Here is a 199,468-nt window from a genome sequence, read left to right on the forward strand (position 1 = left end):
GCGATAGCGGGGATGTGTTGTCCTGGGATCTGGATGGACCGGTGTTGGATAAGCATTCTACGGGTGGTGTTGGGGATTGCGTGTCCTTGTTGCTGGCGCCGGCACTGGCCGAATGCGGTGCCTATGTGCCGATGATCTCAGGCCGAGGCTTAGGCCATACGGGCGGAACATTAGACAAAATGGAATCTATCCCCGGGGTGACAACTCAGGTACCGCAGGACCGTTTGGTTGAGATTATGCGAGAGGCAGGATGTGCCATCGTCAGCGCCACCGCGCAAATTGCGCCAGCAGACAAGCGGTTGTATGCGATCCGCGATGTGACCTCGACCGTTGAAAGCCTCGATCTGATCACGGCCTCGATCTTGTCCAAAAAACTGGCTGCCAGCCCGGACGGCTTGGTGCTGGATGTCAAACTCGGGTCCGGCGCGTTTATGAAAACGATGGATGAGGCGCGCGCCTTGGCCACATCGCTCAGTGAGACGGCCAATGCAGTCGGGTGCAAGACGTCCGCCGTCATCACCGATATGAACCAACCTCTGGTGCCCTCGCTGGGAAATGCGCTTGAAGTCGCGGAGGTGATGAAAATCCTGACCGGTGATCATCGTGGTCCTTTGGTAGATATCAGCGCGGCCTTGGGCGGTGTGTTGCTGGCCAATGCCGGTTTAGCTGCAGATGAGCAGGAGGGCGCTAAGCGCATTGTTGATGCCGTGACCAGCGGCAGAGCAGCAGAGCGATTTGGCCGAATGGTCGCTGCAGTGGGTGGGCCGCTGGGGTTTGTTCAGGATTGGCGACGCTTTCTACCGGAGGCAAATGTGATCAGTGAAGTTCGGGCAACCAAGTCCGGCTATGTCACTGCAATTGATGGTGAGCAGCTCGGATTAGCGGTGGTTCGGTTGGGCGGCGGCCGGATGGTCGAAAGCGATCAGGTGAACCCAGCTGTAGGCCTGTCCGAACTGGTTCGCCTGGGCCAGAAGGTCGAAGTGGGGACGCCATTGGCGGTCGTCCACGCCGCGCGTGAAGAGGCGGCTGATGCTGCCGAAGCAGCGTTGCGAGGGGTGATTAAAATTGCGCCGGATGCCACTGTAATACCGGAATTGATACACGAAAGGATCGCCTGATGGCTCGAGCGTTTTTGGTCGTGATGGATTCCGTGGGCATCGGTGGCGCCCCAGACGCCAGCAGTTTCTTTAACGGCGATTTGCCAGATCTGGGGGCAAATACACTTGCCCATATTGCGCAGGCCTGTGCCGCAGGGAAAGCGGAAGAGGGCCGCAGTGGGGTGTTGTCCTTGCCGAACCTGGAACGGTTGGGGCTGGGTGCCGCAATGCGGCTGGCGTCGCCCATTCCGTTTCCCGGGTTTGATACGCAGCCACAGGGCCGTTGGGGCTGTGCGGCTGAAGTCAGTCGTGGCAAGGATACGCCGTCCGGGCATTGGGAGCTGGCTGGCTTGCCCGTGCCGTGGGACTGGTGTTTCTTCCCAGATACCACACCGTCCTTTCCCGCAGACCTAAGCAGTTATGTGGCGCAAGCAGCAGGCGTGGATGGAATACTGGGCGATTGTCACGCACCGGGCACCGCAATTATTGAGCGTCTGGGTGCAGAGCACATGCAGACGGGCAAACCGATTGTCTATACGTCGGCCGACAGTGTGATGCAGATCGCCGCTCATGAAGAGAGTTTTGGACTGGAACGGCTGTTAGATCTTTGCCAAACAATTGCGCCACGCCTGCACCAGATGAAAGTTGGGCGGGTGATTGCGCGACCCTTTGTTGGCTCGGTCCAAGATGGTTTCACACGAACAACCAACCGGCGCGACTTTGCTATTCCCCTGCCATCCTCTGTTTTGACCAATTGGGTGCAGGACGCGGGTGGACCAGTGCATGCGATCGGTAAGATCGGCGATATATTCTCGATGCAGGGGATTGATACACTGCAAAAAGGTGATGATGCGACGTTGATGCGGCATCTGGCCGAGCGGGTGGCAAAAGCTACCGATGGGAGCCTGACCTTTGCCAACTTTGTCGAATTTGACAGTATCTATGGCCATCGTCGCGATATCTCGGGCTATGCGCGCGCATTGGAGTGGTTCGATGCCGAAATTGGCAAGATCATCACAGAGTTGCGCGAAGGAGACCTGCTGCTGCTGACTGCCGACCATGGCAACGATCCCAGTTGGCCAGGCACGGATCACACGCGTGAACAGGTGCCGGTTCTGATTGCCGGTCTGGGAGCTGGCGCGGTTGGCGAAGTGGCGTTTGCTGATGTGGCGGCGAGCATTGCGGATCATCTTGGAATTGTGCCAGAAGGGCCGGGAAGGAGCTTTTTATGACCGTTGCCGATCTGCCCAAAATTGAACTGCACCTGCACCATGAAGGGGCGGCGCCCCCTGCTTTCATCCGGCAGTTGGCGCATGAAAAGAAAATGGATCTGAGCGGAATTTTTCGTGAAGATGGCAGCTATGATTTCCGCGACTTCACCCATTTCCTGTCTGTATATGAGGCAGCAAGTGAAGTCCTGACTGGGCCCGAAGAGTTCAGGCGTCTCACGTTGGCAATCTTGGAGGAAAGCGCCGCTAATGGCGTGGTCTATACCGAAAGCTTTCTGAGTCCCGACTTTTGTGGGGGCGGTGATATGGCGGCTTGGAAAGATTACCTCGCAGCCATTCAGGAGGCCGCTGAAGAGGCTGAAACACGCTTTGGGATCACGCTGCGCGGCATTGTGACCTGTGTACGTCATTTCGGGGCCGAAACTGCTAAAAAGGCAGCCCGTTGTGCGGCTGATACAGCTGGGGACTGGATTGTCGGCTTTGGCATGGGTGGGAATGAAGGCATGTATGAGCAGGGCGATTTTGCCTGGAGCTTTGATTGTGCCCGCGAAGCTGGACTACGGCTGACCACTCACGCTGGTGAATTTGGTGGCCCGGAAAGCGTCCGTGATGCCGTTCGGACCCTGGGCGTGGAACGTATTGGCCACGGTGTGCGTGTCATTGAAGATGCTGATCTGATGCATGAGCTGGTTGATCGGGGCACAGTTCTGGAAGTTTGCCCCGGATCCAATGTTGTGTTGGGCGTTTACCCTGATTTTGCCTCGCATCCTATTGCTCGTTTGCGTGACGCCGGGGTGGCCGTTACCGTATCTACAGATGATCCGCCATTTTTTCATACGACGATGCGGCGTGAGTATGAGATGTTGAACCGGGCTTTTGGTTGGGACGCGAATGATTTTGCTGCATTAAACGCGACGGCCCTGGCTGCTGCCTTTTGTGATGATGTCACCCGTGAGCGGGTGCAGAAAAGACTGGAGAGCTAAATGAGTGAACATCTAACCGTCGTTGACCACCCACTGGTGCAACACAAGCTGACCTTGATGCGGGATAAGGGAACGTCGACCGCTGGGTTCCGTCAGTTGCTGCATGAAATAACTCAACTGTTGGCCTACGAAATCACCCGAGATATGCCGCTCACCACGACTTCTATCGAAACACCGATGGAGAGCATGGAGTCGCCGATCCTTGCGGGTAAAAAATTGGCACTGGTGTCAATCCTGCGGGCTGGCAACGGTATGTTGGATGGTGTGCTAGAGCTGATCCCCTCGGCGCGGGTTGGCTTTGTTGGGCTGTATCGGGACGAGGAAACACTGCAGCCCGTGCAGTATTACTTCAAGGTTCCAAAAGGCATCAATGATCGTCTGGTGATTGCTGTTGATCCTATGCTGGCCACTGGCAACAGTTCGGCGGCAGCTATTGATTTGTTGAAAGAGGCTGGTGCTACAGATATCCGGTTCTTGTGCCTGCTGGCCGCGCCGGAAGGGGTCGCACGGATGAAGGAAGCGCATCCGGATGTACCGATCGTCACAGCGTCGCTGGACCGCGAGCTGAATGAAAAGGGTTACATCATGCCTGGCCTGGGTGATGCGGGTGACCGAATGTTCGGCACCAAGTAAAAACGAAAGGTCCGAACGTAAATAATTGGGGCGATTGCGCAACTATTTGCCTGATTGCCCCCTTATTGTCCATTAACCCTGCTTTACTCCGAATCGCTTTTCGGGCATCTTTGCACCATATTTTGTGGGGCGCAGCTATGAAGATTACTAGAGTTATTGCACTGAGCATAGTGACGGGTGCGATTGGTGTACCAGCGGCGCAGGCCCAATCTGGGACTCCGTCCGAGTTCCCTCCCGCATCGTATAAGGGCAAGCAGTACGTCGACAGCAAAGGCTGTGTGTTCATCCGTGCCGGAATTGATGGCAATGTGACTTGGGTGCCCCGGGTTAATCGTTCACGCAAGCAACTCTGCGGTCAGCAGCCAACTGTGGTGGCCGGAACCACCAGCGCTCCTACACAGAGTGGTCCTGCGCCTGAGCAAATCACTATCCCTGCCAGCCAGCGACCAGCAACGCCGACCGCGACACCAACTCGGACCAATCCGCCCGCGGCTGTGGCCAGTACAACGGCGCCGACAGCGCCAGCACCAACGAAGCCCCAGCGGCCGACAACCACAACGACGCGTGTTCAATCCGCTCCGGTTCAAACAGCACCCGCGCCTGCGAAACCCGCACCACAGCCAGTTGCCGCCGCTCCCGTGGCCAGAACAACAGCGCCCGCAGCACAGACGCAGGGTGGTTGTTCAAATGCATCGGCGTTGAGCCAGCAATATACTAACAAAGGTGCGCGCTGTGGCCCTCAGGCAGAGTCGCCCATCACCTATGGCAATGGGTCGGGGATTAGCCCGCAGTCGTCGTTGCAGCTGACGCCGAATACACGCATTGTTCCCACACATGTTTATCAGGACCGGCGTCATAGTCAGAATCTGGATGCGCCAGAAGGATTCCGTACTGTTTGGACAGATGATCGCCTGAACCTACGACGCGCTGAGCGCGGTCTGAAACCTGCTGTTGTGAGTGGTACTGTTGAGGTACCTCAGGGCTATGTCTTAGCTGGTCGCGACGATGATCGGTTGAACACCCAGCGTGGCCTGCGCACTGCGGCTGGGGATGTGCAGACTGATATGATCTGGACCCGCACCGTACCGCGTACACTGGTGGCATTGCCGCTTGACCGTCCGGTGATCACTCTTCCTGCTAGCACCGCACGCAGCCGGGCTGAGGCTGAAGAAGATCTGGTCTTACGGCTATCTACCCGTTCAGCACCGGAAACAGAGGTTGCGACACCTTCAGAAATGCCAAAACGCTATGTGCGGGCTGCGACCTTTGCGGATCCTGCAGTGGCCCGTGAGACGGCGCAATCACTTGCAGCTGAAGGGCTCCCTGTACGATTGGGCAGTGTCACGCGCAGAGGGCAGGCATATAGAGTGGTTCTGGCCGGTCCGTTTCAAGGAGAGGCCGCGGCCAATCGGGCGCTAGTCCAAGTGCGCGCTTCCGGTTATTCCGGTGCCCGCATCAGTCGGTAAATTATCTGTCGAGCAGAGTGCTTCTGCATCATATTGCAGCAGATGAGGCCGTCTTGTCATGCAAGACAGTTGACGAAAACGATGAGCCTTCGATCAGTGGAGGCTTGATTGTTCGGTTTCAAGCGCCGCAGATGCTTTGCAACTGTACCCAATCGCGATCATTTAGAACGGGTTCCAAAATGCGACCCGCCATCGGGTCCGCCTCGATCAACCCCAAAACAGCTTCTCCCGTGATATCCTGCGCATAGGCATAGGGGGTTGAAGGAATAGCTGCCTGTGCAAAGGCTGCCAGAATTTTCTCTTCCGGAACCTCAGGACGGGGCGCACTGATCATGGCTTCGGCATAACGGTCCAAGCTGCTGCGATCCAACTTCCCTGTGGTCAGCAATCGGAACGAGGCCAATACTCCACCCGAATTCAACACTTCGGCCAGCGGATCCTTGGCCTGTGCGCGGGCGCGTTCGATCAGCACGGCACCCGCCGCTACCGCTGGGTCTTCGTGGTCTTCGATTAGCGACCGGTTGAGCAAAATAATATCACCGGGCAGGTGTAGGCTGGAAGTTACGCCTGCACGCAGGACTACAATTTGTCGCGCACCTGTGCGTTCAGCCAAACGAATTAGAATGGGGGCTGTTTCAGGGGTTGAACAGACTTGCCCCGAGACTCTCTCGATGCGGCCAAGCAAAGCCTGACCAATAGCTTTACGTTTAATCTCGGGAACTACGCTAACGGTATGGCGCATCATTGCGCCGGGTAGCCAAAACACCAGCAGAGCCGCAATCAGGCTAAGGCTCCCTAACACGCTGACAGTCCGCAAACGGCCCGGATGCGCGCGCGCGCCTTCAATGGCCAGTTGGAGTTTCTCGATAGCTTCGAGCATGGCGGTTTCGTCTTCTGCCAGCTCTAGTGTTTCGCCGGGATCGCCATCGGGGTGGAAAACGGCTGGATATTGGCCTGGGTTTTGCCGCTCCACCGCAGCCAGTGACCAATGCGCCAGCGGTTGGTCCTGCATGTTGGTAATTGTCAACGTGGCGTCGCCGATCGACACAATGACATTGCGGCGTTGATCTTCGCGGTTTGCCCGCCAAAGACCTGCGGCCTCAAGCCGTTGGTATTCCCTCAGTGCAGTCATTTGCCTGCTCGTGTCTTTGCCTCAGTAATAGTCAACGCTAGCACAGCGAGACTGGGGCGGCAAATGGCTTTGGCAGTGGTTGTGTACAACTGTGCGTCGGAGCTCTCTTTCGTGATCACTAGGCTGATTGGGACTGAGAGCTCCGATAAACGAGGTAGCAATTTGATTACAGATTGCGGGCGATCTTGCGAAGCTCGAACTTTTGGATCTTGCCAGTCGATGTTTTCGGAAGCTCCTGAAACACTACCTTTTTTGGTGCTTTGAACCCTGCAAGCGTTTGCCGACTAAATGCGATCAACGCGGCTTCATCCGCCATGGCGCCGGGTTTTAATTCGACAAATGCACAGGGAACCTCCCCCCATTTATCATCTTCCCTGGCCACAACAGCTGCCAAATTGACGTCGGGATGGGCCATCAGCACACCTTCGATTTCTACGGATGAGATGTTCTCGCCACCAGAAATGATGATATCTTTGGCCCTGTCAGCAATTTGTACATAGCTGTCAGGATGTTGCACTGCGATGTCGCCGGAGTTGAAGTAGCCGCCTGCAAAAGCTTCGGCGGTGGCATCTGGATTTTTCAGATAGCCTTTCATCACTGAGTTTCCACGAATGGCGATTTCACCCTGGGTGACACCGTCAAGTGGAACAGGCTTGTGATCGCTGTCCCTTACAACCACATCTTCCATCATTGGCATAGCGACGCCCTGACGCGCTTTGATTGCTGCCATTTCGGGTTTGTCCAACGCATCCCAATCACCACCTTTCCAGTAGCACTCGGTGATATGGCCGTATGTTTCGGTTAATCCGTAAACCTGAGTGACGTTGAAACCCAGGTCTTCAATCTTTGCCAGTGTTGCTGGTGCGGGGGGGGCACCAGCAGTGAACACCTCAACCTGATGGTCAAAGGTTCTGCGGTCCTCATCCAAGGCATTGACAATCATATTCAGCACAATTGGAGCACCGCCAAAATGCGTGACTCCATCGTAGTGAATGGCGTTGTACACTGCCTGCGCAGATACATCACGGCAGCAGACTGCTGTGCCCCCCAGAAGTGGCATCATCCAGGTGTGGTTCCAGCCATTGCAGTGGAACATGGGCACGATGGTCAGATAGACGGGGTGCAGCACCATGCGCCAAGAGACCAAGGTGCCCATTGTCATAAGATAGGCGCCACGGTGGTGGTACACGACACCCTTGGGGCGCCCTGTGGTGCCCGAGGTATAGTTCAGCGCCAAGCTTTCCCACTCGTCTTGCGGAAGGATCCAGTCAAAAGCAGGGTCACCGCTATTTAGTAGTTTGTCATAGGAGGTGTATTTGCCGCTGGCCGGCCACCCAGCCTGATCATCGCCGACTTCAATCAGAATTGGACTGGGGCCATCCATCGCTTCGCAGGCTGCCTCGGCCAATTCCAGAAACTGAGAATCCACCAAAACGACCTTGGCGCCACCATGATCAAAGATATAGGCAACTGTTGCGACATCCAGCCGAATGTTGATGGTGTTGAGCACGGCGCCACAGGCGGGCACACCAAAATGGGCCTCAGCCTGTGCGGGCAGATTGGGGATCAAGGTTGCAACTACATCACCGGGTTTGACCCCTAATTGGACCAGACCAGAGGCGAGCTGACTGCATCTTTGGTAGTACTCTCGATAGGTTTTGCGGTGGGTGCCGTAGCTGACGGCCAAATGATCCTTGAACACGGTCGCCGCCCTACGCAGGTGGGACAGGGGGGTCAGCGCCACATGGTTTGCAGCATTTTTCTCCAGCCCCGTCTCATCAGCCATCCACCCCATTGCAATCCTCCTTTTTGCCCTAATCGGGCGCATTTTTCAGGGTGATACTGCGCAATCTCGTTTCTCTTGAAAAGGGGAGATTCTGGAATTTCAGTCGTTTCGACGACCATCATAACGGTAGGGTGCATGTAATGGGCGCAGGCCACACATCCTGGGCAGTTGGAGGTTCCGTGTTTTTTTGTGAACGTAAATTGCATGTTTTTGAAAACAATGGGTGCAGAGCACTTGGCACAGGCGTTGTGAGCGTCATGTTATAGCTTGTCCGGAAATGAGGTACGCGGCTTTCACGTCGTTGGGATACAAAGCGCAGTTTAGTAAGTATCACGGGTGGACTAGGGAAACGGGGCAGAAGGCCTTGTACGTCCAACTTGCTTGCTGGGGCTCCTAAAAAGGCTTCTGGAGGAGTGAACTAGTTGAAGGTCTCCATTAAGTTTGCAGTTTTTTCAATTGTTGCCTTAGCGGGATTGGTCATGCTGTCGCTTATTGGCCTGTCCAGATACACTTTGCCGATTGGGAGTAAGGTCCAGGCCGAGATCTTTAAAATTAGTCATATGAATTTCGCTTTGGGGCGGTTTCAGATTGATTTTCTACGCGCGCGAAGAGCGGAAAAGGATTTTCTACTGCGCTTGGCCGACGTCTACGCGCTGCGTCATGCGAAATTTGTGGCTAAACTCCACATCACACTGGAAGAGATACAGGGATTGTCCGACGAAATTGGAGGAATGGGGGAAATCACCTTGGAAATTTCTACCCTTACGTCCGCAATTACTGCGTACCAAGAGAACTTTGCTGAACTAGTACATAGCAACCGGCGTCTGGGGTACGATGAAACATCTGGTTTGCAGGGACAACTCCGCCGGGCCGTTCATGGTGTCGAGGCGGCTCTGACACAATCTGACCGCCATGAACTGACGGCAAAAATGCTGATGATGCGGCGGCATGAGAAAGACTTTATCATGCGCGTAGATGTTGCGTATCTCAAACTATTGAACGCCCGGGTCGAAGAATTTCACAGTTTTCCTGTCGGCCTTTTCGAGTCTGCTGAACAGCAGGCTGAGATAAATGCACGGTTGGCCACATATCACGGCACTTTCGCGAAACTTGTGCAAGAAACGTTGAGAGAGCGCAATCTTCGCGAAGTGTTGTCACGCAATTTTGCTGAGGCAGAACCGGTTCTCAACAACATTCACGCCCGTGCCCTAAATAGGCTGCAGGAGGTTCTGGCCGAGGCTGAGACACAAAGTCAAACCTTGCGAGATCAGTCTTTAGCGGCCGGCCTAGGTGGATTGTTGTTATTTGTTGGCATTTCTTTTGTGGTTGCGCAGGCTATTTCACGTCCACTTAGTGGCGTACATGATGCTCTAATACAAATGTCGACAGGCGATTTTTCAAAAATGCTGCCAAAGTCACAGATCACCGAGATATCGGCAGTTGCTGCAGGGGTTGAAGACTTTCGTCAAGCTCGCGACGATGCTCTGTCCGGGGAGAAGGCAAAAGCAAAACTTTTCACTGTGATGAGCCATGAGATGCGTACTCCACTGACTGGCGTACTAGGTTCGATGGACCTACTTAGTACAACCGAAACAACATCAGAGCAGGACGGCTATTTAGATGCGATGCGTGTCTCTGGAGAGCTGCTTTTGCATCATGTCAATGAGGTGCTGGAACTGTCAGGTTTAGAATCCAGTGTAACACTCCGCAAACCTCGCAGTTTTGACCTGTACGAATTAGTACATGGGTTGATTGGTAGCCAGCAAGCCACTGCCAAATCTCAGGGTAACAAGCTTGAGTTGCAATGTGATCTGGGGCGAACCCCTTTTGTAATTGGCCGCCCGAACCAGATTCAAAAAGCGCTACTAAATCTTGTTGGGAATGCGCTCAAGTTTACCACAAACGGCGTTGTTTCGGTTCAGATCGAACGTCAGACCGATGGCAACCAAGTGGAATTTTTGGTCAGCGACACTGGGACTGGGATCGCTCCAGAGGATTTGGAAAGGATATTTGACGACTTTGTTACACTGGATACGAGTTATAGTCGTACAGAACAGGGAACAGGATTGGGGTTAGCAATTACACGAGGCATTGTTGAAGTTCTTGGAGGCCATATCGAAGCCAAGAGTGAACCTGGTAAGGGCAGTCAGTTTCGAATGTTGTTACCCTTACCTCAGTCGGAAACGAAACAGCAAGAAACGCCAGCTGATGAGTCGAAAATCCCGTCTTCCAGACACTTGCTGGTGGTCGAAGACAATGACATCAATCGAGTACTGTTAGCAAAAACGTTACAGCAGATGGGACATCAGGTTACGGTCGCGGCAGGAGGCGCTGAAGCAGTCGAGACTGCGCGTGAAGGAAGGTATGACATGGTCCTGATGGACATCAGTATGCCCGAAGTCGATGGAATAGAGGCCTACCGCCGAATTCGGGCTCAGAATCTGCTGGATGGGGTGGGCGTTGTTGCTCTTACGGCACATGTTTCGGAAAGTGATCAAAACCGTATTCTCAAAGCTGGATTTTCCGAAGTTGCGACCAAACCTATCAGCCGCAAAGAGTTAGAAAAATTGGTTTCGCGTCATACAAACGTTGAAATCGCCGGTCTTCGCTAAAAGTACATTTTAGAGATGCGGTCTTGCGGTATTCTCCTGTTCAATTCAGGGATCAACTGAGGTGCCGCCATTTGGGTATAGGTAACGTTCCAACGTTGGTGGCATAAACAAAGGTTGAAAAGCACCAGATTGAATTCACCGATGCCATTTCGTTTTTCGACCCAATAGCCTAGCTTGCGTTCATGATCTTGTCCGTTGGCCGCTCATATGTCTTTATTCATATCCCCAAGACCGGTGGCACCGCACTGGCTTTGGCGCTGGAGGCGCGCGCTAAAGCTGATGATATCATGTTGGGGGATACCCCCAAGGCGCGCAGACGTCGGCATCGTGTCAGAGAGGTGCCGACCCGCGGACGTAAATGGAAACATTCGACACTGGCAGATATCGAAGGTCTGGTGCCAGATCAGACATTGCGAGGATTGTTTGCTTTTACCCTGGTGCGTAATCCCTGGGACCGGGCGGTGAGCTACTATCACTGGCTTGGAGAGCAGAGTTTTGAGCACCCTGCAGTGGGTTTGTCACGAACTCTGAGTTTTTCAGAATTTATTTGCCATCCACAGATTAAGGCGACGTTTCGAGCAACACCAGCTTCAAGCTACATGCGGCATTTTGATGGGGTAGAACACTGTCAGCTGTTTATCCGGCTCGAGCGTTTTTCTTCTGATGCGCAGCCTCTGTTTGATCACCTGGGATTTGATCTGGACCTGCCTGTAGCAAACAGTTCGGCACGGCTGCGCGATTGGCGGGGATATTATGATGATCGGTCGCTTGAAGCAGTGGCACAAACTTGCGCCGAAGATATCAGACGATTTGAATACTCTTTTAACGATTAAGCTCTATCCCATGGATAAGAGACTGAACCGTTGCCGAACAACAGGCCTTTAATCCACTGCTTTTGCGTGTTTTAAATTCACTTTGGTGACAATGACCCGGAGATGCCTTGTTTCGGCCCACTTGCGGCCTGAAAATCCGGCTTTTTAGGGTTAACAAGACTACAGCGCGCTTTTGCCGAGGGGCAGGGCCGTCTTTTTAGAAGGAAAAGGCGATGTTTGACTGGATCACCAAACGCAAGGGTACGCCCATGGCATCGGTACAAAGCACAAAATATCCTATGGTTGCGACGGGACAAGGTGGCTTTTTTGCCGGTACACATCTGGCTTCTAACTTAGGTTGGCGGCAGGTAGAAGCCTTGGGCGTTGGTGACAGGGTCCTTACGTTTGACCACGGCATGCAAGTCATCGTCGAAATGCATCGGGAAACTCTGTTGGTTCCCGAAGGAGATATGGCAGATACACAATGTCCGCTGCTGGTGCCGCAGGACGCATTGAACAATCGTGTTTCGATGTGGGTGATGCCGGATCAGGGGATCTTGCTTGAAAGCGACCTGGCGGTGGATACGCAAGGAGATCCCTTTGTTGTTGTTCCTGCGTGTACCTTGGAAGGCTACCGAGGAATTCAACGGGCCCAGGCTGGGCAACGGTTGGAGTTGGTAATGCCGCGGTTTGCTCAGGATGAGGTGGTCTATTTGGAGGCTGGATTGCTGGCCTACAGCCCAACCCCCAATAGTATCCTCGAAACAGTAGGAACCGAGGCCAGCCTTTACCGTGTGCTAACACAGGACGCTGCGCGTGCGCTGGTTATTGATATGATGGCAGAGGAAGATTTCTGGACAGTTGATCAGCCTGTAGAAACTGGCGGATTCAATGATGTTCAGTTTGTTTCTGTTCGATGAGCTAGCTGCGAGAAATCGCTCAAGAGCTTCGTATCTCAGAAATAGCATGAATATGTAAAATCACCTGGAAAGCGGTAGCTGCTTTCCAGGTGATTTGTCGAGAAATGTAAAAGGTTATTTAGGTCTAAGTAGCCTGATTGTGTTGATCTGACGTGGTTCAGGCCGCTGTTTTTGCTGGATCAAATCGTTTGTAGAAGGTTTGCCCCTTAGCAGCCATTTCGCGCAAAAGCGGCGGGCAGGCGAAACGCTCGCCGAACTGCTCTTCTAGTTGGTCACATCGTTCGGCGGCGTAAGGTGTACCTAGAATGTCTAGCCAGCTGAGGGGACCACCAGACCAAGGGGCGAAACCCCAGGCCAAAATTGCCCCAACATCGCCTTCGCGGATATCTTCTAAGACGCCTTCTTCCAGTGCTCGTACGGCCTCCAATACTTGAACAAACATCAACCGTTCCTGTACTGCAATCAGATCAGGCTGTTCATCCGCCAATGGATATTTTTCCTGCATTCCCTTCCAGTACTCAACGCGCTTGCCTTTGTCGTCGTACTCAAAGAAACCCGCATTGGCCTTGCGGCCCATCCGTCCCAGATCTTCCATCCAGAAAATCAGATCGTCGCCCGGGCTGTCGGGATAGTCGTCTCCCATGGCAGCCTTGGTGGCGCGGGCAATCTTAGCGCCCAGATCAATAGAGGTTTCATCGTTCAGCTGCACAGGCCCCACAGGGAAACCCAGTTGACGAGCGGCGTTGTCGATCAACGTAGGTGAGACACCTTCGGTCAACATGCGCAGCCCCTCGTTGATATAAGGAATGATGCAGCGGTTGCAGTAGAAGAACCGTGCATCATTGACCACAATCGGCGTTTTGCGGATTTGGCGCACATAGTCCAAAGCCTTGGCAACGGCGCGATCCCCAGTCTCTTCACCCTTAATGATTTCCACCAGGAACATTTTCTCAACAGGTGAGAAGAAGTGGATGCCGATGAATTGTTCTGGGCGCACCGAGGCTTCGGCCAGATCGGTAATGGGCAGCGTCGAGGTGTTGGAGGCAAAGATGCAATCTTCGGGAATGATCGCCTCGACCTTTTTGGTCATCTCAGCCTTGACGCCGGGGTCTTCGAACACGGCTTCGATGATCAGGTCGCAACCTTTCAGTTGGTCCAGATCCGGTGTGGCAGTGATCCGCGCTAACAGGGCGTTTTTCTTCTCAGGGGTGGCTTTTCCGCGCTTGATCCCCTTGTCCATATAGGTCTCGGCGTAGGATTTACCTTTATCGGCAGCAGCTTGATCCCGGTCAATCAGAACTACCTCCATGCCAGCCTGGGCGGAGACAAGCGCAATACCAGCCCCCATCATGCCAGCACCAAGCACACCAATTTTTTGGACACTTTGGTCTGGGATGTCCTTAGGGCGAACCGCGCCTTTGTCCAAGGCTTCTTTGTTCAGGAACAGCGAGCGGATCATGGCGCCGGAAGACGGGTTCATCAGTACTGATGTAAACCAGCGGGCTTCGATTTTTAGCGCTGTGTCGAAATCTACCAGTGCGCCTTCATAGACAGCACTGAGCAGGGCCTTGGCGGCGGGGAAGGCCCCTTGAGTTTTACTGTGTACCATGGCGCTGGCACCAACAAAGGTCATGAACCCTGCTGGATGATAGGGCGCGCCACCGGGCATCTTATACCCTTTGGCATCCCAGGGTTTGACAATGTCGGCGGGTTTAGCATTCAACACCCAATCACGGGCTGCTGCTACCGGATCTGAGGTGACCTCATCCACCATGCCTGCACCTTTGGCCTTTTTGGCCTCTAGCATCTTACCTTCCAGTAGCAAGGGCGAGGCGGCCATAGCGCCAAGTTTGCGGACCAGGCGGGTGGTACCGCCAGCGCCGGGGAAAATGCCTACCATGATTTCAGGCAAGCCGTATTTTGCCTTTGGATTATCACTGACGAAAATCCGGTGGGTAGCGAGTGGCAGTTCCATGCCAATACCGGCAGCGGTGCCGGGCAGGGCACTGGCAATAGGTTTACCACCCTTTTTGGTTTTTGGGTCCATGCCTGCACGCTCAATTTTGCGCAGCAGAGCATGGATTTTCATGACGCCTTCAAACAAACCACGCGCAGGTTCGTCGCCTGCGTCATCCTTCATTTTGGCCAGCAGGTTGAGATCCATTCCACCAGCAAAAGATCCATTCTTGCCGGATGTGATGACCACACCTTTGATCTCATCGTCAGCCAACGCCTGATCAATACAGGTATCCAGCTGCGCCAGACCCTCAAATGACATCACATTCATTGATTTTCCGGGCACATCCCAGGTGATTGTTCCAACGCCGTCGACGTCCTTACTCAGAGTGAATTCGGTCACTGCTCGTCTCCGATCTGTTCAGCCGTCAGGGGGCTGCCGTCTTTGCGGGTAAAGGCGAAACCGTCAGGGTCGACGGTCACCATCATGTCCAAATCGCTATAGTAAGCGGTCTCGTTTTCCGTCCGCGTTCCAACAACCAGAAATGCGGCTGGTGCGTCTGTCTTGTTCACCAGATGGTGGCCATTGGCATCGCCAGCAGGAAAACTGGCGCAATCACCCGGCAGCATATCGTGTTCCCCGTCATCATCGATCAGGGTCAGGGCCCCGGTGGTGATCATCACAAACTCGTCCTGTTTCATGTGATAGTGGCGCAGCGAAGACAGACCGCCGGGTTCCAGCCGTACGATATTTACACCGTATTGAGTGAGGCCACTGGCATCACCCAACTTCTGGCTACTGCGCCCTTTGACCTCTGCGTCGAGCTTACCGGGATAGACCGAGCCAGTGCGAAATGGGATTTGGGATAGGTTTAATTTTGGCATCAACGATTCTCCTCGGTAGTGTTTGGTGCACAGGCTTGCGCTTCTTCCGGATAGGTTTCGACAAGCTCTTTACGCACCTGCGTCAGGATTTTTCCCAGAAGGTTTTGCCCAGGCCAGAGTTCAGGTGGTGTTTGATGTGCATCGGCGGCGTCCAATCCGATTCCCCAAATTGTATCAACAGGACTGGCCTCGACAAGTTGAAGTGGAATTGTGTGGAATAGTTTCCGGCGAAGTCCTTTGTTCTGGCCGAACTTGGATCTATTGATCTCGGTTACAATCCGAACTTTATTTTTGTCCCAGTGAGTTTCATCAAACCCACGCACCCGTCGACCTAGCGCTTTTTGGCGTCCAGGATCGCCTTCAGAAAGAATCTGCGCAGCAATATCATGATCACCAAATAGAACTGCTTTTTCATACATCATCGCTTGCTCGGCAGTTTGAAACTGCTGTTCTGAATGTACAAACTGGCTGTGGGACCACTGGCTAAATGGGCCGGACCAGTAGAAATGATACTTTTCTTCGTAGTGGCTCATACTGTATCACACGCGCTCGATTATTGTTGCGGCACCCATCCCGGATGCGATGCAGAGGGTGGCCAGGCCTGTTTCTTTATCCTGACGTTCCAGTTCGTCCAGCAAGGTGCCGATGATGATTGCACCAGTCGCGCCCAGAGGGTGCCCCATGGCGATTGAACCACCGTTGACGTTGACGACATTTGGATCGACATCAAATGCCTGCTGAAAGCGTAATACAACCGAGGCAAAGGCTTCGTTGACTTCGAACAGATCGATGTCACCAATTGCCATGCCATTATCAGACAGAATTTTTTGTGTCACCGGAACCGGACCCGTCAGCATAATGGTGGGGTCTGTGCCAATTTTGGCGGTGGCTTTGATGCGCGCACGCGGCGTCAGGCCATATTCTTCGCCAAATTCCTTGTTACCGATTAAAACCGCAGCGGCTCCATCGACGATTCCGGATGAGTTGCCAGCGTGGTGGATGTGATTGACCCGTTCCATATGCGGGTACTTCAGCATTGCGACTTTATCGAAACCGGGCATCACTTCACCCATCATCTGGAACGCGGGGTTCAGCGCGCCCAAACTTTGCATGTCTGTGCCGGGACGCATGTATTCATCGCGGTCCAGGATCAACAAGTCATTCTGATCTCGGACGGAGATGACGGATTTATCAAACCGCCCATCATCCCAGGCAGCTTTCGCGCGGCGTTGCGATTCAACAGCCAGCGCGTCAGCCTGATCACGAGAAAATCCGTACTCAGTAGCGATGATATCAGCTGAGATGCCCTGAGGCACAAAATAGCTGTCCATGGCAAGAGATGGATCCACCGCAATAGCAGCACCATCGCTGCCCATCCCCACGCGGCCCATCATTTCAACACCACCAGCGATGTAAGCGTTGCCAGCGCCGCCTTTAATTTGGTTTGCGGCCAGGTTCACGGCTTCCATACCTGAAGCACAAAAACGGTTGATAGACAGGCCGGGGATGGACTGGTCCAAATCGGATGCCAACACCGCCGAACGGGCCAGACAACCGCCTTGTTCCATCACCTGCGTGACATTGCCCCAGATCACGTCTTCGACAGCGTGGCCGTCCAGATTGTTCCTGTCTTTGACGGCGTTGAGCGTCAAAGCGGACAGGCGTAGCGAGGTCACCTCGTGCAGGCTGCCATCTTTGCGGCCCTTGCCACGCGGCGTGCGTAGCGCATCATAGATATAGGCATCGGTCATGTTGTTGCTCCGGCTTTGGATTTTTGTGCTATCCGGTTGAATAGGTTTGCCCGGTTAGAAGCATCAGGCATTCGAAACTACCTTAGGCTCTATCCGACGGATTGCCGGGCATTAAATCATATGGGTGTTTCCAGCCGGGCAGGGCGCTGATACGATTCAGCCAGGCGTCGATGTTGGGATAGTCCTTGCGATCAAAACCAAATGGCTCTTCGTAAAACAGGTAACCGCAACACGTCAGATCTGCATTGGTCAGCTCGTCGCCAACAATCCAGTCGCGACCTTCCAGATGGTGGTTCAATGTTTTAAACGCGGCCCTAAGTCGCCCAAGCATGAAAGCAATCACATCGGCTGGGCGCTTTTCTTCAGGTAGAAAGTTCATCAGAAAACGGGTCATACCCACTTGGCTGGACAGTTTGTGATTGTCCCACAGGACCCAACGCAGCACCTCATACTTGTCCTCAGGTTTGCCGCCGAATTTACCGGTTTTGTCTGTGATGTACTGTTGGATGACGCCGGACTGAGACAAGCGAACATCGCCATCTATCATCACCGGGGCCTCGGCCATGACGTTCAAATCCCGGTATTCACTCGTACGGTGAACGCCACTGAAGAAGTCAACAAAAACTGGCTCCCAGTCTTGTCCAGCCAGTTCAAGCGCAAGCGCGGCTTTGTAGGAGTGGCCGCTTTCGCCAAAGCAATGTAGTTTAATCGTCATAGTGTACTCCTGAATCCTTCCTGGTGCAGGTGCTTGACCTGCAAATATTTTCAAAGGCTACGAGAAATCAGTTCTTTCATGATTTCATTGGTGCCGCCGTAGATCCGCTGCACCCGAGCATCAGTCCACATCTCGCCAACGGCGTACTCTTGCATGAACCCATAGCCGCCGTGCTGTTGCAAGCATTCGTCCAGTACTTCGCCCTGAGTATCGGTGATCCAGTATTTGGCCATCGCGGCTTTCTCGACGGTCAATTCGCCACGTAGATGATCCGCCATGCATTCATCGAAAAAGGCACGGGCGACTTTGGTTTTGGTCAGGCATTCAACCAGTTTGAAGCGGGTGTTCTGGAACTGGGTTAGCGGCCCACCAAAAGCTTCACGTTCTTTGCAATAGGCGATGGTGCGTGCAACGGCACCTTCCATTGCGCCAATTGCACCGGCTGCGATGATCAGCCGTTCTTGTGGCAGCTGCTGCATCATCTGGTAGAACCCTTGACCCTCGGCATTGCCAAGGATGTTTTCGGGTGGAATTTCGACATTGTCGAAAAACAGTTCAGATGTGTCCGCCGCATGTTGACCGATTTTCTCAAGATTGCGGCCGCGCTGAAACCCCGTTGCACCATCGGTTTCGACAACGACCAGCGAGACGCCTTTGGATCCCAGAGATGGGTCCGTTTTGGCGGCGACGATGATCAGATTGGCATGTTGGCCATTGGTGATAAAGGTCTTTTGTCCGCTTAGGCGATAGGCATTTCCGTCGCGGATCGCCTTGGTTTTGATGCTTTGCACATCAGATCCGGTAGAAGGTTCGGTCATGGCCAAGGCGCCAACCATTTCACCTGACACCATTTTGGGCAGCCAGCGCTGTTTTTGCTCTTCACTGCCGTAGGCAAGGATATAGTGAGCAACGATGCCAGAGTGGATGCCGGCCCCCCAGCTTGCGAGATTGGCGCGGCTGCCTTCGATCAGGATCGCAGCTTCGTGGCCGAAATCTCCACCCGCGCCGCCATATTCTTCGGGGATGGAGGGACATAAGAGACCCAATTCACCGGCCTGATCCCAGGTGTTCCTGTCCATCATACCCTGTTTGCGCCAAGTGTCGTATTTGGGCATCCATTCGTTGGTGATAAACTGGGCGGTCATATCAGATAACATCTGATGTTCGTCGGTCATCCAGGTGGACTTTGTCGCGGTCATTGGTATCATGTCTCTCCCTTAGGCGTGCTTGTGTCAGCACTTGCCTATCTTTTTCTGTCGTCCAGATCGGCGTTGAACAAGCGCAGCCGGTGGGTCAGGTTTTCAGTATCGGTCACGCTGTCGAAGTTTTCGAACAAGAATGACAGCGCTTCACCTTCATCGAGCCCCGCATCTGAGGAAAATCGTTTGAGACGGCGATAGCCGTCTTCTGTCATGGCCACTGGAAAGCGGCGGGTCAGGCGGAACCGTTTAGGCATGTCTCATCCTTGGGTCGTGTGTAGAGCGGCGGGGATGTCCCCGCCATCTCGTTAAAAGTGAGTCGCATCCAGAGCCATAACTGTGTCTGCACCGCTGGTAATGCGGGTGAGATGCAGGGCCGTGGCAGGCAAGCGACGTGCCATGTAATAACGGCCAGTGATTAGTTTTGTCTCATAGAACGCCGCGTCAGAGGACCCGGCGTCAAGCGCGCTCTGTGCCGCTTTGGCCATCTGTGCCCACATCTGCCCCAAACACACATGACCAAACATATGCATGAAGTCATAGGACCCAGCCAAAGCATGGTTAGGGTTTTTCACCCCGTTTTGCATGAAATACATGCCAGCGGCCTGCAGGTCCTTGCTCGCCGATTTAAGCGGTTCGATAAAGTCGGCGGTAAAAGCTTCGGAAATGGTGCTGTTTTCCTTGCAGAAGGTTTTGACCATTTCGAAAAACGCCATGACGTGCTTGCCACCATCAACCGCTAGCTTGCGTCCGACTAGATCTAATGCCTGAACGCCATTAGCGCCTTCATAGATCTGGGCAATACGCGCATCACGCGTGAACTGGCTCATCCCATGTTCTTCGATGTAGCCGTGGCCGCCAAACACCTGCTGGGCGCGTACGGTCATGTCATAACCTTCGTCGGTTAGAAAGCCCTTGATTACCGGGGTCAACAGCGACACCAAACCGTCAGCGTCCTTGTCATTGTTTCGGTGGGCCGCATCGATCATGCTAGCACCCCAAAACAGGAACGCGCGACCACCTTCGGTAAAACTTTTCTGATCCATCAGAGAACGACGGATGTCGGGATGCACGATCAGCGGGTCGGCGGGCCCATCTGGGTTCTTGGTCCCAGTCACATCACGCCCCTGTAAACGATCCTTGGCGTAGTCTACCGCATTTTGATAAGCGGCTTCGGCCTGGGATACGCCTTGCATACCAACACCCAGCCGGGCCTCGTTCATCATTGTGAACATAGCGCGCATACCCTTATGCGCCTCGCCCAGCAGGTAGCCGGTGGCGTCGTCATAGTTCATCACACAGGTTGAGTTTCCGTGGATGCCCATTTTCTTTTCGATGTTGCCAACTGATACGCCGTTGCGCGCGCCCAATGTGCCATCATCATTGACCAGAAACTTGGGGACAATAAACAGGCTGACACCTTTGATACCATCTGGCCCACCGGGGATTTTGGCCAGTACCAAATGGATGATGTTGTCGGCCATGTCATGTTCGCCGGCAGAGATGAAAATCTTCTGGCCCGAGATTTTATAGCTACCGTTTTCTTGTGGCTCTGCCTTTGTACGCATCAGGCCCAAATCGGTACCACAATGTGGTTCGGTCAGGTTCATGGTGCCCGTCCAGTCACAGGAGACCATTTTAGGAAGATAGGTGTCCTTTTGGGCGTCTGTTCCATGTGCCAAGATGGCTGAGGCCGCACCATGGGTCAGGCCCTGGTACATTGTAAATGCCTGGTTGGAGCCGGAAAACATCTCGCTTATTGCGGTGCCAATAACATATGGCATGTTCTGGCCACCGTATTGCTCAGGCATGTCTATCCCGGTCCAGCCGCCTTCTTTCATCTGATCGAATGCGGCCTTAAACCCAGAGGGCGTCCGGACCATACCATTTTCCAAGACGCAGCCTTCGGTATCACCAATGACGTTGAGCGGTTGTAGCACTTCACTTGAAATCTTGCCGGCTTCTTCCAGAATGGCATTGGTGAAATCTGGGTCCAGATCGCTGTAGCCAGGCACGCTGGAGGTGGTGACTTTCAAAACGTCGTGCAGCAAAAACTGCATGTCTTTTGTAGGGGCGGTGTAGATAGGCATTTGGTGCTCCCTCGTAACAGGATACGGTGGTATGTTAGATGCCCCCAGCAGGGGGGCTATTTTTTGTGAGTGCAGCTGGCCTATTCGGCGGCTTTTTTGCTAATTTTTGCCGAGGCGATGACTTTTTCACCCCACTTCAATTGCTGCTTCAGGTCTTCGATGGCTTCATTCAGCTCATCCCGCTGGCGTTCCATATCTGCCAGGCGGTCGCAGGCTATGTCGTAGGTGCGTGACAGCTGAGTGTGTTGTTGATCCCCCATGTGGTAGAGATCGAGCAGCTGTCGGATCTCTTCCAGGCTAAAACCAAAGCGCTTGCCGCGAAGGATAAGTTTAAGACGGGCTCTGTCACGTTTGGTGAACAGTCGTTTCTGGCCCTCACGAATTGGAAACAAGAGTTCCTTGGCTTCGTAAAATCGCAGGGTTCGTGGCGTTACATCGTATGCATCGCACATCTCGCGAATGGTCATGGTGTCTTCGGTCATCTTGATCCCTCTCGCTGCAATGCAGTCTTCATGCTGTGCACTTCGAGTGTAATATACAGTACAATCTTGACGTTTACGTAAGCTGTACGCAACGTCAGTTTGATTTGTGACGTTGGGTTCAATGGCACCAGCCCTGCTTTTTAGGGCGACCGCACCGTTAAAAACACATAATTGTGCCGCCCGCAGAGGCGATTAAGACTGTGGGTGGGTTCAAGAACCGAAAGAGGCGTTACCGACCACTTGGGAGGCAATTGCATCTACAGTGTTACAAGACCAGATATCAGGTAATCTCGCGAGCTGCGGTCTCACGCAAGCTGGTCAGTTCACTCAAGGCTTCATCCAGCTGCTCGCGTTGCGCTTTGAGTTCGATCATCTGGCGGTCGGCCATTTCCAAAAAGGCTTGGGCTTGGGCTTGATCGCCCTCATTTTCGTAGATCAGCAGCCACTGGCGAATCTCTTCCAGCTGAAAACCAAACTTGCGGCCACGCATGATCAACTTCATCCGCGCGCGTTCTCGGGCGGTATAGAAGCGGGATCGGCCTTCGCGGTCGGGCTGGAGCAGTTCAATGTATTCATAATAGCGAAGGGTACGTGGCGTTACATCAAACGCCGCGCACATCTCTTTGAATGACAATCTGGCTTCGGTCATCCACGATCCTCCTTTTGAGGGCAACCTAGGCACTTGCTTTGTGTAGTGCAACAGGTGGGGTTGCTCATTCAGGCAGGTGCAGCGCATAAAGCTATGCGCAATTTGAAAGGGACAGCTACATGGGTGACAAAACGCAACTGGCCCGCCAGTTTATTCAGGCGATCCCTCATGCCCAAGAACTGGGCCTGGTGCTGACCGAAATTGGTGATGGCATTGCTAAAATTACAATGCCCTATGATACCAAGTTGATTGGTGATCCCGAAACTGGGGTTATTCATGGTGGTGCGGTGTCAGCTTTGATGGATACCTGTTGTGGCGCGGCAGTTATGAGCCACCCTTTGGCTCCTGGTGGCACTGCGACCATTGATTTGCGTATCGATTACATGCGCGCTGCAACGCCGGGACAGACCATTACCACCAAAGCCACCTGTCATCACATCAGTCGCAATGTTGCATTTGTGCGCGCAGTTGCTGTGGATGATGATGCTGAACGTCCGGTGGCTACCGCTTCGGGTGCGTTCTCGGTGGAGGCAGGGTTTTGAGTCGCCCCCGTCCCGAACCAATGCAGGTGGTCAAACAACGTCGTGACGCTGCGCTAACGGCATTGGTCGATTCGGTGCCCTATATTCGGTTTCTCGACATCAGTTTTGATCGTCGTGGCGACGAGTTGACCGGTCAGCTCAATTTTGACCAAAAACTGATCGGCAACCCCTATCTGCCAGCAATCCATGGAGGCGTAACTGCGGCTTTTTTGGAGGTCACAGCGGTGATGACACTAAACTGGCTGCATCTTTGGCCCAAGATTGAAGCCGGGGAATTAGATCCTGCAGAGATGGCGGCCGGTAAGCTGCCTCGACAACCTAAAACTATCGATTTTACCGTGGACTATCTTCGCTCAGGTCTACCCCGCGATGCTTATGCGCGGGCCACAGTTGCACGTTCTGGTCGTCGGTTTGCCAGTGTGAGAGTAGAGGCCTGGCAAGATCACAAAGACAAGCTGTTTGCGCAGGCAACGGGTCATTTTCTGATGCCTCAAGGGGGCGAGAAGAATGACGCAAACACGTCCTGAACCTGTGTTGGGGCATAGGCGGGTACTGAAGATTGCACTGCCGATTGTACTCTCCAACGCAACCGTCCCAATTTTGGGCGCGGTGGATACTGGCGTCGTAGGCCAGATGGGGGCAGCGGCGCCCATTGGGGCCGTCGGTTTAGGTGCGATTATTCTGGGTGCTCTCTACTGGATGTTCGGCTTTTTACGCATGGGCACCACCGGTCTGGCGGCTCAGGCGCTGGGCAAAGGCGTCCATGGTGAGGTCGCGGCGTTGTTGACCCGCGGATTGATGATTGCCGCCGCCGCTGGGCTGGCGCTGATTTTGTTGCAATTGCCATTGATCTGGATGGCGTTTCACTTTGCGCCAGCCTCGCCCGAGGTAGAGGGAATGGCGCGGGACTATTTGCAGATCCGGATCTGGTCAGCCCCTGCTGCGATTGGATTGTTTGCCATCAATGGGTGGCTCATTGCGCAGGAGCGCACGGGTGCGGTGTTGGTTTTGCAGCTCTGGATGAATGGCATCAATATCTTGCTGGATCTATGGTTTGTATTGGGGCTTGGCTGGGGTGTCAGTGGCGTCGCAGTCGCAACTTTACTTGCAGAAACTTCGGGATTGATGCTTGGGCTATGGTTGTGTCGGGGCATCTTTCGGCTGCCGGATTGGTGCAATTGGGCCCAGGTGTTCGACCGTGCGCGGCTGCGAACCATGGCTTTGGTCAACCGCGATATCCTGATCCGCTCACTGTTACTGGAGGCGATCGTTGTCTCATTCATGTTCTATGGGGCCGGTTTTGGCGACGAGGTGCTGGCCGCCAATCAGGTTCTGCTACAGTTTCTGATGATCACAGCCTATGGCATGGACGGGTTTGCCTTTGCGGCCGAAACGCTGGTCGGGCAAGCGATGGGCGCGCGCAAGCGAGCAGCCCTGCGGAGCAGCGCCCAATTGGCAGGTCTTTGGGGGGTGGGATTGGGCCTGCTGACGGCGTTGGGATTTGCGGTCTTTGGGGGTTGGATCATTGATCTGATGACCACGGCTGATCTGGTGCGCAGCGAGGCGCGGGCTTATCTCCCTTGGATGGTTGCTATGCCACTGCTGAGCGCAGCCGCATGGATATTTGATGGGATCTTCATAGGGGCCACTGCCACTCGCGACATGCGCAATATGATGCTGGTTAGTTTTGCAGTTTACGTTGTGGCAGTGGTCACGCTGGTTCCAATGCTGGGCAACCACGGGCTATGGCTGGCACTGATGATTTCGTTTGTGGCGCGTGGGATCAGCTTGGGTCTGCGTTATCCGGCGCTAGAGGCGCGTGCCGCCTGATTTTAAGTCGTGAAGTTCCACACCGCGAGCGTGAATAATGCGGTGTGGACAAGATTAAAGTAGGGCCTCGATTGCTTCAGTCGGGCGACCAATTGCGGCCCGGCTGCCAGATATGGCAATCGGTCGTTCGATTAGCGCTGGATGTGCTGCCATGGCTGTTTGCAGCTTGGCCTCGGGGCTGTCTTTACTCAGGCCTAGCTCTTTGAACCGCGCATCAGAGCTGCGCATCATTGCAACAGCAGAAACACCAAGTGCGGATTGAACCTGTTTGATCTCCTCCAGGCTTGGTGGGTCCTGCAGATAAAGACGAATTTGCACTTCGGCGCCCCGCTCTTGCAGCAGTGCCAACCCGGCGCGGGACTTTGAACAACGGGGGTTGTTCCAATAGGTAATCACAGCCAGTCCCCCTGTTTGCTGCCCACGGCCTGGGCGACATTGTCAAACCCATCGCGGGCCAGCAGATCGTCAAGCCCGCGGGCAATGTCTCCGGCTAACGACAAGCCCTGATAGATCATTGCGGTATACAGCTGCACGGCGGTAGCACCGGCGCAGATCTTGGCATAGGCCTGCTCTGGCGTGCTGATGCCACCAACCCCGACGAGCGGCACCTTGCCATCCAGCAACTGCGAGAGCTGCGCCAGAACCCGGGTTGAACTCTCAAACAGCGGTGCACCGGACAATCCGCCTGCTTCACCCTTATACGCGCTTTGTAATCCATCGCGCGACAGAGTGGTATTGGTGGCAATCACCGCATCGATACCCGTTTCCAGAGCAACTGCGGCGATATCTTGTATCTCATCAGCGTTCAGGTCAGGTGCAATTTTCAAAAACACCGGGATTTTGCGGTCAATCTCGTTGCGGGTCTTAATCACACCCGACAATAGCGCCGAAAGGGCGGCCTTACCCTGAAGGTCACGCAATTTTTCTGTGTTGGGAGAGGAAACATTGACAGTGGCAAAGTCCAAATGAGCTCCACAGTGTGCTAGTACCCTGGCAAAATCATTGGCCCGGTCTTCGCTGTCTTTGTTGGCACCAAGGTTCAGTCCAATCACCGCGCCCGTGGGACGCAAGGACAAGCGTCGCTCGATAAGGTCCATACCCTGGTTGTTAAACCCAAACCGGTTTATGGCGGCTTTGTCTTCGGTCAGTCGAAACAGTCTTGGTTGTGGGTTGCCAGGTTGTGGGCGAGGGGTGGCAGCTCCCACTTCGATGAAGCCAAAACCGGACTGGGACAACGGTGTCAGGACTTCAGCATTTTTGTCAAAGCCTGCGGCGAGGCCCACAGGATTGGGCAGATCAATTCCAGCCAACGTAGTTTTCAACCTTGCCGAGGTGACCGGGCCCGGTGCTGGAGATAGGCCCATCTTCAGGGCCTTGATGGCCAACCCATGTGCGGTCTCCGGATCGATGCGATGCAGGGCAGCTAACCCAATTTTCTCTACGAAGTTCATGCCATGTCTGCCGGAAACTGATGCACGCCATCCACTAGCGGCAGTGATTTCGCCCAAAGCGTTTCCGATAGTTTGAGGGGGCGGAACAAATGTGGGAACAGCGCATTGCCGCGGGAGACTTCCCATTTTAGGGCCTTACCTAGTGTATCGGCTTCATAGGCCAACAGCATCAGATCCGTTGCATCAGCAAAATGCTTGGCTGCGGTTTCAGCAGCTTGTTCAGCTGTTGAAAAATGAATGAACCCGTCGCTTAGGTCGATCGGTGCACCCAGAGTTTCCCCTTGGGATTCGAAGGCCGCCCATTCGTCGGCACGGAAAATTTTGTAAATCAGCATGTCAGCCTGATGCCCTGAGCGTGCAGCCGGGTCAAGAGATTGGCGTGCATGATCAGAAAAACAACGGCTAAAGTGTCATAACACCGTCGTGCTCATTGTCTAACTCGGGGTTACATTGGGCTTGCCGTGACAAGAGCCTTGCGATTCCGCAATCTGGGCGCGAATATGTCATATTCCCCAATGATGACGCCGATCGTCGCCATAGGGCGAGAAAAATAAGAACAGGGAGAACCTCAATTATGATGATGCGTATTCTAACTTCGGTCGCAGCCTTGGGGCTGACAGCTGGTATGGCTGCTGCGGACTATAGTCTGACCATTCTACATACCAATGATTTCCATTCCCGCTTTGAACCCGTCAGCAAATATGACAGTGGCTGCCGTGAAGGTGATAACGCCGAAGGCAAGTGCTTTGGTGGGTCTGCCCGTTTGGTGACAGCTATCGCTGACGCCCGCGCACGCAGCAACAACTCGATCCTGGTAGATGGTGGCGACCAATTCCAAGGTTCGCTGTTCTATACCTACTACAAGGGTAAAGTGGCGGCTGAGATGATGAACAAGCTGGAGTACGACGGTATGACCGTTGGTAACCACGAGTTCGACGATGGCCCCGAAGTCCTGCGTGGATTTATGGATTCGGTTGGCTTTCCGGTTCTGATGTCAAACGCTGACGTTAGTGCCGAGCCTGCTCTGGCTGATGTTCTGAAAAAATCCACTGTGATCGAACGTGGCGGTGAAAAGATCGGTCTGATTGGTCTGACGCCAGAAGACACCCACGATCTGGCTAGCCCCGGCAAAAACATCACCTTTGGTGACCCGGTTGCTGCAGTTCAGGCCGAAGTAGACCGCCTGACAGCTGAAGGTGTGAACAAGATTATCGTGCTCAGCCACTCTGGCTATGTTGTTGACCAAAAGGTTGCCGCTGAAACCACCGGTGTTGACGTGATTGTTGGCGGCCACTCGAACAGCTACCTGTCGAACGTGTCCGACCGTGCCGTTGGTCCTTACCCGACAATGGTCAACGATACAGCGATTGTTCAGGCCTATGCCTATGGCAAGTTCCTGGGCGAGCTGAACGTGACTTTTGATGATGCTGGTAACGTGGTTGAGGCCGCTGGTGAGCCGCTGAGCATGGACGCAACCGTGGCCGAAGACGAAGCCACCGTAGCCCGTATTGCCGAGCTAGGCACACCGCTGGAAGAGATCCGCACCAAGGTTGTGGCTGAATCAGCTGAATCCATCAACGGTGACCGTGCTACCTGCCGTATTCAAGAATGCCAGATGGGCAACCTTGTTGCAGACGCGATGTTGGCTCGGGTCAAGGATCAGGGCGTAACAATCGCGATCGCAAACTCGGGCGGCATTCGTGCCAGCATGGAGTCGGGTGAAGTCACCATGGGTGAAGTTCTGTCGGTTCTGCCGTTCCAGAACACCCTGTCGACCTTTGAACTGGATGGCGCAACCCTAGTTGCTGCCCTAGAAAATGGTGTAAGCCAGGTAGAAGAGGTCAAAGGTCGTTTCCCACAGGTTGCCGGTCTTAAGTTTAGCTGGGACGCAAGCGTTGCTGCCGGTGAAGGCCGTGTTCAGGACGTGATGGTTGCCGATGGTGACGGATACGTAGCTGTTGATCCGGCCAAGACCTACATGGTTGTAACCAACAACTATGTGCGTGGCGGCGGTGATGGCTACAAGATGTTCGCAGGTGACGACAAAAACGCCTACGACTTTGGCCCCGATCTGGCTGATGTTCTGGCTGAGTACATGGCAACACACTCGCCATATAAGCCTTACACAGACGGTCGTATCTCTCAGAAATAAGAGTTTCGAAGCTGAAATATTATGAGCAGAGATTAAGCCCCGCTGACCAATTCAGCGGGGCTTAATTGTACCAGGCGAATGCGTTTTGTTGAGTTTACCTGGCCATCACAGATCATACTCGGGCCACAGGTCGAAATTGAGTTCGTCCAGAAACGGTTTTAGCTCATCCGCGGCCTGTTGCCAGCTTCCTATCGATCTCGTTGAAATCTTGTTCCGAACTTGGTCGACGCTGGCTGTTTTAACTGTACCTGTGTTCCGTTCGGGAGAGATCATCGCTGGGTCCCAGTTAATTCCACAGTGTTGTGCAATGCGTTTACTCACGTTCTCTGGGTCGCGAGTAAGCTGTTCATATTGAACATTGAGAATTTTGGATGCAAAAGTCTTCCGCCACAACTCCATGTACCGACGATACAGATTTGCACTGTGAGCCATTGAAATGAGATCATTTGCGTAGCGAATTCCGCCGGCCGGGAAGCGCTGGATCCAGGTTGAAAGAGCTGTGTCTCGGGGATCCCGTAGAATATTGACAACCTTGGCATTTGGGATGGCGGACAAAATGTAACCCAGTATCTGATAGTTGTGGGGCATTTTGTCGACAGTTGCTAAGCTGCTTTCGGCTGGATTTGGCAGGTTATTATAATAGTGGTGAGCCAACTCAGCAGCATCTGAATCGGTGAACTGATGGTTGGACTCTTGAAAGGTTTTGCAAAACTGTCTGGCGGCGCCCAATTCACCGCAACCATGGACCTGTTCGCTAGATGAAAGCATCATTTCCAGCAAAGTGGTTCCTGACCTTGGTTGGCCAACGACGAAAATGGGTACGCGTGCCTCTACTTCAGACGCGTTCACTATTACGCTCTTCGTTGCGAACTGTTGCTCAGCGAGATCAAAGCCTTTGTTTTCCTTTTCAGACTCGTAAGGATTATGGGAAAAGCGGATTGCGTTGGCCGTCGCGTATATCGGTAAGGCGTCTGTCAGACTTTGGGAAATTTTGATAAGATTGGCACGCGCGTAGTGCAACAAGTCCACTTCCGGAACCTCGTCTTCAGAAATCTTGTCAGTTAGCGCTAAGAGTTTACTTGCCTCCTTAGCTGTTGTTAGCATGGAGAGGTCGTAAATTGCGTCTAGGTCTTTTGGGTCTCTGCCTACAATTCCGGTTAGTACTTTCTTCGCCTCAGCTTGGGCACTTTTTTGGTGAAGGGCCTGTGCAAACAGTCGGGCGGCCATTGGATGTGTTGGTGACAGTTCATAGGCTGAGAGCCGGTCATTGAAGCTTTCATCATAAAGATTCAAATGGCTGTAAGCTGTGCCACGTAAAGTCAAAAGTTCAATTTTGTCAGGAAATACACTTAGGCTGTTAGTGGCGAATTCTACCAGTTCATTCCATCGTTCTTGCCGCGCCAACAGGTTTCCGAGAAGGCTATAAGCGTGAAGTATGTCGGGATACCGACCAATCGTTTGGGTTAGGTATTTTTCGGCTGCCAGTATTTGGTTTGACATCTCAAGAGCGGAGGTCAAATTTTCAATATCTTTTTCACTACGAGGCCGAATCTTGGCTGCTCCCAAAAAGAAGGGGACAGACTTTTTATATTGCCCTTCTGATTGTAGCACAAAGCCTGCCAGTGAACGGAAATCGGGGTCCTTAGGAAACTTTTTAACGCCCAGTTTTGCCTTTTTTAGAGCTTGGGAATTCTTAGCGTTCTCTATGTCGAGGAGTATTTTGGATTTCAGAGAGGCTGCGGGCGACGAAGGCATGAAAGTGAAATATCCTTGAAATTGGTCTGGACATAGTTTCGTTGGTTGTGGATTTTTGAACCATGTGCGGACGACTTGCAAACACTCTTCCCAATGACGCGATGGCTCAGCTGTTTGCTGCACAGCCTTCAAACAGCCTGCCGCATGTGCCCAATTTCAACGTTTGTCCAACAAACCTAGTACATGTCATACGTAGCGGAGAAAATGGGCGCCACTTGATCCCGATGCGTTGGGGGTTTGTGCCACATTGGTATCAAAGTGTTTCTGCCGGTCCACTGTTAATCAATGCACGGGCAGAAACCATTGCTAAAAAACCTGCTTTTGCAGAGGCATGCCGGGGACGCCGTTGCCTGATTCCTGCGACTGGTTTTTTTGAATGGACCAGGGATATACAGGACCGCAAATTACCATGGTACATTCAGCGACGTGATCGTGCTCCTATCGCTTTTGCTGGAATTTGGCAGAGTTGGGGGCAAGAAGATCCAATCAACACCTGTGCCATTGTCACGACCCAAGCCAATAAGCACGTGTCCTTGATCCATCACCGGATGCCACTGGTTCTGGAACAGAAGGATTGGCCGTTGTGGTTGGGGGAGGCGGGGAAAGGTGCCGCGTCCTTGATGCAGCCCGGCGGTGAAGCCGTACTGGACTTTCACCGGGTTGATCCTAGGGTGAACTCAAACCGTGCGTCGGGGCCCGAACTGATCGAGCCTTTCGAACCCGGGGAAGTCCCGGCTGGCCCTCTTATTTAGGGTCTGTGCCGCTGTCGTCGGTCTTGCCCAGCCCACGGTGTGGTGCCCGGCTTAAATCATTACCAGCAAGTATTAGTTTTTGCAGCAATGCCACGAACTGCGCTTGTTCTTGCGCGTTTAGCCCTGACAGAATGTCAGGCTGGGCGGCTTTCACCAATGGATGCGCTTTGCTCAGCAATGTCTCACCATCTGACGACAGAAACAGTTCACGCGCCCGCCGATCTGATTTGGACACTTTGCGCAGCACAAGTCCTCTGGCATCAAGGCGGTCTATGACCTTGCCGAGTGTTGCCCTGTCGTAGGCAATCAGCCCTGCAACTGTTGCCTGATCAATACCGGGGTGGTCCCGGATAGCGCAGAGAGCTGCAAATTGTACCGGCGTCAGGGACAATCCTGCGGCGGCGACGTGTTCCATGAATTGGGCAACCGAAATCTGGTTCAGCCGCCGGATCAGATGGCCGGGCATGCTGTGAATGTCCAGAGGGGATAATTCCATTTTATACTCGCAGTAATAGCCTAGTTTTAGGGTGGAAGGGCACCCGTCGGAAGTATTGGTGAAAACACCTGCTTTAAGATTACTTTTCATTACTTCGTTTACGCAAGCTGCTTTTGTCATATCGACTGAAAACGACACTTTCCCTAGCACTCTCCTGCGGCTAGAGGTGGCGCATGGCTTTGACATTCCCCTCGCTGCTCGACCTTTTGGATCACTCCTATGATAGTGTGATTGATGTCCGTAGTCCCGGTGAATTTGCTGAGGATCATATCCCTGGCGCAATCAGTCTGCCGGTTCTGGATAATAGTGAACGTGCTGAAGTTGGTACGATGTATGTCCAGAAAAGCCGGTTCCTGGCCCGCAAACTTGGTGCGGCAATGGTGTTCAGAAACTCTGCCCATCACATAGAAACAGCACTGGCGGATAAGGATGGGGGGTGGCGACCCTTGGTCTATTGTTGGCGCGGTGGTCAGCGATCGGGTTCTTTCACCTGGCTTATGCAGCAGGTTGGCTGGCGCGCTGAACTGATTGAAGGGGGTTATCAAACCTACCGGAGATTGGTGAAATCTTATCTATATGACCAGCCGCTATCGCATTGCCTGGTGGCATTGGATGGATATACCGGCACCGCTAAAACAGATCTTTTGCAACTGGCAAAGGATCGAGGTGCGCAGGTGCTGGACTTGGAAGGCTTGGCGAACCACCGGGGGTCATTGTTGGGCGGTATGGCTGGACCTCAGCCAAGCCAAAAGGCGTTCGAGACCGGTATTGCGTCTTGCCTGGCACGGTTTGACACAACACGCCCAGTTCTGGTGGAGGCTGAATCCAGCAAGATTGGTGATCGAATCATTCCTCCGTCATTGTGGACCGCGATGAAAGCAGCCCCACGTATTCAGATCGAAGCCCCCGTTGCAGCACGTTGCCGTTATTTGGTGCAGGCCTATGATGATATCCTGTCTGACGCCGATATGTTACGCCGCAAGCTGGAACCATTGCGCGCACATCGGTCCAATGCGGTGGTGGATGCTTGGCTTGAGATGATCCGCGAGGGCAACAAGGTGGCATTGACTGAGTCGTTGATGGTTCACCACTATGATCCGGCCTATTCCAAATCGCGCCAGTTGTTGGATGCTGAGATATTAGCAGAGGTTCAAGTGTCAGACTTGGACGCCGTAGGGCTGGATGATGCAGCAGACAGGGTTACCGTTTTTTTGCAGCAGTTTGTGCCTGCCTAAACCAGCTCTATCCCGTCTGGCCCTGACGTCATTGTCCCGATCACGGCCGCTGATTCACCTGCTTGTTGCAGCTCGTTCAACAGCGTTTCAGCATTGTTGGCACAAACCGCTGCTAGTAACCCTCCAGCGGTTTGTGGATCAAACAACAGATCCTGTGCTGAAGAGGTTTGCTGATTAGGCGCCAACGCGCGGTTGTCGGCAAACAGGGACGAGCGAATGCCCAGGTCGGCCAGTTGCGCAGCGCCTTGCATCAGCGGCACCGCACCGGTGTTCAACCGGGCCCCAAGGCCTGAAGCTTCGCAGATGCCAGACAGGTGCCCATAAAGCCCAAACCCTGTCACGTCAGTCATGGCGTGTGCGCAGTTCAGGATCTCGGATGCCCGTTCTTGCGGGCGCGACATCTGCGTCAAGGCGGCAGCGACCCATTCCCCATTGGCCTGGCCTGCCATTTCCGCCGCCATGATCACACCCGATCCAATGGGTTTGGTCAGGATTAAAACATCCCCCGGCAGGGCTCCAGCCAATGTGACCGCAGGCTGATGACATAGTCCGGTAACGGTGAAGCCAATGGTTAGTTCGTCACCAAGTGAGGTATGGCCTCCGACAATTTCAGAACCGGCCTCTCTCATCAATTGGCTAGCCGTGGCCATAATCTCTCGCAATGTACGTTCCTGCAATTCGGGAGACATCCGGGGCAGGATTAAATTGGCGGTTGCTGCCTGAGGCTGCGCCCCCATCGCCCAAATGTCGCCCAGAGCATGTACCGCTGCGATGCGGGCCATCACCACAACATCGTTGGTTAATGCCCGCAGGTGATCTGAGCTGATAACTTGTTGCACACCGCCGGTCATCAGCAATGCAGCGTCGTCACCGGGCAGAGGCGTAATGTCGTTTCGTTCTGGGCTGGGCAGTGGGGCAAGGGCGGCGCGCAGAGCATTGCGCCCTACCTTGGCTCCGCAGCCGCCACACATTGGCTTGTCGCCGATGGCCTCCGCCATGCCCAAGGTGTGAAGTGGGGGCAGGGTGGGTTGTTCCATCACTGGATAGTCGCGGAACTTCGCCATGAATTTCTGATCGATCTGGTTCTTCCAACGCCACATCATTGGGCCGGACAGGGTGCGGCCCAGTCGTTCAGCCAAAGCCGATTTCTGCCCCAGTGAGATCAGTTTGAGATAGTCTTTTTGAGGTTGATAGGGGCGCAGCTTGCCGCCGCTCAATACCGCGCGCAGATTGTCGAACAGCACCGGGGCTTGACGTACGGCATAGACCCCGGCTTTGGGACGCGGCGCGTGAGTCAGATGGGCGCAATCACCGGTGGCGAAGAGTGCCGGATCTGAACTTTGCAGGTTGGCATCCACGCTGATGAACCCTTTGTTCAAGGTCAGCCCGGTTTCAGAAATCCAACCATAAGGGCGCGCTCCAGCGGCTCCAGTTGTGAAATCAGACAGAACCTCGCGGCCATCTTGCAATCGGATATGGTCGGGTTGGATGCTTTCAATACCAACGCCTTCCAGCAACGTCACCCCGTGCTCGGTCAGCGCGACACGTAGCTTGTTGCGGGCCGAGGCACCCAGTGCAGTTAAGGCTTTGGCGCTGTCGATCAGAGTGGCCTGGGCCAACCGTCCCTGTGATTTTAGCGCATATGCCATTGCCAGAACCAGTTCGACACCAGCGACACCGCCGCCGATGACTGCGAGATGAGCTGGGGCGAAACCTGCGCGAAAGGTATCCCACTTGGCGGCAAAAGCGCCCAGCGGTTTGGCTGGAATTGCATGGGCAGCAAAACCGGGCAGGTTCGGCATTTCTGAGGTAATACCGATATCAACGGAGGCAACGTCATAGGCAATCGGTGTACGCCCGGGCACCCGTATCATGCGGGCAGCAGTGTCAATTCCAGCGGCAGCGCCGAGCACCACCCGCGCCCCGGCAAAACGCGCCAGCTTTACCAGATCAATATCCAGATCCGAGCGTTGATAATGGCCTGCTACAAATCCTGGCAACATGCCGGAATAGGGCGCGGTAGGACCAGGGTTGATGACGGTCAGGCGGCCCCCAGGCAGGGGCGACATGCCCCATTTTCTCAGAACCAGCGCATGGGCATGGCCGCCTCCGATTAAAACCAGATCTTTGGTCAACGGCAGGTGAGAGTTTTTCATTGTCGGATCGACCTTATCGCGGGTCCCACATAGCTTATGCTTGGGGTCGTCTTGTAGAATTAGGCGGTGTGAACCGCTCAACCCTCGTCGTTGTCTGGCAGGTTTTTAGTTGCCCATGCCCCATCTTCACCTGCTGCTGGCAGGGTGTCGCGACTTTCCCTCTGGTGGATGTGCACCTTGGCAATGAAATTCGCCGTAATAGGGGCCGTCAGCAGTAGGAAGAGGGTGATCATCAGTTCATGCACTGACAAATACGGCCCGTTTGCATAGGCATTGGCCATTGATGCCAGCAGAACGCCGCCGACCCCCAAGGTGGTCGCCTTGGTGGGGGCGTGCAGCCGTGACATTGCGTCATTCAGCTTTAGCAGGCCAAACGAGCCAACCAGCCCAAACAGACCAGCCATGATCAGGAATGCGGTGATCAGGAGTTCGAAAAACTGTTCCATGTCGGTCTCACTCGATGATGTTGCCGCGCAGGATGAAACGCGCGTAGGCAACCGTTGAAACAAAGCCAAGCATGGCAACAATCATTGCCGCTTCAAAATAGATCCCGGTGCCCAGGGCGATACCATAGAGCACCATCAGGGCGATGGCGTTGATGAACATAGTGTCCAAGGCCAGAATACGATCGGCGATTGCATCAGCAAATAACACCTTCCAAAGGTTCATCAGAATGGCCAGTGCGAAACAGCCAAAGGCGAATATGGCGGCATAAAGGATCATTCGAAAATCTCCATCAGGCGGCGCTCGTAGCGCTGTTTGATCTCGTCACGCACAGCTTCGGGGTCTGGGGCGTCGAGGCAATGCACCAGCAGGGCATGACCCTCGGCTGAGACATCAGCGGTCAGGGTGCCGGGCGTCATGGTGATGGTCCCAGCCAGTGTTGTGATGGCTTCGGGGGTGCGCAAGTCCAGTGGGATTGTAACCCAGTTAGGCTGGCGGTTGGCGTTGGATTTAAACACCACAATCTTGGCCACCACCACATTGGCCACCACGATGTCGTAAAGCACCAGCAGAATATACTGGATGACCTTTAGCGGTTTGACCAAACGGGGGCGATCAGGCCAAAACGGTTGGGTGAAAAACGGGATCACCAATCCTAGGCCAAATCCAAACACCAGTGAGTTGAGTGAAAAACCGTTCACCAACAGCAACCACGTCAGGGTCAGCAGCAGCGTCAGAATTGGGTGAGGTAACAGTCTTTGCAGCAATTTCATTGCTCAGCCCTCCTCAGAACGGCGTCAATGTAGATGTTTGGGTCAAACAACTGCGCGGCAGTGGCAGTTGTATAGTCCATCATAGGGCCGGCGAATATAGTCAGGAGAGCCAAGCTTCCAACCAAGGCGAAGCACGCGACAAACGGCAGCGCTGGGGCATTGGACGCAGGTTCCTCAGTAGGGGCTTGTGTGTCGTCAACGGCTATTTCTGGTTCTGCTTCACGGATGTGGCTGTCATCGTGACTTTTCCAGAATATCTCGGACCCGGCACGGGCCAGGCCGATGATGGTGATCAACGATCCTGCCAGAATAACCGCCCAGATGTACCAGACCAACTCATGATCCCGCGCGGCATCCATTACCAGCAGCTTGCCGACAAAGCCGGATAGCGGGGGCATACCAGCCATAGCGATGGCGCCGACAAAGAACAGCGATGCAATCAACCCGGTCTGCGCCATTGGTCGTTGTGCGATGATGGCGCCGCCGCGGCGTTCAATTATAAGATCGGCAATAAGGAAGAGAAGCGCCGCGGCTAGAGTGGAGTGTACAGTATAGTACAAGGCTGCCGCGGTCGCCTGAGGTGTGAACAGGGCCACCGCAATCAAGAGTGTCCCCATCGACGTTATGGCTCCAAAAGCGACCAGTCGACCTATTTCGCGCGATCCCAGAACACCAAGAGCACCAATGGCCAATGTGAGCATCGCTGCAGGTAGCAACCAGTCACCAACCAGGCCAGCGGTGGCTGCTACATCGGGTCCAAACACCAGAGTGTACATGCGTAGGATGGCATAGGCCCCGACCTTGGTCATGATTGCAAAAAGGGCCGCCACTGGAAGTGGAGCGTAGGCATAAGAGGCAGGCAGCCAGAAGTGCAGCGGCAGAACTGCGGCTTTGATGGCAAACACCAGCAGCAACATCACCGCACCCACGCGCAGTAGTGCAGTGTCATCTGGTGATAACTCAGCTACGCGTACCGCCAGATCGGCCATGTTCAGGGTGCCAGTCACAGCATACAGGGTGCCAAGCGCCAGCAGAAAAAGACTGGAGCCAAGCAAGTTGTAGACCACATATTGCACCCCAGCCTGCAGCCGCTTGGCGCCGCCACCGTGGATCATCAATCCGTAAGACGCGATCAGCAGCACCTCAAAGAAGACAAACAGGTTAAACGCATCACCGGTCAAAAACGCGCCTAAAATGCCCATTAGCTGGAACTGTAACAACGCGTGGAAATGGCGGCCACGAGCGTCCCAACCAGACCCGATGGCGTAAAGAACAACGGCGAGCGCCAGCCCGGCAGTCAGCAGCAACATTAGGGCAGACAAACGATCCAGTACCAGAACGATACCAAATGGCGCCGGCCAATTGCCCAGTTCATAAACTTGAACTGTGCCATCGGCGGCTTGCACTGCGAGGCCCAGCGTGATGGCAAGGAGAGCCACGGTACAGGCAAGTGAGAATATCCGCTGCAGGCTAAGATGGTGGCGCAACACCATGATGATAAATGGCGCAACGATGGCGGGCAGCACAACGGGCGCAATCAGCAAGTGGTTCATGCGTCGTCTCCTGCACCATCGGCATCTTCAATCATGTCAATGTGGTCATCCTTGGCCGACAAATAAGCGCCAAGCGCAATCATCACCACAACAGCTGTCATACCAAAGGAAATCACGATAGCCGTCAGCACCAATGCCTGTGGCAGTGGATCAGTATAGGCAACTTCGGCATATTTGTTCAGAACCGGTGGGGCGTTGATCATCAACCGACCCGTGGCAAACAAAAACACGTTAACGGCGTAAGATAGTAGCGACAGCCCCAGAATAACCGGGAACGTACGCTTGCGAAGGATCAGATAAATCCCTGCAGCAGTCAGGACGCCAACAGCAGAAGCAAATAGGATCTCCATGCTCAGACCTCCTCTTTCAGTTTAGCCGCGTCATCGCGGGCCGGGTTGATATCCATGGCGTGTTCCGAGTTCATTCCCGGCTGCCAAGCCAAGCGGGCGAGGCTTTCCAGAGTCAGCATCACGGCTCCAACCACAGCAAGGAAAACGCCGAGATCGAACAGGGCAGCAGTGGCCCATTCGAATTCTTCCAGCGGCGCCCAGTGCAGGTACCCGAAGGCGCTGGTCAGGAAAGGCTGACCGGCCAACCAGGCGCCCATACCGGTGGCCGCAGCGATCAGAACGCCTGAACCAATAATACCGTGGTAGTACACCTTCTGCCGTTCAGCTGCCCAGCTAAAGCCAGAGGCCATGTACTGCATTAGCATCGCGATTGCGGCGATCAGACCGGCTATGAAACCACCGCCGGGCAGGTTGTGACCGCGGAAGAAGATATAGGCTGCAACCATCAGCGCTAATGGCATCATCACACGTGTAGCCACCACCATCATCAAGGGGTGAGGGTCGCCGTCCTGAGGTGAATCCGGTTTGCGGTTAAGCAAATAGGCTCGTACTTTGGAACCAAGGATAGCTTCGGTCAGGGCGTAGATCACCAGCGCGGCAATACCCAACACGATAATTTCGCCAAAAGTATCATACCCCCGGAAGTCAACAAGGATCACGTTGACCACATTGGTGCCACCACCGCCTTTGTATGAATTGGCGAGATGGAATTCCGAAATCGAAGGTGCACTGAAGTCGCGGGTCATCAGGGCGTAGATCAATCCACCAACGCCGGTACCGGCAACTATGGCAATTACGGCGTCCCGTGCTCGAATGGCAAGTGGGCTTTCGACCGGCGTTTCTTTGGGCAGGAAGTTCAAAGCGAGCAACATCAGAATGATTGTAACAACCTCAACCGAGATTTGGGTCAGGGCTAGATCGGGGGCCGAAAGATAGTTGAACGACAATGAAACGATCAGACCCACCACGCCAATGAGAACCAGTGCCAGCAACCGGTTGCGGTGGTTGAGCACGATGAACCCGGTTGCGGAGACCAGACAAATCCAGCCTATCACCGGTAATGCGCCAGCTTGTTGAACGGCACGTGTGGCCTCAGACGCAACACCACTCTGGTAGGCATACAGCGATATCGCGATTGTGAAGGCCACCATGATGGCAGAGTAGCGGGTGATTGACCCGTTGTGCAGCGCGTCTGTTACGCCACGGCTGGCTCGGGTCAGGGTGCCAAGCAAAGAGTCGAAAATCACCTTGGCTTCCGGTCGTGGGGCTGCGTTCCACATCTTTGACAGACGAGGATGCAGCCACAGCAACAACAGACCACCAGTGACCGCTGCCAATGACATCCACAGGGCTGGGGTAAACCCATGCCACAGTTTCAGTGAGAAGTAGGGCAACTCACCACCAATCACCGCACCTGCGGCAACTGAAACCAATGGTCCAACGATGTGGTTGGAGCCGATGCCAATTGCGATCACCAGGAACACCAAAAAGGCAGGGGCCAGCCAAAGTCCGGTGCCAGGATCGTGGGGATGGGCAGGATAGTCGTGGCGCTTGGGTCCTAGGAAGACATGGACGATGTAGCGGAATGAATAGGCCGCAGAAAACAGGGCTGCAAAAACAGCCAGACCGGGGATGAAATAAGGAGATCCCATCCAGCTGGTGTGAAAGGCCTCTTCCAGCATCATTTCCTTGGATAAGAAACCGTTGAAAGGCGGCAGACCTGCCATCGACAGACATGCAATTAAGGCGATGGTAAAGGTGATCGGCATCAGGAACCGCAATCCACCCAGACGTTTGATGTCGCGGGTATGGGTTTCGTGATCGATGATACCTGCGGACATGAACAGCGCTGCTTTGAAGGTGGCGTGGTTGATGATGTGGAACACCGCTGCCACCGCGGCGATCTTGGTACCAAAGCCCAGCAACATGGTGATCAGGCCTAGATGACTGACGGTAGAAAACGCAAGCAGTGCCTTAAGATCATCTTTGAACAGGGCAATCACTGCCCCCAGCACCATGGTGATCAAGCCCGTTGTGGCAACAATGTAGAACCATTCTGGTGTTCCGGCCAACACGGGCCACATTCGCGCCATCAAGAACAATCCAGCCTTCACCATGGTGGCTGAGTGTAGATAAGCGGAGACCGGAGTTGGTGCGGCCATCGCGTGTGGTAGCCAAAAGTGGAACGGAAACTGCGCCGATTTGGTAAAGGCGCCTATCAGGATCAAGATCAACGCGGGCAGGTACAGCGGGGAAGCTTGGATCAGCTCTTTGTGTTGCAAGATTACAGTAAGATCATAGGAACCGACGATATGGCCAAGAATTAGCATACCTGCGATCATTGCCAGACCACCTGATCCAGTTACCGCAAGCGCCATGCGGGCGCCTTGACGCCCTTCGGGTAAGTGCTTCCAGTAACCGATCAACAGGAAAGAACTGAGCGAGGTGAGTTCCCAGAACACCAGCAAGAGCAGGATGTTGTCGGAAAGGACGATGCCGACCATAGCGCCCTGAAACAGCAGAAGATATGTATAGAACTGCCCCATCGGATCCTCACGCGACAGGTAAAACCGTGCATAAAGGATGATAAGAAGGCCAATCCCCAATATCAGCCCGGCAAACAGTAAGCCCAACCCGTCGAGAAAGAAGTTGGTGTTCAACCCCAGGCCCGGCAACCAGTCCAGCCGTGCCTGTATCACTTCACCGCGAAGGACAGCAGGTGCGTTTAGCAGTAAGCCGACAAAGGCCAGAAACGTGGTGAAACCAGCGGAAGCCGCAGCGGCATTTCGCCCGGCGCGGATCAGTAACGCAGGAAACAGCGCGCCAAGAAAAGGCAGGGCCGCAATCAGAAACAGGGACACGTGATGTTCTCCGGGCTTGGGCAAGGCAAAGTTATAGTTGCCTAAGCAATTTTTGGCTTCTGTGCCAGCCCTTGCAGCCCTTGGAAGGGGCTGATTTTTTCTGACACGCCACGTTTTTATTGAATTCTGCTGCTTAAGTGGTGTCGGTTGGCGACGTTGACAAGAACTTGATGACCTTGTCAGAGGCTTTTTCTGACCGGTGCCGCAGAACATGTTAGGTCGAAGCAATTCAAAGTGTTGATCCGGAGAGCCCATGTCGCAGTTTCACCTTTCCAGACGCCGCCTATTGGTTGGTGGCAGTGCAATGGTTGCAGTTGTGGCATTTGGCACTTGGTGGAGCAGACGGGCGCCGGATCACGACCGCCCACGGCTGACGGTAGCTGAGGCCTATCAACGGGCGCAGTCGGGTGAAATCACTCTGGTTGATATTCGCACCCCCCTCGAATGGCAAACTGTTGGGGTTCCGGTTGGCGGGCATCAAATAGATATGCGGCGCCGAGATTTCATTGATGCCGTCGCCGCAGTAGCCAGCGAAGACCTGTCCGCTCCTATCGCGCTGATCTGCGCACGCGGCGTACGTTCAGCGCGGATGACGCTGGCGCTGAGTGAAGCTGGGTTCACCAATATCATTGACATACCGGAAGGCATGCTTGGCTCACGTGCAGGTCCGGGCTGGGTGGCCAGCAACCTGCCGGTTGCACGGTGGCAGCAATGAAGCGCACGGTATTGGCTCTGGCCTTGACGCTTTGGGCCGGCGCTGCGGCGGCCGACTGCGCTGGCCAGCCAGGGATTTGCGAAATTGGCGGCGGGGAATACCATATCGCCTTACCCGAAGGAGCGCAGCGACCTGTGCCGGTGGTGATGTTCCTGCACGGGTATGGCGGGTCAGGTGCTGGCACGATGAGCAATTCCAGAATGATTGATGCGCTAAAGGCGCGCGGCTACGCCGTCATCGCACCCAATGCCACGCGTCGGCGCAATGGTAACCGGTCCTGGGTGTTCTTTCCTGGGTGGGAGGGGCGCAACGAAGCCGCCTTTTTGCGCGATGTCATGGCGGACGCTGGCGATCGGTTTGGCGTGTCGAAAACGGACACCGTTCTGGCGGGGTTTTCGGCGGGTGGCTTTCTGGTCAACTATCTGGCCTGTTCCAACCCGGGCGACTTTGAAGGCTATGCGTCGATTTCAGGAGGGTTCTGGCGACCTCAGCCAGAAAGTTGTGCAGCGCCGGTACGGTTGTTTCATACCCATGGCTGGGCAGACAAAACCGTGCCGCTTGAGGGGCGTTATCTGGGTGAAAAGCAGTTCCAGCAGGGTGATATCTATGCTGGTTTAGAGCTCTGGCGCGACACCAACGGCTGTGAAACCCATGCGCCCGACAAGGCCTGGCAAGAGGGCACTGTCCTGCGTCGCCGTTGGGTGTGTGGAGAGGGTGCAGATATTGAATTTGCGCTATTTCCGGGAGGGCATACCGTGCCCAGAGGGTGGGCTGATTTGATGCTGGATTGGTTTGAAGCGAATTAAAGATCCAGTTTAGAACAGGCTTCACCCGGTCAACTTGGCGTTCGATCCACGGTTTGGTGAACCAAAAAAACCAATTGATCTACCCGTCCTGATATAAGGGTTCGCGCCGCTTCTTTGGTTGGGTCGACAGCATAGTAACCAACGGTTGCTATGCTGTCGGATCTATCATTGCCGTCGGGAACCTTTGAAACCTTAAGCCGTCAGTCTTTATTGATGAGCCGCTATTCTGCGGCGCTGGAACTTGGGCTGCCACCTTCAAGGATGTTTCTAAGGCTGGTTCTGTGCGTGCGGGCCGTGCGGGTAATCTGAGGTTCGGTGATCACCTCGCGGGTGCCCATCCAAAAATTGATCCGACGCAGAACCGGTAGTCCGGACAAAGCTGACAATGGCACCGCTAACACCAGAGATAGCGCAATCGGCAGCAGCCATAGTGAAACCATGCCAGTTAGAATTCCTGCCCATAACGCAATGCCGCTGATGGTTTCCAGAGCATGACAGATTATCAGAGTACGCCAACTATACTGCCCGCCATCCCGGGCTTGGGGTGCCCAGCCACGTTGCAACCCCAGGGTTGTTCGGATTACGGCAATCATCTGTTGCACCATCAGAATTGGCGCATAGAGAATGGCCAACAGTATTTCAGACACAAAGGACAAGGCAAAGGGGCCAGCCCCGCCATAGTCAGCAAAGCGACTACCCGTTAGTGGCAAGGCTGCAATTGCCAGCAGTTTGGGGGCGAGGAGCATGGCGTAGATGAGCAGGATCACCAGCACATGGCGTGGCTCGCTCATATCTGGCCAGGATGGCATCAGGGGATTGGCCTCGCTGAAATAGGTCAGCACCGAGGCCTCTTCGCCCCGGCCAATAAGGGCCCAGATCACCAAAAGGGCAAACCAAATAGGGGCCATAAGGTAACCAATCGCACCGTGCAGGAGGTGGAACCTGGAAATGGCTCGAAACCCGCGTGAGCCCAACAGGTTCAAGTGCTGCAAATTTCCCTGGCACCAGCGGCGATCACGTTGGATGTGATCAATCAGCGTTGGCGGAGTTTCCTCGTATGATCCGCGAATGCGGGGTAGAAAACGGACTGACCAGCCTGCGCGACGTAAGAGTCCAGCCTCAACAAAATCATGGCTCATTATTAGTTTGCTGCTACGACCTAACCGGCTGCGCAGATGAGGAAGACCAGCGCAGGCCGCAAATGCGCGGGTGCGGATGATGGCGTTGTGACCCCAGTAATTGCCTTCATGCCCGACCCAACGCGCCAAGCCCTCTGCCAGCGCCGCGCCATGCACGCCGTTTGCAAACTGTTGCATTCGACCAAACACTGATTGTGCTCCGATCAGCTGTGGAAAACTTTGGATCAACCCTGCACCGCGATCACGCGATAGTGCATTGGCCAATCGCGTGATTGCACGCCCGGTCATCAGACTGTCTGCATCCAGTATCAGCATGGCCTCATACCCAGAACCCCATCGACCAACCCAATCGGCAATATTGCCGACCTTACGGTCGATGTTTTGATCGCGACGGCGATAATACAGTTCGATCTCTGGTGGCAGCATTGCACGCAACGCATTCACTGAAATCAACTCTTGCGCTGCAATTGCATCGTCGCGGGTGTCAGACAGGATAAACATGGCGTAATCATGTACGCCGCTACGCCTTCGCAACTCTTCGAGCATGGTTTGGGCATTTCCCAGAACATACCATGGAACCTCGTTATAGACTGGCATTAACAATGCCACCTTCATCTTGTTGGCTGGGGCTAAGCGACGAGTCTTGGGGCGTTGAGACAGCGAGTACAGACCCAGCAACACCGTAGATACGGTGAAACATATCCAGAAAAAATTAAATGCGATCAGCACCAGAAGCACGATTTCTAACCCTGAAAATCCGCCATCTGCAAACCAATCCTGCATGACCCAGGTCAGTAGACCAGTGCCGACCATGGCCGGAGAAAATGCCAGCAGACGCCACAGCGCGACAGACTGCGGAGCGCTTTGACCTGGCGCCGCACTGTCGTGAAAATGCGTTGCAAAATCCTGAGCGGGCATTGCAAGCGGCTGCTCCGGTGGCATCAGGGCAGGGCGGCTCATGTGGTCCACCGGTATAACCAAACCTCAGAGGCCGCGGCTCCGTTTTTGCGGAGCTGTGCCCGCAACTCCACCAGGGTTTTCTCTTCGGGTTCAAATGAAAACGCCAGCCTCAAGCCGCCGGTTTCTGGGTTGCGTTGCAATACCCCTTTGCTGGTATCCACATGTGGAGAGGAGATAAGAAGGTCGAATTCGTCAGGGTTGCCATCAAGCAAAGAGTGATTGGCAAAATCCAGTGTCACGATACGACCAGGTGTGCCAAAAACTCGCGCGCCAGCCGCAGTGTTAATCACGCGTGGCAAATGCAGGTCTGGTTCATGCCCCCAGTGCAGCCGGTAAGACAGATCCACTTGCGCTCCTGCCGCATAGGCCTCTCGCGGGCGCCAGTAGGCGACGATGTTGTCATAAATCTCCTGGTCTGCTGGAATTTCGACCAGAGTTACAGCGCCTTGGCCCCAGTTGCCCTTGGGTTCGACCCAAAGGCAGGGTCGCTTGTGGTAATTGGCCTCAAGATCCGCGAAGTCGGAAAACTTACGGGACCGCTGCATCAGACCAAAGCCATGCGGGTTCTCATCAACGAAGGATGAGATTTGCAAGTGTTTGGGGTTGGCGAGCTGTCGCCATAAGACCTCGCCGTTGCCATTGTGGATCAACAAACCTTCGCTGTCGTGCACGGCAGGGCGAAAGTCGTCGAAATGGTTTCGGTTGGTCTGGTCAAACAGGAACATAGAAGTCAGAGGCCCCAATCCCACATGGGTCAGCTCATTGCGGGCAAACAGGGTTGCCTCAACATCCATTGTGCAGTTTTCGCCAGGCAGGATGTCAAACCGGTAGGCCCCGCTAACCGAGGGGCTGTCCATCAGCGCGTGGAGCACAATGTTGCGCTGGCCGGGGGCTGGGGTTTCCAGCCAGAATTCGATGAATTCCGGGAACTCCTCTCCCATTGGATCGCCAGTTTTAAGGGCCAATCCGCGGGCGGATAGTCCGTAGGTATTGGCGAGGCCAATAGCTCTAAAATAGCTGGCCCCCTGAAACACGCAAAACTCGTTTTTTAGCCCGGGCTGGTCAAGTTCTGTACGCAAACGAAGGCCTGAATAACCCAGATTCCCCTTCTCGCTTAAGTCCGGCGCCTTGTCGGTTTTGTCGAATAGCGACAGATCAAAAGGCACCAGTTCAGAGGTATTGTTGTCCACAGTATTGATCTGAACCGCGCGTGGAAAATACAGCCCCGGCAGGAAAAAATCGACATTATAGCTGCTTGGGGTACCCGCCCACAGGGCGTCACTGTTGCGGAACCATCTGGTCTGATAATCCTGATAAGAAATATCAAGCCAGTCCTGAGGAACTTTAGCCCGCGGCGCATAGCTGCGGGTAGCCAGTTCACGAGCCAACGCGGTCACAGTGTCGCGCGAAAATGCCGGAATTCCAGTGGCATGGGCGGGCATTGCCAGAACAGATGTGCTGGCTAGGGCAGCAGCTAGAAACGAGCGGCGTGACAAGGGGGTCATCGCTTTGCCCTCCAGGGTTGAGACTTGAACCAAGCAGCGGCAAAAGCGACTAGAATAATCAGACCATATCCAAGCAAGTTCGCAATGGCAGTGGTGGTGATTGCGCGATCTGTCTGATCCAGTGCGAACCCGATCAGACGGGCCAATGCCATCGAGAACACAAACACGGCCAGAGACTGTTGACCAACCTTGGTGATCAGTTTGAGCAACACCGCCCAGATTCGGGCCCCAAGGGAGTGACCAGACGCGATCAAGCGCTTGCCTCCGTCGCCAGCAATAACCCAGCCCAGATAGGCCAACGATAAAAAGTGGATAAACCGCAGCAGGCCAAAATCGCTTTTGTTGCGCCATTCGCTGGTCAGGGACCAGACCGGGTGGATTGTATCTGCCAGATCTGGGTTCCAGGCTTCAACCCAGCGGAATACTTTCCAGGCACCAAACGGGGCCGAGAACACCACAAAACAAATAGCCGCAGCAATGAGAAGCTTGGTCACTGGTGGTTTGGGTAGCCAACCTTTCATGAAGGCAAAGCCAGTGAAAAACAGCAATTGCCAACCAAATGGATTGAAAAACCACTTACGATCAGACCAGGGTTCAGCAGGCAGGGCCAGCCCATCTGGGCCCAATCCAATGACGTAGGGATTGGCCGCCAGCCAAATCGCGATTGAGGTTGCAGCCACTGCCCATAGGCTAATTTTCTCCATAGCCATCAACAGTGGCATCAACCCCAGGACCACCAGATACATCGGTAGAATGTCAAAATAGTTCGGCACGTAGGTCAGGGTGAACAGCCCCACGAGTTGGGGCATCGTGTCTTTGAAGAAATGCCCAAGGTTTAGTGAATTGACATAGTTTTTCTCAAACCCGCCATAGGTGTCCAGTGCAGCCATCATCATGGCAATAAAGAAAAATAACCCGATATGGGCCCAAAATACTTGCCAGACACGGAAACCAACACGGGCAGATCCCATCATCCAGCCACGCCGGGAATAGGACCCGCCGAAAGCAATTGCCGAGGCCATACCCGAGCAAAACACAAAAATCTCGGTGGCATCAGAGAAACCAAACCGGGCCGGAATCCAGCCGGTCCAGCGGTTGCCGGGGATATGGGCCGTCAGAATGATGAACATCGCGATGCCGCGATAAAAATCGAGTCTTGGATCGCGGCTTCGATTGGGGGCTTGTACCGGCGCCGCTGCCTGATTGGCGGCTGCATTGGGCAGAGAGGTAACCTGAATGTCTGGCTGAGGCAGTGAAGGGGCCATCTGAATTAAATGCCTTTCAAATTATTCTGCAGGCACGCTGTGCGCACTATCACTGCCACGACCTGCGGTAATCAAATTCCGTCGTGCCAATGCGTAATTGTCCTCAGCACCACCGCGTTTTGCACGGCGGTCATCCAAGAGTGTTTCAACTGCGTCCAGTCGTCCGGCGCGCAGGCCTGCATCAATTGTGATGCGTTCAAACACATCACGTTGGGCATGGCTACCCCCAGCCAGCTGTAGCGACCCGTGGGCATGAGATAGGTGGTTGAAAGCACCGATATAATCACCGTCCCCAAAGGCTTCGAGGCCGGATGCCATTGCGCACCCAGGGTCTGCCATGCGTTGTCCCATGTCGTCGGGACGGTTTTGCGCATCCGCATGGATACGCTTCACCAGTCGGTTGGTGGCGCTTTGCTGGTCATGACCGGCCAGCGCCAGCAGATAATGCAGATCAGCAAATATTAAGCAGCCGTCCTCGGTTCGGTTGGCAGAAAGTTCTGACAGTTCTTCCCAGCGGTTGCCGACGTTTATTCCGTCAAGTTGCAATCGCATCAGAAGGGACGTTGCATTGGAGATGTCGCGATAGTCGTCGGTTTTGTCTTTGCGGATTTCGTGATCATATAGGTCAAACACTTGATCAATCTGGCCCAAATCCAGATGCATCAGCGCCTTGTGCCACCAGACGTGGTAGCGAAAATTGTTGCAATGGGCCCAGGCCGCTTCTCGCCCTTGCAGCCATTCCAGCCCAGCTGAGGCATTGCCAGTCATGTCATGTACATGCGCAACCGCGTGTAGTCCCCAGGCGTCATCAGGTGCCAACCACAGAGCCTGTCGCCCAGCAATCCCAGCTTTTTCATACGATCCGGTTTCTTCAAGCGCAAAGGCGTGACATCCGAGCAAATACCCCCGACCGGCGTGTTCTGGGGCATATGACGGCATGACCCGTTCAATGGAACGCCGCATGCCCGCCGCATCGCCAAGTATAAACCGGATCGAATGGCTCAATTTCATGGCCAGCGCATCTTCGGAGTGGCTGCGAAGTATGTGTTCCATTTTGGCGATGGCGCCCGAAGGCCGCCCGGACAGCCAGGTTTCTAACGCTTCGATATACAGTCGTTCACGGGGGAGGGCGCTATCATAACCTGCTTTAGCTGCAGTAAGAGCCTCTTGTGCTATGCTGATTAACTCTGAGCGCCCTAACAGCAAATAGAACATACCCTTGCAGGCCTGACCCAAGGCAAACCCAGGCTCTGCGGACAATAAGGCCATTAGATGTGTCGGCGTTGCGGCCGCATGGGCAAGAACCCCCATCTGCACGGAATTCCAGTCGCGAAGTGCAGACTGTTCTGTCAGGCTGGTGTCTTGTCCAAAGATATCTTGCATCATAATGGGTCCCATCTTTGCGAATACAGGTTTTGCTATTGTTTGGGAGAACTTTAAATCATGGCTGTGCTGCCGGCGACGCCCGCTCTCGCATTGGTGAAGGGGCGTGTGTATCTGCACCGAAATTGTTGCGGTTTATGTCAATGAAAAGGGGTTTTACGCCAAAGCCGCGCCCCCTTACTGCATTTGCGTGCAGGCAGGGACGCGGCTTTGTTCATTTCTGTAACACTTGACCTGCTAAAATGTGGCAGGCTGTTTGGGCTCAGATGTTAAACGGGCTTTCAGAGGACAGAATCTCGTCGCTGTCAGCACCACAGCTCTTCGGGGCATGTCGGTAGGTCACCGGGGTCCGCGAGAGCTTCAGCGGATTACCGATTAAATGTACCGGTCCAGCATCCGATTGCATTTCAATTTTCATACCGCGTGCTGCCACTTGATCCGAATTAAAGAGTGTCTCCAAATCCTGTACCGGCCCGGCAGGAACTTTGCGGGCTTCCATCGCAGAGATCATGTCTTGAGTTGTGTGGCGTTGTACGGCTGGGATCAATACATCATCCAGCGCCAACCGATGTTCGAGCCGGGCCGGATTGGTTGCAAATCGAGGATCACTAGCCAATCCTTGCAGACCTAGAAATTCGAGGAACCGGCCAAACTGGCTGTCGTTTCCCACGGCCAGAATCACGTGACCATCAGCGGTCTGGTAAACGCCGTAGGGCACGATGTTTGGGTGACCATTGCCTCGCCGTTTAGGCAGGTCCCCTGAGGTCAAATAGTTGACGCCTTCGTTGATCAGCCAGGCAATCTGACTGTCCACCAACGCAATATCAACCTGTTGACCTTCGCCAGTTTGATCTTGGTGACGTAAGGCTGCAAGGATGCCAACGGTTGCATACATGCCGCACATCACATCCGCGATGCCTACACCGACCTTCATCGGTTCGCCCTTAGGCTCTCCGGTAAGTGACATGAGCCCGCCATACCCCTGGGCCATAAGATCGTAGCCAGGTTTATGGGAGTGCGGACCGGTCTGGCCGTATCCTGAAATCGAACAATAGATCAGCCGGGGAAATTCACCTTTGAGGCTGTCATAATCCAAGCCGTATTTCTTCAACCCGCCGGGTTTGAAGTTTTCGATCAGTATGTCCGCTTGTGCGGCCAGCTTTCGGATGAACTGCTGCCCATCCGCACTGGCAATATCAATGGCCACCGATTGTTTGTTGCGGTTGGCAGACATGAAATAGGCCGACATATCCGTGTCGTTGCCATCTTTATCCGTTACATAGGGCGGCCCCCACTGGCGGGTGTCGTCACCGCCGGATTTTGGGTTTTCCACTTTGATCACGGTTGCACCAAGATCACCCAGCAGCTGGGTGCAGGTTGGTCCAGCCAGAATACGCGACAGATCAAGGACTTTGATTCCGTGCAATGCGCCGTGAGGCAAAAGTTCAGATCCGGCCATCATAGCCTCCAGGTTCAATTTCTGCTGCAATTACAGTAAAGTGCTGCGCAGTCATGGCATCAGTCAAAGCTGCGCGCAACTCTTTGCGATTGCGTACCGTGACACCGTTACCCCCAAAGGCCCGTCCCATAGCTGCAAAGTCGTGACGACCAAAATCCACTGCTGCATTGGCCATTTGTCGTTGACGTTGTTTCAATTCGATCAACGCAAGGCTGGCGTCGACGAAAACCAGAAAAATGGGTGCGATCTGCATTTCTGCTGCAGTAGCCAGTTCACCCGCCACCATCAGGAAACCGGCATCACCGGAAAAACTGATAACGGGCCTATCAGGCTGCGCCAGTTTGCGGCCAATGGCCATCGGCACAGCACAGCCCATAGTGCAGAGCCCGGAAGACTGGATCAGCCCACGCGGTTCTTCACAGTCCCACATTTGCGACAGAAGGATACGGTGGGCGCCGCTGTCTGCTGTGGCCAGCGTCCCCTTTGGCAACACCGCACGGGATTCTGCGATGACAGCGGCTGGGCCCCAATTGTCATCCTGAGGAAAAGCCTTTTTCAACGCGGCCTTGGCGGCTTCGGGCTGACCATCATCCCGAATGGCACGTGTCGTCGTTCCCGCGCCTAGCGCCGTCAGTGTAGCGGAGATGGCCGTGATAAAACTCAGCTGCGCCTGATGCATGTAATGCAGGTTAGGCTCTGGGGTAATGTCGATGACGTTTTGCCGGGTTAAATCCCAGACATCGCGCCAGCCGGGGCGCATTTCTATTGGGTCATAGCCAATACAGACCACCAGATCAGCATCGCGCAGAAGGGGCAGAAGGTGAGTGTCGGCCAACGGCGACAAACCTGCTCCACCCAGACATAAGGCGTGGTCCTCGGGCAGGATACCCTTGGCCTTGTAGGTTGTTATAAAAGGGATTTGGAAGGTTTCCAGAAAGGCTTTGATTGCGTCGCCAGCATGTTCTTGCAGCGCATCCAAGCCGATAATAGCAATGGGCCGCTTGCTGCTGGACAGCCAATCACGCGCCTGCGCAAGGGCTGTGTCGTCTGGCACAGTTGCACTTGCAGGCGCGCGGCGGATGCCGCCGTCTGTGGCGGGTGCATCGGCCACAGATATTGGAACATCAATATGAACGGGTCCGTTACGCGGGGTTGTTGCAATAGCAACGGCCTTGTCGGCGATCAAATTTGCTGCTTCGGCGTTGAGACGAAACGTTGCTTTGGTGATCGGTGCAAAAACGGCTTGATGGTCAAGCACCTGGTGAGTGTAGTTGAGTTCTTCAGCGGCATCGACACAGCCGGTCAGCACCAGCATTGGCACCCGGTCCTGATGAGCATTGGCAACCACATTGACGCCGTTCAGCGCACCAGGGCCAAGGGTGGCAACCAAAATGGCTGGGGCACCGTCGCTGTGATGGACCGCTTCACCCATGAATCCGGCGCAGTTTTCGTGTTTGGCCAAGTGGAACGTGATGCCAGCCGCCTGCAATGCATCCACAAGCGTTAGTACCTCACCTCCTGGCATTCCAAAGGCATGACGGCAACCGGCCTGATACAGCCGCCGGGCCAATACATCCGCTGCGCGGGTGGGTGTGGTCATTATGTGCTCTCCGTTGCTCGCTAGATTGCGAGATTGCGGAGTAGCGACTTAGGTGCAAGCCCAATCACGTCAGTGTGACCAAATGTAAGCATAGCAACACGTTGAAGCTGGGTTTACGTTGCGCGTACCATCAGTCGCCGTTTTGGTTCGCTACTCGGCCGCCTGCTGCGCGATTGTGCGAAATTTATGATCCAGTTCATCCGCAAGAATTACTAGCTCTGTGCCACCCTCACTGAAGTAGGGTGAAAAGATATGGCTGGGCACTTTGTAAGATAAGGTTGCAAGGCCGTCGGTCTCTTCAGTGACATAGAGACGGATTGGGGCCTCAATCATGGCCGCAGTTGATGTGGCAAGGACCCTAACCGCAAAATCATTGTTGAAAATGCCAATGACCCGGTTACCCGGGATGGTAATGCCGCGATTTGCGGCGGCTTTGGTTGGACCTGCCTGAGTGACTATGCCCATGCCGTTTGACTTGGAGGCGGTTTTCACGTCGTCAATCAGCTCGCTATACGTTTTGGTGGTCTCCAGGACCACCCAACCCTCACGCGGTTGGAGGTTACCAGCCAAAGACCCGGTGGCAACAGCGCAAAAGAAGACGGTGGGTAAAAGGAATTTCAGGTTCATGGTGCAACTCCGAATAAGTCCTGTCCTTTTAAACAAAAAAGCAGGCCGCTTGGGTCACACATGCGTGTGGGGGCGTGAAGTCATAGATCGGGATTTTAACTGGTTAGCTTAAAGCCTTCAATGAGCTGACGCAGGCCAATTGCAGCGCCGGCAAAAATTGCCAGGAAGGTAACTGGAGCCGATATCGACAGTACCGAAAATGCAGATAACCCCTGTCCAATCGTACAGCCCATGGCGACCACCGCACCCACGCCCATGATAGCGGCGCCAATGATCTGGCGGCGTAACTCACGCGGGTCATCGCAGGCTTCCCAGCGAAAATGACCTTTGATCAATGATCCAACGAAGGCGCCGACCCAAACCCCTACGACCGATCCAACCGCAAAGGACAGCGGTCGCAGGCTGCCGGTCATGGTCCATAAGATGGTTTCGCCCAATGGGGCTGAAAAAGAATGTGAGACAACCGGCAGGGCATCAAACCCGTTCAGGTGTATGTAATAGCTGCCAGCCCAACCCGTAACGACGGCAACCCCAACCACGACCGACCAGAATATCGCGCTATAATCTTGGCGGAATTCAGCATTTGAGAGAGCGGCGATGACAATTGCAATACCGGCGCTGATACCAAGTCCGGCCAGAGGTAAACCGGTCAAGGCTGCCACATGGTGGATCAGGCCAGGTGGCAATTCGGATGTGACGGATTCTTGCAAGAATAGGTAATTGCGCAGAGGTGCCAAAGGGCCAGTTAAAGCAACATAGGTGGAAACACCCATCACCAATACAATGACAAAGCTGCGGAGATCTCCTCCGCCTAGGCGAGCAATTGCTCCATATCCACAGTTGCCGGACAGCGCCATGCCGTAGCCGAACATCAGACCACCTAAGATCGAGGCGGCAGGCATCCAGCGGATTGACAGGTAGAAGGTTTCAGTTTCGTCTAACAGTCCCTGACTGATCAAAGAAAAGCTGCCGATTACGGCCACACCAATTGCAAGGACCCACATTCGCATACGCAAGCTGGATCCGCCGTATAACAGATCTTCGATCGCACCCAGAGTGCAGAACCGACCCAGTCGTGCTGCAAGGCCCAGCAAAAGGCCACCAGTCAAACCAATAATGGCAACGGTTTGACTGTCAGTCAGGAAATCCAGCATGGACGGGTTCCCCCAGTAGGTGCCAAAGTCATATCTAAGCACATAGTGCATTTTTTGAATGTTTGTTTGCAAGGTAGAGTTTTGATGGATGACGGAATTGATGTCGAACACAGGCAAGTCAGGGCCCTTATCGATGATCAATTCCCCCAATTTAGCGGATTGTCTATTGAGGCAATCCAGCCCGGAGGCTGGAACAACCGCAGTTTTCGACTAGGTGAGGGCTATGTGGTGCGTATGCCGTCGGCGAAGCGATATGAACCGCAGATCAAACGTGAAAAACTGGGGCTATGTCGGCTGACTTCCCAACCGTCGGTTCGGTTGCCACGCTATTATGCTATGGGGCGGGCTGGGCATGGATATCCCTATTCGTGGTCCATTTTGCATTGGGTGGAAGGTACTCCAATTGACGCTACCGCGATGATTACAGATCCGGTTCTGGCGCGCGACCTTGGTCAATATCTCGGTAAGCTGCAGCAGAGCCCTACACCAAGTGGTCTGCTGCCGCCCGGCGTTGATAACTTTTACCGAGGCGGAGATCTGCGAGTTTACGAAACTGAGACCCTGTCGGCCTTGGACCAACTTAAGACAGAGTGTCAGAGCAGCTTTTTACGGATCTGGGAGCAGGCCCTGACCAGCTCTTGGCAAACCCCACCTGTTTGGGTGCATGGCGATGTTGCACCCGGGAATCTGCTGACTACTAAGGGGCGCCTGACTGGCGCTGTTGATTTCGGTTTGATGGCGGTAGGCGATCCAGCTTGTGATCTGGTGATTGCCTGGGCGCATCTGGACAAAACTTGCCGCAAAGAGTTTGCGTCGACTTTACCACTAGGGCTGGCCTGCTGGCAGCGCGCTATGGGGTGGGCATTGTGGAAAGCCGCGATTGTTCTGGCCGGAGAGGCCGCCCCTGCGGAGCAGACGGCTGTGGCCAAACGGGTTCTGGATCTGCTGTCCGAGGATCAGTCGTTTTTGCAGAACAATTCATAGACCACTTCAAGAATACGCCGAGGGCGTTCATCTGCCAGCCTATAGTAGATCACTTTGCCGTCGCGGCGGGGAATCACCAATCCCTCGAGTCGCAACCGCGACAGTTGTTGCGAGACGGCGGCCTGACGGGCCGACAGCAAATCTTCCAGCTCGGTGACTGATTTCTCGCCTGTTACCAGATGGCACAGGATCATCAAACGGCCTTCGTGGCTGATCGCCTTCAAAAAATTGGAGGCCAGAGTTGCATTATCGACCATGGCGTCCAATTCGTCCGAAGCCATATCAGAGGAAAACTGAGGTAGTGCCATATGTGTCTTCTCCTTACCTGGGCTCGCACTTACCGTCAGACGTGCGAAACGGGGCCATTAGCTGCCGGGATCCGTGGGCGTTGCATCCTCTGCAACGTACCCGGCATGTTTACTTAACAACTGAGCGATCACCGGCCAAAAGAAATCTTCGCCTGGATAGCCTTCCAGTCGGCCAATTTCACGTTGATCTTCGACAATCAAGAATGTTGGGGTGAAGTTAACCCGGCGAGCAACGTCCAGTTCACCGGGCAGATCGCGCAGATTTATCCGCCGCAGGGGCGCAAAGCGGCCTTCACTGGTTTTGGGATAGATTGGGCCGATCTCCTCGTCCCAGCGTGCGCACCACTCACAGTTAGGTTGTTCTACCATCACCAATTCCGCAGCTTGAACGGGCAGGGTAAACAGTATCCCTGCAGCCATTGCTGCGGTTAATGCTCGACGGGTGGTCGAGAGAACACTTGGAAAGACCATAGTCCACCTGTTGTCGTTTGTGGTTGCGCATTCCATGATGTAATTTGAATATGTGAATAATGCAAGCTGCCTCACGTCTCTATTGGGTGGTCATTCGAGGAAACCCGACATGCTGGAAATTACCCTGCTTGGCGCATTGTTCGCCGGTTTACTTAGCTTTTTTACGCCCTGCGTGCTGCCAATGGTCCCGTTTTACCTGTCTTACATGGGGGGGCTTACAGTGGGCGAGTTGCGTGATGATGGCGGGATCGCACCGGGGGCACAGCGGCGGTTATTGGTGTCGGCGATTAGCTTTGCGGCCGGGGTTACCAGTGTCTTTATGCTGCTGGGTATGGGGGCTTCTGCGCTGGGCCAGTTGTTTGGACAGTATTTAGATTCGCTGATTTATGTGGCTGCTGCAATTCTTTTGGTATTTGGTCTTCACTTTCTGGGCGTGATTAAGGTGCCGGTTCTGTACCGGGAGGCGCGCCTTGAGAGTCGCAGGCAGGCCACAACGGTTGTTGGGGCCTATATGATGGGATTGGCGTTTGGCTTTGGTTGGACGCCATGTGTGGGGCCCGCATTGGCGGCAATCTTGATGATTGCATCAGGGCTGGGTGATATCTGGCGTGGCGCTTTGCTGCTGATGGTCTATGGAATCGGAATGACCTCTCCCTTTGTTCTGGCTGCGTTGTTCGCGCGACCATTTTTAGCTTGGGCGTCCCGTCATCGCAGCTTGGTCGTCATGGTGGAAAAGGCGATGGGCGCGATGCTGATTCTCTTTGCGGTGCTTATTGTTACTGGTGGCGTTCAGTGGATTGCTTATGCCTTATTGGGCTGGTTGCCGGGTGCTTCCACGCTGGGGTGAGCACAGTTCCGTCGCGTTACTGTTACCAGCGTTGATGTTTTTGTGAACAGTTCGAACCAATTCGAATTTGTGAATTTGTTGTTGCCTTCTAGCCTATCGGTAGCCTACGGTATGCAAAGCTAAGCACGTCAGACAGCGTGGCAGCTAACGGGAGGAACTATGAAACTTACATCTCTGACTTTGGCTGCGGCCCTTATTGGCGGCGCAGCATTGGCCGGCGAAGTAGCGCCGAAAGACGTTCAGTACGACGAATCTGGTGCGGTTGCAGCGTCGCTGACCGGCGGAGCTGGCGATGCCATGAATGGCGCCATGCTTGCAGGCACCAAATCCAAGGGCAACTGCGTAGCATGCCATGCCATCACCGCATTGGCTGATGTGCCATTCCACGGTGAAGTAGGCCCCTCGCTTGACGGTGCTGGAGAGCGCTGGAGCGAAGCGGAACTGCGTGGTTTGCTAACCGATGCCAAAATGACATTCGACGGTACTGTAATGCCTGCCTTCTACAAGGTGGATGGCTTCACCCGTCCAGGCAACGCTTATACCGGCAAAGCTGCTGAAGAGGCGCTGACGCCGATCCTGTCGGCGCAAGAGATCGAAGATGTCATCGCCTTTTTGGCGACACTAAAAGAAGAGTGATACACTAGGGGTCCCCCTACAGCCTCTAATATTTCCAAAGGAGAGAGAATATGGAATTCTCACGTCGCGACACCCTGGCTCTGGGCCTGGGCGCAGCGGTAGTTACCGTGCTGCCATTCAGCGTTAATGCTGCAGCCGATGACGTCATCGCCACCTTCACTGGTGGCGCCGATATGGGTGATGCCGGTATCGATTTGACCGCACCTGAAATCGCAGAAAACGGCAACACTGTTCCCGTTGAAGTCAGCGCACCAGGCGCCAGCGCCATCTTGCTGGTCGCAACTGGTAACCCAACACCGGGCGTTGCTCAGTTCAACTTCGGTCCTATGGCCGGTTCGCAATCAGCCTCTACCCGGATCCGTCTGGCCGGTACTCAGGATGTTGTTGCAATCGCCAAATTGGCAGATGGCTCTTTTGCCAAAGCCAGCTCGACCGTGAAAGTGACCATCGGGGGCTGTGGCGGCTGATCGCCGTCCAGTCACAGATCCCGAATTAAGGAGAATTAGATATGGCATCCGGTGTAAAACCCCGCGTCAAGGTCCCCAAAAAGGCCGCAGCTGGTGATGTTATCACCATCAAGTCCCTGATCAGCCACAAAATGGAAAGTGGTCAGCGCAAGGACAAAGAGGGCAACCTCATCCCGCGTTCGATCATCAACCGTTTCACGGTTGAGTTTAACGGTCAGTCTGTTCTGGACATGACTATGGAACCGGCAATTTCGACCAACCCTTACGTTCAGTTCGAGGCAACAGTGCCCGAGGCCGGTGACTTTGTGTTCACTTGGTATGACGATGACGGATCGGTCTACGACACTACGAAATCTGTCGCAATCGGCTGATTTCGCGGCTCAGGGAGGACTACGTATATGACAAAGCCAATGGGGAAAACCCTCACAGCCATCGCTCTGGCAGCCGTTGCTTTCGGCTCAGTTGCCAGCGCAGACGAGACCGCCGAACTGGTTGTCAATGGTGACCTGAACATGGTCACCCGGACAGCTGCACCAGCGCACCTGTCCGATGTTCTGGACGAAATCAACTCGGGCTGGCTCTACCGTAAGGATGAGACCCAGTCGTTGCAGACTGACGATTTCGACAATCCGGGCATGATCTTTGTTGATCTGGCGCAGGACGAGTGGGACACTGTTGAAGGAACTGAAGACAAATCCTGTGCATCGTGCCACGACGATGTCGAAGACTCGATGAAAGGTGTCCGCGCTGTCTATCCCAAGTGGAACGAAACAGCCGGCGAAGTTCGTACACTGGCCATGCAGATCAACGACTGCCGTGTGAACCAGATGGGCGCTGACAAGTGGAAGTACACTGGTGGCGATATGGCAGGTATGGAGGCGCTGATCTCAGTTCAGTCACGCGGCATGCCGGTTGATGTTGCCATCGATGGCCCTGCTCAGTCGACTTGGGAAGAGGGTAAAGAGATGTACTATACCCGTACTGGTCAGCTGGACCTGTCCTGCGCCAACTGTCACGAGGAAAACTATGGCAACATGATCCGCGCCGACCACTTGTCGCAGGGGCAGATCAACGGTTTCCCAACCTACCGTTTGAAAAACGCCAAGCTGAACACCTCGCATGCTCGCTTTAAGGGCTGTGTCCGTGATACACGTGCAGAAACATACAAACCTGGTTCTTCAGAGTTTGTTGCGCTTGAGCTCTATGTTGCTTCACGCGGCAATGGTCTCTCGGTCGAAGCACCAGCGGTTCGTAACTAAAACACCTTACCCCGCGTTCCAATTTGGGATGCGGGGTATCCTCCTCTTATCAATATTCACACATGCGAATATGTAGCTTGTGTTAAAGTGAAGGCAGATCCCCATGATCTCACGTCGTGATTTTCTTCAGGTCTCAATGGCGGCTTCGGCCATGGTTGGTGCTTCGGGCTTTGGCAATTGGTCACGTCTTGCGGCGCAACAATCGCTGACACAGGATCAACTGCTTCAGTTTGACATCTACGGTAACGTTAGCCTGATCCATGTCACAGACATACACGGCCAGCTAAACCCGATTTATTTCCGCGAGCCTTCGGTCAACATGGGGATCGGGGCCGCCAATGGTCAGATGCCACATATTACCGGTGCAGATTTCCGCAAAGCCTATGGAATCGCTGATGGTTCGCCTTCGGCTTATGCGCTGACCTATGATGACTTTTCCGCATTGGCACAGTCCTATGGCCGCGTTGGAGGGCTGGATCGCGTCTCAACCGTTATCAACTCTATCCGGGCGGAACGGCCTGACGCATTGTTGTTAGACGGTGGTGACACATGGCACGGCTCGTACACCTGTTACAAAACCGAAGGCCAGGACATGGTCAACGTTATGAACGCGCTTAAGCCAGACGCAATGACCTTTCACTGGGAATTCACGTTGGGGTCCGAGCGGGTCAACCAAATCGTCGAAGAGCTGCCGTTTGTCGCATTGGGGCAAAATATCTTTGATGCCGAGTGGGATGAACCTGCCGAGCTGTTCAAGCCGTACAAATTCTATGAGACTGGCGGTGTGAAGGTGGCGGTGATTGGTCAGGCCTTCCCCTATATGCCAATTGCCAACCCGGGCTGGATGTTCCCGGAATATTCGTTCGGTATCCGTGACGAGAATATGCAAAAGATGGTCGATGAGGTCCGTGCCAAAGGGGCTGAATGTGTCGTGGTGCTGTCTCACAACGGTTTTGACGTCGATAAGAAAATGGCAGGCGTTGTCAACGGTATTGATGTGATCCTGTCAGGTCATACCCATGACGCGTTGCCCGAGCCAGTGCTCGTTGGTCAAACCGTGATTGTGGCCTCTGGCTCCAATGGCAAATTCGTATCCCGGGTTGATCTCGACATTCGCGATGGCAAGATGATGGGCTATAAACACAAGCTGATCCCTATTTTTGCAGATGTCATTGCGCCAGACGCCACTGTAACCAAATTGATCGAAGAGCAGCGGGCGCCTTACAAGGCGGACCTGGAAGAGGTGATTGGCCATACGGACGATGACTCGCTGCTGTATCGTCGCGGCAACTTCAATGGTACGTGGGACGACCTGATCTGTGACGCACTGATGTCCGAACGTGAGGCGGATATTGCCATGTCGCCGGGCGTACGCTGGGGGCCATCGATCCTGCCGGGACAGGCGATTACACGCGAGGACATCTTTAACGTTACGTCGATGTCTTATGGCGAGGCCTATCGTACCGAAATGACCGGTGAGTTTATTCATGTCATTCTGGAAGACGTGGCTGACAACCTGTTCAATCCGGATCCTTACTACCAGCAGGGTGGTGATATGGTCCGTGTAGGGGGGCTCGGTTATCGCATCGATGTGACCAAACCGCAGGGCGATCGCATCACCGAGATGACGCTGCTGAAAACCGGTGAAAAAATTGACCCATCCAAGACCTACACTGTAGCGGGCTGGGCCAGCGTTAACGAAGACACTGAAGGTCCCCAGATCTGGGATGTGGTTGAAAACCACATCAGGAAACTCGGCACCATTTCAACTGTTCCCAATACCTCGGTTCAAGTCGAAGGCATCTAACCTCACTTTGACCGGGGTGCTTTGCCGCGCCCCGGTTAATCAATGATTTTTTTTACCCTCACGAATTCACACATGTGAATTTGTCTCTAAACTAAGGAGGCCATCAAATGAGTGATAGCTCCAAACACAATTCTCCATCGCGCCGTCAGTTCCTAACTGGTGCGGCTGCTGCAGGGGCAGGGGCTGTGGCGGCGGGTGCTGCCAAGGCAGCTGGTCCTGACCCGCTGATCACAGAAGTTCAGGATTGGGCTTCGTCTTTTGGTGATGGCGTTGATGTAACGCCATATGGCCTGCCAATCCAGTTCGAGCAGGACGTGGTACGGCGCAACGTGGAGTGGCTGACCGCCGATACTATTTCGTCGATCAACTTTACACCAATCCACGCACTGGACGGCACCATTACGCCGCAAGGGTGTGCATTTGAGCGCCATCACTCGGGCGCAATCGAGATGCGTAAAGAAGACTACCGCCTGATGATCAATGGCTTGGTAGATCAGGAATTGGTGTTCACTTACGAGGATCTGGAACGGTTCCCACGGGAAAACCACGTTTACTTCTGTGAATGTGCTGCCAACACCGGCATGGAGTGGGCAGGGGCCCAGTTGAATGGGGCGCAGTTCACGCACGGTATGATCCACAACATGGAATATACCGGCGTATCGCTGCGGACCTTGTTGGAAGAGGCGGGCGTCAAACCAGAAGGTAAGTGGATCTATGTCGAAGGAGCGGATGCCTCGTCGAATGGCCGCTCAATCCCGTTGGAAAAGGCTCTGGATGATGTGCTTGTCGCGTTTAAGGCCAACGGCGAAGCTCTGCGCAAGGAACACGGATACCCCGTGCGCTTGGTTGTACCGGGCTGGGAAGGCAACATGTGGATCAAGTGGCTCCGCCGTATCGAGGTCAAGGATGCTCCGGTGGAAAGTCGCGAAGAAACCAGCAAATACACAGACAATCTCGCCAATGGCATCGCGCGCAAATGGACCTGGGTTATGGATGCCAAGTCCATCATCACCTCGCCCAGCCCACAAGCGCCGATCAAACACGGGACAGGTCCGCTGGTTATCACTGGCCTGGCCTGGTCTGGGAACGGGGCTATCACTGGCGTTGATGTTTCAGTTGACGGTGGCAAGAACTGGATCGAGGCTCGTCTGGCTGCCCCAGGACAGGACAAGGCGATGAGCCGGTTCTATCTGGATCACAATTGGGACGGTACGGAAATGTTCCTACAGGCCCGCGCCAAGGATGCTACCGGATATGTACAGCCAACCAAAACCCAGCTGCGCGACGTGCGCGGTCTGAACTCTATCTACCATAACAATTGCATCCAGACCTGGTGGGTCAAGGAAAGCGGAGAGGCCGAAAATGTCGAAGTATCATAAGCTTACCGTTGTCGCCTCACTGATGACATTACTTGCAGCACCAGCTTATTCCGAGGCCTATGGTTTGGGCCGCCCGGCGTTGCCAGAAGAAGTTGCTGCTTGGGATTTGGATGTTAGCCCTGATGGCACCGGCCTTCCCGCAGGGTCGGGATCTGTTCTGGATGGAGAAGAGATCTTTGCCGAACAATGTGCTGTTTGCCATGGTGACTTTGCCGAAGGTGTTGGGAACTGGCCAAAACTAGCTGGTGGGGCAGGGACGCTGGACCACGAGGATCCGCTGAAAACCGTTGGGTCTTACTGGCCCTATCTGTCGACCACATGGGACTACGTGAACCGGTCAATGCCGTTCGGCAATGCGCAGTCGCTTGAGCCGGACGAGGTCTATGCCATTGTTGCCTACATCCTGTATTCCAACGATCTGGTGGATGAGGATTTTGTATTGAACAAGGATAACTTCCTTGAGGTCGAAATGCCTAACGCTGGTGGCTTTATCTTGGATGACCGAGCTGAAGCGGAGTATGTAAATTTCAACGATGCTTGCATGACCAATTGTAAGGACAGCGTAGAAATCACCATGCGCGCACTGGTACTCGATGTAACGCCCGAAGAAACCGCTGCCAAATCCGGTACAGTAGCCGAAGCCGAAGTCCAAGTGACTGAAGCCGCTGCTCAACAGCCTGTGCAAGAGCCCGTGGTCGAAACGGTCGCTTTAGACCCAGAACTGGTGGCCAAGGGCGCCAAGACGTTCAAAAAATGCAAAGCCTGTCATCAGGTTGGCGAAGGGGCCAAAAATCGAACAGGTCCAATTTTGAACGGCATCGTTGGCGCAACTGCAGGACAGGTCGACGGCTTCAAGTATTCCAAACCAATGATGGCTGCAGCCGAAAGTGGGCTGGTCTGGAACCAACAAGAACTGGCCGCTTTTTTAGCCAAACCCAAGAAATATATGAAGGGCACCAAGATGTCGTTCTCGGGGCTGAAAAAGGAAAAAGATATCGCGGCAATTCTCGCGTATCTGCAATCCGTTTCTCAGTAAAGAGATCTAAGAGAGTAAATAAGAATACGAAAAGCCCCGAACCGCGTTCGGGGTTTTTCCGTTTAAAGTCGAAAATTCACAATTGAGACCTGAACCCAAGCGAAAGGCTGATTTCTTTACAGCCTACTGGTTGGTCGTTTCCCAGTTTTTAGACCGGCAGTTTGAACTCGTTTGCTTCGGCACGGCTCAGCTGTTCACCTTGTTTGCGCTTTCGTAGCACATCGCGGGCGACGGCGTATTCATCGCCTTGCCAGAATATCAAACAACCATTGCAACCCTTGCCACAACAGCCCTGCGTGCCTACTCGGTTGGTTTTGAAGCGCTTCTCGTTGGTGTCGGCCTCGATGGCCTCAACCAATGCATTGCGACGACGTTTATAGGCGGTCTCACCTGTGCTGTCGCGCACTTCCATGGCCTGCGCAGTCTTGTCCAGTTGCAGGCGTTTCCACTGTTCATCGCTTAGCGCGCGTTCCTTGCGGATTACCGTGAAGGCAGGAAAGTTGCTGCGCAGATCGCTCTGGTCTTCTTGCTCAAACAGTGAGAAAGGGAGGCGGATCACGGACTTGGTCGACCCATGCACCACGTCTTTGCGTTGGCCGCTGGCAGCGATTTCATAATCATAAGCCCGCAGCAGAATGGTGTTGCGGGCTATGGGCGAGACCATCTCCAGTACGTCACCGGGCTCCAACTTGTTCTTGACCTCAACCAGGAACGCCTCCTCGGTTACTTCGCTCACAACACCTGCATACTCCCAAGTTGCAATGGCTGCGGTGTGTTCATATCCGTGAGATAGATTGGTCAGTCGGCCCTTGTGGAAGGCCAGTGTGTAGCCTCGGTTGCCGACGGTTTCCAATTCACCCATGTAGTCGGACGCATCCCAGTTTTCTGGATCGGCATAATAGTCATCAATCGCCATACGATAGGCGCGGGCTACAACTGCTGCATAGTACTCCGACTTGCCGCGGCCTTCGACCTTTAGACTATCCACACCGATGCGCAGATAATCGTCGAGTTTTGGCATCAGGCACAGGTCCTTGGAGTTCAGGATATAGCTGCCACGTTCGTCTTCCTGAATGGGCAGAAACTCACCGGGTCGGACGCCTTCCTCCAACAGGAATTCGAACATGTCGTGATTGCTGTCATCCACGATCAGTTCCTGCACGGTGCCGTCTTTCAGACGCATGTGGAACTTGTAGTTCCAGCGACAGGAATTGGCGCAGTTACCCTGATTGGCACCGCGTTCGGCCATAAAATTCGACAGCAGACACCTGCCAGAATAAGTCATGCACATGGCGCCGTGAACAAAGGCCTCTAGTTTGATATCTGGGCATTTTTCGCGGATTTCTTCCAGTTCAGGGAAAGACACCTCGCGCGCCAGAACCGCCAAATCGGCGCCTTGGTTCTGCCAGAACTGTACGGACAACCAAGAACAGATATTAGCCTGGGTCGAGACATGCAGTGGGATTTCTGGCGCGCGTTCGCGGACATACTGAAAGACGCCTGGGTCCGCGATGATTAACCCGTCTGGCTTCACCTGTCGCACGGTATCAATGTACTCGTCCAGCTTGGGGATGTCTTTGTTGTGCGAATACAAGTTCAGTGTCAGATAGGCGCGGCGCCCATGCTGATGGCAGAATTTGACGCCTTCAATCACGTCTTCCAGAGAAAACTCGGATTTAGTACGTAAGGACATATCCGGAGTGCCCAAATAGACAGCATCAGCCCCGTAGAGGATCGCTATTTTCAACTTACGCAGATTACCCGCAGGCATTAGCAGTTCGGAGCGGTGTTGGGACATGTGACCAGCCGGAGTAGGGATGAAAACCGCGTTTTAGGGTAGTTGCTGCAGCTTGTGAACCCAAATTTCCTGAACGGGACCGTTCTGCAAACGCGTCCAGTAGCCCAACCTGAAAAAGTACGTTAGTCCTATTTTTTGTCGCGTGCGGCTTTCTCTTCTTTGGTTAGCTTGTTGTTCCAGGCGTTGTTGCTAATGCTCAACTCGCTTGGGAGAGGTTTGGTTTTGCCAACGCTGACTTTGCCGCCTTTATTTAGGAATTCCTGAATAAGAGCATCGTCGGTATTTTTTTTGGGTACATGTTTCATATGGTCGACCGTATCGCCTATCCAGAAACTAGGCAATATGAGCCGTGGGGTTTTGGACTATTGGATAATATTCGAAGCTGAAAGCCTAAAGCCCGTCCGCCTGCAGCGCCATTTTTACTGCAGCAAAACTGTGTCTAAGCTCTTGGGACGGTTTCCAGCACGCGTGAAACCCTATAGAAACAGCTGCCCCATCCCCGTTGATCAAACGACGCGCGCAGGAAACATTGGCCACTTTTGATGCTGGCAGCAGCGCTATGCCAATCCCTAGCATGGCCCACTTCTCCAGAATAGAATAGCTAAGCGCCTTACCTTCGTATTCAACCAATGGGATTTGATTGACCTGAAACAGGGTGCGAATGGCGACGGATAGGCCACAGTCTTCTCCAACGAGTAGAATTTGTTTGCCTGACAGGGTCTCAAGTGTAGCCGGTTCGTCTGTCCGTTCACCTTGAGTGGCAGAGACATACAGCAGCGGCTCGCTGTAGATAGGTTTCGAAATCAGACTGTCTTCGCCCCAGGGTTCTGGGCCAAGACCAAAGTCAATCTGACCGGTGTTTAGGGCAGGTTGAATGTCAGCCTTGTTCATTTCCGACAGGATAATGTTCAGGCCACCATTCAAGTTTTCGATACGGGACAACATCGCTGCAACAAAATCATCACTGATCAGTGGTGAAATGCCGACCCTGACATTGCGATCATCGCGCGTCAGATATTCGGATGCCCCTACCATCAGCTGAGATTTAGCATCAATAATATGACGAATGTCGGTGATCAGTGTTTGCCCAAAGTCAGTTAATGCGACTGACCGGGTTGTCCGATCAAACAGCTTGCCACCCAGTTCTTCTTCCAACTGCGCGATAGCGTTTGAAAGGGCGGGCTGCGTGACGCAACAAAGATCTGCTGCACTGGTGAACGAACGCGTCTCAGCGACGGCCACCACAAATCTAAGTTGTTGGAAATTCATGTTTCATCCCATCGTTCATCACGTAGTCACGTTAACGGTTTGACCGCGCCAGAATTAGTTCTTTTTGTGAATGATATCATTCACAGAAGCAATTTCTCTCTGCGATGGCCGTCTGGCAGCCTGATTGGACTGAAACAGAATTTAAGGAATACGTCTATGACCCCACTTCTGAAGTCTATCGTGTTGAGTACGTCTCTCATGGCAACCTCAGCGTTTGCCGACCCGGGTTCGTTTTTGGAAATCACTTTGTCGATCGCACCGGAAAACCGGGCTGCGGCAGCGGCTATCTATGCGGAATACAAAGAGCCCTTCTTAAGCAGCATTGATGGGGCTGAAACAAAAACGCTGTTGGTACGGGATACTGATGTGCAAGTATTACATGGGTTTGCAACAAACGAAGCAGCAGAGAAGTATCTCTCCAGTGACCTGTTCACCCAAGATGTTTTTGTTGCGTTGAAGCCCTACATCCTAGCTGACCCCGATATTCGTATTTATCAGGCCTATTGATCTAATTCAGATCAAGTCATAGCCAAGCAAAGTTGGAGGCAAATTTCAGAGTTTGTACGACTTCAGTTAGGACAAAAGAAATTAGACCCAGCCCTTTCTGAAGAAGTGAGGGCTGGCCCCAAACTTGCGTTTGAACAAACGAGAAAAATGTGTGGCGCTGTTGAAGCCAGAGGCCAGTGCAATCTCGGTTACGGACATCGCTGTTTCGTTCATCAGACCGTAAGCATGGCTTAGGCGCATATCGGAATAGACCTGCATTGGGCTTTGGTCCAAATAGCGAGAAAACAGCCGCTCCAGTTGCCGTCGTGAAATATCCAGTTGATCGCAAAGTTCTATGATCGACAACGGGTCCTCGATGGCCTCCTGCATCAGCTGTAATGCAGTGAGTAACCTTTGGTTTCGACTGCCTATAGCCACAGCATAGTTAGATTTTTGCGGTGCCATCTGCCCCCCGGACCGCACATGCAGGCACATATCGGCAACGATGATGGCCAGTTTTTTGCCGTGGCGTTCCTGTATCAGATTGAGCATCATATCCGTAGCGGCATTGCCCCCCCCACAGGTCACCAGGTTGCTGGAGATTTCGTAGATATTGGGCGAGGGATTTAGGTCGGGGAACATCTCCGAGAACCCGGGTTGATTCTCCCAGTGCAGAGTGAATTCCTGCCCCCTCAGCAAACCAGCCTGTGCCAGCGCAAAAGCGCCAGTACAGATACCGCCCAGACGGCGACCAAACCGATGTTCTCGACGCAACCAGTTTATTGTTGGCTCGCCCGCCGCGTGCTGCGGCTCAACTCCCGAGCATACAAACACCTCAGCGTCTTGTTGCAATTGTCCCAACGCCAGATCTGGTGTGACTGTCATTCCATTTGAACAGGTGACCGGCGCGCCGTCTTCGCTCATGGTGTACCATCGGTACAGTTCAGTATTGGTAACCTGATTTGCAATGCGCAGAGGTTCGATCGCCGCCGCCACAGGTAACATCGTTGCCTTGGGAAGTAGCAGGAAATAAAAATCCTTTGGCGCACCACTAAAAGGGATCGCTAGTTTGGCGGCTGCGCCCTTTTGTACAAAGCTGTCAGTCTGCATGATGAGATCCTGTGGCGTCGGGCACTGTAATCAGTGGCTACAAGGCGTATCTAACAGCGTGGTAAACTGAACTCATGCCGACCAACCACCAGTTTGCGACGGCGAATTTAGGGAATGCGACGGAAATATTTCAACATCGGCGGTGAAATGCATTTTTTTTGCTCCCTCTTGCAGCCCTTTGGCCGCGATACTAAGAATCAAGTAACACTCTGTCGGGTATGGTCCCGATTACATTCAAAGCAGGCAGGCCCAAATGTTCGATCCAAAAGAAACCTACATGAACACCCTCGTCCCCATGGTTGTGGAGCAGACCAGCCGCGGTGAACGGGCATATGATATTTTCTCACGCCTGTTGAAAGAGCGGATCATTTTCCTGAATGGTCCTGTGCATGACGGCATGAGCTCACTTATCGTGGCGCAGCTTTTGCACCTTGAAGCGGAAAACCCATCCAAAGAAATTTCGATGTACATCAACAGCCCGGGTGGCGTGGTGACATCGGGCTTATCGATCTATGACACCATGCAATACATCAAACCCAAAGTTTCGACATTGGTGATTGGTCAGGCGGCATCAATGGGGTCGCTGTTGCTGACCGCTGGTGAAAAGGGCATGCGCTTTTCGTTGCCCAACTCGCGTGTCATGGTGCACCAGCCTTCTGGCGGTTTCCAAGGGCAGGCTACTGACATCATGATTCACGCCGAAGAGACGCTGAAACTGAAGCGCCGTCTGAACGAAATTTATGTGGAACATACCGGCCAAGAGCTGGACAAGGTCGAAGCCGCGCTGGAGCGCGACAATTTTATGTCACCTGAAGAAGCCAAAGAATTTGGCCTGATCGATGAGATCGTGGCCAACCGGCCCAAAGGTGATGACGAAGAGAGCTGAAGCGCTCTCCCTAACTAACCACTGCGCCCCAGACAGGCTGGGGCGCACTTTACGATTGTAGCGGCTGAGGCACTGGCTTAAGCTGTTTTTGAAGCGGGAGACGCCTGTGGCGGGCGGCTCCTGGCGCGGACTGAAAGGTAGACCATGGCGACGAACTCGAGCGGCGACAGCAAAAATACGCTTTACTGCAGCTTCTGCGGCAAAAGCCAGCATGAGGTGCGCAAGCTGATTGCGGGCCCGACTGTGTTCATATGCGACGAATGTGTCGAATTGTGCATGGACATCATCCGCGAAGAGACCAAGGCCTCGGGGCTAAAAGCCACCGATGGTGTGCCGTCTCCTAAAGATATTTGCGGCGTGCTGGATGACTATGTGATTGGTCAGGCAATGGCCAAGAAGGTGCTGTCAGTGGCGGTGCACAATCACTACAAGCGTCTGAACCACGCCCAAAAAGCGGGCTCAGAACTTGAATTGGCGAAATCCAATATCTTGCTGATCGGCCCAACTGGTTGCGGTAAAACACTACTAGCACAGACGCTGGCCCGGATTTTGGATGTGCCGTTCACAATGGCAGATGCGACCACTCTGACCGAAGCGGGATACGTGGGGGAAGATGTTGAAAACATCATTCTGAAACTTCTTCAGGCCTCTGAGTACAATGTCGAACGCGCTCAGCGTGGTATCGTCTACATCGATGAAGTCGATAAAATCACACGTAAGTCTGAAAACCCTTCGATCACCCGCGATGTGTCGGGCGAGGGCGTACAGCAGGCTTTGCTGAAGCTGATGGAAGGCACCGTTGCCAGTGTTCCACCACAGGGCGGTCGCAAGCATCCGCAACAGGAATTCCTGCAGGTCGACACCACCAATATCCTGTTCATCTGTGGTGGCGCGTTTGCCGGTCTGGACAAGATCATCGCAGCGCGCGGTAAGGGCTCGGCGATGGGCTTTGGTGCAGATGTGCGTGACAACGACGAGCGTGGCGTGGGCGAAGTGTTCCAGGATCTGGAACCCGAAGATCTGCTGAAGTTTGGTCTGATCCCTGAATTTGTTGGTCGTTTGCCTGTGCTGGCAACGTTGGAAGATCTGGACGAAGATGCATTGGTGACCATCTTGTCGGAACCAAAGAACGCATTGGTCAAACAATATCAGCGACTGTTCGAACTGGAAGAAACCGAGCTGGACTTTACCAACGATGCATTGAGTGCCATCGCTAAACGCGCCATCGAGCGTAAGACTGGTGCGCGTGGTTTGCGGTCAATCCTCGAAGATATCCTGCTCAACACTATGTTTGAGCTGCCCGGAATGGACAGCGTCACCAAGGTGGTGGTGAACGAAGAAGCGGTGAATTCAAATGTTGAACCGCTGATGATCCACGCAGATGCCGAAAAAGAGCCTGCATCGGCCGGGTAACTCATTGTGTACCGGACTTATCAATCACGGCGCGGTTCATCCCGCGCCGTTTTCTATTGGGAGAAGAAAAGTTGATCAAACGTATTTCCTCGGGCGGTGAATTTGAGAGCAAAGTGGGCTATTGCCGCGCGGTTGTTGCAGGCGGGTTTGTACATGTGGCAGGAACTGTGGGGCAAGGGGACGGAGCCTTGGAACAGTGCCGATCAGCCCTTGAGATCATAGGTAAGGCACTGGATGAAGCAGGCAGTAGTTTTGCCCAAGTCGTGCGTGTAAACTACTACTTGCCTGACCGAGCGGAGTTCGCGCCTTGCTGGCCGATTCTTGCGGAAACTTTTGGCGATAATCCGCCAGCCGCCACCATGATCGAATGTGGTCTGATTGATCCCAAATATCGCATTGAGATCGAGTTGACGGCGTTACTACCCTAGCTGAAACTGGACCATCCCTCCTTTCCCAACCTGAGCGCGGGAAAAAACGCGCCTCATCTACGTCCTGCGCACTCTGAGAGGGCACAGCATCTGGACCTTGGCCCCAAACTAGGTCATATCAAGACTAACTTTGCGGAGATACCCATGGGAATTCTGAATACTCTTTTGCGCGCCGTTACCTGGTGGAACGGTCAGACACTGAACACTCAGCTTTTTACCGCCCGCAAGGGTATTAAGGTTGGCGATGATGATCAGGGCAACGTGTACTACCACAATGCCGATGACAGCAAACGCTGGGTCATCTTCAATGGTGAGATTGAGGCGACACGGATAAATGCGGACTGGCATGGTTGGTTGCACCGCACCTTTGACGAATTGCCCTCTGAGCAACCTTTGAAGCACAAGGATTGGGAAAAACCGCATCAGGAAAACCTGACTGGTACTGCTCTGGCCTACGCGCCTGCAGGATCGATTCGCCGGGCCGCTGAGCCTGCCACTCGTCAGGACTATGAGGCATGGGTGCCGGAGTGATCCGCCCCCTGTAGAGGCGAAGTAGCATGTCCCACAATACCACCGAAGTTTTGGTCGGCGGCGTCGTACTGGCCGCAGCGATAGGTTTTGCCGTTTTTGCAGGGCAGGCCACGGGATTGTCGCGTGGTGGTGAAGACTACCAACTTAATGCCTCGTTTCGCTCTATTGAAGGGGTCGGCGTCGGTACTGACGTCCGCTTGGCCGGCGTTAAGATTGGTACAGTTACAAACGTTGTCTTGAACCCACAGACATTTCGTGCGGACACTGGTTTCTCGGTGCTTCAGGGGATCGATATTCCTGATGACAGCGCTGTGGTGGTGTCGTCCGAAGGTCTGTTGGGCGGCAACTTTGTTGAGATTATGCCTGGTGGTTCACCGTTCAGTTTTGAACCGGGGGATGAAATCGAGGACACTCAGGGCGCTGTCAGCTTAATTACTTTGTTGCTGAAATTTGTGTCCGGCAGCGGGGAAGAATCGTGATCCGATTGGCGTTTTGGTCCGGTCTGCTGTCGCTGGGGCTGGGTTCAGCTAGCTTGGCACAAGACAATGGAGCCGTGTCTGGAACTGGTGCGGTGTTGCGCGGTCTGGACAAAGTCAACGGTCGCACAACGGATGCCGAGCTGCCAATTGGTGGCAGCGCTGAACTTTTTGGTCTGTTGGTGACTGTCGCTGATTGTCGTTATCCGGCAGAAAACCCCACAGGGGATGCCTTTGCCTTTCTCACAATACGAGAGCCAGACAGTGGTGCGGTACAGTTTGAAGGTTGGATGATTGCCTCTAGCCCGGCGTTAAGCGCGTTGGATCACAGCCGCTACGACATCTGGGTATTGCGCTGCAATAGCTCCTGAGCAGTGGGGAGCTCGGCAGAGGTGAAGGATTTTTGTTCCTGCACAGCCTCAAACAGCTGCCTGCGATAGGCTGCACGGCTGATTTCTATCCCGCCCAGTGATGCTAGGTGTGTGGTCAGGAACTGAGTATCACACAAGGTAAATCCGGTCTGATTGAGACGATCAACCAAGTAAGCAAGCGCAAGTTTTGACGCATTGGTACGATGCGAAAACATACTCTCTCCGAAAAATGCAGCCCCTACAGTGACGCCATAGACACCGCCACTCAGCGCACCGTCCTGCCAAATTTCGAGCGAATGTGCATGCCCCATTTCGTGTAGCTCAATATAGCGCTTGTAGATTTCAGCGTTGATCCAGGTTTCCTCACGATCGGCGCAGGCTGTAACAACGGCCTGAAAATCGCGGTTCACAGTCACCTGATAAGCTGCACGTCGGATGTGCCGTCCGAGAGAGCGGGAAATATGAAAACCATCCAGCGGAAGAATGCCACGGCGCTTGGGGTCCACCCAGAAAACTTCGGGATTATCGCTGGTTTCGGCCATGGGGAATACGCCCACTGAATAGGCGTGCAACAACAACTCTGCAGACAGTGTTATCATACAAGAACAAAGGGGTGGGTAGGGTGCGTGCTCGCACGCACCGCTACCAAAGTTTTAGCTGGCCAGATTATCGTCAAGCCAACGTTCCAGCCAGTGAATGTTATAGTTGCCAGACTGAACGTCAGCTTCGGCCAGTAGGGCATGAAACAGTGGAACTGTGGTGTCGACTCCATCAACAATCAATTCACCCAGGGCCCGGCTCAGGCGGGCAATGGCCTCATTGCGGTCGCGGCCGTGCACAATCAGCTTGCCGATCAGACTGTCGTAATAGGGCGGGATCGAATAGCCGTCATACAGCGCCGAATCCATCCGAACACCCAATCCGCCTGGGGCGTGGTACTGGGTGATTCTACCGGGGCAAGGGGCAAAGTTCGGGAGCTTCTCGGCGTTGATCCGCACCTCAATGGCGTGGCCGTTGATCGTAAGATCGTCCTGACTAAACGACATTTGCAGGCCTTCGGCGACGCGAATTTGTTCACGTACCAGATCCACACCAAAAATTGCCTCGGTGACCGGATGTTCCACCTGCAGGCGGGTGTTCATCTCGATAAAGAAGAACTCACCGTTTTCGTACAGGAACTCAATGGTGCCGGCGCCAATATAGTTGATATTGGCAACAGCATCGGCGCAGATTTTACCGATTTTAGCGCGTTCCTCAGGGCTAATGCTGGGGCCCGGGGCCTCCTCAAACACCTTTTGGTGACGGCGTTGCAACGAGCAGTCGCGCTCGCCCAGATGCACAGCCTTGCCCTTACCATCTCCGAACACCTGAATTTCGATGTGGCGCGGTGTGGTCAAATATTTCTCGATGTAGACTTCATCGTTGCCAAAGTTGGACTTGCCCTCAGCACGCGCGGTGCGAAAAGCCATTTCCATATCAGCCGCAGTATTGGCGACTTTCATGCCTTTGCCACCGCCGCCAGCTGTCGCCTTGATAATTACGGGATAGCCGATATCAGCGCCAATTTTCTGCGCTGTTTCCAGATCTGGAACGCCACCATCTGAGCCGGGGACACAGGGTACGCCCAGTTCTTTCATGGTGTCCTTGGCGGTAATTTTATCGCCCATTGTGCGGATGTGCTGTGCGGTAGGGCCGATGAATGTCAGGCCGTGATCCTCGACGATCTGCACAAAATTGGCGTTTTCAGACAGAAAGCCATAGCCGGGATGGATCGCCTGCGCGCCAGTGATTTCACAGGCTGATATTATGGCCGGGATCGATAGGTAGCTGTTGATACTGGACGGCGGGCCAATGCAAACTGATTCATCAGCCATGCGCACATGCATGGCGTCGGCATCTGCAGTCGAGTGTACTGCAACCGATTTGATGCCCATTTCACGCGCCGCGCGGATCACGCGAAGGGCGATCTCGCCGCGATTGGCAATCAGGATCTTGTCAAACATGTCTGATCCTTACTCGATGATGACCAGAGGCGTTCCGAATTCCACAGCAGCACCATCTTCGACCAGAATGCGTTTTACCGTTCCAGCCTTGGGGGCAGGGATGTGGTTCATGGTCTTCATGGCTTCGATGATCAGCAAGGTATCGCCTTCGCTGACTTTCGCGCCGACTGAGATAAAGGCTGGAGCACCCGGTTCTGCCTGAGTGTAGACGGTGCCGACCATCGGTGATGGCACAGCGCCAGGGTGGCTGGCGGGATCATCCGCTGGCGCTGCAGCAGGAGCCGCAGCTGCGGCGACAGGTGACGCAGCTGGCGCGGCGGCAGGGACCGCTACCTGCACAGGTGCCGGCATTGCAGCAACTTGACGAGAGACGCGCACATTCAGGCTGTCGTCATCGCCATAGTCACGTTTGACCTGCAACTCGGTCAGGTCATTGTCGCGCAGCATTTCGGCCAATGCCTTGATAAAGGCGACGTCTGCTTCGTGAGTTTTGTTTTTCATATTGTCCTCAGCCGGTTCTCAGAGACCTGCCGGTAATGCAGGTCGAAATTTAACGCGCTTATAGGGCATGGTCGCCCGCAAGGAAAGCACCCTAACAGAGCGCTAACATGGGCGTTCGGCATCAAATTTGCAATCGGTCCTGATTTAGAGAGGCATACCGGTCAGTTTTGCCACCAATTCGGGAAGCTTTCGGGCTGAGAATTTCTTAAGCAGATTGGCGCGGTGGGTTTCAACTGTACGGTAGGACAGGTTCAGCTCCACGCCGATTTCTTTCGCAGATAAGCCGCGACAAGTGAAAATCGCGACGTCGCGTTCTCTGGGCGTCAGAGTGACCATTGGCCTATCGTCGGAGATATCAGCAAATGACCAAATTCCAGCTCGGAATGGCTGATCTGGAGTCAGCGACCGACCGCGGACCCGACACCAGAACAACTCGCCAGTACATCTCCGCATAATGCGCTCATCATCGTATCGCCCGGCCTGAGCGTCCTCTTGCTGCAGCAAGTCCCCGATCCGGTCAAAGTCCGCGCGGCTTGGGTACAAAGCGGAAATCTCCATACCGATAAATGCCGCGGGAGTATCCCCGAAAGTTTCGGCAAACTGCAGGTTGCAGCGTCGGATGAAGCGGTGTTCCAGTTGGGCTAGCCCGACGGGCGCATGGTCAAAGGCTATATCAGTCATGGGGCATATGTGGACTGAATTTCCTCTTATGGAAAGGGCACACACTGTGGCTGCGGGTCGGGTTCTGGAAAACCTGACTTTATGTGCTGGAGATTGCAATGCTATGTGATGTTTTTGTTTTATTAGTTTTGGGTGTTTGGATATGTCGGGCAATTTTGAGCAGTTGACACATTTGGTTTATGAGGCGTCGTTGGACAATTCGTTGTGGCCTGAATTGATACTTGAGCTGACAGAAGAAGTTCAACGCGCGCGCGACAGTCGGTTTTTGGAACATAACGACAGCAAGGGGCTGGAGAACCTCTCACAGCACTTCAGGCGGGCCTTTAGCATTTCCAAACGCATGGTCGACTTGCAAGAACGCGAGACCTATTTGTCGTCGGTTTTGAACAGTTTTGCCTTTGGTGTAGCCCTGTTTGGGGAAACTGGGCAGCTCTTGATGGCCAATCGGTCAATGCAGGAAACGCTGCAGTTGGGATCGATTTTGCCCAATGGTGAACTCCCGGGCCTTTTGAACGACAAAGGCGAACAATCGCTGGCCTCGCTGGTTGGGTCCTGCATTCAGAATGAGGTATCGCAAGAGTTCCAATTGCCGGGAAATTGCCAAGAGCCAATGATGGTTTTGCCTCGTCAAGACGCGGAACGAATTGGATTTCCGTCAATTGCCTCTGCAGTTCTGATTTCTGCAGGCCGAGGAAAAAACGATGCGCTGCGCAGCTTCTCCCATACGCATCATCTTTCTAGGCGTGAGGCTGAGCTGTTAGGCGAACTTAGCCAAAAGGGGGAACTGCGAAGTGCGGCTGTTGAGATGGGACTGTCCTATGAAAGTGCGCGTACGTATTTGAAGCGGATCTATGATAAAACGGGGCTTCATAATCAGGCTAGTCTGATCGCTGGGCTCGCCGCGACACCAATGTCCGCCCTGCGACGTAGTGAATTGTTTAAGGGTGAACGCCGGAACGTGCGGCGGATGATCACTCTTAGAGATGGCCGCAACCTTGAATATTTTTGCCTTGGCCCTGAAACCGGGGACCCCGTGCTGGTCTTCGATGCGCTGTCGGGGGTTGCAATCGATGTGGTCGGGTATCCGGATCTTTGCTTGCACTATCTGGAACGGCACAACATTCGTCTTATTACCCCCTGTCGTCCCGGCGCATTTCGGTCCGAGGCCAGGGATATGGACAGCCTGCGGGATTTCACATCAGATGTAGAACAGTTGATGGAGCAATTGGGCCTAGGCAGTGTAGGTATTTTGGCCCTGTCCTTCGGTTCGGGCAGCGCATTGGCCGTGGCGCATGGGTTAGGATCGCGTGTTGAAAAAATCGTGCTGTCTTCTGCTGCCTATCCTGTTTATCGCCATCCGAATTGGCGTGAGTTGGATCAGTTTTATCATATGTCCAGTATTTTGGGGCGCCACTGGCCCTCAATGCTTCGGCAGGTGATCCCATTTCTGGTGCGATCAATTTTGCAGAACCGGGACAACTATTTTGACCGGTATTGTAAGCGTACACGCAGCGCTGACGATGTTGAAATTCTGTCGCATCCGGTGATCCGGCGCCGAACAGCTGAAATGCTGGCACAGCGCACAGCCATGGGCATGGAAGGCATGGTGGAAGAGAACCTGTTGAATGCTCAGGGCTGGGACTTCCCTGTGCAGGATATCACGGTTCCGGTTGAAATTTTTCAAGGTGACCTGGATAACGTAGCACCCGTGCAAGGGGCCGAGCTTTTGGCTCAGCATTTACCGGATGCCCGCCTGACTGCGATGGCTGACAAAGGGCATTACCACCACATTACCAACTGGCCCTGGTTGCTGGCGCGTGCGGCTGGGCGCGATGTGGAGCCTGGTAGCGAAAGGTATAGTATTCCAGACCTTTGAGTGTTTTGTCCCCAAATGGGAATAGGTCGAAATAGCGAGGCTTTCTAGATACCGGACGTGGTTAACGAGTAACTTTTTTAAGGCCTGTCCAAAATGATTGTTGAAAACATCTATGACGTCTTTGCGTCTCTTCCTGCACAGGTTTCCACTGGGTGTGGGGTAGTTGGGTTTCTCCTGTACCTGACCAACTACACATTGGTGACCTTTCGCGTCATCGACAGCCAGGGGATAGCGTTCTTTCTGATCAATATATGTGGTGCATGCCTCATATTGATCAGCTTGGTGCAGAACTTCAATCTCGGCTCAATGTTGATCCAGGTTTTCTGGATTTGCCTGGGGATAATAGCAATTGCTATTCGTCTAAGGGCACGGGCGGCATGGCGTACTAGCAATGCGCAAATGGCGGACCGAACAGTAACAAACCGTTCTTTGGCTGAAACCAGTCATCATATTTGATCCAGCTCTCTCCCGGTTTGGATTAGATAGAACGGGAGCAATCGGACTGAATATTCTGATCAGTTTACGATGGTTTCCCAACCTTCATGCGAACAAAAATAAGGCCGACCCTGGTAAGGTCGGCCTTATACACTTGTTGCCGTAAAAAACGGGATTTCATTGTGGCTTAGATCGCCAGATATTCGGCGCGCAGTTCTTCGTTTTCCAGCACTTCAGAGGCCACACCGTCGAACACGATGCCTCCGGTGTCGAGGATTACCGCACGGTCAGCCAGTTCCAGTGCCCGCACTGCGTTTTGTTCAACGATGATGGTCGTGATGCCTTGTTCCTTGATGTGGATGAGCGTCCGTTCGATCTCATCCACGATTACAGGTGCCAGTCCTTCGTAAGGCTCGTCCAACAGAAGAACTTTGATATCGCGGGCCAATGCGCGGGCAATTGCCAGCATCTGCTGTTCGCCGCCCGATAGGGTGACACCCTCTTGCTTGCGGCGCTCACCCAAGCGCGGGAACAGCTCGTACAGACGTTCCAGCGACCAGCCGATCGGCGGAGCGATCTGGGCCAGTTGCAGGTTTTCCTCGACCGTCAGGCCAGGAATGATGCTGCGATCTTCTGGCACCAGGGCCAACCCTGCGGCAGAGGCCTGATAACTTGCCATGCTGTGCAAGGGTTGGTGATCCAGCCAGATCTCACCCTTGTTCAACTGGGGGTCATCCATCCGGGCGATAGCGCGCAGGGTCGAGGTTTTGCCCGCCCCATTACGGCCTAGCAAGGCAAGGATCTCGCCCTCGTGCACGTTGAAGGAAATGCCCTGCACGATATAGCTTTCACCATAGTAAGCATGCATGTCCCAGACCGACAAAAAGGCCGGGGCGGTGGTCGCCTGGTTGGCGTTCTTGGAGAAATTGGGTTTGACGTTCATTTGGTTCTCTCCTTAGCCCGACTCACCCAGGTACGCTTCGCGCACTTTGGGGTTGCCTCGGATATTTTGTGGTTCATCTTCAACCAGTGGTGTGCCCTGGGCCAAAACGGTGATCCGATCAGCCAGAGAGAACACAACGTGCATATCATGCTCAATGATGGCGATGGTGATGTCGCGTTCGTCGCTGATCTGTTTCAGCAGATCGATGGTGTTGTTGGTGTCTGCTCGTGCCATACCGGCAGTGGGTTCATCCAACAGCAGCAGGCGGGGTTCTTGTGATAGGCACATGCCAATCTCAAGGCGCCGTTTATCCCCACGCGACAGCGAGGCGGCGTTCATGTGCCGCTTGTCCGCCATGTTCATGTCTTTCAACATTTCCTCGGCTTTTGCGATGATGTCCTTTTGGCTGAGCACAGACCCGATTGCGTTCATTTCAAACGCACCGTCCCGTTTGGCAAAGCAGGGGATCATCATGTTTTCCATCACCGAAAGTTCACCAAAGATCTCGGGTGTCTGGAACACACGGCTGATGCCCATCTGGTTGATCTCATACGGGGCACGGCCCAGCACGGATTGACCGTCGAACATCACTGACCCGGTGTCAGGGATCAACTTTCCCACCAGACAGTTCAGTAGGGTGGATTTGCCTGCACCGTTTGGACCGATGATAGCATGGACCGAGTTTTCCTTGACGCTTAGGTTTACATCCCCCAAGGCTTGGAGCCCGCCGAACCGCTTGTTTACGCCTTTGACTTCAAGAATTCCCATCTTGTGTCTCCTTATTCCGCAGGTTCGGTTGTGCTGGTGGGCTTGTTACCGCCCGCCTTTTTGCTACGTATCCAGGCTGTAACGCGTTGGCCGCCTTCAACCAAACCACCGGGCAGGAACACCACAACCAGAACAAACAAGATGCCAAGCGTCATATGCCAGCCTTTGCCTACAAAGGGGTAGACCAGGGTAACCAGCAGGTCCTCAAGCCCGTCGGGCAGAGCGCCGAACCAACTGTGGAGTACGCTTTCGTTGATCTTGGAGAAGATGTTTTCGAAGTACTTGATGAAACCTGCGCCCAGAACCGGACCAATCAGAGTGCCGGCGCCGCCAAGGATCGTCATCAGAACCACTTCGCCAGAAGCTGTCCACTGCATACGTTCGGCGCCTGCCAGAGGATCCATCGAGGCCAACAAGCCACCGGCCAGACCAGCATACATACCTGAGATAACAAAGGCAGCCAGCGTGTAGGGGCGGGTGTTCAGCCCGGTGTAGTTCATCCGCTGCTGGTTCGATTTAACAGCTTTCAGCATCAGACCAAAGGGCGAGCGGAAGATGCGGATCGACAGGTAGAAAACAGCCAGCAGGATCAACGCACAGAGGTAGTACCCCGCGTTGAATTGGAAGGCCCAGGGGCCAACGGCCATTTCAAAAGTCGAACGCATTTCCAAACCAAACAGATTGGTAACCGGGATGGATCCATCTGCCGTCTGCGACACGCCAAGGACCCTAGGATCATCGAGGCTAAGTTGCAGGCCAGTCTCACCATTGGTGATTGGGGTCAGCACTGAGTAGGCCAGGTTGAACGACATCTGTGCAAAGGCCAGCGTCAGGATCGAAAAGTAGATACCCGACCGTCGCAGCGAGACGTAGCCAATCAGCAGGGCAAACACACCCGCCATAACCACTGACAACAAGATGGCGGGGATGACGTTCATCGCCAGAAGTTTGAACATCCAAACCGCCGAGTAAGAGCCGACACCCAAAAAGGCTGCGTGGCCAAAGCTGAGATAGCCCGTGAGGCCAAACAGGATGTTGAAACCAATGGCAAAGATGCCAAAGATCACAAACCTCTGCATCAGATCCGGGTAACCGGCGTTGAATTGTGCCAATCCGCTGTCCGTAGGGAACGGGTTCAGGATAAAGGGTGCTAGCATCGTCAGTGCGGCGACAAGCAACAGCATTGTGGTGTCGTTTTTGTTCATTCCGAGCATGTTTTTAGTCCTCCATCACGCCTTTGCGGCCCATCAGACCTCGGGGGCGGGTGAGCAGAATGATGATTGCCACCACATAGATGATGATTTGGTCGATACCTGGGATGATTGATTTAATCTCGTTCATCGAGGCAAAGCTTTCGAGAATTCCCAGCAGGAAGCCCGCAAGTACCGCTCCTGGCAGCGAGCCCATGCCACCAACAACCACCACAACAAAGCTGAGAACAAGGAAGTCCATGCCCATGTGATAGTTCGGCGAGTTGATCGGGGTATACATCACACCTGCAAGACCCGCGACAGCAGCGGCAATACCAAACATGACGGTGAAGCGTTTATCGATATTGATGCCAAGCAAGCCCACGGTTTCACGGTCGGCCATACCGGCGCGCACAACCATACCAAAGGTAGTGAATTGCAGGAATGAGAAAATGCCACCAATAACCAGAAGCGAGAAGAAGAAGTAGACGATACGCCAGACAGGATAAACAATATCCATGCCGATGATGGCGCCGACGTTGACAATTCCGCTCAATGCTTCGGGGGCAGGGGTCTGGATCGGGTTGGCGCCGTAGAAATATTTGATCACTTCCTGCAGCACGATGGCGAGACCAAAGGTCACCAGGATTTGATCCGCGTGGGGACGCTTGTAGAAGTGCTTGATCAGCCCGCGTTCCATCGCATAACCAACAAAAACCATAATTGGGACTGCAAACAGAATCGCCAGAGGGACTGCCCAGTCGATGATCGTCCCACCCATTTGAGGGCCGAACCAGGCCTCGACGTAGGGGGTTTTCACCTTTAGCGCATTGCCAAGAAAGTCGGTTTGGGTCTCATCAATTGTCTCAAAGCTGAGATTGAGGAGCCGTTGAAGGGTGACGGCGCAGAATGCACCAATCATGAACAAGGCCCCATGGGCAAAGTTCACCACGCCAAGCGTGCCAAAAATGAGTGTCAGTCCCAGCGCGATCAGCGCATAGGCAGAGCCCTTGTCGAGCCCGTTCAAGATTTGCAATAGGATTGCGTCCATAGCCCCCACCTTTGGGTTTGTCGTCTTGTCTTTGTGAGTGTCCGGCGGCCTCGGGATGATTATCCCGTATCGATCTGCTAGATCCGGCTGCTGGGTGAAGGGGCTGGGCGCAGATTGCGCGCCCAGCCCGGCCATATGGCCTTAGCCTGCGTTACAAGAGCCCAGGGCTCCGCCAGCAAACATTGGGTGATCGATCGGGTAAGTAACCTGAGCCGCCGGAGTGACTTCGACAACTTCAAGAAGGTCGAACTCCGATGTTGGGTTTTCTTTACCGCGCACAACCAGCACGTCTTTGAAGCACTGGTGATCGCCAGCACGGTACAATGTTTTACCATTGCCCAGACCGTCGAACTCAAAGCCTTCCAGAGCTTCGCCAATACCACATGGGTTGAAAGTACCTGCGCGTGTGGCAGCATCCGCATACAGCAAAGTCTGACAGTATACAGTGTGCGCCGCCTGCGACGGTGGGAAGCCATATTTGGTGCCGAAGGATTTAACGAATGCCTTAGAGGCATCGTCCTGCAGCGACCAGTGCCAGTTGGTGGAACCGTGAATGCCTTTAACGTTGGCACCGGCACCTTTGGCCATCAGACGCGAGTACAGCGGAACAACGATTTCGAAGTTCTTGCCGTTGACGACTTTTTCACGCAGACCAAACTGAACAGCGTTGGTCAGCGAGTTCACCATGTTGCCGCCGTAGTGGTTCAGAACCAGAACATCAGCACCCGAATTCAGAACCGGAGCGATGTAGGACGAGAAGTCAGTCGAGGCGAGCGGTGTGCGCACTTTGTTGACTGTGTTCCAGCCCATGGCTTCGGTTGCAGCAGCGATCGACTCTTCCTGAGTCCAGCCCCAAGTGTAGTCAGCTGTCAGGTGATAGGCGTTACGGTCGGTGCCATACAGGTTCTTAAGAACCGGAGCCAAGGCCGCAGCAGACATGTAACCGTTAAAGAAGTGACGGAAGCCATTGGCTTTCTTATCTTTACCGGTTGTGTCGTTCGAGTGGGTCAGACCAGCCATGAAGATCACGCCAGCTTCTTGACACAGACCCTGAACAGCAATCGCAACACCCGAGGACGAACCACCTGTGATCATCACAGCGCCGTCTTTTTCGATCATCGACTTAGCCGATGCGCGTGCAGCATCAGATTTGGTCTGCGTATCGCCTGTGACGAACTCGACCTTTTTGCCCAGGATGCCGTTGCCCTGCAGCTCTTTGGAGCTGAAGGTGTTCAGCATGCCGCCGTCGCCTTCTCCGTTCAGGTGCTCGACTGCTAACTGATATGCGCGCAGCTCGTCCGCGCCTTCGTCGGCGTAGGGGCCAGTTTGTGGTACGTTGAAACCCAAAGTGACAGAACTACCAGTGGGTTCATTGGTGTAAGCCGCGACGGACGACGCGGTAAAAATCGTTGGCAATGCAACACCTGCGCCGGCAACAGCGCTGGTTTTCAGCATGCCACGACGCGTGAAATTCGAATTGGACATATAATCCTCCCTTATATGATTGACGCGTCGCGGCTCCTCTACTTCCACGATGCGCAGGCACTATTGTGCAAATGCAGTATGGGGCGAGGTTGTAAAATTGCGCAATAATCGCCTTGTTTTTCTGGATAATTCTGTAAATAAATGCACAGAGGTGCGCCTGATGTTGTAAAGTATTTTATATTGCAGCGCAGAAAACTGTTGAAAACGTATTGATCAAGGAGGGCTGCATAATGACAAGGGACACTTTGACAGGTAGTCGAATCCGTGAACGCAGGCTGTTTTTGGCGTTGCGTCAGGCGGCGCTGGCGCGACAGGTCGACATATCTGCGTCTTATCTTAACCTAATTGAGCACAATCGCCGTAGAATCGGTGGCAAGCTATTGGTGGATATTGCCAGAGTGTTGGGGGTCGAACCTTCAATGCTTACCGAAGGCGCTGAAGTGGCACTGATCTCAACCCTGCGGGAGGCCGCTGCGGATGCCGAGAAGCCGGTCGCCGAGCTAGACCATGTGGACGAGTTTGCGGGGCGGTTTCCAGGTTGGGCTGAAGTGCTGGCTGGTGAACATCGTCGGGTGGCCACGCTTGAGCGTACTGTTCAGGTGCTGTCAGATCGTTTGACACATGACCCGCAACTGGCGGCGTCTCTGCATGAAGTGCTGTCAACGGCTGCTGCAATTCGCTCCACCGCGTCGATCTTGGCAGAAACGGGAGAGCTTGAGCCGGAATGGCGGGACCGTTTCCATCAAAACCTCAATGTGGATTCACGTAGGCTGGCCGAAAGCAGTAGGGCGCTGGTAAATTTCCTCGACGACAGTAGTACAAACGCCGCTCGACGCGGTGTGCCGCTGGAAGACGTGGAAGCGTTCTTTAGTGCCCATGATTTTCATTTTGGAGCTATTGAACAAGGACAGGCATCTCCGGCGGAATTGGTTGCGGATGCGTCTGAGCTGCAAAGCGATGCAGCCAGAACTGACGCCATGGCTGCACTGGAACTGTATCGCTTGGATGCTGAAAAGATGCCTTTGGATGAAATAACCCAAGCAGTTGCCAACAAAATAGATCCAATGGCCCTTGCCGAAACATTTAGTTGCCAACTGCCCTCAGTCTTGCGGCGCCTGGCAACCTTGCCTGAGGAGGTTCTGGGCAGGCAATCAGGGTTGGTTTTTTGTGATGCGTCGGGGTCCATTCTTTTTCGCAAACCGATCGATGGGTTTGCTCTTCCAAGGTTTGGAGCGTCCTGCCCGCTGTGGCCTCTATACACTGCATTGGCCCGGCCACAGGTTCCGCTGCGTCGTCAGGTGGTGCAGCATGGCCGCCATGCCACGGGTTTTGAATGCCTAGCTGTCGCCTGGCCGCAAGCGCAAGTTGGATTTGATAAAGATCCGATGTACCGTGCAGTAATGTTGATCCTGCCGCAGACGGTCAGCCGGGCAGATGCACTGGCGGTAGGGTCAAGCTGTCGGGTCTGTATGGCAAAGAACTGTCAGGCGCGGCGCGAGACATCAATCCTTGACGAAGAGTTTTGACAGTTATGTGACCGCGGGTCTAGTCTGGCCTGAACTAGGGGAATTAGCGCTAGGTCTTTGAGGACCGCAAGTTGGCGTTGAGGGAGGAATTTCTGCATATGGGCAGACATGTTGTGTTGATTGAGGATGAGCCAAATATTATTGAGGCGATCCGGTTTCTACTGACCCGGGAAGGCTGGACTGTTGAGGCTCATTCTGATGGTCAAGATGCGATTGCGGTGATCAAGGCGGCAAAACCAGATCTGGTTATTCTTGATCTTATGCTGCCGGGCAAAAGTGGAATGGAAATCATTAAGGATCTCCGCGAACAGGAAAAAATGACCCAACTACCGGTGTTGATGCTGACAGCGCGCGGGCAGGCGCGAGATCGGGAAATGGCTGAAAAGGCCGGGGTCAGCCGTTTTATGACCAAGCCGTTTTCCAATACAGAAGTGCTAGCGGCAGTTCGGGATTTGCACGCGCAGGCCAATCAAGCATGAGCCATAGCGGCGACGACTGGGGCGAAGGCAGGCAGCGAACGGCGCTATTTGTTGAACGCAAGGCCTATCGACGTCGTCGTCTTATGGATATTGCACGACTGTTACCGTTGTTTGGGGCGCTACTTTTTCTGGTACCGCTGATGTGGCCAAATCCTGATCCCTATCCCGCACCGGATACGTCAGGTGGGAAACCTATTTCCGAAGCCATAACCTACCTGTTTACGATTTGGACGTTGTTGATTGTTGCCAGCTTTGTGTTTGGGGTGGCTGTACGCCGGTGGGCGGAAAACTGGACTGAAGGTACCGACAAACCTGGTGAGGAAGCGCCCTAATGGCTTCGCTGAATGTGCTCGTTGCGGTGTGTTTGGTCTATGTCGCTCTCTTGTTCATTGTGGCCTTTGCCGCTGACCGCAAGGCCAGTAGGGGACATCGGTCCGCCTGGTTGCGGTCACCGTTGATCTATACACTATCGCTTTCGATCTATTGTACAGCTTGGACTTTTTACGGTGCGGTTGGGTATGCGGCGCGATCTGGGCTCGAGTTTATTACAATCTATCTAGGGCCAACGCTGGTAATGATCGGTTGGTGGTGGGGGCTGCGCAAACTGGTCCGAATTGGGCGCAGCCAGCGGGTCACTTCGATAGCTGACCTGATCTCCGCGCGCTACGGAAAGTCAAACACGCTTGCAATCTGTGTAACCATCTTGGCCGTAATTGGCGTGACTCCGTATATTGCGTTGCAACTGCAGTCGATCACGCTGTCATTTGCCACTTTTGCCGAGGCTGATCCCGCACGGCAGCTCTATGAAACCACAACTGTGTTCTGGGTTGCAGCGGGGTTGGCGGTGTTTGCCATTTTGTTTGGAACCCGTAACTTGAACGCAAATGAACGCCACCATGGGGTGGTGACTGCTGTTGCTCTGGAGGCGGTGGTCAAGTTGGTAGCCCTGCTGGCGGTGGGAATTTTCGTGGTTTGGGGGCTGTCCGATGGTATTGGTGAAACCATGGCCCGCGTGGATGCCTCGCAGATCGGTCAATGGCAAATGCAAGGCGACCGCTGGGCCACCATAACCTTTTTGTCTGCAGCGGCCTTCGTTTGCCTGCCGCGCATGTTTCAGGTCATGGTGGTTGAAAATGAAGATGAGCGGCATCTGCGTGTCGCGGCATGGGCTTTTCCGCTATATCTGCTCTTGATGAGCCTGTTTGTTGTCCCAATTGCTGCAATTGGGCTGGAGCTGTTGCCCGTAGGGGCAAATCCCGATCTGTTTGTTTTGACCATCCCCCTCAGCCAAGGTCGTGATGGGCTGGCTATGCTATCTTTCTTGGGCGGGTTTTCGTCGGCGACTTCGATGGTTATTGTCGCTGCGATGGCATTGTCGACCATGGTTTCCAACCATATCGTGATGCCGATCTGGCTGCGGATGCAGGGACATGGGGCTTCAGTCTCAGGCGATGTTCGCAATGTGGTTCTGCTTGCGCGCCGGGTGTCGATCGCAGTGATCATGGCTCTGGGGTATTTCTACTACAGGCTGGCTGGCCAGGACGCGGCACTGGCTTCGATTGGCCTGATCTCGTTTGCTGGGATTGCGCAAATCCTGCCTGCGCTGGTGGGGGGGCTGTTTTGGCGTGGTGCCACCAGGACCGGGGCACTGGCAGGGTTGTCTCTTGGGTTTTTGATTTGGCTTTATACTATGCTTCTTCCTGCGCTGGGGGGCGGTCTCTTGCCGGATGCAGTGCTGACTGATGGATTGTTTGGCTTTTCCTGGCTGCGCCCGCAGGCCCTGTTTGGGATTGAGGGGCTGGATCCAATCGTTCATGCAGTCATGTGGTCTATGGCGTTGAACGCCGCGGCTTTTTGCACTGTATCGCTGGCGACGTTCCCAAACCCGTTAGAGCGGCTACAGGGAGCGCAATTCGTCAATGTTTTTGATCATTCAGCGGGGCCACGGGGCTGGACCGGGCTGGTCGCGCAAAGCGAAGACCTGATGGTGATGTCACAGCGGATTTTGGGAGCAGGCGAAGCACAGGACTTTTTCCAGAGCGAAGCCATCCGTCAAGGAAGTCACGGTGGGCTCCCAGAACCAACACCAGCGTTTCTGGAGCGATTGGAGCGAGAGTTGAGTGGATCAGTTGGTGCCGCAGCTGCGCACGCGATGGTTGGCCAGATCGCCGGAGGGTCGTCGGTATCGGTAGAGGACCTCTTGGCTGTGGCGGATGAAACAGCACAGATGTTGGAATACTCTGGTCAGTTAGAAGTGCAATCCAAAGAATTATCGCGCACCGCTAAGAAGTTGAGGGAAACAAATGAAAAACTGACCCAAATTTCACAGCAAAAGGACGCTTTTCTAAGCCAGGTGAGCCACGAATTGCGTACACCTATGACCTCGATCCGTGCGTTTTCAGAGATCCTGCGAGACACCGAAGGTGGGAGTGAAGAGGATACCGTTCGCCATGCGAGCATTATACATGATGAAGCCCTACGGTTGACTAGATTGTTGAACGACCTGCTGGATCTGAGTGTTCTGGAAAGTGGTCAAGTGAGCCTTAACATGACTGTTGGTAGCCTGGGGGAGGTGCTTGACCATGCTGTGTCAACTGCGCTGGCAGGATCAGATAAACCGTTGAACGTCATTCGCCACCCATCGACGGAAGTGGTGCGGATTTCGTCTGATTTGGATCGCTTGTCACAAGTTTTTATCAACTTGATCGCTAATGCTCAGAAATATTGCGATGCTGAGAACCCGGAAATTAGCATCGTGGCGTCAACCAGATATGGGCGGTTACGGATTGATTTTCTAGACAATGGCAGCGGAATACCGCGGGCTTCGCAGCAACTAATTTTTGAAAAATTCTCGAGGGTTAGCCCCGAAAAAGCCGGTGGAGCAGGTCTGGGACTGGCGATTTGTCGTGAGATTATGCTGCGTTTGGGTGGCGATGTGCGTTACCTGTCCGGGCATCCTGGCGGCGCCTTTCGGGTTTCCTTGCCATTAGCACCAGATTTGGTCACCTAAGACGACGTTTATAAAGACTATAGTAACCAACTACGCGCTAAAAGATATCTAAAGGGGCGCAGAAGGTGTTGGTTGGGAGCCTATGTCAGACATTACAACAGCAGAAACAGCGGATGGCGGTGCAAGTGTTCTTGCACGCAAACTGGCTGTCGCACGCGAGGGGACCAGCGGAATTTCCAGCTCGGTCACTCTCAAGGCGCTGCGCCGTTCGCTTGCGAGAGCGGCTGCTGATCTGTGCGAACTACCAGTTGCGGTCATTGCGGCTCGCCAAGTAAATTGCGCGCCGGAAGACCTCAACCGCCATCTGTCTGACGAAGATCTGCTGGTGGTGCTAGATGGTCCGAATGGGCGCATCGGTGCGGCAACGTTGGATGCTGCAACAGTTACAGCACTTATACAGCAGCAGACCATGGGGCAGGTGATGGGCAAGGCGCCCACCGAACGTCACTATACATCGACTGATGCGGCGATGACCGCCGAATTTATCGATCGGGCGTTTGCCAAGGCTGTAATGATGCTTGAAACTCAAGCAGATTTGCCTTTGTTTGATGGTTTCCGATTTGGCGCGCGGATAGAAGATACGCGTAACCTTTTGCTTGGTCTCGAAGCAGATGACTACCGTGTCATTGAAATGACTCTGGACTTGTCATGTGGTGCTATGCAGGGCGCTATGACGCTGATCCTGCCTGAGCCAACAGATGAAGATTTAGGCAAAGATGGCCAAGCAGGCGCAATGGCTTTTGGGCCGTCTCTTGGTAGTAACATGGGGAACATGCGGGTCGATTTGAGCGCAGTATTGTGTAAGATGCAGGTCCCCTTAAACGAGTTCTCAAGCCTCCAAGTTGGTGATGTGTTGTCCTTGGATCAGGCCTTTTTATATGAAACCGATCTTATTGCCATCAATGGGCAAAGCATTTCTGGGGGACGGTTAGGACAAATAAACGGTGCTCGTGCTGTCCGATTGAGTGATTCCGGTAACGGCCTGGACGGAGGCAATGCCACCGAAGGACAAGCGTTTTCATCCGCGATCGGGTCTGATCTACCAATGGAGCAAATCAACGAACCCGCGCCGCTTGATCTTGGCATCGCAGCTCAAGGTCTCCAAGATCCTGCAGATGGTCTTGGAATGGCACCGATGGGTGACCTACCAACGGGCGATTTGCCGATGGGTGACTTGCCAATGGGCGACCTACCACCAATGGGTGACCTACCACCAATGGGCGACCTACCACCAATGGGTGACCTACCACCAATGGGTGACCTACCACCAATGGGTGACTTACCAATGGCAGGTATGGACGATATGCCCGCCCTGTTGGGTGCCGACTCAGAGGGCAATCTGGGTGGTTTTGATCAGGGTGACGCGATGGCAGAAATTACAGAATTGGCCGGTTTGGGCGATGGCCTTCCGGACCCTCTCTGATCGTTACCTAGGCGTTCGAAAAATAAACAACGCTCCGACTGTTAAGTCCGGAGCGTTGTTTTATAAAATAACAACAATAGATCAGCTTTTGACGTGCAACTCGTCTAAAGCCGGACGTAAGTTTTCCAGCTGATATCCTGCTGCAGCAGTCATGTTCAAAATTGTGTCCGAATTCATCTCGCCTGCATGACCCAGTGCCCAAACAACAGAACAGCGGGTGCCAGAGGCGCAATAGGCTAGCACGGGCCCGTCACAGACCTCTGCCAATTGCCGTTGTTTGTTTACATTGTCTGCCGTCATGGTCTGATGTGTGAGCGGGAGTTCTTCAAACCGCAGCCCTGCGGCTTCAGCGGCAGCACGGATTCTTTCGGCCTGATGGCTTGGTGGTACTTCTGCATCGGGCCGGTTGCAAATCACTGCCTTGAAGCCAGCCTTGGCCAGCGCGGGCAGATCCTCGGCCGCAATTTGCGGCGAGACGAAATAGCGGGGGGTGATAGAACGTGGATCCATATCAGAACCTTTACGCCTTTGCCGCTATTTGGTCTAGTTGTTCGCCAATTTTAGGCGCTGCAACCATACCAGCAATCATTGCGAGCATGAACAACACGCCTTCCCAGCCGTTGTAGGTGATCGACGCAATCACAGGTCCGGGGCACAATCCCACCAACCCCCAACCCATACCAAACATGACGGATCCAGTTATCAGCCGGTGGTCGAGTTCTGGACGGGCCGGTGATGGAAATGCACCGCCCACCAGTGGTGCACGTCCTTTGGTGAACTGCCAGGCAATGAACATTGGTATGATGGCGCCCCCCATTACAAATGCAAGAGTTGGATCCCAATCACCAAATACGTCTAGCCATCCCTGTACCTTAATGGTGTCGGTCATGCCTGAGATGAAAAGACCAGCGCCAAATAGCCCACCGGCAAGAAAAGAGAAAAACAACCGCATTAGATCACTCCCAGAACATGGCGAAAGACAACCAGGGTCATTCCGCCTGCCAGAATATAGAAAACAGTGGCCACGATGCCGCGCAATGAAAGGCGTGAAATGCCGCAAACGCCATGGCCAGATGTGCAGCCATTGGCAATACGGGTGCCAAGACCAACAAGTAGGCCTGCGGCAATGATGAGAGGCACGTTGTCGGTCATGTGAGTGTTGGTTTTGATCAAGAACAGCGAAGACAGAACCAAAGGCAGTAAAATAACACCAGCAAGAAAAACCAGTTTTTCGGCCGCACTTTTGCGGCCACTGCCATCGACCAGCCCGCCTAAAATGCCACTTGCTCCCATGATGCGGCCATTGCCCAGTAGATAGACAGCGCCACCCATTCCGATAAGCCCGCCGCCAGCAAGCCCCCAGATCCAATCTGTTTCCATGACGTAAGTCCTTATTGTGCGCGAAGATATGCCATTGTCCGGATTGACCGAGCTAGCGGTTAATCCCAATGTCGCGGGTACTAGATTTTGTTGATCGGCAACTTCAGAAACACATCGCCCTGTTCATCAGGTTCAGGCATTTGGCCTGCGCGCATGTTCACCTGCAACGATGGCAAAATCAATTTTGGCATGCCTAAAGTTGCATCGCGCGAATCTCGCATCTTGGTGAAATCTTCGATGCTGCGCCCATTGCCAATATGAACGTTTAGAGCTTTTTGCTCGCCAACAGTTGTTTCCCAGGCAAACTCGTCCCGGCCTGGTGCCTTATAGTCGTGACAGACAAAAATCCGGGTTTCGTCAGGCAATGCCAGGATTTTTTGGATCGAGGCGTAAAGCTGTGCGGATGAACCGCCAGGGAAATCACAGCGCGCTGTGCCGAAATCTGGCATGAACAGGGTGTCCCCGACAAAAGCGGCGTCGCCAATTACATATGTCATACAAGCTGGCGTATGTCCGGGTGTGTGCAGTACGTCTGCCTGCATCTGGCCAATGTTAAAGCTGTCACCATGGGACAAAAGGGCGTCAAACTGGCTGCCATCACGTTGGAATTCGGTGCCCTCATTGAAGACCTTACCAAAGGTGTCCTGTACCACGGTAATGTTTGCGCCGATGCCAATTTTCCCACCCAGTTTTTCTTGTAAATAGGGGGCGGCAGATAGGTGATCGGCATGGACATGACTTTCCAGAACCCAGTCTAGTGTCAAGGCTTGTTCAGTGATCCAGCTGATGATAATGTCCGCCGAGGCTGTATTGGTGCGACCAGAAGCATGGTCAAAATCAAGCACCGGGTCGATGATGGCACAAGCACTGCTTTGCGGATCGCGGGCGACATATGAGACTGTATTTGTAGCTTCGTCAAAAAATGCTTTTACAAGTGGCGTCATAGTCTCTCTCCGTTCAGTCAATTAATCATATAGCGATATCAGAATGTGTATCAAGAGGCATGTTAGGTAGGTTGAGCACAAAGGTGTCATTGGACCGAACAATACAATGTAAGGTCTGCAATTGTGATCATTGATCCAGTGGGCGGAAATGGTTTCCGTCTTTCTTCGCAATGCCATCGTAAATAAGGTGTGTAATCGCGAAGTTGTCGTTGGATTTGTATTTTCAGTAGGAAACGGCGTGTCATTCTGAGTTGAAAAAGGAAGGGGCCGTCAAATGAAGACAACCGAGCTACTGCAAGCAGCCGAAAGGTTGGAGGAGCGCATTGTCGGCGCCAGTATGACTGCCCGACAGGCCTTGCAGCCGGAATTCAACGAAGTATTGAGCCAATTGCGCGCGAGCGGCATAGAGGTGCCATCACGGTTGACTAAGCTGGATAGAGAATTGGGCGAAGAGGCGATCGAAGCTTATTTTGAGAGCTATACAGCGTGAAAAAGCTCAACCGAGCAAAACGCCAACTATGACCAGCATGAGACCTAACATCGAAAGCAGAAGGGCACCCAGGTTGTAGGGCAAAACCGACTGCACCACTGCGCGCAGCGATTCGTCGTCCAATTTCTGTTTACGGGCCCGCATAACGCGTAGGATGCACCAGATCAGGCCAAGCAAACCGGCAATGGAAATGGCGGCGCCTATCCAGACTAGAATTTCAAACATGGCCGGGCTCCTATGAACTGTCCGCGATCGCGCCTAAAGGATTGGCGAAGAACCTGCAAGGGCCGCCGGTCCAATCGCAGCTTGCAGTGACAGGTGATGGCCTGTATTCCGACCACAAAATTCCTACCGCGACGGAGCTGATGATGGATGTGACCGAACAAGAAAAAAGCGACAGCTATCGTGTAACAGCCGGGGAGCTGCGCCAATTTGTCGAGCGGCTGGAACGGCTGGATTCTGAAAAGAAAGACCTTGCAGAGCAAATGAAAGAGGTCATGGCAGAGGCCAAAGGACGCGGTTACGACACCAAAGTAATTCGCAAGTTGGTGGCACTGCGCAAACGCGACAAAGATGACATTGCCGAAGAAGAGGCAGTGTTGGAGATGTATAAAGAAGCGTTGGGAATGTGAATTTCTGCGTTTGGTGTTTTGGGGCCTAATTTTCCCGCGAAACATAACACACAATGCTTAGAAGGGCGGCCATTTAGGCCGTCCTTTTTTCTTGGAGGCAAGAGTTTGTGAGTCTTGCGATGTTTTAAGCTTGAAATATATTTTCAGATGCAGGATTACTGTAGAGGTAACACTGTGAAAGGAAGACGCGCCATGGCTACAATTTCTGTACACCCCGAAGGGTGGAAGGTGGCCAAGGGCTATGCCAATGGTATGATAGGCGACGGTCGTGTTTTGTTTGTTGGTGGACAAATAGGCTGGACTGCACAGCAGGTGTTTGAGGTGCAGGATTTTATCGGCCAGATGAGCCAAGCCTTGCGCAATATTCTGGATGTGGTCGAGACCGCAGGCGGTACGGCGAGTGATATTACCCGGCTTACATGGTATGTGACTGACAAAGCTGAATATCTGGCGCACCAAGCCGAGGTTGGCCAAGCCTATCGCGCGGTGATGGGGTATCATTTCCCTGCAATGACAATGGTTGTGGTCGCGGGCCTGGTTGAAGATGAGGCCAAGATTGAGATCGAGGCGACGGCGATGTTGTCCCATTGATTGGAAGGCTGATTTTCTAACCACTTTATTGTGATGCAGCTTTTGCAGGTCCGTCATTGTGCTTAACTCTGTTGCAAATCAGATGGAGAACGTGATGCGGATCAATGCCGATTTTGAACAGCGTGCAGTGGTGCGTTTTGCCGATACCCCTTGGGTGCCTAGCCCGGCAGCAGGAGTTGAGCGCAAGATGTTAGACCGTATTGGTGAGGAAGTTGCGCGAGCCACTACTATTGTACGCTTTGCACCAGGGTCGTCATTTGATGCCCATACCCATGATGGCGGCGAAGAATACTTGGTTTTGGAAGGCGAGTTTCAGGACGAGACCGGGAACTTTCCGGTGGGAGCCTATGTTCGTAATCCTCCAACGTCGCGCCACACCCCAGCAGCGCCGAAGGGGGCAGTGATCTTGGTGAAGTTACATCAATTTGATCCTGCTGACCGGGTCACCGTCCATGTTGATAGCGACGCAAGCAATGATCCGGTTGTGGCGTTGTTTGAGGATGAAAGCGAACAGGTCAGCATAGAGACCTGGGAACCTGGTCAGCGTATTTCGCGGTCGGCGCCGTCGGGAATGGAGGTCTTCGTTCTTGAGGGTGGGTGTCGCGAAGGAGATGATGTTCTGTCTCGCTGGGATTGGTTGCGCCTGCCTCCTGAGGGTGAATTTGAAGGTCAGGCAGGTCCCGAAGGGGCCCGGGTGTGGATCAAAACGGGACATTTGTCGCAGATGGGCGAAAAATAGGTCTTCTGTTTTAGTTTAGAAAACAGCTGGTTAGGATCTGAAGCCGGGTAGGTGTGGTAGGTTTTTCCCTGTTTCAAAATTTTACCAGTTGATAAAAAAATGAATTGTGGCACTCTGGATGTAACAAGAACACATCCAGGGAGACACCCAATGGCGAGTAGCCATCAGGCATCCGGCATTCAGGCAGGGCGTTTGTCCAGCCAAGATATTGTCGATAACTTCGGCGATTTGCATCCTGCTTATGACGCGCACGAGGCATCAGTTGCGGCAGATCGCTGCTACTTTTGTTATGATGCGCCTTGCATGACCGCATGCCCGACCAGCATTGATATCCCGCAATTCATTCGCGAGATTCAGACCGGAACCCCCGAGGCCGCCGCGCGTACGATTTTTGACCAGAATATCCTTGGCGGAATGTGTGCCCGTGTTTGCCCAACCGAGACGTTGTGCGAAGAGGTCTGTGTTCGGGAAACAGCCGAAGGCAAGCCGGTCGAGATTGGCCGCCTTCAACGTTATGCGACTGACGCATTGATGGCAAAGGGTGGGCACCCGTTCACACGTGCTGCAAGCACTGGTAAGCGTGTTGCCATTGTAGGCGCTGGCCCGGCTGGGCTGTCCGCTGCGCACCGCTTGGCGATGCTTGGTCACGATGTTGTTGTTCACGAAGTGAAAGGCAAGTCTGGCGGGCTCAATGAATTTGGTATTGCTGCCTACAAAAGCACCAATGATTTTGCGGCACGTGAAGTCAGCTGGCTGATGCAGATCGGCGGTATCAACGTTAAACATGGCGATGGGCTGGGGGCTGGATTAACTCTGGACGCATTGAAAGCAGACTTCGATGCAGTGTTCCTGTCGATTGGACTGGCCGGTGTTAATGCATTACGCGCACCTGGAGAAAACAAAGATGGAAGCCGAGACGCAGTAGAGTTCATTGCTGAGCTACGCCAAGCAACCGACCTGTCCACATTGGCAGTTGGGCGCAACGTCGTGGTCATTGGCGGTGGTATGACAGCCGTTGATGCCGCAGTGCAGTCGAAGCTTCTTGGGGCGGAAAATGTTACTATCGCCTATCGCCGTGGACAGGACGCCATGGGGGCGAGCCGTTTTGAGCAAGATCTGGCGACGTCCAAAGGTGTGAAGCTGATGTTCAACGTTATGCCTGTCGCGTTGCATGGTGAAGGCGCGGCAAGTGAGATCGAGCTAGAGTACACCAGTATTGTTGATGGTAAAGTGTCTGGCACCGGTGAAACACTGCGTCTGGCAGCTGATCAGCTGTTCAAGGCGATTGGTCAAACTCTGGAAGGTCAGCCGGAAGGTTTGGTTCTTGAGGCGCGCAAGATCAAGGTTAACGACACAGGCCGTACGTCGGTTGCAGCAGTCTGGGCTGGTGGCGACTGTGCCTCGGGCGGCGAGGACCTGACAGTGACAGCGGTTGCCGAAGGTCGCGATGCCGCAATGGACATTCATTCCAGCCTGATGGGCTGAGCAAGCCTTGGGGCCTGCTCAAGTGCCCCAAGCTAGCAATTCAAGGAGCAGATAAATGGCTGATCTGACAACAGAATTTTTAGGGATCAAATCTCCCAACCCGTTTTGGCTGGCCTCAGCGCCACCAACGGACAAGGAGTACAACGTGCGCCGCGCCTTTGAGGCCGGATGGGGCGGGGTGGTTTGGAAAACGCTGGGTTCGGAGGGGCCTCCGGTGGTTAACGTGAATGGCCCACGCTATGGCGCGATCTTTGGTGCAGACCGTCGCTTGCTGGGGTTGAACAACATCGAGTTGATCACGGATCGACCGTTGGAAGTGAACCTGGAAGAGATCACCCGGGTCAAGAAAGACTATCCAGATCGGGCAATTATTGTCTCGCTGATGGTGCCCTGTGAAGAGCAGGCCTGGAAAGATATCCTTCCCAAGGTTGAAGCCACCGGTGCTGACGGCATTGAGCTGAACTTTGGCTGTCCGCATGGCATGGCTGAACGCGGTATGGGGTCGGCTGTTGGCCAGGTCCCGGAATATATCCAGATGGTCACCGAATGGTGTAAAAAGTACTATTCTAAGCCAGTTATCGTAAAATTGACGCCAAATATTACTGATATTCGTCAACCTGCACGTGCGGCAAAAAACGGCGGAGCAGACGCTGTAAGCTTGATCAACACCATCAATTCGATTGTTTCCGTTGATCTGGATATCATGGCGCCCAATCCAACCATTGGTGATAAGGGGACGCACGGCGGGTACTGTGGTCCGGCGGTTAAACCGATTGCGATGAACATGGTTGCTGAAATTGCGCGCGACCCGCAGACCCATGGCCTGCCAATTTCGGCAATTGGTGGCGTGACCAACTGGCGCGACGCAGCTGAGTTCATTTCATTGGGCGCTGGCAATGTTCAGGTCTGCACCGCGGCGATGACATATGGCTTCAAAGTTGTCGAAGAGATGATTTCCGGTTTGTCACAGTGGATGGACGAAAAGGGCCATGCGTCAATTGCAGATTTCATGGGGCAGGCGGTTCCGAATGTTACGGACTGGCAGTACCTGAACCTGAACTATGTCGCCAAGGCTGTGATTAACCAGGAAGATTGCATCAGCTGTGGTCGCTGTTTTGCAGCATGCGAAGACACGTCGCACCAGGCGATCGCGATGTCCGAGGATCGGGTTTTCACTGTTAAGGATGATGAGTGCGTCGCTTGCAACCTGTGTGTGAGTGTCTGCCCAGTCGAAAACTGCATTACAATGGAGCAAGTCGCCCCTGGCCAGTTGGATGAGCGGACAGGTGAAGTCGTTTCAGAAGGTTATGCCAATTGGACCACTCATCCCAACAACCCCTCGGCAACTGCGGCCGAATAAGGGGCGCGTTGATAACCGCGGTTATCGGCGAAACCAACTCAGATGTAAGAAAGGGCGGTCCGAGAGGGGCGCCCTTTTTTGTTAGTTGTCTGAAGGTGTTAGCATACGTCGATACAGGGTATCGAGATATTCGGGAGCCGCATCAAATGGATCTTCATCAGCCATTAAGGCACGAACCTGAACATCAAAATCTGCATAGTGCTGCGTTAGTGACCAGATCGAAAATAGCAGATGCTTTGGGTGTGCAGAGTTGATTTTTCCAGCTTGCATCCATCGTTGCAAAAGGGCGGATTTTTCTTCGACTAGAGCATTCAAATCAGTGGCAATTGTACCCAGTAGACGCGGAGCGCCTTGCACAATCTCATTGGCATAAAGGCGGCTTTCACGTGGAAAATCGCGGCTCATTTGTAATTTTCTCTGAACATAGGCCAGGATTTCTTCCATTGGGTCGCCATCGGGATCCAGGGATCGCAAGGGGTCTAGCCAGGTGCCCAGAAGTTGGGCCATCAGCTCGTTGAAGATGGCCTCTTTTGAAGGGAAATAGTACAACAGGTTTGGTTTGCTCAGCCCGGCTTCGGTGGCAATCTGATCCACTGTTGCGCCGCGAAAACCGTGAGTTGAAAACACTTCCAGTGCAGCCTCGAGAATGGCAGCGCGATTCTTTTTCTGGATCCGGGTGGGTGCGCGGTCTTTGGTCATAGCGGTGTCTTTGGTCCTGACTCGGGCGGCGACCCAGTGATGCCTCAAATTTAACATTTCCCCATGTTTTTCGGGGTTTTTCCAGCTGAAGCGCCGCAATTTCTTGACTAGTGCCTGACCCGTGATAGCGTGAGTTTTACCAGTTGGTCAAATCAAAGCCGCGACATGCGGATGGGCTAACAAAACAATACCGCCAAAAGGCGGACAGACGGGGAAGGATCACACCATGGCTGCGCTTGGTCAAAATCTAACAATCAACAGCGAGCGGCTGTGGGACAGCCTGATGGATATGGCTAAGATCGGGCCCGGTGTCGCTGGGGGTAACAATCGCCAGACGCTGACAGATGAGGACGGTGAGGGGCGGGCCTTGTTCCAAAATTGGTGCGAAGCTGCCGGTTGTACGATGGGGCTGGACCAGATGGGCAATATGTTTGCTCGCCGCGAAGGCACCGATCCGGAAGCTCTGCCGGTTTATGTTGGCTCACATCTCGATACCCAGCCAACAGGTGGTAAGTATGACGGCGTGTTGGGTGTGCTTGGCGGGTTGGAAATCCTTCGATCACTTAATGATATGAATATAAAAACAAAACACCCCATTGTGGTGACCAACTTTACCAACGAAGAAGGCACGCGATACGCGCCCGCAATGCTGTCATCTGGGGTGTTCGCCGGCATTCATACCCAAGACTGGGCCTATGATCGCGAAGATGCCGAGGGCAAGAAGTTCGGCGATGAGCTGAGCCGGATTGGTTGGCGTGGTGACGAGGAAGTTGGTGCGCGCAAGATGCATGCGTTCTTTGAGCTGCATATCGAACAGGGGCCAATTCTGGAGGCAGATGAAAAGGACATTGGTGTTGTCACCCATGGTCAGGGCCTCAGCTGGACGCAAGTGACTGTGACCGGCAAGGATGCACACACTGGGTCCACCCCGATGCCGATGCGCCGCAACGCAGGTCTTGCCATGGCGCGGATGTTGGATGCGGTGGATGAGATTGCCTGGCGAAATGCCCCACATGCGGTTGGCGCGGCTGGTCACATTGATGTTTACCCCAACTCGCGCAATGTGATCCCGGGTAAGGTGGTCTTTACCGTCGATTTCCGCAGCCCCGAGCTGGAGGTGATCGAAGATATGGAACTGAATTTCCGCGAGCAGGCTCAGGACATTGCAGAAGCTATGGGCGTAACGGTTGAGTTTGAAAAGGTTGGCGGATTTGATCCGGTCAAATTTGACGACACCTGTGTCACCGCGGTGCGTAATGCAGCGGACCGGCTGGGCTATTCTCATATCGATCTGATATCGGGGGCTGGCCACGACGCTTGTTGGATCAACCGTGTAGCCCCAACGGCGATGGTGATGTGCCCCTGTGTGGATGGGCTGAGCCATAATGAGGCAGAAGAGATTAGCCCGGATTGGGCAGCCGCTGGAACCAATGTGTTGTTCCATGCGGTGGTGGAGACGGCGGAAATTGTGGAGTGAACTCAATTTCTAAAGTTGTCGAAATCGACGGGAGTGCTGTTGTCAACTGGTCAAGTTTCCACGATCAGTTCTCGACCAAAATGGGGTTCCCGGCTTTCTATGGCCGAAACGGTAACGCTTGGATTGACTGTATGACTAGTGTGGATTGTCCGGAAGACGGGTTAAGTTCGGTTACGGTTATAAAAGGCGCTACGCTTACGCTGCAAGTTTCTGAAGCCTCGAGTTGGGCAACCCGCCGTCCAGAGGTATGGGCGGCATTTCAAGAAATGACTGCATTTGTGAACTGGCGGCGCATCGAACAAAATGAAGGGGCTGTACTGGCTCTTTCTTATTACGCTTAGGGGAGAGACCATCATGGTCACGAAAGTCATCAAAAATGGCACGATTGTTACTGCGGATCTCACTTACAAGGCAGACGTCTTAGTTGAAAACGGGGTAATTACCCAAATCGGCCCAAATCTAAAAGGTGATGAGGAGCTGGATGCTACCGGCTGTTACGTGATGCCGGGCGGGATTGATCCGCATACCCATCTGGAAATGCCTTTTATGGGCACCTACAGCTCGGATGATTTTGAAAGCGGTACGCGGGCTGGTTTGGCTGGCGGCACCACTATGGTGGTGGACTTTGCACTGCCAAGCCCGGGTGAGAGCCTGTTGGATGCGCTAAAGCGGTGGGATAACAAATCGACCCGTGCCAACTGTGACTATTCCTTCCACATGGCGGTGACCTGGTGGGGAGAGCAGGTGTTTGACGACATCAAAACCGTTATCCAGGAACGTGGTATCAATACCTTCAAACACTTCATGGCCTATAAGGGCGCGCTGATGGTGAATGACGATGAGCTGTATTCGTCATTCCAACGTCTGGCCGAGTTGGGCGGGATTGCCATGGTGCATGCCGAGAATGGCGATGTGGTGGCAGAACTGTCCGCTAAGCTGTTGGCAGCAGGCAATAATGGCCCCGAGGCCCATGCCTATTCCCGTCCTCCACAAGTCGAAGGTGAAGCCACCAATCGGGCGATTATGATTGCTGATATGGCTGGGGTTCCGCTCTATGTAGTGCACACATCCTGTGAGGACAGCCACGAGGCCATTCGCCGTGCGCGGATGCAGGGCAAACGGGTCTGGGGTGAGCCTCTGATTCAGCACCTGACACTGGACGAGAGCGAGTATTTCAACCCGGATTGGGATCATGCTGCACGCCGGGTGATGTCGCCTCCGTTCCGTAACAAGCAGCATCAGGACAGTCTTTGGGCGGGTCTACAGTCTGGTTCGTTGTCTGTTGTGGCCACTGACCACTGTGCGTTTACCACCGAGCAGAAACGCAATGGCATTGGTGATTTCACGCAAATCCCCAATGGAACAGGCGGGTTGGAAGATCGGATGCCGATGCTGTGGACTCACGGTGTGGCCACAGGTCGCCTGACGCCTAATGAGTTTGTCGCTGTGACCTCGACCAATATTGCCAAGATCCTGAACTGCTATCCCAAAAAGGGCGCGGTTTTGGTTGGAGCAGACGCCGATCTGGTTGTCTGGGACCCCGAGAAAAGCAAGACTATTCAAGCCTCTACCCAGCAAAGTGCAATCGATTATAATGTGTTCGAAGGACATGAGGTCAAAGGCCTGCCGCGCTTTACCCTGACCCGTGGCCATGTGGCCGTTCACGATGGTGAGATCCGCTGTCAGGAGGGACACGGCAAGTTTGTATCGCGCGAGGCAAATACGACGGTCAACAAGGCGTTGAGTTCCTGGAAAGAACTGACCGCGCCACGCCCGGTGGAGCGTTCGGGCATTCCGGCAACTGGCGTTTAATCAGCGGCGGGTCGCTGGAAATGGCGGCCCAATACCCAGTGTTATCAAGGCAATAGAATGAATATTGAAACGACTACCCAGGCTGATGCTACCAAGGCCGTCGTCGAAGCACGGAATCTGGATCTGGTGTTCCCAACCAATGACGGACCGGTGCAGGCGTTGAAAGATGTAAACCTGACAATCAACAAAGGTGACTTTGTCAGCTTTATTGGTCCGTCGGGCTGCGGCAAGACCACGTTCCTGCGGGTGATGGCGGCGTTGGAGCAGCCAACTGGCGGGGAGATCACCGTCAACGGCATGAGCCCCGATGAGGCGCGTCGTCAGAGAGCCTATGGCTATGTGTTTCAGGCCTCGGGTCTGTACCCATGGCGCAACATCGCGCGTAACATCAAGCTGCCGCTAGAAATTATGGGATATTCGAAGGCGGAACAGGATAAGCGCGTTAACGAAGTGTTAGAACTTGTTGAATTGTCAGGGTTTGGTGGGAAATACCCTTGGCAGTTGTCAGGCGGGATGCAGCAGCGCGCCAGCATAGCGAGGGCGCTGGCCTTTGATGCGGATATCTTGCTGATGGATGAACCGTTTGGGGCGCTGGACGAGATTGTTCGTGACCATCTGAATGAACAGTTGCTGAAACTCTGGGCGCGGACCAACAAAACCATTGGATTTGTCACTCACTCGATCCCCGAGGCGGTGTATCTGTCGACCAAGATTGTGGTGATGAGCCCGCGGCCCGGGCGGATCACGGACGTCATCGAAAGCCCGCTGCCAAAAGAGCGGCCGTTGGATATTCGTGACAGCCCAGAGTTTATCGAAATCGCTCATCGGGTGCGGGAAGGTTTGCGGGCAGGGCATTCAGATGACTGAAGTGCGTCGAGCAGAGCTGCGCGACGTGGCTGGGATGGCTGCCATCGTGAACGGTTGGATTGACGACACTGAGTGGATGCAGCGTGACTTACCTTCTGCAGAGATCGAGAACTCGCTGAGCAAAGGGTTAGAGCTGCGCGAAATTTGGGTGGCTGGTGATCCGGTCCAAGGATATCTCTCCCTGGAAGTGGAGATTAAGCATATCTGGGGGTTTTATTGCGCACATCCTGGTACTGGTGTTGGCAAGACGCTGTTGGATCAAGCCAAAAAAGGGCGAGATTTTCTATCACTGAACACCCACGTGCCAAACAAGCGTGCACAGCAGTTCTACCTGCGTGAAGGTTTTAGACCCGTGGGCGAATTGGATGAAGGCAAGCCGAGCACCTTGGTTTCGCTTGACGGGCGCGAGCCAACGGGTATCCGTGAGCTTCGGATGGAGTGGCATTCATGAAAACTTTGATCGCCGTCCTGACCGTTCTCTCTGTAATTATCGCTTTTTGGTATGCGGCTTGTTTGCCAATGAATATCAAAGGTGTCCTGACTGAAGCCGAACGCGCTGGCGCCGAAGTCACTCCAGCAGGCGCAAAAGAACGTCGGGACTTGGGAGAGTTTGGACTGGTGCTGGACAATAGCTTTGCTATCCCGGCTACTTGGGCACAGGATCGACCACGGCTGCCTGCTCCGCATCAGGTTGCGCAGGAATTGTGGAAGACGACTGGTGCAATGGTACTGAAAGGGAAAATGATGTCCAAGCGCAGCCTGTTTTATCACGGCTGGGTGACGCTGAGTGCCACATTGCTGGGCTTTGCCATTGGTACCGGGCTGGGTATTTTGCTGGCGGTGGGAATTGTGCATTCGCGCGTTATGGATATGTCAGTGATGCCCTGGGCTATTGTCAGCCAGACCATTCCGATCATTGCGCTGGCGCCGATGATTATCGTGGTGCTCTATTCGATCGGCGTACAAGGGATACTTCCCAAGGCGATAATCTCGGCCTATCTTAGCTTCTTCCCGGTTGTGGTTGGCATGGTCAAAGGCCTGCGCAGCCCGGATGGGATGCAGCTGGATCTGCTGCGTACCTATAATGCCAGCACCAATCAGGGGTTCTGGAAGCTGCGGCTGCCTGCTTCGATGCCTTATCTGTTTGCGTCGCTGAAGATTGGTATCGCTGCCTCGTTAGTCGGCGCAATTGTAGGCGAATTGCCAACAGGTGCGGTAGCTGGATTGGGTGCGCGACTGTTGGGTGGTAGTTACTATGGGCAGACTGTGCAGATCTGGTCGGCGCTTTTTGCTGCGGCCATTCTGGCGGCCTGTCTGGTGGCACTGTTGGGATTGATTGAGCGATCCGTTCTGAAACGGATGGGGATGGGCGCATGATCTTGGTTATCTTAGCAGTTCTCGTCTGGTGTGGCGGCTGGTGGTTGAACAGTCGTCTGGCCAATGGGTCTCATGCGGCAACACGTGAGGTGCAGCTCCTGGTCCCAGTGATTTTCGGCTTCACATTGGTGATGGTTTGGCAACTGCTTGTTCGCGGGCTTATGGTGCCTTTGGTCATCTTGCCAGCGCCAACTGATATCGCATCAGCCTTTGGCGCAAATCTGTCCAAGCTGTGGGAAGATTTCTTGCAGACCTTCGTGAAGGGTGCACTGAGTGGCTATGTGATTGGTTGCTCGGCGGCGTTCCTGATGGCAATAGTGATGGACCGTAGTGATTTCCTGCGCCGCGGGCTGCTGCCGGTGGGCAACTTTGTGGCTGCCTTGCCGATTGTCGGAACTGCACCAATTTTGGTGATGTGGTTTGGTTTTGACTGGCACTCCAAGGCGGCTGTTGTTGTGGTGATGGTGTTCTTTCCGGTACTGGTGAACACTGTGGCCGGCCTGCGCGAAACCAGCGCCATGCAGCGGGACCTGATGCAGACCTATGCCGCCAGCTACTGGCAGAGCTTTTTCAAGCTGCGCCTTCCGGCGGCGTTGCCGTTTATCTTCAATGGTCTGAAAATTTCGACCACGCTCGCATTGGTTGGTGCGATTGTGGCTGAGTTTTTCGGATCTCCGACGGTCGGCATGGGATTTCGGATTTCCACCAGCGTTGGGCAATTGGCACTGGATATGGTTTGGGCTGAGATTGTCGTGGCCGCACTCGCCGGGTCGTTGTTCTACGGGGTGGTGGCTATGGTCGAGAAGTCGTTGACCTTTTGGCACCCGTCACAACGGCGTTGAAAAAGAGATACTGCAGCGCCTTGGAGGAGGGGACTGCAGAACCGGTTGGGCGCTCCGGAGCCGTTTTATGGCTGAGCGTGCCCAAAATTCGGGCAGGGCAAAAGTCGCCTTGCTGAAAGAACAAGAAAAACTTTGAACGGATGGTCAAATTCTTGCAAGCTTTGACCATAATCACAGGGAGTAACTACCAATGAAACACATTTTGACAGCCGCCGCTCTGGCGCTGAGTGCTGCTGGCACCGCGCAGGCAGCCGACGAGGTTCGCCTGCAGTTGCAATGGGTGACACAGGCACAATTCGCTGGCTACTATGTCGCTCTGGACAAAGGATTCTATGGCGAAGAAGATCTGGACGTCACCATCCTGCCGGGTGGCCCGGACATTGCCCCGCCTCAGGTGCTTGCTGGTGGCGGCGCTGACGTAATGCTGAATTGGATGCCTTCGGCACTGGCTGCGCGTGAAAAAGGCCTGCCTGTGGTGAACATCGCCCAGCCTTTCAAAACCTCGGGACTGATGCTGACCTGCTGGAAAGACACCGGCATCACCAGCCCGGCGGATTTCAAGGGTAAGACAATTGGTGTGTGGTTCTATGGCAATGAGTACCCCTTCCTGAGCTGGATGAGCAAAGAGGGCATCAGCACCGATGGTGGTGAAGATGGTGTGACCGTACTGAAGCAGGGTTTCAACGTTGACCCACTGCTGCAGCGTCAGGCTGACTGTATTTCCACAATGACCTACAACGAATACGGTCAGGTTCTGGATTCTGGTGTGTCTGAGGACGAACTTGTGACCTTCAAGTATGAAGACCAGGGGGTAGCAACGCTGGAAGACGGTATCTATGCGCTAGAAGCCAATCTTGAAGATCCGGCATTCCAGGACAAAATGGTTCGGTTTGTACGGGCGTCGATGAAGGGGTGGAAATATGCAGAAGCCAACCCCAGCGAGGCCGCTGACATCGTATTGGACAACGATGCATCTGGTGCACAAACCGAGGCACATCAGCAGCGCATGATGGCGGAAATTGCCAAATTGACCGCTGGCAGCAACGGGTCTCTGGATCCTGCAGACTTTGACCGCACCGTGTCTACATTGCTCGGCGGTGGGTCGGACCCCGTGATTACTAAGGTACCGGAAGGAGCCTGGACTCATTCCATCACAGATGCTGCACTGAACTGAAACTAATCATAAACTGAGTAGTTTCAAATCGAATTGCCCCGCCGTGTTTCCTCACGGCGGGGCATTTGTTAAAAATCAACAAAATTTAGCTATTTGATTCAGTGCACCCTTGAGTTGCTAAAGATGAGTCCTAGATACGTTTAGGGTAGAGCGAACCATATTGTTCGCCTGAACTCGGGAAGTCTTTCAGCCCAGAAGGGGGAAGCATGTCCGACTGGAAGCGATCCAGTGTCTGTCTTTGCCATTCCAGCACAAGCACTGGTAGTGATTTTTGCCTACGCTCGGCTGTTCGGAAACATAATCCAGCTGTTGACGTTTATCATTCAACAGCCGGGGAAACAGCATTGCCGCTCTTGGGACTATGCGAAGCAGCAATCGAAGAGCGGAAATCAGATCAGCGAACTCACGTTTTGATATTGCATACTGAGGCCGGGCATTCTGATGTGAGCCAGGCGGAGTGGTTTGACAATACAGCATGGGTACATGCGGTTCAAATATGTGACTTAGAGCGGATTAGCCATGTGGACCTGTTGTTGACCTTAGCACTGGGGTTTGACTTTGTGCTTCTACAGAAACTGCCACTTGGGCATGCCGCGGCTGATCAAAGTAGAGAAGTTGAACTGGCTCAAATGATGGGAGGTGAAAGGCGGCTGGAGCTGTTTGTGTCCCAGTTGGAGCTCCGCAATTCTATGGCGGAACTGCCTAGGGCTGGCGGACGTTGGCCCTATAAAAGGCCCGTTCTAGGCCCAAACCGCCGCGCAACGGCGCGGGCGTGTGCGACGGTATTGATGCCAACGGTGCATCAGCCATTGAACCTTCCGCAGGATGCGCCCTACGGAACAGTCGAACTGGATTTGTCAGCTTGCACCATGTGTCAAAGTTGCGTGTGGTTATGCCCAACCGATGCGCTATCGATTGGCGAGCATAAGTGTGAGCTGGTCTTCGTAGAAAGCCATTGCATCCAATGTGGGATGTGCAAGTCCATCTGTCCCGAGGATGCGCTAAAATTAAGACCTAGGATTGATCCACAACCAAGTGCGGACACACAACAAATATTGCATCAGGTTGAGCCATTTAAATGTACATCCTGTGGTGTGCCTTTTGTTGCAAAATCTATGATGGACAGATTGTTAGCCCGGATTTGGGGGCGCAAGGGGGTGCAGGCTTCGGAGGACGTCCAGGAATTGATCCCCCTGTGTCATTCCTGTCAAATTCAGAAACAACAAGGCGGCAACACAAAGCGCGCGCCGATGATGATCAAAGCGGGGCAGGTGTCGCGGCAACCGCTATAGTGGTTAGAAACTGAGTATCAGTTCTGTTCTAAAAAACCGCCATAAAGCCCTTGTTTGAAAATTAGTCCCTTTCCAGGCCGGGTTGTGGCTGACAGAACTTCCCCTATCAGGATCGAATGATCTCCGCCTGGGTGGCGGGCAAAATGGCGGCAATCAAACCGTGCAATGCAATCAGGTAGTGTTGGAGTACCCACTGCGTTGGGCTGCCAGCTTACCGGTTCAAAATCTTCACCGTTGCGAGCAAAATGCTTGGCCAGATCAAGTTGATTTTCGCCCATAATATGAATGGTGAAATGGTCTGCATCTATAAAGGCGTTGTGGCGAAGCGAGTTCTTTGCCGGGCACCACAACAGTAAAGGGGGATCCATCGACACTGAGGTGAAACTATTTGCTGTGATGGCCAAAGGGCCACGGGGCGTCAGAGTTGTTACAACCGTGACGCCAGTGCCAAAACAGCCCAGTGCATCACGGTAAGCACGGACGGTGTCGGGTCCGGGCGTAAAATTGGATTCGGACATGCCGCGCGCTCTTCTTTGGTTCCACCAGCTGACCTGACATGAGGACAAAGGTTTGTCCACTATATTGCGGCTGATGCCAATACGGCCCCCATCAGTGTGGGGGCCGTCAGCGTTAATTCATAGCTTGAGTTGTCAATGTAGCCATTGCTGCGGCAATGGCGCTGATCTCACCCATTGCATCTACTGACTTCAGCACATCTTTGCCTTGGTAATAGGCAATCAAGGGTGCAGTTTGCGCGTGGTAAGCTTCCAGGCGCGATCCGACCGTTTCAGCGTTGTCGTCCGCGCGACGCTTCATCTGGGTGCTACCGCATTTGTCACAGGTGTCAGCCTTTGCCGGCGCCTTGAACGTGTCATGATATCCTTCCCCGCAGCCGCCACAGGTGAAGCGACCAGAAATCCGGGTGACCATCGCAGCATCATCCACTTCGAGGCTGATCGCTGCATTGATCTGTTGGCCAGATTCGTCCAACAGATCATCCAGCGCCTGAGCCTGTACCGTGGTGCGTGGGAAGCCATCAAGGATGACACCCTTTGCGCAGTCATCGGCATTCAGCCGGTCTCGCAGAATGTCGATGACAATTTGGTCACTCACCAAATCGCCAGCTTCCATAACCGCCTTGGCTGCCTTGCCAGCTTCGGTGCCTTGGGCTACGGCGGCGCGAAGAAGGTCACCCGTGGATAGTTGAACCAGACCAAAACGCTCTTCTAGCATTCTAGCTTGGGTTCCTTTTCCAGCACCGGGTGGGCCGAGCAAGATTAGAACCGCGGGTGAAGTAATAACTTCCGCATCCATACTCATCCTCCTATTTTCCGGACCGATTGGCGATCAAATCATCAACCACCGACGGGTCGGCAAGTGTCGATGTGTCCCCAAGGCTGCCAAAGTCGTTCTCAGCGATTTTACGCAGGATCCGGCGCATGATCTTGCCTGAACGCGTTTTGGGCAGGCCAGGGGCCCATTGGATTACGTCTGGGCTGGCAATCGGGCCGATCTCTGTGCGCACCCAAGTCCGCAGCTCTTTCAACAGGGCGTCGCTGGGTTCGGCATCATTCATCAGGGTGACGTAGCAGTAGATACCCTGACCTTTGATGTCATGTGGATAGCCGACCACTGCGGCTTCGGCGACGGCGACATGTGCAACCAGTGCGCTTTCGACCTCGGCAGTCCCCATACGGTGACCGGAAACGTTGATTACATCGTCAACACGACCGGTGATCCAATAGTCCCCATCCGCATCGCGTTTACAGCCATCACCCGTGAAGTAATAGCCTTTGTAGTCCGCGAAATAGGTTTTCTGGAACCGCTCGTGATCGCCCCAGATTGTGCGCATTTGACCAGGCCAGCTGTCTTTGATGCAAAGGACACCATCGACATCATTGCCTTCAATCTCTACGCCGGATTGCGGATCAAGTACGACGGGCACAATACCAAAAAACGGTTTCATTGCTGACCCGGGCTTCATCGCATGGGCACCAGGCAAGGGGGTCATCAAATGGCCACCGGTTTCAGTCTGCCACCAGGTGTCAACAATCGGGCAACGCCCGCCGCCGATTACCTCGTTGTACCAGTTCCAGGCTTCGGGATTGATCGGCTCACCCACGGTCCCCAGAGTGCGCAAGCTGGACAGGTCGCATTTTTCAACCCATTCATTGCCTTGCCCCATGAGTGCACGCAGTGCGGTGGGGGCGGTGTAGAATTGGTTGACCTTGTGCTTTTCGCAGACCTGCCAGAACCGGCTGGCGTCGGGGTAGGTGGGTACACCTTCGAACATCAGTGTGGTGGCACCATTGGCCAGCGGGCCGTAGACAATATAGCTGTGCCCCGTGACCCATCCAACATCAGCCGTACACCAGTAGACATCGCCATCGTGGTAATCAAAAGTGATTTCGTGGGTCATGGCCGCATAGACCAAATAGCCACCTGTGGTGTGAACCACGCCCTTGGGTTGACCGGTTGAACCCGAGGTATAAAGGATGAACAGCGGATCTTCGGCGTTCATCTCGACTGGTGCAAAACTATCGTCGGCCGCGGCAGACAATGCGTTGTAATTGTAATCACGGCCCTCAATCCAAGTGGTTTGGCCACCTGTACGTTTGACCACCAGACACTTCACGTCTTCCTTACAGTGCAACAACGCTGCATCAGCATTGGATTTCAACGGTGTTTGACGTCCGCCGCGTGGGGCGTGGTCCGCTGTGATGACAACCTTTGCATCGGAGCCGTTTACCCGCGCTGCCAGGGCGTCGGGACTGAAGCCTGCAAAAACAATCGAGTGAATCGCGCCAATACGGGCACAGGCCAGCATGGCGTAGGCAGCCTCTGGGATCATCGGCATATAGATAATGACACGGTCGCCCTTAGTCACACCCATCGAGGTCAAAACATTGGCCATCCGGCATACAGAGCCGTGCAGCTGCTTGTAAGTGATGTTCTGGGCTGGCTCGTCTGGATTGTCAGGCTCAAAAATAATTGCGGTCTGATCACCACGGGTCGCAAGATGGCGGTCGATGCAATTGGCGCTCACGTTCAGCGCGCCATCTGAGTACCAGTTGATCGAGACCTCGCCAAAATTGTAGTTGACGTCTTTCACCTGGCTATAGGGCTTAATCCAATCAATGCGCTTTCCCTGTTCGCCCCAAAACGCATCAGGATCGGTAATCGAGGCCGCATACATCTGTTCATATCCGGCAGCATCAACATGCGCACGGGCAACGGTTTCGGCCGACGGCGGATAAACGACACTCTCGTGTTGCGTGGTCATCCTGGGTCCCTCCCTAATATTTTATCAGCTTACCAATCGACCGCCAATGAGCGGGGCTGGCAAACCGTTTCCATCCTCGGCGACGATCATAGAGCAGGTTGAAAATATGTGAATAAGCGACGGGAAAATAACGATTTGCTTGTAAACGATTTTCCGATGATTTCACTTATCTGTAAACAAAATTTACAAAGTGAAGAAATTTCCATGGTTTGCTAAATAATTACCTGTCAATGAAATCTGGGGAATCTGTTTTACAGCATTTACTCCACTAAGCCGTGGCTGGGTAAGAAACTGCAACCAAGCCGTGTGACATATTGTACGGGCTTATAGCTTCATTAGTTAGCTCAGAGGTTTATCTGCAAAAAAATTCAGCGAGTCGCAGGTGTTTGACCGACATTTGGCGGCAGTGCATTTACTTTCAGTAGTTTCCCGGGCTTGGCAGCGGCTTGGCTAGTCGTTAGCTTACCCTCAAGCGCCCCACTATGAGGGTTCAAACCGGGAGAAAAAACTATGAATAAGATGTTGACCGCGGCCGTGATGGCCACAGCGGGATTTTCTGTTGCCTCTGAAGTTGCAGCCACTGAGTGGAATGTATCTGTTTGGGGTAAGCGTCGGGCCTTTACCGAGCATGTTGAGCGCCTTGCTGAGCTGGTTAGCGAAAAAACCAATGGTGAGTTCACTTTGAACATCTCATATGGTGGTCTGTCCAAGAACAAAGAAAACCTGGACGGTATTTCCATTGGTGCCTTTGAAATGGCGCAGTTCTGTGCTGGCTACCACCGTGACAAGAACCCAACAATTACTGTGCTGGAACTGCCGTTTCTGGGTGTGAATACACTCGAAGAAGAAGTTGCGGTAGCCAATGCAGTATATGCGCATCCTGCAGTTCAGGCCGATCTGGCACGCTGGAATGCGAAACTGCTGATGACCTCACCGATGCCTCAGTATAATCTGGTCGGTACGGGTGATCCGCGCGATAGCCTGGCCGCGTTCAAAGATATGCGGGTCCGTGCCACTGGCGGTATCGGCAAAGCCTTTGCTGCTGTGGGTGCGGTTCCGACTTCGGTTACAGCAACCGAAGCCTACAACGCGATGGAATCAGGTGTTGTTGACACCGTTGCGTTTGCCCAGCATGCGCATCTGGCCTTTGGTACAATCAATCGTGCTGATTGGTGGACTGCGAACCTGAACCCCGGCACCGTGAACTGCCCAGTTGTGGTCAACACAGATGCCTATGACATGCTGAGTGATTCTGAGCGTGAAGCGCTGGACAGTTCTGTTAGCGAATCCATCGACCATTACCTGGCCAACTATGGCGAACTGCTTGCCAAGTGGGATGATGTCCTGGTCGAAAAAGGCGTGACCAAGGTCGAAATTTCCGAAGACCAACTGGCCGAGTTCCGCACTGTGGCTGCTGACCCGATCCGCGAGCAGTGGATCGCGGACATGTCTGCTCAAGGCATTCCTGCGCAAGAACTGTATGATCTGGTGATGGATACACTGGCTGCTGAACGCAAGTAAGCGGTTAAACATGACCAAGGCCGGGCAGCAGTGCCCGGCCTTTTTGGTTTCTAAAATATAGGTAAGGATCTGTCCCATGGCGACAAGCGCTGCGGTATTGGAAGATGGCAGTCTGATTAGCCGGTTGGACGGTCTGCTGCTGCGACTAGAACAATTGTTAGCGTTGGTCAGCGGAATAGCGGTGTTTTCTTTGATGGTGCTCGCGGTGGTTTCCGTGGGAGGGCGCAACGCAATGAACGCGCCGCTGCCCGGTTATGTGGACTGGATTGAACAGGTGATGCCATTGATCGCTTTCATGGGAATCTCCTATGTGCAACGCGACGGTGGTCATATCCGGATGGATATTCTTATTGGCTCGCTCCGAGGCCGCGCTTTGTGGCTGTTTGAATTGGTCTCGGTTGTGCTGGTCCTGCTGCTGATGATGGCCCTGGTCTGGGGCAGTTGGTCGCATTTTGGTCGGTCTTTTGATTTTGCTGCACCACTTTGGAGCCGGGATAGTTCGATTGATATAAGTCTGCCGATTTGGCCTGCCAAACTTCTGGTTCCGGTGGCGTTCTCGGTGCTGTGCCTGCGGCTGGTACTACAGATCTGGGGTTACGGTCGCGCATTGGTGTTGGGGTTGGAAACTCCTGTGGCGGTGCCGCTAATTCAAAGCGCTGCAGCGCAGGCGGCAGCGGAGGCGGAACAGTTGAGTGACGCTGGCAATAACGGCTCACAGGGCTAAGGGGCAGAACGATGGAACCTATTGAGATTGGCCTTTGGGTAACTGGCTTTATGCTGGTCATGGTTGTTGCAGGTATGCGGGTGGCCTTTGCCGCCGCCATGGCCGGTCTGGTTGGATTGGTTTGGATATTTTGGGCCAAGTTTGGCTATCAGCCGGATAAATTCGTCAAGGCGCTAACCGTATCAGTCAAAGTTGCGGGGCAAGTGCCTCATTCCAAGGTGTCGAGCCAGGCGTTAAGCTTGATCCCAACCTTTATTCTGATTGGATATTTGGCCTATTACGCAGGGTTGACGAAGGCCCTGTTTGAGGCCGCCAAGCGCTGGATTGCCTGGCTTCCCGGTGGATTGGCCGTATCGACGGTATTTGCGACAGCTGGCTTTGCCGCTGTATCCGGCGCCTCGGTTGCGACTTCAGCGGTGTTTGCCCGTATCGCAATCCCGGAAATGCTGGCGATTGGGTATAACAAGCAATTCGCGGCAGGTGTGGTAGCTGCCGCAGGGACACTGGCTTCGCTTATTCCTCCATCAGCGATCTTGGTGATCTATGCAATTATCGTGGAACAGGACGTGGGCAAGCTGCTGCTGGCGGGGTTCATTCCCGGCGCATTTAGCGCAATTGTGTATGTGACGCTGATAGTTGGCATTGCAGTGATCTTTAAAAACGTCGGCCCGCCGGTGACTGGGTTCACCTGGCGCCAGCGTTTTGAAGCTTTGCCTGCCGCCATGCCGATTATTTTTGTTGTCCTGATCATCATCTGTTTTGTCTACAATCCCTTCGGAGACGAAGCCTGGGGTACACCGACCGAAGGTGGCGCACTGGGGGCTTTTGTTGTGTTCTGCATGGCCATCTACAACGGCATGAAATGGACGCAGCTGAAATCAGCATTGCTGGAAACAGCCAAGCTGACGGTGATGATCTTTACTATCATCTGGGGCGTCTTGATCTATGTGCGGTTCCTTGGCTTTGCCGATCTGCCTGGTGCATTTTCTGACTGGATTACCAGCCTTGAAATGGCGCCGATGCTGATCCTGATTTGTATCCTGCTGGCCTATGCGGTGCTGGGTATGTTCATGGATGCCATTGGTATGTTGTTGTTGACCCTGCCGGTTGTTTACCCTGCAGTGATGGCGCTAAATGGAGGCGAGAGTGTTGCGGCTGCTGACAGTGCCTTTGGCATGAGTGGCACCATGTGTGCGATCTGGTTTGGTATTTTGGTGGTGAAAATGGCTGAGTTCTGCCTGATCACCCCGCCGATCGGACTAAACTGCTTTGTTGTGGCTGGCGTGCGTGATGATCTTACGGTGCAGGATGTGTTCCGTGGCGTGATGCCATTCTTCATTGCTGATGGTGTGACCATTGCTCTCCTGGTCGCCTTTCCCAGCATCGTCCTTTATCTGCCATCTCTGGTTGCATAATTAGACACCAAAAGGCGCCCTTTCCGGGGCGCCTTTTTAGTTCAGTTGGATGCTTATTGATCAGTGTTCGACTACAGCCTGTTCAAAGCATAACACCAGACGCTCGTATCAAACCAAATAACTTGGTAGCTTCAATCTACGATTGGCACGCACCATGAGTTACTGGCCAAGCCTGATCCTTGGTAACCGTGAGTGGTGGGCGCGGGCCATGCTGTTCTGCTCCTTAACCCGACCAGTGCGATCCGCCCAATGTTGCTGCGTCATTTCAGGATGGGCGTCCTGGTTGCTCCAAGAGAAGTGCTATTTTTCTAACCCAGCAACGCGAAGAACGCAGAAATGTCAGTACAAACCGACAGCACAATTTGAACATTTTTAGAAGGAGGGAGCTGGAGACACAAAACCGCCGCATTCTCGACCCTATCCCGCCCGGTTCACAGTCTAAAGATTAACAGCGGCCAGAACGGCGCGGGAAAAATCTATCTCTCGAACCGTGAAGTGACCGTATCCATGTCCATCATCAAAAAACTTGCCAAACTATCTGGCGTCGCCATGCTTTTGTCCTCTGGTGCAGCAGCAATGAGCGGATCTGTTCCTCATGTTTTGCTCCACTGCGATGCCAAGCAACAGGCACCACTTTGCGCTGCACTGGCGCAGGCGCTGACAGCTGAACTCCCGCAACACAGGCTCACCGTATCTGCTGACGTGGGCGGCGGGGCAGACCTGATCGTGCGTTACGTCGAAAAGCACCGCGAAGCTGATTGGCAGTCAGGATATCTGACCTGGCACAGTGATGACGGTCGCGATGGTGTTGGACCAGTTATCGAATACTCCGTCATGGACCGTCTTCTTGAACCAAAAGACTTGGTTCCATTTGCGCTGCAACTGGTTCGCTCATCAGAGCTACCACTCTAAAACTGGATAGCTGGAAAGGAATGCAATATGTGTGAGCTTTGTGGAGATCCTGATCATACAAACCCTGTAGATACTGCTGGCAGCAGTAGTTCTACCTCGCAAGATTCAGTTGCAAAACCTACCTACACCGTAGATCAGGTCGCCACGTATCTTACACAGGGTTATTGGGAAGACACAGGGCGGTCACAGCGATCCTATGATGTCGAGCCGGGTGGGCAGATCACAGTCAACCTGAATGGGTTGAATGCTCATGGGCAGGCTACAGCGCGGCAGGCACTCGATAGCTGGACGGCAATTACTGGTATCGAGTTTGTTCAAAGCAGCTCGGCGCAGATGACGTTTGATGATAGCCAGTCTGGCGCTTACGCAAGCTCCAGCGTTAGTGGTGACACTGTCATTAGCACGAACATCAATGTCGCTACATCATGGGCGAACTACGGCGACTACTATCTGCAAACGTTCATTCATGAAATTGGACATGCACTGGGGTTGGGGCATACTGGAAATTATAATGGCAGCGCCAGCTATGGAGCGGATGCGGATTTTGCCAACGACAGTTGGCAAATGTCGATTATGTCCTATTTCAGTCAAACTGAAAACACCTCTACAGATGCGTCATATTCCTTTTTGGCAACCGCTCAACTGGCGGATATTGCAGCAGTTTATCAGCTGTATGGTACGCCGACAAATGTTGAAACCGGTAACACGGTATATGGGGATGGGGAAACCACAGGTCGGGTTGGTATGGATCTGGCCGGGACTTGGGCGGTTGCAATCGTCGATAGTGGTGGGATTGACCTGATTGATCTGGGGTCACGCGGTAGCGACCAAATGTTAAGCCTTGAGGTCGAGACCTATTCCAACCTGAACGGTCGAACTGGCAATTTCTCTATTGGGCGCGGAACAGTTATTGAAAATGCCATCACCGGGTCCGGCGATGATACCATTATAGGTAACGATGCTGATAACCGGCTCGAAAGTGGCGCTGGGAATGATCTGATCGACGCTGGGGCGGGCAATGACATCCTGATCGGTGGTGCAGGAGCAGATGTTCTAACCGGTGGGACTGGGGCAGATCGTTTTGTTTTCAACTCACTCGTTGATGCAGGTGACACCGTCACCGATTTTGATCTGGCTGCGGGGGACCGGGTTGATCTTGGCCAGTTGCTGCTAGATGTCGGATATGTCGGGGATGCAGCCGTAACAGACGGAGTAGTCTCACTTGAAGCTGGGACCGGGGGGTCTTGGCTTGTTATTACCTATAGCGGCGAGACAACGCAGCTGGCCTTTTTGACTGGTGTTTCAGCAGATGCCGATGTCGCTGAAATTATCAACAGCGGCGCTACTCCTCCGCCGCCCCCACCACCAGAGCCGGTGTCGACTGATACGACCTATACATTTGACAACGATTTTGTTCGCAACTGGTCTACTTCACTGGCGACAGTGAGCGACAGTGACGGTGGGAATGACACGCTGGATCTTAGTGCTGTGACGTACAAAACGCAGATAAGATTAGAGAGTGGTGGTTTCAGCAAAATCGGCTCCAAAGTTCTGACAATTGACCCTGACACGCCGATTGAGAATATCATATTTGGCCGGGGCAATGATATCGGCTACGGCAACGATGCTGACAACTTGCTTCAGGGTAACGGTGGTGCCGACCGTTTGTATGGCGGCGCAGGCGCCGATACACTGGAAGGTGGCGTCGGTTCTGACAAATTGTATGGCGAAGATGGGGATGACCTCCTGGATGGGGGAGACGGGTCCGACAAACTCTACGGCGGCGAGGGAGCCGACACTCTTCTTGGCGGAGGCAACAACGACTATCTGGACGGCGGCACAGGCAACGACGAGCTGCATGGCGGAGCAAGCCGCAATCAGATCTTTGGCAGAGAGGGCGACGACACCATTACTGCGGAAGATGGCGATAACAGAATAGATGGTGGCACAGGAAATAATTCTATCAGTGTTGGCAATGGCAAAAACCGGATCGTCAGCGGCACCGGGAACGACACCATCCTTGCGGGTGCGGGGGCCAATAGAATTGAAGCCGGCGATGGTGACAATCATATTACTGTTGGTGGCGGGAAAAATCGTATCGAATCGGGCAGCGGTCACGACACGATAATCGCCGGAGCAGGCAGCAACCGAATTGAAGCCGGCGATGGCCATAACCACATTTCAACTGGTGGCGGTAGCAACCAGATCGAGTCTGGCAGCGGCAATGATACAATCATTACTGGCGGTGGAGCGGACAAAATCGAATCTGGCGGTGGGGATGACAGCATCAATGCCGGTGACGGTAAAAACAGGGTCACTGCAGGGGCGGGTGATGATACAATTTCAACCGGAACGGGCCATGACAGGGTTGACGGTGGTGCCGGGCATGATCTGATTTCTGGCGGCGAAGGCACCAACCGACTGAATGGCGACGAAGGTGACGACACGCTGACTTCGGGTGCTGGATCTGACCGGCTTGATGGCGGTACCGGCAACGACAGCATCAACGCTGGCGACGGGAACAATATGGTTTTTGGTCGGGATGGTGATGATTGGATCCTGACCGGGGCTGGCAATGACAAAATCTATGGTGGTGAGGGCAATGATACCATATTTGCCGGAGCAGGGGATGACCGGATTGACAGCGGTGCTGGCGATGACAGTATCTACGGCGGAGATGGAACTAACCTGATTTCAGCAGGTGAAGGCGCGGACTGGATCCAGGCGGGAACAGGGAATGACAGAATTTACGGCCGAACAGGTGCAGACACTATCAGTTCCGGGGATGGAAATGACCGTGTCTATGGTGGTGTGGGCGACGATGTACTTAATGCAGGTGGTGGCAACGACCGTGTGGCCGGTGATGAGGGAAATGACACCATCTCAGGTGGGAGTGGTGGAGATCAAATTGACGGCGGCGAAGGCGCAGACAGAATAACCGGTGGTGCCGGAGTGGATACCATCAGAGGCGGCGATGGGGCCGATGTATTTGTCTTCAACACAATCGCAGATGTCGGCGATTTGATCCGCGATTTTTCCGTCGAACAGGGCGATTTGCTGGATGTCACTGCCTTGTTGCAGGAACTTGGGACAGACGTGGAAACAGCCCTAGCGGCCGGCACGTTGAGTTTGGGTGGCACGAGGTCATCTGTTTGGCTTGAATATGATGCTGACGGGGCGGGAGATGCAGAAGCAATCCAGATCGCAAACATGTCTCGTGTCAGCCTGTCAGATAGTCTTTCAAGCGATTGGTTTGCATGAGTCAGATGTAGAAACTTGCAGCAAGCGGGGCAGAGGCAGATCCAGCAGCCCGGCTTGTTTCCTGGTGTTTCGTTTTTTGTTCTTCATGCTCGTGTTCCGGTGTCTAAACACCTTTGTTAGACCTTTCACATAAGTGCCAATTGGCTTGCTTGGCTAAAGGTCCATTGGTGCTGCAGGACATAGAGCGCCTTGAAATGCCCGAAAACCTCACCTCATTCTTGGCGTCTGACCCCAATACTATATCTGAGGTCAACACCTATAAGACCAAGTTGCCGCGCTTCTTTTGAGAAACTAAGTCCGGTACTTGGTTCAAGGCAGTCTCTTGTGCTCTATGATTGTGTCCATTGTTTCCTGTGCTTTTCTATTTGGGATACAGCGGATATAGGGTTGCAGCATGTCAAGCCTATGAGGGCATGCCGCGGGGTATGCCAAAATTCAAAACGTCGTAAAACCCAGCAAAATAAACTCCAAACAAACCATTGTTTCGGTCAGCGGAGAGTGCCTAAATGACAGATAAGTCCTTAATAACAAAGGCTGCACGCCTATCTGTGGCTCCAATGATGGACTGGACTGACCTATCTTAAACAGCTTTATTTATTTAGGTTTTCCTCTGTGTATTTAGTTTTGGCATACTTTTGGCATACCAGTTCAATGTAGCGGTGGAAAACCGCCAAATAGGATACTATATTAAACGTGCATTTTGCGCAAATTGATACTAAGAATGATATCCCCAACATTGCCATCGGAAGGACAGTGTTGAACGCACCGTTTTTCATTGATTTAGACTAACTTCTTGAGAAGATGCTCTAACTGTAATGGGCACCAAAGTCTGGCACCCATTTTAGCATCATAGTTCATTATGATGAACTTCTCAGTTTTGGAATCTTAATTGTAGCTGCATATCCGCGTCTCCAAAGTGTGGGCTGATATTAATGAGAGATTCTAAACCCACTGGGTTGCCACATTCTGCTGCTGATCCGCATGGAGATATTGTAATCCCCGAGATTGTCCCTTGTATACTTGGACATGTTACTCCGTCTTGCCCTAGTTGGCAGGGTTTGGTTCCATTGTTGTATTCTAATAGTGGATTTTCCCACTTTTCGGACAACGTCATAGAGAGCACGTTAGCCGCGGCGGCCCCCACTGGAGACGGGCATTCCTGATCCTCGCCACAGGGGTTCTCATCATCGCCAGTACTTGCTCTTCCTTGAACTTGAGGGTCGTTCCAGAAACTGGAGGCACCTTCGTTTTCGGAGAAACTACAACCAAGCTTGCATGCCACCGAACCAGAATAATCACTAAATGCATTTTCACATTGCGAGAAACAGCTTTGTCCAATGGAAATACTTGGGGTAAGGGCAACGCTAAAACAAATAGTCAAAAAAGATAACTTCATTCCTACTCTCCTCTACAATGGATCATTATTCGAGCTACTGGGCGTCCCCACTCTTGCTCAAATTTTCGAACGGCTTTTCTCGCTACAGATTCTTCCGCAAGTGTAGGATCACAGGTCGTTGAAATTTTAGAGCGTTTTGGAACCTCTCCATCTCTCCAAGAAACATCAGTAGTAACGGTAACGCTCACTTCCTCTTCTCGCTTTATCGCCTCTACAAACTCTTTCCATGTAAAAGGCTCCACAGGTTTAAATTGTGTTGTATGTCCAGCAGCGTTACCATCATCGATTGTGACTGCCGATGCTGGCCCCGTTCTTCCAAGCCAACCCTCACCGTTCGAGCTGATGTCGACTCGCTGAAATTCTGAAAAATGGATTTCGCGTTCACCAAGCCCAAGCACCATTGTTTCACCTGCGACACTCGCCTTTGGACCTGGCTCAATTACGTTGCGATACGACAACAGTTCTATGGAAACAACGGCTGTAGAATCATACCATTGTGACAATGGCGAATCTTTAGGTGACTGGATCGTGCGGACATCCAGCAGCCGTGGGGCCGGGAAATACTCGACTGGAACCAGTTGCCCTGCCTCTTCAGGGTCGACCACAATTGGACGATTTACAGGACAATCAACGCCCGTATTTTGGATTAGGTTTCGTGCCTTAAACATTGGAGTAAATAGTCCAAGACTTTGGCTCGCGGCGTCAGAGCCATGGATAACACCAATTACATTTTGAAAGCGATCAAAAACGGGGCCTCCGCTCATGCCGGGAACCAGTTGCATGGATGAGGCAAAGAGGTTTTTTGCGGGCATGATAAATCCATGCTCTGACTTGCCATCCACATCAATAACTGGGCCGGATAGTCCCCCGATAAACCCCACACCCAGCACTTCTTGTCCGTCGTCATCAGGTTTATAGCAATTCACATTGAAAAATGAATTGAGCTTTTGAGCGGTGAGGTAGTCTGGCGAAATTTGAACCAAACAGATATCAACGCTTAGATTTTGGGCGCATTCTGTTGCTAAGATATTAATATAAGGGGGGTTTTTTGTTTCTAGCGAAACCTGGAGTTTCTCGCTAACCACTTTCCCTTCTACAACATGTCGGGCCGTCAAAGCGTAACCTTGATCAGAAAACAGAACACCACTACCTAAAAACCGGCGGTTGCCATTATCTGGGTCCAGGGCCCAAAGGCCTACTATGGTTCGGTTAGTTTCCAATCTAGGTACGTCCGCAGAGGAGGAAAGCGGAAAAGCCCAAACAATTAGGGCGGCTAGAATTAATCGGGTCATAGTTCTAGGCCTTGTAAAGAGAATACATGCAATTACGGTCCCGGTCGGAAATTTTTCTGTTGGGAGAAAAGCTTTCCCCCTCGTTCGTCCAGCGAGCAGGAATTCGGTAGATCATTACCGAATCTTCGTTGAAAGCCGGATCACCAATGCATTTTGCATTTGCGAGAGGGCTGAGGATATTTCGTCTAGTAGTTGACTCGGTCCAATTATTTGGTGGGCCCGCAAGTTCTTTGATGACGGCCTCTTCGTTGAAAGTGAAGGGTTTTTCTTCGTGTCGATGTTCATGTCGTAAACACAAGGCGTGGCCAAATTCATGTGCAACACTGCGCATGTTTTGAATGTTCATAGTTGGCTTACCGTCAAAACTGCTATGTAAGGCATCACGACCAATTGCAGAGTTGTTGCCGTGTTTCGAGCTGAAATTCACGCGGATATGCGCATCTTTTTCGTCTACATCGAAGCGAAACGCTATTTTCTTCGAAAGGCGCTCATCCAGCCATCCCTCGGCCTTCTGTTTGAGGTCGGATTTTCTACTATCAGAGCCATTATAAAAGAAAACACCGAGGGTGATCAGTCCAGTATTGGGGGTCAATCCGTCTTTTCTTCTCCATCGTTTCTTGGCTGAGGCGACACCGAATGGAGTTGTTTTAAATTCGCTCGCTTCTCCTGGTTGTACCTCGAATTCATCAGGAAGATCGTTCGCTAGCTCGATGTCATCATCTGCAATAGGAAGCGCTCCGCAAATGAAGCCTTCTTCCTCGAATTCTGCTTTTGCCGGTGAAGGTGTTCCGATTACAAGCCCGCCTGCGCTTAGGCAACCGCACAAAAAGGTTCGTCTAGAGGAAATGGCCTTCATAAGAAATCTCCATACTAAATTAGTCCAAACATGATCCTGGCTCTATTTCCCGGACAGCCAGCGTCCAAGGTGATATCTTCGTGTCGTCGTCGTTCAGTAAAACTCTTGCAACGGCCATTGATTCTATAGCCTTCTGAATTCCTGCTTCATTCAGCGCTAATCCTCCTACATTTAGGTAGGTGCTCACCGCGTTGTCGGATGAACTTATCCCCCATGAATTTATCTGAATTTCCCCACGCGCCCAACTTCGGTTTGCTGCGACCGCTAGTGGGATAAGTGCCCCAAGGTTGATATTTTTCTTGTTTGTAGTGATATTTGCGGTAACTCTGACCCCAGCACCTACTCTCCGGACACCCCCTGGTTCATCGTCGCTCCCACAAGGTTGATTTGTGTAGACCATCGCGTATTGGGTAACACGGTATTTACCGGCTTCTGCGCTGGCTTTACCTGTTAGATAGGATAGTGACCCATCCTGATTTACCTTGTTGATGACTGTTTTAGCTTCAAACAAGGACAACTCGTCGCGAATTTGCTCTTGGCTTAATTCCGACCAGCATCTTTCAGTTGATACGCAATTTCCCAGCCGATCCCTCCAAAGCTGAACAGGTTCAACCAACAGAAGCTGCGTATTGTCGGAAGAAATAATGGGTGCTTGAGCGACTTCAGTGCAAGATGCGGTCATTAGGATGGCAAAATATAATGCTTTGTAGCGCAATTTGATGCTCCCGAAAATGAGGTAATTTATGAATGTTTTTACAACTATCACGGTTTTTTAGGAAAAAAGCTATTCTAATCATGAAATTTGTTCAAAAATTATGGAATGCTACTTGTCCGATCCTGAATGATCATGAAGGTCCTCGCCATTCTGCTTCTTCATGTCAGTCTCGGTATTAAGGGGCATTCGGGAGCGCATTCGATGTTGATCCATCTTCGTAGCCTGGCGACAACAACACAAAAGATACGGGCGGAAATCCAAATGAGAGACGAACCGGCCTGGGTTCTGGCAGAGCGTTTTGGCGTATCCTCGCAAAGACCTAGGTACACTCCGTCGGCATTTCGATATTGGTGCCCCACGTCAACTCTATACCGTCTTGTTTGAAGAAATCCCGTTCTGTTCCTTGCGGATCCTATAGACAGATGCGATCCCAATTTTGGTCAACTTCGCGATCTGGGTTGGGGATACCCCGGCTGTCAACAATTGGATGACGGCGCCGCGGTCGATTGTCCTTGGTTTACCTTTGTATTTCCCAGCGCTCTTGGCTTTCTTAATCCCTTCACGTTGGCGTTGACGGATTAGGTTGCGCTCAAATTCAGCGATGGCGCCGAGTACTTGCATCATCAATTTGCCGACGAAATCTTGTTTATCGCTGGAGAAGGTCAGGTTTTCTTTCAGGAAATGTACTGCCGCTCCTTTGTCCACCATCTCATCAACAATGCTGGTCAAGTCCGTAAGTGACCTGGCCAAACGATCAATACTGTAAACATGGATCTCGTCGCCAGGTTCGATCCTGCGCAATAGATCTGCCAGTTCCGCACGTTCAGTCCTGCTACCGGCCGATACCTTTTCCTCATACATGTTTTTTGAGGAGATGTCATTTGGTAGTTCCTGACGGTCAGTGGATTGATCTTCCGATGAAACGCGCTTGTACCCAAGTTTTGCCATTGATGCTCTTCTTTTTATCGTTTGACTCTTAAGGTATCTGATAATTGTTTCTATCAGTTTTAAATGGACCCTAATGATAGGAATTCCCCGGATATGACCGGCTATCACAAGGGTGTACCCAAGAGAGAGGCGCCGGAACTGTTTGGGGCGGCGTAAGCTACGTGGTAGATAGCGTTAGCGGCAGCTCTCAGCTCAAAGCGGGCATGCCAATTGCTACACTCAGGGCGGACAGCTGTCATTTTCTGCAGTGTTCTCCAATGTCGGCTTAAGGTTTAAAGACAGGTTTCACACGTTTGAATTGAGTACACATGTTGATGAACTCCTGCTAATCTGGAGAAACCTTCAGAAAGTAGACAAAATGCATATTGAACAAGTACATATTGAGAATTTTCGTCTCTTGAAAAAAAGCACGTTAGATTTACGAACAAGCACGACCTTACTGGTAGGCAAGAACAACACAGGAAAAACATCCTTTGCGGTTTTACTGGAAAAGTTTTTGACCAAAGCGGATTTTCACTTCGATGACTTTTCACTCAGCGTGCGAGATTCCTTACTGTCTATCGAAACGGGTACAAACGTCGATGAGTTGAGCATTCGTCTCTTGCTAAAGATCAAGTACGACGAGAAGGATGACATTAGTGTTCTTTCCAACTTCATGTTGGATCTGGATGATACGCGGCGACACACAAATGTTCTTTTGGAGTGTGAAATTGATCGAGAAAAATTGGTGCGTGATCAACCCGAGAGCGGGCAGAAACGAAAAAAATTCTTCGAAAACTCTTTGAAATCGTATCTGAAGACAAAGATCTATGCCTTCGATGACTATGGGTATGATGCTGAATCTTCAGGAGCTTATTACCTCAAGGAGCGCAACCAGCTTCAAGAAAAAATGCCAGAGGAGCTCAGGAAGTTACTACACTTTCAGGTCATCCATGCTCGGCGCAATGTGGCCAGCTCAGAAGAAAGTAGTAAAGGCTCAAATCCTCTCGCATCTATATCTACTCAATTCTTAAAAAAGAAAAACAACACAAGTGACAATTCGAATTTGACCGAAACGGATAAGGAAGAAACATTAAACGAAATCGAAGAACTGCTGAGAAAGACTGACGTCAGCCTGGATGATGAATATTCAGCGATATTTGGTGAATTTCTACAAAATGCAGGCAAGTTCCTTAATTTGAGCCAGCTCAAGGTAATGTCTAACTTGCAATCGCAGACGCTGATCGAGAACTCGTCCAAAATTGTTTATGGTGATGATGAGAACACGCTGCCGGAAAATCATAATGGCCTCGGCTACCTCAATATCTTGTACCTTCTTCTTAAAATTGAAATGGTCAGGGAAGAGTTTGAAGCGCGTCAAGCGACACTAAATATTCTAATCATTGAAGAGCCTGAAGCTCACACGCACCCTCAAATGCAATACGTTTTTGCAAGTCGAATCAAAGAGTTAATTGATAAACTTCCGCGACTACAAGCAGTCCTTACTACACACTCTTCGCACATTGTTTCAAAGTCGGCTTTTGAAGATATTAGGTATCTATCGAAAGTAACCAATCAAAAAAATGTGGAAATCAAGAATTTCCATACCGAGCTTAGCGAGAAGTTTGCAGACCTTCATGGTGAAACTGAAGGGCCATTGCTGTTCAAATTCTTATCGCAGTATTTAAGCATCCAATCATCTGAATTGTTTTTCGCAGACAAGGCTATTTTCATTGAGGGCACAACAGAACGAATGTTGTTGCCTCTTTTCATGAGTAAACATGACAGAGGTTTAGCTGGAGAAATGCCTCTTTCCTCACAGAATATTAGCGTCTTGGAAGTTGGAGCCAACGCTAAGGCCTTCGCGCCGTTTTTGGATTTTTTGGGAATAAAGAGCCTAATAATCACTGATATTGATACGACCGTTAAGAATGAGAACAAAAAGTGGGAAGCTTCCAAGGTTGAAAACGGAACCAGGACATCGAACGCGTCGCTGACATTCTTTTTCGATGCTCCTGATCCACTGGAAGAAGCCAAATTTTCGACATGGATAGAGCGGTTAAAATCGCACAAACTTAATGTTCGAGACACGTTCAAGAATGTTCGCGTTGCCTATCAATCTAAGGAAGGGGATTATCATGCCAGAAGCTTTGAGGACGCATTTATTGCCTTAAACCTATCTGAGATCGCCTTAAGAAAGGAGAGTGTCCAGGGATTAAAAAATAGATCCAAATTGGACACTTCGGAAACTGTCGACTTCTACAAGTTGACGAACGAAGTGATTGATAAGAAATCTGACTTTGCATCTTCTATCTTGTTTGAAGCGTTAGCTAATGATCATTCGTGGTGCGTACCTTCATATATTTCGGAGGGCTTAAAATGGCTTCACCAAGACTAGAACCGCTCGAGGAAATTCTTGCTCATATTGAGCGCTTCGAAAATTTTGTTCTTCAAGGCGGTGCGGGAAGTGGCAAGACAGAAACCCTAAAGCAAGTAGTTCAGAAGTTAACAGACGGTTCATCGCCCAAGCGGGTGGTTTGTATCACCCATACCAACAAAGCAGCAGATGAGATATCTGAACGAATTTCTGGGAACGCTGAGGTGTCGACGATTCACGCCTTCTTAGGAGCGTTAATTCGCCCATATAAGGCTAACATTAAGGCGGCACTTCCCGAGCTTTTCACTTTACCTCATTTTGAGAGGTTGGGAGAAAGTGAGGAAGGCGATACACCCAAGGATAAGGCCAAAAGCGAACATGAGCGCTTCAAGAAAGCACATGAGAAGTTGGAAAGCCGACGTCAAACTGTTCAGGAGCTGAAGACTGAAAAAGTCGTCGGGACGCGAGTTTATGATAAAGCCCCGGATGTATACATTGCGCCTCATAACCAATTGGTCGACCAGGTAAACAGCAAGATCAAGGAAGTGCTCCAATTAGTCGAAGCCAATTCCATTAAATACAATGAAACAGCCTTCAACAGTTTTAAAGATCCTTCATTTGGGCATGATGGTTTGATCGAAATCGCAAGCTTGCTGATCCAGCGTCATGCAAACTTGAGGAAGATTTTATCTGACAAATTTGACTGTATCTTTATCGATGAGTATCAGGATACGCACCGTGACGTTGTAAAATCTTTGGTACAAGCAAGCTCAGGTAACGACTTAACTCTGGGTCTATTTGGAGACTCCGAACAGGCGATCTATAGCGATGGTATCGGCGATGTTGAATGTTACATAGCCAACAAAGACTTTGTCCTTGTTCAAAAACAGGATAATTTCCGCTGTTCTCCTCAAGTCATTGAGGTCGCAAACTCCTTTCGTTGCGATGGCTTGAAACAAAAAGTCGCATTGAAGTTTTTAGATGATAAAAGTTTTGAAGCGCTTTCCAGTAGGGAAGGCAGCGCTAAGTTGTATTTTGCGATGGCTCCCGAAAAAGTACCGATGGAGGGGGAAAGCAAGACAGAAACAAACAGTCGACATAAGGCCGAATGCGCTGAGTTACGTGATAGGCTAGTTGACACGGTTGTTCAGAAACATCCGACTTTTACCCAACTCAAGCTAACCAATAAATCAATCGCTTCGGATGTTGGTTTTGGCACTTTGTGGGAAGTCTTCGATGCGAATTACCAAAGCCCGAGAGAGGAAATAAAGAGGACGTTAAAGAGGCTTCAATTTGAACAGCTCTTTGAAATTATTGATCTTCATGAAGCTTTGCCGGGTGATAGGCGAGCATACAACCGACTGATTGGGATTATTAACCGCTCGGGTACAAATATTAAGACAACAGCAGATAAATCTGATGTTTCGCGTGATTTATTGCGGCTGAGGGACCTAAGGGCAACGGCATATGAAACCATTGAGTTCGCTATTGGACGAGGTTTCATTTCAAAGTCCGACAGTCATGGGTCGTTTCTGATCAAGACCGACGAATTTTTTGAAAGACTTTGAAGCCGACGATTGTATCCAAGCATTTCGGCAGCTTTACAATGATGGCGCAAATACCAAGACTCGCATGCTTAGGAAGCTAAACACTGAAGCCAAGGATCATATTGACGAAACCATTGTGGAGGAAAGTTTTGACACTTTGAAGCGAAAGCTGAAAAAGTACATTTTCCTGACACGCCTGTTTTCCTCGGATTTGAAACTTTCGGAGGTTCTGTCGTTTTATGAGTATGAAGAGACGGACGGCATTTTCGCTACGATGCACAAAACGAAAGGGACAGGAATTGATGATGTATTAGTTGTTTGTGATGAATACGGATGGGTTTCAGAATACGATTTCTTAAGCTGTTTCACAGGTCAAAAACCTCAATCTAAACGCGAAGTGCAATCTCGAAAGCTTCTTTATGTCGCTTGCTCCCGAACCAAATCAAATCTTGCCTTCGTTCGGCTTGTTTCATGTGATGAAGAGCTCAAATATTTGAAAATTGTATTCGGCGACAATGAGGAGATCGTTTTTCCATAGTGAGTACAAACCATTACTCAAGTATGGTCCAAAATCCCCCAAAGCTGTCGTTGGAGTTGTGGGGAAAAGGGTGGCAGTTTTGCCTATCTTCGTTTGATTTGATCAACTTCACCCAATTCCAGTATTCTATTGTTCCCGGCTAGGCATGTCCCATCTCATTATGACGCTCATCGATTAGTTGCTTGACCAGTTCAGACAGGATCCGGATCGATCTGTGTCGAGGGAAAGTGCTTTCCAGATAGTCAATATCGCCTGAGGTTAGATCAAGAAAGCGTCGGTCTACGCCCAGTTTGTTGGCATAATCGTTGATAATTGACGTAATAAGTGTCCTGACTTGATGTTGCTCTGGGGCTTCAATGGAATACACGGTGCACCGTGATAATAGAGGGGTAGGGATGCTATCCAGAGTATTGGCCGTGAAAATCCATGAAACACGACTTGCATTCACTTCACTAGCTAGGAATTTCTCATACCAGTGCGAGTTTTCAGATGGCTCGAGCAAGGGAAGAAGAGCGCTGTGAAGGTCACCGTTTTGGGATCTGTCTGCCTTGTCGATTTCATCAATCACCATCAGAGGGTTGATCATTTGCCCATCTGCAATTGCTGCTGTGACGCAACTTGGCGTTGCGCTTGACCAACCCGCCGACACTCCAAAAACATTCGAATCTCGCATACCGGCAACGTTGAGAGTTGACATGTGAACACCGAGAACTTGGCCAATATGCTGGAGCAATTGGGATTTACCAATGCCCGGTGGCCCAACCAAGATTGTTGGTCGAAGTTGAACCGAGTCCTGGCCAAAGTTCCAGCGACGAAGCAGCTGTGATGCGAACCCCATGATCGCAAGTTTCGCATTTGGAAAGGTGTTCTTAAGTTCCTCAAGTTCCTCAATCTGACTAATGCCATGGAGCTTAGCGACTTCCAAAGGCTTGAAGATGCGTTTGATGCGAGTGTTTAGTTCCTTTTTTACAGTGCGCTCGAGTTCATCTTCAGATTTCTTCAGATAGAACTCAAACTTCAGATCTGATACAGTCGGATCATCCGTGATGACTGTTTTCCCGAGCAAGGCGGCCTCACGTTCTGCAAGGATCTTCTTTAGAAACGACAATGGTGTCTTCCGGATCAATTGCCGCCAGGTTCGGCGCCAAGATAGCGGGCTACCCGTTGCAGCGATAACAAATCCGAGGTTGGACGCCATTTGTTCATTATCACCGGCTAAGTGAGATTTCTCGAACTGTACCCAAGGGTCCAGATCTGTTTTGGATCGAAAAGCTTGTGCCAAAGTTTCCAAGTCACATGTATCCAGAATTGCCGACCTGATCCATTCCAGATCGTGGTATTCTACTTGATCGAAAATGTCACTTAAGCGGATTTCATCGAACGGATCGCTCTCCGACCACAGCTCGATCAATTCAACCCAACGTGGGTCTTTATTATTATCTGACGTGTCTGCGTTTGGTTTCGCGTCTTCTTGAACTGACATTCAAGTTCCCTCCAGAGAAGTATATGGTAGGAGGGCAGAGACTCGAACTCTGGTCCGTCACAGTAATCTGCTGCCGACGAAAAAGGGATTTAGACCCGACCACAGCCTCTGCGCCCTCCCCAGAAATTTGGGGTCATATCTGCTTAGGTAGATATGCTTTCAGGCGCGATATGGGTGCGTGAGTTCATCATGGTTCATGTAATCCTTAGTTTTTCACTTTCTCCGTCAACAAAGAAGATTACTTACTCCACAACCAGGTTAAATGGTGAAGCCAAGTTGCCGTATAAATTCACTTTTTGTAATTTCAGAGATGTCCTCTGGTGACATTGGTTTCCAACTAATAAAACGGACGCCGTGGGCCGTTCCACTGTTTCGTAGAAGTGAAGCGGGCATCTCAGATTAGAAATGCCTTTTGCGCGAACTCGACTGCAGCTGAACAAACGTAAACAACAACGCAAACCTCATGAAGTTGATGAAACCGAGATTGAGCAAATTTGATCATGGCAGCTATCCTAGATATGAGATCATTGTATGCACTATGTGTATAATGCGCTGCTCTTGAAGTCAAGGTACTAAACGCATTATGTGTATGATGATTACTTGATACTGGAGAAAACTCTTGAAGAAGCTGAGTGATAAACCGCCTACCAGATTGCAACTGCTAATTACTGAAGAAGAGCTGGCAGATGTAACTTCTTACCTTCATGAACGGAAAATATACGGCAAGTCGAAAGCAATTCGCCATCTCATCAGGATTGGGCTCGACTGCGAGCACAAAGCTGGAAATTGGACGGGGAAAAGAGATTGAGAGTGTAAAAAGGTCAGCTGTGGAAAATTCGTACACACTGAAGGAAACGGTGTACTTAAGGAGGGAGTAATGGGGGGACGACGTCAGAAATAGTTTTCAGCTCAACTTCCCTTGTGGCCTATATTTCCGAATTTTGTAGACGCCAATTTCAAACCCCGAAGATTTTAAATCTTTGCGAAATCTTGCTCGCAATATGAAGTGAGAGCGAGGCGAAAGATTAGTATTCAAAAAGTTCCAAAGAACCTCGCAGTCAATAATCTGATCGAGGTATCCGCTCCAAATTGATTGAGCCTTGTTTTGGGCTTCATGGACCAGGCCTCGATAAAACAATCGAGGAAGTTGGTCATGAGCCAAATTTACGTGGGTGATTCCTGCGAACAGGGAAGGACTGTCCGTAAGTCATCACCCAGTTCAGATAAAGAAGCGATCTCGATCAGTGGTCCTGAGATCATTGAAGGCGGAGTAAATCTCGGAAAAGTCGGTCTTGAGGCTGAGTACAAAGGTGGGTTTAAATTCTGCGCAGGTTCACTAAAGCATCGTGAGAAAACTCAAATCGTCATGGACATGGGTGAACGTGTAGGCATTTCACTAAAGAGAAGCGTCACCAAGAAATCGGCTCAGTTCTTGCTGGGTCTTCCTGAAGGGGAGTACTTGGGAATTGTGTATGATGCTCCAGCGCATAACAAACATCTTCCATCGACTGCTATAGTCGATTGTAATCAAACAGCTGCGAATATTCTCTACTATTTAGAATATGGGATGGAGCATTCATCACAGCTAGCAACATTCACTTTTCCGCCCTTGACCTCCCGTGTCTCTGTAGAAAACCTTAGAGAATGTATCAAATTAGCTTTTGAACGCTACAACACAGTCAAGAAAAGACTGTCTGAATCAGGCCTGGGCGAATTTTTGTACTGCCAGTTAGAGATGACGTACAATGAAGATGATGGGTCATTCTATCCTCATTTTCACGTTTTCCTTGAAGTTGGAAAATACGATGCAAACCGCCTGCAGGTACTAGCGACCCTGGCGTCTAGTATGCCTTGGGTTGGAGGCAATGCGGGTATCCTGTTAAAGCAGGTTAAACCTGCTGATGCGATGCGTTTTGTCAAATATGGCACTAAGCCAGGTGAAGCAGCTGTATCCATTGCCCAGGCTGGGCATGAAGAGGTGTTCAAGGCTTACTACGAAGCAACCAAAGGTGTTCGCCTAACGCGGACTGAAAAGTCACTGAAAGCTTGTTTGGCTCAGCTAAAAACGGAGAACCGTCGAGCAAAAATAATGCCATGCAAAGAAACTGGGGAAGAGCATGTTGTGCTGGTTGAAAAGCGCCGCAGGGATCCTGAGGGCGAGCCTGAAAATGTTGAGGGCCTGGATCCGTTGCCGGAGGTTGGAAAACATGAACCAGTATCGTCAGGCACAACAAATATCTTTTGCGGAAGCAGTTCAGCCTCTCCTTCGCCCTCTGGCAGGCTAATGGCGTTTGGGTTGGTGCAAAATTTTGATGAGGAGAACCTCCATGAGGTGTTCGCCGTTGAGGGCAAGCGTAGCTTTTATCAAGCGAACAAAGCTGCGTGGGCGGCTTGGGAGAAGAATACAGGTGAACCGTTTGACCTTAAGAAGTTTTTAATCCCATTGGCACCTGACATACTTGCCGCGATCCGACGTCCAGAGTTTAAGAGTTACACGGTAATAGCAAGTTCTAATATTTTGAGAATTCTGAATATATTATATTTCGAATCTGAAGGCTAACCATTTATCGAGTAAGGTGAAGCCAATATTTGTAAAAAGAAACCGATATTACCCAAAATCGTTCAAGTGTTCTAAAAAATGTGTTTTCCAGATCCTTGTTGCCTGTTGTCATTTTAAATGGCGGCAAGGTTTCTGTCAGTAAGTAATCACATTTATCCATTAGGTGTCCGCTGACAACATTTGTTCATTTGCTGCAGACTCGGAGTTCTGAACGAGTCTACTAGCCATGCTTAGCGTCCGGTTTCCGTCAATTATAGCTGAACATCAGGAAGATTGTTTGGTGATTCGCGTGAAAATCAGTTCGAACCAGTATGAAATCTGCACCTATTACGTGAAAGGGTGCACCATTCTACATTTTTCGAAATTTTTTTTGGGGGCTCATATCGCATTTAAACGCAAACTGAGTATACCCTCACTGCCAAACACCTTTATGTACCCGTTTTTTGAATTCGTTGCTCTCAGGCACGTTCTAGGCCGTTTTGAGGGGGTAATGGCTATCGCTTCTCCTGGCTCGTCAACTCCTAGGAGATCCGTGTTTGACCTCTGATTCAGCGGGTTGTTTGGTTCTCATTATTACGTAGAAACTGATGGTGAGCAGAGGCTGAAGTTACTCGGGTGAGTATCTAAGGTTTGGAAAATAAACGTAAAAGGCACTCACATGCAGACTATATTTATTCTGATGGGAAGGTATGACGCGCGGGTCATGGTTCCTCTTGAATCCGTTCGTCAGGACTTCTTTCCTGAACTCAGTTTGAACCTACTGAAAGCTAAAACGGATAGTGGTGAAATACCTCTAATAGTTACACGACTTGGATCTTCTCAAAAGTCAGGGCGAATGGTGCATGTTAATGACTTGGCCGATTTTCTTGATGGCCAAGTGAAAAAGGCCCGGACTGAAGCCCGTAGAAGGGCCGCTTAATGAACTAAGCCAGGAAAACAGAAAAGTTCATCTAGCCACATTGGGTGCGGAAAACGGGAAACGTTAATCGGTTGCACCGAATCGAGGCCGAACCAGATTGATATTTTTTCAGGCTGAAAACCAATAACCAAGACTCCAAATAAAAGAGCAGAAAGAGGAAATAAAATGAAAGTTGATTATATGGGGCGACCTTGCCGCGGTGATTTATGGGCGGCATTTGACAAGTTGATGGATATAGCCCGACAGAGCTCCAGTTCGTCGTTTGTTGCCAGAGATTTGTTGGTATTTTCACATAGAAGAGACAGTTTTGACCTTGGCGAAACCCACAAATTCGATACTTACAATCGTAAAGCAGCCATTGTTGTCATAGCGCATGCAATTAACGGTGGTGACGATAGGGAGTTAGGTCGTTTTTTGAAAGACAGAAAGCTGACACGTCTGAAGTGGCTCAAGGACCGCGTTTGGGTTGTAGACATGTAAAGTACCACGAAAAATCAGTGAAAATATCTTTGTGAAACCTGCCGATTGTTTTTCGGCAGGTTCCCGCCATCAATTCCATCGAAGAGGGCTTTGAGGAAGGGCTGTTGTTCAATTCACGGATTTCAAACTGAGCTTTTTCCACTTCCCAAAGCGCTGCAGACAAACTGTAACGCTTTGGGACGAATGTCGACAACGCTTATTTGTAGTGGTTTCGACTAAGTGATTACTTCCATCCAAGCCCAATTTTCATAACGGTTTCCAACCTTTTTAAGATGTGAGTATCGTTGCAAGCTGGACCAGATTTTATGTCCAGTTACAGACATTGCTTGCGGCAAAGTGCGGCCAGTTTCGACCAACCATGATGCAGCTTCGTGGCGCAAATCGTGGAAGCGGAGATTCCGAATACCCAAGAACCTGCATGTTCCCGTAAATTGCCGACCAACGACATCTTTGTGAAATGGAAAGATCTGGTCGGTTAAACGCGGCATGCTCTCAATAATTCGAATGGCTTCTGGGGGCAGCTCGCAAACGACATCGTTTCCCTCTTTTTCACCAGGATCCTTCATGTTCCTAACCAGAATGGTTGCATGTTCTTGGGAGTAGTCATCCCACAGAATTCGAGTGATTTCGTCTTGTCGCCTTGCAGAAAAGATGGCGAACGGAACAATTTTGCTCATCGGGATAGCCCGAGTGTCTCGTGATTCACGCCTAACAAAGAAATCCATTAACGCATCCAGTTCTTCAGGAATGGGACGCCTTGTACGTTTTTTCGATTTCCCAGTAATGCCCAGAGTGCTGGTCGTTTCACGAGCTTCTTCGACGACCCGTCTGTCAAAAGGAATGGCGAATGCCGGCCTGGCTAGATTGAGGCATCCGGACAAATGACTCATGTAGTTGGCAGTGGTGGATGGCGAACGCCCAGCGGGTCCGTGTTCTCCTTCGGCAACTTGATTGGCAAATTCAACAAGATCTGCTGGCCGAAGTGATGCTACTTCAAAGTCCGCGACGTCAAAGAGCTTGATAGTCTTCAGAACTTGCGACTTGGTCTTCCCCATCTGTTTTCGCTGAGTGTCGATAACTTTGTCGATCAGTTCACTTACAGTGGTTTGGATTTGGCGATTGGTTAGTTTTCCAGCGTCAAAGTCTTTTTCGACTTTCTTGATCCATGCGTTGGCAGCGGTTTTTCTTGAAAAAGTAGCTGACTTGGAGAAGACGACTTCACCTTCCTTCTTCTTGATAACCTGTGCCCGATGTTTGGTTCCGGATTTGCTCTTGCGCTCTACGATTGTGCCCATTATTTCCCGTGCTTTGTTATTGGCATACTGCGGATATAGGGTTCCGGTATGCCAAGCTCCAAGTGGGTATGCCAAAAAGTATGCCAAAAACACAAAACGTCGTAAAACCTAGCAAAATAAGCTCCAAACAAACCATTGTTTCGGTCAGCGGAGAGTGCCTAAATGACAGATAAGCCCTTAATAACAAAGGCCGCACGCCTATCCGTAGCTCCCATGATGGACTGGACGGACCGGCATTGTCGTTTTATGCACCGACTGCTGAGCCATGAGACTTTGTTATACACTGAAATGGTGACAGCACCGGCTCTGGTCCGGGGAGGGGCGTTGCATCTCCTTGCCCACAGTCCTCAGGAACATCCAGTGGCGTTGCAACTTGGCGGGTCGGATCCGGATGAATTGGCCAAGGCTACGAAATTGGGGGCTGATACGGGCTATGGTGAGATAAACCTAAACTGCGGTTGCCCTTCAGACAGGGTGCAATCAGGGGCCTTTGGTGCGGTGTTGATGCAGAGCCCTAAATTGGTTGCGGATTGTGTCGCGGCGATGCGTGACGCTGCAGATGTCGAAGTGACGGTGAAGTGCCGCATTGGTGTGGATGAGCAAGAACCACGAGAGATATTGCCTGATTTTCTGGACAAAATTCAGGCAGCTGGCTGCCGCCGGGTGACAATCCATGCCCGCAAGGCCTGGCTGCAGGGGTTAAGCCCCAAGGAAAACCGGGATGTTCCGCCTCTGGACTATGAGTTGGTTCATCAGATGAAGGCAGCATTCCCGGATCTGCATATTTCGATAAACGGCGGGATTTCGTCTTTGGACGAGGCCAAGGCACAATTGGACAGTGGCCTTGACGGGGTCATGATCGGTCGCTCCGCTTATCATCAACCGGGCGATGTTCTGAGCACCGCAGATCCTGAAATTTTCGGGCAAGGCGAAGCCAGCGATCCTTTCGACGTTGCGCGTCAAATGTTGCCCTATATTGAGGCACACTTGAATGGAGGCGGACGTTTGCATCAGGTGACCCGACATATGCTGGGGCTGTTTGCTGGCCGTCCAGGTGCGCGTCAGTGGCGTCGAACCCTGTCTGAAGGTGCCCATCGAGATAGCGCAGGCCCCGAACTTGTCGAACATGCCCTTACCTCGGTTCTGGCGTGAGTTTCCATAAAACACTTTTTGCAACTGGACTCTTGTCACAAGGCGCAGTTTTGTCTGCCAGACTAAGTGTCATAGGAGAGACCTGATGCCCGACGCAGCGCTCATTGCCCAAATGTTGGTACTATTGGCGGTGATCGGCGCAGTGGCCGGAGTATTAGCTGGCTTGCTGGGGGTTGGTGGCGGTATTGTCCTGGTGCCGGCCTTTTTCTACGCTTTCCAAACGCTGGGCTATGGTGGCGATCAACTGATGCAACTGTGTCTGGCAACGTCCTTGGCAACCATCATCGTCACCTCGCTGAGATCCGTGCTAAGCCATCATAAAAAAGGTGCGGTGGATTGGCAAATCCTTCGTGGCTGGGGCCCAGGTATTGTTGTTGGTGCAATTGCAGGGGTGCTTGCCGCGTCCGTTTTGCGATCAACAACCTTGCAGGGCTTGTTTGGGATACTGGCGCTAATCATCGGGCTGTATCTTGGGCTTGGCCGCAGTGACTGGCGGTTGGGGGACGCGATGCCGAAGGGGGCTCGTCGTTTCATCCTGTCTCCGATGGTTGGCTTCTTGTCGGTGCTAATGGGGATCGGCGGCGGCAGCTTTGGCGTGCCGTTGATGAGCCTGTACAACACACCCATTCACCGGGCCGTCGCAACGGCAGCAGGGTTTGGCGTGATCATTGCCGTGCCATCGGTGATTGGTTTTCTATTACTGCCGATTGATCCTGCGACACGCCCGCCTCTGACAATTGGGGCGGTTAATCTGGTGGCCTTTGGTGTGGTTATCGCGATGACACTGGTGACCGCACCCTGGGGGGTGAAACTGGCCCATGCGATGGACCCGAAACCACTGAAACGGGTTTTTGCGGTGTTTTTAGTCGCAGTGGCTCTCAATATGCTGCGCAAAGCCTTAGGCTACTAGACAGCGCTAAGTCTCTTGTTTCACCATAAGATATTACTGTCTTGGCATCTCCTCGGGTTGCCTATGTGCGTTGCATATAAACCTGTTTTAATGAGGTTTTTGGCGATCTCAGTGAAAAACCTGATCATGGTCCTCAGCTGAAGTTAGAATTTTCAGACTAGGTCAGCGGCAACGAATACGAACGCACAACAGTTCCAGAGATCGAGGGGCTGTCCGCGTTGTAGGCACATTTTAAACTGGTCAAAGATCACGCGCCATTGGCAGAAAAGGTGGCAAGATTGGGCGACAAGGCCTGGCAGCGGATGGCTCAGAGCGTTGCGTCACATTTCCTGGATGCCGAGACCCAGTTTTTAAGGCAGATGCATGTTCGATTGGTTGGGTAACTAGTTCAGGTCTTTAGTCGGGCTGCGCGCCCGCCACGGCGTGTTTTGGGGGTGGCGCTACGATTTGGCAACTCTGCCAGAATGGTGCTGCGCTCGCTTGGGGGCATCTGCGACCAGCGCGTAATTTCGTCAATTGAGCGTGCACAGCCGGTGCACAAGCGTGTGACGGGGTTCACAACGCAGATTTGCGTACAGGGAGACTCGACCTCGTCGCGCTTCCAGACCTCATCACTCATGGCATTATCCGTTCTTCAAATGCGCCATACGATCCAACGCTCCTTGAAGAATATACGAGGCAGCCACGTGATCAATCACCTCAGCGCGACGTTTTCGAGATGTATCCGCCTCCAAAAGCACCCTTTCCGCAGCCACAGTGCTCAGCCGTTCGTCCCAGAACCCAATTGGAAGTTCTGTCAAGCGGCTGAGGTTGCGGGCGAATGCACGGGTCTTTTGGCAGCGCGGCCCTTCGGAGCCGTCCATGTTGCGTGGCAGTCCCAGCACAATCCCGCCAATACTTCGACCTTCGATGATCTCCAGTAACCGGGCAGCATCAACGGTGAACTTTTTGCGCCGTACGGTCTCCAGTGGTGTTGCCACTGTTCCCATCGGATCTGAGACTGCAACGCCAACGGTCTTGTCACCCAGATCCAGACCAATGAGCGCAGTGAAATCGGGCAAGGCGGTTGCAAACTGTTCAAAATCGTCGTGGATCATTGTTCGATCCCGGCCTGCTGGGCCGCGCCAGTGATCAATGTCAGTGCAGCCTCATCACTGGCAAATGTTTGCAGAGCTTCGGCATAAATGGCTTTGGCTCGGTCAGCCTCACCCAATACGCCTAGCGCGCCGATCAAGCGGGCCCATTCTTGCGGGTTTCCACCTTCACTCGCCAGCCGCTCGGACAGGCGTGTGACCATACCGCGGATCATTTCTTGACGCTCTTCTTTGCTCATTTGTTGAGCGTCGGCGACGTCTTCGCCAGTCGGCCCTGCCAGCGGAGCACCACTTTCGGAATTTGGGGTGATTGGCGTGTACTCGACGCCCGCACGATAGGCCATCATTGCGATTTGATCTTGGATGCCTTGGATCCAGGGGGCGTCGGCTGGTCCAGCCTGCAGAGTCTCCGCCCAGATTTGATAAGCCATGTCAGGACGGCCAATTTGCCCCAACATCACGCCCCAATAGTAGCGTGCAGGGCCATGGCCGCGGTCCAGCGACAGCGCATTCCGCAATTCAGTTTCTGCTTCAGGGGAGATGTACCCGCCTGCAGCCATAATCATCAACTCAGCAGATTCGGCATAGTCGCGGGCTTCTACATCACCGGACATAATACGAATGTAGTTTTGCTTGGCCTGATAAGCCGCGACAAAGTTGCCAAGGTTGGCCTCGTGCTGTGTCAACAACATCTGCCCCTGCGCGTCATCGGTTCGCTCAGACGCGGTCTGGCGCAGTTGCTCAACCAGTTCTAAATAGCCTTCTTCAACTTCCACTGACGGCGATGCTGGTATCTCGGCCTCCGCCTCGCTTTGTGAGGGGCGGTTTGTCGATCGATCCTGCGCTTGCGTGATACGGTATTGCAGCGGCAAATCCCCATATCCGAGTGCACCAAGTTGAGAATATAGTCCGAGCGATCCGCCAATGAGCACCACACCCGTCACAATGGCGGCTACCAGCGTCCAGTTGCGTGGTTGTTCTTGCCTGGCAGCACTCTGCTGCATTTGCGCATCTGCAGCTAAGATGCGGCGCGAGATTTCAGTGCGGATGCGTTCAGCATCGCCCTGATTGATAACCCCTTTAGTCAGGTCTTTTTCCACATCGCGAAGCTGCTGACGATAAACCTTAAGATCTGAGGCAGCTGCAGGCTCTCCAAGCTTACGGGCGCGCAACAGCGTTAGTGATAGCAGCAGGACAATGGCCAGCGCCATGAATGAGGTGACAATCCAGAAGGTCATGATCTCTCCGTATTTTGCCTATGCATCTATCGCGCCGACGCGGCGGGAAAAAGAGCAAACTGCTTGTCTGGGGCGTGGTGTCACGTCACAGTGATGTCGCAATCCTGCGTAATTGCGACGATTAACGGCGCGGTTTGTAAGGGGGGCTGGGGCATACCCGTATTTATCTCGAACCAAATGGATTCGCCATGAAACGCTACTCGGTATTTGCTGTCGCGCGGGAGGCTCTGCGCTATCACTCCGGATGGGAGCGCGCCTGGCGTTCGCCCGCGCCGAAACGCCATTATGATGTTATTATTGTCGGCGCTGGCGGGCACGGTCTGGCCACTGCTTATTATCTGGGCAAAAATTTTGGCATAACCAATGTCGCGGTGATCGAAAAAGGTTGGCTGGGCGGTGGTAACACCGGTCGAAACACCACCATCATCCGCTCCAACTATCTGCAGGACCCCTCAGCCGCGATCTATGAAAAGGCGCGCAGCCTGTACGAAGATATGAGCCAGGACCTGAACTATAACGTCATGTTCAGCCCGCGTGGAGTCTTGATGCTGGCGCAAACCCAGCACGAAATCCGCGGCTACCAGCGCACCGCCCACGCCAATGCATTGCAGGGCGTTGAAACCGAGTTTGTTTCGCCGCAGCGGGTTAAAGAAATTGTGCCAATCATCAATCTGGATGGCCCACGCTATCCGGTTCTTGGTGCCCTATGGCAGGAACGCGGCGGCACCGCCCGTCACGACGCGGTGGCCTGGGGCTATGCCCGCGCCTGTTCGAACATGGGCATGGACATTATCCAGCAATGCGAAGTCACCGGGGTGCGGGTTGAAAACGGTCGCGTGGCTGGTGTCGACACCTCCAAGGGCCCAATTGATTGCGACAAGCTGGGTATGCTGGTGGCTGGCAACGCATCAGTACTCTCTGAAATGGCTGGCTTCCGCCTGCCCATGGAAAGCGTCGCCTTGCAGGCCCTAGTGTCCGAGCCGATCAAACCCTGCATGGATGTGGTTGTGATGGCCAACACCGTGCACGGCTACATGTCGCAATCCGACAAGGGCGAAATGGTCATCGGCGGCGGTACTGACGGGTTCAACAACTACACCCAGCGTGGCTCGTTCCACCATATCGAAGAAACTGTCCGCGCCCTGAATGAAACCTTCCCGATGGTCAGTCGTTTGAAAATGCTGCGCCAGTGGGGTGGCATTGTGGATGTCACCGGCGACCGTTCTCCGATTATCTCCAAAACCCCGGTGGGCAATGTCTTTGTCAACTGCGGTTGGGGCACCGGTGGCTTCAAATCGATCCCCGGTTCCGGCTGGGGCATGGCCGAGCTGATGGCAACGGGTCATTCCTCGCTGACCGAATCCTTTACCATCGACCGCTTCAAAGAAGGCCAGTTCATCGACGAGAGCGTCGCAGCCGGGGTGGCTCACTGATGGCAAACCCAGTGGTCATAGCTCTGACCGATGAGCATATTGAACTTCTGATCTCGGATCGCACGCGCTTTAACCAAATCGTCAAGCCCTTGTCGAAAGGCTGGGACAAAGGCGAGGCCTCGCGTTTTGAAACGAATTCCCTTGGATTTGAATATTTCCCCAAGGTCGACGAGGTGGCAGTCTACGTCACCTTCAATGATGGTTCCGACGAGGTCCGCATGTCACGTGCCGATTTTTTGAAGGAGCTTAGAAAGCACACAGACGGAGATGCAAAATGCTGATCCTTGAATGCCCCTATTGCGGTGTCAAAGCCGAAGAAACTGAACTGCACGCCGGTGGCGAAGCCCATCTGAAACGCTTTGGTCCAGGTTCATCTGATGATGATTTCCACGATTATCTGTTCATGCGCGAAAACCCCAAGGGGGTGCATTTTGAACGCTGGCGTCACATCAATGGTTGCGGCAAGTGGTTCCATGCTGCCCGTTGTACCATGACTCTAGAAGTGTTTGGCACCTATTCGGCGCAGACATATGAGCCGCCGCAGGACATCCGCGACGCGATCAGCGCCAAGCGCCCTGACTGGAGCTGGAGAGAGTTCAAATGAGCCTTCTTTTTGCAAAAAATACTCAAATTCCGACCGCAGATCTGCGCGAAAGGTCCGTAACATGAGCACCCGTCTTGCCAATCAGGGCCGGTTGATCGACCGCTCCAAACCTATCGAGTTCACCTTTAACGGCAACCGGATGACCGGTTATGAAGGCGACACCTTGGCCTCGGCTCTGCTGGCCAATGACCAGATGATGGTGGGCCGTTCCTTCAAATACCACCGCCCGCGCGGGCTTGTGGCCTCGGGTGCCGAAGAACCCAACGCTTTGGTTGGTCTGGGTAATGGCAACCGGTTTGAGCCCAACCAGCGGGTCACTACAACCGAGCTGTTCGCCGGCCTGTCGGCGCAGTCGCAAAACCACTGGCCTAGCCTTGAATTCGACGTGGGCGCAATCAACACGCACCTGTCGAGGTTCTTGCCCGCTGGCTTCTATTATAAAATGTTCATGTATCCCAAAGCCTTCTGGAAACATGTCTATGAACCCATCATTCGCCACTCCGCAGGTCTGGGTAAGGCGCCGGATAAAGAACTAAAGGATGCCGACCAGTACGAGCATTTCTATTTCTTTGCCGATGTTGTGATCGTGGGGGGCGGTGTTGCAGGCCTTCAAGCGGCCAAGGCTGCTGCTGCAACCGGTGCTAAGGTGCTGGTGCTGGAGCAGACCAACACTTGGGGTGGCCGTGCCCCTGTTGATGGTGGCTCTATCGACGATACTGACCCTCAGGCCTGGATTGAAAAGACGCTCGCCGAACTGGCTGCGATGGATAACGTGACCCTGCGCACCCGCTGCATGGGGTCGGGGGTTTATGACCACGGCTATGTGTTGGGCTATGAACGCTTGACCGACCACACCCCAGGAGAGGCTGGCCCGCGCCACCGCCTGTGGCGGATCCGCGCGAAGCAGATTGTGACGGCAACCGGTGCGATCGAGCGCCCACTGTCTTTTGCAGGCAATGACGTGCCGGGTGTGATGCTGGCAGGTGCCATGCGTGATTATGTTGTGAACTGGGGGGTTACCCCGGGCAAACGTGTTGTGGTCGTGACCAACAACGACGATGCTTATCGCACAGCTATCACACTGCATAAGGCGGGTGTCGAAGTAACCCGTATTCTGGACGCACGACCCGCTGGCGGTGGGGCCTTGATGGAGGAAGCGCGCCAGCTTGGCATTCGTGTCGAGCCCGGCCGGGCTATCGCCAAAGTCACAGGTGGTAAGCGTGTCGCCAAAGTTGCGATTTGCGCGCAGGATGGCGAAGGTGGTGCTCAGGAAGAAATAGCGGCAGATGCCGTAGCGATGTCAGGTGGTTGGTCACCTGTGGTGCACCTGTGGTCCCATTGCGGCGGCAAGTTGATCTGGGATGAGGCTCAGGCGCATTTCCGCCCCGATGCCTCGCGACCTCCATTGGGGGCCGATGGATCCGGTTTTGTTATCGCGGCTGGCTCTGCCAACGGTGCGATGGATTTGGGTGGCGTCATGGCAGATGCCAGTGCCGCTGGATCTGCTGCGGCCGAGGCTGCGGGCTTTGCGGCCAAAACAGGTACCGCAGCGGTCGCCTCTGACAGCGACGAAGTTCCGATGCAGCCGATTTGGCTGATGCCCGCCAAGGCGGACATCAAGCTGAGAATGAAAACCTGGTTGGATTACCAGAACGACGTCAAGGTGTCCGACGTTCAGCTGGCGGCGCGTGAAGGCTATGAAAGCGTCGAACACACCAAGCGTTACACCACGCTGGGTATGGCAACCGATCAGGGGAAACTTTCCAACATCAACGGTTTGGCGGTTCTGGCTGATACGTTGGGGTCGGAAATTCCACAGGTTGGAACCACTACGTTCCGTCCACCCTACACACCGATTTCCATGGGTGCGATTGGTGGCGAGGCGCGTGGTGAGATTTTCCAGCCGGTCCGTAAAACGCCGATGCACGGCTGGCATGACGCCAATGGGGCTGATTGGGAACCGGTCGGTCACTGGCGCCGCGCCTATGCTTTTGTCCGCTCAAACGAAAGCGTCGAAGAGGCCGTGGCACGTGAGGTGACCAACACCCGCAAGAACCTGGGTCTGCTGGATGCCTCTACCCTTGGCAAGCTGATTGTCAAAGGTGCCGATGCCGGCCGGTTTATGGACATGATGTATACCAACATGATGTCCAACCTGAAGGTCGGCAAATGCCGCTATGGCCTGATGTGTTCTGAAAACGGATTTCTGATCGATGACGGCGTTGTGGCCCGCATCGATGAGGATACCTGGCTGTGCCACACCACCACCGGCGGCGCCGAGCGTATTCACGGCCACATGGAAGAGTGGCTGCAGACAGAATGGTGGGACTGGAAAGTCTATGTTGCCAATGTCACCGAGCAACTGGCACAGGTTGCTGTGGTTGGTCCCAACGCCCGTAAGGTGCTGGAGAAACTGGGCGGCATGGATGTCAGCAAAGAAGCACTGCCGTTTATGGAATGGCGGGATGGCAAAATCGGTGAGTTCGACTGCCGCGCTTACCGGATCTCTTTCTCGGGTGAGCTGTCTTACGAGATCGCAGTTCCTGCCAGTCAGGGCATGGCGTTCTGGACGGCGCTTCTGGAGGCAGGACAAGAGTTCGGCGTGATGCCTTATGGCACCGAATGCCTGCACATCCTGCGGGCCGAGAAGGGCTTTATCATGATTGGTGATGAAACCGACGGTACCGTGATCCCACAGGATCTGGGGTTGAGCTGGGCGATCTCCAAGAAAAAGGAAGACTTCCTTGGTAAGCGGGCACAATTACGCTCGCACATGGCGGATCCGGACCGTTGGCAATTGGTGGGGCTGGAAACCGTAGACGGATCGGTTCTGCCAGACGGAGCTTATGCAACCGGCAATGGTCTCAATGCCAATGGGCAACGCAACGTAATTGGCAGGGTGACCTCAACTTACCATTCACCGACCATGAACAAAGGCATCGCCATGGGGTTGGTGCACAACGGGCGCAAGCGCACAGACGAAGTGATTGAGTTCCCGGGCACCGACGGCACGATTTACAAGGCCAAGATCGTTGATCAGGTTTTCTATGACAAAGAAGGGGAGAAGCAGAATGTCTGATCCTGTTAGCGCGCTGAACGGAGCTGCGTTCAGCGGTATGGCCTCTGTCACAGAAGGTGGCTTGGCTGGCATGATAACCCTGCGGGGTGATCTGTCTTCTGCCAAGCTGAAAGATGCAGTCAAATCGGCCACTGGGGCGGCCATGCCAGTCTCTGGTAAAGTTGAGCTGAGCGAAGACGGCGGGTTATGCTGGATGTCGCCGGATGAGCTATTGGTGCTGGTTCGCTACGAAGAGGTCGAAGCCAAGTTGGCCGAAATCAACGCAGGCCTGAAAGGTGAGCATGCCCTGGCAGCAAATGTTTCAGACGCCCGTGCAGTGTTCCGGGTGTCGGGAGAGGGCGCGCGCGAAGTACTGGCCAAGCTTTGCCCCGTGGACATGTCCGTGGACGCCTTTGTTCCCGGTCAATTCCGCCGGACCCGTATGGCGCAAGTGGCGGCGGCGTTTTGGCTGGATCACGACGAAACATTCCACATCGTTTGCTTTCGTTCCGTCGCCGACTATGTGTTCACCCTGTTAAGCACCGCAGCGCAACCTCAGTCTGAGGTTGGCGTCTACTAGTCTGAAAATTATGACTTTTGTAATTCAACACCGCCTTCAGTTAGAGGGCGGTGTTTTTTGTTGTGCTTCTGGTTGTGGCCGTTATGGTCCGCTCGACTGCATTGGAAAAAAAATAATTAAATACACACTTGTCGCAGCCTTGCTTGCTGCCTCCGCAACATCAGCGGCCTCGGAAATCACCAAATATGAATGTACATTCGCCGAAGGCAGGTTGAGCCTTCCTACACCAACTAAAATTGTCTTCTCTGTGGATGCCTTCAGTTCATATGCGAAACTGGAGGTCGTGGAAATTCCAGGCGTAGTCAGCTCGCGTGGTTCGGCCAAGGTTGTTCGTAACAATATCAAAGTTTTGTCAATTGAATGGTTGGGAAAGGGATATGAATTCAGTACCGCGGCTAAGGAGAAAGGAGCGCAAGGAGCGAGCGGTAATTATCAGGGAATAGAATTTTCCAAACATCGCTTTTCGATTTTTTTGAAGAAACATAATATGAAAGCGATGACACGGTCTGATACCATCAGGCATAATCACTCGATGAATGGTCACAGTTCCGGAACATGTGTTCAGCTTTGACAGTTTCTGATCCATTTTCAAATATGTATAATAGAGATCTAAATGAGACCAATAACTACTGTTTTGTTGGCCTGCCTATCTGCAACATCGTTTCTTGTGACAAACCCTGCCGTTGCTGATGTCTACGAATATACCTTTGAGCAGGGGCATATCGCCAAGCCAACTCCGACCCGTGTTGTGATAGAGCTCGATGCTTACCAACGGATAGGGAAGTTGCTGAAGGTTGAAATTCCCGGCGTTGTGACCCAGCCAGGCCCGCTAACAGTGAAGCGAAATAACATTAGAGTTGCGTCTGTTCAGTGGCAGGGACGCGACTACAAGTTCACTCCTGAAGCGATGCAAAAAGGTGCATCCGGGCGAGGAGGAAACTACGGCGTCAATTGGTATAATCACGGTTTTTCAGTGTTCTTAAATAAAAAGAGCATGAAAGCTCTGACGCGCTCTGTTGATGTTAGATGGCAGCCAATCAGTTCTGAGAAATCGGGAATCTGTGTCCGATTGGACTAAAAGTAACCTCTTAAAATGCAAAGAAATATAGGGACTCAATATGAAGAAAATTATACTTGGTGCGGTGTTTGGGATTGGGCTTAGCGGTTCTGCACTGGCCGGAGTTCAAACCTATGATTGCGCATTGAACAGCTGGGAAGAACAAGGCTGGGTTCCCTCCCGAGTGATGTTCTCGGTAGATCCTGAGACCTTGCAGGCACGAGTGTACGACGGTTTTATCGATGAAGCCGAAGGGCGTCCAATTTCTGCCAAGTTTAAAACTATTCGTGGTGGCAAATATCGTATGAGATGGAAATTGGATTTGTTGGCTTCAAGTAATCGAAAAATACGTATCAACTATTCGGCAACCTATGATCCGTCCACGAGATCATTCAATATGCGCGGCAATTTTCCCATGGAGAACGTAACCAACAGTCCTAGCGGTGATGGACATTGCCAAGCCGTAAAAGGCAAGTCTCTTTTTTAGGCGGCTGTTGAACTGTGCACATAGGTTGTGGAGCACTGCGGCAATATAGGGGGGCAAGGTGTGGTCTTCACCCTTGACCCGCCACTGTCCGCACCGCATGTATCAGCTAGGAAACGCAACTTAATTTGACAGGTGTCTCAGATGGCTTTTGAACTTCCCGATCTTCCCTATGCACACGACGCGCTGGCTGCCAAAGGTATGTCCGCAGAAACCATGGAGTACCACCATGACCTGCACCATAACGCCTATGTGACCAACGGCAACAAGCTGATCGAAGGCACCGATTGGGCCGGTAAATCGCTGGAAGAGATCATTGTTGGCACCTATGACGCATCTTCGGTTGCTCAGAACGGTATCTTCAACAACATCAGCCAGTTGTGGAACCACAACGAATTCTGGAAAATGATGGGCCCCAACGGCGACGTCATGCCCGGTGATCTGGAAAAAGCTCTGGTTGAGAACTTTGGCTCGGTTGACGAGTTCAAGTCGCAGTTTTCGGCTGCTGGCGCAGGTCAGTTCGGCTCTGGCTGGGCCTGGTTGGTCAAGAATGCGGACGGCTCACTTTCTGTGACCAAGACTGAGAACGGTGTGAACCCGCTGTGCTTTGGTCAGACCGCACTGCTGGGCTGCGATGTATGGGAGCACTCGTACTACATCGACTTCCGCAACAAGCGTCCTGCCTACCTGTCGAACTTCCTCGACAACCTGGTTGACTGGGAAAACGTTGCTTCCCGTCTGGGCTAAGCTCTGGATAGCAGTTTGATTTTAAACCCGTCGGCGATTGTCGGCGGGTTTTCTGTATCTGGGCCTTAGAAAGGATTGCAATCACCCCGACGTCTGGTGAGATCCCGATCTTTGAAAATCACGAGTAAACCCGGCAATTGTTGGGCGCGGCGGCAGTAATTTCTGCACTTTGTGCAGGGAACGCCGTGCTCTGCATCAAGTATCAGGTCCTACTCGGCATAACTGCCACTCCCATCCATGCGCGCCATCTGCGTTGAGAGGTTGAGGATGCAGCCCATTGGAAGAGCCGATTAAACAGAGACCGAGTACACAAAGGCGGTTTATCATAAGGTACTCTAAAATGAGGTCTGGTCGGCCATCAATCTTGCGGGCCAGTCGACTTGCCATTGAAGATGTGGTGAGGGACGTTGTTGTAGTTCACATAGTGGTCGACCGCTTCATACAGTGATGATTTAAAAATCGGCCCTTACGAATTTTTGCAACATTCAACGTAGAGAAAAAGTCTATGACAGGGCGAGCTCATTAGAACTGGGAGCTGACTTTTATCAAACAAATCGAGACGCTGGCAAAGCGACGTCAATGGTTCAACGGTCATCAGTTTCAATGGCATTGCAGATCAGCTGTCATCGACCCCATCACGTTTTGGGCGAACTAAATGCTTCAGAAATATAGCGCCTGACAAATGTGTCAAAGACACCTTCCAGTCTTAAAGCATCCGTCGCTTGCCGAAGTTTTGTAATTGTCTCTTCGGATAGCTGATTTTTAGCGCATTGCAGCCAAACCTCTTGGCGCTCATAGGTAAAAATGTCTCCAATCTCATTTCGGCTCATGCCTTCCAGGGAAAGCTGGTACAGAATATTGAGCGATGTGCCGGCAATAGCATCCACGCGACCTGCCTTCAGCAGGTGTACACTTTGCTCGGCGTTATTTGTAAGAACGCGATCGATATTTGGATCGGTTGCAATCGTAGAGCCTTCAAAGCTGCCTCTTGGTATCGCCAGACGTTGGTTGCTCAGGTCGGCCTCTTGGGTAATTTTCAGACCGGGGCGGCTGATAATAATTGTGTCAAACCGGTCCAGAATTTTTGCGACCGGAATATAGGCCTCCTTGCTAATAGATGTCAGAAGAAAGACACCGCAGTCGGAAACATCATGCTCCAAGTTCTTTATGACTCGGGAGATCGGAAGGAGGGTATCGGAATGGTTAAGCTCTGCTCGGTCGGCGATGGCCGTGTTTATGTCAACAAACAGGCCCAGACGTCCCTGAGGATCATCGTGAAGCGCATAAGGCGCGTAATCAATTGTGGCATACCTGACAAGTTCGGCAAACGCAGGGCTGGTGGAAAGCAGCATTGCCGACAGTAGCGCGGTTAGAGAGAAATTTGGGCGCATTCTCTTTCTCCATCTATAGGGGCCGTGATCGGGCGACCTACCAACGAGTACCGATTTTCAAAGTACGAGCATTCTTGCCCTCGATCAAGCGATCTGACGGGGTTAGGGGGACAAAACAGCGCCGAAAGTCTTCCCATTTGGTGTCAGGGCTTCTTTGTTGGTCCTAGACGCCATAAAGTGAAAACGGAGGCTGTAGGTATTGAGACGCTATGAGCGCAGTACCTCCAAGACCTGTGCCGGAGTTTCTACCCATGTCAGAAACTGGTTCAGGCTGGTGTCTGCAAACTCTTGTTCAACCACGTGCTCTAACAAAGCGCGCAGTTTTTCCCAATAGCCATCAGTGTTTAGGATCACGATTGGTTTGTTGTGCAGCCCCAGCTGGCGCCAGGTTAAAACTTCGAACAACTCGTCTAAAGAACCTGGACCTCCAGGAAGAACCACGACTGCGTCCGCATTATACAACATCACCTTTTTGCGCTCATGCATGGTCTCAGTGACTACATATGTTGTCAGATCGGACTTTCCGACCTCACGCCGTTCGAGATGTTCGGGGATAACGCCAAAGGTCGTCCCCCCTGCGGCTTGGGCTGCACGCGCGACTGTGCCCATCAGCCCAACATCACCCGCGCCGTAAACAAGACGTAGATTGTGCTCTGCAAGCCCTATTCCCAAGGCTTTTGCAGCTTCGGTATAGGCGGGCATTGCTCCGAAACGGGATCCGCAATACACACAGACGGATTTTACAGGCATGGGCCGACCTTTCACTGTTGAATCTTCAGGGACGAAGACGTGCTTTGACCCCTGATAACGAGATTGATAGATTGGCTCAACTCAGCGGGTGGGGATGTCCCGCAGATGGGAAGGAAGACTATGGCGGCAACAGCCGGAAGCGGAGGGCTGGGCGCCCTGGCAATTGGCGGCATCGCAACTGTTGCGGTGGTGATTGGCGGAGTGGTGCTCATGCAAATGGGGGTGTTCAAAAATGACCCTGCTGCAGTAGACCAAGTCGAAACTGTGGAAGAAGCCGTCGTTACGGTTCCGGACACGGATGTCAGCTCGAGCCCTATTGTTGCGACTGAGCCCGCCAATTCAAATGCGCAAGCGGGTGTTGAAACACAGGTCGAGGCCGAGCCAAGTGTTGCTGAAACAACAAGTCAGCCTGTCGAAACTGTGGAAGACCAAACACCCGAGGTATCGGATGATGCCGTTGCTGGAATGAGCGACGATGTAGAGCCTGACCTTGCCGAGACTGTTTCACCACAACCTGGTACACCCTCAGCCGAAGTGGCAGATGAGAGCAGCGTGTCCGATACTCCTGCTGAGGTTGGTGAGGTCAGCACTGCAGATGCCACTGAGGGCGTTTCTCAGCAACCTGTTGAATCTGAGACTGAACCCAAAACTGAGACTGCTATTCCTCCTGCAGATGAGACAGAGGTCTCTGATACTGCGGAGGCCACCAACCCGCAGGAAACTCCTGTTGAGCAAACAGAACAGGCCGAGGCTGTGTCCCAGCAAGAACCAGAGACAGCAATTCCCGAAGCTGTAGAGGAGCCAGCTTTTGTTCTAATTGCGCCTGAACTGGATCTGGTTCGCTTTGACGCAGACGGTGCAGGCGTCATCGCCGGCCGGGCGCAGGCAGGTGTGCAGGTTTCTGTTTTGTTGGATGATAATGTCTTGGATCAGTTTCAGGTTCAAAAAGGGGGGGAGTTCGTCTCGTTTACCTCTATTGAACCAAGTGCACAGGCCCGTGTCGTTTCACTGCAAGCGGCTTTTGATGGTCAGGTTATCACGTCGGATGCCAGCTTTATTCTGGCGCCCAGCGTGGCAGTTGCTGCGGTAGAGCCGCAGGCCGAACAGCCGCCGCAACCTGTCCTGGTGCCTTCGGAATTGGCAGCAGCTGAGTTGCAACCGAAACAAGCTGGTACTGAAATTGCGAGCGTAGTTGATGAGCAGAGTGATGTGACGGTCGCAGAAGAAACGTCAGATGTTTCAGATAGCACCGACGACGATGTTTCAAGCACCGAAATTGCGTCGACAGATACACAGGAACACGCCGTTTCTGAGGACACACAAGTTGCAAGCAATTCAACTGAAGAGTCATCTTCAGCTGAGAGCACACCAAAGCCTGATGATGGGGCAAGCCATGTGCAAGTTGCAGAGGCTCGTGAGGCGACTCCACAGGCTGTCGCAAAACCGACGACCGAAATCGCACCGCAGCCACAGCCTTCTCCAATTGCCATTGCGGTGCTTAAAACCGATTCCAGCGGTGTAGAACTGATACAACCCGCTATTCCTGCCGAACCAGAGCTGCTGGGTAAAGTTGCACTGGATACGATCAGTTACAGCGATGAAGGTGCTGTTCAGTTGGCTGGACGGGCAGGCCCAGAGTCATTGGTTCGGGTATACTTGGACAACAGCCCGGTAGCGGATATTCGGGCGGCTGTGGATGGCCACTGGAAAGTTCAGTTGGGCGATGTCGCACCGGGGATTTACACTCTGCGCTTGGATGAACTGGATCCTGCAGGCAAGGTGTTGAGCCGTCTGGAAACGCCGTTCAAACGGGAATCGCCCGAAGCTCTAAGGCCGCCAGCAGTGCCAGAGGGTAACCCGGTGCAAGCCGCGCCATTGGTGCGTGCAGTGACAGTACAGGAAGGTGATACGCTTTGGGCGATCTCGCGCGAACGATATGGTGATGGGCTGCTGTATGTTCGGGTGTTTGAGGCCAACAAGAAAGCAATCCGCAATCCCGACCTCATTTATCCGGGGCAGATTTTCTCCATCCCGGAATAAGTCCTGAATAAGATTGTGAAACGCGCCCTTCCGGGCGCGTTTTTCATATTGCCCATCTGGTCAATCCTTCGGCTAACACCTATCTCTGAGGGCTAGCAAGGAAACGCCATGACCCAGCCAGACGATATAACCGCCCGCGACGAACGACGTTCTAGTCTGCGTACCTTACGCCGTGTGTGGCCTTATCTATGGCCTGATGGGCAAGCTTGGGTGAAGTACAGGGTAGTGCTGGCACTCGCTGTGCTGGTATTTGCCAAGGTGATCGCGGTCTATACCCCTGTTCTGTATAAAGGCGCAGTTGACAGTTTGGCCGCTGAAGGTGTGCCCGACCTTGCGCTTGGTGCAATTGGGTTGACCGTAGCCTATGGCATGGCGCGGATCCTGACGATTGGCTTTCAGCAGCTACGAGATGCCATATTTGCGCCGGTAGGCCAGCGTGCCCTGCGCCGGTTGGCTTTGGAGACCTTCACCCACATTCACCGCCTGTCGATGCGTTATCATATCACCCGCAAGACGGGTGGCTTGAGCCGAATTATCGAACGAGGTGTCAAAGGCGTCGAGTTCTTGCTTCGGTTTATGCTCTTTTCGGTTGGGCCACTGATCCTGGAACTGACCATGGTGGCCGTTATTCTGGCAGTGCTATTTGATGTGCGTTACCTGCTGATCGTTGCGGGGACGATTGGGCTGTATTTTTGGTTTACATTTGCGGTCACCGAGTGGCGAGTGAAGCTGCGCCGCGAAATGAACAAGCAAGACACAGATGCCAACCAAAAGGCAATCGACAGCCTTCTGAACTATGAAACGGTCAAGTATTTTGGCGCAGAAGCTCGCGAGGCAAAACGCTATGATGGCGCTATGCGGGCCTATGCTGCCGCAGCCCTAAAAACGGCCTACTCGCTGGCGTTTCTGAATTTTGGTCAGAGTGTTCTGATTACCGCAGGTCTGGTTGGCGTGATGGTGCTGGCGGCTATAGGCGTTCAGGCTGGGACCTTGACGGTTGGTGATTTTGTTATGGTCAACGCCTATATGATCCAAATTACTGTGCCGCTGAATTTCCTTGGTACAGTTTATCGCGAAATTCGTCAGAGCCTGGTGGATATGGGCGAAATGTTTGACCTGCTGGAACAACCCGCAGATGTTTCAGATCGTAAGGGGGCGACAAAGCTGGCGGTCAATGGCGGGCGCATCACATTGAAAGACGTGCGGTTTGGCTATGACCCAGAGCGAGAAATCCTCAAGGGCGTGTCGTTGCAAGTTGAGGCCGGGCAAACAGTTGCCATTGTTGGATCTACAGGATCGGGGAAATCAACCATCGGTCGGTTACTGTTCCGGTTTTATGACGTTACCGGTGGTTCGTTATTGATTGATGGTCAGGATGTGCGTGACGTCAGTCAGTCCAGCCTGCATGACGTCATTGGCGTGGTGCCGCAGGATACAGTGCTGTTCAACGATACCATTGGTTACAACATTGGCTATGGCCGTGAAAACGCCAGTCAAGAGCAGATTGAACAGGCTGCTCGCGACGCCCAGATTCACGATTTCATTCTCTCGCTGCCAGATGGCTATGACACCACTGTGGGCGAACGCGGTTTGAAGCTCTCGGGGGGGGAAAAGCAGCGGGTAGGTATTGCGCGCACGTTGCTCAAGAACCCTCCGATCCTGCTGTTGGATGAGGCCACATCTGCATTGGACAGTGACACCGAACAAGAGATCAAAGAGGCACTGGTGCGAGCCGGACAAGGGCGCACAGTGATTACCATTGCGCACCGTCTGTCTACGATCGCTGAGGCGGATCAGATTGTGGTGCTGGAACAAGGTGAGATTTGTGAACTGGGTACCCACGACGACCTGATTGCGCGTGAAGGGCGCTATGCTCATCTTTGGAACCGACAGCAGGCCGATGGTGAGGCCGCATAAGCTAAGACGGTGCAAGCGGAGCTGAAAAACTCGACCTGGCGTTCGTTAACTGCATCCAATGCAGTTTGGAGAGAGAGGTTTGATGCTGCATGCAAGGGGTGGGGCGTTATAAAGCGGGCGCTCCCAAGTTTTTCTTGAATGTTATTTCTCAGGAGGTCGTCTACGGACCCAATTTTAAAAGGTGAAGTTAGGTATGCAGACAGCCATATTTTTTGATTGCGATTTTTTGGTCACAGAAGATGCCCGCAGACGGTTTTGGTGTGGTCCATATGATCCAGACCCCGTCATCGTTCAAATCGGAGCCGTAAAAATTGCCCTGACTGACAAGTTTCAGATTGTTGATACGCTGAATATATTCATTCAGCCTTTTGATCGAAACGGTGTGCCGTATGAATTGGACCCATTTTTCACCAAGCTAACGGGCATCTCCCAGGACGTGGTTGATTCTGAAGGCGTTGCGCTAAGCGAGGCGAATAAGCAGATATTTGATTTTGCAGGCGAGTCTAAGCTTTGGTCCTAGGGTAAGGATGAGCTGAACATGATAGCAACCAGTTGCTACATCGCTGGGATTGAGCCTTCATTGCCTGCAACCCGATTTGACAATGCCTGCCGGTTGCTGCTGGCGGCAGGGATGCCCTATGAAGATATTAAGCGAACACCCAGCAGCGGTTTGGTGAGCTATTTTGGAATTGAGCATCCCCCATTGAGAGGACATGACGCCTTAGATGATACTCTTTCACTTGCCTATGTTGTCCAACATCTGATGTCAGAAAAGAGGTTGTCTGTTTCTGCTTTTGAGTAAGGATCGTTTGGTTCGGTTTTGACGTTTTGCCAGATTAGTTTGTTGCAGAAGTAGATCAATTTATCAGCTGGTAAACACAGCCAACGAGGAAAATGAGTGGTAACTCATTCAGGTATAGGATGTTGGATTGAGGCAGGCGTGACTGGTTTGATCAATGGAACCACCTGCAGCCGGGGAAGACATTAAGTCTTTGAAACCGTAGCTCACCCTATGAGGGAAAGCGTCGTTGATGTCACATGGTCGTGGCGATAGGTTGACGTCGAAAACAGGCAATTCGGGTAACATTCATGCTTCGTTTCTTTCGTCTCTTGCTGTTCTTCATTCTTGGCTTTTTTGTTGTCAGTCTGGGTTTCCAATGGACCTTTAAGGTGCCAACGTCGCCAGACCGAACCCACAGTACTGCACAGGCACCGTCAATGGAGACGCTTTTGGGGGGCGAGGTGCTGCCCTTGGCCTTGCAACACGCTGGCAGGTCTGGCGTTGCTCCCCTGCGTCAAGGTCAAGACGCATTCGCCGCACGGATGTTGTTGGCCGAAGCGGCGCAACACAGTATCGATGTGCGATATTATATCTGGAACAACGACGCCACTGGATTGATGTTGCTGGATGCCATGCGGCGTGCAGCAGATCGTGGCGTGCGGGTGCGGCTGCTTCTGGATGACAATGGAACACCCAACTTAGACGGTGAACTGGTGGAATTGGATCTGCATCCAAATATCGAAGTTCGTCTGTTCAATCCGTTTGTCCTGCGTAACCCACGCATGCTGACTTACCTGTTTGATTTTGCGCGCATCAACCGCCGGATGCACAATAAATCCTTCACCGTGGACGGAGTGGCTACTGTTGTTGGTGGCCGCAATGTTGGCGATATCTACTTTGCCCATAATGCCGGGGTGAATTACTTCGATCTTGATGTGGTTGCGCTGGGTCCGGCAGCGGTTGAGACATCGCAGGATTTTGACCTCTACTGGGCAAGCCCGTCAGCCGTGCCGGTGGGTCTGATCTTGCCGGCTGCAGGGGATACAGAGGGCAGCCTGCTTGAGGCCTCGGTTACTGCGATAGAAGATACCTTAGGCGCCCGCCAATTTGCCACATCGGTACTGTCCTCTGATCTGATGGAGCATCTTCGGGATGGCGCTTTGGGATTTGAATGGGCCGATCTGAATATGGTTAGTGACGATCCAGCCAAAGGACAGAGCCGCGTCGCCCCCGAACAGTTGATGATCAACCGCCTAGGTCAGATCTTGGGCACACCGCAGCAAAGTGTTGATCTGGTGTCCGCTTATTTTGTACCGGGTAAGCGGTTAACTGCGATGATGTCTGGCTGGGCGGAGCAGGGGGTAAAGGTTCGGGTCCTGACTAATGCACAAGAGGCCACAGACGTACTGCCAGTGCATGGTGGATACCTGAAATACAGAGACGACCTGTTGGACGCTGGTGTTCAGGTGTTCGAACTCAAGGCAACCCAAGAAGACGATGAGAACGTAGATCTGCGGGATCAGTTCGGGTTGATTGGTTCGACGCAGGTCAGCCTGCATGCCAAGGCTTTTGTCATCGACCAAGAAGACCTGTTTGTCGGCTCCTTCAATTTTGATCCGCGTTCGGCTCATCTGAATACCGAAATGGGTTTTTTGATACGGGAATCTGACTTAGCCCGAACGATATTTCCCGGGTATTCTGGAGAAATGAAAGTCCGCGCTTACCAGGTTCGCCGTCGGGCGGATGGCGGTACCGAGTGGCTGGAGACATTGGCCTCCGGAGACCAGCGTCAGTTCCAGATTGAACCGGGGTCGACCGTGTTCTCCAGATTTCTAGTACGACTGATTGGTTGGCTACCCGTGACTTGGTTGCTGTGAACCGCTGGCAAGGCACTTAGATACGGTGAATTTAGAAACCAAACTATACCTGTCGCCTGAATGGCAATGGGGAGGGCACTAGACGCCCTCCCCATTTTGAACTCAGCCGGATTTAAGCCTCAGCTACTCTGCTGCACTTAGGGACGGGGTGTCCGCCTCTGCTGCCTTGATAGCAGTGCGAGCTGTCTTTGTGGTTGGCTCATCCCACAAGATCTCGGTGGTTGGCATTTTGCGGGCTTTGCGCGCTAGTCTCATGTCCTGTGCAATGCGACTGGACCGGCCACCGGTGATCCGAGCCAAAAGCCGACCCATCCAGGACAAGTAGGTCCCCAGCCAGATCCGGATAGCCAACATGGATGGCGTCACAACCAGTGTCAGAACGGTGGCGATGCCAAGACCAAACACCACTGCGGTCGCAAGTTGCTTCCACCACAGCGACGTCGGACTGTTGATGGAGTACCCACCGTCGATGAAATCAAGGCTAAGGCCGAACATCATCGGGGCCAAACCGGCCATAGTGGTGATCGTCGTCAGCAGCACCGGACGGATTCGCGCCTCGGCGGTGCGAATGATCGCCTCGATCCTTGGCATGCGTTGGCTGAATTCCTGATAGGTGTCGATCAGAACTATGTTGTTGTTCACCACAATCCCGGCCAGCGCCACAATGCCGGTCCCAGTCATGATGATTGAGAACGACTGCCCCATCACCATCATACCGATCAGAACACCAGTGGTGGACAGAACCACCGCCAGCAGTACCAGGATCGAGTTGTAGAACGAGTTGAACTGCGCCAGCAGGATCACGAACATCAGCCCAAGCGCACCAGCAAAGGCATTCATAAGGAAGGCACCGGATTCGGCCTGCTCTTCTTGATCGCCGGTCCATTCCGGTGTGACCAAAGCGGGCAGAGGGTTGGTGTCCAACCACTCCGTCAAAACTTCAATCCGTTCTGTTGCATTGACCGGAGCAAACCGTGCACCGTTTTCAAGGGCGAGATGCAAATCTTCATTGGACGATGCACCAGTCAGCTGCACCAGTTCGAGGCGGGTGCCACCTGGGCCGTCGAAAACTTCGCCGCTTGCGCTGTCGTTTTCACCCAGTGTTTTGAACAAGCCGAGCCGAACGTCTTCCCCGGTCTCCGGATCAGTACCGATCATCTTGCTCAACCCCGGAGCGACGTCAGCTTTGACATCGAAATACCGTTGCTGCCCAACGCGGCTGATCTCAGCCAGTTTAGGAACAGGATGGCGCGAGATGAAGTTAGACAAGGGGACCAGCCCATCAGCTGTGCGCAGTTTCAGGTTGTCCAGCGTTGACAGAACCCGGTCTTGTTCAGGCAGACGAACACGGATTTCGATTTCTTCATCTGAGCTGTCGACCCGCATGGTGTCCAGCAAGATGCCACGGGTTACCAATTGAACCATCGCACCAACAGTGGCCACATCCGCACCATAGCGGCCGGCCTCTTCTACGTCGACGTTGATTTCCCAGTCGATGCCGGGCAGGGGCAGGCTGTCTTCGATCAGGATTAGGCCTGGCGTTTGTTCAAAGTGTGCCCGCGCTGCCAGTGCTGCGGTGGTCAATTCGTCCCAGCCGTCCCCCTTGAGACGCAGGTGTATTGGCTTGCCTGAGCCGGGGCCTTGTTCCAACACGGCCATTTCTGCGATGAATCCGGGCAGTTTGGCAAGCTCGGTCTCAAGTTCGGCGATCACGGTTTTGCCGTCAAAATCAGTGGCGGTGACGCGACGGTTCAGCAGGCCAAAAAACCAGGTCTCAGTCTGTGTTGGGCGATCTTCCCATGCAATGATTTCGAACTGGACCTGACCAACAGTATCAGCAGGTGACTGGCCGCCACCGGGGCCGCCGGTGTCCAGACCACCTTCGCCAGCAAAGGCAAAGACGTTGATCACTGCCGGGTGGGCGGAAATGACTTCCTCAACCAGCTGCACCAGCGCGTCGTTCTCGACCAGCGAGGTATTGCCGCGGGCACGGACATAGACAGTGGCCTGTTCTGGTTCGGTATCCACAAAGAATTCAACGCCATTGTTGTTTTCACCAAAGGCCGTGAACACTGTCATAATGGCGAAGCCGACGGCGACAATTGTTACAATAGGCATCACCGGATTGCCGACAATGAACTTGATGAAATGTCCGAAAGCGGTGTGGTGATATCCGGGCTCGACAGTTTTTTCACGGCGCTGAAAACCAGCTGCCCCGAGAACAACCGAGGCAGCAAAGGCTGACAGGATCAGCAATAGTGCCCCGACCAAAAGTGGACCAATACCTGTGCTGCCGTCAGCCATGATGTAACCCGGGTTCAACATCTGCATGGCACCAACAAACATACCGTACATCGGCAGAGGCACCAATGGGATGCGGATCCACCAAGGCAGTACCGCACGCAGCCCATCAGACAGGTGTTCGAAAACACGGCTCATCCGGCCAGAAACACCACCTACAACTGGCAGGTAAATCAACGCCACCAAGAGCGAGGCAGACAGAACAAAGATCAAGGTGATGGGCAGCATGCTCATGAACTCACCCGGAACGCCAGGCCAGAACAACATGGGCAGGAAGGCACAAAGCGTTGTGGCAGTCGACGAGACAACAGGCCAGAACATGCGCTGCGCGGCCTCAACATAGGCGTGCATTGGGCCGATGCCTTGTTTGATACGCTTGTCGGCGTATTCTACCACGACGATCGCACCATCCACCAGCATCCCCACGGCCAGGATCAGGCCAAACATCACCATGTTTGAAATGGTGATCCCCATCAGGGCCAGGAAGGCAAAACATAGCAGGAAAGAGGTTGGAATAGCAAAGCCAACCAGAAACGCCGCGCGGCTACCCAGCGAGGCGAGGATCACAATCATCACCAGCGCAACCGCAGTCAAAACCGAGCCTTCCAGCTGGCGGACCATGGACCCAACAACGCGGCTCTGGTCGTTTGATGTGCCGACGGTCACGGCGGCCTGCAATTCTTCGGGCCATTTTTCCTGCGCGGCTGCCAAGGTTGCCTTCACCTGGTCGACTGTGTCGATCAGATTATAGCCTTTGCGTTTGACAACCTGCAGCGCAACGGTGTTGTCGCCATCAAAGCGGGCCGTTCCTTTGCGGTCTTCAAAAGTAAAGTTGATCTCGGCCAGCTCACCCAGTGTAACCACGCGGTCGCCATTGATTTTAATCGGCAATGTGTAGATGTCGCTCACGTCGTCAAACGACGACGGAATGGTGACCGAGAACGTACCTTGGTTGGTTTCAACTTCACCCGCAGCAATCAGCTGGTTGTTGTTTTGAACAACACTAATCAGTTCCAATGCGGTGACGTTATACGCCTCAAGACGAAGAGGGTCGATCAATACCTCGACCATTTCATCGCGGTTACCTGCAATCCCGGCTTCGAGGACTGAGTCGATCGATTCAAAATCGTCCTGCAATTCCTTGGCAATGCGCGCCATCTCGCGCTCGGGCACATCACCAGTTAAGTTGACAATGACAATCGGAAATTCAGAGAAGTTGATTTCGTTGATGGTATAGGCGTCGGCACCATCAGGGAAATTAGCCTCGGCCGAATTCATCGCGTCCCGCACATCGGCCATCACAGCCGTTTTGTCCCAACCGAAATCAAACTCAAGCGCGACCCCGGCATAGCCTTCGGCAGCGGTAGAGCTCATCTTGTCCAACCCATCAAGGTCGGCCAGTTCTGTCTCCATAACTTTGACCAGCAGGCTTTCAGCGTCCACGGCCGAAATCCCAGGGAAGGGGACTGAGATGAACAAAGCCGGGATTTCAATATCCGGCTCACCTTCTTTGGGAAGGCTGGAATAGGCAAAGCCGCCAACGAGAATCGAAATGATAATGAAAGCTATAACCATTCGGGCCCGTTCGGCGGCCCAGCTGACGACTCCGATCATTGCGAAGCCTCACGGTAGGTCGGATTTACGGGTACGCCGTCGACGACGAAATCCTGCCCTACTACAATGACGTCAGCAACTTCTGGCAGGCCGGAAATCCAAACCCCGTCTGCCTCATCCCTCAGCAGCTTCACAGGGTAGAACACAACAACCTGGCTATGGTTGACCACCCGAACGCCCAATTGGCCTTCGTTGTTCAAAGTCAGTGAAGACTGCGGAAGTTTGTGGGCGCGGTCACCAGGAGCAGAGATGGCAATGTCGGCAGTTTGGCCGTCACGAATTGACAAGTTGGCATTTGACACTGTGACCTGGACTTCAAAAGTCCGCGTACTTGGGTCTGCAGAACGGCTTAGGAAGGTCACCTCACCCTGTACCAGCTGTCCTGCGGCCAATTCGGCTCCGGCCAGTGCGCCAACCTGGATCCGGTTCACTTCGGTTTCTGGCACAAAACCAACAACCTTTATGGTGTCGAGTTGAATAACCGTTGCGCAAAGGCTGCCGGGTTGCATCAGGCTACCCAGCTCGGCAGTGTCGCTTTCCAGTAAGCCATCAAACGGTGCCGTGATACTCAACCGGTCAATTTCCGTTTGTGCTGCGGCCACAGCAGCAACTGCGGATTCGATCCCAGCGCTGGTTGTTTGCAATCCGGTTTCAGCAGACGCGATGCCTGCAATTGCAGCGCGTTCAGCGGCTTGGGTCGCGGCCAGACGGGTATCGGAAACGTAACCACCTTCGGAAAGTTTACGAGACGCGTTGTTGTTGATCTGCGCTTCTTTCAGACGGGCACGGGCCTCTTCAAGGCGGGCTTCGGCTTCGGGTACACGCGAACGCGCTTCGGAAAGGCGGGCCTGTGCTTCAAGCATTGCTGCCTGACGTGTCCCTGGGGCGAGTTGGCAAAGCAAATCGCCGGTTTTAACCTGAGCGCCCTTACGAAGAGGTTCGGAAATCACCGTCGCCGAAGTTTCGGCGCGGACTTCAACCTGACGAGCCGCCTGAGTTTGGCCTCGCAGGATTACCGCGCTATCGAGGGCGCGGGATTCGCTACGTAAGACCACAACACCAATTCGGTTTTCCGCAACTTCAGTGCTTGATTCTACAGGATCAGTTACCACATCTTCAGTTGAAGCGATGGACGTTTCAGGGTTTTCGCCAAGGGCAAATGCCATTAACGCGTCGCGTTCGATGACCAGCATATAAAGGCTGGCTGCTACCACGATAGCCGTCAGTAATGGAATCAAGCGCATCTTGGGTCCTTCTCAAGTCATTGGTGGCCCAATTGGGCTCGAAAATAATATCCCTGCGGATCATTGGGTGCAGAGTCATAGGACGCATATAAGCATTGTCCACTCTAAACTAAGTAGTTTAGATCACATTTCTTGCTTTTCTTTTCGACTTTGTCTTCATGGCTAGATGATTGCGCCACTTGGCTTGGGCCTTAAGGCGCTGTATGAGAGGCAAAAGAGACAAACTCCCCGGCGTTGTCCGGGCATATCAGGGACGAATTGATGAGCGACGCTGACAGTTTTATCGACGAGGTAACCGAAGAGGTTCGTCGCGACCGTATGTTCCAGGCCCTCAAGCGGTACGGTTGGATAGGCGGTGTTGTGGTGGCTGTTATAGTGGGCGGTGCCGCTTATCGTGAGTTCGATCAGGCCCGCACCACAGCGTCCGCAGAGGCTCTTGGGGATTCAATAATCGCTGCGCTGGCCGAAAACGATACAGACAAACGTGCGGAGTCGCTGGCGACTGTAACAGCAGAGACACCAGGTGGTGATGCCATTCTGAAAATGCTGCAGGCCGGGGCACTGGCCAATTCCGATCAAGTCCCGGCTGCGGTTGCATTGCTTGGCGAAGTTGCCCTCAATGCAGATCTGCTACTGATCTACCGTCATACTGCCACTTATAAGGCGTTGGCATTGCAGCACGATACGCTATCCGTTCAGGACCGGCGGTTGCAATATGAAGCGCTTTCTCAGCCAGGGGCGCCTTTGCGTCTGTTGGCGCAGGAACAGCTGGCATTGATCGACATTGCCGAAAGTGATGTAGAGGCGGCAATTACTCGGTTGCGTGCCATTATTGAAGACGCTGAGGTTCGTGCAGACTTGCAAGATCGCGCTCGCCAAGTGATTGTAGCTCTTGGCGGTAAGCTGGAAGTTGAGACACCTTCTCAAGGGTGACTTAAGACCATGTAAATGGTTATGCAGGTGAGTGAATTGGAAGAAGACAGGGCAGGGCAATGACAGCAGCAATATCCACCTCTAGGGCAGGGATAGCCCTGCTTGGCGGCGCTTTGCTGCTGACACTCACAGCCTGTAAAGATCCCGAAGTCATTCTGCAGGGACAGCGCGAAGACATACGTGAAGGCAATACTGGGCGTGTCGAGAATCAATCTCGCGCCATCAGTTTGTCGCAGCAAACATCAAATGCGGCCTGGCCACAGAGCCATGGTATCGAAGCCTATCGTACTGCGCACCCAGCCCTCAGCGCGACACCGCAGCGAATCTGGTCAGTTTCAATTGGCAATGGCGATGAGCGCCGCCAACGTATCACCGCGACACCTGTATTCGGGGACGGGCGGATTTACACATTGGACAGCGATGTGCAGGTTTCTGCAGTTTCGCCATCTGGGCAGGTGCTTTGGAAAACGGATATCATTCCCGCCTCTGATGGGTCTTCTACCGGTGGTGGGATGGCCTATCACGAAGGTGTTCTCTACGTTTCTTCCGGTTATGGAGTTCTGACAGCACTAGAGGCCAAAAGCGGCAAACAGATCTGGCGTCAAAAACTGGAAGCTACCGGATCAGGTCAGCCCAGCGTTGGTGGGGGGCTAGTGTACCTTGCAGCTGGTGACGATACCGGATGGGCGGTAAACACCAAGGATGGTCGCATTGCCTGGCAAATATCGGGGACACCCAGCGCCTCCAATGTGTTGGGCGCACCTGCTCCTGTTATAACCTCTGATCTAGCAATTTTTGCTTTTGGGTCGGGTGATCTGACCGCGACATTTCGAACTGGCGGGCTACGTCGGTGGAGCGCGAGTGTCGCAGGCAAGCGGGTTGGGCATTCAACGGCGCGGATTGGCGATGTCACTGGCGGCCCGGTGATCGTCGGCAAACGCGCTTATGTAGGCAATCATTCTGGCCGTACAGCAGCCTTTAACGTTGATGATGGCAGCCGGATCTGGACCACGCGCGAAGGTGCATTGGGACCTGTTTGGCCTGCTGGTGGTAGCCTGTTTCAAGTGAGTGACCTGGGGCGTCTGTTACGTCTTGATGCGAACTCGGGTGAAGTTATCTGGGCTGTTCCCCTGCCTGGATATCTGAAAACCAAACCCGGAAAACGCGGAGAAATTGTCGCCCACTATGGGCCAGTTCTCGCTGGTGGAAATGTCATTGTGGCGTCTAACGATGGGCAGATGCGATTGTATAACCCTGAAAATGGAAACCTCCAACGGACCGTTGAAGTACCCGCTGGAGCCACTACAGCACCAATTGTGGTGGGCAAAACTCTTTATGTTGTGTCGACAAAAGGTGAATTGCACGCTTTCCGTTGACGCCAGGATGCGCTATGGGGCGCATCTGAACCGCTGAAAGTTTATCCGATGTCCTTCACCCTCGCCATTGTGGGCCGCCCAAATGTGGGCAAATCCACCCTGTTCAACCGTCTTGTTGGTAAAAAGCTGGCGCTGGTCGATGATCAGCCTGGTGTTACTCGAGATCTGCGCGAAGGGGAGGCTCGTCTGGCTGACTTGCGGTTTACTGTGATCGATACTGCTGGTCTGGAAGATGCTACCGATGATTCGCTGCAGGGGCGTATGCGCCGACTGACTGAGCGCGCGGTAGAAATGGCGGATATCTGCCTGTTCATGATCGATGCCCGCGCCGGGGTGACACCGCTGGATGAAATGTTCGCTGACATTCTGCGCAAAAAGTCTGCAAATGTTGTTTTGGCCGCGAACAAAGGCGAAGGTGCAGCTGCAGATGCAGGTGTGATCGAAGCTTATAATTTGGGGTTGGGCGAACCGATCCGTCTCTCGGCTGAGCATGGCGAAGGTCTGAATGATCTTTACACACAGCTGATGCCATTGGCCGACCAATTTGAGGCGCAGGCTGTTCAGGACACGCCAGAAACCGACGTCGATCTAGATGAAGATGATGACGACGACGAAGAAAATTACACCGTGCCAGTGCCGACGACGGCCAAACCACTGCAAGTGGCCGTGGTGGGGCGCCCCAATGCAGGTAAATCTACCCTGATCAATCAGATCCTGGGGGAAGAACGCCTTTTGACTGGCCCTGAGGCCGGGATTACCCGTGACGCTATCAGCCTGCGCATGGAATGGGACGGGGTGCCGATGCGGATCTTCGACACCGCCGGTATGCGGAAGAAGGCCAAGGTTCAGGAAAAACTAGAAAAGCTCTCAGTCTCTGATGGTCTGCGCGCAGTGAAGTTTGCTGAGGTGGTTGTCGTTCTGTTGGACGCCGATATTCCTTTTGAGCAACAAGATCTACGCATTGCGGATCTGGCTGAGCGAGAGGGCCGCGCAGTGGTTGTTGCGGTTAACAAATGGGATATCGAAGAGAATAAGCAGGATAAACTGCGCGATCTCAAAGAATCGTTCACTCGCCTCCTGCCACAGCTGCGTGGTGCTCCCTTGATCACGGTATCAGCTAAAACCGGCCGTGGGTTAGACCGCCTGCAACAGGCGATCATGAGAGCGCATGACGTTTGGAACCGTCGGGTACCAACCGCAGCCCTAAATCGCTGGCTGATTGGCATGCTAGAGCAACACCCGCCACCCGCACCGCAGGGAAAGCGCATTAAGCTGCGCTATATGACCCAAGCCAAAACCCGGCCACCAGGATTTGTTGTGATGTGTTCTCACCCTGACAAAATGCCGGAAAGCTATAAGCGGTATCTGGTCAATGGGCTGCGCCAGGACTTCGACATGCCGGGTACACCGATCCGGCTGACACTGCGGTCACAGAACGATAAAAACCCCTTTAAAGGGCGTAAAAAAGCACCGCCAAGCAAGTTGAGGAAACACCTAAAAGGACCTCAACGCGGCTAGCATTAGCCACTTGAACGGACAAGACGTGGAAAGGCGGCACTCTGTGGTCGCCTTTTTTGTATTTTGGAGGTTCAGCCCGTTTGGTATGCACCCAATTTTTTTGAGGGGCTTGCCTCTTGTTCAAATGCAAAGGAATATTAGATTTTAAGCGAATTAACTGCACCCTGTTTTCATTGGGGCGTCACAATACATACTTATGGAATTGAACATGGATCTGAGAGCATACACACGCCAATATTGTGACAAGGACAATAGGCTTGCCTCGTTGAGCTATTTCGGAACTTTTGCCGTCTACTTTCTGTCCCTAACGCTGGCCATCCAATTTTCGGACCAATGGTACTTGATGGCGCCTGCCGGGATTACAAATGCCTTTGCAGCTGTGCGGCTCTATGTGTTGCAACATGACACTGGCCACAACTCACTGTTTGAAACGCGCCGCCAGAATGAAATTGCCGGCCATGTGCTCTCCCCGTTCACTTTTGCACCTTTTGAGGTGATGAAGCAGAACCATAACCTGCACCACGCCAATATCGGCAATCTGGAGCATCGCGAGACAGGCGAAATCAACACCATGACACTGTCTGAATGGCAGCAGGCGGGATTTTGGCAGCGGTTGTTTTATCGGTTGTACCGGAACCCTTTTGTGCTGGTGCCACTTGGGTCGGCCTTTACCTATTTCATTCGCTACCGTTGGCCTAAGAATACGTTGAAGTTTGGACTTACGGGCGTGCTCCTGCACAATCTGGCGATACTGATATACCTGACTATCATTTACCAACTGGCTGGCGTGACCGGTTTGTGGGTTTGGCTGGGGTTTTCGTTCCTTGGTGGGATGATTGGAGTGTTTCTGGTCTATCTGCAGCATAATTTTGAGGACACATATTGGGATCGCCGTCCGGACCTTGACCCCCATGTTGCAGCTATTCAGGGGTCGTCTTGTCTGGATTTTGGCTGGTTCTTTGACATGGCCGTTGCCTGCATCACGCTACACGACATCCACCACCTGAATTCACGTATACCGTCATACCGGCTGCGCAAATGCCATCACAGCCTGCCGCCCGAAGTCGCCCCTCGGCGGATCAAATTCCCGGAAGCGGTCCGGGCACTTGGGCTAAAGCTGTGGGATGAGGAACAGAACCGATTGGTCCCGTTCCCCAAGTGAGACCAAGGTAGGCCCGGCAGCGTTGCCGGGCCAATGCGTTAGACCAATGTACCGTCGGCGGTGAGAGTTTTCTTCCCGCCGAGATAGGGTGCCAGAACCTCAGGCAGAGTGACGGAACCGTCTTCTTGCTGACCGTTTTCCAGTACTGCAATCAAGCAACGCCCCACTGCGAGGCCTGAACCGTTCAGCGTGTGTACAAACTCGGGCTTGCCACCCTCAGCAGGCTTGAAGCGTGCGGACATCCGGCGCGCTTGAAATTCGCCAGTGGTCGATACGGACGAGATCTCGCGATAGGCGTTTTGACCCGGCAACCAGGCCTCGATGTCATAGGTGCGCCGCGCACCAAAGCCCATGTCGCCAGTACACAGCAACACGGTGCGGTAGGGCACGCTCAATTGCTCCAGCAGGTCCTCGGCACAGCGCAGCATGCGTTTTTGCTCGTCGTCGGATGTGTCGGGATGGGTGATCGAGACCATTTCGACCTTTTCAAACTGGTGCTGGCGCAGCATGCCTGATGTATCACGCCCGGCAGACCCAGCCTCGGATCGGAAGCACAGTGAATGGGCGGTCATGCGGATTGGCAGAGCGCTTTCATCCAGAACACCTTCGGCTACAGAATAGGTCAGCGGAACTTCGGATGTGGGGATCAGCCACCAGCCATTGGTGGTCTGATAGCTATCCTCGCCAAATTTTGGCAACTTATCTGTGCCATACATAGCTTCGTCGCGCACCAGCACAGGGGTGTTGACCTCGGTCAGCCCGTTCTTGTCCACATGGGTGTCGATCATGAACTGGCTCAGCGCCCGGTGGATGCGTGCCACAGCACCTTTCAGCACCACAAAGCGGCTACCAGACAGTTTTGCGCCGGTGTCGAAATCCATCGAGGCGGTGACACCAGTGATGTCAAAATGTTCTTTTGCGGCAAATGGCAGATCTACCGGGGTACCCCAGCGGCTGACCTCAACGTTGTCATCCTCATCCGCGCCCTCGGGCACATCTGGGGCGGGCAGGTTGGGAATGCGGGCCAGCATATCGGTCAGCTGGGCGTCCAGCTCTTTGGCTTCGGTCTGCATCGCTGCGACTTCGGCTTTTTTCTCGGACACCAAGGCGCGCAGGCGTTCGAACTCGGCGTCGTCACCACGGCCTTTGGCTGCGCCGACTTCCTTGCTGGCCTTCTTCTGTTCAGCCTGCGCGGATTCGGCAGATTGGATTTTGCCCCGGCGGGCGGTGTCCAGCGCCAGAATTTCAGATGACATGCCCGCATCCCCACGCCGCGCCAGAGCGGCGTCGAAATCGGCAGGGTTCTCACGGATCGCGCGAATGTCATGCATGGGGTCGTCTCCTTGGACGGTTTTGAATCATTGGCTAACCATATGCCGTAGCGGAGAGCAAAGGGGAAGGGGAGGTGAAGGGTTCACGCTGCGGGTGAGGAGATTTGGCACAGTCAGGGTTAAACTGTGCTGTGCTGAGCTGGGCGTGCGGTGAGCGTTACATGTTGCCCCCGTTCGGCCCGGCTGTAAGCCGGGCAGCGTCTTGGGCTCCGCCCGTCCAGGAAATGATCCCCCGGATCATTTCCTGGACGGATCTCACTCCTCCTGGGAGGGAGCAGTCCTTAGTTTCCTCCAGCCAGTTCCCCATCCCACTCATTCTCGGCGATCTTCGGTACTTCGGTGTCGGCGATGTAACTCGGCGTCATAATCTGCACTTTGTTTTCGTTGAACACCGCCACGATGTGTTTGTGCAGGTCCGATTTGATGCGCGGGATAGAGGTGCCTCGGGTGGTGTAGGCGTTGATCTGGTAGTTGATCGCGTAGTCCGCCAACCCGGCCCAGAGCACAAAGGGGGCAGGGCGGGTTTTCAGGTCTTTGGTGCGGCGGGCGGCCTCGATCAGCATGGCCTCTATCTTGGCGGGGGTTTCCTCATACCCGATGCCGACGGTGGTGTGCAGCAGCAAGCCGTTGCCGTCGATTTTCTTGGAGTAGTTGACCACCTCGGAGTTCAAGAGCTGCGCGTTGGGAATAGAGATCAGTTCGTTCTTGATCGATTTCAAGTGGGTTTCCATCAGTTTGATCTGCACCACGTCGCCGGTATGCTCGCCGATCTTGATGCGGTCGCCGATGCTGGTGGAGCGGCGATAGATAACGAACAGACCTGACAGAATGTTGCTGACGACGGAATTGGCACCCAAGGACAACATGGCACCAACCAGCAGTGTCAGGCCCTGAAATGCCGCTGAGTCAGAACCGGGCATGTAGGGAAAGGCAAACACGATCGCTATCAAAATCAGCAGCACGCGCACAATGTTGAAGGTGGGGTTGACCCAATGACGCTCAAAATCACCAATCACAAAGGTGCCTGCCTCCACGGCATCAAAGAACACCCGCAGGCCTTTGATGATGTAGGAGGTGATAAAAGCAATGATGGCCAATGTGATCAGATTGGGGATGTATAAGAAAAATCCGATCAGGATGTTCAGGACCGGTTTGGTAACATAGGTCAGCAAAATTTGCGCGACATATCGGGTTTCGGCAAACGACAGAAGGATCAGGGACAGGTAGTAGTAGATGCCGAGAAACAAGATGGAGAACAGTACAAAATTCACGCCGAAACGGATCAGGGCGGCGATGGCGTCCGCCTGAACATGGGAATTTGTTGCGCTTTCGACGGAGGCGAAATGCCGGTGTACCAAGGTGTTGATCAGGATTTTGAGGCGCCGCCGAAGCCAGAAAATCAGGGATGTGAGTCCAATGAATGCAAGCGTCCACGCTGCTACCACAACAATGGAATGCAAACGGGCCTCTTTGGTTCTTGCTGTACGATATGCAAGAATAGCCTGACGAATAGCATCGCCCTGGAGCTTGGTGAGCACCGCAGGCTCCAATTGCTCCAATTCTGCATCGGCATGGGTCACGATAGTGATCATTTCACCGTCAGCCAAGATCTCTTCGCCGAGTTCGACGGAACTGAAGGTGATGTCAACATTGTCAGACGTGTTGGATACTGCGACTGCAACGATGCGGCTTGCCACCATATCTGCCCGTTCGTTTCCCGGCAGAGCGGTAGATCCTCGTACAAGGAACAATTCAGATCCGTCAACAATAACCGGAGCACGGAAAACACCATCGTCCGCTGATGCGGCCACTTCGGCTGCTTGGTTCTCTGGTGCTGTGGATTGCGCCCGCGCCGTGGCAGGGAAAAGCAGCGCGATGCACAATCCCAAACAGGACAGACCGCGTATAATATGTGACATCATTAACAAAATTCCTTTGATGACGACTATATTCGACTTAAAGCATCTGGCTAGTCTGTGCAGAACTTCGGGGGTGTTTTTTTTACAGCAGCTTGAAGGTCTGCCTCGCCTTGCAAAGCTGGTATTCAGCGCATAGGTTCGCCAGCGAATTTTACGCTGAACACCAGCGTGATCCAGACAAAAGGAATATCCCATGGACGCAGGCGCACTTGGCCAGTTTCTGCCACTCATTCTGATCTTTGGTATCATGTATATGTTGCTGATCCGGCCGCAGCAGAAGAAGATGAAAGAGCACAAGGCGATGATCGAAGCGCTGCGCCGTGGGGATCAGGTGATCACTCAGGGCGGTCTGATCGGCAAGGTTGCCAAGGTCAAGGAAGACGGCGAAATCGAAGTTGAAATCGCTGACGGTGTCAAAGTTCGTGTGGTCAAAGCGACCATTGCTCAGGTTTTGAATAAGACCGAGCCAGCAGCTTAATCGCTTCGCGTAAATAACTATAAAGGCAGGGCAATGCTGCAAATTGATCTCTGGAAGAGGGTGCTGATTTGGCTGGTCTGTGTGACCGGCCTGCTGCTTGCCCTGCCAAATGCGTTTTACACGCGTGTCGAACAGGCCAACGATGCGGCCATCGAAATAATCGCCAAGGGTGAAACACCCGAGCGGTTGGAAATTGTCGATCAGTGGCCATCCTGGATGCCATCGTCATTGGTGAACCTTGGGCTGGATCTGCGCGGTGGTGCGCATCTGTTGGCCGAAGTGAAGGTCGCGGATGTTTATGCTGCTCGCATGGACGCGATGTGGCCGGAAGTGCGTGAAGCGTTGCGCCCGGAACGGGCCACCGTGGGTACATTCCGCCGCCAACCGGGCCCGGAAGACCAGATTCGTCTGAAAATTTCTAAACCCGAAGGCATGAGCCGGGCATTGGAACTGGTGCGTGGTCTTGCTACCCCAGTCACCAGTCTGACCGGTGCCGGTGCCATGGACATCGAAGCGTCAGCAGATGGTGATATTCTGACGATCCAACTGTCTGATGCAGAAAAGCTGGCCTCGGATGATCGTACGGTTCGCCAGTCGCTGGAAATCGTGCGTCGTCGGATTGACGAGGTTGGCACACGTGAGCCAACTATTCAGCGCCAAGGTGCGGATCGTATTTTGATCCAGGTGCCGGGGATCGGCTCTGCGTCTGAGTTGAAAAAGATCATCGGTACAACAGCGCAGCTAACGTTCAGTCCTGTCGTAGGCCGAGGATCAGATGCGGATGCCAACCCCGGTGTGGGCAACAAGGTTGTTCCGTCGCTGGATGAGCCAGGCGTCTATTTCACAATCGAATCCGCGCCTGTTGTCACTGGTGAAGATCTAGTGGATGCGCAGCCAGCGTTTGACCAGAACGGTCGCCCGGCTGTGAACTTCCGTTTTAACACATCTGGTGCACGTCGTTTTGGTGACTACACAGCCGAAAACATCGGATCTCCGTTTGCTATCGTTCTGGATGATGAGGTGGTTTCGGCCCCTGTGATCCAATCGCATATTCCAGGTGGTTCTGGCATCATCACTGGTAACTTTACCATCGAGGAAAGTACCAATCTGGCTGTTCTGTTGCGTGCAGGTGCATTGCCTGCCGGTTTGGAGTTTCTGGAAGAACGGACCATTGGTCCAGAGCTAGGGCAGGACAGCATCGATGCGGGTAAGATCGCAACCATCGTTGCCTTTGTCGCGGTACTGGTCTTCATGATGCTGAGCTATGGGTTGTTTGGTGTCTTTGCCAACGTCGCGCTGATCCTGAACATTGCGCTGATCTTTGGCATGTTGAGCCTTATCGGTGGTACACTGACGCTGCCGGGTATTGCTGGTATCGTGTTGACCGTTGGTATGGCGGTGGATGCTAACGTGCTGGTGTTTGAACGGATCCGCGAAGAGCTGAAGGCGGGCCGTGGCCCGGCGCGCTCAATCGAGGAAGGCTACGCCAAGGCGCTGAGTGCTATTCTGGATGCCAACGTGACCACATTCATCACTGCTGTGATCCTGTTCGCCATGGGCTCGGGCCCGGTACGTGGCTTCGCCATTACTCTGGGGTTGGGCATCATGACTTCGGTGTTCACTGCGATCTTTGTGACCCGTGTGATGATTGTCATGTGGTTTGAACGCCGCCGTCCAAAAACGATCGAGGTGTAAGATGAGACTTAAACTAGTTCCCGCAGAAACCTCGTTTGATTTCTTTGGAAAATGGAAGCTGTGGCTGGGGATCTCAGCCCTGATGATGGTGGTTGGCTTTGCCTCGTTCATGTATCAGGGGCTGAACTTTGGTATCGATTTCCGGGGTGGCACAACCATCCGGACTGAAAGTACCCAAGCCGTGGATGTTGGTGCTTATCGCGGTGCCATCGATACGCTTGAACTGGGCGACGTCTCGATCACCGAGGTGTTTGACCCAACGTTCGAAGAAGATCAGTACGTTGCGATGATCCGTATTCAAGCGCAGGCAGATGGCGAGTCCATTTCCGGTGAAGTGATCGAAACCATCAACGCCACACTGGATGCGGTTGCGCCAGGCATCAAATTTGTCTCGGTCGAATCCGTAGGTCCAAAGGTCTCGGGAGAGCTGGTGCAGACCGCTGTTCTGGCTGTGGTGCTCGCTATTGCTGCTGTTCTGATCTACATCTGGCTGCGGTTTGAATGGCAGTTTGCCCTTGGTGCGGTTGCTGCACTGGTACACGATGTGGTGCTGACAATTGGTGTATTCTCGGAGCTGCAGATCAAGTTTGACCTGGCGATTATCGCGGCGTTGCTGACAATTGTTGGCTACTCACTGAACGATACCGTGGTTGTGTTTGACCGGGTGCGTGAAAACCTGCGCAAGTACAAAAAGAAGACACTGGCCGAGGTGCTGAATCTGTCGATCAACGAAACGCTGAGCCGGACGGTGATGACCTCGGTCACCACCTTGCTGGCGCTGATCTCGCTCTATGTGCTGGGCGGTGATGTGATCCGTGGCTTTGTCTTTGCGATGATCTGGGGTGTGATTGTTGGGACTTATTCGTCAATCTTCGTGGCTTCGACGATCCTGTTGTACCTGGGTGTCAAACGCGATTGGTCCAAGCCATCGAACACCACTGGCAACCAGTTTGCTAATATTGACGCCTAAGACGCCAATTCAATGAAAATAGAAAAGCCGCAGGTTATCGCCTGCGGCTTTTTGCTGTGTAGGGATCTGGGCCAAGCGCAAGTGCTGTGCTATTCACCCTCAAGATATGCGAAACAAGGATGATCCCATGCGTCTCAACGAAGTTGCCTATACCGATGCAACCCCGATAGACAGTTACGGGCCTGGGTTCTTCCGGGTTGGTGGAGAGCTGGTGCAGGGCGGTCTGTTGACGGGGCCCAAGGGCACCAGTGTTTGGACAGGCTATGAGGACAGTGCTGTATTGCTGGATTTGGCGGGTGACATTGATGTGCTGTTTGTCGGTACCGGAGTCGATATTGCGCATATTCCCATGCAGTTGCGGGCCGATTTGGAAGAGGCGGGGATTGGCGTTGAGGTGATGAATTCTCCCGCAGCCTGTCGCACTTACAATGTACTGCTATCCGAGGGGCGCCGTATTGCACTGGCTGCCTTGCCCGTGAATTGATCTGCCGCAAAGACACTTGTTCAGAATATGCCTTTAGTCTGCGCAAGCAACGAGATAAGCGGGTTTTATGAGCCTTAGAATTACTGATCTGTGCATCGCTCGCGGTGGTATCCCGGTGTTGGAAGGGCTGAGTTTCGAGCTGGCCGCTGGTCAGGCGTTGATCCTGCGCGGGCCTAACGGAATAGGTAAAACAACATTGTTGCGCACCGTCGCTGGGCTGCAACCGCCGATATCCGGCATAGTTGAAGGTGGAGAAGATCTGATCGCTTATGCGGGCCATTCGGATGGCATCAAACCAACTCTGACTGTGACTGAGAACCTGAGTTTTTGGGCCAATGTCTTTGGGGCTGGTAGCATCGCAACCGCTTTGAAGGCATTTGATCTAGAAACCCTACAAGACCGACCGGCAGGCGCGCTTTCCGCCGGTCAGAAGCGACGGTTGGGACTTTCACGACTGCTGGTCACTGGACGGCCCATATGGATCCTTGATGAGCCAACTGTCAGTTTGGATGTGAAATCGGTGGCGATGTTTGCCGATGCTGTGCGCGCCCATCTGGGGCAGGGAGGATCAGCCCTGATTGCCACCCATATTGATCTTGGTCTCGACAGCGAGGTTCTGGAAGTTGGGCCCTATAAGGCCAAGCCACCCGCGATTGAAGATTTTGACGGAGGTTTCCTGTGATAGCTCTGTTGATGCGGGATCTGCGCCTTGCCTTGCGTGCCGGCGGCGGCTTTGGTCTGGGGCTCGCCTTTTTTCTGATTGTGACAGTGATGGTGCCACTTTCGGTAGGGCCGCAACCCGCCTTGCTGGCGTCAATTGCACCGGGTGTACTTTGGCTTGGCGCGCTCTTGGCCTGTCTGCTGTCGCTGGACCGTTTGCTGGCACTGGACTGGGAGGATGGCTCGCTTGATTTGCTCGCCACCGCGCCGCTGCCGCTGGAAAGCGTGGTCAGTGTTAAGGCGCTGGCCCATTGGATCACAACTGGTTTGCCGCTGGTACTGGCTGCGCCGGTCTTGGGCGTGTTACTGAACCTGCCGGTGAGTGGGTTCAAATGGGTGGTGATCTCGCTGTTGTTGGGCACGCCAGCCCTGTCGGTAATTGGTACTTTTGGCGCTGCGCTGACCGTCGGACTAAAACGCGGGGGGCTGTTGATGTCGTTGCTGGTGATGCCGCTGTATTTGCCAACGCTGATCTTCGGTGCCGAGGTGGCGCGACGTGGCGCTGTTGGCATGGAGATCCAGACCCCCTTATTGATGCTGGCAGGAATATCGGCGGCATCCATCGCGCTGCTGCCTTTTGCCAGCGCCGCCGTGTTGCGTATAAATCTGCGCTAGAGAATTCGTGATTTGAGAAACCCACAAGGAACAGCTAGGGACCCAATATGTCGATCTGGGAATACGCCAATCCAAAAAAGTTCATCACCACCACCGAACGGGTGCTGCCAGTCCTATGGGCTGCTGCAGCCATTAGTATCGGCGTCGGTCTGGTCTGGGGCTTCTTTTTCACCGGTGATGATTACCGTCAGGGATCAACCGTAAAAATCATCTACCTGCATGTGCCGTCGGCCATGCTGGCGATCAATATTTGGGTGATGATGTTAGCGACCTCCTTGGTTTGGTTGGTGCGTCGTCACCATGTCAGCGCCTTAGCAGCCCGTGCCGCAGCGCCAATTGGGATGATCATGACTCTGATTGCCCTTGCGACGGGGGCCATCTGGGGGCAGCCGATGTGGGGCACGTGGTGGGTTTGGGACCCGCGACTGACCTCGTTTTTAATCCTGTTTCTATTCTACCTTGGCTACATCGCTTTGTGGGAAGCAATAGAAGACCCTGATACCGCTGCAGACCTAACCTCGTTCCTGTGTCTGGTGGGTAGCGTGTTCGCGTTGTTGAGCCGCTATGCTGTGAACTTCTGGAACCAAGGGTTGCACCAGGGCGCATCCATCATGCGCGCCGAAGCGGTGATTGGTACGGATACAGAAGAAAAGGTCAGCAACATCTTTTTCTATCCTTTGATGCTTTGCATTGTTGGGTTCGTGCTGCTGTTTGTAGCACTGGTTTTTTATCGCACAGGGACCGAAATTCGCGCTCGACGGATCAAGGCACTGATGGCTCGGGAAAGGGTTGAAGCATGATGCCGGATCTGGGGAAATACGCTGAAACAGTACTGTCTGCCTATGTGGCGTCGATCGCGCTACTGGTGTTGTTGGTTGTGATCAGCGTGGTACGTGGCCGCCGTGTGCGTGCCGAAATGGATAAAGTGGAAAAGCGGGTAATGGGCAATGGCTAAAATCTCTCCGATGATGGCTGTGCCAGTTGTGGTGTTTGCCGGATTTATTGGCTTGGCGGTGGTTGGTATGTTCCGCGAAGATCCTGAAAGCCTGCCGTCTGCGCGTATTGGCCAGTTGGCACCACCGGTGGTGCTGACAGAGTTCGTCGGCAAGACCGTGTTTGACGATGCCACACTGCGCGACGGTAAGGTCAAAATCGTCAACTATTGGGCCAGCTGGTGTGCCCCGTGCCGGATTGAACATCCGAACCTGCAAGCGCTGCAAGACGAAGGCATCGACATCTACGGGATCAACTACAAAGATCAGCAAGGTAATGCGGCATCGTTTCTGAATGAGCTGGGAGATCCCTACACAGCTATTGGCCGCGACGAGAAAGGCCGTATGGCGCTGGATTGGGGTGTCTACGGTGTCCCGGAAACCTATGTGATCGATGGCAATGGTAAGATCTTGCTACGCCATGCGGGGCCGCTAACCGAACGGGTGATAGAGAAAACACTGCGCCCGGCGCTGGCAGAAGCTCGCGGTCAGTAAGCCCCAGACACATTTGACCTAGTTACACCCGCCTTTGAGCGGGTGTTTTTATCTGGTTTGTCTCTAACCGAAAATGGACAAATCCAGATCCAGGCCCGTTCCAAGCCAGATCCCATGATCGCGGTGGTCCGCCAGATGGTCGCCGGTTTCAGGATGCGCAAACACAATCAACTCGTCACGGTTGAGCGCCAGCCAGGGTAAGACATTGGCAAACTGGTCCGGGCTGCAGCCCAATTGGCAGGACCACATGGGATGTGGTCCAACATTGCGCTGGTGAACCCGCCCCATTTGAACTCCAAACAGGTCGCTTGCAGATTGGCAAAGTTGGTGAGCCTTCTCGACGCTGTCAGCATCAAAATAGACATGGGCGTGATAGCCCGAGATTTTTGCGATTTGTTTCATGAAGTGACTATGCACAGGTTTAAAGGCGCAGCAATTATTCGCGATTGAACAAAGGCTGTGCAGTTATGTGGGTTTGAAGGTCTTGTAGAAGATGCATGCTCTTGGTGCGCTTTACGGTATGGAAAACGTGCTGAAGCTTTGCTCACGGCGCATTGTTTTGCTCCGGGCATCCAAATCACCCCGGCCTGCACGCCAGTCTAGATAGTCATCCAAATGCTGCTGGCTTTCCCAAATGTGGAAAATCGCAATTTCCTGACGTTCTGCGCTGACGCCGACATGGGCTTGAATACAACCGGGAAAGGCTCGCGTGCCAGGCAATAGCTCCAATACCGACGTAACATGTGCATCAAATGTTTCTTCGTCCGGATAGACGATTGCCACAGCGGCTTCTCTCATTATGCGACCTTGTTGTATTACACTTCATAGCGATTAAACTTGTATCAAAAATACACCTTAATCAAGTGCGCGTTACTTTATGGCGAGGGACGAACCGCTTGGTTATTCTGGTTGAAGCATAGCACGGTATACCGCTTCAAAATGGAGATTTGGCATTCAGCAACGAGAGCTTGCTGTCTAATGGGGCAGTGCAAATTCCGGTTGGAATGTTTCAAGGATCTAAAAGTCGACCAATGTACCCAAGTGGGAGGGCCGTGTTCTGGGCATTTAGTACAAGCAACCCTTCGCAGGGGGGGGCTTGTCTGAATGGACTGGTTCCAGAAACTCCAATGTGTCTTCAATCGGCTCGTGATCGTGCCACGTAGTTAGCACAAACCGATTAGGATCCATACCTCCTTCATGTTGTTCTAGAATTAGGGCCCAATCAATTGCGTCATCCCATTTGGTTGTGTGGGGCCCCCAAGCCGAGACGGTTGTGGCAGTCGAATGCACAATCCATTTAGCGACTTCGCACTGCCAATCGGGATCCACATCGCCCCGGCACAAAAGCAGTACGTAATGTGGAACCTGAATTGGATAGACGGGTGGCAGAACGCCCTCTGAAATTGAAATTTCTTTGAGAATTCTGAACATAAAAAAACATGCACCCCAACGGGATGCATGTTCAATAGCGAAGTGCTGGTTAGGCCTTACGACTTGGCTAGGTTCCGCAGCACGTAGTGTAGCACGCCACCGTGTTCGATGTACTCAATCTCAGGTGCTGTATCGATGCGGCACTTCAGAGTGATTTCTTTCACCGTACCGTCCGCCATAGTGATCGAGCATGGAACTTCCTGCAGTGGCTTGATGGTATCCAGGCCAGTGATCGAAACGGTTTCTTCTCCGGTCAGGCCCAGCGACTTGCGGCTGTCACCACCCGTAAATTCGAACGGGATAACGCCCATGCCAACGAGGTTGGAACGGTGAATACGCTCAAAGCTTTCAGTGATCACAGCTTTGACGCCCAGCAGGGCCGTGCCTTTGGCCGCCCAGTCACGGGATGACCCAGCGCCGTACTGCTCGCCACCAAAGATCACCAGCGGTGTGCCTGCCTCCTGATAGGCCATAGCTGCATCATAGATCGCTGCCTGTTTGCCGTCGGGTCCATTGGTATAACCACCTTCAACACCGTCCAGCATCTCGTTCTTGATACGGATGTTGGCGAAAGTGCCGCGCATCATGATCTCGTGGTTGCCGCGACGCGATCCATACGAGTTGAACTCACGGGGTTGAACCTGGCGCTCTAGCAGATATCCGCCAGCAGGTGTCGTGGTTGCGAAGCCACCGGCAGGTGAGATGTGGTCGGTGGTGACCATATCGCCCAGAACCGCAAGGACTTTGGCACCTTCGATATTGCTGATGGTGCCCGGCTCTGTGCTCATACCCTGGAAGTAGGGTGGGTTCTGAATGTAGGTCGAGGCAGCAGGCCAATCATAGGTCTCGGCATCTGTAGTCTCTACGCCGCGCCACTTGTCGTCTCCTTTGAAAACATCGGCGTATTTTTCAAGGAAAGCTTCGCGGGTGACGGTCTGTTCGACCAGTTCTGCAACTTCCTGTGTGGTTGGCCAGATGTCTTTCAGGTAGACCTCGTTGCCGTCTTTGTCCTGAGCGATCACATCGGTGTCGATGTTGATGTCCATGGTGCCCGCCAATGCATAGGCGACAACTAGTGGCGGTGACGCCAGATAGTTGGCGCGCACATCGGGACTGATCCGGCCCTCAAAATTGCGGTTGCCCGACAGAACAGCCGTTGCAACCAGATCACCCTCAGTGATGGCCTCAGACAGTTCGGCCTGGATCGGGCCAGAGTTACCGATACAGGTGGTGCAGCCATAGCCCACGAGGTTGAATCCAACAGAGTCCAGATCTTTTTGCAGATCTGCCGCTTCCAGATAGGCGGATACAACTTGCGAACCCGGTGCCAGCGAGGTTTTCACCCATGGCTTGCGGTCCAGACCCAGTGCAGCGGCTTTGCGGGCCACCAGACCAGCGCCGATCATGACATATGGGTTCGATGTGTTGGTGCACGATGTAATCGAGGCAATCACAACCTTGCCGCTGTCCATGGTGTAGTCTTCGCCTTTGACAGCGACTTCTTTGCCCATGGGACGCTTGAAGGTCTCTTCCATTTCGCGGCGGAAGGCAGTCTTGGCGTTGCTCAGGGCAACATAGTCCTGTGGGCGCTTGGGACCGGAGATCGCTGGAACAATTGTGCCCATGTCCAGTGACATGGTGTCGGTATAGATCGGCGCATAGTCTGCGCCGCGCCAGAACCCGTTTGCCTTGGCATAGGCTTCGACCAGGGCCACGCGATCTTCGTCGCGACCGGTGTTGCGCAGGTACCGCAGAGTCTCGTTATCGATTGGGAAGAAACCACAGGTGGCGCCATACTCAGGAGCCATGTTGGCAATGGTGGCACGGTCCGCCAGCGGCAGACGGTCCAGACCTTCACCGTAGAATTCTACAAATTTGCCAACCACGCCTTTTTCGCGCAGCAATTCGACGACCTTCAGCACCAGATCGGTGCCGGTGGTGCCTTCGACCATGGCTCCGGTCAGCTCAAAGCCAACAACTTCGGGGATCAGCATCGAGATCGGCTGCCCTAGCATTGCGGCTTCGGCTTCGATACCGCCAACGCCCCAGCCCAGAACGGCCATACCGTTGACCATGGTGGTGTGGCTGTCGGTACCAACCAGAGTGTCCGGATAGGCAACTTCATTGCCATTTTGATCAGTGTCAGACCAGACGGTCTTGGCCAGATATTCGACGTTTACCTGGTGACAGATGCCGGTTCCCGGAGGCACAACGCGGAAGTTGTTAAATGCACCCTGGCCCCATTTCAGGAATTGGTAGCGCTCCATGTTGCGTTCGTATTCGCGGTCGACGTTCATCTGGAACGCGCGCGGGTTGCCAAATTCGTCGATCATCACCGAGTGGTCGATAACCAGATCGACGGGAGCCAATGGGTTGATTTTCTGCGGGTCACCACCCAATGCTTTGATGCCGTCACGCATGGCGGCCAGGTCAACGACGGCTGGAACGCCAGTAAAATCCTGCATCAGCACGCGGGCAGGGCGGTAGGCGATTTCACGGGGGTTCTTGCCACCATTGGCGCCCCATTCCGCAAAGGCCTTGATATCATCAACCGAAACCGAGAAGCCGTCGTCTTCGAAACGCAGCATGTTCTCCAGCACCACTTTCAAGGCTGCAGGCAAGTTTGAAAAATCACCCAGACCGGCCTCGGTGGCGGCGGGGATTGAATAATAAGAAATGCTCTTGCCGTTAACGCTTAGTTCTTTGCGTGTCTTGGCGGTGTCCTGTCCGACAGTGATAGGCATGGTTGGCCTCCCTTTGGGATGTGGAAAGAGGGAATTCGCTGAGAGTTGTTTGCAACATGAGGGCCTCGCGTTCAAGGTTGAAACGCCACAGGACGACACTTGTATGCCGTTGTATACAAATTTTTGGAACTACCCAGTCACTTACTGCTCACCTAGCTCTCAAGAATGATTGATTGGCATTGCTGCGACTGGGGATATAGACCAGATTCGCAGAGTAAGAAGAAAGATCACTAATGCGCGTTTGGAAAACCATTGTTGCCGCAGTCTGTATTGGGCTGCCGGTACCGGCCATAGCTCAATCAGGGCCGGTGGTGGTTGAACTGTTTACTTCGCAGGGCTGTTCATCCTGTCCACCTGCAGATCGTTTGTTGCACCGGTTGACCGAACGAGAGGACGTGTTGCCTCTGGCGTTGCACGTGGATTATTGGGACTACATTGGCTGGGCCGATCAATTTGCCAGACCTGTTCATACCCAACGACAAAAGGGGTATGCGCATGCGGGGGGACGTAAGATGATCTACACCCCTCAAATGGTCATCATGGGACAGGACGATGTGGTTGGTGCCGATGCGATGGAACTTGCTGAAGTTATTGCCAAACATCAGCAAGTAGCACCATTAGTACGGCTTGATGTTAAGCGGGCTGAAGGTGTTCTTCAACTGAGAGTGCAGCCACTTGCGACCTTGCCTGCAGAGCAACTAACGGTTCAACTGGTCCGCTTCGATCCTGTAAAGACGATTGAAATCACACGAGGCGAACTGTCTGGTAGCCGATTTGATTATGCCAATGTCGTTGAGGATTGGCAGCAGGTTACCTCCTGGAACGGACAGGAGGAGTTGAGTGTATCAGTGCCATTCATCGGCACGCAACCCGCAGCGGTTTTGGTTCAACGCGGGGCCTATGGCGCTATTTTGGCAGCCGCACGCGTGGAGTAGAGATAGGGCGTCAGTCAGAAACATCTTCTTTGGGGCGTTCTTGAGGCTCAAAGGGTTTCCAACGTCGGTGAATCCAAAACCATTGCCCCATATTCTGACGGATAAGGGCTTCCAGATCGGTGCAAACCGCCTGTGTCATCGTTACAGCATCAGTATGCGGTATCTCTTCATGCACGGTAATTTCAAAATCCAGACCATTTTCCTGCCGTGTGGCATAGATTGGGATCATGGCTGCTTTGTATTTCAGCGCGAGTTCGGCTGGTACAATTGAGGTCACAGCGGGTTTGCCGAAAAAATCAATGTTCTTTCCGCCATGGGAATGCAGGTCGGCGACGATTGCAATAATACCGCCAGCTTTCAGGTGGCGTACCATTTCCATCATTCCACGACGCCCCTGTTCAAACATTGGCTTGCCAATTCGTTCAATGGAACGCACGTAGTGTTCATTAAAATAGGGGTTGGCCATGCGGCGGTAAAGCGCCCCCATTTTGTGGCCACGGCCAATCAGGTTCGAACGCGCAGCGTCATAATTTCCAAAATGACCGGTAACCAATATCACTGGACGACCTTCCGCGCGCGCGGCGTCCAGTGTCTTTAGACCGGGTCCGGATATAGTGGCAGCATACGCGCGCTCCAAAAAGGGCTTACCAGCATATAGTTCGATCAAAGTGCGGCCGGCATTGTTGCTTACTTCACGGCATAAACGGGTAATCTCGGTATCAGAGAGCTCGGGGCAGGTTAATTTTAGGTTGGCCCGTACGCGTTTATCAAACCCAACCAAGGGCGCCAGTGTACTGACCAACCAGCCCATGCCCGGTACACGCCACCGATAAGGCACGAAGCCAATTCCGCCAATCACTGTGCGTAAAAATAGATTGCTGGCGCGGTACTTGGCGCGTGATAGCCGCGACAGTTTGCTTGGGTCAATTGGCATAGAAGGAGACGGGCCTGCAGTGTTGCGACAAGTTTAGCAATCTGGATCATAATCTGCACCACTTGCTGGTACAAGCTACCCGTCCATTTAATAGATCAGCTAGGCTGCAATATGCAATTATGCAGCTTCGTCCTCTTCTTCTTCCACAACGCGTAGTTCCATTTCGCCAGATTGAACCAGCTCGCGCATTACGTTGACCACTGAGGCCATAGCGGCTTCACCCACCGAATCCTTGACCTTGCCCTTTTCGACAATCTCGTCGCGGATGTTGTTGGCCATGCGGCTCGACATATTGGCAAGAATGAACTCGGCGCTTTCTTTTTCGTCTTCGCCGATAGCAAAGGCGTAGGCAAAGGCCGTGACAAGATCAGGCTGTGGAACCAAACGCACGATCCGTGGCACGTCGATCATGCTGACCCGCTTGTAAATAAGCGCAAAGGTAAAGATGGACTTGCGAACATCCGAGGCGAATTCTTGATCTTCTTCATCCAGAGCCGTCAGCACTTCTTCTCGTTTGGCAGCAAGCGATTGGGTTAGGATGGCTCCAATACGTTCGCCAGGCGTTTCGTCAAATGCGATTTCCGGGCGTGCTTCTATTTGGGCCGCCAGTGACAATCCAATGCGATCAACTGTATCCGGCGTTACTGCGCCGGTCTGTCGAACAGCAAATGTGATCCGTCTCGCAACGGGACCAGGCAAGTGAACCAGCATTTCTGCCGCCTTGGCTGTGTCCAGCTTCGACAACATGACAGCAGCAACCTCGGTGCTTTCGGCTTCAGCAAGCTCAGCCAGATCTTCGGCTGGTAGGGCGCGCAAGCGCTCCCATGGGTTGCCAAATTGCCGAACTCCGGCCTCTTTACGAAGGCGGCGTTCTGTCTGGCGGCTGATTTTGCCTTCCATAGCGGTCAACGCACCCGCCAAGCCATTGGGGAAAGACAGGCCGACGTTATCCAGCATTTCGGCAAATTCATTGGCCACTGAATGGAGCGTGTCACGATCGACCAGACCCATTTTGCCCATTTGCTGGGTCAAAGAGGCCTGCATTTCGTCTGACAACTCCTCAATTGGAATGTCCGCGCCTTCGTTTAGCAAAAGCCGAACCACAATGGCGGCTTTTGCTTTGCTGTTCAGGTTGCTCATTGAAGGTGCTGGTGCCATGGCGTCAAAGCCACCCATGGTGTCCAGTGCTGATGTCGGCGGTAACGCCAAGGCCAAATCGTTCTGCATTCTTGCGCCCCTACCATAAAGATTCTTCTTCGGTTCCTAAGCAGGTTACGCCAAGAGCCGTAAAGAAAATCTGAAGTCAGTAGCTGAAACTTTGGCCCGTTTCCAAAGCACGGCGCAGTGAGACTTCCGGCCAGGCGCCGGTTCCACCTCGGGCGCGAATTTCTTTCCATTGCTCCAGTGCCTGGGCATATTGCCCATCGTCAACAAAACCCTGACCCATGTAAGAGCGTGCTAGAAAATTGTTGGGATTCTGTGCAATAGCCTGCTGATAAAAGGCATTGGCGAGTTCAATGTTACCCAGCTTGCGATGGGTAAACCCCCAATAGGTCAATACCCTGTCGTCCGTCTGATCAGCCATCGCCAACAGTACACCCTGTGCGTCTGAATAGCGCCCGGCGTAGGCCAGCTCCCGTACAGCGCCGTACAGGCCTTCGGTTTCCAAGGATGATTGTTTGGGCCGGACACAGCGTTTCTTTTTCTCATCCCAAACCTTCACACCATTGCAGGTCGTAGTGGTGGGGGTTGGTTTGGGGGCACCGCGATCATCGCCACCTGCAGCGAGGGAGAGACCGGGAAAACAAATCAGACAAATAAGAAGCGCGCGCATGTATAAAGTCCAGTTGCAAAAAATTGGATTAGAACAGAAGGCTATTCGTATTTGCCAAAATTGCGAAATCACAAATACCGGACCAACACGTCACATCTTGTTGAACTGGGGCTAGCCAGACACCTGTTTCGTGCATTTCTGCATGTCGCTATCCCAAACCGTCCCAGCTGAACATGTCTTGGTTTGCTGACTGTGTTGTGAACAGGCCAGCGCGCTGCCGACGGGCAGGGATAGAGCAAGAGCGATGGTGACAATTTTTAAACGCATGACAGGCCTCCAAAACGGCAACCTCTCAATTATAGTCGCAAAGTTGAAGATCTTCAAAACTGGATTCTGGGGCAGCAAGAATAGGCTGGAACTGGCCGAGATTGAAACGTTTTCTGGTGAAACCGCTCGGAGCAATACGGATCTCAAGACTGAAGAACAAAATGCCAATCCATGCCGATCAAAGCGAAAGCGTTCGTTGAGAGCGGATTTGAGGTTGTAAAAGGCCCGGTTGCCCGGGCCTATATTACTAGTCTTTGAAGACACGAGAAAAAATCGTATCAACGTGTTTTGTATGATAGCCCATATCGAACTTTTCGTTGACACCGTCTTCACCCAACGCTGCGACCACGTCGGCATCCGCCAGCAGCAGTTCACGGAAGTCTAGACGCTCTTCCCAGACTTTCAGCGCGTTGCGCTGCACCATGGAATAGGCGTCTTCGCGCGACACTCCGGCCTGCGTCAGCGCCAGAAGCACCCGCTGGCTCATCACCAGACCGGGAAACTTGTTCATGTTGTCCAGCATGTTCTGGGGGTAGACCAGCATCTTGTCGATCACGCCGGTCAGACGCGCCAAAGCAAAGTCCAGGGTGACACAGGCGTCAGGGCCAATCGCGCGTTCGACTGAAGAGTGCGAGATGTCACGCTCGTGCCACAGGGCGACGTTTTCCAGTGCAGGCACCACTGCGGAACGTACCAAACGCGCCAGACCGGTGAGGTTTTCAGTCAGAACCGGGTTCTTTTTGTGTGGCATCGCTGACGAGCCTTTTTGACCCATCGAAAAGAATTCCGCGCCTTCCAGCACTTCGGTGCGCTGCATGTGGCGGATCTCTGTCGCGACATTTTCGATCGAAGAGGAAATCACGCCAAGGGTGGCAAAGAACATGGCGTGGCGGTCGCGTGGGATCACCTGGGTCGAGATCGGCTCGGGGCTCAGGCCCAGTTGCTCGCAAACATGTTCTTCAATCGCTGGGTCGATATTGGCGAATGTGCCAACTGCGCCTGAGATTGCGCCGGTTGCGACTTCTTCACGTGCCAGTTTTAGGCGCGCCAGGTTGCGGTCCATTTCGGCATAGAACCGGGCAAAGGTTAGACCCATGGTTGTGGGCTCGGCGTGGATGCCGTGGCTGCGGCCAACGCGAACGGTGTCTTTGTGCTCGATTGCGCGACGTTTCAGGGCTGCAAGAAGGCCATCCAAGTCTTTGATCAAAATGTCGGCTGAACGTACCAGCTGCACGTTGAAACAGGTGTCCAGCACGTCTGAGGAAGTCATGCCCTGGTGAACGAAACGGGCTTCGTCGCTGCCGACATGTTCAGCAAGGTGGGTCAGGAATGCGATGACATCATGTTTGGTGACGGCTTCGATCTCGTCGATGCGTGCAACGTCAAACTCAACGTCCTTGGCTTTCCAAACAGCATCAGCATTTTCGCGTGGGATGACACCGATATTGGCCATGGCTTCGCAGGCATGTGCCTCGATCTCGTACCAAATGCGGAATTTGCTTTCCGGAGACCAGATGGCAACCATGTCGGGGCGGGAGTAGCGAGGGATCATAGGCCAGGACCTTTATAATAGGACGGGATGCGCGCCTCTTAGATCAGGTGGGGCAAAACAACAAGGTAGACAGGCGCCTGATGGGACATATTGCCCAGTACAAAGACCCTGCGGTGCGCAAGATGCACAAACTTCAGGCATTTCGTTCGCAGCCGGGCAGGACTAATTGTGCGCGGATGTGACAATTGCGCCTTTCCATAAAGGCAGATCTATCTTTAACTACATTGTATTTTCCACGGATGTATCGAACCGTGACCTCAAAATTTTAGGAGATGCAGGTATGCTAAGACGACTCCGCAAAACATTGGCAGTCGGAGCGATGTTTACAACTCTGTCCTTGCTGCCTTCGCTGACCTTGGCGGAAATGCCCGTCACCTATATGGATGGGGACCGTGCATTGTTCCGGTTTTCAGTGCCCGACTTCTGGACAGCGCGGGCAGGGGGCGAACGAAACCTGACCCCGCCTGGCGCAGATGAATCCCGTTTGATCAACCGTGTAATTGGACTGAAACCCGTTGCTGATACCGGGGTGTGGCTAGGATTTATTTCTCCGCATGGCGTTTCCAATTATGAGTCTGCGTTAGAGTACCTGCGCGGAGTGGGGCCGTTTCTAGTTCAGGACGCCGAGGTCGAAGAGCGCAAGCGGATTACCGTAGATGGCTTGCCAGCTGCGCGAATTGCTGGATCTGGTCGGCGAGACGGACGGGCTGTTGGTTTTACAGCGGTAGTGGTCGTTTTGCCTAGCAATCGCGTAGCTATTTCGGTGGTGGTGATGGAGGCCGGGGTCAATCCGGATCTGGTGTCTGATGTGAACGCTGTCTTTGCGTCGTTCCGGGCCATTCGGTGAAGGGAAACATGATGATCAATTTGCCCTCCAGAAAAATTCTGCTTGCTGCGGTCTTAGGTCTTGGCACGCTGAGCCTGTCGGCCTGTGATCCTAACGCGACCTATAGCGGTGGTGTGTATTATGACGGCTTGCTGTGGAATGATTACTACAACGGTTACCCACGTCCTCCCAAACCGCCGAAACCACCCAGACCAGAGCATCCGATTGAGCGTCCGCCGCGACCAGAACACCCGATTGCGCGTCCGCCAGTCGCACGTCCGCCGGTGGCGCGACCTCCAATCCACCGCCCGCCGGTTGCCCGGCCAATGCCACGCCGCTAAGCGTTGTGAAGGGCTCCTGCCTGCAGCGCTGCGCATGCAAGCGGGAGCGGAACGCTCAGAAGAGTTGAAATCAGCTTTGCGTGGCAGTGTCCTGCAACAGTGTAACCACTCTTGCGCCATGTTCCAGAGTGCGGTGAACAGGGCATTTGTCAGCGATCTCCATCAGGCGGTGTCGTTGGTCTGTGCTGAGATCTCCTTGCAGGTAGATCTTCCGCGTGAACTGGTCGATGCGGGACGGGTTGCCGGTGGTCGCATCCTGAGCATGTACCTTGTCGTGGCTGATCTCAACATCGATGCCAAGCAAAGGCCAGCCCTTGCGACGGGCATACATGCGAAGGGTCATTGACGTACACGCGCCCAGTCCTGCTGACACAAACCCGTAAGGCGACATTCCCAGATTGCTGCCACCATAGGCCAAGGGTTCATCGGCATAGGCGTGATGATCCGGACCAGATTGTATGTCCTGAAGGTAGCCGTCCGGACTGGATTCAGTAACGCGGAGAACGCCCTCGGGCGCGCCGGGTGGCGGTGCAGGGGGGGCGAGGTCGATGTACCGGCCAGCCCAGGCTGCGATGACACTTGCAGCATATTCCGCATCCTGGGCGCGGCTGATCAGGTGGTCGGCATCATCCAGAGTGACAAAGCTTTTGGGATGTTTGGCTGTAGTGAAGATCTGTGCGGCATTTTCAATTCCGACAATTGCATCTTGTGGCGCGTGTAGAACCAATAGTGCAGCATGCAGTTCAGAAATTGCCGGCAGCAAAGTTTCCGCCTGGATGTCCTCTACAAACTCTCTGGAGATGGTGAAGGGCCGGCCCCCCAGATTGACCTGCGCTGAACCGTGGGCTGCGATCTCAGGCAAGGCGTCTTCAAAATTATGCGCGACATGTCCTAGGTCAAACGGGGCGCAGAGAGTGACGACCCCTTTGACAGACGGAATTCCAGCCCTTGCACGCAGGACAGCAGCACCACCTAAGGAATGGCCAATCAGTAAATCAGGGACCATGTCACGGCTTGCCAGATACCGGGCCGCAGCGTTCAGGTCCGCGACGTTAGAGGAAAACGACGTATTCGAAAACTCACCTTCGGAATGGCCCAATCCAGTAAAATCAAAGCGAAGAACTGCAATTCCCATCGACGCAAGCCTTGCTGCAATGCGCCGCGCAGCCGGGATGTCCTTGGAACAGGTGAAACAATGGGCAAAAAGAGCAGTGGCCAAAACTGGTCCACTAGGAAGATCCAGCCGTGCGGCCAGTGGGGTGCCAGCGTGGCCGGGAAATGTGATGTGCTCTGCGGGCATAACGGAAGCCTTTGATTGTTGCTGATGCAAGAGTGAGCACGCAATGATGGCAGGACAAGATCTATGGAACATTGCTCACGCGATGGTGAAGCCTTCGAGGGGAAACAGGCTGCGCAGCTTGTTTTGGAACAGGGCTTCTAAAATTTTCAGAAAATTGCCAACATAAATTTGATCAGTTTTTACACAAAATATACCTGATGAAATTGAAGGTGATGTGGGCGGATCGTGTTTCCGGGCGTGCCAGAGTTTGTTTATGTTAACTAGTTGATGGAATCTAAATATGTTGGACGACAATCCTGATGCGACAGGTACACTCTACAGCGCAGACTGGAAGGACCGTTTGCGACACCAGCTGGGGTTTTGTTTTCCACAAATCGCCGAAACTTTAACCGGACTGACAAACGATCGGAACGTCAAATTTGAGATGGTCAAGGCCAGCTCACGTTCACTGTGTCTGAAATTGAACGTTGACGGGAAGCTCGGGTTTTTGAAACTGTTTGACGGGCCTGATGGATCAGCTGCATTTTTCCGGGAGAAAATGTCTCTTCATAGCATGTTGGACAGCGGTTTGGTTCCTGGCCTTCTGGCATACTCGGACGAATTGAAATTTATTCTTACAGAGTGGGTGGAAACGAGGTCGCTACTGGACGCAGAACCAAGCCACACTGCTTTTCGGATTGGCGCATGGTTGGCTGCGTTTGATGCTGCTGCCCCCGCTGAATTGGCAAGCGGCAACTGGTTTGGCTATCTTTCAAAGTTTAAAACCGGCGTGGCCCTTTCACAGATCGTTGAAGCAAAATCAGTTTTGTCTGGAATACCGCTCTGTGGGCGGGTCCTGTCGCGCAATGACCCAGCACTACACAACTATCTGCAAACGCAGAGTGGGGCTCTGCTTGGCTGTGATTTTGAACAGTCGAGGATGCGTCCACGCGGCTGGGATTATGTCACAGGCTTTGGCGCGTTGATTGAACGGTTCCCAGCAAAGAGCAATGAGGTTTTGGAGGCCTATTCTGCGGGGTTCGCCCGCTCTCACCGCGGTGCCCTGATTGTCGATGAGCTGAATTCAATGGCGCGCATTTTGTTTTGCGCACGAGCAGTAGCTAGTCGGTCAGAGCGGGAGGCTCAACCATGGCAATAGAGGTTCTGACCGTCACGCTGGGAGTGGATGTCACTGGCGATAAGATCGAGGGTACTGATCTGATCTCGGGTGATAAGGATGACAATCAGGTTGTCACTATTGAAGATGGTGGTGACCTTTCTGGAAACTATGTCTATGAACGTTGGGGCAAAGGAACTCCAACTGAGGCCGGTGCAGGACCGGGAGGCGATGATGAGTTTCACATCGACCTGTCCGGATTCGATGACGACTTTTCAATGACAGTCAAAAGTATGGATCCGGGAGATTGTTTCGTGTTCACCGGCTTTGACAGCTACTCAACCGTCGGCAATGTCTGGACATTTGACTATACAGGATCTGATGGTCAGTTGCATTCGGTGTCAATTGATGTCGAGTCTGCAAACGGAACTGGCGTGGCAAGTGTAGTGGTCTGTTTTGTGCGTGGTAGTCGGATTCTTACCGCGGGTGGAGAACTGGCTGTTGAGCTATTGGAGCGTGGTGACCAGGTATTTTGCGGAGATGGCAAATGCCGTCCTATACAATGGATTGGAAGTGCTGCAGTGGACGGCCGCGAATTGCGTACTCACCCAGAACTTTGCCCAATCCGGTTTGCGCCTAACAGTCTTGCACCAGGTTCTCCGGTTGGAGAATTAATGTTGTCGCCTCAGCATCGGGTTTTGTTGAAAAACTGGCGCACCGAGATGTTGTTTGGCGAGCCTGAGGTACTGGTCACAGCTTCATCTTTAACAAATGATGACACCATTCGACCTGTGCTCACTGGTGACGTTGAGTATTTCCATATTCTGCTAGAGGGTCACCACACAGTCTGGGCCAATGGGGTAGAGTGTGAAACCTTGATGCCATCCGAAATGGCCCAAACAGCCTTGTCCTGCGCAGCGCGAGGCGAAATCTGTCAGTTGTTTCCCGAAATTGTGAAGGATCTGTCCAGTTTTGGTAGTCTCTGCCATCCGGTATTAAAGCCCTATGAGACACAAGCATTACTAGAATAGCACTCTGTCTCAGAGTACGGGGCTTTGGAACCCTCTATGGATAATACAGATACGGCACACTAACTTGTTTCTGTGTAATTGGCAGGATTGCGGTTTATGAACGGGCAAGAGATTTCTGGGATTGGTCGCTATGTCCCCAGCGATAAACGCGACCGGGAGATGTGGCAGAGGTTACATAATTTTTGTGCCAATGAACCGCGAGCGTTCGAACGTGACGCGACAACCGGGCATGTCACCGGATCGGCGTTTGTTCTGTCAAAGGATTTCAAATCAGTCTTGTTGACGCACCATGCAAAACTAGATCGCTGGTTGCAGCTGGGTGGCCATTGCGATGGGGTTGCCGACGTCCCGTTTGTGGCGCTGAAAGAAGCTTACGAAGAAAGTGGCTTAACCCGCATAGGCGCATTTTCACGATCTGTGTTTGATGTCGATATTCATCAGATCCCCGAAACGGCTAGGGACTGCGCACACCTTCATTACGATGTCCGGTATTTGTTCCGGGCTGAAGCAGGCGAAGCCAAGGCCAGCATTGAATCTCATGCATTGGCCTGGGTGCCGGTTGATCGGTTAGAGGACGTGACTGATGCGCCGAGTGTGTTGGTCCTGCGTGAAAAGCTTGATTTGTTCCTGAGCAGTGCTGCTGACGCTCTTTTGTAGATCTCGTCCCTCCCAACGGAAGGGCCAAGGATCGGAGGTTACTATGTAGGCCTATTCTCCCATCAGTTCGCTATCAAAGGGATATAGGGTCAGATTTTCATATCCATCCTCGGTGATTAGTACCTGATCTTCCAGTTTGATCGAAAAATCGCCACCAACCTCGCCAACACAGGCCTCTACACATAGGACCATACCGGGTTCCAGCGGATAGTCGTAGGCCCCCGGTACTGCCTTATCCGGATAGGCGACCAGTGGCCATTCATCACATAATCCCACGCCGTGCATCAAGCACCCATATTTTTGCGCTTGAAACTTGTCATCCAACCGATGTGCATTGGCGGTCAGTTCAGGGATCATCACGCCGGGGCGCAGCATCTCCATATTGGTCATGATGTGGTCATGGGCATGGCGCATGGCATAGATCATATCCGCACGCGGCTTCTGATCACCGATCCACCAACTGCGCGAAATGTCGATGCAAATGCCATATGAACCTATCAGATCGGTATCAAAGGAAATGATCTCATTTTGTTGAGTGATCCGTGGGCCGCATTCCTGAAACCAGGGGTTGGTCCGTTGGCCCGAGGCCAGCAGCCGGGTTTCAATCCATTCCCCACCGCGACGTATGTTTTCAGCATGCAAGACCGCCCAGATGTCATCCTCTGACGTCTTTCCATCCCCGACATTAGCTCGGGCAAAATACTCCATTTCCCCCACTGCGACATCACACGCATGATGTGCGCAGCGCATGGCGAGAATCTCATCCTTTCCTTTGATGGCGCGGGTTTTTTCGGTGACTTCTTCACCTTCCATGATCTCAAAACCCTGCGCCTCCAGGCTACGCAGCCCGTGAAGCATGATCTTGTCCACCGCCAAATGCTTGTTGTCACCAGCATGCTTGTGCATCAGTTGGCGTACTTCGTTGGCAAAGACATCTGCCGCCACATCCACCTTGTCGCCGCGATCGAAGTAGAACAAATCTGCGCCGGATCTTTGTTCGCGTACCAGTGGGTTAAATGTCGACAAAAAAGGCGAATTTTTGTAATCCCAGATCACCATGTAACCATCCGCGCAAAGCAGAACTGCCCGAAACGGATTATGGGTATTCCACAGCTGCATGTTGGTGCTGTCAGTGGCATAGCGAATGTTCAAAGGATCGAACATCAGCAACCCGCCATAACCACGGTCCACAATTGCCTGAGTGAGCCGTTGCCACCGAAACCTGCGCATTTGCTCCAGGTCTGGCAATTGCGACCCCGCTGCCTGCCATTCAGTCAGTGCAAGCTGTGTTGGGCCGATTTCTATCCTATTGTTGTCATTCGGGCTGCCATCGCCCAGCTGCGCACCGCGGTTGGGGTCAATTTTTCGCGTGTCGCGGTAGTGCTCGGTCATGGGGGGCTTCCTTTCTGCACAGTCCTGTCCAGTCTGAAATCATGCGACGGGTGAATCCGCGCTGAATACGACGATTGCAGTGGTCGTTTTTGGCTCTCACATCTTTGGACGAAGGTCGTGTTAGTTTCGCAGCCGGGCATGGGGGTGCTGGCATTAAGGGCTGGGAATGTTATGCAGAAGCATGACCACGATTTTGCAAACCCAAATTCCCTACAATCCACTCAGCACAAAGGCGCTACCGGGGATTCAGCCGCTTGCACCGCAGGATTGGCTGCTGCCTGATGATGCCTTTTCTGCCCAGATGAAGGAACGGGAACGGTTACTGGCCCATCACCGGGATCAGGTGTTGATGTTAGCTGATCACGCGATGCCCGCAGCACAGGAGTTGTTGCATCTGGTTTTGGAGCACCTCTACCCGCAACACCGAGGAGATCAGCTGGAGCGGTTAGACGAGAGCGGGATCGAGTTGGATTGGGAAGATCCACTTGGAACCTTGGGACGTATCACCCAGCAGGATTTCTGTATTCTGGAAAAACAGGGCGATGAACATGTGATGACAGGGGCAGTGTTGTGTTTTCCTGCGAGTTGGACCCTGTCTGAAAAATATTTGAAACCACTGATAGGGATACACCAAACCGTAGCTGAGTATGACGTTGGCATAGGGAAGCGGGTTCAGCGGTTGTTTAACGGGGTTCAGGTGGGGCGGCCGCTGTGGCGGTTTAATAGCTTGTGGTACCACGACCCAAGTTTGTTCCAACCGCGTAGTCAGCACCAGCCACGGGATAAAGTAAATGAAGCTGAGGCGGGTTATATGCGTAGTGAGAAACAGATGATCTTACGCCTGCCTGAGAGCCGTGCCGTGGTGTTTTGTATCCACACTCATGTGGTGACGCGTGCCAATGTGTTTGCGCAGTGGGGAAAACAATAAACGGATGTACGGCCTTTGAGTGGTGGTCTCAAAGACCAGTCGTTTTAGATGACACCCGAGCTTTGCAATAGAACAGCGCAGGCAGTCAGCGGTGGGACACGTGTGACAAAGCCAAATTCAGAACTTCGCATAAGTATTCCGGCCCATGATGCAAAACGTTGAGACGGTACCGCTTTGGTCGTCGGCACGACCGAGACATTTTGCATCGCCGAACAATGCTGATCCAGTTCTTCAGCAGTTTGTTCAATAGGTGCAAAGCGTTCATTTGCCGAGATCGGCTGCGGAGTCTGCATGGGGCGGATTTTGGCAAAGACACCAAGAAACTGCTTGCGAGTGAGTTTTGCACTTGGGGTCATCCATTCGATATGCTCAGCCCCCAGCATATTCACTAAACGATACAGCATGATCGACATAAGCATTTCGCTCAATTCCGCGTCGCAGTGTTTGGGAAAATTGGGCTGCAATGAAATGACCACGCGCTGCGGTCCAGCCCGAACTTTGCCTGCCTGAATGTCGCTGGGTTGGTCATCCATGCGCAAAACTAGACGATATTGATCACATGCCAGTGCAATCACGTCGCTGTCGTGGGCGCTAAACTGATCTACCGAATGGCCGTATTCTTCCAGCGTGTCGGCAATGGTGCAGCTGCATTTGGCAAGTGCACTGCCGGGTAGTCCGTAATAAGTTAGACCACCATGAAATTTGGTTGTATGGGCCACCGTCAGGATCCTCCGCTCGGGTTTCTTCTTAGGAAACAATAGCTGTCGAACATGCTGAAAGTGAGGCGGGATAGCCGGAAATACTAAGAGATCGTTTTCAATATGGAGCCTTGATGGAGTAGTGAAAAATTGAATAAATTTCAATTGGTTGCACGAAGTTCGATGTTCTTTGAGATGGAATTGCGGCTGAATGTTGGCAGATACTGGCCACATTGCTGCCAAAGCCGTTACAATCACGCCTAGAAGGAATGATTGTTTATTGCGTCAAGCTGAACAGTCTCTTTCGGCCAAATGTGGGCGTTCCGAAAGTGCGCATATTTTCAGCCGGTCTAACAGTGTCAAAAACAAATGGCATACATCTGATGCACAAGGGGTTAGCGGTCGATCCCGGCACCCATGATAGCCAGTGACTGTTGATACACGGTCGCTGCATTCCACTCCTTCAAAACTGAATAGTTGGGCTCACCAGGTTGGTACCCCTTTCCCTTTTTCCAACCTTTTTTGCGAAGGTAGTTGGCGGTCGATGCCAAAGCATCGGCCATATCGTAGAAATCAACGCGACCATCCCCGCCCCAGTCGACCCCATATTTCAGAGCGTTACCAGGTAGAAACTGCGTATGGCCAAGCTCGCCGTGTTTGGCGCCACGGGTTGCTGGTGTGATTGCGCCCTGATCAACCAGCTTGAGTGCGCCAATAGCGTGGGGAACAAAAAACTCTGAACGCCGGCAGTCATAGGCCAGGGTGGTAATTGCCGGGACGATCTGACTGTCACCCATAAAGTGACCAAAGGCGGTCTCCATGCCGTGAATGGCAATAAGCACACCGGCTGGCACACCATATTTACGTTCCAGTGCCGCGTAGAACTCAGGGTTGCGCGCCTTGCGTCGACGGCCCTGCGCAACAATGGTGGAGGAGCCGCGGATTTCCATAAACTTCTCTAGCGTGTAGCGGAAGCTTTTCTGGTTGCGATCAGCCGAGATTGTCCGACTGGCATATTGAGCGTTTGCCAACGCCTGCAGTCCTGGTTTTTTTACTCCAGCGCGTTTGGCTTCAGAGGCAAAATCATTTTTCCAGGCGGCAAACCCGGCGGAGTTATTGCCACAGGGGGCCGCAATAACCGGGGCAGACAGGCAGGCGCAAAACAAGGCGGATAACAGGGGCAAACGCATAATACAGTCTTTCACTAATGAACTTAACTGAGCCTAGTGCCTGAAGCCTGAAAAACCACCCGAAATATGATTAGCTGCTGCGTCAGTCAAAGGCTGTTGCTGCCGAAATTGCCAACCCATCAGCAACTGCGGTCATGGCATTGGCCTTCAGAACTTTGGCGTCGGGGCATAGTTGACGCATTTGTTGCTCCACCACGGCCATCAAGGATGAGCCACCAACAAGAACAATTCTGTCAACCTGTGCAGCGTCAATCCGGCCTAGTTTTAGGGTCTCCTGTGCGCCAACGGCGATCTCGGCGACTTGTTCGTGCAGTGAATCCTGCAAAACCTCGGCGCTTAAGGGGACCATCAGGCCGCGCTCCAGCTCCTTTAGATCAATGCGCGGGGCAGGGTGATCGGGTTGATTGCTTTGAATTTTTCCGGACTCGACAGCAAAAGCAACATCATGCCCCAATTCATCTTCCAGCACAGTAACAAGACGTGCCAGTTTTTCGGGTTCGGCCGCATTTCGAGCCAAGTCTTTTGCCTTGTGGCGACTGTCCGCTGCATAGAGAAACTGAATCATCTGCCAAGTTGCCAGGTCATTGAAGATCTTGGCCGGTGCGGGCAGGGTGCCTGCACCAAAGGCATTGCGGATTGCGCTGCCACGACCCAGCAATGGCATCACGTGATCGATGCTCAGGCGACGGTCAAAATCAGTGCCCCCGATACGCAGACCATAACTGGCCAGAATTTCCGTTTCTCCGGTGTCTTTCTGACTGAAAAGTGAAAAATCGGAAGTACCGCCACCAATATCAACGATCAGTCCGATCCCGTCGTCGGGTGTTGTCGCCCGCGCTGCAGCTTCCGGTTCAAACATGAACCTCACATCTTGAAAGCCGGCTGCCAGATAGCAATCTCGCAGATCAACCTCGGCCTGGGCATTGCGGGCCTCGTCGCTGCTGTGAAACCGCACCGGTCGCCCAGAGAGGGCATGGGTGAATTCTTGGTAGGTCGCTGCTTCGGCCCGCGATTTCACTTCGCGCAGAAAGCGGGCAATGATCTCGATGAAATCGATCCGCTCGCCATTGATCCGTCGCTCTTCGCGCAGCAATGGCGTTCCCAACAGGCTCTTCAGGGCCCGCATGAACCGGCCTTCCTCGCCGGAAATCAGTGCACTTGTCGCGCTGGCACCAATACGCATTCTGCGTGGCTGTTCCTCAAAGAAGACGGCCGTGGGCAAAGTGGTCTGCCCGGGTTCCAGTTCTACCAGCCAAGGCTTTCCGTTTACCGCAATACCAGCGGCGGAATTTGACGTTCCAAAGTCGATGCCGAGGGTGTTGGGCGCGCTCATGTTGGTCTCCAGGCAAGTGAGGGAACGCGCGGGGATACAGCCGTGAGGCGGCCGGGGCAAGGGGTAAATAAACAACAAAAGGGCGCCCCAATTGGGACGCCCAGGTATTTGTGTAGGGTGCGTGCTTGCACGCACCGTTTAGCTTAGCAGCTGTAGTACATACCGAACTCAACCGGGTGTGGGGTGTGTTCGAACAGTTCAACTTCTTCCATCTTCAGTGCGATGTAGCCGTCGATCTGGTCTTTAGTAAACACGTCGCCCTGCAACAGGAAGTCGTGATCATCAGCCAGGCATTCCAGAGCTTCGCGAAGCGAGCCACAGACGGTTGGGATATCAGCCAGTTCTTCGGCAGGCAGATCGTACAAGTTCTTGTCCATGGCTTCGCCAGGGTTGATCTTGTTCTTGATGCCGTCCAGGCCAGCCATCAGCAGGGCTGCAAAGCACAGGTAGGGGTTGGCGGCTGGATCCGGGAAGCGAGCCTCGACGCGCTTGGCTTTTGGCGATTCAGTCCATGGGATACGTACACAACCCGACCGGTTGCGGGCCGAATAGGCGCGCAGAACTGGGGCTTCAAAGCCGGGGATAAGGCGCTTGTAGCTGTTGGTCGCCGGGTTGGTAAAGGCGTTCAGGGTCTTGGCATGCTTCAGGATACCGCCAATGAAATAGATCGCCTCGTCCGACAGATCAGCGTATTTATCGCCAGCGAACAGGGGCTTGCCATCTTTCCAGATCGACATGTTCACGTGCATGCCGGTGCCGTTGTCGCCGTAGATTGGCTTGGGCATGAAGGTTGCGGATTTGCCATAAGCATGTGCCACGTTGTGGATCACATACTTGTACTTCTGCAGCTCGTCGGCCTGCTTGGTCAGGCTGTCAAAGATAAGGCCCAGCTCGTGCTGACAAGACGCAACCTCGTGGTGGTGCTTGTCCACTTTCATGCCCAGACGCTTCATGGTCGACAGCATTTCCGAACGCAGATCCTGAGCTTCGTCGATAGGGTTGACCGGGAAGTAGCCACCCTTGACGCCAGGGCGGTGGCCCATATTGCCCATTTCATACTCGGTGTCGGTGTTCCAGGACGCATCGGATGCATCTACTTCATAGGACACTTTGTTGATCGAGTTGCTGAAACGCACGTCGTCGAACAGGAAGAACTCAGCTTCTGGACCCATATAAGCAACGTCACCGATACCGGATGCTTTCAGGTAAGCCTCAGCTTTCTGGGCTGTACCACGTGGATCGCGCTCATAGGCTTCGCCAGTATCAGGCTCAACAATCGAACAATGGATACACAGAGTTTTCTCGGCATAAAACGGATCGATATAGGCACTTGTAGTGTCTGCGATCAGTTTCATGTCAGAATTTTCAATCGACTTCCAGCCGGCGATGGATGACCCGTCGAACATAAAGCCTTCTTCAAGGAAGTCTTCGTCAACCAGATCCACGTCAACTGTCACGTGCTGCAACTTGCCGCGAATGTCTGTGAACCGGATGTCGACATAGGCCACATCGTCGTCTTTCAGTGTCTTGAGAACTGCCTCTACGCTCATTCCCTTGGTCCTTCTGATTAGATAGTCGTTATGTGTGTAAGTGCTGTTGTTTACAGCGCGTCAGATCCGGTCTCGCCGGTCCGAATACGAATGGCTTGTTCGACGGGGGAGACAAAAATCTTACCGTCGCCGATCTTGTCTGTTTTTGCGGCGTCCACGATGGCTTCAATGGCGGCATCGACCTGATCGTCGTCCAGCACAACTTCAACCTTCACCTTGGGCAGGAAATCCACCACATATTCGGCGCCGCGATACAATTCCGTGTGGCCCTTCTGGCGGCCAAAACCTTTGACTTCGATGACAGAAAGCCCCTGTACACCGACGTCTTGCAACGCTTCCTTCACCTCGTCCAATTTGAACGGTTTGATGATGGCTTCGATCTTTTTCATGTCACGGGCTCCTCACAGCTTGTCGAGGCTGGTCAGAACACTTCTTATTAGGAACAGCAATGTATACCGTGGCGAAGGTGGGAAATCATCAATTGCTCGGCGATGACCTGCTTAATTTGAGAGCGCTACGCCTAATTTATGTGCGAAATTGAATCGATGAGGCTGGAAGATGACTGAACTGCTAACTGCTGCCCAAATGCGTGCGATTGAACAGGCTGCAATCGAGTCTGGTGAGGTGACCGGGCTGGAGCTGATGGAGCGGGCCGGGCAGGGGGTTGTCGAAGCAATTTTTGAGGAATGGCCGGAGCTAGAGGGCGGGGACCGCAAAGCCGTTGTTTTGTGTGGACCTGGAAACAATGGTGGCGACGGTTTTGTTGTTGCGCGACTGTTGAAAGAGCGCGGCTGCGAGGTGGAGGTGTTTCTGTATGGGGATGCTGACAAATTGCCGCCGAATGCGAAGGCGAATTATGAGCGGTGGAGTGAGACCGGACGGGTGGCCCCATTGTCTGAATATACAAGGGGAGAAGGCTGGGGATGTGACCTTTTGGTCGATGCGTTGTTTGGCACCGGATTGTCACGCCCGTCTCCGGACTTGGGCAATCTATACTGGAACATGGAGGATATGGTTGACGGCTTTGGCATTGAGTTCGGCCATAAGCGCGGAAGACCAGCCATTGTCGCCGTAGATTTTCCAAGTGGCATATGTTCGGACAGCGGCAAAGAGTTCCCTCATGAAGACGCCCACTATCGTTTTGCTGCTTCAGCCCATCTAACTGTGAGTTTTCACCAATCGAAACAAGGTCATTTTCTGTCAGAGGGGGCTGAGCTCTGTGGGAAAGTCGTTGTGAAAGACATTGGGTTGAGTGAGGAAAAAGAGTGGCGCAAAGATAACTGGAAGGCCTTGACCAAACTAATAGGTAGATTGCACCCAAATTGGTTTCGTAAGGACCAAGACGGTCACAAATACCACCACGGCCACGCCCTTGTTCTCTCGGGCTCTCATGGAAGCACCGGCGCCGCTCGACTTGCCGCTCGTGGGGCGCTTCGTATTGGGGCAGGCTTGGTCACTCTTGGTTCTCCTCGCTCGGCCATGCTGGAAAATGCCGCCAACCTGACGGCTGTTATGCTCAAGCAAATTGATGGCGCACTGGGGCTGACTGAAGTCTTGGAAGACATGCGGTTCAATGCCATATGCTTGGGCCCTGGTCTTGGCATTCGGGCGGATACACAGGCATTGGTATTAACCGCGCTAAAGGCAAATCGACCAACGGTGTTGGATGCAGATGCCCTGACACGGTTTAGCGCCAATCCTGATGTACTCTTTGGTCTTTTGCACAAGGATTGCGTGATTACCCCGCATGGCGGAGAATTCACCAAATTGTTCCCCGATATTGCCGAGAAACTAGCCGCACCAGCCGTCACCGGCCCGGCTTACTCCAAGGTTGATGCCACGCGAGAGGCCGCAGCCCGTGCAGGTTGTGTGGTACTTTTCAAGGGGCCGGATACGGTGATCGCTGATCCTGATGGGCGCTGTTCGATCAACTCGGCCCAATATGATCGCGCCGCGCCTTGGCTGGCAACAGCAGGGTCAGGCGACGTTCTGGCGGGGTTCATCAGCGGCCTGTTGGCGCGTGGGTTCTCGCCGATGCAGGCTGCAGAGACCGGCGCATGGTTGCATGTCGAATGTGCCCGGAAATTTGGTCCAGGCCTGATAGCGGAAGATCTGGCCGAGCAACTGCCTGCGGTGTTCCGTGATCTTGGGCTCTAGGCAGCCGGGCGGAGGTCTTGAACGGGCTCGAATGCTCCAGCCACTTCCAGCCCTCCAGCATAGATGACATGGGACTGGCCCAGCTCCAGAGTATATAGCTCTAACACCTGCATCCCTTGGTCGATGATGAACTCTCCGTCGACCAGCGACGAAGCCGCCACCAGGGCCTGATCCTGACCAAACAACGCCTGCGCCCTCCAATCCCGGATCAAAACCTTTTGGTCAGCTGGCAAAACAATGTCGCAGTCGGGGCGGGTGTCGCCCAGTGATCCGGCCGCGATCGAGATTGCCCGCTGAAATGCTCGCTGCCGGGTAATGGAATGAACCTGGACCATACCGGCTCCACGGGTAATGACATGATCACCTGCTCGGATGTCTTGCACCGCAACGTCGCCTTGGCGCGTCAGCACTATTGTATCGCGCATTAACCCAGCCGAGGGTGAAGCCTCCGCAGATGTATGGTTTTGATGTTTAACCGGAATCATGCCTTGCACAGGCTTTTTGCTCTGCGTTGTCATAGCGTTCTCGCTCTGTCTGCCTCGGTATTTTTTTTTCGTCAGATTGTGGCATTTCCGTGCAACTGTCGTGGTCTTTTGTGGCCAACGGTAAACAATCTATGAAAATGCGAGAAATTGTTGCAGCCCTGCCATAATTGTTTTGCAAGAAGTGCAGATTTCCTCTCGCATCCCAGAGAAAGCTTTGCTATCAGCCCCTCACGCTAGGCAAATAGCCTGAGCGTAGAGTGCGGGTGTGGCGGAATTGGTAGACGCACCAGATTTAGGTTCTGGCGCCGCGAGGCGTGGGGGTTCGAGTCCCTTCACCCGCACCACATTTTGTAAGGTGCGGTTACCCGTGGTACATCCCGTTTGTTGACTATAGCTTTTCCCTGAGGACTTCGTAAGGCGTCTTTCCGTCGTGTGCGCCGTGAGGTCGGTGGAAGTTGTAAAAGCTCTCCCA

The 199,468-nt window shown here is 53.2% G+C and carries 192 protein-coding genes, 1 tRNA gene and 2 pseudogenes (1 of these 195 running past the window's edge); 104 read left to right on the forward strand and 91 right to left on the reverse strand.

Going from position 1 to position 199,468, the window contains the following annotated elements:
- The 4 genes in view from FEE96_RS15775 to upp are tightly spaced (each overlapping or abutting the next) and all read left to right on the forward strand, a layout consistent with a single transcriptional unit that may run on beyond the window.
- On the forward strand, nt 1–1,118 hold the 3' portion of the coding sequence (locus FEE96_RS15775; RefSeq protein WP_138164085.1) for a thymidine phosphorylase. Its footprint begins 187 nt before the window's first position; only the last 1,118 of its 1,305 coding nucleotides appear in the window; its start codon lies off the left edge, out of view; the stop codon is at nt 1,116–1,118.
- Nucleotides 1,118–2,329, forward strand: coding sequence for a phosphopentomutase (locus tag FEE96_RS15780; RefSeq protein ID WP_138164086.1), 1,212 nt, complete (start codon nt 1,118–1,120; stop codon nt 2,327–2,329). The genes FEE96_RS15775 and FEE96_RS15780 overlap by 1 nt, the downstream gene beginning before the upstream one ends.
- Nucleotides 2,326–3,309 (forward strand): adenosine deaminase, encoded by a 984-nt coding sequence (locus FEE96_RS15785; protein ID WP_138164087.1) that lies wholly within the window; start codon nt 2,326–2,328, stop codon nt 3,307–3,309. The genes FEE96_RS15780 and FEE96_RS15785 overlap by 4 nt, the downstream gene beginning before the upstream one ends.
- On the forward strand, nt 3,310–3,942 hold the full coding sequence (gene upp / locus FEE96_RS15790; RefSeq protein WP_138164088.1) for a uracil phosphoribosyltransferase: 633 nt from the start codon (nt 3,310–3,312) through the stop codon (nt 3,940–3,942).
- Between the two features lie 426 nt (nt 3,943–4,368).
- On the opposite strand, the gene FEE96_RS23845 is transcribed toward upp, so the two are convergent.
- Nucleotides 4,369–4,635: a hypothetical protein gene (locus FEE96_RS23845; RefSeq protein ID WP_245226993.1), complete on the reverse strand. Its 267-nt coding sequence runs from the start codon at nt 4,633–4,635 to the stop codon at nt 4,369–4,371.
- A 5-nt stretch (nt 4,636–4,640) separates the two neighbouring features.
- On the opposite strand from FEE96_RS23845, the gene FEE96_RS23850 reads away from it, so the two are divergent.
- Nucleotides 4,641–5,408, forward strand: a complete 768-nt coding sequence (locus FEE96_RS23850) for an SPOR domain-containing protein (RefSeq protein WP_246079483.1) — start codon at nt 4,641–4,643, stop codon at nt 5,406–5,408.
- Nucleotides 5,409–5,526: 118 nt separating this feature from the next.
- Here FEE96_RS23850 and FEE96_RS15800 read toward each other — a convergent pair whose 3' ends face one another.
- Both FEE96_RS15800 and FEE96_RS15805 read right to left on the reverse strand, forming a co-directional pair.
- Nucleotides 5,527–6,540 carry a hypothetical protein gene (locus FEE96_RS15800; protein ID WP_138164090.1) on the reverse strand — a complete coding sequence of 338 codons (1,014 nt, stop codon included), beginning with the start codon at nt 6,538–6,540 and terminating at the stop codon, nt 5,527–5,529.
- A 166-nt stretch (nt 6,541–6,706) separates the two neighbouring features.
- Entirely contained in the window at nt 6,707–8,335 is a 1,629-nt protein-coding gene (locus FEE96_RS15805; RefSeq protein ID WP_138164091.1) for an AMP-binding protein, read from the reverse strand.
- A gap of 413 nt (nt 8,336–8,748) precedes the next feature.
- Between FEE96_RS15805 and FEE96_RS15810 the strand changes: the two genes are divergently transcribed.
- From FEE96_RS15810 to FEE96_RS15820, 3 genes are all read left to right on the forward strand, one after another.
- Nucleotides 8,749–10,938, forward strand: a complete 2,190-nt coding sequence (locus tag FEE96_RS15810; RefSeq protein WP_138164092.1) for a hybrid sensor histidine kinase/response regulator — start codon at nt 8,749–8,751, stop codon at nt 10,936–10,938.
- 182 nt (nt 10,939–11,120) lie between these two features.
- Nucleotides 11,121–11,771 (forward strand): sulfotransferase family 2 domain-containing protein, encoded by a 651-nt coding sequence (locus FEE96_RS15815; protein ID WP_138164093.1) that lies wholly within the window; start codon nt 11,121–11,123, stop codon nt 11,769–11,771.
- 212 nt (nt 11,772–11,983) lie between these two features.
- Complete coding sequence (locus tag FEE96_RS15820) at nt 11,984–12,670, forward strand: Hint domain-containing protein (protein WP_138164094.1); 687 nt, start codon at nt 11,984–11,986, stop codon at nt 12,668–12,670.
- A gap of 157 nt (nt 12,671–12,827) precedes the next feature.
- Here FEE96_RS15820 and FEE96_RS15825 read toward each other — a convergent pair whose 3' ends face one another.
- From FEE96_RS15825 to FEE96_RS15870, 10 genes are all read right to left on the reverse strand, one after another.
- Complete coding sequence (locus FEE96_RS15825; RefSeq protein ID WP_138164095.1) at nt 12,828–15,029, reverse strand: 3-hydroxyacyl-CoA dehydrogenase NAD-binding domain-containing protein; 2,202 nt, start codon at nt 15,027–15,029, stop codon at nt 12,828–12,830.
- Nucleotides 15,026–15,511 (reverse strand): cupin domain-containing protein, encoded by a 486-nt coding sequence (locus tag FEE96_RS15830; protein WP_138164096.1) that lies wholly within the window; start codon nt 15,509–15,511, stop codon nt 15,026–15,028. Before FEE96_RS15830 ends, FEE96_RS15825 begins: the two co-directional genes overlap by 4 nt.
- Nucleotides 15,511–16,044 carry a riboflavin biosynthesis intermediates N-glycosidase gene (locus FEE96_RS15835; protein ID WP_138164097.1) on the reverse strand — a complete coding sequence of 178 codons (534 nt, stop codon included), beginning with the start codon at nt 16,042–16,044 and terminating at the stop codon, nt 15,511–15,513. Before FEE96_RS15835 ends, FEE96_RS15830 begins: the two co-directional genes overlap by 1 nt.
- Nucleotides 16,045–16,050: 6 nt before the next feature.
- Nucleotides 16,051–17,262, reverse strand: coding sequence for an acetyl-CoA C-acetyltransferase (locus tag FEE96_RS15840; RefSeq protein ID WP_138164098.1), 1,212 nt, complete (start codon nt 17,260–17,262; stop codon nt 16,051–16,053).
- Nucleotides 17,263–17,344: 82 nt separating this feature from the next.
- Entirely contained in the window at nt 17,345–17,977 is a 633-nt protein-coding gene (locus FEE96_RS15845) for a glutathione S-transferase family protein (RefSeq protein ID WP_138164099.1), read from the reverse strand.
- A 50-nt stretch (nt 17,978–18,027) separates the two neighbouring features.
- A complete protein-coding gene (locus FEE96_RS15850; RefSeq protein ID WP_138164100.1) occupies nt 18,028–19,176 on the reverse strand; it encodes an acyl-CoA dehydrogenase family protein in 1,149 nt (382 codons plus the stop codon).
- Nucleotides 19,177–19,220: 44 nt separating this feature from the next.
- Nucleotides 19,221–19,433, reverse strand: a complete 213-nt coding sequence (locus FEE96_RS15855) for a hypothetical protein (RefSeq protein WP_138164101.1) — start codon at nt 19,431–19,433, stop codon at nt 19,221–19,223.
- Between the two features lie 51 nt (nt 19,434–19,484).
- Nucleotides 19,485–21,266 carry an acyl-CoA dehydrogenase C-terminal domain-containing protein gene (locus FEE96_RS15860; RefSeq protein WP_138164102.1) on the reverse strand — a complete coding sequence of 594 codons (1,782 nt, stop codon included), beginning with the start codon at nt 21,264–21,266 and terminating at the stop codon, nt 19,485–19,487.
- Nucleotides 21,267–21,346: 80 nt separating this feature from the next.
- Nucleotides 21,347–21,748, reverse strand: coding sequence for a MerR family transcriptional regulator (locus tag FEE96_RS15865; RefSeq protein WP_138164103.1), 402 nt, complete (start codon nt 21,746–21,748; stop codon nt 21,347–21,349).
- Nucleotides 21,749–22,028: 280 nt separating this feature from the next.
- Entirely contained in the window at nt 22,029–22,397 is a 369-nt protein-coding gene (locus FEE96_RS15870; protein ID WP_138164104.1) for a MerR family transcriptional regulator, read from the reverse strand.
- A gap of 119 nt (nt 22,398–22,516) precedes the next feature.
- On the opposite strand from FEE96_RS15870, the gene FEE96_RS15875 reads away from it, so the two are divergent.
- Genes FEE96_RS15875 through FEE96_RS15885 form a run of 3 tightly spaced genes read left to right on the forward strand, consistent with a single transcriptional unit; the run spans nt 22,517 to nt 24,769 of the window.
- Nucleotides 22,517–22,939: a PaaI family thioesterase gene (locus FEE96_RS15875; protein WP_138164105.1), complete on the forward strand. Its 423-nt coding sequence runs from the start codon at nt 22,517–22,519 to the stop codon at nt 22,937–22,939.
- Nucleotides 22,936–23,466: a PaaI family thioesterase gene (locus FEE96_RS15880; RefSeq protein ID WP_138164106.1), complete on the forward strand. Its 531-nt coding sequence runs from the start codon at nt 22,936–22,938 to the stop codon at nt 23,464–23,466. The genes FEE96_RS15875 and FEE96_RS15880 overlap by 4 nt, the downstream gene beginning before the upstream one ends.
- On the forward strand, nt 23,447–24,769 hold the full coding sequence (locus FEE96_RS15885; RefSeq protein WP_138164107.1) for an MATE family efflux transporter: 1,323 nt from the start codon (nt 23,447–23,449) through the stop codon (nt 24,767–24,769). The genes FEE96_RS15880 and FEE96_RS15885 overlap by 20 nt, the downstream gene beginning before the upstream one ends.
- Before the next feature lie 54 nt (nt 24,770–24,823).
- Here FEE96_RS15885 and arsC read toward each other — a convergent pair whose 3' ends face one another.
- Genes arsC through FEE96_RS15900 form a run of 3 tightly spaced genes read right to left on the reverse strand, consistent with a single transcriptional unit; the run spans nt 24,824 to nt 26,555 of the window.
- A complete protein-coding gene (gene arsC / locus FEE96_RS15890) occupies nt 24,824–25,165 on the reverse strand; it encodes an arsenate reductase (glutaredoxin) (RefSeq protein ID WP_138164108.1) in 342 nt (113 codons plus the stop codon).
- Complete coding sequence (locus FEE96_RS15895) at nt 25,162–26,220, reverse strand: quinone-dependent dihydroorotate dehydrogenase (protein ID WP_138164109.1); 1,059 nt, start codon at nt 26,218–26,220, stop codon at nt 25,162–25,164. Before FEE96_RS15895 ends, arsC begins: the two co-directional genes overlap by 4 nt.
- Complete coding sequence (locus FEE96_RS15900; protein WP_138164110.1) at nt 26,217–26,555, reverse strand: DUF952 domain-containing protein; 339 nt, start codon at nt 26,553–26,555, stop codon at nt 26,217–26,219. Before FEE96_RS15900 ends, FEE96_RS15895 begins: the two co-directional genes overlap by 4 nt.
- Nucleotides 26,556–26,794: 239 nt before the next feature.
- Here FEE96_RS15900 and FEE96_RS15905 point away from each other — a divergent pair, with 239 nt between their 5' ends.
- On the forward strand, nt 26,795–28,372 hold the full coding sequence (locus tag FEE96_RS15905) for a bifunctional metallophosphatase/5'-nucleotidase (protein WP_138164111.1): 1,578 nt from the start codon (nt 26,795–26,797) through the stop codon (nt 28,370–28,372).
- A gap of 105 nt (nt 28,373–28,477) precedes the next feature.
- On the opposite strand, the gene FEE96_RS15910 is transcribed toward FEE96_RS15905, so the two are convergent.
- Nucleotides 28,478–30,127: a tetratricopeptide repeat-containing sulfotransferase family protein gene (locus FEE96_RS15910; protein ID WP_138164112.1), complete on the reverse strand. Its 1,650-nt coding sequence runs from the start codon at nt 30,125–30,127 to the stop codon at nt 28,478–28,480.
- Nucleotides 30,128–30,189: 62 nt separating this feature from the next.
- Here FEE96_RS15910 and FEE96_RS15915 point away from each other — a divergent pair, with 62 nt between their 5' ends.
- The gene (locus FEE96_RS15915; RefSeq protein WP_138164113.1) at nt 30,190–30,879 is read left to right on the forward strand and encodes an SOS response-associated peptidase; all 690 of its coding nucleotides are present in this window, start codon (nt 30,190–30,192) and stop codon (nt 30,877–30,879) included.
- Here the strand turns inward: FEE96_RS15915 and FEE96_RS15920 are convergent.
- On the reverse strand, nt 30,872–31,375 hold the full coding sequence (locus FEE96_RS15920) for a MarR family winged helix-turn-helix transcriptional regulator (RefSeq protein WP_138164114.1): 504 nt from the start codon (nt 31,373–31,375) through the stop codon (nt 30,872–30,874). The genes FEE96_RS15915 and FEE96_RS15920 overlap by 8 nt on opposite strands.
- Nucleotides 31,376–31,548: 173 nt before the next feature.
- Here FEE96_RS15920 and mnmH point away from each other — a divergent pair, with 173 nt between their 5' ends.
- On the forward strand, nt 31,549–32,610 hold the full coding sequence (gene mnmH, locus FEE96_RS15925; protein WP_138164115.1) for a tRNA 2-selenouridine(34) synthase MnmH: 1,062 nt from the start codon (nt 31,549–31,551) through the stop codon (nt 32,608–32,610).
- On the opposite strand, the gene selD is transcribed toward mnmH, so the two are convergent.
- The 7 genes from selD to FEE96_RS15960 all read right to left on the reverse strand — a co-directional run bounded on the left by selD (nt 32,607) and on the right by FEE96_RS15960 (nt 40,747).
- On the reverse strand, nt 32,607–34,766 hold the full coding sequence (selD, locus tag FEE96_RS15930; RefSeq protein WP_138164116.1) for a selenide, water dikinase SelD: 2,160 nt from the start codon (nt 34,764–34,766) through the stop codon (nt 32,607–32,609). The two genes, mnmH and selD, sit on opposite strands and share 4 nt — an antisense overlap.
- Before the next feature lie 77 nt (nt 34,767–34,843).
- Complete coding sequence (locus FEE96_RS15935; protein ID WP_138164117.1) at nt 34,844–35,212, reverse strand: Na+/H+ antiporter subunit G; 369 nt, start codon at nt 35,210–35,212, stop codon at nt 34,844–34,846.
- 7 nt (nt 35,213–35,219) lie between these two features.
- Nucleotides 35,220–35,489 (reverse strand): K+/H+ antiporter subunit F, encoded by a 270-nt coding sequence (locus FEE96_RS15940; protein ID WP_138164118.1) that lies wholly within the window; start codon nt 35,487–35,489, stop codon nt 35,220–35,222.
- Nucleotides 35,486–35,983 carry a Na+/H+ antiporter subunit E gene (locus tag FEE96_RS15945; protein ID WP_138164119.1) on the reverse strand — a complete coding sequence of 166 codons (498 nt, stop codon included), beginning with the start codon at nt 35,981–35,983 and terminating at the stop codon, nt 35,486–35,488. The genes FEE96_RS15940 and FEE96_RS15945 overlap by 4 nt, the downstream gene beginning before the upstream one ends.
- A complete protein-coding gene (locus tag FEE96_RS15950) occupies nt 35,980–37,536 on the reverse strand; it encodes a monovalent cation/H+ antiporter subunit D (protein WP_138164120.1) in 1,557 nt (518 codons plus the stop codon). Before FEE96_RS15950 ends, FEE96_RS15945 begins: the two co-directional genes overlap by 4 nt.
- Nucleotides 37,533–37,886, reverse strand: a complete 354-nt coding sequence (locus FEE96_RS15955) for a Na+/H+ antiporter subunit C (RefSeq protein ID WP_138164121.1) — start codon at nt 37,884–37,886, stop codon at nt 37,533–37,535. The genes FEE96_RS15950 and FEE96_RS15955 overlap by 4 nt, the downstream gene beginning before the upstream one ends.
- A gap of 2 nt (nt 37,887–37,888) precedes the next feature.
- On the reverse strand, nt 37,889–40,747 hold the full coding sequence (locus tag FEE96_RS15960) for a monovalent cation/H+ antiporter subunit A (RefSeq protein ID WP_138164122.1): 2,859 nt from the start codon (nt 40,745–40,747) through the stop codon (nt 37,889–37,891).
- 253 nt (nt 40,748–41,000) lie between these two features.
- Here FEE96_RS15960 and FEE96_RS15965 point away from each other — a divergent pair, with 253 nt between their 5' ends.
- Both FEE96_RS15965 and FEE96_RS15970 read left to right on the forward strand, forming a co-directional pair.
- Nucleotides 41,001–41,462, forward strand: a complete 462-nt coding sequence (locus tag FEE96_RS15965) for a rhodanese-like domain-containing protein (RefSeq protein ID WP_138164123.1) — start codon at nt 41,001–41,003, stop codon at nt 41,460–41,462.
- Nucleotides 41,459–42,268 (forward strand): CE1 family esterase, encoded by an 810-nt coding sequence (locus tag FEE96_RS15970; RefSeq protein WP_138164124.1) that lies wholly within the window; start codon nt 41,459–41,461, stop codon nt 42,266–42,268. The genes FEE96_RS15965 and FEE96_RS15970 overlap by 4 nt, the downstream gene beginning before the upstream one ends.
- Nucleotides 42,269–42,489: 221 nt before the next feature.
- Here the strand turns inward: FEE96_RS15970 and mdoH are convergent, their stop codons facing one another.
- The 8 genes from mdoH to FEE96_RS16010 form a co-directional block, all read right to left on the reverse strand.
- Complete coding sequence (gene mdoH / locus FEE96_RS15975; RefSeq protein ID WP_138164125.1) at nt 42,490–44,367, reverse strand: glucans biosynthesis glucosyltransferase MdoH; 1,878 nt, start codon at nt 44,365–44,367, stop codon at nt 42,490–42,492.
- Nucleotides 44,364–45,872 (reverse strand): OpgD/OpgG family glucan biosynthesis protein, encoded by a 1,509-nt coding sequence (locus FEE96_RS15980; RefSeq protein ID WP_138164126.1) that lies wholly within the window; start codon nt 45,870–45,872, stop codon nt 44,364–44,366. Before FEE96_RS15980 ends, mdoH begins: the two co-directional genes overlap by 4 nt.
- Nucleotides 45,869–47,137, reverse strand: a complete 1,269-nt coding sequence (locus tag FEE96_RS15985) for an OpgC family protein (protein ID WP_138164127.1) — start codon at nt 47,135–47,137, stop codon at nt 45,869–45,871. The genes FEE96_RS15980 and FEE96_RS15985 overlap by 4 nt, the downstream gene beginning before the upstream one ends.
- A gap of 21 nt (nt 47,138–47,158) precedes the next feature.
- Nucleotides 47,159–48,523 carry a tetratricopeptide repeat protein gene (locus tag FEE96_RS15990; RefSeq protein ID WP_138164128.1) on the reverse strand — a complete coding sequence of 455 codons (1,365 nt, stop codon included), beginning with the start codon at nt 48,521–48,523 and terminating at the stop codon, nt 47,159–47,161.
- A 259-nt stretch (nt 48,524–48,782) separates the two neighbouring features.
- Nucleotides 48,783–49,979, reverse strand: a complete 1,197-nt coding sequence (locus FEE96_RS15995; RefSeq protein ID WP_138164129.1) for a CaiB/BaiF CoA transferase family protein — start codon at nt 49,977–49,979, stop codon at nt 48,783–48,785.
- Nucleotides 49,966–51,579, reverse strand: coding sequence for a thiamine pyrophosphate-binding protein (locus FEE96_RS16000; protein ID WP_138164130.1), 1,614 nt, complete (start codon nt 51,577–51,579; stop codon nt 49,966–49,968). The genes FEE96_RS15995 and FEE96_RS16000 overlap by 14 nt, the downstream gene beginning before the upstream one ends.
- A gap of 150 nt (nt 51,580–51,729) precedes the next feature.
- Nucleotides 51,730–52,206, reverse strand: a complete 477-nt coding sequence (locus FEE96_RS16005; RefSeq protein ID WP_138164131.1) for a DUF302 domain-containing protein — start codon at nt 52,204–52,206, stop codon at nt 51,730–51,732.
- A gap of 95 nt (nt 52,207–52,301) precedes the next feature.
- Nucleotides 52,302–53,360: a YeeE/YedE family protein gene (locus tag FEE96_RS16010; protein WP_138164132.1), complete on the reverse strand. Its 1,059-nt coding sequence runs from the start codon at nt 53,358–53,360 to the stop codon at nt 52,302–52,304.
- 84 nt (nt 53,361–53,444) lie between these two features.
- Between FEE96_RS16010 and FEE96_RS16015 the strand changes: the two genes are divergently transcribed.
- Entirely contained in the window at nt 53,445–54,344 is a 900-nt protein-coding gene (locus tag FEE96_RS16015; RefSeq protein WP_138164133.1) for an aminoglycoside phosphotransferase family protein, read from the forward strand.
- On the opposite strand, the gene FEE96_RS16020 is transcribed toward FEE96_RS16015, so the two are convergent.
- Both FEE96_RS16020 and FEE96_RS16025 read right to left on the reverse strand, forming a co-directional pair.
- A complete protein-coding gene (locus tag FEE96_RS16020) occupies nt 54,317–54,652 on the reverse strand; it encodes an ArsR/SmtB family transcription factor (protein WP_138164134.1) in 336 nt (111 codons plus the stop codon). The genes FEE96_RS16015 and FEE96_RS16020 overlap by 28 nt on opposite strands.
- A gap of 57 nt (nt 54,653–54,709) precedes the next feature.
- Entirely contained in the window at nt 54,710–55,123 is a 414-nt protein-coding gene (locus FEE96_RS16025) for a thioredoxin domain-containing protein (protein ID WP_138164135.1), read from the reverse strand.
- A 109-nt stretch (nt 55,124–55,232) separates the two neighbouring features.
- Here FEE96_RS16025 and FEE96_RS16030 point away from each other — a divergent pair, with 109 nt between their 5' ends.
- From FEE96_RS16030 to FEE96_RS16065, 8 genes are all read left to right on the forward strand, one after another.
- Nucleotides 55,233–55,970 (forward strand): cytochrome c biogenesis CcdA family protein, encoded by a 738-nt coding sequence (locus tag FEE96_RS16030; protein ID WP_138164136.1) that lies wholly within the window; start codon nt 55,233–55,235, stop codon nt 55,968–55,970.
- Between the two features lie 159 nt (nt 55,971–56,129).
- Nucleotides 56,130–56,606 (forward strand): sulfur oxidation c-type cytochrome SoxX, encoded by a 477-nt coding sequence (soxX, locus tag FEE96_RS16035; RefSeq protein WP_138164137.1) that lies wholly within the window; start codon nt 56,130–56,132, stop codon nt 56,604–56,606.
- A 50-nt stretch (nt 56,607–56,656) separates the two neighbouring features.
- Nucleotides 56,657–57,073: a thiosulfate oxidation carrier protein SoxY gene (soxY, locus tag FEE96_RS16040; protein WP_138164138.1), complete on the forward strand. Its 417-nt coding sequence runs from the start codon at nt 56,657–56,659 to the stop codon at nt 57,071–57,073.
- 41 nt (nt 57,074–57,114) lie between these two features.
- The gene (gene soxZ, locus FEE96_RS16045; protein WP_138164139.1) at nt 57,115–57,444 is read left to right on the forward strand and encodes a thiosulfate oxidation carrier complex protein SoxZ; all 330 of its coding nucleotides are present in this window, start codon (nt 57,115–57,117) and stop codon (nt 57,442–57,444) included.
- Nucleotides 57,445–57,471: 27 nt separating this feature from the next.
- Nucleotides 57,472–58,332: a sulfur oxidation c-type cytochrome SoxA gene (gene soxA / locus FEE96_RS16050; protein ID WP_245226997.1), complete on the forward strand. Its 861-nt coding sequence runs from the start codon at nt 57,472–57,474 to the stop codon at nt 58,330–58,332.
- 103 nt (nt 58,333–58,435) lie between these two features.
- The gene (gene soxB, locus FEE96_RS16055) at nt 58,436–60,139 is read left to right on the forward strand and encodes a thiosulfohydrolase SoxB (protein ID WP_138164140.1); all 1,704 of its coding nucleotides are present in this window, start codon (nt 58,436–58,438) and stop codon (nt 60,137–60,139) included.
- Between the two features lie 107 nt (nt 60,140–60,246).
- Complete coding sequence (gene soxC, locus FEE96_RS16060; protein ID WP_138164141.1) at nt 60,247–61,518, forward strand: sulfite dehydrogenase; 1,272 nt, start codon at nt 60,247–60,249, stop codon at nt 61,516–61,518.
- Entirely contained in the window at nt 61,502–62,554 is a 1,053-nt protein-coding gene (locus FEE96_RS16065) for a c-type cytochrome (RefSeq protein WP_138164142.1), read from the forward strand. The genes soxC and FEE96_RS16065 overlap by 17 nt, the downstream gene beginning before the upstream one ends.
- Nucleotides 62,555–62,702: 148 nt before the next feature.
- Here the strand turns inward: FEE96_RS16065 and FEE96_RS16070 are convergent, their stop codons facing one another.
- The 3 genes from FEE96_RS16070 to FEE96_RS16075 form a co-directional block, all read right to left on the reverse strand.
- Nucleotides 62,703–64,352 (reverse strand): U32 family peptidase, encoded by a 1,650-nt coding sequence (locus FEE96_RS16070; protein WP_138164143.1) that lies wholly within the window; start codon nt 64,350–64,352, stop codon nt 62,703–62,705.
- 128 nt (nt 64,353–64,480) lie between these two features.
- Entirely contained in the window at nt 64,481–64,657 is a 177-nt protein-coding gene (locus tag FEE96_RS23545; protein ID WP_167741245.1) for a hypothetical protein, read from the reverse strand.
- An 85-nt stretch (nt 64,658–64,742) separates the two neighbouring features.
- A complete protein-coding gene (locus FEE96_RS16075; protein ID WP_138164144.1) occupies nt 64,743–65,621 on the reverse strand; it encodes a LysR family transcriptional regulator in 879 nt (292 codons plus the stop codon).
- A gap of 156 nt (nt 65,622–65,777) precedes the next feature.
- On the opposite strand from FEE96_RS16075, the gene FEE96_RS16080 reads away from it, so the two are divergent.
- The gene (locus tag FEE96_RS16080; RefSeq protein ID WP_246079484.1) at nt 65,778–66,128 is read left to right on the forward strand and encodes a hypothetical protein; all 351 of its coding nucleotides are present in this window, start codon (nt 65,778–65,780) and stop codon (nt 66,126–66,128) included.
- 81 nt (nt 66,129–66,209) lie between these two features.
- Here FEE96_RS16080 and FEE96_RS16085 read toward each other — a convergent pair whose 3' ends face one another.
- Nucleotides 66,210–67,217, reverse strand: a complete 1,008-nt coding sequence (locus FEE96_RS16085) for a GlxA family transcriptional regulator (protein ID WP_138164145.1) — start codon at nt 67,215–67,217, stop codon at nt 66,210–66,212.
- A 253-nt stretch (nt 67,218–67,470) separates the two neighbouring features.
- Between FEE96_RS16085 and FEE96_RS16090 the strand changes: the two genes are divergently transcribed.
- The 6 genes from FEE96_RS16090 (at nt 67,471) to FEE96_RS16115 (ending at nt 71,322) form a co-directional block, all read left to right on the forward strand.
- Nucleotides 67,471–68,103: an ATP-dependent Clp protease proteolytic subunit gene (locus tag FEE96_RS16090; RefSeq protein ID WP_138164146.1), complete on the forward strand. Its 633-nt coding sequence runs from the start codon at nt 67,471–67,473 to the stop codon at nt 68,101–68,103.
- Nucleotides 68,104–68,247: 144 nt separating this feature from the next.
- Complete coding sequence (gene clpX / locus FEE96_RS16095; protein ID WP_138164147.1) at nt 68,248–69,516, forward strand: ATP-dependent Clp protease ATP-binding subunit ClpX; 1,269 nt, start codon at nt 68,248–68,250, stop codon at nt 69,514–69,516.
- Nucleotides 69,517–69,587: 71 nt separating this feature from the next.
- The gene (locus tag FEE96_RS16100; RefSeq protein ID WP_138164148.1) at nt 69,588–69,944 is read left to right on the forward strand and encodes a RidA family protein; all 357 of its coding nucleotides are present in this window, start codon (nt 69,588–69,590) and stop codon (nt 69,942–69,944) included.
- A gap of 144 nt (nt 69,945–70,088) precedes the next feature.
- A complete protein-coding gene (locus tag FEE96_RS16105) occupies nt 70,089–70,475 on the forward strand; it encodes an NADH:ubiquinone oxidoreductase subunit NDUFA12 (RefSeq protein WP_138164149.1) in 387 nt (128 codons plus the stop codon).
- A 26-nt stretch (nt 70,476–70,501) separates the two neighbouring features.
- Nucleotides 70,502–70,954, forward strand: a complete 453-nt coding sequence (mlaD, locus tag FEE96_RS16110; protein ID WP_138164150.1) for an outer membrane lipid asymmetry maintenance protein MlaD — start codon at nt 70,502–70,504, stop codon at nt 70,952–70,954.
- A 5-nt stretch (nt 70,955–70,959) separates the two neighbouring features.
- Complete coding sequence (locus FEE96_RS16115; protein WP_425467329.1) at nt 70,960–71,322, forward strand: DUF2155 domain-containing protein; 363 nt, start codon at nt 70,960–70,962, stop codon at nt 71,320–71,322.
- Here the strand turns inward: FEE96_RS16115 and aat are convergent.
- From aat to FEE96_RS16135, 4 genes are all read right to left on the reverse strand, one after another.
- Entirely contained in the window at nt 71,286–71,918 is a 633-nt protein-coding gene (aat, locus tag FEE96_RS16120) for a leucyl/phenylalanyl-tRNA--protein transferase (protein WP_138164264.1), read from the reverse strand. The genes FEE96_RS16115 and aat overlap by 37 nt on opposite strands.
- Before the next feature lie 57 nt (nt 71,919–71,975).
- Nucleotides 71,976–73,325: an acetyl-CoA carboxylase biotin carboxylase subunit gene (gene accC / locus FEE96_RS16125; RefSeq protein ID WP_138164152.1), complete on the reverse strand. Its 1,350-nt coding sequence runs from the start codon at nt 73,323–73,325 to the stop codon at nt 71,976–71,978.
- Nucleotides 73,326–73,334: 9 nt separating this feature from the next.
- The gene (gene accB / locus FEE96_RS16130) at nt 73,335–73,826 is read right to left on the reverse strand and encodes an acetyl-CoA carboxylase biotin carboxyl carrier protein (RefSeq protein ID WP_138164153.1); all 492 of its coding nucleotides are present in this window, start codon (nt 73,824–73,826) and stop codon (nt 73,335–73,337) included.
- A gap of 144 nt (nt 73,827–73,970) precedes the next feature.
- The gene (locus tag FEE96_RS16135; protein ID WP_138164154.1) at nt 73,971–74,507 is read right to left on the reverse strand and encodes a PAS and helix-turn-helix domain-containing protein; all 537 of its coding nucleotides are present in this window, start codon (nt 74,505–74,507) and stop codon (nt 73,971–73,973) included.
- A 142-nt stretch (nt 74,508–74,649) separates the two neighbouring features.
- On the opposite strand from FEE96_RS16135, the gene FEE96_RS16140 reads away from it, so the two are divergent.
- Together FEE96_RS16140 and FEE96_RS16145 are read left to right on the forward strand one after the other, a co-directional pair.
- Nucleotides 74,650–76,383: an alpha/beta fold hydrolase gene (locus FEE96_RS16140; RefSeq protein WP_138164155.1), complete on the forward strand. Its 1,734-nt coding sequence runs from the start codon at nt 74,650–74,652 to the stop codon at nt 76,381–76,383.
- 93 nt (nt 76,384–76,476) lie between these two features.
- The gene (locus tag FEE96_RS16145; protein WP_209120778.1) at nt 76,477–76,839 is read left to right on the forward strand and encodes a CBU_0592 family membrane protein; all 363 of its coding nucleotides are present in this window, start codon (nt 76,477–76,479) and stop codon (nt 76,837–76,839) included.
- A gap of 166 nt (nt 76,840–77,005) precedes the next feature.
- Here FEE96_RS16145 and FEE96_RS16150 read toward each other — a convergent pair whose 3' ends face one another.
- The 5 genes from FEE96_RS16150 to FEE96_RS16170 all read right to left on the reverse strand — a co-directional run bounded on the left by FEE96_RS16150 (nt 77,006) and on the right by FEE96_RS16170 (nt 82,255).
- Nucleotides 77,006–77,761 (reverse strand): ABC transporter ATP-binding protein, encoded by a 756-nt coding sequence (locus FEE96_RS16150; RefSeq protein WP_138164156.1) that lies wholly within the window; start codon nt 77,759–77,761, stop codon nt 77,006–77,008.
- Between the two features lie 12 nt (nt 77,762–77,773).
- A complete protein-coding gene (locus FEE96_RS16155; RefSeq protein ID WP_138164157.1) occupies nt 77,774–78,529 on the reverse strand; it encodes an ABC transporter ATP-binding protein in 756 nt (251 codons plus the stop codon).
- Nucleotides 78,530–78,540: 11 nt separating this feature from the next.
- Nucleotides 78,541–79,743, reverse strand: a complete 1,203-nt coding sequence (locus FEE96_RS16160; protein ID WP_138164158.1) for a branched-chain amino acid ABC transporter permease — start codon at nt 79,741–79,743, stop codon at nt 78,541–78,543.
- 4 nt (nt 79,744–79,747) lie between these two features.
- Complete coding sequence (locus FEE96_RS16165; protein ID WP_138164159.1) at nt 79,748–80,770, reverse strand: branched-chain amino acid ABC transporter permease; 1,023 nt, start codon at nt 80,768–80,770, stop codon at nt 79,748–79,750.
- 141 nt (nt 80,771–80,911) lie between these two features.
- Nucleotides 80,912–82,255, reverse strand: coding sequence for a substrate-binding protein (locus FEE96_RS16170; protein WP_138164160.1), 1,344 nt, complete (start codon nt 82,253–82,255; stop codon nt 80,912–80,914).
- 230 nt (nt 82,256–82,485) lie between these two features.
- Between FEE96_RS16170 and FEE96_RS16175 the strand changes: the two genes are divergently transcribed.
- The 5 genes from FEE96_RS16175 (at nt 82,486) to FEE96_RS16195 (ending at nt 88,693) form a co-directional block, all read left to right on the forward strand.
- Nucleotides 82,486–83,781, forward strand: a complete 1,296-nt coding sequence (locus tag FEE96_RS16175) for a helix-turn-helix domain-containing protein (RefSeq protein WP_138164161.1) — start codon at nt 82,486–82,488, stop codon at nt 83,779–83,781.
- A 98-nt stretch (nt 83,782–83,879) separates the two neighbouring features.
- Nucleotides 83,880–84,260, forward strand: coding sequence for a response regulator transcription factor (locus FEE96_RS16180; protein ID WP_138164162.1), 381 nt, complete (start codon nt 83,880–83,882; stop codon nt 84,258–84,260).
- Nucleotides 84,257–84,592, forward strand: coding sequence for a hypothetical protein (locus FEE96_RS16185; RefSeq protein WP_138164163.1), 336 nt, complete (start codon nt 84,257–84,259; stop codon nt 84,590–84,592). Before FEE96_RS16180 ends, FEE96_RS16185 begins: the two co-directional genes overlap by 4 nt.
- Nucleotides 84,592–87,270, forward strand: a complete 2,679-nt coding sequence (locus FEE96_RS16190) for an ATP-binding protein (RefSeq protein ID WP_138164164.1) — start codon at nt 84,592–84,594, stop codon at nt 87,268–87,270. Before FEE96_RS16185 ends, FEE96_RS16190 begins: the two co-directional genes overlap by 1 nt.
- Nucleotides 87,271–87,352: 82 nt before the next feature.
- Nucleotides 87,353–88,693 carry a FliM/FliN family flagellar motor switch protein gene (locus tag FEE96_RS16195; protein WP_138164165.1) on the forward strand — a complete coding sequence of 447 codons (1,341 nt, stop codon included), beginning with the start codon at nt 87,353–87,355 and terminating at the stop codon, nt 88,691–88,693.
- Nucleotides 88,694–88,774: 81 nt separating this feature from the next.
- Here FEE96_RS16195 and FEE96_RS16200 read toward each other — a convergent pair whose 3' ends face one another.
- From FEE96_RS16200 to FEE96_RS16215, 4 genes are all read right to left on the reverse strand, one after another.
- Nucleotides 88,775–89,203 (reverse strand): protein tyrosine phosphatase family protein, encoded by a 429-nt coding sequence (locus FEE96_RS16200; protein ID WP_138164166.1) that lies wholly within the window; start codon nt 89,201–89,203, stop codon nt 88,775–88,777.
- A gap of 10 nt (nt 89,204–89,213) precedes the next feature.
- Nucleotides 89,214–89,645, reverse strand: coding sequence for a DUF6691 family protein (locus FEE96_RS16205; RefSeq protein ID WP_138164167.1), 432 nt, complete (start codon nt 89,643–89,645; stop codon nt 89,214–89,216).
- Entirely contained in the window at nt 89,645–90,088 is a 444-nt protein-coding gene (locus FEE96_RS16210; protein WP_425467330.1) for a YeeE/YedE family protein, read from the reverse strand. Before FEE96_RS16210 ends, FEE96_RS16205 begins: the two co-directional genes overlap by 1 nt.
- A gap of 65 nt (nt 90,089–90,153) precedes the next feature.
- A complete protein-coding gene (locus FEE96_RS16215) occupies nt 90,154–91,017 on the reverse strand; it encodes an MBL fold metallo-hydrolase (RefSeq protein WP_138164169.1) in 864 nt (287 codons plus the stop codon).
- 274 nt (nt 91,018–91,291) lie between these two features.
- On the opposite strand from FEE96_RS16215, the gene FEE96_RS16220 reads away from it, so the two are divergent.
- Nucleotides 91,292–91,507 carry a hypothetical protein gene (locus FEE96_RS16220; RefSeq protein WP_138164170.1) on the forward strand — a complete coding sequence of 72 codons (216 nt, stop codon included), beginning with the start codon at nt 91,292–91,294 and terminating at the stop codon, nt 91,505–91,507.
- Between the two features lie 6 nt (nt 91,508–91,513).
- Here the strand turns inward: FEE96_RS16220 and FEE96_RS16225 are convergent, their stop codons facing one another.
- Nucleotides 91,514–91,732: a hypothetical protein gene (locus FEE96_RS16225; protein WP_138164171.1), complete on the reverse strand. Its 219-nt coding sequence runs from the start codon at nt 91,730–91,732 to the stop codon at nt 91,514–91,516.
- Between the two features lie 143 nt (nt 91,733–91,875).
- Here FEE96_RS16225 and FEE96_RS16230 point away from each other — a divergent pair, with 143 nt between their 5' ends.
- The 5 genes from FEE96_RS16230 to preA all read left to right on the forward strand — a co-directional run bounded on the left by FEE96_RS16230 (nt 91,876) and on the right by preA (nt 96,314).
- Nucleotides 91,876–92,139, forward strand: a complete 264-nt coding sequence (locus FEE96_RS16230) for a DUF2312 domain-containing protein (protein ID WP_138164265.1) — start codon at nt 91,876–91,878, stop codon at nt 92,137–92,139.
- Nucleotides 92,140–92,331: 192 nt separating this feature from the next.
- Entirely contained in the window at nt 92,332–92,730 is a 399-nt protein-coding gene (locus tag FEE96_RS16235) for a RidA family protein (RefSeq protein ID WP_138164172.1), read from the forward strand.
- A 94-nt stretch (nt 92,731–92,824) separates the two neighbouring features.
- Nucleotides 92,825–93,469, forward strand: a complete 645-nt coding sequence (locus FEE96_RS16240; RefSeq protein ID WP_138164173.1) for a cupin domain-containing protein — start codon at nt 92,825–92,827, stop codon at nt 93,467–93,469.
- Between the two features lie 150 nt (nt 93,470–93,619).
- Nucleotides 93,620–94,954 (forward strand): NAD(P)-dependent oxidoreductase, encoded by a 1,335-nt coding sequence (locus FEE96_RS16245; protein WP_138164174.1) that lies wholly within the window; start codon nt 93,620–93,622, stop codon nt 94,952–94,954.
- Between the two features lie 55 nt (nt 94,955–95,009).
- Nucleotides 95,010–96,314, forward strand: a complete 1,305-nt coding sequence (preA, locus tag FEE96_RS16250) for an NAD-dependent dihydropyrimidine dehydrogenase subunit PreA (RefSeq protein WP_138164175.1) — start codon at nt 95,010–95,012, stop codon at nt 96,312–96,314.
- Between the two features lie 81 nt (nt 96,315–96,395).
- On the opposite strand, the gene FEE96_RS16255 is transcribed toward preA, so the two are convergent.
- The gene (locus FEE96_RS16255; protein WP_138164176.1) at nt 96,396–97,013 is read right to left on the reverse strand and encodes a TetR family transcriptional regulator C-terminal domain-containing protein; all 618 of its coding nucleotides are present in this window, start codon (nt 97,011–97,013) and stop codon (nt 96,396–96,398) included.
- A gap of 226 nt (nt 97,014–97,239) precedes the next feature.
- Between FEE96_RS16255 and FEE96_RS16260 the strand changes: the two genes are divergently transcribed.
- The 9 genes from FEE96_RS16260 to FEE96_RS24125 all read left to right on the forward strand — a co-directional run bounded on the left by FEE96_RS16260 (nt 97,240) and on the right by FEE96_RS24125 (nt 105,854).
- Complete coding sequence (locus tag FEE96_RS16260; RefSeq protein WP_138164177.1) at nt 97,240–98,490, forward strand: Zn-dependent hydrolase; 1,251 nt, start codon at nt 97,240–97,242, stop codon at nt 98,488–98,490.
- On the forward strand, nt 98,487–98,831 hold the full coding sequence (locus FEE96_RS16265) for a barstar family protein (RefSeq protein ID WP_212744785.1): 345 nt from the start codon (nt 98,487–98,489) through the stop codon (nt 98,829–98,831). The genes FEE96_RS16260 and FEE96_RS16265 overlap by 4 nt, the downstream gene beginning before the upstream one ends.
- Before the next feature lie 13 nt (nt 98,832–98,844).
- Complete coding sequence (gene hydA / locus FEE96_RS16270) at nt 98,845–100,302, forward strand: dihydropyrimidinase (RefSeq protein WP_138164178.1); 1,458 nt, start codon at nt 98,845–98,847, stop codon at nt 100,300–100,302.
- Between the two features lie 57 nt (nt 100,303–100,359).
- Entirely contained in the window at nt 100,360–101,169 is an 810-nt protein-coding gene (locus FEE96_RS16275; RefSeq protein WP_138164179.1) for an ABC transporter ATP-binding protein, read from the forward strand.
- Complete coding sequence (locus tag FEE96_RS16280) at nt 101,162–101,620, forward strand: GNAT family N-acetyltransferase (protein WP_212744786.1); 459 nt, start codon at nt 101,162–101,164, stop codon at nt 101,618–101,620. Before FEE96_RS16275 ends, FEE96_RS16280 begins: the two co-directional genes overlap by 8 nt.
- Nucleotides 101,617–102,546, forward strand: a complete 930-nt coding sequence (locus FEE96_RS16285; protein ID WP_138164180.1) for an ABC transporter permease — start codon at nt 101,617–101,619, stop codon at nt 102,544–102,546. The genes FEE96_RS16280 and FEE96_RS16285 overlap by 4 nt, the downstream gene beginning before the upstream one ends.
- Nucleotides 102,543–103,388: an ABC transporter permease gene (locus tag FEE96_RS16290; protein ID WP_138164181.1), complete on the forward strand. Its 846-nt coding sequence runs from the start codon at nt 102,543–102,545 to the stop codon at nt 103,386–103,388. Before FEE96_RS16285 ends, FEE96_RS16290 begins: the two co-directional genes overlap by 4 nt.
- Nucleotides 103,389–103,578: 190 nt before the next feature.
- Nucleotides 103,579–104,562: an ABC transporter substrate-binding protein gene (locus FEE96_RS16295; protein ID WP_138164182.1), complete on the forward strand. Its 984-nt coding sequence runs from the start codon at nt 103,579–103,581 to the stop codon at nt 104,560–104,562.
- A gap of 788 nt (nt 104,563–105,350) precedes the next feature.
- Nucleotides 105,351–105,854: a 4Fe-4S binding protein gene (locus tag FEE96_RS24125; protein WP_425467331.1), complete on the forward strand. Its 504-nt coding sequence runs from the start codon at nt 105,351–105,353 to the stop codon at nt 105,852–105,854.
- A gap of 17 nt (nt 105,855–105,871) precedes the next feature.
- Here FEE96_RS24125 and FEE96_RS16305 read toward each other — a convergent pair whose 3' ends face one another.
- From FEE96_RS16305 to acs, 3 genes are all read right to left on the reverse strand, one after another.
- The gene (locus FEE96_RS16305; protein ID WP_138164184.1) at nt 105,872–106,372 is read right to left on the reverse strand and encodes a flavin reductase family protein; all 501 of its coding nucleotides are present in this window, start codon (nt 106,370–106,372) and stop codon (nt 105,872–105,874) included.
- Nucleotides 106,373–106,484: 112 nt separating this feature from the next.
- Entirely contained in the window at nt 106,485–107,168 is a 684-nt protein-coding gene (locus FEE96_RS16310; RefSeq protein ID WP_138164185.1) for an adenylate kinase, read from the reverse strand.
- A gap of 10 nt (nt 107,169–107,178) precedes the next feature.
- A complete protein-coding gene (gene acs / locus FEE96_RS16315) occupies nt 107,179–109,137 on the reverse strand; it encodes an acetate--CoA ligase (RefSeq protein WP_138164186.1) in 1,959 nt (652 codons plus the stop codon).
- A gap of 510 nt (nt 109,138–109,647) precedes the next feature.
- On the opposite strand from acs, the gene FEE96_RS16320 reads away from it, so the two are divergent.
- The 5 genes from FEE96_RS16320 to FEE96_RS16340 all read left to right on the forward strand — a co-directional run bounded on the left by FEE96_RS16320 (nt 109,648) and on the right by FEE96_RS16340 (nt 116,970).
- On the forward strand, nt 109,648–110,658 hold the full coding sequence (locus FEE96_RS16320) for a C4-dicarboxylate TRAP transporter substrate-binding protein (protein ID WP_138164187.1): 1,011 nt from the start codon (nt 109,648–109,650) through the stop codon (nt 110,656–110,658).
- Nucleotides 110,659–110,734: 76 nt separating this feature from the next.
- On the forward strand, nt 110,735–111,382 hold the full coding sequence (locus FEE96_RS16325) for a TRAP transporter small permease subunit (RefSeq protein WP_138164188.1): 648 nt from the start codon (nt 110,735–110,737) through the stop codon (nt 111,380–111,382).
- A gap of 11 nt (nt 111,383–111,393) precedes the next feature.
- Nucleotides 111,394–112,797, forward strand: coding sequence for a TRAP transporter large permease (locus FEE96_RS16330; protein WP_138164189.1), 1,404 nt, complete (start codon nt 111,394–111,396; stop codon nt 112,795–112,797).
- Nucleotides 112,798–113,304: 507 nt separating this feature from the next.
- Nucleotides 113,305–113,709 carry a hypothetical protein gene (locus FEE96_RS16335; RefSeq protein ID WP_138164190.1) on the forward strand — a complete coding sequence of 135 codons (405 nt, stop codon included), beginning with the start codon at nt 113,305–113,307 and terminating at the stop codon, nt 113,707–113,709.
- Between the two features lie 27 nt (nt 113,710–113,736).
- Nucleotides 113,737–116,970 (forward strand): M10 family metallopeptidase, encoded by a 3,234-nt coding sequence (locus FEE96_RS16340; protein WP_138164191.1) that lies wholly within the window; start codon nt 113,737–113,739, stop codon nt 116,968–116,970.
- Nucleotides 116,971–117,841: 871 nt separating this feature from the next.
- Here FEE96_RS16340 and FEE96_RS16345 read toward each other — a convergent pair.
- From FEE96_RS16345 to FEE96_RS16360, 4 genes are read right to left on the reverse strand one after another with little or no spacing between them, the layout of a single operon-like run.
- Complete coding sequence (locus FEE96_RS16345; RefSeq protein ID WP_138164192.1) at nt 117,842–118,366, reverse strand: hypothetical protein; 525 nt, start codon at nt 118,364–118,366, stop codon at nt 117,842–117,844.
- Nucleotides 118,367–118,368: 2 nt separating this feature from the next.
- Nucleotides 118,369–119,658, reverse strand: coding sequence for a S1 family peptidase (locus FEE96_RS16350; RefSeq protein WP_138164193.1), 1,290 nt, complete (start codon nt 119,656–119,658; stop codon nt 118,369–118,371).
- Nucleotides 119,659–119,662: 4 nt separating this feature from the next.
- A complete protein-coding gene (locus tag FEE96_RS16355; RefSeq protein WP_138164194.1) occupies nt 119,663–120,514 on the reverse strand; it encodes a zinc metalloprotease in 852 nt (283 codons plus the stop codon).
- Nucleotides 120,515–120,533: 19 nt separating this feature from the next.
- Nucleotides 120,534–121,229 carry a hypothetical protein gene (locus FEE96_RS16360; RefSeq protein WP_138164195.1) on the reverse strand — a complete coding sequence of 232 codons (696 nt, stop codon included), beginning with the start codon at nt 121,227–121,229 and terminating at the stop codon, nt 120,534–120,536.
- Nucleotides 121,230–121,430: 201 nt separating this feature from the next.
- Here FEE96_RS16360 and FEE96_RS23855 point away from each other — a divergent pair.
- Nucleotides 121,431–121,538: pseudogene (locus FEE96_RS23855) on the forward strand (IS481 family transposase); the annotation flags it as partial.
- Between the two features lie 57 nt (nt 121,539–121,595).
- On the opposite strand, the gene FEE96_RS16365 reads toward FEE96_RS23855, so the two are convergent.
- Complete coding sequence (locus tag FEE96_RS16365) at nt 121,596–122,177, reverse strand: recombinase family protein (protein ID WP_138164196.1); 582 nt, start codon at nt 122,175–122,177, stop codon at nt 121,596–121,598.
- 358 nt (nt 122,178–122,535) lie between these two features.
- Between FEE96_RS16365 and FEE96_RS16370 the strand changes: the two genes are divergently transcribed.
- From FEE96_RS16370 to FEE96_RS16380, 3 genes are read left to right on the forward strand one after another with little or no spacing between them, the layout of a single operon-like run.
- Nucleotides 122,536–124,554, forward strand: coding sequence for an AAA family ATPase (locus FEE96_RS16370; RefSeq protein WP_138164197.1), 2,019 nt, complete (start codon nt 122,536–122,538; stop codon nt 124,552–124,554).
- Nucleotides 124,536–126,101 (forward strand): UvrD-helicase domain-containing protein, encoded by a 1,566-nt coding sequence (locus tag FEE96_RS16375; RefSeq protein ID WP_138164198.1) that lies wholly within the window; start codon nt 124,536–124,538, stop codon nt 126,099–126,101. Before FEE96_RS16370 ends, FEE96_RS16375 begins: the two co-directional genes overlap by 19 nt.
- A complete protein-coding gene (locus FEE96_RS16380) occupies nt 126,088–126,618 on the forward strand; it encodes a hypothetical protein (protein WP_138164199.1) in 531 nt (176 codons plus the stop codon). The genes FEE96_RS16375 and FEE96_RS16380 overlap by 14 nt, the downstream gene beginning before the upstream one ends.
- 139 nt (nt 126,619–126,757) lie before the next feature.
- Here the strand turns inward: FEE96_RS16380 and FEE96_RS16385 are convergent, their stop codons facing one another.
- Nucleotides 126,758–128,101, reverse strand: a complete 1,344-nt coding sequence (locus FEE96_RS16385) for an AAA family ATPase (protein WP_138164200.1) — start codon at nt 128,099–128,101, stop codon at nt 126,758–126,760.
- 1,153 nt (nt 128,102–129,254) lie between these two features.
- Between FEE96_RS16385 and FEE96_RS16390 the strand changes: the two genes are divergently transcribed.
- From FEE96_RS16390 to FEE96_RS16400, 3 genes are all read left to right on the forward strand, one after another.
- Nucleotides 129,255–130,661, forward strand: coding sequence for a rep family protein (locus FEE96_RS16390; protein WP_138164201.1), 1,407 nt, complete (start codon nt 129,255–129,257; stop codon nt 130,659–130,661).
- A gap of 658 nt (nt 130,662–131,319) precedes the next feature.
- Complete coding sequence (locus FEE96_RS24130) at nt 131,320–131,580, forward strand: pyocin activator PrtN family protein (protein WP_138164202.1); 261 nt, start codon at nt 131,320–131,322, stop codon at nt 131,578–131,580.
- Nucleotides 131,581–131,745: 165 nt separating this feature from the next.
- On the forward strand, nt 131,746–132,060 hold the full coding sequence (locus FEE96_RS16400; RefSeq protein WP_138164203.1) for a hypothetical protein: 315 nt from the start codon (nt 131,746–131,748) through the stop codon (nt 132,058–132,060).
- A 215-nt stretch (nt 132,061–132,275) separates the two neighbouring features.
- On the opposite strand, the gene FEE96_RS23860 is transcribed toward FEE96_RS16400, so the two are convergent.
- Entirely contained in the window at nt 132,276–133,355 is a 1,080-nt protein-coding gene (locus FEE96_RS23860) for a tyrosine-type recombinase/integrase (protein ID WP_138164204.1), read from the reverse strand.
- Nucleotides 133,356–133,517: 162 nt separating this feature from the next.
- Here FEE96_RS23860 and dusA point away from each other — a divergent pair, with 162 nt between their 5' ends.
- Nucleotides 133,518–134,507 carry a tRNA dihydrouridine(20/20a) synthase DusA gene (gene dusA, locus FEE96_RS16410; protein ID WP_138164205.1) on the forward strand — a complete coding sequence of 330 codons (990 nt, stop codon included), beginning with the start codon at nt 133,518–133,520 and terminating at the stop codon, nt 134,505–134,507.
- A gap of 85 nt (nt 134,508–134,592) precedes the next feature.
- Nucleotides 134,593–135,417, forward strand: coding sequence for a sulfite exporter TauE/SafE family protein (locus FEE96_RS16415; protein WP_138164206.1), 825 nt, complete (start codon nt 134,593–134,595; stop codon nt 135,415–135,417).
- 388 nt (nt 135,418–135,805) lie between these two features.
- Here the strand turns inward: FEE96_RS16415 and FEE96_RS16420 are convergent, their stop codons facing one another.
- Genes FEE96_RS16420 through ccmI form a run of 3 tightly spaced genes read right to left on the reverse strand, consistent with a single transcriptional unit; the run spans nt 135,806 to nt 137,749 of the window.
- Nucleotides 135,806–136,036, reverse strand: coding sequence for a DUF1289 domain-containing protein (locus FEE96_RS16420; protein WP_138164207.1), 231 nt, complete (start codon nt 136,034–136,036; stop codon nt 135,806–135,808).
- 4 nt (nt 136,037–136,040) lie between these two features.
- Nucleotides 136,041–136,514 carry a Holliday junction resolvase RuvX gene (ruvX, locus tag FEE96_RS16425; protein WP_138164208.1) on the reverse strand — a complete coding sequence of 158 codons (474 nt, stop codon included), beginning with the start codon at nt 136,512–136,514 and terminating at the stop codon, nt 136,041–136,043.
- Nucleotides 136,511–137,749: a c-type cytochrome biogenesis protein CcmI gene (ccmI, locus tag FEE96_RS16430; protein WP_138164209.1), complete on the reverse strand. Its 1,239-nt coding sequence runs from the start codon at nt 137,747–137,749 to the stop codon at nt 136,511–136,513. Before ccmI ends, ruvX begins: the two co-directional genes overlap by 4 nt.
- Before the next feature lie 188 nt (nt 137,750–137,937).
- Here ccmI and FEE96_RS16435 point away from each other — a divergent pair, with 188 nt between their 5' ends.
- From FEE96_RS16435 to FEE96_RS16475, 9 genes are all read left to right on the forward strand, one after another.
- Complete coding sequence (locus tag FEE96_RS16435) at nt 137,938–139,182, forward strand: sarcosine oxidase subunit beta family protein (RefSeq protein ID WP_138164210.1); 1,245 nt, start codon at nt 137,938–137,940, stop codon at nt 139,180–139,182.
- Entirely contained in the window at nt 139,182–139,463 is a 282-nt protein-coding gene (locus FEE96_RS16440; protein WP_138164211.1) for a hypothetical protein, read from the forward strand. The genes FEE96_RS16435 and FEE96_RS16440 overlap by 1 nt, the downstream gene beginning before the upstream one ends.
- Nucleotides 139,457–139,786 (forward strand): sarcosine oxidase subunit delta, encoded by a 330-nt coding sequence (locus FEE96_RS16445; protein WP_138164212.1) that lies wholly within the window; start codon nt 139,457–139,459, stop codon nt 139,784–139,786. The genes FEE96_RS16440 and FEE96_RS16445 overlap by 7 nt, the downstream gene beginning before the upstream one ends.
- 61 nt (nt 139,787–139,847) lie before the next feature.
- The gene (locus FEE96_RS16450) at nt 139,848–142,865 is read left to right on the forward strand and encodes a sarcosine oxidase subunit alpha family protein (RefSeq protein WP_138164213.1); all 3,018 of its coding nucleotides are present in this window, start codon (nt 139,848–139,850) and stop codon (nt 142,863–142,865) included.
- Nucleotides 142,858–143,424, forward strand: coding sequence for a sarcosine oxidase subunit gamma (locus FEE96_RS16455; RefSeq protein ID WP_138164214.1), 567 nt, complete (start codon nt 142,858–142,860; stop codon nt 143,422–143,424). The genes FEE96_RS16450 and FEE96_RS16455 overlap by 8 nt, the downstream gene beginning before the upstream one ends.
- A gap of 10 nt (nt 143,425–143,434) precedes the next feature.
- Complete coding sequence (locus FEE96_RS16460) at nt 143,435–143,995, forward strand: hypothetical protein (RefSeq protein ID WP_138164215.1); 561 nt, start codon at nt 143,435–143,437, stop codon at nt 143,993–143,995.
- Between the two features lie 42 nt (nt 143,996–144,037).
- The gene (locus tag FEE96_RS16465) at nt 144,038–144,502 is read left to right on the forward strand and encodes a hypothetical protein (RefSeq protein ID WP_138164216.1); all 465 of its coding nucleotides are present in this window, start codon (nt 144,038–144,040) and stop codon (nt 144,500–144,502) included.
- Between the two features lie 40 nt (nt 144,503–144,542).
- A complete protein-coding gene (locus tag FEE96_RS16470; RefSeq protein ID WP_138164217.1) occupies nt 144,543–144,968 on the forward strand; it encodes a hypothetical protein in 426 nt (141 codons plus the stop codon).
- Nucleotides 144,969–145,109: 141 nt separating this feature from the next.
- The gene (locus tag FEE96_RS16475) at nt 145,110–145,712 is read left to right on the forward strand and encodes a superoxide dismutase (protein ID WP_138164218.1); all 603 of its coding nucleotides are present in this window, start codon (nt 145,110–145,112) and stop codon (nt 145,710–145,712) included.
- A 635-nt stretch (nt 145,713–146,347) separates the two neighbouring features.
- On the opposite strand, the gene FEE96_RS16480 is transcribed toward FEE96_RS16475, so the two are convergent.
- Both FEE96_RS16480 and FEE96_RS16485 read right to left on the reverse strand, forming a co-directional pair.
- Complete coding sequence (locus FEE96_RS16480) at nt 146,348–147,103, reverse strand: substrate-binding periplasmic protein (protein ID WP_138164219.1); 756 nt, start codon at nt 147,101–147,103, stop codon at nt 146,348–146,350.
- A gap of 207 nt (nt 147,104–147,310) precedes the next feature.
- Nucleotides 147,311–147,853, reverse strand: a complete 543-nt coding sequence (locus FEE96_RS16485; RefSeq protein ID WP_138164220.1) for an LOG family protein — start codon at nt 147,851–147,853, stop codon at nt 147,311–147,313.
- A gap of 120 nt (nt 147,854–147,973) precedes the next feature.
- On the opposite strand from FEE96_RS16485, the gene FEE96_RS16490 reads away from it, so the two are divergent.
- The 5 genes from FEE96_RS16490 (at nt 147,974) to FEE96_RS16505 (ending at nt 154,468) form a co-directional block, all read left to right on the forward strand.
- Nucleotides 147,974–149,893 (forward strand): LysM peptidoglycan-binding domain-containing protein, encoded by a 1,920-nt coding sequence (locus FEE96_RS16490; RefSeq protein WP_171021738.1) that lies wholly within the window; start codon nt 147,974–147,976, stop codon nt 149,891–149,893.
- A gap of 108 nt (nt 149,894–150,001) precedes the next feature.
- Nucleotides 150,002–151,810: an ABCB family ABC transporter ATP-binding protein/permease gene (locus tag FEE96_RS16495; RefSeq protein ID WP_138164222.1), complete on the forward strand. Its 1,809-nt coding sequence runs from the start codon at nt 150,002–150,004 to the stop codon at nt 151,808–151,810.
- A 193-nt stretch (nt 151,811–152,003) separates the two neighbouring features.
- Nucleotides 152,004–152,330, forward strand: a complete 327-nt coding sequence (locus FEE96_RS23690) for a 3'-5' exonuclease family protein (protein ID WP_212744787.1) — start codon at nt 152,004–152,006, stop codon at nt 152,328–152,330.
- A gap of 18 nt (nt 152,331–152,348) precedes the next feature.
- A complete protein-coding gene (locus FEE96_RS23695) occupies nt 152,349–152,612 on the forward strand; it encodes a 3'-5' exonuclease family protein (RefSeq protein ID WP_212744788.1) in 264 nt (87 codons plus the stop codon).
- Nucleotides 152,613–152,899: 287 nt separating this feature from the next.
- Nucleotides 152,900–154,468, forward strand: a complete 1,569-nt coding sequence (locus FEE96_RS16505; RefSeq protein WP_138164223.1) for a phospholipase D family protein — start codon at nt 152,900–152,902, stop codon at nt 154,466–154,468.
- Between the two features lie 123 nt (nt 154,469–154,591).
- On the opposite strand, the gene FEE96_RS16510 is transcribed toward FEE96_RS16505, so the two are convergent.
- Nucleotides 154,592–158,383, reverse strand: a complete 3,792-nt coding sequence (locus tag FEE96_RS16510) for an efflux RND transporter permease subunit (RefSeq protein ID WP_138164224.1) — start codon at nt 158,381–158,383, stop codon at nt 154,592–154,594.
- Nucleotides 158,380–159,627, reverse strand: a complete 1,248-nt coding sequence (locus tag FEE96_RS16515; RefSeq protein WP_138164225.1) for an efflux RND transporter periplasmic adaptor subunit — start codon at nt 159,625–159,627, stop codon at nt 158,380–158,382. Before FEE96_RS16515 ends, FEE96_RS16510 begins: the two co-directional genes overlap by 4 nt.
- A 261-nt stretch (nt 159,628–159,888) precedes the next feature.
- Between FEE96_RS16515 and FEE96_RS16520 the strand changes: the two genes are divergently transcribed.
- From FEE96_RS16520 to FEE96_RS16535, 4 genes are all read left to right on the forward strand, one after another.
- Nucleotides 159,889–160,560, forward strand: a complete 672-nt coding sequence (locus tag FEE96_RS16520) for a hypothetical protein (RefSeq protein ID WP_138164226.1) — start codon at nt 159,889–159,891, stop codon at nt 160,558–160,560.
- Between the two features lie 59 nt (nt 160,561–160,619).
- On the forward strand, nt 160,620–161,936 hold the full coding sequence (locus FEE96_RS16525) for a PQQ-like beta-propeller repeat protein (protein ID WP_138164227.1): 1,317 nt from the start codon (nt 160,620–160,622) through the stop codon (nt 161,934–161,936).
- Between the two features lie 48 nt (nt 161,937–161,984).
- A complete protein-coding gene (der, locus tag FEE96_RS16530; protein ID WP_138164228.1) occupies nt 161,985–163,454 on the forward strand; it encodes a ribosome biogenesis GTPase Der in 1,470 nt (489 codons plus the stop codon).
- Between the two features lie 208 nt (nt 163,455–163,662).
- Entirely contained in the window at nt 163,663–164,616 is a 954-nt protein-coding gene (locus FEE96_RS16535) for a fatty acid desaturase (protein WP_138164229.1), read from the forward strand.
- A 38-nt stretch (nt 164,617–164,654) separates the two neighbouring features.
- Here the strand turns inward: FEE96_RS16535 and serS are convergent, their stop codons facing one another.
- Together serS and FEE96_RS16545 are read right to left on the reverse strand one after the other, a co-directional pair.
- Entirely contained in the window at nt 164,655–165,947 is a 1,293-nt protein-coding gene (gene serS / locus FEE96_RS16540) for a serine--tRNA ligase (RefSeq protein WP_138164230.1), read from the reverse strand.
- Nucleotides 165,948–166,228: 281 nt separating this feature from the next.
- A complete protein-coding gene (locus FEE96_RS16545) occupies nt 166,229–167,866 on the reverse strand; it encodes a mechanosensitive ion channel family protein (RefSeq protein WP_246079485.1) in 1,638 nt (545 codons plus the stop codon).
- A gap of 193 nt (nt 167,867–168,059) precedes the next feature.
- Here FEE96_RS16545 and yajC point away from each other — a divergent pair, with 193 nt between their 5' ends.
- The 9 genes from yajC (at nt 168,060) to FEE96_RS16590 (ending at nt 174,315) form a co-directional block, all read left to right on the forward strand.
- Nucleotides 168,060–168,344: a preprotein translocase subunit YajC gene (gene yajC, locus FEE96_RS16550; protein WP_138164232.1), complete on the forward strand. Its 285-nt coding sequence runs from the start codon at nt 168,060–168,062 to the stop codon at nt 168,342–168,344.
- A 33-nt stretch (nt 168,345–168,377) separates the two neighbouring features.
- Nucleotides 168,378–170,039: a protein translocase subunit SecD gene (gene secD / locus FEE96_RS16555; protein WP_138164233.1), complete on the forward strand. Its 1,662-nt coding sequence runs from the start codon at nt 168,378–168,380 to the stop codon at nt 170,037–170,039.
- Nucleotide 170,040: 1 nt separating this feature from the next.
- Entirely contained in the window at nt 170,041–171,009 is a 969-nt protein-coding gene (gene secF / locus FEE96_RS16560; protein WP_138164234.1) for a protein translocase subunit SecF, read from the forward strand.
- 127 nt (nt 171,010–171,136) lie between these two features.
- Nucleotides 171,137–171,493 (forward strand): Mth938-like domain-containing protein, encoded by a 357-nt coding sequence (locus FEE96_RS16565; RefSeq protein ID WP_138164235.1) that lies wholly within the window; start codon nt 171,137–171,139, stop codon nt 171,491–171,493.
- A 67-nt stretch (nt 171,494–171,560) separates the two neighbouring features.
- Nucleotides 171,561–172,175, forward strand: coding sequence for a heme ABC exporter ATP-binding protein CcmA (ccmA, locus tag FEE96_RS16570; protein WP_138164236.1), 615 nt, complete (start codon nt 171,561–171,563; stop codon nt 172,173–172,175).
- Nucleotides 172,172–172,828 carry a heme exporter protein CcmB gene (gene ccmB, locus FEE96_RS16575; protein WP_138164237.1) on the forward strand — a complete coding sequence of 219 codons (657 nt, stop codon included), beginning with the start codon at nt 172,172–172,174 and terminating at the stop codon, nt 172,826–172,828. Before ccmA ends, ccmB begins: the two co-directional genes overlap by 4 nt.
- A 47-nt stretch (nt 172,829–172,875) precedes the next feature.
- The gene (locus FEE96_RS16580) at nt 172,876–173,628 is read left to right on the forward strand and encodes a heme ABC transporter permease (RefSeq protein ID WP_138164238.1); all 753 of its coding nucleotides are present in this window, start codon (nt 172,876–172,878) and stop codon (nt 173,626–173,628) included.
- Nucleotides 173,625–173,783, forward strand: a complete 159-nt coding sequence (gene ccmD / locus FEE96_RS16585) for a heme exporter protein CcmD (protein WP_171021739.1) — start codon at nt 173,625–173,627, stop codon at nt 173,781–173,783. The genes FEE96_RS16580 and ccmD overlap by 4 nt, the downstream gene beginning before the upstream one ends.
- Nucleotides 173,776–174,315: a DsbE family thiol:disulfide interchange protein gene (locus FEE96_RS16590; RefSeq protein ID WP_138164239.1), complete on the forward strand. Its 540-nt coding sequence runs from the start codon at nt 173,776–173,778 to the stop codon at nt 174,313–174,315. The genes ccmD and FEE96_RS16590 overlap by 8 nt, the downstream gene beginning before the upstream one ends.
- Nucleotides 174,316–174,378: 63 nt before the next feature.
- On the opposite strand, the gene FEE96_RS16595 is transcribed toward FEE96_RS16590, so the two are convergent.
- From FEE96_RS16595 to acnA, 4 genes are all read right to left on the reverse strand, one after another.
- Nucleotides 174,379–174,717, reverse strand: a complete 339-nt coding sequence (locus FEE96_RS16595) for a DOPA 4,5-dioxygenase family protein (protein ID WP_209120780.1) — start codon at nt 174,715–174,717, stop codon at nt 174,379–174,381.
- A 111-nt stretch (nt 174,718–174,828) separates the two neighbouring features.
- The gene (locus FEE96_RS16600; protein WP_138164240.1) at nt 174,829–175,113 is read right to left on the reverse strand and encodes a putative quinol monooxygenase; all 285 of its coding nucleotides are present in this window, start codon (nt 175,111–175,113) and stop codon (nt 174,829–174,831) included.
- A gap of 267 nt (nt 175,114–175,380) precedes the next feature.
- On the reverse strand, nt 175,381–175,746 hold the full coding sequence (locus tag FEE96_RS24135; RefSeq protein ID WP_425467328.1) for a DUF7684 family protein: 366 nt from the start codon (nt 175,744–175,746) through the stop codon (nt 175,381–175,383).
- Nucleotides 175,747–175,802: 56 nt separating this feature from the next.
- Nucleotides 175,803–178,490, reverse strand: coding sequence for an aconitate hydratase AcnA (gene acnA / locus FEE96_RS16605; protein WP_138164241.1), 2,688 nt, complete (start codon nt 178,488–178,490; stop codon nt 175,803–175,805).
- A 233-nt stretch (nt 178,491–178,723) separates the two neighbouring features.
- On the opposite strand from acnA, the gene FEE96_RS16610 reads away from it, so the two are divergent.
- On the forward strand, nt 178,724–179,425 hold the full coding sequence (locus FEE96_RS16610) for a DUF1223 domain-containing protein (protein ID WP_138164242.1): 702 nt from the start codon (nt 178,724–178,726) through the stop codon (nt 179,423–179,425).
- A gap of 10 nt (nt 179,426–179,435) precedes the next feature.
- Here the strand turns inward: FEE96_RS16610 and FEE96_RS16615 are convergent, their stop codons facing one another.
- The 5 genes from FEE96_RS16615 to purB all read right to left on the reverse strand — a co-directional run bounded on the left by FEE96_RS16615 (nt 179,436) and on the right by purB (nt 184,012).
- Nucleotides 179,436–180,359, reverse strand: coding sequence for a lysophospholipid acyltransferase family protein (locus FEE96_RS16615; protein ID WP_138164243.1), 924 nt, complete (start codon nt 180,357–180,359; stop codon nt 179,436–179,438).
- A 117-nt stretch (nt 180,360–180,476) separates the two neighbouring features.
- The gene (locus FEE96_RS16620) at nt 180,477–181,586 is read right to left on the reverse strand and encodes a flagellar motor switch protein FliG (RefSeq protein ID WP_138164244.1); all 1,110 of its coding nucleotides are present in this window, start codon (nt 181,584–181,586) and stop codon (nt 180,477–180,479) included.
- 76 nt (nt 181,587–181,662) lie between these two features.
- On the reverse strand, nt 181,663–182,193 hold the full coding sequence (locus FEE96_RS16625) for a tetratricopeptide repeat protein (RefSeq protein ID WP_138164245.1): 531 nt from the start codon (nt 182,191–182,193) through the stop codon (nt 181,663–181,665).
- A 111-nt stretch (nt 182,194–182,304) separates the two neighbouring features.
- Nucleotides 182,305–182,460, reverse strand: a complete 156-nt coding sequence (locus tag FEE96_RS23550) for a hypothetical protein (protein ID WP_171021740.1) — start codon at nt 182,458–182,460, stop codon at nt 182,305–182,307.
- A gap of 247 nt (nt 182,461–182,707) precedes the next feature.
- Complete coding sequence (gene purB / locus FEE96_RS16630; protein ID WP_138164246.1) at nt 182,708–184,012, reverse strand: adenylosuccinate lyase; 1,305 nt, start codon at nt 184,010–184,012, stop codon at nt 182,708–182,710.
- A gap of 280 nt (nt 184,013–184,292) precedes the next feature.
- Here purB and FEE96_RS16635 point away from each other — a divergent pair, with 280 nt between their 5' ends.
- Both FEE96_RS16635 and FEE96_RS16640 read left to right on the forward strand, forming a co-directional pair.
- On the forward strand, nt 184,293–184,859 hold the full coding sequence (locus FEE96_RS16635) for a hypothetical protein (protein ID WP_138164247.1): 567 nt from the start codon (nt 184,293–184,295) through the stop codon (nt 184,857–184,859).
- 11 nt (nt 184,860–184,870) lie between these two features.
- Nucleotides 184,871–185,179 (forward strand): hypothetical protein, encoded by a 309-nt coding sequence (locus tag FEE96_RS16640; protein ID WP_138164248.1) that lies wholly within the window; start codon nt 184,871–184,873, stop codon nt 185,177–185,179.
- 70 nt (nt 185,180–185,249) lie between these two features.
- Here FEE96_RS16640 and FEE96_RS16645 read toward each other — a convergent pair whose 3' ends face one another.
- Complete coding sequence (locus FEE96_RS16645) at nt 185,250–186,479, reverse strand: bifunctional alpha/beta hydrolase/OsmC family protein (RefSeq protein ID WP_138164249.1); 1,230 nt, start codon at nt 186,477–186,479, stop codon at nt 185,250–185,252.
- 280 nt (nt 186,480–186,759) lie between these two features.
- Between FEE96_RS16645 and FEE96_RS16650 the strand changes: the two genes are divergently transcribed.
- The 3 genes from FEE96_RS16650 to FEE96_RS16660 all read left to right on the forward strand — a co-directional run bounded on the left by FEE96_RS16650 (nt 186,760) and on the right by FEE96_RS16660 (nt 189,263).
- Nucleotides 186,760–187,617, forward strand: coding sequence for a hypothetical protein (locus FEE96_RS16650; RefSeq protein WP_138164250.1), 858 nt, complete (start codon nt 186,760–186,762; stop codon nt 187,615–187,617).
- Nucleotides 187,608–188,606: a Hint domain-containing protein gene (locus FEE96_RS16655; protein ID WP_138164251.1), complete on the forward strand. Its 999-nt coding sequence runs from the start codon at nt 187,608–187,610 to the stop codon at nt 188,604–188,606. Before FEE96_RS16650 ends, FEE96_RS16655 begins: the two co-directional genes overlap by 10 nt.
- A gap of 96 nt (nt 188,607–188,702) precedes the next feature.
- A complete protein-coding gene (locus FEE96_RS16660; protein ID WP_138164252.1) occupies nt 188,703–189,263 on the forward strand; it encodes an NUDIX hydrolase in 561 nt (186 codons plus the stop codon).
- Between the two features lie 51 nt (nt 189,264–189,314).
- On the opposite strand, the gene dddP is transcribed toward FEE96_RS16660, so the two are convergent.
- Nucleotides 189,315–190,655, reverse strand: coding sequence for a dimethylsulfonioproprionate lyase DddP (dddP, locus tag FEE96_RS16665; RefSeq protein ID WP_138164253.1), 1,341 nt, complete (start codon nt 190,653–190,655; stop codon nt 189,315–189,317).
- A 181-nt stretch (nt 190,656–190,836) separates the two neighbouring features.
- Between dddP and FEE96_RS16670 the strand changes: the two genes are divergently transcribed.
- Complete coding sequence (locus FEE96_RS16670; RefSeq protein WP_138164254.1) at nt 190,837–191,583, forward strand: heme-dependent oxidative N-demethylase family protein; 747 nt, start codon at nt 190,837–190,839, stop codon at nt 191,581–191,583.
- A gap of 44 nt (nt 191,584–191,627) precedes the next feature.
- Here FEE96_RS16670 and FEE96_RS16675 read toward each other — a convergent pair whose 3' ends face one another.
- From FEE96_RS16675 to FEE96_RS16695, 5 genes are all read right to left on the reverse strand, one after another.
- The gene (locus FEE96_RS16675; protein WP_138164255.1) at nt 191,628–192,302 is read right to left on the reverse strand and encodes a hypothetical protein; all 675 of its coding nucleotides are present in this window, start codon (nt 192,300–192,302) and stop codon (nt 191,628–191,630) included.
- A 374-nt stretch (nt 192,303–192,676) separates the two neighbouring features.
- Nucleotides 192,677–193,471: a lytic murein transglycosylase gene (locus tag FEE96_RS16680; RefSeq protein ID WP_138164256.1), complete on the reverse strand. Its 795-nt coding sequence runs from the start codon at nt 193,469–193,471 to the stop codon at nt 192,677–192,679.
- A gap of 82 nt (nt 193,472–193,553) precedes the next feature.
- The gene (locus FEE96_RS16685) at nt 193,554–194,804 is read right to left on the reverse strand and encodes an Hsp70 family protein (protein ID WP_138164257.1); all 1,251 of its coding nucleotides are present in this window, start codon (nt 194,802–194,804) and stop codon (nt 193,554–193,556) included.
- Between the two features lie 143 nt (nt 194,805–194,947).
- Complete coding sequence (gene glnA / locus FEE96_RS16690) at nt 194,948–196,354, reverse strand: type I glutamate--ammonia ligase (RefSeq protein WP_138164258.1); 1,407 nt, start codon at nt 196,352–196,354, stop codon at nt 194,948–194,950.
- Nucleotides 196,355–196,404: 50 nt separating this feature from the next.
- Nucleotides 196,405–196,743, reverse strand: coding sequence for a P-II family nitrogen regulator (locus FEE96_RS16695; RefSeq protein WP_108800222.1), 339 nt, complete (start codon nt 196,741–196,743; stop codon nt 196,405–196,407).
- A 169-nt stretch (nt 196,744–196,912) separates the two neighbouring features.
- On the opposite strand from FEE96_RS16695, the gene FEE96_RS16700 reads away from it, so the two are divergent.
- Nucleotides 196,913–198,511: an NAD(P)H-hydrate dehydratase gene (locus tag FEE96_RS16700; protein WP_138164259.1), complete on the forward strand. Its 1,599-nt coding sequence runs from the start codon at nt 196,913–196,915 to the stop codon at nt 198,509–198,511.
- Here FEE96_RS16700 and FEE96_RS16705 read toward each other — a convergent pair.
- Nucleotides 198,508–198,936 (reverse strand): Hint domain-containing protein, encoded by a 429-nt coding sequence (locus FEE96_RS16705; protein ID WP_246079487.1) that lies wholly within the window; start codon nt 198,934–198,936, stop codon nt 198,508–198,510. The two genes, FEE96_RS16700 and FEE96_RS16705, sit on opposite strands and share 4 nt — an antisense overlap.
- Nucleotides 198,937–199,255: 319 nt before the next feature.
- On the opposite strand from FEE96_RS16705, the gene FEE96_RS16710 reads away from it, so the two are divergent.
- Nucleotides 199,256–199,340, forward strand: a tRNA-Leu gene (locus FEE96_RS16710).
- A gap of 44 nt (nt 199,341–199,384) precedes the next feature.
- Here the strand turns inward: FEE96_RS16710 and FEE96_RS16715 are convergent.
- Nucleotides 199,385–199,468: pseudogene (locus FEE96_RS16715) on the reverse strand (IS481 family transposase); the annotation flags it as partial.

The sequence above is a fragment of the Parasedimentitalea maritima genome, assembly GCF_005771405.1.
GTDB classification, from domain to species: domain Bacteria; phylum Pseudomonadota; class Alphaproteobacteria; order Rhodobacterales; family Rhodobacteraceae; genus Parasedimentitalea; species Parasedimentitalea maritima.

What these genes read in the sequence shown, in the direction of transcription:
- FEE96_RS16635 (WP_138164247.1), top strand. Translation starts at nt 184,293, where the DNA reads ATGCTAAGACGACTCCGCAAAACATTGGCAGTCGGAGCGATGTTTACA.
- FEE96_RS16660 (WP_138164252.1), top strand. Translation starts at nt 188,703, where the DNA reads ATGAACGGGCAAGAGATTTCTGGGATTGGTCGCTATGTCCCCAGCGAT.
- FEE96_RS16085 (WP_138164145.1), bottom strand. Translation starts at nt 67,217, where the DNA reads ATGCAGACTGACAGCTTTGTACAAAAGGGCGCAGCCGCCAAACTAGCG.
- FEE96_RS16155 (WP_138164157.1), bottom strand. Translation starts at nt 78,529, where the DNA reads ATGGGAATTCTTGAAGTCAAAGGCGTAAACAAGCGGTTCGGCGGGCTC.
- FEE96_RS16655 (WP_138164251.1), top strand. Translation starts at nt 187,608, where the DNA reads ATGGCAATAGAGGTTCTGACCGTCACGCTGGGAGTGGATGTCACTGGC.
- soxC (WP_138164141.1), top strand. Translation starts at nt 60,247, where the DNA reads ATGAGTGATAGCTCCAAACACAATTCTCCATCGCGCCGTCAGTTCCTA.
- FEE96_RS16180 (WP_138164162.1), top strand. Translation starts at nt 83,880, where the DNA reads ATGGGCAGACATGTTGTGTTGATTGAGGATGAGCCAAATATTATTGAG.
- glnA (WP_138164258.1), bottom strand. Translation starts at nt 196,354, where the DNA reads ATGAGCGTAGAGGCAGTTCTCAAGACACTGAAAGACGACGATGTGGCC.
- FEE96_RS15850 (WP_138164100.1), bottom strand. Translation starts at nt 19,176, where the DNA reads ATGACCGCGACAAAGTCCACCTGGATGACCGACGAACATCAGATGTTA.
- FEE96_RS23695 (WP_212744788.1), top strand. Translation starts at nt 152,349, where the DNA reads ATGATAGCAACCAGTTGCTACATCGCTGGGATTGAGCCTTCATTGCCT.
- FEE96_RS16165 (WP_138164159.1), bottom strand. Translation starts at nt 80,770, where the DNA reads ATGGACGCAATCCTATTGCAAATCTTGAACGGGCTCGACAAGGGCTCT.
- mnmH (WP_138164115.1), top strand. Translation starts at nt 31,549, where the DNA reads ATGGCTTTGACATTCCCCTCGCTGCTCGACCTTTTGGATCACTCCTAT.
- FEE96_RS16440 (WP_138164211.1), top strand. Translation starts at nt 139,182, where the DNA reads ATGGCAAACCCAGTGGTCATAGCTCTGACCGATGAGCATATTGAACTT.
- FEE96_RS16220 (WP_138164170.1), top strand. Translation starts at nt 91,292, where the DNA reads ATGAAGACAACCGAGCTACTGCAAGCAGCCGAAAGGTTGGAGGAGCGC.
- soxX (WP_138164137.1), top strand. Translation starts at nt 56,130, where the DNA reads ATGAAACTTACATCTCTGACTTTGGCTGCGGCCCTTATTGGCGGCGCA.
- FEE96_RS16490 (WP_171021738.1), top strand. Translation starts at nt 147,974, where the DNA reads ATGGCGGCAACAGCCGGAAGCGGAGGGCTGGGCGCCCTGGCAATTGGC.
- FEE96_RS16175 (WP_138164161.1), top strand. Translation starts at nt 82,486, where the DNA reads ATGACAAGGGACACTTTGACAGGTAGTCGAATCCGTGAACGCAGGCTG.
- FEE96_RS16520 (WP_138164226.1), top strand. Translation starts at nt 159,889, where the DNA reads ATGAGCGACGCTGACAGTTTTATCGACGAGGTAACCGAAGAGGTTCGT.
- FEE96_RS16640 (WP_138164248.1), top strand. Translation starts at nt 184,871, where the DNA reads ATGATCAATTTGCCCTCCAGAAAAATTCTGCTTGCTGCGGTCTTAGGT.
- FEE96_RS16680 (WP_138164256.1), bottom strand. Translation starts at nt 193,471, where the DNA reads ATGCGTTTGCCCCTGTTATCCGCCTTGTTTTGCGCCTGCCTGTCTGCC.
- FEE96_RS16205 (WP_138164167.1), bottom strand. Translation starts at nt 89,645, where the DNA reads ATGCGGTTGTTTTTCTCTTTTCTTGCCGGTGGGCTATTTGGCGCTGGT.
- FEE96_RS15910 (WP_138164112.1), bottom strand. Translation starts at nt 30,127, where the DNA reads ATGCCTTCGTCGCCCGCAGCCTCTCTGAAATCCAAAATACTCCTCGAC.
- FEE96_RS23545 (WP_167741245.1), bottom strand. Translation starts at nt 64,657, where the DNA reads ATGAAACATGTACCCAAAAAAAATACCGACGATGCTCTTATTCAGGAA.
- FEE96_RS16645 (WP_138164249.1), bottom strand. Translation starts at nt 186,479, where the DNA reads ATGCCCGCAGAGCACATCACATTTCCCGGCCACGCTGGCACCCCACTG.
- FEE96_RS15820 (WP_138164094.1), top strand. Translation starts at nt 11,984, where the DNA reads ATGTTTGACTGGATCACCAAACGCAAGGGTACGCCCATGGCATCGGTA.
- FEE96_RS16595 (WP_209120780.1), bottom strand. Translation starts at nt 174,717, where the DNA reads ATGAAACAAATCGCAAAAATCTCGGGCTATCACGCCCATGTCTATTTT.
- FEE96_RS16545 (WP_246079485.1), bottom strand. Translation starts at nt 167,866, where the DNA reads ATGTCACATATTATACGCGGTCTGTCCTGTTTGGGATTGTGCATCGCG.
- FEE96_RS16090 (WP_138164146.1), top strand. Translation starts at nt 67,471, where the DNA reads ATGTTCGATCCAAAAGAAACCTACATGAACACCCTCGTCCCCATGGTT.
- soxA (WP_245226997.1), top strand. Translation starts at nt 57,472, where the DNA reads ATGACAAAGCCAATGGGGAAAACCCTCACAGCCATCGCTCTGGCAGCC.
- ccmD (WP_171021739.1), top strand. Translation starts at nt 173,625, where the DNA reads ATGATGCCGGATCTGGGGAAATACGCTGAAACAGTACTGTCTGCCTAT.
- FEE96_RS23690 (WP_212744787.1), top strand. Translation starts at nt 152,004, where the DNA reads ATGCAGACAGCCATATTTTTTGATTGCGATTTTTTGGTCACAGAAGAT.
- FEE96_RS16290 (WP_138164181.1), top strand. Translation starts at nt 102,543, where the DNA reads ATGATCTTGGTTATCTTAGCAGTTCTCGTCTGGTGTGGCGGCTGGTGG.
- FEE96_RS16275 (WP_138164179.1), top strand. Translation starts at nt 100,360, where the DNA reads ATGAATATTGAAACGACTACCCAGGCTGATGCTACCAAGGCCGTCGTC.
- accB (WP_138164153.1), bottom strand. Translation starts at nt 73,826, where the DNA reads ATGAAAAACAAAACTCACGAAGCAGACGTCGCCTTTATCAAGGCATTG.
- FEE96_RS16470 (WP_138164217.1), top strand. Translation starts at nt 144,543, where the DNA reads ATGAAGAAAATTATACTTGGTGCGGTGTTTGGGATTGGGCTTAGCGGT.
- FEE96_RS16295 (WP_138164182.1), top strand. Translation starts at nt 103,579, where the DNA reads ATGAAACACATTTTGACAGCCGCCGCTCTGGCGCTGAGTGCTGCTGGC.
- FEE96_RS15920 (WP_138164114.1), bottom strand. Translation starts at nt 31,375, where the DNA reads ATGGAATTATCCCCTCTGGACATTCACAGCATGCCCGGCCATCTGATC.
- FEE96_RS16370 (WP_138164197.1), top strand. Translation starts at nt 122,536, where the DNA reads ATGCATATTGAACAAGTACATATTGAGAATTTTCGTCTCTTGAAAAAA.
- FEE96_RS15970 (WP_138164124.1), top strand. Translation starts at nt 41,459, where the DNA reads ATGAAGCGCACGGTATTGGCTCTGGCCTTGACGCTTTGGGCCGGCGCT.
- FEE96_RS15855 (WP_138164101.1), bottom strand. Translation starts at nt 19,433, where the DNA reads ATGCCTAAACGGTTCCGCCTGACCCGCCGCTTTCCAGTGGCCATGACA.
- FEE96_RS16195 (WP_138164165.1), top strand. Translation starts at nt 87,353, where the DNA reads ATGTCAGACATTACAACAGCAGAAACAGCGGATGGCGGTGCAAGTGTT.
- FEE96_RS16255 (WP_138164176.1), bottom strand. Translation starts at nt 97,013, where the DNA reads ATGACCAAAGACCGCGCACCCACCCGGATCCAGAAAAAGAATCGCGCT.
- FEE96_RS16695 (WP_108800222.1), bottom strand. Translation starts at nt 196,743, where the DNA reads ATGAAAAAGATCGAAGCCATCATCAAACCGTTCAAATTGGACGAGGTG.
- FEE96_RS16280 (WP_212744786.1), top strand. Translation starts at nt 101,162, where the DNA reads ATGACTGAAGTGCGTCGAGCAGAGCTGCGCGACGTGGCTGGGATGGCT.
- FEE96_RS16320 (WP_138164187.1), top strand. Translation starts at nt 109,648, where the DNA reads ATGAATAAGATGTTGACCGCGGCCGTGATGGCCACAGCGGGATTTTCT.
- soxY (WP_138164138.1), top strand. Translation starts at nt 56,657, where the DNA reads ATGGAATTCTCACGTCGCGACACCCTGGCTCTGGGCCTGGGCGCAGCG.
- FEE96_RS16015 (WP_138164133.1), top strand. Translation starts at nt 53,445, where the DNA reads ATGGATGACGGAATTGATGTCGAACACAGGCAAGTCAGGGCCCTTATC.
- FEE96_RS24135 (WP_425467328.1), bottom strand. Translation starts at nt 175,746, where the DNA reads ATGTTCAGAATTCTCAAAGAAATTTCAATTTCAGAGGGCGTTCTGCCA.
- soxB (WP_138164140.1), top strand. Translation starts at nt 58,436, where the DNA reads ATGATCTCACGTCGTGATTTTCTTCAGGTCTCAATGGCGGCTTCGGCC.
- FEE96_RS16005 (WP_138164131.1), bottom strand. Translation starts at nt 52,206, where the DNA reads ATGAACCTGAAATTCCTTTTACCCACCGTCTTCTTTTGCGCTGTTGCC.
- FEE96_RS16475 (WP_138164218.1), top strand. Translation starts at nt 145,110, where the DNA reads ATGGCTTTTGAACTTCCCGATCTTCCCTATGCACACGACGCGCTGGCT.
- FEE96_RS16495 (WP_138164222.1), top strand. Translation starts at nt 150,002, where the DNA reads ATGACCCAGCCAGACGATATAACCGCCCGCGACGAACGACGTTCTAGT.
- FEE96_RS15990 (WP_138164128.1), bottom strand. Translation starts at nt 48,523, where the DNA reads ATGATGCAAGATATCTTTGGACAAGACACCAGCCTGACAGAACAGTCT.
- FEE96_RS16170 (WP_138164160.1), bottom strand. Translation starts at nt 82,255, where the DNA reads ATGTCCAATTCGAATTTCACGCGTCGTGGCATGCTGAAAACCAGCGCT.
- ccmA (WP_138164236.1), top strand. Translation starts at nt 171,561, where the DNA reads ATGAGCCTTAGAATTACTGATCTGTGCATCGCTCGCGGTGGTATCCCG.
- dusA (WP_138164205.1), top strand. Translation starts at nt 133,518, where the DNA reads ATGACAGATAAGCCCTTAATAACAAAGGCCGCACGCCTATCCGTAGCT.
- FEE96_RS16510 (WP_138164224.1), bottom strand. Translation starts at nt 158,383, where the DNA reads ATGATCGGAGTCGTCAGCTGGGCCGCCGAACGGGCCCGAATGGTTATA.
- FEE96_RS15945 (WP_138164119.1), bottom strand. Translation starts at nt 35,983, where the DNA reads ATGAAATTGCTGCAAAGACTGTTACCTCACCCAATTCTGACGCTGCTG.
- FEE96_RS16525 (WP_138164227.1), top strand. Translation starts at nt 160,620, where the DNA reads ATGACAGCAGCAATATCCACCTCTAGGGCAGGGATAGCCCTGCTTGGC.
- yajC (WP_138164232.1), top strand. Translation starts at nt 168,060, where the DNA reads ATGGACGCAGGCGCACTTGGCCAGTTTCTGCCACTCATTCTGATCTTT.
- FEE96_RS16670 (WP_138164254.1), top strand. Translation starts at nt 190,837, where the DNA reads ATGACCACGATTTTGCAAACCCAAATTCCCTACAATCCACTCAGCACA.
- FEE96_RS16150 (WP_138164156.1), bottom strand. Translation starts at nt 77,761, where the DNA reads ATGAACGTCAAACCCAATTTCTCCAAGAACGCCAACCAGGCGACCACC.
- FEE96_RS16215 (WP_138164169.1), bottom strand. Translation starts at nt 91,017, where the DNA reads ATGACGCCACTTGTAAAAGCATTTTTTGACGAAGCTACAAATACAGTC.
- FEE96_RS15965 (WP_138164123.1), top strand. Translation starts at nt 41,001, where the DNA reads ATGTCGCAGTTTCACCTTTCCAGACGCCGCCTATTGGTTGGTGGCAGT.
- FEE96_RS16455 (WP_138164214.1), top strand. Translation starts at nt 142,858, where the DNA reads ATGTCTGATCCTGTTAGCGCGCTGAACGGAGCTGCGTTCAGCGGTATG.
- FEE96_RS16140 (WP_138164155.1), top strand. Translation starts at nt 74,650, where the DNA reads ATGTCGGGCAATTTTGAGCAGTTGACACATTTGGTTTATGAGGCGTCG.
- FEE96_RS16625 (WP_138164245.1), bottom strand. Translation starts at nt 182,193, where the DNA reads ATGCGCGCGCTTCTTATTTGTCTGATTTGTTTTCCCGGTCTCTCCCTC.
- FEE96_RS16445 (WP_138164212.1), top strand. Translation starts at nt 139,457, where the DNA reads ATGCTGATCCTTGAATGCCCCTATTGCGGTGTCAAAGCCGAAGAAACT.
- hydA (WP_138164178.1), top strand. Translation starts at nt 98,845, where the DNA reads ATGGTCACGAAAGTCATCAAAAATGGCACGATTGTTACTGCGGATCTC.
- FEE96_RS15870 (WP_138164104.1), bottom strand. Translation starts at nt 22,397, where the DNA reads ATGACCGAAGCCAGATTGTCATTCAAAGAGATGTGCGCGGCGTTTGAT.
- FEE96_RS16230 (WP_138164265.1), top strand. Translation starts at nt 91,876, where the DNA reads ATGGATGTGACCGAACAAGAAAAAAGCGACAGCTATCGTGTAACAGCC.
- FEE96_RS16075 (WP_138164144.1), bottom strand. Translation starts at nt 65,621, where the DNA reads ATGAATTTCCAACAACTTAGATTTGTGGTGGCCGTCGCTGAGACGCGT.
- FEE96_RS16345 (WP_138164192.1), bottom strand. Translation starts at nt 118,366, where the DNA reads ATGAAGTTATCTTTTTTGACTATTTGTTTTAGCGTTGCCCTTACCCCA.
- FEE96_RS15860 (WP_138164102.1), bottom strand. Translation starts at nt 21,266, where the DNA reads ATGCCTATCTACACCGCCCCTACAAAAGACATGCAGTTTTTGCTGCAC.
- FEE96_RS23845 (WP_245226993.1), bottom strand. Translation starts at nt 4,635, where the DNA reads ATGCATTTGAACAACCACCCTGCGTCTGTGCTGCGGGCGCTGTTGTTC.
- FEE96_RS15840 (WP_138164098.1), bottom strand. Translation starts at nt 17,262, where the DNA reads ATGACCGATGCCTATATCTATGATGCGCTACGCACGCCGCGTGGCAAG.
- FEE96_RS16685 (WP_138164257.1), bottom strand. Translation starts at nt 194,804, where the DNA reads ATGAGCGCGCCCAACACCCTCGGCATCGACTTTGGAACGTCAAATTCC.
- FEE96_RS16105 (WP_138164149.1), top strand. Translation starts at nt 70,089, where the DNA reads ATGGGAATTCTGAATACTCTTTTGCGCGCCGTTACCTGGTGGAACGGT.
- FEE96_RS16080 (WP_246079484.1), top strand. Translation starts at nt 65,778, where the DNA reads ATGACCCCACTTCTGAAGTCTATCGTGTTGAGTACGTCTCTCATGGCA.
- FEE96_RS16535 (WP_138164229.1), top strand. Translation starts at nt 163,663, where the DNA reads ATGGATCTGAGAGCATACACACGCCAATATTGTGACAAGGACAATAGG.
- FEE96_RS23860 (WP_138164204.1), bottom strand. Translation starts at nt 133,355, where the DNA reads ATGGGCACAATCGTAGAGCGCAAGAGCAAATCCGGAACCAAACATCGG.
- FEE96_RS16025 (WP_138164135.1), bottom strand. Translation starts at nt 55,123, where the DNA reads ATGGTCTTTCCAAGTGTTCTCTCGACCACCCGTCGAGCATTAACCGCA.
- FEE96_RS15845 (WP_138164099.1), bottom strand. Translation starts at nt 17,977, where the DNA reads ATGACGATTAAACTACATTGCTTTGGCGAAAGCGGCCACTCCTACAAA.
- FEE96_RS16420 (WP_138164207.1), bottom strand. Translation starts at nt 136,036, where the DNA reads ATGAGTGATGAGGTCTGGAAGCGCGACGAGGTCGAGTCTCCCTGTACG.
- secD (WP_138164233.1), top strand. Translation starts at nt 168,378, where the DNA reads ATGCTGCAAATTGATCTCTGGAAGAGGGTGCTGATTTGGCTGGTCTGT.
- FEE96_RS16400 (WP_138164203.1), top strand. Translation starts at nt 131,746, where the DNA reads ATGAAAGTTGATTATATGGGGCGACCTTGCCGCGGTGATTTATGGGCG.
- FEE96_RS16565 (WP_138164235.1), top strand. Translation starts at nt 171,137, where the DNA reads ATGCGTCTCAACGAAGTTGCCTATACCGATGCAACCCCGATAGACAGT.
- FEE96_RS16240 (WP_138164173.1), top strand. Translation starts at nt 92,825, where the DNA reads ATGCGGATCAATGCCGATTTTGAACAGCGTGCAGTGGTGCGTTTTGCC.
- FEE96_RS15815 (WP_138164093.1), top strand. Translation starts at nt 11,121, where the DNA reads ATGATCTTGTCCGTTGGCCGCTCATATGTCTTTATTCATATCCCCAAG.
- serS (WP_138164230.1), bottom strand. Translation starts at nt 165,947, where the DNA reads ATGCATGACATTCGCGCGATCCGTGAGAACCCTGCCGATTTCGACGCC.
- FEE96_RS24130 (WP_138164202.1), top strand. Translation starts at nt 131,320, where the DNA reads ATGCAGACTATATTTATTCTGATGGGAAGGTATGACGCGCGGGTCATG.
- purB (WP_138164246.1), bottom strand. Translation starts at nt 184,012, where the DNA reads ATGATCCCTCGCTACTCCCGCCCCGACATGGTTGCCATCTGGTCTCCG.
- ccmI (WP_138164209.1), bottom strand. Translation starts at nt 137,749, where the DNA reads ATGACCTTCTGGATTGTCACCTCATTCATGGCGCTGGCCATTGTCCTG.
- acs (WP_138164186.1), bottom strand. Translation starts at nt 109,137, where the DNA reads ATGACCACGCAACACGAGAGTGTCGTTTATCCGCCGTCGGCCGAAACC.
- FEE96_RS15865 (WP_138164103.1), bottom strand. Translation starts at nt 21,748, where the DNA reads ATGACCGAAGACACCATGACCATTCGCGAGATGTGCGATGCATACGAT.
- FEE96_RS16485 (WP_138164220.1), bottom strand. Translation starts at nt 147,853, where the DNA reads ATGCCTGTAAAATCCGTCTGTGTGTATTGCGGATCCCGTTTCGGAGCA.
- FEE96_RS16285 (WP_138164180.1), top strand. Translation starts at nt 101,617, where the DNA reads ATGAAAACTTTGATCGCCGTCCTGACCGTTCTCTCTGTAATTATCGCT.
- FEE96_RS16515 (WP_138164225.1), bottom strand. Translation starts at nt 159,627, where the DNA reads ATGCGCTTGATTCCATTACTGACGGCTATCGTGGTAGCAGCCAGCCTT.
- FEE96_RS24125 (WP_425467331.1), top strand. Translation starts at nt 105,351, where the DNA reads ATGCCAACGGTGCATCAGCCATTGAACCTTCCGCAGGATGCGCCCTAC.
- FEE96_RS15900 (WP_138164110.1), bottom strand. Translation starts at nt 26,555, where the DNA reads ATGCTGATTTACAAAATTTTCCGTGCCGACGAATGGGCGGCCTTCGAA.
- FEE96_RS16030 (WP_138164136.1), top strand. Translation starts at nt 55,233, where the DNA reads ATGCTGGAAATTACCCTGCTTGGCGCATTGTTCGCCGGTTTACTTAGC.
- FEE96_RS16465 (WP_138164216.1), top strand. Translation starts at nt 144,038, where the DNA reads ATGAGACCAATAACTACTGTTTTGTTGGCCTGCCTATCTGCAACATCG.
- FEE96_RS15835 (WP_138164097.1), bottom strand. Translation starts at nt 16,044, where the DNA reads ATGAGCCACTACGAAGAAAAGTATCATTTCTACTGGTCCGGCCCATTT.
- FEE96_RS16375 (WP_138164198.1), top strand. Translation starts at nt 124,536, where the DNA reads ATGGCTTCACCAAGACTAGAACCGCTCGAGGAAATTCTTGCTCATATT.
- FEE96_RS16310 (WP_138164185.1), bottom strand. Translation starts at nt 107,168, where the DNA reads ATGGATGCGGAAGTTATTACTTCACCCGCGGTTCTAATCTTGCTCGGC.
- FEE96_RS15995 (WP_138164129.1), bottom strand. Translation starts at nt 49,979, where the DNA reads ATGGCCGGATCTGAACTTTTGCCTCACGGCGCATTGCACGGAATCAAA.
- FEE96_RS16065 (WP_138164142.1), top strand. Translation starts at nt 61,502, where the DNA reads ATGTCGAAGTATCATAAGCTTACCGTTGTCGCCTCACTGATGACATTA.
- FEE96_RS16505 (WP_138164223.1), top strand. Translation starts at nt 152,900, where the DNA reads ATGCTTCGTTTCTTTCGTCTCTTGCTGTTCTTCATTCTTGGCTTTTTT.
- FEE96_RS15875 (WP_138164105.1), top strand. Translation starts at nt 22,517, where the DNA reads ATGGGTGACAAAACGCAACTGGCCCGCCAGTTTATTCAGGCGATCCCT.
- FEE96_RS15955 (WP_138164121.1), bottom strand. Translation starts at nt 37,886, where the DNA reads ATGGAGATCCTATTTGCTTCTGCTGTTGGCGTCCTGACTGCTGCAGGG.
- FEE96_RS15940 (WP_138164118.1), bottom strand. Translation starts at nt 35,489, where the DNA reads ATGATCCTTTATGCCGCCATATTCGCCTTTGGCTGTTTCGCACTGGCC.
- FEE96_RS16435 (WP_138164210.1), top strand. Translation starts at nt 137,938, where the DNA reads ATGAAACGCTACTCGGTATTTGCTGTCGCGCGGGAGGCTCTGCGCTAT.
- mlaD (WP_138164150.1), top strand. Translation starts at nt 70,502, where the DNA reads ATGTCCCACAATACCACCGAAGTTTTGGTCGGCGGCGTCGTACTGGCC.
- FEE96_RS16070 (WP_138164143.1), bottom strand. Translation starts at nt 64,352, where the DNA reads ATGTCCCAACACCGCTCCGAACTGCTAATGCCTGCGGGTAATCTGCGT.
- FEE96_RS15805 (WP_138164091.1), bottom strand. Translation starts at nt 8,335, where the DNA reads ATGGGGTGGATGGCTGATGAGACGGGGCTGGAGAAAAATGCTGCAAAC.
- FEE96_RS15830 (WP_138164096.1), bottom strand. Translation starts at nt 15,511, where the DNA reads ATGCCAAAATTAAACCTATCCCAAATCCCATTTCGCACTGGCTCGGTC.
- FEE96_RS16245 (WP_138164174.1), top strand. Translation starts at nt 93,620, where the DNA reads ATGGCGAGTAGCCATCAGGCATCCGGCATTCAGGCAGGGCGTTTGTCC.
- FEE96_RS15785 (WP_138164087.1), top strand. Translation starts at nt 2,326, where the DNA reads ATGACCGTTGCCGATCTGCCCAAAATTGAACTGCACCTGCACCATGAA.
- FEE96_RS15935 (WP_138164117.1), bottom strand. Translation starts at nt 35,212, where the DNA reads ATGGAACAGTTTTTCGAACTCCTGATCACCGCATTCCTGATCATGGCT.
- dddP (WP_138164253.1), bottom strand. Translation starts at nt 190,655, where the DNA reads ATGACCGAGCACTACCGCGACACGCGAAAAATTGACCCCAACCGCGGT.
- FEE96_RS15895 (WP_138164109.1), bottom strand. Translation starts at nt 26,220, where the DNA reads ATGAACTTCGTAGAGAAAATTGGGTTAGCTGCCCTGCATCGCATCGAT.
- FEE96_RS16225 (WP_138164171.1), bottom strand. Translation starts at nt 91,732, where the DNA reads ATGTTTGAAATTCTAGTCTGGATAGGCGCCGCCATTTCCATTGCCGGT.
- FEE96_RS16460 (WP_138164215.1), top strand. Translation starts at nt 143,435, where the DNA reads ATGACTTTTGTAATTCAACACCGCCTTCAGTTAGAGGGCGGTGTTTTT.
- FEE96_RS16010 (WP_138164132.1), bottom strand. Translation starts at nt 53,360, where the DNA reads ATGCTGGATTTCCTGACTGACAGTCAAACCGTTGCCATTATTGGTTTG.
- FEE96_RS16590 (WP_138164239.1), top strand. Translation starts at nt 173,776, where the DNA reads ATGGCTAAAATCTCTCCGATGATGGCTGTGCCAGTTGTGGTGTTTGCC.
- FEE96_RS16600 (WP_138164240.1), bottom strand. Translation starts at nt 175,113, where the DNA reads ATGAGAGAAGCCGCTGTGGCAATCGTCTATCCGGACGAAGAAACATTT.
- FEE96_RS16305 (WP_138164184.1), bottom strand. Translation starts at nt 106,372, where the DNA reads ATGTCCGAATCCAATTTTACGCCCGGACCCGACACCGTCCGTGCTTAC.
- FEE96_RS16335 (WP_138164190.1), top strand. Translation starts at nt 113,305, where the DNA reads ATGTCCATCATCAAAAAACTTGCCAAACTATCTGGCGTCGCCATGCTT.
- FEE96_RS16355 (WP_138164194.1), bottom strand. Translation starts at nt 120,514, where the DNA reads ATGAAGGCCATTTCCTCTAGACGAACCTTTTTGTGCGGTTGCCTAAGC.
- ruvX (WP_138164208.1), bottom strand. Translation starts at nt 136,514, where the DNA reads ATGATCCACGACGATTTTGAACAGTTTGCAACCGCCTTGCCCGATTTC.
- FEE96_RS16415 (WP_138164206.1), top strand. Translation starts at nt 134,593, where the DNA reads ATGCCCGACGCAGCGCTCATTGCCCAAATGTTGGTACTATTGGCGGTG.
- FEE96_RS16350 (WP_138164193.1), bottom strand. Translation starts at nt 119,658, where the DNA reads ATGACCCGATTAATTCTAGCCGCCCTAATTGTTTGGGCTTTTCCGCTT.
- accC (WP_138164152.1), bottom strand. Translation starts at nt 73,325, where the DNA reads ATGTTTGACAAGATCCTGATTGCCAATCGCGGCGAGATCGCCCTTCGC.
- preA (WP_138164175.1), top strand. Translation starts at nt 95,010, where the DNA reads ATGGCTGATCTGACAACAGAATTTTTAGGGATCAAATCTCCCAACCCG.
- FEE96_RS16160 (WP_138164158.1), bottom strand. Translation starts at nt 79,743, where the DNA reads ATGCTCGGAATGAACAAAAACGACACCACAATGCTGTTGCTTGTCGCC.
- FEE96_RS15780 (WP_138164086.1), top strand. Translation starts at nt 1,118, where the DNA reads ATGGCTCGAGCGTTTTTGGTCGTGATGGATTCCGTGGGCATCGGTGGC.
- FEE96_RS16620 (WP_138164244.1), bottom strand. Translation starts at nt 181,586, where the DNA reads ATGCAGAACGATTTGGCCTTGGCGTTACCGCCGACATCAGCACTGGAC.
- FEE96_RS16700 (WP_138164259.1), top strand. Translation starts at nt 196,913, where the DNA reads ATGACTGAACTGCTAACTGCTGCCCAAATGCGTGCGATTGAACAGGCT.
- FEE96_RS16135 (WP_138164154.1), bottom strand. Translation starts at nt 74,507, where the DNA reads ATGACTGATATAGCCTTTGACCATGCGCCCGTCGGGCTAGCCCAACTG.
- soxZ (WP_138164139.1), top strand. Translation starts at nt 57,115, where the DNA reads ATGGCATCCGGTGTAAAACCCCGCGTCAAGGTCCCCAAAAAGGCCGCA.
- FEE96_RS16325 (WP_138164188.1), top strand. Translation starts at nt 110,735, where the DNA reads ATGGCGACAAGCGCTGCGGTATTGGAAGATGGCAGTCTGATTAGCCGG.
- FEE96_RS16615 (WP_138164243.1), bottom strand. Translation starts at nt 180,359, where the DNA reads ATGCCAATTGACCCAAGCAAACTGTCGCGGCTATCACGCGCCAAGTAC.
- FEE96_RS15885 (WP_138164107.1), top strand. Translation starts at nt 23,447, where the DNA reads ATGACGCAAACACGTCCTGAACCTGTGTTGGGGCATAGGCGGGTACTG.
- acnA (WP_138164241.1), bottom strand. Translation starts at nt 178,490, where the DNA reads ATGCCTATCACTGTCGGACAGGACACCGCCAAGACACGCAAAGAACTA.
- FEE96_RS16190 (WP_138164164.1), top strand. Translation starts at nt 84,592, where the DNA reads ATGGCTTCGCTGAATGTGCTCGTTGCGGTGTGTTTGGTCTATGTCGCT.
- FEE96_RS16200 (WP_138164166.1), bottom strand. Translation starts at nt 89,203, where the DNA reads ATGGATCCACGTTCTATCACCCCCCGCTATTTCGTCTCGCCGCAAATT.
- FEE96_RS16365 (WP_138164196.1), bottom strand. Translation starts at nt 122,177, where the DNA reads ATGGCAAAACTTGGGTACAAGCGCGTTTCATCGGAAGATCAATCCACT.
- FEE96_RS16330 (WP_138164189.1), top strand. Translation starts at nt 111,394, where the DNA reads ATGGAACCTATTGAGATTGGCCTTTGGGTAACTGGCTTTATGCTGGTC.
- FEE96_RS16235 (WP_138164172.1), top strand. Translation starts at nt 92,332, where the DNA reads ATGGCTACAATTTCTGTACACCCCGAAGGGTGGAAGGTGGCCAAGGGC.
- FEE96_RS15915 (WP_138164113.1), top strand. Translation starts at nt 30,190, where the DNA reads ATGTGCGGACGACTTGCAAACACTCTTCCCAATGACGCGATGGCTCAG.
- FEE96_RS16145 (WP_209120778.1), top strand. Translation starts at nt 76,477, where the DNA reads ATGATTGTTGAAAACATCTATGACGTCTTTGCGTCTCTTCCTGCACAG.
- FEE96_RS15950 (WP_138164120.1), bottom strand. Translation starts at nt 37,536, where the DNA reads ATGAACCACTTGCTGATTGCGCCCGTTGTGCTGCCCGCCATCGTTGCG.
- FEE96_RS15905 (WP_138164111.1), top strand. Translation starts at nt 26,795, where the DNA reads ATGATGATGCGTATTCTAACTTCGGTCGCAGCCTTGGGGCTGACAGCT.
- FEE96_RS16580 (WP_138164238.1), top strand. Translation starts at nt 172,876, where the DNA reads ATGTCGATCTGGGAATACGCCAATCCAAAAAAGTTCATCACCACCACC.
- FEE96_RS16650 (WP_138164250.1), top strand. Translation starts at nt 186,760, where the DNA reads ATGTTGGACGACAATCCTGATGCGACAGGTACACTCTACAGCGCAGAC.
- FEE96_RS16385 (WP_138164200.1), bottom strand. Translation starts at nt 128,101, where the DNA reads ATGTCAGTTCAAGAAGACGCGAAACCAAACGCAGACACGTCAGATAAT.
- FEE96_RS16390 (WP_138164201.1), top strand. Translation starts at nt 129,255, where the DNA reads ATGAGCCAAATTTACGTGGGTGATTCCTGCGAACAGGGAAGGACTGTC.
- FEE96_RS23550 (WP_171021740.1), bottom strand. Translation starts at nt 182,460, where the DNA reads ATGCGTTTAAAAATTGTCACCATCGCTCTTGCTCTATCCCTGCCCGTC.
- selD (WP_138164116.1), bottom strand. Translation starts at nt 34,766, where the DNA reads ATGAAAAACTCTCACCTGCCGTTGACCAAAGATCTGGTTTTAATCGGA.
- secF (WP_138164234.1), top strand. Translation starts at nt 170,041, where the DNA reads ATGAGACTTAAACTAGTTCCCGCAGAAACCTCGTTTGATTTCTTTGGA.
- FEE96_RS16000 (WP_138164130.1), bottom strand. Translation starts at nt 51,579, where the DNA reads ATGACCACACCCACCCGCGCAGCGGATGTATTGGCCCGGCGGCTGTAT.
- FEE96_RS15980 (WP_138164126.1), bottom strand. Translation starts at nt 45,872, where the DNA reads ATGACCCCCTTGTCACGCCGCTCGTTTCTAGCTGCTGCCCTAGCCAGC.
- clpX (WP_138164147.1), top strand. Translation starts at nt 68,248, where the DNA reads ATGGCGACGAACTCGAGCGGCGACAGCAAAAATACGCTTTACTGCAGC.
- FEE96_RS15800 (WP_138164090.1), bottom strand. Translation starts at nt 6,540, where the DNA reads ATGACTGCACTGAGGGAATACCAACGGCTTGAGGCCGCAGGTCTTTGG.
- FEE96_RS15985 (WP_138164127.1), bottom strand. Translation starts at nt 47,137, where the DNA reads ATGGCCCCTTCACTGCCTCAGCCAGACATTCAGGTTACCTCTCTGCCC.
- FEE96_RS16450 (WP_138164213.1), top strand. Translation starts at nt 139,848, where the DNA reads ATGAGCACCCGTCTTGCCAATCAGGGCCGGTTGATCGACCGCTCCAAA.
- FEE96_RS16705 (WP_246079487.1), bottom strand. Translation starts at nt 198,936, where the DNA reads ATGCGCGATACAATAGTGCTGACGCGCCAAGGCGACGTTGCGGTGCAA.
- FEE96_RS16185 (WP_138164163.1), top strand. Translation starts at nt 84,257, where the DNA reads ATGAGCCATAGCGGCGACGACTGGGGCGAAGGCAGGCAGCGAACGGCG.
- FEE96_RS16340 (WP_138164191.1), top strand. Translation starts at nt 113,737, where the DNA reads ATGTGTGAGCTTTGTGGAGATCCTGATCATACAAACCCTGTAGATACT.
- FEE96_RS16020 (WP_138164134.1), bottom strand. Translation starts at nt 54,652, where the DNA reads ATGGCACTACCTCAGTTTTCCTCTGATATGGCTTCGGACGAATTGGAC.
- FEE96_RS16480 (WP_138164219.1), bottom strand. Translation starts at nt 147,103, where the DNA reads ATGCGCCCAAATTTCTCTCTAACCGCGCTACTGTCGGCAATGCTGCTT.
- mdoH (WP_138164125.1), bottom strand. Translation starts at nt 44,367, where the DNA reads ATGAGCCGCCCTGCCCTGATGCCACCGGAGCAGCCGCTTGCAATGCCC.
- der (WP_138164228.1), top strand. Translation starts at nt 161,985, where the DNA reads ATGTCCTTCACCCTCGCCATTGTGGGCCGCCCAAATGTGGGCAAATCC.
- FEE96_RS16260 (WP_138164177.1), top strand. Translation starts at nt 97,240, where the DNA reads ATGGCTGCGCTTGGTCAAAATCTAACAATCAACAGCGAGCGGCTGTGG.
- upp (WP_138164088.1), top strand. Translation starts at nt 3,310, where the DNA reads ATGAGTGAACATCTAACCGTCGTTGACCACCCACTGGTGCAACACAAG.
- FEE96_RS16610 (WP_138164242.1), top strand. Translation starts at nt 178,724, where the DNA reads ATGCGCGTTTGGAAAACCATTGTTGCCGCAGTCTGTATTGGGCTGCCG.